The organism is Clostridium beijerinckii, assembly GCF_036699995.1.
Classification (GTDB): Bacteria; Bacillota; Clostridia; order Clostridiales; family Clostridiaceae; genus Clostridium; species Clostridium helianthi.
This window is the reverse complement of the sequence record NZ_CP144906.1, coordinates 4,222,672-4,453,357: the sequence shown is the minus strand read 5'-3', so window position 1 is coordinate 4,453,357 and position 230,686 is coordinate 4,222,672. Positions and strand designations below refer to the sequence as shown.

General features: G+C 29.9%; 190 protein-coding genes, 3 pseudogenes, 2 riboswitches and 1 other annotated feature (2 of these 196 running past the window's edge). Of the genes and pseudogenes, 163 read left to right on the top strand and 30 right to left on the bottom strand.

What is annotated here, in order from left to right:
- From PZA12_RS20490 to PZA12_RS20475, 4 genes are all read left to right on the top strand, one after another.
- On the top strand, nt 1–3,572 hold the 3' portion of the coding sequence (locus PZA12_RS20490; protein ID WP_206490909.1) for a methyl-accepting chemotaxis protein. Its footprint begins 850 nt before the window's first position; the window shows 3,572 of its 4,422 coding nt (coding positions 851–4,422); the start codon falls outside the window, past its left edge; it ends in the stop codon at nt 3,570–3,572.
- Nucleotides 3,573–3,732: 160 nt separating this feature from the next.
- On the top strand, nt 3,733–4,545 hold the full coding sequence (locus PZA12_RS20485) for a CheR family methyltransferase (RefSeq protein WP_103698807.1): 813 nt from the start codon (nt 3,733–3,735) through the stop codon (nt 4,543–4,545).
- Nucleotides 4,545–5,609 carry a protein-glutamate methylesterase/protein-glutamine glutaminase gene (locus PZA12_RS20480; protein ID WP_103698808.1) on the top strand — a complete coding sequence of 355 codons (1,065 nt, stop codon included), beginning with the start codon at nt 4,545–4,547 and terminating at the stop codon, nt 5,607–5,609. Before PZA12_RS20485 ends, PZA12_RS20480 begins: the two co-directional genes overlap by 1 nt.
- A 408-nt stretch (nt 5,610–6,017) precedes the next feature.
- A complete protein-coding gene (locus PZA12_RS20475) occupies nt 6,018–6,932 on the top strand; it encodes an AEC family transporter (RefSeq protein ID WP_103698809.1) in 915 nt (304 codons plus the stop codon).
- 123 nt (nt 6,933–7,055) lie between these two features.
- Here the strand turns inward: PZA12_RS20475 and PZA12_RS20470 are convergent, their stop codons facing one another.
- Nucleotides 7,056–7,691, bottom strand: coding sequence for a VTT domain-containing protein (locus PZA12_RS20470; RefSeq protein WP_103698810.1), 636 nt, complete (start codon nt 7,689–7,691; stop codon nt 7,056–7,058).
- A 217-nt stretch (nt 7,692–7,908) separates the two neighbouring features.
- On the opposite strand from PZA12_RS20470, the gene PZA12_RS20465 reads away from it, so the two are divergent.
- The gene (locus tag PZA12_RS20465; protein WP_103698811.1) at nt 7,909–9,462 is read left to right on the top strand and encodes a bifunctional lysylphosphatidylglycerol flippase/synthetase MprF; all 1,554 of its coding nucleotides are present in this window, start codon (nt 7,909–7,911) and stop codon (nt 9,460–9,462) included.
- Between the two features lie 29 nt (nt 9,463–9,491).
- On the opposite strand, the gene PZA12_RS20460 is transcribed toward PZA12_RS20465, so the two are convergent.
- Nucleotides 9,492–10,043: a helix-turn-helix domain-containing protein gene (locus PZA12_RS20460; RefSeq protein WP_077839948.1), complete on the bottom strand. Its 552-nt coding sequence runs from the start codon at nt 10,041–10,043 to the stop codon at nt 9,492–9,494.
- A gap of 120 nt (nt 10,044–10,163) precedes the next feature.
- On the opposite strand from PZA12_RS20460, the gene PZA12_RS20455 reads away from it, so the two are divergent.
- The 16 genes from PZA12_RS20455 (at nt 10,164) to PZA12_RS20380 (ending at nt 27,754) form a co-directional block, all read left to right on the top strand.
- Complete coding sequence (locus PZA12_RS20455) at nt 10,164–10,898, top strand: AzlC family ABC transporter permease (RefSeq protein ID WP_077839947.1); 735 nt, start codon at nt 10,164–10,166, stop codon at nt 10,896–10,898.
- A complete protein-coding gene (locus PZA12_RS20450) occupies nt 10,895–11,215 on the top strand; it encodes an AzlD domain-containing protein (RefSeq protein ID WP_077845304.1) in 321 nt (106 codons plus the stop codon). The genes PZA12_RS20455 and PZA12_RS20450 overlap by 4 nt, the downstream gene beginning before the upstream one ends.
- A gap of 229 nt (nt 11,216–11,444) precedes the next feature.
- Nucleotides 11,445–12,584 carry a sensor histidine kinase gene (locus PZA12_RS20445; protein ID WP_245161371.1) on the top strand — a complete coding sequence of 380 codons (1,140 nt, stop codon included), beginning with the start codon at nt 11,445–11,447 and terminating at the stop codon, nt 12,582–12,584.
- 27 nt (nt 12,585–12,611) lie between these two features.
- On the top strand, nt 12,612–13,502 hold the full coding sequence (locus PZA12_RS20440) for a response regulator (protein WP_077845306.1): 891 nt from the start codon (nt 12,612–12,614) through the stop codon (nt 13,500–13,502).
- A gap of 275 nt (nt 13,503–13,777) precedes the next feature.
- Nucleotides 13,778–14,500 carry an amino acid ABC transporter ATP-binding protein gene (locus PZA12_RS20435; protein WP_103698813.1) on the top strand — a complete coding sequence of 241 codons (723 nt, stop codon included), beginning with the start codon at nt 13,778–13,780 and terminating at the stop codon, nt 14,498–14,500.
- Nucleotides 14,501–14,581: 81 nt separating this feature from the next.
- Nucleotides 14,582–15,394, top strand: coding sequence for a transporter substrate-binding domain-containing protein (locus tag PZA12_RS20430; RefSeq protein ID WP_103698814.1), 813 nt, complete (start codon nt 14,582–14,584; stop codon nt 15,392–15,394).
- The gene (locus PZA12_RS20425) at nt 15,394–16,122 is read left to right on the top strand and encodes an amino acid ABC transporter permease (protein WP_012060328.1); all 729 of its coding nucleotides are present in this window, start codon (nt 15,394–15,396) and stop codon (nt 16,120–16,122) included. Before PZA12_RS20430 ends, PZA12_RS20425 begins: the two co-directional genes overlap by 1 nt.
- 2 nt (nt 16,123–16,124) lie before the next feature.
- The gene (locus tag PZA12_RS20420; RefSeq protein ID WP_077845309.1) at nt 16,125–16,757 is read left to right on the top strand and encodes an amino acid ABC transporter permease; all 633 of its coding nucleotides are present in this window, start codon (nt 16,125–16,127) and stop codon (nt 16,755–16,757) included.
- 361 nt (nt 16,758–17,118) lie between these two features.
- Nucleotides 17,119–17,790, top strand: coding sequence for a response regulator transcription factor (locus PZA12_RS20415; protein ID WP_103698815.1), 672 nt, complete (start codon nt 17,119–17,121; stop codon nt 17,788–17,790).
- On the top strand, nt 17,787–18,800 hold the full coding sequence (locus tag PZA12_RS20410) for a sensor histidine kinase (protein WP_103698816.1): 1,014 nt from the start codon (nt 17,787–17,789) through the stop codon (nt 18,798–18,800). Before PZA12_RS20415 ends, PZA12_RS20410 begins: the two co-directional genes overlap by 4 nt.
- 381 nt (nt 18,801–19,181) lie before the next feature.
- Nucleotides 19,182–19,949: an ABC transporter ATP-binding protein gene (locus tag PZA12_RS20405; RefSeq protein WP_077845311.1), complete on the top strand. Its 768-nt coding sequence runs from the start codon at nt 19,182–19,184 to the stop codon at nt 19,947–19,949.
- Nucleotides 19,939–21,966 carry an ABC transporter permease gene (locus PZA12_RS20400; RefSeq protein ID WP_078114613.1) on the top strand — a complete coding sequence of 676 codons (2,028 nt, stop codon included), beginning with the start codon at nt 19,939–19,941 and terminating at the stop codon, nt 21,964–21,966. The genes PZA12_RS20405 and PZA12_RS20400 overlap by 11 nt, the downstream gene beginning before the upstream one ends.
- A gap of 149 nt (nt 21,967–22,115) precedes the next feature.
- Entirely contained in the window at nt 22,116–23,897 is a 1,782-nt protein-coding gene (locus PZA12_RS20395; RefSeq protein ID WP_078114614.1) for a sensor domain-containing diguanylate cyclase/phosphohydrolase, read from the top strand.
- Nucleotides 23,898–24,383: 486 nt separating this feature from the next.
- Nucleotides 24,384–24,767, top strand: coding sequence for a GerW family sporulation protein (locus PZA12_RS20390; protein WP_078114615.1), 384 nt, complete (start codon nt 24,384–24,386; stop codon nt 24,765–24,767).
- A gap of 88 nt (nt 24,768–24,855) precedes the next feature.
- Nucleotides 24,856–25,668, top strand: a complete 813-nt coding sequence (locus tag PZA12_RS20385) for a purine-nucleoside phosphorylase (RefSeq protein ID WP_078114616.1) — start codon at nt 24,856–24,858, stop codon at nt 25,666–25,668.
- A 337-nt stretch (nt 25,669–26,005) separates the two neighbouring features.
- Nucleotides 26,006–27,754, top strand: coding sequence for an HD domain-containing phosphohydrolase (locus tag PZA12_RS20380; protein ID WP_078114617.1), 1,749 nt, complete (start codon nt 26,006–26,008; stop codon nt 27,752–27,754).
- A 177-nt stretch (nt 27,755–27,931) separates the two neighbouring features.
- Here PZA12_RS20380 and PZA12_RS20375 read toward each other — a convergent pair whose 3' ends face one another.
- Entirely contained in the window at nt 27,932–28,696 is a 765-nt protein-coding gene (locus PZA12_RS20375; protein ID WP_078114618.1) for a MerR family transcriptional regulator, read from the bottom strand.
- A gap of 216 nt (nt 28,697–28,912) precedes the next feature.
- On the opposite strand from PZA12_RS20375, the gene PZA12_RS20370 reads away from it, so the two are divergent.
- From PZA12_RS20370 to PZA12_RS20250, 25 genes are all read left to right on the top strand, one after another.
- A complete protein-coding gene (locus PZA12_RS20370; protein WP_078114619.1) occupies nt 28,913–30,625 on the top strand; it encodes a methyl-accepting chemotaxis protein in 1,713 nt (570 codons plus the stop codon).
- 213 nt (nt 30,626–30,838) lie between these two features.
- Nucleotides 30,839–32,773: a molecular chaperone HtpG gene (htpG, locus tag PZA12_RS20365; RefSeq protein ID WP_103698817.1), complete on the top strand. Its 1,935-nt coding sequence runs from the start codon at nt 30,839–30,841 to the stop codon at nt 32,771–32,773.
- A gap of 248 nt (nt 32,774–33,021) precedes the next feature.
- A complete protein-coding gene (locus PZA12_RS20360; protein ID WP_078114621.1) occupies nt 33,022–35,490 on the top strand; it encodes a response regulator transcription factor in 2,469 nt (822 codons plus the stop codon).
- Nucleotides 35,491–35,688: 198 nt separating this feature from the next.
- Nucleotides 35,689–35,952, top strand: a complete 264-nt coding sequence (locus PZA12_RS20355; RefSeq protein WP_078114622.1) for a PTS transporter subunit EIIB — start codon at nt 35,689–35,691, stop codon at nt 35,950–35,952.
- A gap of 250 nt (nt 35,953–36,202) precedes the next feature.
- Nucleotides 36,203–36,340, top strand: a complete 138-nt coding sequence (gene scfA / locus PZA12_RS20350) for a six-cysteine ranthipeptide SCIFF (RefSeq protein WP_003371542.1) — start codon at nt 36,203–36,205, stop codon at nt 36,338–36,340.
- Nucleotides 36,341–36,401: 61 nt separating this feature from the next.
- Nucleotides 36,402–37,763, top strand: a complete 1,362-nt coding sequence (scfB, locus tag PZA12_RS20345) for a thioether cross-link-forming SCIFF peptide maturase (RefSeq protein ID WP_078114623.1) — start codon at nt 36,402–36,404, stop codon at nt 37,761–37,763.
- 377 nt (nt 37,764–38,140) lie between these two features.
- Nucleotides 38,141–39,385, top strand: a complete 1,245-nt coding sequence (locus tag PZA12_RS20340) for a M16 family metallopeptidase (protein ID WP_078114624.1) — start codon at nt 38,141–38,143, stop codon at nt 39,383–39,385.
- Nucleotides 39,386–39,399: 14 nt separating this feature from the next.
- Nucleotides 39,400–40,419, top strand: a complete 1,020-nt coding sequence (locus PZA12_RS20335) for a threonine aldolase family protein (RefSeq protein ID WP_078114625.1) — start codon at nt 39,400–39,402, stop codon at nt 40,417–40,419.
- A 198-nt stretch (nt 40,420–40,617) separates the two neighbouring features.
- The gene (locus PZA12_RS20330; protein ID WP_078114626.1) at nt 40,618–42,045 is read left to right on the top strand and encodes an aminotransferase class I/II-fold pyridoxal phosphate-dependent enzyme; all 1,428 of its coding nucleotides are present in this window, start codon (nt 40,618–40,620) and stop codon (nt 42,043–42,045) included.
- Between the two features lie 124 nt (nt 42,046–42,169).
- On the top strand, nt 42,170–42,469 hold the full coding sequence (locus PZA12_RS20325; protein WP_012060310.1) for an ATP-dependent Clp protease adaptor ClpS: 300 nt from the start codon (nt 42,170–42,172) through the stop codon (nt 42,467–42,469).
- Between the two features lie 3 nt (nt 42,470–42,472).
- Entirely contained in the window at nt 42,473–44,749 is a 2,277-nt protein-coding gene (gene clpA, locus PZA12_RS20320; protein ID WP_078114627.1) for an ATP-dependent Clp protease ATP-binding subunit ClpA, read from the top strand.
- Nucleotides 44,750–44,985: 236 nt separating this feature from the next.
- Nucleotides 44,986–45,141, top strand: coding sequence for a zinc-ribbon domain-containing protein (locus PZA12_RS20315; protein WP_012060308.1), 156 nt, complete (start codon nt 44,986–44,988; stop codon nt 45,139–45,141).
- Nucleotides 45,142–45,430: 289 nt separating this feature from the next.
- Nucleotides 45,431–45,697 (top strand) — a binding site (T-box leader).
- A 54-nt stretch (nt 45,698–45,751) separates the two neighbouring features.
- Nucleotides 45,752–46,231: an Lrp/AsnC family transcriptional regulator gene (locus tag PZA12_RS20310; protein WP_012060307.1), complete on the top strand. Its 480-nt coding sequence runs from the start codon at nt 45,752–45,754 to the stop codon at nt 46,229–46,231.
- Entirely contained in the window at nt 46,228–47,400 is a 1,173-nt protein-coding gene (locus PZA12_RS20305) for an aminotransferase class I/II-fold pyridoxal phosphate-dependent enzyme (protein ID WP_078114628.1), read from the top strand. Before PZA12_RS20310 ends, PZA12_RS20305 begins: the two co-directional genes overlap by 4 nt.
- Before the next feature lie 420 nt (nt 47,401–47,820).
- Entirely contained in the window at nt 47,821–48,837 is a 1,017-nt protein-coding gene (locus PZA12_RS20300) for a LacI family DNA-binding transcriptional regulator (RefSeq protein ID WP_078114629.1), read from the top strand.
- Nucleotides 48,838–49,095: 258 nt separating this feature from the next.
- Entirely contained in the window at nt 49,096–50,154 is a 1,059-nt protein-coding gene (locus PZA12_RS20295) for a BMP family lipoprotein (RefSeq protein WP_078114630.1), read from the top strand.
- A gap of 196 nt (nt 50,155–50,350) precedes the next feature.
- Nucleotides 50,351–51,901: an ABC transporter ATP-binding protein gene (locus tag PZA12_RS20290; protein ID WP_078114631.1), complete on the top strand. Its 1,551-nt coding sequence runs from the start codon at nt 50,351–50,353 to the stop codon at nt 51,899–51,901.
- A complete protein-coding gene (locus tag PZA12_RS20285) occupies nt 51,876–53,003 on the top strand; it encodes an ABC transporter permease (RefSeq protein WP_078114632.1) in 1,128 nt (375 codons plus the stop codon). The genes PZA12_RS20290 and PZA12_RS20285 overlap by 26 nt, the downstream gene beginning before the upstream one ends.
- The gene (locus PZA12_RS20280; protein ID WP_041899276.1) at nt 52,993–53,877 is read left to right on the top strand and encodes an ABC transporter permease; all 885 of its coding nucleotides are present in this window, start codon (nt 52,993–52,995) and stop codon (nt 53,875–53,877) included. The genes PZA12_RS20285 and PZA12_RS20280 overlap by 11 nt, the downstream gene beginning before the upstream one ends.
- Before the next feature lie 210 nt (nt 53,878–54,087).
- Nucleotides 54,088–54,738, top strand: a complete 651-nt coding sequence (gene deoC, locus PZA12_RS20275; protein WP_078114633.1) for a deoxyribose-phosphate aldolase — start codon at nt 54,088–54,090, stop codon at nt 54,736–54,738.
- Between the two features lie 74 nt (nt 54,739–54,812).
- Nucleotides 54,813–55,526: a purine-nucleoside phosphorylase gene (gene deoD / locus PZA12_RS20270; RefSeq protein WP_012060299.1), complete on the top strand. Its 714-nt coding sequence runs from the start codon at nt 54,813–54,815 to the stop codon at nt 55,524–55,526.
- A 228-nt stretch (nt 55,527–55,754) separates the two neighbouring features.
- On the top strand, nt 55,755–56,102 hold the full coding sequence (locus PZA12_RS20265; RefSeq protein ID WP_078114634.1) for an arsenate reductase family protein: 348 nt from the start codon (nt 55,755–55,757) through the stop codon (nt 56,100–56,102).
- 116 nt (nt 56,103–56,218) lie between these two features.
- Entirely contained in the window at nt 56,219–56,347 is a 129-nt protein-coding gene (locus tag PZA12_RS20260) for a hypothetical protein (RefSeq protein WP_264646316.1), read from the top strand.
- 345 nt (nt 56,348–56,692) lie between these two features.
- Nucleotides 56,693–57,760 (top strand): HD-GYP domain-containing protein, encoded by a 1,068-nt coding sequence (locus PZA12_RS20255; RefSeq protein WP_078114635.1) that lies wholly within the window; start codon nt 56,693–56,695, stop codon nt 57,758–57,760.
- Nucleotides 57,761–58,059: 299 nt separating this feature from the next.
- On the top strand, nt 58,060–59,088 hold the full coding sequence (locus PZA12_RS20250) for an alpha/beta fold hydrolase (RefSeq protein WP_078114637.1): 1,029 nt from the start codon (nt 58,060–58,062) through the stop codon (nt 59,086–59,088).
- Nucleotides 59,089–59,158: 70 nt separating this feature from the next.
- On the opposite strand, the gene PZA12_RS20245 is transcribed toward PZA12_RS20250, so the two are convergent.
- Nucleotides 59,159–59,632, bottom strand: coding sequence for a hypothetical protein (locus tag PZA12_RS20245; RefSeq protein WP_078114638.1), 474 nt, complete (start codon nt 59,630–59,632; stop codon nt 59,159–59,161).
- Between the two features lie 259 nt (nt 59,633–59,891).
- On the opposite strand from PZA12_RS20245, the gene PZA12_RS20240 reads away from it, so the two are divergent.
- From PZA12_RS20240 to PZA12_RS20220, 5 genes are all read left to right on the top strand, one after another.
- The gene (locus tag PZA12_RS20240; protein ID WP_078114639.1) at nt 59,892–61,235 is read left to right on the top strand and encodes an alpha-amylase family glycosyl hydrolase; all 1,344 of its coding nucleotides are present in this window, start codon (nt 59,892–59,894) and stop codon (nt 61,233–61,235) included.
- A gap of 99 nt (nt 61,236–61,334) precedes the next feature.
- On the top strand, nt 61,335–63,308 hold the full coding sequence (gene pulA / locus PZA12_RS20235) for a type I pullulanase (protein ID WP_078114640.1): 1,974 nt from the start codon (nt 61,335–61,337) through the stop codon (nt 63,306–63,308).
- Nucleotides 63,309–63,336: 28 nt separating this feature from the next.
- A complete protein-coding gene (locus tag PZA12_RS20230) occupies nt 63,337–64,107 on the top strand; it encodes a DUF4931 domain-containing protein (RefSeq protein WP_078114641.1) in 771 nt (256 codons plus the stop codon).
- 233 nt (nt 64,108–64,340) lie between these two features.
- The gene (locus tag PZA12_RS20225; protein ID WP_077841163.1) at nt 64,341–66,056 is read left to right on the top strand and encodes a ribonuclease J; all 1,716 of its coding nucleotides are present in this window, start codon (nt 64,341–64,343) and stop codon (nt 66,054–66,056) included.
- Nucleotides 66,057–66,458: 402 nt separating this feature from the next.
- The gene (locus PZA12_RS20220; protein WP_078114642.1) at nt 66,459–67,634 is read left to right on the top strand and encodes a DegT/DnrJ/EryC1/StrS family aminotransferase; all 1,176 of its coding nucleotides are present in this window, start codon (nt 66,459–66,461) and stop codon (nt 67,632–67,634) included.
- 94 nt (nt 67,635–67,728) lie between these two features.
- Here the strand turns inward: PZA12_RS20220 and PZA12_RS20215 are convergent, their stop codons facing one another.
- The gene (locus tag PZA12_RS20215; protein WP_078114643.1) at nt 67,729–68,550 is read right to left on the bottom strand and encodes a FlxA-like family protein; all 822 of its coding nucleotides are present in this window, start codon (nt 68,548–68,550) and stop codon (nt 67,729–67,731) included.
- A gap of 189 nt (nt 68,551–68,739) precedes the next feature.
- Between PZA12_RS20215 and PZA12_RS20210 the strand changes: the two genes are divergently transcribed.
- From PZA12_RS20210 to PZA12_RS20130, 17 genes are all read left to right on the top strand, one after another.
- A complete protein-coding gene (locus tag PZA12_RS20210; protein ID WP_171983599.1) occupies nt 68,740–69,900 on the top strand; it encodes a MerR family transcriptional regulator in 1,161 nt (386 codons plus the stop codon).
- A gap of 159 nt (nt 69,901–70,059) precedes the next feature.
- A complete protein-coding gene (locus tag PZA12_RS20205; protein WP_078114645.1) occupies nt 70,060–70,827 on the top strand; it encodes an IclR family transcriptional regulator in 768 nt (255 codons plus the stop codon).
- Between the two features lie 84 nt (nt 70,828–70,911).
- Nucleotides 70,912–71,799 carry a dihydrodipicolinate synthase family protein gene (locus tag PZA12_RS20200; protein WP_078114646.1) on the top strand — a complete coding sequence of 296 codons (888 nt, stop codon included), beginning with the start codon at nt 70,912–70,914 and terminating at the stop codon, nt 71,797–71,799.
- Between the two features lie 65 nt (nt 71,800–71,864).
- Nucleotides 71,865–73,601, top strand: coding sequence for a dihydroxy-acid dehydratase (gene ilvD / locus PZA12_RS20195; RefSeq protein ID WP_078114647.1), 1,737 nt, complete (start codon nt 71,865–71,867; stop codon nt 73,599–73,601).
- A gap of 211 nt (nt 73,602–73,812) precedes the next feature.
- The gene (locus PZA12_RS20190; RefSeq protein ID WP_078114648.1) at nt 73,813–75,474 is read left to right on the top strand and encodes a glycoside hydrolase family 43 protein; all 1,662 of its coding nucleotides are present in this window, start codon (nt 73,813–73,815) and stop codon (nt 75,472–75,474) included.
- Between the two features lie 242 nt (nt 75,475–75,716).
- Nucleotides 75,717–77,090, top strand: coding sequence for an MFS transporter (locus PZA12_RS20185; protein WP_078114649.1), 1,374 nt, complete (start codon nt 75,717–75,719; stop codon nt 77,088–77,090).
- A gap of 441 nt (nt 77,091–77,531) precedes the next feature.
- On the top strand, nt 77,532–79,232 hold the full coding sequence (locus PZA12_RS20180; protein ID WP_078114650.1) for a methyl-accepting chemotaxis protein: 1,701 nt from the start codon (nt 77,532–77,534) through the stop codon (nt 79,230–79,232).
- A 209-nt stretch (nt 79,233–79,441) separates the two neighbouring features.
- Entirely contained in the window at nt 79,442–79,891 is a 450-nt protein-coding gene (locus PZA12_RS20175) for an Hsp20/alpha crystallin family protein (protein WP_078114651.1), read from the top strand.
- 341 nt (nt 79,892–80,232) lie between these two features.
- Entirely contained in the window at nt 80,233–81,420 is a 1,188-nt protein-coding gene (locus tag PZA12_RS20170) for a class I SAM-dependent rRNA methyltransferase (protein WP_078114652.1), read from the top strand.
- Between the two features lie 229 nt (nt 81,421–81,649).
- A complete protein-coding gene (locus tag PZA12_RS20165) occupies nt 81,650–82,831 on the top strand; it encodes an SAM-dependent methyltransferase (protein WP_078114653.1) in 1,182 nt (393 codons plus the stop codon).
- A gap of 304 nt (nt 82,832–83,135) precedes the next feature.
- The gene (locus PZA12_RS20160; RefSeq protein ID WP_078114654.1) at nt 83,136–83,726 is read left to right on the top strand and encodes an anthranilate synthase component II; all 591 of its coding nucleotides are present in this window, start codon (nt 83,136–83,138) and stop codon (nt 83,724–83,726) included.
- Nucleotides 83,713–85,068, top strand: a complete 1,356-nt coding sequence (gene pabB, locus PZA12_RS20155) for an aminodeoxychorismate synthase component I (protein ID WP_078114655.1) — start codon at nt 83,713–83,715, stop codon at nt 85,066–85,068. Before PZA12_RS20160 ends, pabB begins: the two co-directional genes overlap by 14 nt.
- Complete coding sequence (locus PZA12_RS20150; RefSeq protein ID WP_078114656.1) at nt 85,068–85,799, top strand: aminotransferase class IV; 732 nt, start codon at nt 85,068–85,070, stop codon at nt 85,797–85,799. The genes pabB and PZA12_RS20150 overlap by 1 nt, the downstream gene beginning before the upstream one ends.
- 716 nt (nt 85,800–86,515) lie before the next feature.
- Entirely contained in the window at nt 86,516–89,029 is a 2,514-nt protein-coding gene (locus PZA12_RS20145) for a dynamin family protein (RefSeq protein ID WP_103698958.1), read from the top strand.
- Nucleotides 89,026–89,727, top strand: coding sequence for a hypothetical protein (locus PZA12_RS20140; RefSeq protein ID WP_423220244.1), 702 nt, complete (start codon nt 89,026–89,028; stop codon nt 89,725–89,727). The genes PZA12_RS20145 and PZA12_RS20140 overlap by 4 nt, the downstream gene beginning before the upstream one ends.
- Nucleotides 89,728–89,733: 6 nt before the next feature.
- Nucleotides 89,734–91,506 carry a dynamin family protein gene (locus PZA12_RS20135; protein ID WP_078114658.1) on the top strand — a complete coding sequence of 591 codons (1,773 nt, stop codon included), beginning with the start codon at nt 89,734–89,736 and terminating at the stop codon, nt 91,504–91,506.
- Nucleotides 91,507–91,511: 5 nt separating this feature from the next.
- Complete coding sequence (locus PZA12_RS20130; protein WP_077837390.1) at nt 91,512–93,317, top strand: dynamin family protein; 1,806 nt, start codon at nt 91,512–91,514, stop codon at nt 93,315–93,317.
- A 352-nt stretch (nt 93,318–93,669) separates the two neighbouring features.
- Here PZA12_RS20130 and PZA12_RS20125 read toward each other — a convergent pair whose 3' ends face one another.
- A complete protein-coding gene (locus PZA12_RS20125; protein ID WP_078114659.1) occupies nt 93,670–94,002 on the bottom strand; it encodes a winged helix-turn-helix transcriptional regulator in 333 nt (110 codons plus the stop codon).
- Between the two features lie 122 nt (nt 94,003–94,124).
- Here PZA12_RS20125 and PZA12_RS20120 point away from each other — a divergent pair.
- The 3 genes and pseudogenes from PZA12_RS20120 to PZA12_RS20110 all read left to right on the top strand — a co-directional run.
- Nucleotides 94,125–94,400: pseudogene (locus PZA12_RS20120) on the top strand (flavodoxin family protein); the annotation flags it as partial.
- A 140-nt stretch (nt 94,401–94,540) separates the two neighbouring features.
- Entirely contained in the window at nt 94,541–95,974 is a 1,434-nt protein-coding gene (locus tag PZA12_RS20115; RefSeq protein WP_168983577.1) for a DDE-type integrase/transposase/recombinase, read from the top strand.
- A gap of 220 nt (nt 95,975–96,194) precedes the next feature.
- A pseudogene (locus tag PZA12_RS20110) lies at nt 96,195–96,560 on the top strand (flavodoxin family protein); the annotation flags it as partial.
- A gap of 366 nt (nt 96,561–96,926) precedes the next feature.
- Here PZA12_RS20110 and alr read toward each other — a convergent pair.
- Nucleotides 96,927–98,090: an alanine racemase gene (gene alr, locus PZA12_RS20105; RefSeq protein ID WP_078114661.1), complete on the bottom strand. Its 1,164-nt coding sequence runs from the start codon at nt 98,088–98,090 to the stop codon at nt 96,927–96,929.
- Nucleotides 98,091–98,499: 409 nt separating this feature from the next.
- On the opposite strand from alr, the gene PZA12_RS20100 reads away from it, so the two are divergent.
- The 3 genes from PZA12_RS20100 to PZA12_RS20090 all read left to right on the top strand — a co-directional run bounded on the left by PZA12_RS20100 (nt 98,500) and on the right by PZA12_RS20090 (nt 102,648).
- A complete protein-coding gene (locus tag PZA12_RS20100; protein WP_077837392.1) occupies nt 98,500–98,994 on the top strand; it encodes a complex I 24 kDa subunit family protein in 495 nt (164 codons plus the stop codon).
- Nucleotides 98,984–100,864, top strand: a complete 1,881-nt coding sequence (gene nuoF, locus PZA12_RS20095; RefSeq protein ID WP_077837393.1) for an NADH-quinone oxidoreductase subunit NuoF — start codon at nt 98,984–98,986, stop codon at nt 100,862–100,864. The genes PZA12_RS20100 and nuoF overlap by 11 nt, the downstream gene beginning before the upstream one ends.
- 80 nt (nt 100,865–100,944) lie before the next feature.
- On the top strand, nt 100,945–102,648 hold the full coding sequence (locus PZA12_RS20090) for a [FeFe] hydrogenase, group A (RefSeq protein WP_078114662.1): 1,704 nt from the start codon (nt 100,945–100,947) through the stop codon (nt 102,646–102,648).
- A gap of 156 nt (nt 102,649–102,804) precedes the next feature.
- Here PZA12_RS20090 and PZA12_RS20085 read toward each other — a convergent pair whose 3' ends face one another.
- Nucleotides 102,805–103,200 (bottom strand): pyridoxamine 5'-phosphate oxidase family protein, encoded by a 396-nt coding sequence (locus PZA12_RS20085; protein ID WP_078114663.1) that lies wholly within the window; start codon nt 103,198–103,200, stop codon nt 102,805–102,807.
- 126 nt (nt 103,201–103,326) lie between these two features.
- Here PZA12_RS20085 and PZA12_RS20080 point away from each other — a divergent pair, with 126 nt between their 5' ends.
- The 7 genes from PZA12_RS20080 (at nt 103,327) to PZA12_RS20050 (ending at nt 111,687) form a co-directional block, all read left to right on the top strand.
- The gene (locus PZA12_RS20080) at nt 103,327–103,677 is read left to right on the top strand and encodes a winged helix-turn-helix transcriptional regulator (protein WP_078114664.1); all 351 of its coding nucleotides are present in this window, start codon (nt 103,327–103,329) and stop codon (nt 103,675–103,677) included.
- 343 nt (nt 103,678–104,020) lie between these two features.
- Nucleotides 104,021–104,494: a metal-dependent transcriptional regulator gene (locus PZA12_RS20075; protein WP_078114665.1), complete on the top strand. Its 474-nt coding sequence runs from the start codon at nt 104,021–104,023 to the stop codon at nt 104,492–104,494.
- Between the two features lie 205 nt (nt 104,495–104,699).
- Entirely contained in the window at nt 104,700–106,085 is a 1,386-nt protein-coding gene (locus PZA12_RS20070) for a L,D-transpeptidase family protein (RefSeq protein WP_078114666.1), read from the top strand.
- A gap of 132 nt (nt 106,086–106,217) precedes the next feature.
- Nucleotides 106,218–107,951 (top strand): flavin monoamine oxidase family protein, encoded by a 1,734-nt coding sequence (locus PZA12_RS20065; protein ID WP_078114667.1) that lies wholly within the window; start codon nt 106,218–106,220, stop codon nt 107,949–107,951.
- 118 nt (nt 107,952–108,069) lie between these two features.
- Nucleotides 108,070–109,461 (top strand): L,D-transpeptidase family protein, encoded by a 1,392-nt coding sequence (locus PZA12_RS20060; RefSeq protein ID WP_078114668.1) that lies wholly within the window; start codon nt 108,070–108,072, stop codon nt 109,459–109,461.
- Nucleotides 109,462–109,607: 146 nt separating this feature from the next.
- Nucleotides 109,608–110,294: a response regulator transcription factor gene (locus tag PZA12_RS20055; protein ID WP_078114669.1), complete on the top strand. Its 687-nt coding sequence runs from the start codon at nt 109,608–109,610 to the stop codon at nt 110,292–110,294.
- The gene (locus PZA12_RS20050; RefSeq protein WP_078114670.1) at nt 110,281–111,687 is read left to right on the top strand and encodes a HAMP domain-containing sensor histidine kinase; all 1,407 of its coding nucleotides are present in this window, start codon (nt 110,281–110,283) and stop codon (nt 111,685–111,687) included. Before PZA12_RS20055 ends, PZA12_RS20050 begins: the two co-directional genes overlap by 14 nt.
- 473 nt (nt 111,688–112,160) lie before the next feature.
- Here PZA12_RS20050 and PZA12_RS20045 read toward each other — a convergent pair whose 3' ends face one another.
- Nucleotides 112,161–113,594, bottom strand: coding sequence for a DDE-type integrase/transposase/recombinase (locus PZA12_RS20045; protein WP_168983577.1), 1,434 nt, complete (start codon nt 113,592–113,594; stop codon nt 112,161–112,163).
- A 173-nt stretch (nt 113,595–113,767) separates the two neighbouring features.
- Here PZA12_RS20045 and PZA12_RS20040 point away from each other — a divergent pair, with 173 nt between their 5' ends.
- The 12 genes from PZA12_RS20040 (at nt 113,768) to PZA12_RS19985 (ending at nt 125,714) form a co-directional block, all read left to right on the top strand.
- Complete coding sequence (locus tag PZA12_RS20040) at nt 113,768–114,751, top strand: HlyD family secretion protein (protein ID WP_077837403.1); 984 nt, start codon at nt 113,768–113,770, stop codon at nt 114,749–114,751.
- A 19-nt stretch (nt 114,752–114,770) separates the two neighbouring features.
- Nucleotides 114,771–115,424 (top strand): HlyD family secretion protein, encoded by a 654-nt coding sequence (locus tag PZA12_RS20035; protein ID WP_077837404.1) that lies wholly within the window; start codon nt 114,771–114,773, stop codon nt 115,422–115,424.
- 12 nt (nt 115,425–115,436) lie between these two features.
- Nucleotides 115,437–117,029, top strand: coding sequence for a DHA2 family efflux MFS transporter permease subunit (locus tag PZA12_RS20030; protein WP_078114671.1), 1,593 nt, complete (start codon nt 115,437–115,439; stop codon nt 117,027–117,029).
- Nucleotides 116,995–117,474, top strand: coding sequence for a MarR family winged helix-turn-helix transcriptional regulator (locus PZA12_RS20025; protein ID WP_017209077.1), 480 nt, complete (start codon nt 116,995–116,997; stop codon nt 117,472–117,474). Before PZA12_RS20030 ends, PZA12_RS20025 begins: the two co-directional genes overlap by 35 nt.
- A 416-nt stretch (nt 117,475–117,890) precedes the next feature.
- Entirely contained in the window at nt 117,891–119,294 is a 1,404-nt protein-coding gene (locus PZA12_RS20020; RefSeq protein WP_078114672.1) for an APC family permease, read from the top strand.
- A 554-nt stretch (nt 119,295–119,848) separates the two neighbouring features.
- A complete protein-coding gene (locus PZA12_RS20015) occupies nt 119,849–120,577 on the top strand; it encodes a FadR/GntR family transcriptional regulator (protein WP_078114762.1) in 729 nt (242 codons plus the stop codon).
- A 231-nt stretch (nt 120,578–120,808) separates the two neighbouring features.
- The gene (gene ilvD, locus PZA12_RS20010; RefSeq protein WP_078114673.1) at nt 120,809–122,524 is read left to right on the top strand and encodes a dihydroxy-acid dehydratase; all 1,716 of its coding nucleotides are present in this window, start codon (nt 120,809–120,811) and stop codon (nt 122,522–122,524) included.
- A 407-nt stretch (nt 122,525–122,931) separates the two neighbouring features.
- Nucleotides 122,932–123,120, top strand: a complete 189-nt coding sequence (locus PZA12_RS20005) for a PspC domain-containing protein (RefSeq protein ID WP_078114674.1) — start codon at nt 122,932–122,934, stop codon at nt 123,118–123,120.
- Nucleotides 123,121–123,206: 86 nt separating this feature from the next.
- Nucleotides 123,207–123,518, top strand: a complete 312-nt coding sequence (locus PZA12_RS20000; protein ID WP_012060250.1) for a hypothetical protein — start codon at nt 123,207–123,209, stop codon at nt 123,516–123,518.
- Between the two features lie 95 nt (nt 123,519–123,613).
- A complete protein-coding gene (locus PZA12_RS19995; protein ID WP_077837410.1) occupies nt 123,614–124,675 on the top strand; it encodes an iron-containing alcohol dehydrogenase family protein in 1,062 nt (353 codons plus the stop codon).
- Between the two features lie 151 nt (nt 124,676–124,826).
- Nucleotides 124,827–124,982: a hypothetical protein gene (locus PZA12_RS19990; RefSeq protein ID WP_167595053.1), complete on the top strand. Its 156-nt coding sequence runs from the start codon at nt 124,827–124,829 to the stop codon at nt 124,980–124,982.
- A gap of 288 nt (nt 124,983–125,270) precedes the next feature.
- The gene (locus PZA12_RS19985; RefSeq protein ID WP_078114675.1) at nt 125,271–125,714 is read left to right on the top strand and encodes a GNAT family N-acetyltransferase; all 444 of its coding nucleotides are present in this window, start codon (nt 125,271–125,273) and stop codon (nt 125,712–125,714) included.
- Between the two features lie 137 nt (nt 125,715–125,851).
- Here the strand turns inward: PZA12_RS19985 and PZA12_RS19980 are convergent, their stop codons facing one another.
- Nucleotides 125,852–126,148 carry an HNH endonuclease gene (locus tag PZA12_RS19980; protein ID WP_077837412.1) on the bottom strand — a complete coding sequence of 99 codons (297 nt, stop codon included), beginning with the start codon at nt 126,146–126,148 and terminating at the stop codon, nt 125,852–125,854.
- Nucleotides 126,149–126,716: 568 nt separating this feature from the next.
- Here PZA12_RS19980 and PZA12_RS19975 point away from each other — a divergent pair.
- On the top strand, nt 126,717–128,579 hold the full coding sequence (locus PZA12_RS19975; RefSeq protein WP_077845061.1) for an APC family permease: 1,863 nt from the start codon (nt 126,717–126,719) through the stop codon (nt 128,577–128,579).
- A 79-nt stretch (nt 128,580–128,658) separates the two neighbouring features.
- On the opposite strand, the gene PZA12_RS19970 is transcribed toward PZA12_RS19975, so the two are convergent.
- On the bottom strand, nt 128,659–129,834 hold the full coding sequence (locus PZA12_RS19970; RefSeq protein ID WP_103699050.1) for an extracellular solute-binding protein: 1,176 nt from the start codon (nt 129,832–129,834) through the stop codon (nt 128,659–128,661).
- A gap of 81 nt (nt 129,835–129,915) precedes the next feature.
- A complete protein-coding gene (locus PZA12_RS19965) occupies nt 129,916–131,595 on the bottom strand; it encodes a methyl-accepting chemotaxis protein (protein WP_078114677.1) in 1,680 nt (559 codons plus the stop codon).
- A 343-nt stretch (nt 131,596–131,938) separates the two neighbouring features.
- Between PZA12_RS19965 and PZA12_RS19960 the strand changes: the two genes are divergently transcribed.
- From PZA12_RS19960 to PZA12_RS19905, 12 genes are all read left to right on the top strand, one after another.
- Complete coding sequence (locus PZA12_RS19960) at nt 131,939–132,613, top strand: GntR family transcriptional regulator (RefSeq protein WP_017209065.1); 675 nt, start codon at nt 131,939–131,941, stop codon at nt 132,611–132,613.
- A 168-nt stretch (nt 132,614–132,781) separates the two neighbouring features.
- Nucleotides 132,782–133,843, top strand: a complete 1,062-nt coding sequence (gene uxuA, locus PZA12_RS19955) for a mannonate dehydratase (RefSeq protein WP_041899200.1) — start codon at nt 132,782–132,784, stop codon at nt 133,841–133,843.
- A gap of 98 nt (nt 133,844–133,941) precedes the next feature.
- Nucleotides 133,942–135,555 (top strand): mannitol dehydrogenase family protein, encoded by a 1,614-nt coding sequence (locus PZA12_RS19950; RefSeq protein WP_078114678.1) that lies wholly within the window; start codon nt 133,942–133,944, stop codon nt 135,553–135,555.
- A gap of 399 nt (nt 135,556–135,954) precedes the next feature.
- A complete protein-coding gene (gene uxaC, locus PZA12_RS19945) occupies nt 135,955–137,367 on the top strand; it encodes a glucuronate isomerase (RefSeq protein WP_078114679.1) in 1,413 nt (470 codons plus the stop codon).
- Nucleotides 137,368–137,405: 38 nt separating this feature from the next.
- The gene (locus tag PZA12_RS19940) at nt 137,406–138,911 is read left to right on the top strand and encodes an MFS transporter (RefSeq protein ID WP_078114680.1); all 1,506 of its coding nucleotides are present in this window, start codon (nt 137,406–137,408) and stop codon (nt 138,909–138,911) included.
- A 285-nt stretch (nt 138,912–139,196) separates the two neighbouring features.
- Entirely contained in the window at nt 139,197–139,619 is a 423-nt protein-coding gene (locus PZA12_RS19935; RefSeq protein ID WP_077837419.1) for an HIT family protein, read from the top strand.
- 904 nt (nt 139,620–140,523) lie between these two features.
- Complete coding sequence (locus PZA12_RS19930) at nt 140,524–141,081, top strand: class I SAM-dependent methyltransferase (protein ID WP_077837420.1); 558 nt, start codon at nt 140,524–140,526, stop codon at nt 141,079–141,081.
- Between the two features lie 586 nt (nt 141,082–141,667).
- Entirely contained in the window at nt 141,668–143,131 is a 1,464-nt protein-coding gene (locus PZA12_RS19925; protein ID WP_077837421.1) for a sugar ABC transporter substrate-binding protein, read from the top strand.
- An 82-nt stretch (nt 143,132–143,213) separates the two neighbouring features.
- Nucleotides 143,214–144,911, top strand: coding sequence for a methyl-accepting chemotaxis protein (locus tag PZA12_RS19920; RefSeq protein WP_078114682.1), 1,698 nt, complete (start codon nt 143,214–143,216; stop codon nt 144,909–144,911).
- A 165-nt stretch (nt 144,912–145,076) separates the two neighbouring features.
- Nucleotides 145,077–145,994 (top strand): ribokinase, encoded by a 918-nt coding sequence (gene rbsK / locus PZA12_RS19915; RefSeq protein WP_078114683.1) that lies wholly within the window; start codon nt 145,077–145,079, stop codon nt 145,992–145,994.
- Nucleotides 145,995–146,544: 550 nt separating this feature from the next.
- Complete coding sequence (locus tag PZA12_RS19910; RefSeq protein WP_242964240.1) at nt 146,545–146,751, top strand: hypothetical protein; 207 nt, start codon at nt 146,545–146,547, stop codon at nt 146,749–146,751.
- Nucleotides 146,752–147,039: 288 nt separating this feature from the next.
- Nucleotides 147,040–147,810: a DUF2087 domain-containing protein gene (locus tag PZA12_RS19905; RefSeq protein WP_077845070.1), complete on the top strand. Its 771-nt coding sequence runs from the start codon at nt 147,040–147,042 to the stop codon at nt 147,808–147,810.
- Between the two features lie 295 nt (nt 147,811–148,105).
- On the opposite strand, the gene PZA12_RS19900 is transcribed toward PZA12_RS19905, so the two are convergent.
- Nucleotides 148,106–149,539, bottom strand: coding sequence for a DDE-type integrase/transposase/recombinase (locus PZA12_RS19900; protein ID WP_168983577.1), 1,434 nt, complete (start codon nt 149,537–149,539; stop codon nt 148,106–148,108).
- Between the two features lie 173 nt (nt 149,540–149,712).
- On the opposite strand from PZA12_RS19900, the gene PZA12_RS19895 reads away from it, so the two are divergent.
- A complete protein-coding gene (locus PZA12_RS19895; protein WP_077837425.1) occupies nt 149,713–150,663 on the top strand; it encodes an L-lactate dehydrogenase in 951 nt (316 codons plus the stop codon).
- Nucleotides 150,664–150,820: 157 nt separating this feature from the next.
- On the opposite strand, the gene ytaF is transcribed toward PZA12_RS19895, so the two are convergent.
- Together ytaF and PZA12_RS19885 are read right to left on the bottom strand one after the other, a co-directional pair.
- Complete coding sequence (ytaF, locus tag PZA12_RS19890) at nt 150,821–151,435, bottom strand: sporulation membrane protein YtaF (RefSeq protein WP_077837426.1); 615 nt, start codon at nt 151,433–151,435, stop codon at nt 150,821–150,823.
- A gap of 280 nt (nt 151,436–151,715) precedes the next feature.
- Nucleotides 151,716–153,014 carry an Nramp family divalent metal transporter gene (locus PZA12_RS19885; protein WP_078114684.1) on the bottom strand — a complete coding sequence of 433 codons (1,299 nt, stop codon included), beginning with the start codon at nt 153,012–153,014 and terminating at the stop codon, nt 151,716–151,718.
- 220 nt (nt 153,015–153,234) lie between these two features.
- Here PZA12_RS19885 and mntR point away from each other — a divergent pair, with 220 nt between their 5' ends.
- From mntR to PZA12_RS19870, 3 genes are all read left to right on the top strand, one after another.
- Nucleotides 153,235–153,705, top strand: coding sequence for a transcriptional regulator MntR (mntR, locus tag PZA12_RS19880; protein ID WP_077837428.1), 471 nt, complete (start codon nt 153,235–153,237; stop codon nt 153,703–153,705).
- A gap of 373 nt (nt 153,706–154,078) precedes the next feature.
- The gene (locus PZA12_RS19875; protein WP_077845073.1) at nt 154,079–154,834 is read left to right on the top strand and encodes an AIM24 family protein; all 756 of its coding nucleotides are present in this window, start codon (nt 154,079–154,081) and stop codon (nt 154,832–154,834) included.
- 463 nt (nt 154,835–155,297) lie between these two features.
- A riboswitch (purine riboswitch) is annotated at nt 155,298–155,399 on the top strand.
- A gap of 222 nt (nt 155,400–155,621) precedes the next feature.
- On the top strand, nt 155,622–156,914 hold the full coding sequence (locus PZA12_RS19870; protein WP_103698590.1) for an NCS2 family permease: 1,293 nt from the start codon (nt 155,622–155,624) through the stop codon (nt 156,912–156,914).
- A 181-nt stretch (nt 156,915–157,095) separates the two neighbouring features.
- Here PZA12_RS19870 and PZA12_RS19865 read toward each other — a convergent pair whose 3' ends face one another.
- Both PZA12_RS19865 and PZA12_RS19860 read right to left on the bottom strand, forming a co-directional pair.
- Nucleotides 157,096–157,719 carry an AAA family ATPase gene (locus PZA12_RS19865; RefSeq protein ID WP_017209051.1) on the bottom strand — a complete coding sequence of 208 codons (624 nt, stop codon included), beginning with the start codon at nt 157,717–157,719 and terminating at the stop codon, nt 157,096–157,098.
- 48 nt (nt 157,720–157,767) lie between these two features.
- Nucleotides 157,768–158,220: a GlcG/HbpS family heme-binding protein gene (locus PZA12_RS19860; protein ID WP_077845075.1), complete on the bottom strand. Its 453-nt coding sequence runs from the start codon at nt 158,218–158,220 to the stop codon at nt 157,768–157,770.
- 254 nt (nt 158,221–158,474) lie between these two features.
- Between PZA12_RS19860 and PZA12_RS19855 the strand changes: the two genes are divergently transcribed.
- The 22 genes from PZA12_RS19855 to PZA12_RS19750 all read left to right on the top strand — a co-directional run bounded on the left by PZA12_RS19855 (nt 158,475) and on the right by PZA12_RS19750 (nt 178,164).
- A complete protein-coding gene (locus PZA12_RS19855; protein ID WP_077845076.1) occupies nt 158,475–158,855 on the top strand; it encodes a BMC domain-containing protein in 381 nt (126 codons plus the stop codon).
- Nucleotides 158,856–158,863: 8 nt separating this feature from the next.
- The gene (locus PZA12_RS19850; RefSeq protein WP_077845077.1) at nt 158,864–159,316 is read left to right on the top strand and encodes a EutP/PduV family microcompartment system protein; all 453 of its coding nucleotides are present in this window, start codon (nt 158,864–158,866) and stop codon (nt 159,314–159,316) included.
- 72 nt (nt 159,317–159,388) lie between these two features.
- Nucleotides 159,389–159,964 carry a DJ-1/PfpI family protein gene (locus PZA12_RS19845; protein ID WP_077845078.1) on the top strand — a complete coding sequence of 192 codons (576 nt, stop codon included), beginning with the start codon at nt 159,389–159,391 and terminating at the stop codon, nt 159,962–159,964.
- Nucleotides 159,965–160,485: 521 nt separating this feature from the next.
- Entirely contained in the window at nt 160,486–163,020 is a 2,535-nt protein-coding gene (locus tag PZA12_RS19840) for a glycyl radical protein (RefSeq protein ID WP_078114685.1), read from the top strand.
- A gap of 91 nt (nt 163,021–163,111) precedes the next feature.
- On the top strand, nt 163,112–164,032 hold the full coding sequence (locus PZA12_RS19835) for a glycyl-radical enzyme activating protein (protein ID WP_077845080.1): 921 nt from the start codon (nt 163,112–163,114) through the stop codon (nt 164,030–164,032).
- Between the two features lie 29 nt (nt 164,033–164,061).
- Complete coding sequence (gene pduB, locus PZA12_RS19830) at nt 164,062–164,859, top strand: propanediol utilization microcompartment protein PduB (protein ID WP_078114686.1); 798 nt, start codon at nt 164,062–164,064, stop codon at nt 164,857–164,859.
- A 292-nt stretch (nt 164,860–165,151) separates the two neighbouring features.
- The gene (gene pduA / locus PZA12_RS19825; RefSeq protein ID WP_012060215.1) at nt 165,152–165,430 is read left to right on the top strand and encodes a propanediol utilization microcompartment protein PduA; all 279 of its coding nucleotides are present in this window, start codon (nt 165,152–165,154) and stop codon (nt 165,428–165,430) included.
- 80 nt (nt 165,431–165,510) lie between these two features.
- Nucleotides 165,511–166,284, top strand: a complete 774-nt coding sequence (locus PZA12_RS19820; protein WP_078114687.1) for a hypothetical protein — start codon at nt 165,511–165,513, stop codon at nt 166,282–166,284.
- Between the two features lie 120 nt (nt 166,285–166,404).
- Entirely contained in the window at nt 166,405–167,028 is a 624-nt protein-coding gene (locus PZA12_RS19815; RefSeq protein WP_078114688.1) for a BMC domain-containing protein, read from the top strand.
- A gap of 45 nt (nt 167,029–167,073) precedes the next feature.
- Nucleotides 167,074–167,331 carry a EutN/CcmL family microcompartment protein gene (locus tag PZA12_RS19810; RefSeq protein ID WP_012060212.1) on the top strand — a complete coding sequence of 86 codons (258 nt, stop codon included), beginning with the start codon at nt 167,074–167,076 and terminating at the stop codon, nt 167,329–167,331.
- A 37-nt stretch (nt 167,332–167,368) separates the two neighbouring features.
- Entirely contained in the window at nt 167,369–168,718 is a 1,350-nt protein-coding gene (locus PZA12_RS19805) for an aldehyde dehydrogenase family protein (protein ID WP_078114689.1), read from the top strand.
- Between the two features lie 25 nt (nt 168,719–168,743).
- Nucleotides 168,744–169,850: a 1-propanol dehydrogenase PduQ gene (locus PZA12_RS19800; RefSeq protein ID WP_242964256.1), complete on the top strand. Its 1,107-nt coding sequence runs from the start codon at nt 168,744–168,746 to the stop codon at nt 169,848–169,850.
- A 68-nt stretch (nt 169,851–169,918) separates the two neighbouring features.
- On the top strand, nt 169,919–171,232 hold the full coding sequence (locus tag PZA12_RS19795) for a sensor histidine kinase (protein ID WP_077845086.1): 1,314 nt from the start codon (nt 169,919–169,921) through the stop codon (nt 171,230–171,232).
- A 2-nt stretch (nt 171,233–171,234) separates the two neighbouring features.
- Nucleotides 171,235–172,245, top strand: coding sequence for a response regulator (locus PZA12_RS19790; protein ID WP_077845087.1), 1,011 nt, complete (start codon nt 171,235–171,237; stop codon nt 172,243–172,245).
- Nucleotides 172,246–172,274: 29 nt separating this feature from the next.
- On the top strand, nt 172,275–173,474 hold the full coding sequence (gene metK, locus PZA12_RS19785; RefSeq protein ID WP_078114690.1) for a methionine adenosyltransferase: 1,200 nt from the start codon (nt 172,275–172,277) through the stop codon (nt 173,472–173,474).
- Between the two features lie 20 nt (nt 173,475–173,494).
- Nucleotides 173,495–174,364, top strand: coding sequence for a hypothetical protein (locus PZA12_RS19780; protein WP_078114691.1), 870 nt, complete (start codon nt 173,495–173,497; stop codon nt 174,362–174,364).
- A gap of 33 nt (nt 174,365–174,397) precedes the next feature.
- Entirely contained in the window at nt 174,398–174,676 is a 279-nt protein-coding gene (gene pduA, locus PZA12_RS19775) for a propanediol utilization microcompartment protein PduA (RefSeq protein ID WP_012060205.1), read from the top strand.
- Between the two features lie 36 nt (nt 174,677–174,712).
- Nucleotides 174,713–175,351 carry a phosphate propanoyltransferase gene (locus tag PZA12_RS19770; RefSeq protein WP_012060204.1) on the top strand — a complete coding sequence of 213 codons (639 nt, stop codon included), beginning with the start codon at nt 174,713–174,715 and terminating at the stop codon, nt 175,349–175,351.
- A 39-nt stretch (nt 175,352–175,390) separates the two neighbouring features.
- Nucleotides 175,391–176,209 carry an ethanolamine utilization protein EutJ gene (gene eutJ, locus PZA12_RS19765; protein ID WP_078114692.1) on the top strand — a complete coding sequence of 273 codons (819 nt, stop codon included), beginning with the start codon at nt 175,391–175,393 and terminating at the stop codon, nt 176,207–176,209.
- 25 nt (nt 176,210–176,234) lie between these two features.
- Nucleotides 176,235–177,653, top strand: coding sequence for an aldehyde dehydrogenase family protein (locus PZA12_RS19760; RefSeq protein ID WP_078114693.1), 1,419 nt, complete (start codon nt 176,235–176,237; stop codon nt 177,651–177,653).
- A gap of 83 nt (nt 177,654–177,736) precedes the next feature.
- Nucleotides 177,737–177,976: a biotin/lipoyl-containing protein gene (locus PZA12_RS19755; protein WP_241394302.1), complete on the top strand. Its 240-nt coding sequence runs from the start codon at nt 177,737–177,739 to the stop codon at nt 177,974–177,976.
- A gap of 89 nt (nt 177,977–178,065) precedes the next feature.
- Nucleotides 178,066–178,164: a BMC domain-containing protein gene (locus tag PZA12_RS19750; protein WP_241394303.1), complete on the top strand. Its 99-nt coding sequence runs from the start codon at nt 178,066–178,068 to the stop codon at nt 178,162–178,164.
- Nucleotides 178,165–178,549: 385 nt separating this feature from the next.
- On the opposite strand, the gene PZA12_RS19745 is transcribed toward PZA12_RS19750, so the two are convergent.
- Nucleotides 178,550–179,428, bottom strand: a complete 879-nt coding sequence (locus tag PZA12_RS19745) for a metallophosphoesterase family protein (protein ID WP_077845092.1) — start codon at nt 179,426–179,428, stop codon at nt 178,550–178,552.
- Between the two features lie 43 nt (nt 179,429–179,471).
- Complete coding sequence (locus PZA12_RS19740) at nt 179,472–180,014, bottom strand: hypothetical protein (RefSeq protein WP_171983600.1); 543 nt, start codon at nt 180,012–180,014, stop codon at nt 179,472–179,474.
- Nucleotides 180,015–180,177: 163 nt separating this feature from the next.
- Between PZA12_RS19740 and PZA12_RS19735 the strand changes: the two genes are divergently transcribed.
- The 7 genes from PZA12_RS19735 (at nt 180,178) to PZA12_RS19705 (ending at nt 189,145) form a co-directional block, all read left to right on the top strand.
- Nucleotides 180,178–181,863, top strand: coding sequence for a 2-oxoacid:acceptor oxidoreductase subunit alpha (locus PZA12_RS19735; RefSeq protein WP_103698589.1), 1,686 nt, complete (start codon nt 180,178–180,180; stop codon nt 181,861–181,863).
- Entirely contained in the window at nt 181,863–182,714 is an 852-nt protein-coding gene (locus tag PZA12_RS19730; RefSeq protein ID WP_078114695.1) for a 2-oxoacid:ferredoxin oxidoreductase subunit beta, read from the top strand. Before PZA12_RS19735 ends, PZA12_RS19730 begins: the two co-directional genes overlap by 1 nt.
- A gap of 302 nt (nt 182,715–183,016) precedes the next feature.
- Nucleotides 183,017–184,243, top strand: a complete 1,227-nt coding sequence (locus tag PZA12_RS19725) for an aminopeptidase (RefSeq protein WP_078114696.1) — start codon at nt 183,017–183,019, stop codon at nt 184,241–184,243.
- 399 nt (nt 184,244–184,642) lie between these two features.
- Nucleotides 184,643–185,113: a DUF6323 family protein gene (locus PZA12_RS19720; RefSeq protein WP_078114697.1), complete on the top strand. Its 471-nt coding sequence runs from the start codon at nt 184,643–184,645 to the stop codon at nt 185,111–185,113.
- Complete coding sequence (locus tag PZA12_RS19715; protein WP_078114698.1) at nt 185,113–186,471, top strand: DUF6179 domain-containing protein; 1,359 nt, start codon at nt 185,113–185,115, stop codon at nt 186,469–186,471. Before PZA12_RS19720 ends, PZA12_RS19715 begins: the two co-directional genes overlap by 1 nt.
- A gap of 196 nt (nt 186,472–186,667) precedes the next feature.
- The gene (gene chbG, locus PZA12_RS19710; protein WP_078114699.1) at nt 186,668–187,435 is read left to right on the top strand and encodes a chitin disaccharide deacetylase; all 768 of its coding nucleotides are present in this window, start codon (nt 186,668–186,670) and stop codon (nt 187,433–187,435) included.
- Nucleotides 187,436–187,831: 396 nt separating this feature from the next.
- On the top strand, nt 187,832–189,145 hold the full coding sequence (locus PZA12_RS19705) for a 6-phospho-beta-glucosidase (RefSeq protein ID WP_077845099.1): 1,314 nt from the start codon (nt 187,832–187,834) through the stop codon (nt 189,143–189,145).
- Nucleotides 189,146–189,200: 55 nt separating this feature from the next.
- On the opposite strand, the gene PZA12_RS19700 is transcribed toward PZA12_RS19705, so the two are convergent.
- Complete coding sequence (locus PZA12_RS19700; RefSeq protein ID WP_278286287.1) at nt 189,201–190,304, bottom strand: PLP-dependent aminotransferase family protein; 1,104 nt, start codon at nt 190,302–190,304, stop codon at nt 189,201–189,203.
- 54 nt (nt 190,305–190,358) lie between these two features.
- Nucleotides 190,359–190,541 carry a GntR family transcriptional regulator gene (locus PZA12_RS19695; protein WP_274596925.1) on the bottom strand — a complete coding sequence of 61 codons (183 nt, stop codon included), beginning with the start codon at nt 190,539–190,541 and terminating at the stop codon, nt 190,359–190,361.
- Nucleotides 190,542–191,265: 724 nt separating this feature from the next.
- On the opposite strand from PZA12_RS19695, the gene PZA12_RS19690 reads away from it, so the two are divergent.
- The 10 genes from PZA12_RS19690 (at nt 191,266) to PZA12_RS19645 (ending at nt 203,136) form a co-directional block, all read left to right on the top strand.
- Nucleotides 191,266–193,254, top strand: a complete 1,989-nt coding sequence (locus PZA12_RS19690; RefSeq protein ID WP_161222897.1) for a methyl-accepting chemotaxis protein — start codon at nt 191,266–191,268, stop codon at nt 193,252–193,254.
- A gap of 167 nt (nt 193,255–193,421) precedes the next feature.
- Nucleotides 193,422–193,976 (top strand): MATE family efflux transporter, encoded by a 555-nt coding sequence (locus PZA12_RS19685; RefSeq protein WP_242964244.1) that lies wholly within the window; start codon nt 193,422–193,424, stop codon nt 193,974–193,976.
- Between the two features lie 450 nt (nt 193,977–194,426).
- Entirely contained in the window at nt 194,427–195,392 is a 966-nt protein-coding gene (locus PZA12_RS19680) for an aromatic acid exporter family protein (RefSeq protein ID WP_078114701.1), read from the top strand.
- 111 nt (nt 195,393–195,503) lie between these two features.
- Nucleotides 195,504–195,591: riboswitch (cyclic di-GMP riboswitch) on the top strand.
- Between the two features lie 140 nt (nt 195,592–195,731).
- Entirely contained in the window at nt 195,732–196,064 is a 333-nt protein-coding gene (locus tag PZA12_RS19675; protein WP_077838789.1) for a hypothetical protein, read from the top strand.
- 53 nt (nt 196,065–196,117) lie between these two features.
- Nucleotides 196,118–197,104 (top strand): 3-oxoacyl-[acyl-carrier-protein] synthase III C-terminal domain-containing protein, encoded by a 987-nt coding sequence (locus PZA12_RS19670; RefSeq protein WP_077838788.1) that lies wholly within the window; start codon nt 196,118–196,120, stop codon nt 197,102–197,104.
- Nucleotides 197,105–197,355: 251 nt separating this feature from the next.
- Complete coding sequence (locus PZA12_RS19665; RefSeq protein WP_077845104.1) at nt 197,356–198,222, top strand: radical SAM protein; 867 nt, start codon at nt 197,356–197,358, stop codon at nt 198,220–198,222.
- Between the two features lie 272 nt (nt 198,223–198,494).
- Nucleotides 198,495–198,923: an RNA polymerase sigma factor gene (locus tag PZA12_RS19660; RefSeq protein WP_192927378.1), complete on the top strand. Its 429-nt coding sequence runs from the start codon at nt 198,495–198,497 to the stop codon at nt 198,921–198,923.
- Nucleotides 198,916–199,944, top strand: coding sequence for an anti sigma factor C-terminal domain-containing protein (locus PZA12_RS19655; RefSeq protein WP_078114703.1), 1,029 nt, complete (start codon nt 198,916–198,918; stop codon nt 199,942–199,944). Before PZA12_RS19660 ends, PZA12_RS19655 begins: the two co-directional genes overlap by 8 nt.
- Nucleotides 199,945–200,209: 265 nt before the next feature.
- A complete protein-coding gene (locus PZA12_RS19650; protein WP_078114704.1) occupies nt 200,210–201,670 on the top strand; it encodes an ArnT family glycosyltransferase in 1,461 nt (486 codons plus the stop codon).
- A 110-nt stretch (nt 201,671–201,780) separates the two neighbouring features.
- A complete protein-coding gene (locus PZA12_RS19645; protein WP_077845108.1) occupies nt 201,781–203,136 on the top strand; it encodes an APC family permease in 1,356 nt (451 codons plus the stop codon).
- Between the two features lie 94 nt (nt 203,137–203,230).
- Here PZA12_RS19645 and PZA12_RS19640 read toward each other — a convergent pair whose 3' ends face one another.
- Genes PZA12_RS19640 through PZA12_RS19630 form a run of 3 tightly spaced genes read right to left on the bottom strand, consistent with a single transcriptional unit; the run spans nt 203,231 to nt 206,176 of the window.
- The gene (locus PZA12_RS19640) at nt 203,231–204,205 is read right to left on the bottom strand and encodes an acyl-CoA dehydratase activase (RefSeq protein WP_077838782.1); all 975 of its coding nucleotides are present in this window, start codon (nt 204,203–204,205) and stop codon (nt 203,231–203,233) included.
- On the bottom strand, nt 204,193–205,284 hold the full coding sequence (locus tag PZA12_RS19635) for a 2-hydroxyglutaryl-CoA dehydratase (protein ID WP_077838781.1): 1,092 nt from the start codon (nt 205,282–205,284) through the stop codon (nt 204,193–204,195). Before PZA12_RS19635 ends, PZA12_RS19640 begins: the two co-directional genes overlap by 13 nt.
- A 4-nt stretch (nt 205,285–205,288) precedes the next feature.
- Nucleotides 205,289–206,176 carry an acyl-CoA dehydratase activase-related protein gene (locus PZA12_RS19630; RefSeq protein ID WP_171983601.1) on the bottom strand — a complete coding sequence of 296 codons (888 nt, stop codon included), beginning with the start codon at nt 206,174–206,176 and terminating at the stop codon, nt 205,289–205,291.
- A 315-nt stretch (nt 206,177–206,491) separates the two neighbouring features.
- Here PZA12_RS19630 and PZA12_RS19625 point away from each other — a divergent pair, with 315 nt between their 5' ends.
- Together PZA12_RS19625 and PZA12_RS19620 are read left to right on the top strand one after the other, a co-directional pair.
- The gene (locus PZA12_RS19625) at nt 206,492–207,445 is read left to right on the top strand and encodes a DMT family transporter (RefSeq protein WP_078114705.1); all 954 of its coding nucleotides are present in this window, start codon (nt 206,492–206,494) and stop codon (nt 207,443–207,445) included.
- A gap of 104 nt (nt 207,446–207,549) precedes the next feature.
- The gene (locus PZA12_RS19620) at nt 207,550–208,314 is read left to right on the top strand and encodes an N-acetylmuramoyl-L-alanine amidase (protein WP_078114706.1); all 765 of its coding nucleotides are present in this window, start codon (nt 207,550–207,552) and stop codon (nt 208,312–208,314) included.
- 151 nt (nt 208,315–208,465) lie between these two features.
- Here the strand turns inward: PZA12_RS19620 and PZA12_RS19615 are convergent, their stop codons facing one another.
- The 3 genes and pseudogenes from PZA12_RS19615 to PZA12_RS19605 form a co-directional block, all read right to left on the bottom strand.
- Nucleotides 208,466–209,116 carry a fibronectin type III-like domain-contianing protein gene (locus tag PZA12_RS19615; protein WP_245160054.1) on the bottom strand — a complete coding sequence of 217 codons (651 nt, stop codon included), beginning with the start codon at nt 209,114–209,116 and terminating at the stop codon, nt 208,466–208,468.
- Between the two features lie 33 nt (nt 209,117–209,149).
- Nucleotides 209,150–209,737: pseudogene (locus PZA12_RS19610) on the bottom strand (glycoside hydrolase family 3 protein); the annotation flags it as partial.
- 27 nt (nt 209,738–209,764) lie between these two features.
- The gene (locus PZA12_RS19605; protein WP_242984849.1) at nt 209,765–210,730 is read right to left on the bottom strand and encodes a glycoside hydrolase family 3 protein; all 966 of its coding nucleotides are present in this window, start codon (nt 210,728–210,730) and stop codon (nt 209,765–209,767) included.
- A gap of 188 nt (nt 210,731–210,918) precedes the next feature.
- On the opposite strand from PZA12_RS19605, the gene PZA12_RS19600 reads away from it, so the two are divergent.
- Nucleotides 210,919–211,704, top strand: a complete 786-nt coding sequence (locus PZA12_RS19600; RefSeq protein ID WP_078114708.1) for a Cof-type HAD-IIB family hydrolase — start codon at nt 210,919–210,921, stop codon at nt 211,702–211,704.
- A gap of 776 nt (nt 211,705–212,480) precedes the next feature.
- On the opposite strand, the gene PZA12_RS19595 is transcribed toward PZA12_RS19600, so the two are convergent.
- The gene (locus PZA12_RS19595) at nt 212,481–213,914 is read right to left on the bottom strand and encodes a DDE-type integrase/transposase/recombinase (RefSeq protein ID WP_168983577.1); all 1,434 of its coding nucleotides are present in this window, start codon (nt 213,912–213,914) and stop codon (nt 212,481–212,483) included.
- 174 nt (nt 213,915–214,088) lie between these two features.
- Between PZA12_RS19595 and PZA12_RS19590 the strand changes: the two genes are divergently transcribed.
- The 7 genes from PZA12_RS19590 (at nt 214,089) to PZA12_RS19560 (ending at nt 223,798) form a co-directional block, all read left to right on the top strand.
- Nucleotides 214,089–214,442, top strand: a complete 354-nt coding sequence (locus PZA12_RS19590; protein WP_065418691.1) for a response regulator — start codon at nt 214,089–214,091, stop codon at nt 214,440–214,442.
- Between the two features lie 24 nt (nt 214,443–214,466).
- On the top strand, nt 214,467–216,530 hold the full coding sequence (locus tag PZA12_RS19585; protein ID WP_078114709.1) for a chemotaxis protein CheA: 2,064 nt from the start codon (nt 214,467–214,469) through the stop codon (nt 216,528–216,530).
- A 23-nt stretch (nt 216,531–216,553) separates the two neighbouring features.
- Nucleotides 216,554–217,057 (top strand): chemotaxis protein CheW, encoded by a 504-nt coding sequence (locus tag PZA12_RS19580; RefSeq protein WP_077838774.1) that lies wholly within the window; start codon nt 216,554–216,556, stop codon nt 217,055–217,057.
- A gap of 84 nt (nt 217,058–217,141) precedes the next feature.
- Nucleotides 217,142–220,036: a methyl-accepting chemotaxis protein gene (locus PZA12_RS19575; RefSeq protein WP_078114711.1), complete on the top strand. Its 2,895-nt coding sequence runs from the start codon at nt 217,142–217,144 to the stop codon at nt 220,034–220,036.
- Between the two features lie 160 nt (nt 220,037–220,196).
- Complete coding sequence (locus PZA12_RS19570; protein ID WP_078114712.1) at nt 220,197–221,726, top strand: ATP-binding protein; 1,530 nt, start codon at nt 220,197–220,199, stop codon at nt 221,724–221,726.
- A 35-nt stretch (nt 221,727–221,761) separates the two neighbouring features.
- Nucleotides 221,762–222,163, top strand: coding sequence for a response regulator transcription factor (locus tag PZA12_RS19565; protein ID WP_017209005.1), 402 nt, complete (start codon nt 221,762–221,764; stop codon nt 222,161–222,163).
- A gap of 294 nt (nt 222,164–222,457) precedes the next feature.
- Complete coding sequence (locus PZA12_RS19560; RefSeq protein ID WP_078114713.1) at nt 222,458–223,798, top strand: FAD-dependent oxidoreductase; 1,341 nt, start codon at nt 222,458–222,460, stop codon at nt 223,796–223,798.
- 82 nt (nt 223,799–223,880) lie between these two features.
- On the opposite strand, the gene PZA12_RS19555 is transcribed toward PZA12_RS19560, so the two are convergent.
- Nucleotides 223,881–225,398, bottom strand: coding sequence for a PLP-dependent aminotransferase family protein (locus PZA12_RS19555; protein WP_078114714.1), 1,518 nt, complete (start codon nt 225,396–225,398; stop codon nt 223,881–223,883).
- A 350-nt stretch (nt 225,399–225,748) separates the two neighbouring features.
- Between PZA12_RS19555 and PZA12_RS19550 the strand changes: the two genes are divergently transcribed.
- Nucleotides 225,749–227,548, top strand: coding sequence for a heme NO-binding domain-containing protein (locus tag PZA12_RS19550; RefSeq protein WP_077844049.1), 1,800 nt, complete (start codon nt 225,749–225,751; stop codon nt 227,546–227,548).
- Nucleotides 227,549–227,609: 61 nt separating this feature from the next.
- On the opposite strand, the gene PZA12_RS19545 is transcribed toward PZA12_RS19550, so the two are convergent.
- On the bottom strand, nt 227,610–228,032 hold the full coding sequence (locus tag PZA12_RS19545) for a carboxymuconolactone decarboxylase family protein (protein WP_017209001.1): 423 nt from the start codon (nt 228,030–228,032) through the stop codon (nt 227,610–227,612).
- A 133-nt stretch (nt 228,033–228,165) separates the two neighbouring features.
- Between PZA12_RS19545 and PZA12_RS19540 the strand changes: the two genes are divergently transcribed.
- The 3 genes from PZA12_RS19540 to PZA12_RS19530 form a co-directional block, all read left to right on the top strand.
- Complete coding sequence (locus PZA12_RS19540; protein WP_077838767.1) at nt 228,166–228,618, top strand: Lrp/AsnC family transcriptional regulator; 453 nt, start codon at nt 228,166–228,168, stop codon at nt 228,616–228,618.
- A 68-nt stretch (nt 228,619–228,686) separates the two neighbouring features.
- Nucleotides 228,687–229,502 carry a TraX family protein gene (locus tag PZA12_RS19535; RefSeq protein WP_078114715.1) on the top strand — a complete coding sequence of 272 codons (816 nt, stop codon included), beginning with the start codon at nt 228,687–228,689 and terminating at the stop codon, nt 229,500–229,502.
- Nucleotides 229,503–229,844: 342 nt separating this feature from the next.
- Nucleotides 229,845–230,686, top strand: partial view of an NAD(P)-dependent malic enzyme gene (locus PZA12_RS19530; RefSeq protein WP_077844045.1) — the 5' portion only. 331 nt of this gene lie beyond the right edge of the window; the window shows 842 of its 1,173 coding nt (coding positions 1–842); it begins with the start codon at nt 229,845–229,847; its stop codon lies beyond the right edge, outside the window.

The window sequence follows — 230,686 nt, the reverse complement described above, 5'->3', positions numbered from 1 at the left end:
CTATAGAGCAAATGGGAAAATCAATAAAGGGAGTAGCAGGAAATGCAGAAAGTCTGAAAGGTTCAGCAGAAGAATCTACAATGGCTGTTCAAGAAGTAGTAGCATCAATTCAGCAAGTAGCAGGGAATAGTGAAAGCACGGCAAGCTCAGTAGAACAAATATCATCATCAATAGAACAAATGGGAAAGTCAATAAAGGGAGTAGCAGGGAATGCAGAAAGTCTAAAGGGTTCAGCAGAAGAAGCTACAGCCGCAGTCCAAGAAATGGTTGTTTCAATAGAGCAGGTAGCAGGAAATAGTGAAAGTACAGCAAAATCAGTAGAAGAAATATCAGTTTCAATAGAACAAATGGGAAAATCAATAAAGGGAGTAGCAGGAAATGCAGAAAGTTTAAAAGGTTCAGCAGAAGAAGCTACAGCCGCAGTCCAAGAAATGGTTGTTTCAATAGAGCAGGTAGCAGGAAATAGTGAAAGTACAGCAAGTTCAGTAGAAGAAATATCATCATCAATTGAAGAAATAGGAGCTTCAATAAAAGGAGTAGCAGGTAATGCTGAAAATTTAAAAGGATCTACAGAAGAATCATCAGTTGCAGTTCAAGAGATGGTAGCATCAATCCAGCAAGTAGCAGGAAATAGTGAAAGTACAGCAAGTTCAGTAGAAGAAATATCATCATCAATTGAAGAAATGGGTGTATCAATAAAAGGAGTAGCTACTAATACAGAAAGTTTAAAAGTTTCAACAGATGAATCAGCAGCGGCTATACAAGAAATGGTAGCATCAATACAACAAGTAGCAGGAAATAGTGAGAGTACAGCAAGCTCAGTTGAACAAATATCGTCATCAGTAGAACAAATGGGTAAATCAGTTAGGGGAGTAGCAGGAAATGCTGAAAGTTTAAGAGGCTCTGCAAATGAAGCGGCGGCTGCGGTACAAGAGGTAGTAGTATCTATTCAGCAAGTAGCAGGAAATAGTGAGAGTACTACAAGATCAGTGGAAGAAATATCTGCATCTATAGAAGAAATGGGCAAATCTATTCAAGGAGTAGCTGGTAATGCTGAAGAACTGCAAAGAACTTCAAATGAAACTTATAAGACGGTTGAGGACATGGCGGCTTCAATAAGCCAAGTGGCGCAAAATGCTCAAAACGTAAATTCATTAAGTGACGTAGTAAAATCAGATGTTAAGGATGGACAAACAGCTGTAGCTAATACATTAGTGGCTATAGGTGAAATATCTGAGGTTATTCACAAGGCAGAAAGTGTAATAACTAACTTAGGAAAGAGTTCTGATAAAATTGGAAGCATCATAGATGTAATAGATGATATAGCAGATCAAACAAATTTACTTGCTTTAAATGCGGCAATTGAAGCTGCAAGAGCGGGAGAACACGGAAAAGGATTTGCAGTAGTAGCTGATGAAGTGAGAAAACTAGCTGAGAGAACGGCTACAGCTACAAAGGAAATATCTGAACTTATAAAAGGAATCCAAGGAGAAACTACCAATGCAATTAAGGCAATAGAAGTTGGCACTGAGAAAGTTGAATATGGATCGAGATTAAGCAATGAAGTCGGGACTGTAATAGAAAAAATAGTTGGTGGAATTGAAAATGTTACTAATGAAATCAAAGAAATAACTCTGGCAACTGACAGTCAAAATAAAGGAAGTAGAGAAATACTAGAATCTATGAGAAGCGTTACTAATCAAGCATCTATGGTTACACAAGCTACAAAGGAACAAGCCATAAGTGTAGAAAATGTAATAAAGGGTGTAGCAAATGCAAGAGAACAAGTGTTGCAAATTAATATAGCAATGAATGAGCAATCCAAACAAGGACAAAATATTGTTGGAGCTGTAGAAAATGTAACAAATCAAGCAGATGAAGTTGCAATGGCAGTAAAAGAACAAGTTATTGGCATAGATGAAATAATAAAAGGTGTTGAAAATTCAAGAGAACAAGTAAGACAAATAACAGTAGCAGTGAAAGAACAAGCAATTCAAGGTGGAAATATTAGTAAGGCTATAAATAACGTTGTTAATCAAACAAATGAGGTTGTAATAGCAGTGAAGGAACAAGCAGCTGGCGTAGAGGAAGTAATAAAAGGTGTTGTGAATGCTAAGGAACAAGTAAGGCAAATAACAGTAGCAGTAAAAGAACAGGCAAAACAAGGGCAAAATATAGCCTTGTCTATAGAAAATGTAGTTAATCAAACTAATGAAGTTGCAGTAGCAGTAAAAGAGCAAGCGGCAGGAATTGATGAAGTAATAAAAGGTGTAACAAATTCAAGGGAGCAAGTAAGACAAATAACAGTAGCAGTAAAAGAACAAGCAAAACAAGGACAAGATATTATTGAATCTGTAGAAAATGTAACAAATCAAGCAGCACAGGTGACTACAGCAGTAAAAGAACAAGCAAATGGGGTAGAGGAAGTAATAAAAGGTGTTGCAAATGCAAGAGAGCAAGTTAGACAAGTAACTGTGGCAGTAAAAGAACAGGCAAAACAAGGTAGAGATATTGTAGCAGCGGTAGAAAATGTAACAAATCAAGCAGCTCAAATATCTGCAGTGACTAATGAGCAAACAATAGGTGTAGAAGAAATAGTTAAGGGAATAGTAAATTCAAGAGAGCAAGTTAGACAAATAACCGTGGCAGTAAAAGAACAAGCAAAACAAGGTCAAAATATTGTTGCGTCTGTAGAAAATGTAACAAGCCAAGCAGCACAGGTGACTAGGGCAGTAAAAGAACAGGCAAATGGAGTAGATGAAGTTATTAAAGGTGTAGTAAATGCAAGAGAACAAGTTAAGCAGATAACTGATGCCATGATAGCACAAACAATACAAGGAAAATCAATGACTAAGCTAGTAGGAGAGGTTACAAGCCAAACTGCAGAGGTAACACAAGCTATGAAAGAGCAAGCAGCTGGGGTTGGCGAAATAGTAAAAGGTATAGAAAATGCAAGAGAACAAGTAAGACAAATAACAGTGGCAGTGAAAGAACAAGCAAAACAAGGGAAAGACATTGTAGTTTCTGTAGAAAATGTAGCAGAACAGTCGGAGCAAGTAACAAGAGCAGTGAAAGAACAAGCTATAGGAGTTGAAGAAGTAGTTAAGGGAATAACTAATTCTAGAGAACAGGTAAGACAAATAGCTGTAGCAGTAAAAGAGCAGGCAAAGCAAGGAGAGAATATTGTAAATTCAGCAGAAAATGTTACAAGAGTAGCACAACAAGTTACTGAGACATCTAAAGATCAGGCATCAGGAGTAGAAAATATTATAAAAGGTGTAAGACGTTCTAGGGAAGATATGAAGCAGATAACTTGGGCTATGAAGGAACAAACAAAATCTACTGATAGAATCACAGATAATTTTAAGAATGTTACGGAACAGGCAAGTGAAGTAACAATGGCTACTAAGGTACAAGCAAGAGAAGTTGAAGAGTTGAGAAAACATATTGAAGATATAAATAATGTAGTTAATTTAAATGTAAAAGATGTTCAAAAAACTTCAAGTATTACTAGAGAACTTTCTGAGTATACATTAGAAATAAAAAAATCATTAGAGGAGTTAGTTGAATAATTAGATAATAAATTCTATATGAGTATATAAGTTGCTAAGGGAAAATTATATTAAGGTTAATTATTAGAATTTAGTAATTCTAAATTCTAAGATCCTTAGAGCAACTTATATATCAAAGGAATAAATTGTGGTTTTAAATATAAGGAGGAAATTTTAAATTATGAGTATTATGGCATTAGAACAATTGGCGAGTTATATATATGAATTCTGTGGCATTGACTACTCCAAAAATCTTCCTTCACTTGAAAGTAAGATAACCTATAGAATTAAAGAGCTTAGACTGAATATTTGGGAATATTGTGGATACGTTAAAATAGAAGAAAAAGAAAGAGATACATTAATTGAACTAATAACAGTAAATGAAACTTATTTCTTTAGAGAAGAAAATCTATTAAGAGAATTGCAAACTAATATTTTCCCCAAATTTGAAGACTATTCAAAGGAGAAAACTTTTAGAATTTGGTGTGCGGCATGTTCAAGTGGGGAAGAACCCTATACATTAGCAATGCTAATAAAAGAAACAATGCTTTTTGAAAAAAGTTCTGTTGAAATAATAGCTTCGGATATTAATAAAAAAGTATTAGATAAAGCTGAAAAGGGAGTATACAGTAGTAAATCTTTATCATTTAGGAAGATGCCTTATGGAATGTTAGATAAATATTTTGATAAAATTGAAGATGACTATAAGATTAAGGATGAGATAAGAAAACTTGTAAAGTTTAAGAATTTAAATATGTTTGATAAAAATATCGAACAAGAAGTTGGAAGAGTTGATATAATACTCTGCAGAAATGTTTTAATATATTTTGATACAGAATTTATTAAAAAAGCTGCTCTTTCGTTTTACAATATTCTTAATGAAACAGGATATTTATTTTTAGGTCATGCAGAAACAATTACCAATGTTAATCCAGGTTTTGATACTATTTATACTCCATCAATTTTTTATTATAAGAAGGGAGAGAAAGCATAATGAAACAATATGGTGTTTTAGTTGTAGATGATTCCTCCTTTATGAGGAGATGTATAAGTCTCATTATAGAAAAAGATTCTCAATTTTTTATAATAGGAATTGCGAGAAATGGATTGGACGCAATAGAAAAGATACAAAGATTGAAACCTGATATAGTAACAATGGATGTAGAGATGCCGGAAATGGATGGAATAAGTGCCCTAAAAGAAATTACGAAAACTTGCCCTGTACCAGTTGTGATGCTGAGCAACCATACGGAAGATGGTACTAGAACAGCATTAAAAGCTTTAGATTTAGGAGCAATTGACATCTTTTTAAAAAGTTCTTTGGTTGGCGAAGAAGCAAAAGAGGAAACAATAAATGATTTTCTTGGTAAACTAAAAGTAATTGCAGATAGTAGCAAGAGACAAAAAAACAAAGAAGATAATAATGCAGACTTAGAACATATTAAGTGTGATGAGCAGCAGATTAATTGCGATGAAAAACGCATGAAAAGGGAACTGCTTATTATTGGGTGTTCAACAGGTGGACCATCTGCACTTCAATCAATATTACCAAGATTTCCAAAAGATTTATGCAGGCCTGTTATTGTAATACAACATATGCCTCCAGGATTTACTGGACCGTTAGCTGAAAGATTTGATACTATATGTAATCTACATGTTAAAGAAGTAGAGAATGGAGATATGCTTGAGCGAGGAAAAATATATATAGCACCAGCAGGGTTCCAAACACTATTAGAAAGAAATGAGGATAATAGCATAGTTTTCAAAGTTGAGAATATGAAAAATGTGGACAGCCTATATAAGCCATCAATTAATGTAACTTTAAGTTCGGCAGCGCCTATTTTTAAAGATAAGCTAGTCTCTGTAATTTTAACAGGAATGGGTAATGACGGGTTAGCAGGCTGCCAGAATGTAAAAGATAATAATGGATATGTTATAGTTGAGGCAGAAGAATCTTGTATAGTTTATGGCATGCCTAAGGTAGTGTTTGAGGCAGGTCTTGCAGATAGTCAGGTAGCACTAAGTGACATGTTTGAGACAATAATGTTGAATTTATAAATTTGGTTTAGATACATGAAAATAAATATCAAGTCCAACGTTGCCATGAATATTTCTCATCAAGTACGAAGGGAAATTGACTTTATAGCGTGTATATTAGGTCAAATTACCGCCGAAGTATAATGGAAAATAGGCTGGTAAATGGACTTGTTATTTTTTGAATGTGAGTTACTTATTAATGAAGTAACTTATAGCTTAATATAGAATTAAAGCAAATTTAAATGTTAATAAGCTAGTAATATATATGGCTAGCTTGCTAATATTTAAATTTATTGCTTTTAGACTTGTATATTAAAATAGGTAATTGATATAATGATTTATCAGAAGGAAAGAGTTAGTTTATGATGAATTATCATGTAAAGAACTAATATATTTAAAGTCATTTTTAGAACGGAAGGATAAAGTATTATGGAGATTATTTTTACAATAGTTGGACAAGTAAGTATCATGTACATATTAATGGCAATTGGCTTTATAGTCTATCGTAAAAAATTAATTAATGAAGATGGAGCCAAACAAATATCTAATCTTTTAGTTTGGGTTATTAATCCGATGATTATGTTAACACGCTATCAAATGGAATTTTCTATAGATAAGTTAAAGGAGTTAGGAATTTCTTTTTCTATTTCTCTATGTGCAATGTTAATAGGCTTTTTTGTGGGAAAAGTTGTCTTTAAGAAAGATCAGAGAATAGATAAATTTGCGATCGGATTTGCAAATGCAGGATTTATTGGAATTCCACTAGTTACTAGCATAATGGGGATAGAAAAGGTGTTTTTTTTATCAGCATACCTAGTTTGTTTTAATATACTGAGTTACACTTATGGAATATATACAGTATCAAATAATAAAAGTTTAATTACCTTAAAAAGTGTTTTATTTAATCCAGGAATAATAGCTGTGGCATTTGGATTGCTTATTTTTATTTCGCCAGTAAAGCTGCCAAAGCTTTTTTATGATGCGTTTAACCTTGTTGGACAAACCAATACACCTATTGCTATGATTTTACTTGGTACGTATATTGCTAAGTCAAAACTAATTACATTATTTAATGATAAACATGCTTACTTTGTAGCATTTATAAAACTTATCGTTATTCCAGCTATAATAATGATAATATTTAAATTTTTACCACCATATTTAATAGAAATAAAAAAAGTTGTATTAATAGCTATGGCTACGCCAGTAGGGCTTACGGTACCAATGTTTTCCCAAATGTATGGAGGAGATTATGAGTATGGAGCTAAATTGGTTGGCTTAAGCACATTGCTATCACTGATTACTATACCAATAATTTTGTATCTGGCAAATGTTATTTGGTAAGTGGAAATCTAATTAAGAATATTAGATTATAGGCCGCTCTTTGATTAATTATAAAGCTATGTGCTATAAAGAATTTTAATAAGAAAACTGGAAGAAAATGGCTATAAGCCTTTATGTTTATAGCTATTTTCTTTTAATATTCTTTAAAAATGCAGCAATTAAGCCAGGTGATACGGAAATAAAGATTATAAGCAATATAACAAGTTCGAAATTATTTGAAACTAAAGGTATATTTCCAAAAAGATAGCCACCAATTATAAATAAAACTACCCAAGGTATGCCTCCAAGCATGTTATATGATATAAAGCTTATAAACTTAACATTTGCTGTTCCGGCAAGAAATGGAATAAAGGTACGTATTATTGGAATAAATTTAGCAATAATTATTGTTTTTCCACCATGAACGTTATAAAAATTCTGTGCTCTAGTTATATGTTTTTTATTAAAAATTATAGAATTATTACTTTTGAAAATTTTAATGCCGAACTTTTTTCCAATGTAATAATTCACACATTCACCAATTATGTTTGCAATAGTTAATAATAACGTTACTTTCAAAATATCTAATAGTCCTTTTGAAGCTAATGTTCCAGCAACGAATAATAATGATTCCTCAGGGAGAAATGGTGCCATAAAAAGACCAGTTTCACAAAATACAATGGTAAATAGAAATAGGTAAGTGTAATCATTATAATTTATTACGAAATTCGTGAGAAAAGTGTCAATGGATAACGAAAGATTTAAACAATACAAAAACATTGAAAACTCCTTTATATTTACTTTATTAATTTAATTAAATAAAAAGCGTATATAATTGGTATAAAAATAGAATTATAATTTATATTGTCATTATATAGTATTATACAATATAATATAAACTATATAATACAACATGTCCATATGCTAGTATTCATATTATTTTGAAAAATAATTAATATAGATAATATATTTCATAAAAAACATATTTGGAGGAAACATGAAGTACAAAAAATACCATATTCTTTCTATTACTTTATTAATGGTCGTTTTAATAATGCAAGAAATATTTGATTTACTAAGTTCTATAAATAACGATAGTAGTTCAAAAACTAATCATGTATACATAATCAATTTTGTTTTATTGATGATTTCTTTTTTGTTCATTATAAAGGGGTTGCTTCAACGGCTTAGATGGGCATTGATAGTTAATATAATAATTTTATCGCCGCTGGTAGTAACAAATATTCTGGAAGATACATACTTTGAATTCGACATATTTTTACTAAGCTATATATTATTATCTTTAATAATCCAGCGCAAATGGTTTAAAGCAAAATCTTACTTCATAAGATTGAAAATAGGGATTGGACTAGCCTGTTTTTTGTTTGCTGTCAATATTATATTAAATGTGATTTTTATAAGTAGATTTAATGATATAAATATGCTTATAAATTTATGTTTATTTCTGATAATTATAAAGTTAACATTAAAGCCAAAGAACCTAAGAATAGAGCATACATATGAGGATAAATTAAAGGTTCAAGATTTATTAAGGAAATTTTCAACAAATCCTGTGTCAGCAATAATTTTGGAAGATGATAAGCAATATTTTTTCCCTAGATTCTGTGAAGGTGTTATCGGATATACTGTAATTAATAATATAGCAATTGTGGCTGGGGAACCGATATGTAGTGATAAAGAAATTGAGAATATTTTATTAGAATTCAAGAATTTTTGTTCAGATAATTCATTGTCAATTTGTTTTTGTCAAGTTTCTAAAAAGTGCATAAAGGTTCTGAAGAATTTTGGTTTTATTGTGCAAGAATATGGGAAAGAAGCTATTATCTACTTAGATACATATACAATAAGTGGTTCTAAAACTGCAAAAATCAGATGGGCAAATAATAAAATGGACAAACTAGGCGTTAAAACAACAGAATATAAGCCGCTCGTTGAACGAAATCATAAAATTGAGGAACAAATAATGGGTATTTCTCATGAATGGTTAACAATGAAAAAAAGTGGAGAACTTTCATTTATGCTAGGAACTGTATCCCTGGATAAACCATTTGATAGAAGGTATTTTATAGCGTCAAATAAAGAAGGGGATATATTAGGTTTTGTAGTATGTTTTCCCTATGGCTCAAACAAGGGGTATTTTGTTGATATAACAAGAAGGAGTAAGGATGCTCCACTTGGAATTATGGAAAAGTTAACCATAGATATTTGTAAAATTTTAAAAGAAGATGAGGTTAAAGAAGTTAGTTTGGGATTAGCGCCTCTTGCAGATATTCAGGGTAATAGTAGTGTAGAGGGAGTAATTATACATAAGATTTTTAAATTTATGTATAATTATATGAATTCCTTTTATGGATTTAAAGCATTATATGACTATAAGAAGAAATATAATCCATCGGCTTGGGAGTCAAAATTTATAGCATTTTCATCTGAAGCATCTATTATATCAATAGGGTATGCTATGATAAAGGCTAAACATCCACAGGGGGTAAGAAAACTTCTATTTGACAGGTTGTTGACATTTATTAAATAAGTAGTATTAGGTATTTTTATAATTAATAACTATATTAAATAGTTATTAATTATAGTCATTCGTATAGTAGTGCTGTTCAGATTTATATATGAATGTGGTTTAGATGAATCAAACACTATGGAATCACCAGGTGTTAGGATATAAGTTATGTTATCCACATTTAAAGTTAGTTCACCATCATAAACTATTATATATTCTTGAGTTTTTTCACCATGGGAATTGGATTCATATGTGCTATTGCCATCTAGTTCTACAGTAAAAAGCTCAAAATTTCTATTTGAATTGCTTGCAAAATAGCAATAAACTCTATATTTATTATCAGGAGATTCTTGGTGCTTAGAATCTTCTTTTTTTATTAAAATATCATTTTTTATTGGCTCATCAATAAGGGATGTATATGGAACCCTAAGTCCACCAGCAATCTTCCATATTGTATTAATAGTTGGATTAGATTCTCCACGTTCGATTTGTCCTAGCATTACTTTACTGACGCCACAAATATCAGAAAGTTTGCTTAAGCTTAATTGCCTCTCGTTTCTTAATCTTTTTAAATTCCCAGCAATAATATTATTTAAATTCATATTTTCACTCCTTGACAAATATAAAGTACAAATGTAAGATATAGCATAATATAAAGTATAACGTACAATGTATATAATATATATTACGTTTTTATACAAAAAGTATCAAGGGGGCATTTTATGGAATTGGGGAAAATACCAAATGATTCTTTAGAAATAAAGAATAAAAACAACTCGTATTATTTTATTCAGGGAGTGAAAGACTGTATTCCAACTATATTTGGGTACATAAGTTTAGGGCTTGCATGTGGAATTTTGAGTAAATCTTGTGGATTGACAGTTTGGGAAGCAATGGGGATGAGTGCTTTTATATATGGAGGATCATCGCAATTTATAGCTTCGAGTATGATTTTATCATCCTCACCAATACCTAGTATAATATTTACTATTTTCTTTGTTAACTTTAGACATTTGTTTATGAGTGCGTCAGTAGCTCCATATTTCAAAGAAAATTCAGTCTTAAAAAACTTTTTTATAGGGCTGCTTTTAACAGATGAAACTTTTGTAGTTGCATCGGCAGAGGGGTTGAGGAATAAGAAAATTAATAATTTATGGATTACAGGTTTAAACATTACTGCATATATAAATTGGATTTTTGCAACAGGAATTGGAGTTATTATTGGCGGATTTATTCCAGATTATAAGGCTTTAGGGCTAGATTTTGCATTAACTGCCATGTTTATAGGTTTGCTAATTTTATCTGTAAAAGGAAATATAAAGATAAGAAAAGCTTTGATAATTATTATTGTATCTGCAATAGTTTTACTAATAAGCACAATATATGTATCTACTAGTATTAGTGTTATTATATCAGCAATTGCTGGTGCTTTAATTGGGGTGGTGATTAAAGAATGAATTCTTATGTATGGAGTGTTATCATAGGTGGTTGTATTGTAACTATGTTACCGAGAGTTCTACCAATAACTATATTATCGAAGATGAAATTAAATAAGAAAGTGGAAGAGTTTTTGACATATATACCTATATCTATACTAGCTTCATTAATAGTAGCAGAACTTTTAATTACCGATAATAAATTTTTAGTTCAAGGAAAATCTCCAGAATTTCTTGCTACAATACCAACAATACTGATTGCTCTTAAGAAAAATAATTTATTATTAACAGTATTAACAGGAGTTATTTCAATAGCAATTTTAAGATTAATATTTTAATTCGTAAAAACTTGAATTGACTTGATGATAATCTAAGCGTATTATTTTCTATAAATAAATTATAGAGCAATAATGGATTTTATTATATGGTGAAGGAACAAATATAATGATGTATAGAATTAAAATAACAGAGAGAAATAAGATTTGTTTAAAGAATAGTGTATTATTTTCTATTCTGATCAGTATTTTGGCGCAAATATATATTTATCCATTTAATAGCAGGTTTGTTTTGGGAGTTGGAGTCATTGTAATTGGACTTATATTTTCTATATCGGAAAATATATATCCTGTTTTAATTGGAATAATCACAGGAACTATAACTGCCTCTATTCGTAGCATTGGATTATTAATGTCATCTTCTAGCTATTCAAATGATATTATAATGCAGTTTATGCCGGCAGCTATTTTTTATATTATTTATGGTATTTTAGGAACTATATTTCCACTAACTAGGAGAAATAAGTCTATAATACATTTATACTTGTCATTAGTAAGTTTTGATATAATATGCAACACAGCAGAAATACTTGTTAGAAATATGTTTTCTATATCAACCATAAAAGTTATTATAATAACAGCACTTGTTAGAGCATTTATACAATGTTCAGCTTTTCTAATATATAAATATCAAAAATTATATATTAAGACACTAGAGCATCAAAAACGTTATGCTGAATTAAATTTAATGGTGTCAAAGATATATGCGGAGGCTTTTTATTTACAAAAATCAACAAATGATTTAAATACTATAATGAGGGAAGCTTACAATTTGTATGAAATGAATAAGGATAAAGAAGAATTTTCAGTTAAGGCGTTATCACTTTCACAAAATGCTCATGAAATTCGTAAAAATAATGACCGAGTTCTTAGAGGGATCAATCAATTAGTACAAAATGTTGAGAAGGTAGAATACATGTCTATGTCAGAAATTTTCTGTATAATATCTGATAATACAAAAAGACAAATAGATAATGTGAATTCTAATATATTTATAAAATTCAAGCTAGAAGAAGATTATTCGGTAAAAAGATATTATGATATATTTGCTATTCTAAATAATTTAATTATTAACGCAATTGAGGCATGCAGTGGCGATAATATGATAAATGTGATTGGGGAGATTTCGCAAAAAGAATTACTACTTGATGTTTCAGATAATGGGACAGGTATTGATAAAGATGTACTTCCGTATATATTTAATATAGGATTTTCAACAAAATTCAATGAGGAGACAGGGGCAATGTCTACGGGGATTGGGTTATGTCATGTAAAAAATCTCTTAGAGAATTTGGGAGGAAGTATAGAAGTTGAAAGTGATATTGATAGGGGCACTAAGTTTTTAGTGAAAATACCGTTATCTAGTATATAAATTATTTTCATAATAAGGGGGCTATTTATGGAAACAACTTTTGTTATTATTGATGATGATATAGCAGTATGTAAAATATTGGAGCAAGCAATTAAAAAAAATAACTTCGGAAAAGTATTATCCATTTTAACGACAGGTAGAGATGCTAAAGATCAAATAATGAAATTAAAACCTGATATCGTATTAATTGATTTACTGCTACCAGAAGTAGATGGAATTGAAATTGTGAAAAGGACATTTAGCAGTGGATATACTGGTAAGATTATAATGTTATCTCAGGTTGAAGAAGGAAAAATGATTTCAAATGCTTATAAAAGCGGAATACTTTTCTATATTAACAAGCCAATTAATATGATTGAAACAATTAGCATTATTAATAATGCTAAAAAACAGATTGAATTAGAAAAATCTATATCAATGATTAAAAGTGTAGTTTTTGAGGGCAATACCGAGAAAGATAAAAAAGTTGAGAATGAAGCGGAAATTTATTCTCAAGAAGAAAAGCTATTGCGTATATTTTCTGATATTAACATTATTGGCACTGCAGGAATAGAAGAATTAAAACTTGTAATACTGAATATCATTAATAAAAAGAAAATGAATCCATCTAAACCTTATCAGCTAAAAGAGATTTATATGGATGTGGCACGAGCTCTATATGGAGATTCATTAGCAGCTATTAATTGCAGATCTATGGAGCAACGCATAAGAAGAACTATTATGAAGGCTATGGATTCAATAGCTAGTTTGGGAAGTGAAGATAGCGATAATAGCATATATAAGGAATATTCAGCATCACTTTTTGAGATAAAGCAGGTTAAACAGGAAATCAAGCATTTAAAAAATCCAATATACGGTCAAGGAAAAATAAATACAAAAAAATTCATTGAGGGTATATTAATAAAAATTCTAGGTTAACACATATATAAACTACAGAAAACTACAGAAAACACAGTATGTTAAAAGTCATTGACTAGTGAAATGGAAAAATATATAATTTAATCAAGATTTAAAAAAGCAATGGAGCTTTGGTATATATGCCAGGGCTCCTTTTTGTATTTCAAAATTTACAGAGTCGAAATTACTATTGAAATAGAGATATTAAATAAACAGAATCATCGAAAAAAATTAATAAAGCAAAAGTTGATTAATTTCTATTGAATTAATATTGTGTCAAAATAGGGGGAGAATAAATGATTAAATTAGAGAATATAGTCAAGAACTTTGGAGATATTCATGTTTTGAAAAATGTGAATTTAAATATAAATGAAGGTGAAAAGCTTGTTGTAATAGGGCCAAGTGGATCAGGAAAATCTACTTTAATTAGATGTATGAATTATCTTGAGGAACCGACCTCGGGGAAAGTAATAATAGACGAATATGATTTAAGTCTGAAAAAAGATTTAGCTAAAGTTAGACAATCTACTGCAATGGTTTTTCAACAGTTTAACTTATACCCACATATGACAGTGCTTGAGAATCTTATTTTAGCACCAATAAAACTCCAAAAGGTAAGTAAAAAAGAAGCAGAGGAATCTGGATTGAAGTATTTAGAAAAAGTGGGGTTAAAGGAGAAAGCTGATGCTTACCCAAATCAATTATCAGGAGGACAACAGCAAAGGGTAGCGATAGCAAGAGCACTTAATATGCATCCTAAAATAATGTTATTTGACGAACCAACATCGGCGTTAGACCCTGAAATGATACAAGAGGTATTGGACGTACTAATAGGATTATCTAAGGAAAATATAACAATGGTTGTCGTAACTCATGAAATGGGTTTTGCAAAGCAAGTTGCAGATAGAATTGTATTCATGGATGGAGGACAGATTATTGAAGAGGCTCATCCGGAAGAATTTTTTTCAAATCCTAAGAATGATAGGGCCAAAGCGTTCTTAAATAAAATAATAAGATAAGAAACATAATTCACAGTGTACAACGCATAATTAATGAAAAACTTCTACGAAGTTTTAAAATTTAAATAGGGGGATAAATATATGAAATTGAGAAAATTATTTTTAGCGTTAGGATTAGGTGCATGTATGATGATGGCTGGATGCAGCTCATCAACACCAACAAATACAGGAGGAAATACTGCGGAAGCAAAAGAAATACAAGCAATAAAAGATAGAGGCGTATTAAAGGTTGGAGTAAAAGTTGATGTACCTAAATATGGTTACAAAAATCCACAGACAGGTGAAATGGAAGGTTTAGAAATTGATTTATCGAAAGCAATAGCGAAAAAAATATTAGGAGATGAAAGTAAGGTTGAATTTCAAGGGGTTACAGCTAAAACAAGAGGGCCACTTCTTGATAATGGAGAAATAGATATGGTTGCTGCTACATTTACCATAACGGATGAAAGAAAAAAGAGTTATAATTTTTCAGATCCATATATAAAGGATGGAGTTGGATTACTTGTTAAGAAGAGCCTTGGTGCATCTTCACTTAAAGACTTAGATGGAAAGACTATTGGAGTTGCTCAAAGTGCTACAACTAAAACTGCACTTCAAAAAGAAGCGGAAAAGGAAGGAATTACTCTTAAATTCTCTGAGCTTGGTGGATATCCTGAACTTAAAGCAGCATTGGATTCAGGTAGAATAGATTGTTTTGCAGTTGATGCATCTATTTTAAATGGTTATGTTGATGATTCGACAGTAATATTAAATGATAGATATGATCCTCAAGAATATGGTATTGCAACTAAAAAAGATAATACTGAACTCGCTAAGGAAGTAAATGAAGTTATAAATGACATGAAGAGTTCAGGTGAAATAGGTAAATTAATTGCAAAGTGGGATATTAAATAATGAACGGACCTTTTGCAATATTTAAGTGGGAAGCACTTTTTAAAGATTTTAATATATTTCTTGAGGGATTCTTAACAACACTTGAAGTATCAATACTAGGGCTTATACTTGCCTTAATGCTTGGAATTATTTTTGGAGTACTTTCTACAAGCAAAATAAAAATTTTTAAGGTAATAAATAGAATATATGTAGAGGTGATTCAGAATACACCTCTTGTAATTCAAGTATTCTTTCTATTTAATGGATTACCATATATAAAGGTGGTATTACCGGTGTTTTTAATTGGAATACTTGGAGTCGGTGTATACCATGGAGCATATATATCAGAAGTTGTGAGAACCGGTATAACATCAATACCAAAAGGACAATTTGAGGCTGCAAAATCTCAAGGATTTTCTCATACTCAAACTATGAGGTATATAATATTGCCTCAAACTGTAAAGATTATAATACCACCACTTGCGAATCAACTGGTAAACCTAATAAAGAATACTTCAGTATTAGCTATGATTGCAGGCGGAGATCTAATGTATACAGCTGACTCTTGGTCAAGTGCCAATATGTACTATGGACCAGCGTATGTTATAACTGGAGCATTATATTTTATAATGTGTTATCCATTAGCAATGATTTCAAGAAAGCTTGAACTTAGAGAGAAAAAGAAAGCATTAGTTGATATTGAAGATTCTATAACAGAACAATCCGTTGCAACAGAGGGAGGGCTATAATAATGTCAAGTGTATTTAATCAAGCAAATATGATGTTTCTTTTACAAGGAATGAAATTAACCCTAATTATAGCCATTATATCAATTGTATTGAGTATGTTTTTTGGAATAATTCTTGCCATATCAAGAAATTTCTCTAAGGGAATTGTGGGGAGAATTGCAACAATATATATAGAGACATTTAGAAATACACCTAATTTACTATGGATATTATCTATTAGATTTTTGGTTCCAATAAAACCTATGTATTCAGGAATCTTATCTTTTACTTTATTTACTTCGGCGGTTATGGCAGAAATATTTAGAGGAGGAATGAATTCTGTAAGTAGAGGTCAATATGAGGCAGCATATTCTCAAGGCTTTACGAAGTTCCAAACATTACGATATATAATACTACCTCAAAGCTTTAGGCGCTGCATTCCAACAGTTCTATCCCAATCAATTACTGTAATAAAAGATACATCTTTTCTATGGGCTGTTGGTATAGAAGAATTTACAGGCAAAGGTATGATTCTTATGGGAAGTTTTGTTTCATCATCTCAGATATTTTTATTGTTTGGAGCTATAGCTGCAACATATTTCATAATAAATTTTACAATATCGTGTTGCGTTAGAACAATTAAAACAGAGTACTAGGTATAACCTAATTAATAGATTTGCAGATGTCCAACTTTAAATCTAGATTTATGATTTCTAGTGAAGATATGAACTTGAAACTTTAGAAAATTTGTAAGTACTTTTGCTGATAAGCTTAAATTGAATAGAGATATAATTTTAGAGAATAATTTAAATTAGCCATTTAAATTATTCTCTTCTATTATTTGTATGAAAATAATGAAAAGTATACTAAATAAATGAATACTTAGTATACATTTTTGTTATTAGGAATTTTATGCTAGAATTAGAAATAACTAAAATAAGATTTGATAATAAATTAAAGGTGTTTTACAGATTATATTTAATTAACGATGAAGCAATAATTTTAAGGAGGATGTATATGCCTAAAATCATGATAATAGAAGATAATGAGAATATAAAAAAAGAGCTTGTAGAGTTTTTAAAAAGATATGGTTATGAAGCTTATGCACCAGCTAATTTTGAAAATATAGTAAAAGTAGCACTAAAGGATGAACCGGATTTAATTCTGTTAGATATAAATCTTCCATATTATGATGGTTATTATATCTGTAAGGAAATAAGGAAAGAAAAGAATATACCTATAATAATAGTAACCAGCAGAGATAGCGAGATGGATGAGATTATGAGTATGAACCTTGGGGCGGATGATTTTATAACAAAGCCATATAATACGCAAATACTTCTTGCAAGGATAACTGCCGTATTAAGAAGAACTCTTGGGAATAATTCAATTTCTGAGATAGTTGAACACAAAGGTTTAAAGCTAAATGTCTCTAATGGAAGCGTGATATTTGGAGATGAAAAGATTGATCTTACTAAAAATGAATTTAGGATACTACTTTGTCTTATGAAAAATAAAGAGTGCATAGTTAGTAGAGAAGATTTAATGGATTATTTATGGAATTCGGATCTTTATATTGATGATAATACTTTATCAGTAAATGTTACTAGGCTAAGAAAAAAGCTTCAAGAAATTGGATTTAAGGATGGAATAGAAACTAAGAGAGGAATTGGTTATATATTACTATGAATATAAAGGAATATTCTATTTCAAAGTTGCCATACATAATAATTAATCTAATAATATACTCTTTATTTACAGCTATAATGAGCATAGCTAAAACACCAGTTGTAATACTATTTGTAGTTTTTATTATTTGGTTTTTACCACTATCAATCTATATAATCATTGAGTTTATAACGAAAAAAAAATTCTATGACGATATTGTAGGAATTAGTGGCAAATTAGATAAAAAGTATTTATTACCTGAGGTAATAAAAAGTCCAAATTATTATGAAGGAAAAGTTATTTATGAAGTATTAAGCGATAGTAATAGGGATATGCATGAGCAGGTTAACTTCTATAAAAATCTTCAAAAAGAATATAGAGAGTACATAGAAACCTGGGTTCATGAGGTAAAAACACCAATATCATCTGCAAGATTAATTGTAGAAAACAGCAATATTAATGAAAAGAAATCATTAGAAGATGAGCTTAAGAAAATTGAAGAATATATAAATCAGGCTCTTTATTACTCGAGAAGTACAGATGTTAAGAATGATTATATTGTTAAAGAATTTGAAATAAAGAACATAATTCAGGAGGTTATTAGAAACAACAGGCGTGATTTTATTAGCAAAAAGATTTCAGTAAGTATTGATAATATTTATGGGGCAGTGGTCACGGATCCAAAGTGGGTAAAGTTTATTATAAATCAAATTATTATTAATTCAATAAAATATAGTAAAGATAAAAATGGAGAAGTGAGAATTTATACAAGCAAAGGTAAAGAGAGTATAATATTAACTATTGAAGATAATGGTATAGGCATTTCGAAAAATGATTTAAATAGAGTCTTTGATAAAGGTTTTACAGGGGAAAATGGAAGAGTATATGGAAAGTCCACAGGGATAGGATTGTATTTATGTAAAAAACTATGTGAAAAGCTAGGACTCGGGATAACTTTAGATTCAATAGCTGGCAAAGGAACTAAAGTTAACATAATATTCCCTATTGGAGGATTTATGAGTTTTAAGTAAGACATATGAAAGAAAATAATGATTCCTAAATGTCATAATTATTTTTCAGTAGGTAAATTGCCAGAGTAGTCTAATATAGGCTTAGCAGAATTTTATGTATTTCTAAATTATATAAGACACAAAGTCTAGGAGATTGGTTCCTAGGCTATTTTTTAATATTGGAAATAAAAATGTTTTATAAATGATATTCATTATTTACAGTTTTTAATTAAATTCAATTAATATTTCAAATTGTTGTTTACATCTTACGAAAATGTAAGCTGACTGAAAGATACTTCAATATGAGAAAAATATCAAAAGATTTAAAATGTAGCCATGAGGTTAAATAAATTTGAAATGAATAGCGATTATAAAAGTTGCTATAAAAATAGGAGGAAGATTATGGAGAACATTTTAAACATTCAAAATGTAGAAAAATATTATGGAAATAAAGATAATGTCACAAAGGCACTTGATAATATAAGTTTTAGAGTAGAAAAAGGTGAATTTGTTGGTATAATGGGGCCTTCAGGAAGTGGAAAGACTACTCTTTTGAATTGCATATCTACAATAGATAAAGTGACTACCGGATCAATTATGATTGATGGAGAAGATATTACAAGGCTTAAAAGTAAGAAACTTGAAAGATTCAGAAGAGATAAATTAGGATTTATTTTTCAGGATTTTAATTTACTAGATACATTAACAGCCTATGAAAATATTGCATTAGCATTGACTATTGCAGGAAAGAAAGGTAAGGAAGTCGATGAATTAGTAAGGAATTCAGCTAAAAACTTAGGAATACTCGAAGTATTAGATAAATATCCTTATCAAATGTCTGGAGGCCAAAAGCAGAGAGTAGCATCAGCAAGGGCAATAGTTAATAATCCAAAACTTATTTTGGCAGATGAACCTACAGGGGCTTTGGATTCTAAGTCAGCTAAATTACTTTTAAATTCTATTGAAACCTTAAATAAAAAATTAGAAGCAACAATTTTGATGGTTACACATGATGCGTTTACGGCAAGTTATGCACATAGGATATTATTCATAAAGGATGGAAATATATTTAATGAATTGGTAAGAGGCGAGGATTCAAGAAAAGATTTCTTTAACAAGATAATAGATATTGTTACACTACTTGGAGGTGATTCAAAAGATGTATTCTAGAATTGCTTTTAATAACGTAAAAAAGAGCTTTAAAGATTATACTATTTATTTTTTAACTTTAACTTTTGCAGTATGCATATTCTATAGTTTTAATTCAATCGATTCTCAGTCAGTAATGGCAGATATGAATTCTGGACAAACGGAATATGTTAAGATAATGGCGCAGCTTATTTCTTATATATCTATTGGAGTTTCTGTTATATTAGGTGGTTTAATAATATATGCCACAAAATTTTTGATTAGTAAAAGAAAAAAAGAATTTGGGGTATACATGATTTTAGGAATGGGAAAAAGAAAAATGTCACGGATATTGCTTTTTGAGACTTTATATATAGGAATAATATCTTTGGTTGCAGGACTTTTACTTGGAATGTTGTTTGCACAAGTTCTTTCTATATTCACAGCTAAGCTTTTTGCGGTACAAATGACCAAATATAGTTTTTCAATTTCAATAAGTGCAATACTTAAGACTATATTATATTTTGGCATAATGTACTTATTAGTTATGATATTTAATGTGATTATAGTTTCAAAATATAAATTAATTGACTTGTTACATGCAGATAGAAAAAATGAAAAGATCAATATTAAAAATCCATATATAGCTCTATTTATATTAATATCTGCACTTATTATTTTAGGTTATGCTTATTATCTTGTTAATTTAGCAGGATTAAATTTTGATGATAGTAGATTTAAATTATCAATAGCATTAGGGATTGTTGGAACAGCATTTTTCTTTTATGGGATCGCATCGGTTACATTCTCTGCACTTAGGAAAAACAAGAATTTATATCTAAATGGTCTAAATGTTTTTAGTGTAAAACAAATTTCGAGTAAATTTAATACTAATTTTATCTCTATGACAATAATTTGTTTAATGTTATTTGTTACTATAGGAACTTTGTCAACTGGATTAGGTGTAAAAAATGCTTCAGAAAGCTCATTAAAAAATCAAACTCCGTTTGATGCATCAGTACAAGTATTTGATAAAAATAATAGTAATAGAATTTCAGTTTTAGATGCACTAAATCAGCTAAATTATAATGTTGATGATAATGCTGACTATGTTGTGATTAGACAATATAAGAGTAATATTAGTTCTAGAGATGTATTAGCTAAATATGCACTATCTAGCGACCAAAAAGAGATGTTAAATTTTAAAGTGTTCGATACTACAGATATGATTAAAATTTCAGAATACAATAAATTAAGAAAATTGAAGGGTGAATCTAGTATAGATTTAAAAGATAATGAGATATTAGTGTGTTCTAATTATGAGCCCTTAAAGGGATTACTAGAAAGCTTTATTAAAAATGAGAATTCACTACAGATAGATAATAAGGAATTTAAAATAAAAGATAAAAAAATTGAAACTGGGGCTATTTCCACATCGCCTTCAAGTGATACTATGTTTACCTTAGTAGTACCAGATGATTTAGTAAATGGAATAGATAAATATGATGAGGTACTAGATTTAAATTTTGTAGGTAATAATAAGGAAGATGCGAAAAAAGAATTAACTACTATATTTAATAATTTTAAGTTCAATGAAAATGAATATAAAAATTTAAACTTTACTCTCTATGGTGGGACAAGAGAAATGGCATATGACGATAGTAGAGGATTATCTGCAATAATATTATTTGTAGCAGTATATATGGGAATTGTATTTCTATTGTCAAGTGCAGCGGTACTTGCGCTTCAACAATTATCTCAATGCAATGATTCTATAGAAAGATATAGATCTTTAAGAAAGATTGGAGCAACAAAGAGCATGATTAATAGAAGTATATTTAAACAAGTTGCTGTATTTTTTATATTACCTCTAGCTCTTTCAATAATTCATTCATATGTTGGAATTACTGTAGTAAATAAATACTTAATGGTATTAGGTTCCAGCAATAAAATACAACCGATTTTAATGACAGCATTAATGATGCTTATCGTTTATGGTGGATACCTGTATGCAACATATGTAGCTTATAAAAATATAGTTGGAAATGAGTATAGATAGAAATAAATGCAGTAATATGTGTTGGTGAAACTAGCAAATAATAAGTATGATATTAATATTGGAAAATAATTGCTTCGGTAGACAATTATGTTAAGAGATAGTAAAATCAAATTATAATAAACTTAACATAAAAGGGGAATACCGAAGCGATGGAAGAAAAGTATTTAGGGGAAATATATAAATCATTTTTAAGTAATATACCTTGGCCGGTTTGGATTGAAGGAATTGATACGACAATAATATTTTTTAATAAGTATTATGAAGATATGTATAATATAAAACTGGAAGATGTTAAAGGCAAGACAAACAAAGAGGCTTTTCCTTTAGAAAAAGCAAAAATATATGATGAGCAAATAAATGAATGCCTAAGGAAAAAGAAGACTTATGTTGTAGAAGGTATAGTAAATGACAACTGTGTTGAGTGTTTCATATTTCCCATACTAGATAATGATGGAGAGCCTAAAGCCGTAGCTGGTATTATAATTGATATAAATGATAGAAAATTAAGAGAATCAGAAATAGAAAAACAAAAAAACATATTAAGAACAATAATTGATGCAGTGCCAGAATCTATTTTTTATAAAGATAAGGAAAGCAGATTTCTTGGATTTAATAAGAAGTTTGAAGATTTTTATAAAAAGAGAGGCGTAAAAGAAATAATAGGTAAAACTGATTTGGAGATATATGGTAACTACAATGAAGCGAAAAAATTCATTGATCAGGATAATAAAATTATGGTAACGAAAAAGGCTACTTATTTTGAGCATAGGATACAAAACGAGAATGGCAAAGAAATAATTGAAGAAAATGTAAAAATACCTGTTGTAGATAAAGATGGACAAGTATGGGGATTGGTAGGGTTATCTAGAGATATAACGGAAAGAAAGATCTTAGAAGAAAGATTACGATATTTAAGTGAAATAGATATTCTTACAGGCTTATATAATAGACATAGTTTTGAAGAAAAGATTAAAGAATTAAACCATGAGCAATATTTACCATTGGGAATAATAATGGGAGATGTAAACGGGCTTAAAATAGTAAATGATACTTTAGGACATCTAGAAGGAGATAATTTACTTAGAAGTATAGCTGGAGTTCTTAAGGAGATATGTCATCCTAATGGATATGTATTTAGGTGGGGCGGAGATGAATTCATAATTCTAATACCTAATTGTGATGAATCAAAATGTGAAAAAGTTATTAGAAAAATCACAAAGAAATGCGAACAAGCAGATTATAAATTTATGCAATTAAGCATTGCATTAGGTGAGGGAATAAAATATTCATTACAGGAAGATATATACGATTGCATAAACAAGGTAGAAGAAAAAGTATATCGTCAAAAATTGTTAGAAAAGAAAAGTATTAGAAGTTCAATTATGGATTCACTGAAAAAAAGTCTAGAAGAGAAAAATATGGAAACCAATGAACATACTGAAAGAGTAACAAAATATGCTTTAGAAATAGGAAAAAAATTGAGGTTAAAAATTTCAGAGTTGGACGAGTTGGCATTAGTTGCAAGTTTACATGATATAGGGAAAATAGGTGTTAATGAAGATATATTATTAAAGCCAGGGAAGTTGACAAAAGAAGAATTTGAAATAATGAAGACTCATACAGAAAAAGGATACAGAATTATAAATGCATCTAGTGAGCTTGGAAATGTTGCTAAATGTGTACTAACACATCATGAGAAATGGGATGGAAATGGATATCCTTTAGGCTTAGCTGGAGAAGAAATTCCTTTAATGGCGAGAATAATTAATGTGGCTGATTCTTATGATGTTATGACTAATGATAGAGTGTATAAAAAGGCTATATGTAAAGAAGATGCTATAAAGGAGTTAAAAAGATGTTCGGGAACTCAATTTGATCCCCAAATAGTAAAATGTTTTACTGATTATTTAAGAAATAAGAGTCTACATTAAGTATAATTATTTATGATTAGATAATATTAATTTTGCCGCAAATAATAAATTAGGTTTAATGATTAAAAAGCTTTTAGAATATAAGAATAAAATATGATTTAGAGGATATTTAGAGAAAAATATATCTTCTAAGTCATATTTTTTTATTCTTCGTGAATCAAAATTTTATAAAGAATGTAAGTGTCACGGAAGCTAAAAATAATGGTATTTTAAAATTTATTAATCAGAGATAAGATTTAAATTTCAGGTTATTGGGAAATAATTACTAATATATTTGTTTAAGTATAGAATGCTTGTCACTAGGATAATGGTGTTAAATATTCAGATGCTAATATACATTGCAAAAATAGTTCTTCATCATAACGCTGAAAATATTGCAAGAATTTTAGCCGTAATTGTGAATTGCAACACATATAGTTTTATACCAGTATTTGAAATAGTGTATTAAGTGCTACTAAGGTTATATTAAATTTGGGAGGGAACAATATGGATAATGGAGCAAAAAATGAAGATATAGATACCTTATTTATTAAATCAGGAAAACATTTCATAACAGAGAGAGTTATAGGAAAACCTGTTATTTTAGAAGAAGTAATTCTAATACCTATTATAAGATTTATGGTTAGTTACGGAATAAGCGGAGAAAAATGTGATGGTTCTAAAGGAATGAAAGGAGTAGACATTGGCGAATGTATTGGTGTAAGTGTATCTTTAGACGCAATTTTAATAATTAGAGATGGTAAAACTACTATAATGCAAATAAGAAGAATAAATAATCTAGATGATATACTTAGCTGTATTCCTGACAGAGTTGGGAAATTTAATATTAATAAAGAAAATATTAAGGAAGAGATAAATTTTAGTTTATAAATAGGCATCTTATGGAACTAATTGATGAAATGCTATAAAGTATTATTATATAAAAACTTGTTTAATTTAAGTGTTAGGAGGAAATAGAATGTATAATAAAATAATTGAATCAACCAAGTATATTAGAAGTAAGATAAACAGAGCACCTAAAATTGCGATAATATTAGGATCAGGCCTAGGTGATTTAGTTAATGAGGTTAGAGATGTAGAAAGTATATCGTATAAAGATATTCCTAATTTCCCTATATCAACAGTTAAGGGCCATGAAGGTAAGCTTGTATTTGGTAAAATAAATGATATAGAAGTTCTGCTAATGCAAGGTAGATTTCATTATTATGAAGGTTATACAATGAAAGAAGTTACATATCCAATATATGTAATGAAGAAATTGGGGATTGAGAAAATTATAGTGACCAATGCTTGTGGTGGGATAAATAAAAGCTTTGAGCCAGGAACTCTAATGCTTATTAATGATTTTATAAACTTATTTGGAGATAATCCTTTGATTGGAATAAATGATGATAGACTTGGGCCAAGATTTCCAGATATGTCGGAGCCATACAAGTTAGAGCTTATAGAAAAAGCAAAAGAAGTTGGAGATAAGTTAGGAATAAAATATGCAGAAGGTGTTTATGCAGGATTTATGGGGCCTTATTATGAAACAGCAGCAGAAATAGTAATGATCGGTAGGCATGGAGCTGATGCGGTAGGTATGTCAACTGTACCGGAGACTATAGTGGCGAATTATTTAGGTATGGATGTGCTTGGAATAGCATGTATTACTAACATGGCTACAGGAATACAGAAAGTAAAACATTCTCATGATAGAGTTGTTGAAACAGCTAAAAAGGTTTCGGTTGATTTATGCAGGTGGGTATCAGAAATTATAAAAGAAATTTGATTATGAATTATGATACTAGCACATTTTGATTAATTTATTCATTTTATGTTTTTCATTATAAAGAATAAAACAGTCTAATTTATGTATGTTATGCAAATTGGACTGTTATTCGTGTTAGAAATTATATATTCCACTAATAACTCCACATTTAAAAATCTAGTAATCCAAGCACTTGATTAAAGATGTGATATAGAACTTAATTGAAAACTGCATATTATAAGCAATAAAAGAATACAATTAAAAAAATTATAGCTAATTATGTATAAAAAACAAAAACATTATGGTTATATTTAATATATTTAAGGTATAATGGAAGAATAATAATGAAAATAGGAGAATGCTTATGTTAATTAAAGAGAAGGGGTTATCGCGTTTATCGAAGAATAAATATTCCTTTAAGTATGAAAATATTAAAATATGCTTAATATATGCAGTAATAGGATTGATATGGATTTTTGTATCGGATGCTATTATTGATTTAATTACAAATGTACAAGATAGTGCGTTAAAAATTAGCATATATAAAGGTGTTCTGTTTATAATGGTTACTACAAGTATTCTTTATGTATTGATAAATAAGTTTCTAAAAAAAATATGTAATACAGAGCAACAACTTAGAAATAGTTATAAAGATCTGGGGATATATGTTAAACAATTGAGTGATTATGAGGATGAATTGAAGATTCAGTATGAGCAGATACGAAAAGACGAGATACAGATAAAGGAAATTGAAGAGAAAAGTAGAGCAATTATTAAAGCTATACCAGATATTTTATTTACTTTTGACTCTAATGGTGTTTTTATAGATACTGAAGCTAAGGATGAGAATATATTGATGTTACCTAAAGAAGAGTTTATTGGTAAGACAATATCAGAAGTGATGCCGAAAGAGATTGCTGAATTAGCTTATGAGAATTTGAGATTAGTTCTAGAAACGGGTAAGTTACATACTTTTGAGTATAAACTATTAGGTAGTTATTGTGAGATTAGGATGGTTAAGTGTGGAGCAGATCATGTTTTAGCTGCATTAAGAGATATGACTGTTAAAAAAGAACTAGAAGAGAGATTAGAATACTTATGCTACAATGATCAATTAACAGGGCTATATAATAGAAGATATTATGAGGAGGAGCTAAAAAGTTTAGACATTAAAGAGAATTATCCTCTAACTATTGTTCTTGGGGATGTGAATGGGTTAAAGTTGATCAATGATTCGTTTGGACATGTTGTAGGGGATGAATTGATTAAAAAATCGGCACAGATAATAAAAAATGGATGTAGATCTCAGGATGTTGTTATTAGACTTGGTGGAGATGAGTTTGTTATTTTATTACCCAAAACAGATACTTATGAGGCAGAGAAGATCGTTGAAAATATTAATAATCTGGCTAAAAAAGAAAAAATACAAGGTTTGGATATATCTATTTCATTCGGTTATGAAACTAAATGTCATGAAGATGAAATGATTCAAGAAATATTCATAAAAGCAGAGGATTATATGTATAAGAGAAAGCTTTTTGAAAGTTCAAATATGAGAGGAAAAACTATTGATACAATAATAAATACTCTTAATGAGAAGAATAAAAGGGAAGAACAACATTCTGTAAGAGTTGCTGAGCTGTGTGAACTTATGGGAAAGAATATTGGTCTGCCTAAAAGGAAAATCCAAGAATTAAAAAATGCTGGATTGCTACATGATATAGGCAAAATAGCAATAGAGGAAAATATTCTTAATAAGCCAGGGAGACTTACAGAGGATGAGTATAATGAAATCAAACGTCATCCAGAAATAGGGTATAGGATATTAAGTACAGTAAATGAAATGTCAGAAATTGCAAAGTATGTACTTTCTCATCATGAAATGTGGAATGGAGAAGGATATCCAAAAGGCATTAAGGATATAGATATACCTTTTGAATCTAGAATTATATCTATAGTAGATGCATATGATGCTATGACTAGTGAGCGTCCTTATAGAAAAGCATTATCAGAAGAATTTGCTATAGAGGAATTAAAAAGAAATTCGGGAATTCAATTTGATCCTGAATTAGTAAATTTATTTATTGAAAAAGTATTGAACAAATAACGAATTATAATTTATGAGAGTACATGTAAATTGAGCGCAATAAACTCATTATTTTAAATAATTAAGATAACAATGATTAAAGTGCAATATATGGAATAGTTAATCAACGGCTGTCGATAAAATCGACAGCCATTGATTTTTAATAATATTGTCACTGATGTATTTAAATTTATAAAATTATTTTTTTATTCCAGTGTATATAAAAATAGCATCTCTTAAAAAAGCGGCCAGACCAGGTTGGTCCTTATCATAATAGGCAGTAAATCGTTCATCATCAACATACATTTGGGCAAGCCCTGCATGGGTTTCATTTGAGTACTCGCTCCAAGAATAAGTTAACCATTGGCGGTGTAAATCAGCAGCTTTTTGTGCAAGTTCGCTTGAAGGATCGTTAGTTTTAAAAGCATTTTTTAATGTATCCATAAGTTTAATACCTAACTTTTCGAATTCCTCATATTGTTCTTTGCTCATATTTTGGAATTTTTTATTTGATTTATTTACAATATCATTACCATATTTAGATCGTATTTCATTACCATATTTCTTTTCATTTTCATCTATCATTTTTTGTTTAAAGCCTTCAAATTTTTCTTTATCGCTCATTATAATTCTCCCTTCTGATGAAGCTAGTGTTTTATTAACATTAGCTATTAATATATCTAATTGTTTGCGTTTTGCAAGAAGCTTTTCGCGATGCTCTTTGAGTGCATTGATATTACTGAAATCTGGTGATAACAACATGCTTTTTATACTTTCAAGATCTACTCCTAATTCCTTGTAAAATAATATTTGCTGTAACCTATCTATCTCTTTTTGGCTATAAATCCGATATCCAGATGAATTGATTCTTGCCGGCTTAAGAATTCCTATCTCATCGTAGTATCTAAGTGTTCTTGCGCTGATACCAGCCAGTTTACTTAGTTTTTGCACTGTATATTCCATGTGATTGCCTCCTTACAAGATTAATTTACACCTTTACGTAGCGTCAATGTCAATAGTATTTTTTGTAATTGTTTTAATAAAAAATAATATTGTATAAAACAATTTTCGGAATTTAGTGAAAATTACAAAAAATAAGTGCAAAAATGGGTAAATTATGTTAATATTTTAATAAGAATTACTAGTTGATTACAAATATCAATAAAGGGGGATAATAGTATGAGATGGTTTAATAATTTGAAAATAAAATATAAATTACAGATCAGTTTCTTTATAATATCTATATTTATTGCCGTAGTTGGAGTTACAGGAATACTTAGTGTAAGTAAAGTAAATTCTAATTCCAATGCGTTATATGAAAAAGATTTCCAAGTGCTAAAAAATTTACAAGATTTTAACTCGAATACACTACATTCTAGATTAGAAATTTTGAATTTACTAAACAGTAAAGATTCTAGTAAAGTTAGTCAAACAATAAGTAATATAGATGGTTACAGAAATGAAAATAATGAAATTCTTAAAATATATGAACAATCAGATATGAATGAAGACGAAAATAAGATATACAAAGAAATAAAAAGTGATTTAACAGATTATAGGAATTCATCTGATAAAATAATAAGTCTAGCAAGTGATGGAAAGTACGACGAAGCTATGAGTTTTAGCAAAGAAAGTGCAAGCATAAGAGAGAAGTTAACTAATAATATTGACAAATTAGTTAAAATTACTGAACAAAAAGCATCAGATAAAAGTTCTTCCAATAACAATGTGAATAATAAATCTTTTTATATAATGGTAACAATAATTATTTTAGGTTTTATTACTGCAGTTCTATTAGGAGTTATAATTGCTACAATAATATCAAATAATTTAAAAAAAGTATTATTATATGCACAGCACTTAGAAGAAGGAGATTTAACTCAGGAAATAGAGATAAGCTCTAAAGATGAGATTGGTAGTATGGCAAGAGCATTAAATAAAGCTAATGAAAACATAAGAAGGTTAATAGCGGTAATAATAGATGGATCCAATGATATAAGTTCATCGGGGCAGGAACTATCAGCTACAACACATGAGGTTTCTTCTAAGATGAATGATATAAATGAATCAATTGAACAAATATCTAAAGGAGCCCAAGATTTGAGCGCTATAACTGAAGAAGTAAGTGCATCAGCAGAAGAAATTGGAGCGACAACAAATGAACTTGCTAATAGAGCAAATGATGCAGCTGTTTCAGTAGGTAAAATAAAGAATCGCTCTCTTGAAATAAAGAAAAAAGCTTCAGAAAATATAGAACAAGGAAACATTATTTATGAGGAAAAGAGAGCAAATATTATAAAAGCTATCGAAGACGGTAAAGTAGTAAATGAGGTGAAATTGATGGCCAATGCTATAGGTGATATAGCATCACAAACTAATTTACTTGCACTTAATGCAGCAATTGAAGCAGCAAGAGCTGGTGAGAACGGAAAAGGGTTTGCTGTGGTTGCAGATGAGGTAAGAAAGCTTGCAGAACAATCATCAGAGGCAGTTTCAAGTATACAGGGTATGGTTTTACAGGTGCAGGCTGCATTCGAAAATTTATCTCAAAGTGGAGAAGATATACTTAACTATATAGCTCAAAATGTAAAACCAAGCTATGAGTTACTTATGAATACTGGCATTCAATATGAAAAAGATGCTGAATTTGTTAATGAAATGACTGAAGAATTTGCAAATTCATCTAATCAGATAAATGAAGTTATAGAACAAATAAACCAAGCTATGCAAACTGTATCAGCGACAGCAGAAGAGTCAGGTGCAGGTTCTGAAGAAGTATTAAATAGTATTAGTGAAATAACATTAGCTGTTAGTGATATTGCCAAATCTTCGCAAAGTCAAGCAGAACTATCTCAAAAACTCAATGAAATTGTGTTAAAATTTAAGATATAATCAGATTTTAATTTTAATATATAATTTAGAATATATGTTGTACTATATCAAAATGATAGTTTGAAGCTATTACGTGAGAAATAAATTTTACAACATATATTCTTTCTTTATTAAATTAATGCATAAGTTTAAAATAAAGTTACAAGAAGAATTTGACAATAAATATTCTTTGCATTAAAATATTTTCTAGAAAAAATAACAGGAGGTAATATCATGATAAAAGAAAATGGTAACATATCAATTGACACAGAAAACATATTTCCTATTATTAAAAAATGGCTATACTCTGATAAGGATATATTTATCAGAGAAGTTATAAGTAATGCATGCGATGCAATTAGTAAATTTCAAAGATTAGTTTCTCTAGGAGAGGCAACAGTAAACGGAGACGAGCAATACAAAGTTGTTGTATCAATAAATAAGGAAAAGAAGACTCTTAAATTCATAGACAATGGTATTGGTATGACAGAGGAAGAGGTTAAGAAATATATAAATCAAGTTGCTTTTTCTGGCGCAACGGATTTTATGGAAAAATATAAAGATAAAATGGATGAAGGTAAGGATATAATTGGTCACTTCGGGCTTGGATTTTATTCAACTTTCATGGTATCTACTAAGGTAGAAATAGATACACTATCATTTAGAGAAGGCGCTGAAGCCGTTAAGTGGGAATGTACAGGTGGAACAGAATATGAGATTGGATCTTCTAGCGAGAGAACAACAAGGGGTACAACAGTAACTCTATATATAGATGATGAAAGCTCAGAATTTTTGGAAGAATATAAGGTAAGAGAAATAATCAAGAAATACTGTTCTTTCTTACCTACAGAAATATATTTAGAAGATAAAAATAAGCCAAAAGAAGAACCTAAATATGAAACAAAGAAGAAAGAAGATGGAACTGAATATCAAGAGTTAGTTGAACCAGAAGCACCAAAGCCATTGAACGATACAAATCCATTATGGGTTAAAGCACCTAAGGATTGTACTGACGAGGAATATAAGGATTTCTATAGAAAAGTATTTATGGATTTCAATGAACCATTGTTCTGGATTCATTTAAATGTAGATTATCCATTTAATTTAAAAGGAATATTATATTTCCCTAAATTAACTCATGAATTTGAAGCAACAGAAGGTCAAGTTAAGTTATACAATAACCAAGTCTTTGTTGCGGATAATATTAAAGAAGTAATACCTGAATTCTTATTACTTTTAAAAGGTACTATTGATTGTCCAGATCTACCTTTAAATGTATCAAGAAGTTTCCTTCAAAATGATAAGGAAGTTTCAAAAATATCTAATCATATAGTTAAAAAGGTAGCAGATAAATTAGTTGACTTGTTTAAAAATAGCAGAGAAGAATTTAATAAATTCTGGCCAGATATACAAATATTTATTAAATACGGCTGCTTAAGAGATCCAAAATTCTATGATAAGATAAAGGAAATAATAATCTTTAAGAATTTAAAGGGTGAATTCGTAACATTAAAGGATTATCTTGAAGCCAATAAAGAAAAGCATGAAAACAAAGTATTTTATGCTAATGATGAAAAACAACAATCTCAATATATAAAGATGTTTAAAGAGAATGATTTAGATGCTGTTATATTAGATTGTTCACTAGATGACCACTTTATTTCGTTCTTGGAAATGCATGAATCAGGAATTAAATTCAATAGAATTGATTCTGATATTTCAGATACATTAGGAAGTAAAGAAGATGAAAATGATGAGACTATAAAAGCTTTAAATAAGGAAATAGAGGAGCTATTTAAAACTGCACTAGGAGACAAAATTAAGAATTTGTCTATTGAAGGATTGAAGAATGAAGAAACTCCAGCACTTATTTTAGTTTCAGAAGAGTCAAGAAGAATGGCTCAAATGAGTAAGATGTATGCAAAATCAGGAATGAGCTTCCCAGGTATGTTTGATGAAGAAAAAACTCTAGTTATAAACAATAAGAGTGCAATAATTAAGAAGCTTCTAGAAGTTTCTAAGAATGAAAGCAAAAAGGAAGATGTTAAATTTATCTGTGAGCATATTTTAGATTTAGCTAAAATTGCAAATAAGGAATTAGATGCAGCTGAAATGGATGAATTTATAAAGAGAAATAATATGCTTTTAAATAAAGTAGTTGCTCTTTAATATAGCGTTAATAAAGTTCCAAGTTTAAGTGCTTGGAACTTTATTTTTCGTTGGGAAATTATAATGAAGTTAAATCTACTTATAACTTTAAAAAGCATTAGAAATGCACAGTTTACTAAGCAGATTCTTATTTGGGTTTTAGTATAATTTTAACAATAAAGGCTAAATTTGAAATGGAATTTTAAGTATGATAAAATATTCTAATGTAGTTTTCACATACATTTGCTTAAATGAAGGGGTATTTATATATGAAAAATGAAATTTTTAGACCTAAATTGCTATATAGAAAGCGTATTAATAAGCTATTGCTAGAAGTTTTTCGAGTACCTGTATATTTTATATCAGCATCTATGGGTTACGGAAAATCCATTGCAGTTAGAAATTTTATAGAGAAGAATAAACGAGTGCAAACAATTTGGCTTGATATAACAAATGATGAGATTGATGATATGTGGATATGGAAAAAATTTTGTGATTTGATTAAAAATATCAATTTCAAATTAGGTGAAATGTTATATGCATACGGGGTTCCTAATAATAATAAAGATGTTTATAAGATAGTAGATATGATTAGAAATGAGATAAGGCAAGAAACCATAATAATTATTGATGATTGGGATGATGAAAAAATAGTTTATATTAATCATTTAATAAAAGCTATAATATTGGAAGATATAAGTAATTTGCACATAGTTATAATAAGTAGAAAAAAGCCGGCAAATGAGTATGTTGAATTTGAACTAAAGCAAAAATGTATGATAATGCGTCAAGAGGATATTGCATTTACCTTTGACGAAACGATAGAGTTCTTTAAGATTAATGGAATTATATTGACGGAAGCAGAAAAAAAAGAACTATACGAATATACTGGTGGATGGACTTCAGCTATGTATCTTGCATTAATTCAATATTACAGTCAAAATACATTTGATAATATACCAAAAGCAACAGAGTTAATTAAAGTAGCTGTATATGATAAATTTGATGAAGTTACCAAGCAGATTTTATTAAAGCTCTCATTGGTTGAGAATTTTACGATTGAGCAAGCTGTGTATATTACAGAAGATGAAAGATCTAAGGAGATAATTAGAAGAGTATGTTCTAATAATTGCTTTATAAGATATGACAAAAAGGAAAAAATATATAGACTACATTCAATTCTTAAAAATGCATTAGAAGAAGAATTAGCATTATCCAATGTAGATTTAAAAAAAATAAATAGTATCTGTGGTGATTGGTATGCTAAAAATTTTAATGATATATATGCAATGGAATACTACTATAAAGCAAAAAATTACGCGCGTATATTAGATTTAATAGAGAGAAATTATACAATAGATCTTACCAATTTATATAAAGGAATTATAAAACCAGTGTTTAATGAGCTTATTATCAGTGAGAAGATAAAAAGACCCATAGCTTATCTAACTTACTTATTTTTTTATATTCTTTATGGAAATCCAATAGCAGGTGCCAAGTTATTATATGAGGCTAAAGCTGTATATAAAGAAGATAAAAATCTTAAAGAGAAAAATCAGATATTAGGTGAAATTGCATTTTTAGAAAGCATATTAGTATTTTATAATGTTAGGAGAATGATAGAGTGCCATAAAAAAGCTTATGAGCTTTTTAATGGAGGAGTATCAAGAATAGCAAATAATAAAATGCCAGCAACTTTTGGATCACCTCATTTTTTATATTTATTTCACAGGAAAACAGGTAATTTGAAAGAGTTAGTGGAATTTTTTCAACAAGGAATAAATTATTTTATTCATATATCAAATGGTGGAGCAACAGGTGCAAATTACCTTATGATGGCCGAATATTTTTATGAAACAGGTGACATTGAAAATGGAGAATTATTTGCTTATAAGGCATTTCATAAGGCTAAAACCAAAAAACAGACAAGCATAATAATTTGCTCATTATTTCTCTTAACAAGGATTTGTGTTAATAAAGATTATAAAAATGAGATTAAAAATAATTTCTATAATCTGATTAAAGAGTATGAAAATCTTAATATTCCAATCTTTCTTAACGGATCACAGATAGCTATAGGATATATTGATGGAATAACTGGTAATTTAGAAAATTTAAATAAGTGGATTATAAATATAGAAAACCATGAATCAAAAGACATTATGCCTGTTATAGGAATGAACCATGTTATCACAGGTTTAGCGATGATACTTAAGGGGAGTTATATAGAGTTAGAAATTCAGGTAGAAATTATGCTGGAAGTTTATACAGGCAAAAAAAGTATATTTGGAATAATATATGCATACACATTTGATTCAATTGCAAAGTACAAGCTGTATGGAAGTGAAATTGCAAAAAAGTCATTGTTAAAAGCTATTGAACTAGCAGAAAAAGACCACATTGTAATGTGTTTTGTTGAATTAGCCCCACACATATTACCATTACTCGAATCTATTAGAAACGAAAGTGAGTATGTAAAATGTTTAATCACAAAGTGCAAAGAATATAATCAGATATATGTAAAAAGATATTGCAATTTAGAAAAAATAGAGTTGACTCCAAGGGAAATTGAGATAATGAAATTAGTACATCATGGATATAAGCAAGCGGAGATTTCAGATAAACTAAATATTGCTTTAGTCACTGTAAAAAAACATATTGCATCCGTCTATTGCAAGTTAAATGTAAGAAATAAAACGATAGCAATTAATCAATTAAAAGAAAAAGGGATAATATAAAATGATACGAATTAAATCAAAATTATACTTTAGTATAATACACAAACTATTTGCATGTATGTATAATTTTCTAATGAGAGATTAATGCTGCTTTAAAACTAAATAGAGATGTAAAAGCCAGCAAGTTTAAATATTTAATTTATTAATGTGTTGGCTATTTTTATTATAGATTACTAATTGAAGGATAGGGGAAGAGAGATGAACACAGATTTTGATAAGATAGCAAGGGAACTTTTTGATTTGGTTGGATCAGAAGAAAATATTTTGTTTGTAGAAAATTGTATGACTAGATTAAGATTGAGATTGAAGGACACTAAAAAAGTGGATGTTGGAATTTTGAAAAAGATAGAAAGTGTACGTGGAGTTGTAGAGACAAGGGAACAATTTCAAATTATTATTGATAATACTGTTGCAAAGATATTAATTAGTGAGTTTATTAATATATATAGGACAAGAAAATAATATTTTGAAAATAGCTTGAAGATACAATAATTTATATAAAAATTCTATGATGTAATTAGAAAGAAGGATGAAAAGTTCACAATTAAAATATTTAAATAATTTTATGATTAAGAATTCTTGAAAAATAGTTTTTATATTTATAATTTCATATAAGCAGAAATATAAATAAAAAGAGGGCCAGCAAATCTTTTATACTTTAGTATATTATGATATAATAGCTAAGGATATATTTAAAATGGAGGATTTTGTAATGAAACATATAAAAACTATAAACAAAACAAACATTAAAAATAGTTTATGTAAGCCAGGATGCAAAGAATGTGCAAATTCATGTCAATCAGCTTGTAAGACATCTTGCACAGTTGCAAACTTAGAATGTGAAAACTAATAATCTTCAAGCAGTAACTATATAGTTACTGCTTACTTTATATGTTTAGGAGGAAAAAGAATTGTCTTTAATACATAAATTTAAACAAGGCGAAAATTATTTTGTTTTAGATGTGAATACAGGAGCTGTTCATGTTGTAGATGAACTAGTTTATGATATATTAGATGATAGCCAATTAAGAAATAAGAAAGAAATATTACAGGAACTTAAAGGAAAATATGATGAAGAAGAGATTTCAGAGGCTTATGATGAAATTCAAGAGTTAGCTGAAGAAGGGATTTTATATTCAGAAGATCAATATGAAGAAATAGCTCATAGCTCTATGGATGATAGAGATTACATAAAGGCTATCTGTTTAAATGTAATTCATGGATGTAACCTTAGATGTAAGTACTGTTTTGCTGACGAGGGTGAATATCATGGACATGGTGGAGTCATGAGTGCAGACACAGCAAAAAAAGCAATTGACTATGTGATTAAAAGAAGTGGGCCAAGAAAAAATATAGAAATAGATTTATTTGGTGGAGAGCCAACTTTAATTATGGACACAATAAAAGATATAATTAAATATGCTAGGGATAACGAAGAAAAATGGGGAAAGAGAGTAAGATTTACAATGACCACTAATGCTACTCTATTAACTCCAGATATGATGGATTATATGGATAAAGAAATGGGAAATATAATTCTTTCGTTAGATGGCAGAAAAGAAGTTAATGATAATGTTAGAATTAAGCCAGATAAAAGCGGTTCTTTTGATGATATAGTTCCAAATATCAAGGAAATGATTAAGAGAAGAACTAAAGGAAAAACTTATTATGTAAGAGGAACGTTCACAAGAGAAAATACAGATTTTTATGAAGATGTAATGGCAATGGTTAATGAAGGGTTTAGAGAGTTATCTATAGAACCAGTTGTTTTAGAAAATGGACATCCACTTTCATTAAGAGAAGAAGATATAGATACAATCTTTGAAAACTATGACAAGCTATATGAAGAAATGGCAAGAAGAAAACGCGAAGGAAATGATGAATTTAAATTCTATCATTTTAATATAGACCTTCAAGGTGGACCATGTGTTTACAAGAGAATTTCTGGATGCGGTGCAGGATTTGAATATGTAGCTATAACTCCTCAAGGAGAAGTGTATCCATGTCATCAATTTGTTGGAAAAGAAGAGTTTAAGTTAGGAAGTATACACGAAGATACTTATAATGGAGAATTAGCTCAAAAATTTAAGAAAGCACATATATATAATAAGCCTAAATGTAGGGAGTGCTGGGCAAAATTCTATTGTAGTGGTGGATGCCAAGCTAACAATTTTAATTTTAATGGGGATATGAACATTCCTTATGAAATTGGATGTAAGATGCAAAAGAAGAGAATTGAATGTGCAATTGCGTTAAAAGCTGAAGAAAATTAACTTTTTTATAATAATATACTAAAAGAAGGGGAACTCTATTGCCTTTGCTACTGAGAGAATATTATTTAGGACATACTAATAAAAGTTTTAACAACCTGTACTTATTTCTTAAATTAATTAAAATAAGTACAGATAGAATAGCTTCCACTTAGTAAATGTTCATAGATAATTTCTTTATCTAGCACTTAGCAAGAGGAGGTCTCTTTTTATATAATTAAATTGATATAATAACATTTTAAAGGCACATCCTAGAATTAAATATAATATATGTTGCAAGTAATTTTTTATATTTGGAATATAACTGAACACTCGAATCAATAAAAAATTCAATGTAAATCTACTATTGCAATGTATAACAATGTAAGGAGAATAGACATTTGGAAGAATACATTTTGGAAAATGATTTGAGATTAATTTATAAACATACAGATTCAGAGCTATCATCAATTTGTATTTCTTTAAATGCAGGAGCTGGAGTTGAGAACGAAAAGTTTGGAGTAGCGCATGCAACCGAGCATATGGTTTATAAAGGAACAAAAAACAGAACTGAGAGAGAAATAAATGAAGAGCTGAGCAGTATTTTTGGATTTAATAATGCCATGACTAATTATCCATATGTAATATATTATGGAACTCTGCTCGGAGAAGATTTACAAAAAGGTGTGGAAATTTTAAGTGATATAATAATTAACCCGGAATTTGGAGAAAATGGATTCAAAGAAGAAATGGATGTCATAAAAGAAGAATTAAAAGAATGGGATGAGGATATAGATCAGTATTGCGAGGATAATTTATTTTTTAACTGCTTCAGTAACAGAAGAATAAAGTATCCTATAATAGGAACCTTTGATGATCTTGAGAACATAACTTTAGATAATATTAAAGAATTTTATGATAAATATTATTTTCCGGGAAATACTTCAATTATTATAATTTCATCAGTAAAGTTTAATATAGTAAAGGAAGTTATATGTAATTATTTTTCTGAGTGGAAGAAAAATAGTGCTATTCAAGAAGAGATTAGTAAAACTGATAATAAAAATTTAATAGAATATGAAAATCCTCAAAAGGGAACTTATAACAATGTAAGAGATGGAATAAGAGCATGTAAAGTTGAAATGATATTTCCAATTGATGATTTGAGTGAAAAAGAAATTAAGGCGCTTAGAATTTTTAATCAATATTTTGGAGATGGGGTTAATTCAATTCTCTATGATGTTTTAAGAACTCAAAATGGCTTGGTATATGATGTGCTTACTAAAATTTCAAATGAGAATTATATAAAACTATATAAAATAACATTTAGCACATCAGAAGAAAATGTAAATAAAGCCATATCTTTAATAGAAGGATGTATAGCAAAGTTAGATTCATTAGAAAAGAAACTTGATAATGATCAGATAGAACGTTTAATTAAGAGCTTTAAATTAAAAAGATTATTTAGAGAAGAGCAGAGTATAATACTGGCCAAAGAGCTGGCTACATATGACTGCATGTTTGGAGATTATAAAATTTATATTAATGAGATTAAAGAAATGGAGCTACTAACAAAAGAAATGATTTTTCAAGTAGGTAAGAAAGTATTGAAGAATTTTACAACACAGATAATTGAGAGAGCATAAAAGGAGGCAGAATTATGTACAGTTTTAAAAATGATTATAGTGAAGGCGCACACTCAAGAATATTAAATGCATTAGTTGAAACAAATCTTGAACAAACCGATGGTTATGGTACTGATCAGTACACAGAAAGATCAGTTAATCTGCTGAAGAAGAAAATTGATAGGGAAGATGTAGATATACACTTACTAGTTGGTGGCACACAGGTTAATCTTACAGCTATATCAGCTTTTTTAAGACCTCATCAGGCAGCAGTAGGAGCAGATACAAGTCATATAAATTGTCATGAAACTGGAGCAATTGAAGCAACTGGTCATAAAGTAATTACAATGAGAACTAACGATGGAAAACTTACTCCAAATTTAGTTCAAAATGTTGTTGATTCTCATAGTGATGAGCATATGGTTCAACCTAAATTAGTATATATATCAAATTCTACAGAACTTGGAACTCTATATACTAAAGCAGAGTTGATTGATTTACATGATTGCTGTAAGAGGAATAAACTGCTATTGTATTTGGATGGTGCTAGACTTGGATCTGCACTTGTAGCGGAAGAAAGTGATTTGACTTTAGCTGATATAGCAAAATTAGTTGATGCATTTTACATTGGAGGAACTAAAAATGGAGCGCTTTTTGGAGAAGCACTTGTAATATGCAATGATGAATTAAAAGAAGATTTTAGATATTTTATTAAGCAAAAAGGTGGATTATTAGCAAAAGGAAGATTGCTTGGAATTCAATTTGAAGAATTATTCAGAGATGATTTATATTTTGAACTTGCAAAACATGCAAATAAAATGGCACTTATGTTAAAAGCTGCAATAGTAGATGAAGGATATAAGTTTTTAACTGAATCTTTTACAAATCAACAGTTCCCTATATTACCTAATAATTTAATTGAAAAGCTAAGTGAGAAATATTCTTTTAATATTGAAAGAATAATTGATTCTAATTATACTGCAATTAGATTAGTGACATCATGGGCAACTAAAGAAGAAAATATATTAGAATTTATTGAAGATCTACACCTATAAAAAAGGCATGAAGTATTAACTAGAATCTTTTAAGAACAATTAAGTATTTTTCAAAAGATTAGGAAAAAACACAAGTGCAATATAGAGTATTTCATTTATGAAATAGAAAGCATGTTTTAAGCTTCATATCGTTTCATTACTGATATGAAGCTTTTATCCATGGTTAATTATATTTGAAATTAGATTGGAGCGGTATTTTTGAATTTACCATTATTAGAAGAATTACTTAAATACAATGATGAAGGAAACCTACTTCTTTCTATGCCAGGAAACAAGGGAGGAATTGGATTTACTAGAGATGAAATTGGGCTGGAGTTTGTTAATAGAATGGGATTTTTAGATATAACAGAGGTCGACCCATTAGATAATTTGCATTATCCAGAAGGGATAATAAAGGAAGCCCAAGAGCTATTAGCTAAAACTTATAAGGCTAAGAAAGCCTATTTTTTAGTGAATGGAAGCTCATCAGGAAACTTAGCAGCTATGTTTTCAGCATTTGATGAGGGTGATGAAGTTTTAGTTGAAAGAAACTGCCATAAGTCAATTTATAATGGATTGATTATGAGAAAGTTAAAAGTTAAATATATAGAACCTATTATTGATGATGAATTAGGACTATTTTTACCACCTAATAAAGAGAATATATATAAAGCGTTAGAGAATAGCTCAAAACCAAAGGGAATTATAATAACATATCCAAATTATTTTGGAATTACATATGATATAGAAGAGATTATATGTAATTTGAAGGAAATAGGATTAAAAGTTATAATCGACTGTGCTCATGGAGCTCATTTTGGAATAAATAAAAGATTGCCAAAGTCTCTTGCGAGTTTAGGAGATTATGTGGTTTTAAGTGCACATAAAACTTTACCAGCCCTAACTCAAGGCGCATATCTCTTAGTAAATGAAGATAATGACATAATAGATTTTTACATAAAGTTATTTACTACAACTTCACCATCTTATCTGATAATGGCATCTTTAGATTATGCAAGATATTATTTAGATACATACGGGAAAGATGATTATGATAAATTAATAAATGAATCTGAAAAGTGGAAGAAAAAAATTAATAAACTAGGAAAAGTTTATATATTAAGTGAAAGTGACTTAGATAAGCATAATGATAGAATAGAAGGATACAAAATTGATCCTAGTAGATATATAGTTATTCTCCCTAAAGGGTATAATGGACATAAATTTCTAGATTATCTAAGAGATAATAAGATACAGGCTGAGATGAGTTTTTCAAGAGGAGTTGTTTTAATTCTGTCACCATTTAATACAGAAGAAGATTTTAAAATTATATACGAAACTATTTTAAATTTAGATATGAGAAATATGTCTAGAGAAATAGAGATAAAATATTCTAGAAATATACCTGTTAAAAAATTTGAGCCTTATGAAACTTTTAAATTAAAAAGCAGATGGTGTGAAATAGAAAAGTGTGAAGGTTTAGTAGCTAAAGAATCAATAATACCATATCCTCCAGGAATACCTTTGGTTTGCCCAGGAGAAATAATATCAAAAGATGTTATAGCAATAGTAAGGGACTATATTATAAATAAAAAAAGTATAATTGGAGTAAATAATAATAAAATTCGGATTTTAGATATAAATTAATATAAATGATGAATCTATAATTTACTATAATCCTATTGGTATAAGCTTAAATATTGTGTTAAAATATATCTATTTAGAATAATATATATGATGATAATATGCGGGGAGGGATAGACAATTATATATGGAAACAAATATTGTAACCAAACCAAAGAATAAAGTTGATGTGAAAAAGCCTAAGAATTATAAAGTTGTTATGTATAATGATGATTATACAACAATGGAATTCGTTATTAATATACTGGTAGTTGTATTTAATAAAAAGTTAATAGATGCTGAGAAGATAATGTTAGATGTGCATGAAAGGGGTAAGGGAATAGCAGGAATATATAGTTATGATATAGCAGTTACTAAAGTTTCAACTGCAATGTCAATGGCTAAGGAAAAAGGCTTTCCGTTTAAGCTTACTGTAGAGGAGGCGTAAAATATGAAAATTACGAATGAAGTTAATTTGATATTACTTAAAGCATACCAAGAAGCAAAAGAGAAAAGCAGCGAATATATTACACCAGAGCATTTACTGTATGCTGCAACTTTTGATAAGAATGTAGAGTATGCTATTAAAGAATGTGGTGGAAGTTTAGAAAATTTAAGATATAATTTGGCAACTTACGTGAAAACATATATAAATAAAATTGGTCAAGGAGAACCACAAGAGAGCATAGAGTTTCAAAGAGTCATTTTAACAGCAAATGAACAAATTAAGTATAGCGGGAAAGATGCAATTGACGTAGATCATATACTCTCTGCAATTTTTAATTTAGAAGATAGTTATGCACGATATTATCTAGAGCAAGAAGGCGTTACAAGAAGAGATTTGCTATATTCTTTGTGTCATAGTATAGATGAAGATACTCGAAATTCTTATGATGATGAAATGCAAGAAAATTTTAAAGAAGATGAGAATGAATTTACTGAGAATGAAAGTAAAGAGAAAGTAGAGAAGAAAAAAGAAGATGCATTTCTTAATAAGTTTACAATAGACCTTATTAAGAAAGCTACAGAAGAAGAAAATGATCCATTGATAGGACGAAAAGATATTTTAGAAAGAAGTATACAGATACTCTGTAGAAGGATAAAAAATAATCCTATACATGTAGGTGAGTCTGGAGTTGGTAAGACTGCTATAACTTTAGGACTTGCAAAGTTAATAAGTGAAGACAAGGTGCCAGAAAAATTGAAGGGAAGTTCTATGTTTTCTTTAGATATTGGATCTGTGATAGCAGGAACTAAGTATAGAGGAGATTTTGAAGAAAGAATAAAAAGAGTTTTAGATTTGATTAGCAAACAAGATAAGCCAATTGTATATATAGATGAAATTCATAATATTGTAGGTGCTGGAGCGTTAAATGGTGGCGCATTAGATGCGTCCAATTTGTTAAAGCCTTATCTTACAGAAGGAAAAATTAGATTTATTGGAGCTACTACTTTTGATGAATATAAAAAGTTTTTTGAAAAAGATAAAGCATTAAGTAGAAGATTCCAAAGAATAGATGTTAAAGAACCATCTATAAAAGAAGCTATACAAATATTAGATGGACTTAAAAAGAATTATGAAGAATATCATAATGTAAGTTATACAGATGAAGCAATTGGAGATGCAGTAACTCTAAGCGATAAGTATATTAATGACAGATATCTGCCAGATAAAGCTGTAGATATTATAGATGAAGCTGGAGCTTATGTTCGTATGCATAATGAAGATATGAATGAGCAGATTATAGTTGACAGAAAAACTATTGAGGAAATAATATCAAAAATTTGTAACATTCCAAAGCAAACTGTGGAAAGTAGCGAGATAAGTTCTTTAAAGCACTTGGAAAAGGACTTAAAGGAAAATATATTTTCACAGGATAAAGCGATTGAAGAAGTTGTAAGATGTATAAAGATGTCTAGATCTGGATTAAACGATGAGGATAAGCCAGTAGCATCTATGCTTTTTGTTGGGCCTACAGGAGTTGGAAAAACAGAGATTGCTAGATGTTTATCTAAAACTCTAGGAATAGATTTGATTAGATTTGACATGAGTGAATATACTGAAAAACATTCAGCTGCAAAACTCATAGGATCACCTCCAGGATATGTAGGTTATGAAGAAGGTGGACTTTTAACTGATTCAATAAGAAAAACGCCACATTGTGTATTATTGCTGGATGAGATAGAAAAGGCGCACCCTGATATTTTGAGTGTACTGCTTCAGGTTATGGATTATGCTACACTTACTGATAATAAAGGCAGGAAAGCTGACTTTAGAAACTCAATAATAATAATGACTTCTAATGCAGGGGCAAGGAATATAGGCAAAAAACTTATCGGTTTCGGAGATAGGGAAGTCAAAGGTGAAGCTATAATGGAAGAAGTTAAAAAGTTCTTCACACCTGAATTTAGAAATAGACTGGATAAAATAATAGTATTTAATGGAATGACTGATATTATGGCAGCAAATGTTGCTAAAAAGCAATTAAATAACTTTAAAGATAAATTGAATTCTAAAAATGTTGAAATAGAATTTAGTGAAGAATGTGTAAATCAGATTGCTAAAATAGGCACATCAGAGGAATTTGGGGCAAGAGAAATAGCAAGGGTTATAGCTTCTAATATAAAACCATTACTTGTTGATGAAATTTTATTTGGAAAGCTAAGCGAAGGTGGAAAGTGTGTAATTGATTTTGTAAATGAAAAATTTGAGTTAAAGATCAATTAAATCTACTTAAAGTAATGTGATTCAATTATTATATATGCAAAAATAAATGTAAAAGAGTCCTATGCAATATCATATGGAGAGATTACATGATAATTAAATATAAACTATATAATAATATGTTTTTGAATAAAAATTATGAAGACAGACATAATATTAAATGACAAAAGAAATTTTTAAGCAAAAAGAGGAGGTGAACTATTGCAAAGTTATTTTAACTTGAGCAATGGAACATTAGAATGGAAGATAAAACATTAATATGCAAAGATTGTGGAAGAGAGTTCGTTTTCACTGTAGGAGAACAAGAATTTTATAAGGAAAAAGGTTTTGAAAATGAACCAGTAAGATGTCCTGACTGCAGGAGAGCTAGAAAGCAACAAAACAATAGAAGATAGAAAGTAATAAATTTTCTATTGATTGAGTAAGAAGCATAAGAGTGATTAAATCTTATGCTCCTTTTTATATATATATTATATAAATATATTTTTTGGGGTTAATTTTAGTTAATTCAATAGAATATTATGCATTTAAATAAAAAAATATAAAAAATATATTGAATTTTTTGTACTTTTGCTAGTATAATATAAAGAAAGACTTAAGTGAAAAGTGATAAGAATTTTTCATGTTATCTTTTTTATTTGAAATTTTATAGTCATATTGGATAGTAATTTTAAAAATAAAGTTTTAAAGATAGTGATAAGGAAGAGTATATAAATGGTAAACTTTTAAGAGAGCTAGAGGTCGGTGAAATCTGGTAAGTATCCTTTATAGAAGCAGCCTTTGAATTTTATAGCTGAGAAATAAAAATTTTTAGAAAATAAGAATTTTTAATTAGGCTATAACGTGCTCCTCACGTTATAGAGGTGGAGTATAATATGTACTCTAGCTGAGTGAACAATTTTTAAGTTGTTTATTAGGGTGGTACCGCGAAGTAGTTCTTTCGTCCCTTGTGTGGGATGGAGGAATTTTTTTATTTAATTATATTAAAATAAGGGGGTTATTTCGATGGAGGAAATACTTGAGATATTAGAAAAAAATAGTAGATACAGTGATGAACAAATAGCAGTTATGACAGGTAAAACTGTTGAAGAGGTTAGAGAAGCAATAAGAGACTATGAGGAAAAAAGCATTATAGCAGGTTATACAACGCTTATAAATTGGGAAAATACAGGTAGTGAAACAGTAACAGCATTAATAGAAGTTAAGATAACACCGCAAAGAGGCGTTGGATTTGATAAAGTTGCAGAAAGAATATATAAATTTTCAGAAGTTAAAGCATGCTACTTAATGTCTGGAGGTTTTGATTTAACGGTTATTGTTGAAGGAAAGACCATGAAAGAAGTTGCTCTTTTTGTATCAGAAAAACTAGCAGTGCAAGAATATGTATTAAGTACAGGTACTCACTTTGTGTTAAAGAAATATAAAGATCATGGAAAGATATTTAAAGAAAAGAAGATAGAAGATAGGGAGGCAATATTTATATGAGATTAGAAGACATGATTTTAGATAACGTAAAAAATATGCCTCCATCAGGAATTAGAAAATATTTTGATATAATAAATGAAATGGATGATGTTATTTCTCTAGGTGTAGGAGAACCAGATTTTGTAACTCCATGGAATGTAAGAGAAGCTGGAATTTATTCTTTAGAGCAAGGACATACTCATTATTCTTCAAATGCAGGGTTTATTGAGCTTCGTAGTGAGATATCAAAGTATCTTCATAGAAGATTTAATCTTAACTATAATCCAGAAGATGAAATAATAGTTACTGTTGGCGGAAGTGAAGGAATTGATATAGCACTTAGGGCATTAGTTGGACCTGGAGATGAGGTTATAGTTCCAGAGCCAAGCTTTGTTGCATATAAGGGATGTACTGCATTTACTGGAGCAACAGCTAAGGTTTTAAACCTTAAAGCAGAAGACGAATTTAAACTTACTCCTGAGGATTTAGAAAAAGCAATTACACCTAGAACAAAGGTAGTTATAATACCGTTTCCTAATAACCCAACAGGTGCAATAATGACTAGAGATGAACTAGCAGGAATAGTAGAAGTTCTTAAAGATAAAAACATTATTGCAATTTCAGATGAAATATACTCAGAACTCTGCTATGGAGAGAAACATGTTTCAATAGCATCTTTTCCAGAAATGAGAGATAAGACTTTAGTTATAAATGGATTTTCTAAATCGTATGCTATGACAGGATGGAGACTTGGGTATATCTGTGGGCATCCGGTTCTAATAGAAGCGATGAAGAAAATTCATCAATATGCTCTTATGTGTTCACCGACAACTGCTCAGTATGCAGCGATTGAAGCTTTAAAAAGTGGTGATAGAAGTGTAGAAGAAATGTGTAAGGAATATAATAGAAGAAGAAGAGTTCTATTGGATGGATTTAGAAAGATGGGATTAGAGTGTTTTGAGCCTCTTGGAGCATTTTATTTATTTCCAAGTATTAAATCTACAGGGATAACATCGGATGAGTTCTGTGAACAACTGCTTATAAATGAAAAAGTATTAGTTATTCCGGGAAATGCTTTTGGTGATTGTGGAGAAGGATTTATAAGAGTTTGTTATGCGTCATCAATGGAAGATATTATGGAAGCATTGAAAAGAACAAAGAGATTTCTTGATAAATTGAGAGAGAAATAATAAAAATGGAGTGGTTTAAGTATAAAAATACTTTAAATCACTCTTTTAATATATACCTAGAGAAGAGTGAAATAAAATTATATTAATAAAAAAAGTTTGTAAATATACATATCATAATTTATACTAGTATAGACATAGAATGGCTTAAAATGAAGATAAATAGCATATAGTATTGATAAATATTATAGTGAAATCAATGAAACTATGAATATTGACATCATATTCCTAATATATTATTATAAGTGTGGAAGCGATACCATAAATAGTTCGACTTTAAAAATAACTTGGCTTAAAGCCTTAGAAATTAAGAATTTAAGTTATAAATTAATCTGGTCTATAATAATAGTATTTCACGATTTAATTTTAATAATGGAATAAATTTTGATGGATTATGAAAAAAATTTGACGAGGTGGGGTGTTATGTCAGTTACTATAAATGATATTGCGAAAAGGGCTAAAGTATCCTCGGCAACAGTTTCAAGAGTTCTTAATAATTCAGGTTATGTAAAAGAAGAAACTAGGCAAAGAATATTAGTCGCAATAAAAGAAATGAATTATACACCGAGTGCAATTGCAAGAAGTTTGTCGAAATGCGAGACTAATACTATAGGAGTTATCGTTCCAGATATAACCAATGCATATTTTGGAGAAATTATAAAAGGAGTAAGTGAGAGAGCAGAAAGAAATAATCTGAATATAATTTTGTTTAATACAGATAATTATTTAGAGAAGGAAGTGCGTGCTCTCAAATTGCTTAAAGAACAAAGAATTAAAGGAATTATAATGACCCCAGGATTTGGTGAAGAAAAGTTCAATGAAAATTATATTAAAACAATAAATACTTTAAATATTCCTATAATATTAGTTTCGGCTGATGTTAAATTTACAAAGTTAAATGGAGTTTTTGTAGATAATATAAAAGGTGGATTTGAGGCAACAAACCTGCTAATTAAAGAAGGTCATACTAAGATTGGAATAATGACAGGGTTATTGAGTTCAGAACCAGTAATGGATAGATTAGAGGGCTATAAAAGAGCACTAAAAGAAAATGATATTGATTTTTGCAGTAAATATGTTTTATATGGAGATTTTAAATTAGATAAGGCATATGAATTAACTAAAAAATTGCTTAAAGAAAAAGACCGTCCTACAGCATTAGTTGTCTGCAGTAACATGATGACGATGGGAGTTATAAAAGCTCTAAAAGAAGAGAATAAGGACATTCCTAAGGACTTGGCTATAGTGGGGTTTGATAAAATTGACTTTTTAGATATGGTAGGATTAAATATTACATATATGGAAGATTGTCCGATTGAGTTAGGGAGATCTTCTATGGATATGCTGTTTGATATTATTAGCAACAATGAGGATGATAGTGTAAGAAGAAGGATAATTGCACCACAAATTGTAGTTAAAGGTTCAGAGAAAAAGATATAAATTTATATATACGCTGCAAAAGTAATTCTTCATCATAATTTAAAAAAAGATTGCAAGAATTTTAGTGGTAATTGTGAATTGTGCATTACAACATATATACATAGGCACAAGTTGAATACATATTCGTAATATTAAAGTCAACATATTATAAATATAATTAATTAGAAGAATATTTATAATAATTGTTTTATTAAATTTAAATCGTGGATATTATCCATGAGTTTAAATATTAATTCTTATATTTTAGGAGGAAGGTTAATGAAAAAGAGATTATTATCATTATTAGCAGTTTCAGCAATAACAGTAACGTTATTCGCTGGATGTGGATCAAGTGGAAGCGGTACTAGTACAGCTGACAAAGGAAGCAGCAATGCAAAAGAATATCAAGTTGCTATGGTAACTGATACAGGTGGGGTAAATGACCAATCGTTTAATCAATCTTCATGGGAAGGCCTACAAAACTTCGAAAAAAACAATAAGGGTGCAAAAGTTAGTTACTTAGAATCTAAGCAAGAATCTGATTATGCTACTAATCTAGATAAAGTTGTAGATAGCGGCAATAAATTAGTTTGGGGTATTGGTTTTGCAATGTCAGATGCAATATTAAAAGCAGCAAAATCAAATCCAGATGTTAACTATGCTATAGTTGATAATTCATATGGAGATGATACTCCAGCTAATGTTACAGGAGTTATGTTTAATGCACAAGAACCTTCATTTATAGTTGGTTATATAGCAGCTAAAACAACAAAAACAGGTAAAGTTGGATTTGTTGGTGGTATAAAAAGTGGAATTATAGATCAATTCCAATATGGATATCAAGCTGGTGTTCAATATGCAGCAAAAGAATTAGGTAAAGATATTAGTGTAGATGTTCAATATGCTGAAAGTTTCTCTGATGCATCAAAGGGTAAAGCAATTGCAAATAAGATGTTCTCTTCTGGATGCGATATCGTATTCCATGCAGCAGGTGGAGTTGGTGTAGGTGTAATTGAAGCAGCTAAGGAAGCAAATAAGTTTGCAATAGGTGTTGACCGTGACCAAGCATATTTAGCTCCTGACAATGTATTAACATCAGCATTAAAACTTGCAAATGTTGCAGTTGAAAATCTTTCAAAAGAAGCTATGAGTGGAAATAAAATCGGTGGAAAAACATACACTTATGGTTTAAAAGAAAATGCAGTAGGAATTCCAACTGAAAATAAAAACATGGATCCAGAAGTTTATAAGGCAGCTATGGCAGTTCAAGATAAAATTAAGAAAGGTGAAATAGTTCCACCTTATAATGAAGATACATTTAAAAGCTTTGGTAAATAAGAATAATTAAATAATATATATGTGTGGCAATGATAAATTTATATTTAAGGTTCTAGAAAGCTATGTGCAATGGCTTAAGGCTAAAATGTGGAAAATGAATTGTAATATATATATGGCAGATATGAAATAGGGATGGCTTTGCTAGCTTGTGATTCACTGTTAGCAAAGCATATTATTAATTAAGGGAGGACTTGGTATGGAAATTAGCAAACAATATGCAGTGCAAATGCGTGGAATTACAAAAATGTTTGGTTCATTCTGTGCCTTAGATGATATCAATATCGATATTAAAAGAGGTACAATTCATGCACTATTAGGAGAAAATGGAGCAGGTAAGAGTACACTGATGAATATACTTTACGGATTATATCAAGCTGACCGAGGAGAAATATATCTTAATGGTGAAAAGATAAATATAAAAAACCCTAATATAGCCATTGAAAATGGAATAGGAATGGTTCACCAACATTTTATGTTAGTTGAAAATTTTACAGTAACACAAAATATAGTGTTAGGTAGTGAAATCACAAGTAAATTTGGCATATTGGACATGAAAAAAGCCCGCGCGGAAATATTAAATATTGTTAAAAAGTATGGATTAGAAGTAGATCCAGATGCAAAGATTGAAGATATTTCAGTAGGTATGCAACAGCGTATTGAGATATTAAAAGCCTTATATCGTGGAGCTGATTTATTAATATTAGATGAACCGACAGCAGTACTTACTCCTCAGGAAATTCAAGATTTAATAAAGATTATGAATAATCTTGTAGCAGATGGAAAAACGATAATTATAATTACACATAAATTAAAAGAAATAAAGGAATCTTCTGATGTCTGTACAATAATACGTAGAGGGAAATATATAGATACTGTTAATGTTAAAGAGGTAACAGGATCAGAGCTTGCCACAATGATGGTAGGTCATGCAGTTAAGTTAGTTGTTGATAAAGAGCCTGCAAAACCAGAGGAAGTTGTCTTTGAAATAGATAATTTAACTGTAAAAGATGAAAGAAAGTTAGATGCAGTTAAAAACTTATCACTTAAAGTACATAAAGGTGAAATTGTTGGTATTGCTGGAATTGATGGCAATGGACAAAAGGAATTGATTGAAGCAATTACGTGCCTAACAAAATGTGAAAGCGGTACCATTAAAATAAATGGAGTAGAGATACAAAATACTACAACAGAAAATGTTATCAAGAATAAAGTATCAACAATACATGAAGATAGACAAAAGCGAGGACTTGTATTAGATTTCAGTGTTGCTGATAATGTAGTTATAGAAAAATATAAAAGCGAACCATATTGCAAAAATGGTTTCCTAAATAAAGACGAAATTATATCTCATACTAAAGATATGATAAAACAATATGATATAAGACCTGACAATTGTGAATTAATTCCTGTTAGAGGTTTATCAGGAGGAAATCAGCAAAAAGTTATAATTGCAAGAGAAGTAGCTAATGATCCAGACTTATTAATTGCAGTGCAGCCAACTCGTGGACTTGATGTAGGAGCAATTGAATATGTTCATAAAACATTAATAAGGGAAAGAGATAAGGGCAAAGCGGTTTTGTTAGTTTCATTTGAACTTGATGAAGTTATGAATGTTTCTGATACTATAGCTGTAATTTATGCAGGGACTATTGTAGATACATTTAAGCAGGGAGAAGTTGATGAAAATACAATAGGTTTATTAATGGCAGGAGGTAAAAGAAATGAAAACAGTGGCAAAGATTCTTAAAAAACCAGTTACTTCAACATTCATTGCAATATTTTTTGGTTTTGTAGTTTCTGCAATAGTTCTTGGTATTGCAGGATATAACTCAATAGATGCTTTTAGCGCACTTTTTAATGGAATTTTTTCAAAACCTAAATATATATCTAATACAATTATTAAGGCTACGCCTATTATTTTAACTGGTTTAAGTGTTGCATTTGCCTTTAAAACAGGATTATTTAATATTGGAGCAGAGGGCCAATATATAATAGGCACAATTGCATCAACTATAGTTGGGATAAAATTAAATTTGCCAGCAGTATTAGAAATTCCTTTAGTAATTTTAGCTGGTGTAGCTGCTGGAGCAGTATTTGGTGGTATTGTCGGAATTCTTAAGGCGAAATTTGGGATACATGAAGTTATAACCAGTATAATGCTGAATTGGATTGCATTATATTTATCTAATTTCGTTGTATCTACAGATGTATTTCACCAACCAGATTCAACAAGTACTTATATGATTAATGAATCTGGATTTACTACTATACTTGGCAATTGGAAGACATCTGATGCTGGAATGGAATTTCTTTCTCATCACAAATGGTTATCAGAAGTTTTGTTAAAGACAGATGTTAATATTGGAATTATTGTTGCTATTATAATGGCTGTAGTTATATCGATTTTATTATATAAATCAGCAAAAGGATATGAATTACGTGCAGTTGGTTTAAATAAAGATGCGGCAGAATTTGCTGGAATAAATGTTAATCGTAATATAATTCAATCAATGGTAATTGCAGGTGCATTATCAGGTCTTGCTGGAGCACTAGCTATTACAGGCACAGCACCTCATAAGTTATCAACTATGGCTGCTTTTGAAAATAACGGATTTAACGGATTATCAGTTGCATTAATTGCAGGAAGTTCACCTATTGGTTGTATATTTGGAGGATTGTTATATGGTGGATTACTATATGGAGGTCAATCTGTACAATCTGCTATAGGTGCACCATCGGAAATAATAAATATAATGATAGGTACTATTGTATTTTTCGTAGCATTAACTAAGATTGTACCTGCTTTAGCTGATAGACTTTTAAAGAGAGGTGAAAAGAATGTTAAATAGTATTGCACTATTAATAGGTATTACACTAATGTATTCAGCACCGTTAATATTTGGAGCATTAGGTGGAGTTGTTTCTGAGCGTTCTGGAGTTGTAAATATCGGAATTGAAGGTATGATGACTATAGGTGCATTTACTGGTGCGGCAGTAGGATATTATTCTGGAAATGCATGGCTTGGATTTTTAGCTGCAGGAATTGCAGGGGGAATAATGGCTTTATTACATGCAGTTGCATCTATAACATTTAATGCGGATCAGACAATATCAGGTATTGCTATAAATTTATTGGGTGCAGGCTTCTCTTTATTTACATGTAGATTATTATTTGAAGGAGCTACTATGACTAAACCAGTAGCTACTAAATTACCTAAAGTATTTGGCGTAGATATTACAGTTTTTATAGCACTTATAATTACAGTAGTCATTTGGTTTATTTTATATAAAACTAAATGGGGACTTCGTATTCGTGCTGTAGGAGAGCATCCAGCAGCTGCAGATACTCTTGGAATAAGTGTAACTGCAACTCGTTACGTGTGTGTTATGATTTCTGGAATACTTGCAGGATTTGGTGGAGCATCTATGACTCTTGCAATAATAGCACAATTTACTCCAACAGCAATTAGCGGTCAAGGCTTTATTGCATTAGCAGCAGTTATTTTTGGTAAATGGACTCCACATGGCGCATACGGAGCTTGCTTATTATTTGGATTTGCTCAAGCATTAACAGTTGTATTAGGAGGCGGAAACTTTGCTATTCCTTCGCAAATACTTGCAATGCTACCATACATTTTAACAATTGTAGTATTAATTCTTTTTGTTGGAAAATCAGTTGCACCAAAAGCTGATGGAGTTCCTTACGAAAAAGGTACTCGTTAATAGAAAGAAGAAACATTGTTATTTCACAGGACTGCGAAAATTTCGCTGAAAGTGCTGAGTGTTAATTCAAATTATAGTTATATATATGTTGCAGAATAATTCTACATCATAATTCTAGAAACATTGAAAGAATTTTAGCCGTAATTGTGAAATGTGCATTGTGAATTGTAACATATATAGTTATAAAATAAATTTAAGGAGTAATGAAATATGAATATAGCTAAATATATAGATCATACAATATTAAAACCAGAAGCAACAGTAGAGGATGTAAAAAAATTATGTAAGGAAGCTAAAGAATACAATTTTGCTTCAGTTTGCGTAAATGGATGTTATGCAAAATTAGTAAGTACTGAACTTATGGGGACTGATGTGAAGACATGTGTAGTTGTTGGATTTCCATTAGGTGCAATGACAAAGGAAGCTAAAGCTTTTGAAACAAATCAGGCCATTCAAAATGGAGCTACTGAAATAGATATGGTAATAAATGTTGGCGCATTAAAAGATAAAAATTATAGTTTACTTAAAGAAGATATAGAAGCGGTTGTAAATGCAGCTCAAGGAAAAGCGTTAGTTAAAGTTATTATTGAAACATGTTTATTAACTGATGAAGAAAAAGTTAAAGCTTGCGAAATAGCTAAAGAAGCTAAAGCTGATTTTGTTAAAACATCAACAGGATTTTCTAGTGGTGGAGCAACTAAGGAAGATATTGCTTTAATGAGAAAGACTGTTGGACCAGATTTAGGTGTGAAAGCATCAGGTGGAGTTAGAGACTTTAAAGCTGCTATGGATATGATAAATGCTGGAGCAAGCAGAATTGGTGCTAGTGCTAGTATATCTATAGTTAGTGAAAGCAAATAAATTATTATTATGAAATAGTTTAAATATATTGATCATTAATTGAAATGATTTGGTTAAAATTATGGAGGTAAAAAATGAGTGTTCATATTAATGCACCTGAAGGTGCTATTGCAGAAAGCGTATTATTACCAGGAGATCCTTTAAGAGCAAAGTTTATAGCAGAAAACTTTTTAGAAGATGTAGTTTGCTATAATGAAGTTAGAGGTATGTATGGATTTACAGGAACATATAAAGGTAAGAAAATTTCAGTTCAGGGAACAGGAATGGGAATACCTTCAATTTCAATATATGCAAATGAATTGATACAAAGTTATGGGGTTAAAAATCTTATAAGAGTTGGAACATGCGGTGGATATAGCGAAAAAGTTAAGGTTAGAGATCTTATAATAGCTATGTCTGCATCAACAGATTCAAATCTTAATTTAGTAAGATTTCAAGGTAGAACATTTGCGCCAACAGCAAGTTTTGAATTATTGAAACCAGCATACGATATAGCAGTTGAAAAAGGCTTTGATCCTAAAGTTGGTAGTATATATAGCTCTGATGTATTTTATGGTGATGATGATGAAGATTGGAAGAAATGGGCTAAGTTTGGTTGCTTAGGAGTAGAGATGGAAGCAGCAGCTTTATATACAATTGCAGCTAAATTTGGAGTTAATGCATTAGCTTTACTTACAGTAAGTGATCACTTTGTAACTGGAGAAGTTACAAGCGCAGAAGAAAGACAATTGACATTTACAAATATGATGGAAGTTGCTCTAGATACTATAGCAAAAATAGAGAATTAATATCAAAGAGTTAAAATAGTAATTTGAAAGAGAAGATCCTTACTTGAGGTTAGAGATAATGATATGCTAGTAATTAGTGTATAATTAAGAGTAAGGATTTTCTTTTGTTATAATGCGAATTTTAAATTGTTAATACACAATATAAAGTCAAAGTATAGTTGCAATAGATTGGAGTATTGTGTAAGGCGACTTAAAGAAAATTAAAATGAAAATAGGTGAAATGAATTTATGAATATACAAATATTTGGAACTAAAAAATGCTTTGATACTAAAAAAGCAGAAAGATTTTTTAAAGAAAGAAATATAAAATTTCAGTTTATCGATTTAAATGAAAAACCTATGAGCAAAGGTGAATTTAATAGCATAATTAAAGCAGTGAGCATTAATGAATTAATAAATACGAAGGCAAAGGAATACGTAAAATTAAACTTTAATAATATACGAAGTGCAGAGATTAAGGCTGAATTATTATTAAAAAATCAAAAAGTTATAAATACTCCTATAGTAAGAAATGGTAAAGAAGCAACAGTTGGATATAAAGCAGAAGAATGGAATAGATGGATGGAAAATAACTAAAATAGTTTTTGAAGACGATGCCACTATAACAGCAGTTTCTATTTGATGCCATGTATACTATAGAATTTTTTTAGAATACTAAAATTGAGATTATTTTAGAAAGGATATGAGTAGTTATGGCAAAAGAAGGAATGATTAGACCAGAACCAAGAAATAAACCTAAAAAAAATGATGTAAAAGATGTTCCAATAGAGATACAAGGAAAAGCTAAGACTGGGAATAAGAAAGCATCTCCTATAGAATAATGTTTGTATAAACAGAGTCTCGTTAGAAGAGATATAATGTAAGGATGGAAGTCAAATTTCATCCTTATATTATATGTCTATATTTTCTCCTTGTTATGGAAATACTAGAATTCAAAATAAATTAAAACTTATTTTGACAAAATATAAAAGATATAGAATAATATAAATAATAAATAAATTTTTACTCGAATATTGTTTTATAAGCTTAATATAATCTTACTTATATATTATTATGGTTTTTATATATTTAATTAGGGGATTTTTAATTTTTAGGTTATGGAGATAGATATATATTCTGTCTATACTTAGAGGCATAAAATTTGTTATATGATGGGTGTGAGTATTATGGAGAAGAATACAAAAGTAATAGGCTTTAACCAGTTAAAAGAAGGAATGGTAATAGCAAAAAATTTAGAGCAAAATGGAAGTATACTACTTAAAAAAGATATTTCAGTAACTCAACAAATTATAGAAAAAATAAAAAAGTTATATGTTATCGGAAATGTAGAGATATATTGTGAAAATACAGCTGCAAAAAGCAGTGAAATAGAATTAAAGAAAGAGACACAATATAAAAAGATTGAAAATGAATTTAATGAAATTTCTTTAGCATTAAGAAAAACTTTTAGACAACTTATCAATAACAATGAAGAAGCTCTAAACGAAGTGAGGGAATTTTCTAGAAAAATTCAAAATGAGATACAGCCAGGTAGTTTAGTTATAAAGAATATAGTTCTTTATGGAAGTGGAACAGATTCAATATATAGACATGGAGTAAATGTAGCAGCACTAAGTGCGCTTATAGGAAAATGGACAGGATTAGAAAAGGCAAAATTAAATTTATTAGTATATTCAGCAATTCTTCATGATTTTGGAAAAACAAAAATAGCAAGAGAATTACTAATGAAAGAAGTAGGATTAACACAAAATGAATTTAATACAATAAAAACCCACGCTCAGAAAGGATATATGGTAATAAAAGAACTTTCGTTTTTGGACAAGGCTGTGAGCTATGGGGTATTGATGCATCATGAAAGATTAGATGGTTCTGGATACCCACTTGGGTTAAAGGGTGAGGCTATACATCCTTTTGCAAAAATAATTGCCATAGCTGATGTATTTGATGCAATTAATTCTGATAGAGGATATAAGAAGAAAAGGCTTCCATTTGAAGCACTGCAAATAGTTAAAAACGAAAGTTTAGGAAAACTAGATTACGAATATGTAAAGATATTTTTAGAGCATGTTATAGATTATTACACAGGTGAAGAGGTATTATTAAATACAAATGAAAAATGCAAGATAATACAAATGAATGTAAATAATCTAGAAAAGCCTTTGATTTTGAAGGGCGAAGAGTTTATAGATTTAGAAAAAGAAAAAAAATTATATATTAAAGAGATATTATTGTAAAATAGAAAGTTTATAGATTTTGTACTATTACTAAAATATGGTTAGAAATTAATACAAATTAACTAGAAATAAATAAATTTAAAATAAAAATGTGATAAATAGTATATAATAAGGTAGTTGTTTTAAAAAATTTCTAATAAGTAAATTTTATTTAAAATAGTTGCCTTATTTTTGTATGTAAATTTATAAATTAATCTATATTTTAACTTGAAATTATAATAGATTTAAAAGAAGTGATTTATATTAATAGTTAAGATAAATTTTGATTCCAAAATTTTGTAGTTGGGGAGGGGAAGATTATGAATGAAGATAACTTAGCATTAACAGCATCTTCATACTCAAATTTTAAGGATAAGTATCTTGAAATATATATTTCGCAAGATAATTATAAGGAAAAAATGATAAATATAGTTGAACCTTATCTAAAGAAGAATTTAGAAAGTGGCTATATTCTAGGAGCAAATGACTTAAAGCTTTATTACGAAAAATTCATTGTAAAGAAGCCAAAAGCTAATATAGTTATTTGTCATGGATTTGGAGAATTTACTGAAAAATACAATGAACTAATTTATTATTTTATAAAGGAAAACTACTCTGTTTTTATTCTTGAACATAGAGGACATGGTAGATCACAAAGACTGGGGATGGATAATTATCAGATTAGTGTTGAAAACTTTGATTATTATGTAGAAGATTTCAAAAAGTTTATAGATGAAATTGTTATTCCGGATAGTAGTAATAAGAAGTTGCTATTATTCGCACATTCTATGGGAGGATGTATAGGTACTGTTTTTTTAGAGAAATATAATAATTATTTTAGTGCGTCAGTATTAAGTTCACCAATGCATGAAATTAATACTGGGAAAGCACCTAAGATTTTAGCAAATATTATTTCTAAAGCAATGAAGGTTTGTGGAAAAGGAAATTCATATCTTCCAGGCCAGAAGCCATATGTTGAAAAGAAGGATTTTTACAGTAGATCGACTAGTTGTAAGGAACGATATCAATATCTTTTGGAAAAGATTAAAAAGAATGATAATTATCATAGCGGTGGATCATCAGCTTTATGGTATATCGAAAGTTTAAAAGCAACTAAAGAATTAATTAGAAGGAAGAATATATCAAAAATAATGGTACCAATACTATTATTTCAAGCTGAATATGATACACATGTTATTCCCAAAGCACAGAATAGATTTGCGCATTATGCTAAAGATTGTAAGGTGGTTCATATGAAAGGCTCTAAGCATGAATCGTATTTTGAAAGAGATGAAATAGCCTTTTCTTTTTTTTATAGGGTGTTGTCATTCTACGAAAATAGCATTTAATAATAATATAACGTTAAAAGAACAAATTCTATCAATTAGAGTTTGTTCTTTTATAAGCATAAGATATATATCATCTTAGAAATTGACTAAGTATATCTTTCGTTGAAAGTTTGTTACCGTTAATAATATCTGTATAATCCTTTAATCGTTCATTTTCTTCATCTGTTAAATTCTCATTAGAACGTTTTTTTTCAACTAAACTTTTAAAATCTACATAGTCCTTATCTCCAAGTTTTCCTTTGATGACACAATCTATAAGTGAATGTAGAGTTTTCTGTTGCTCTTCTGAAAGATCCTGACCCTTAGCTTTACATTTCTTTAATTCAAGTAATTCTTTTTTTTGTTTAGCAGAAAGATATTTGTAATTTTCCTCTCCAAACACATTAAAACCATTAGATTTATCTTTATGAGCATAGTAAGTTGAAATCTTTAAGCCGCCAAGTGAATAAGAAGCTGCACTTGCAACTGTTGGTTTAGGAAGAAATGTTAGGCAATTTATTGCCAATAAGAAAGTTGTTATGTATTTTATAGCTTTTGTATTCATTTTTATACCTCCGTAGATATTTAATTTCAATACCTAGTATGTGACAAAAATAATAATAATATTTATATAAATTTTCTTATTATAGAAATAAAATATATAAACTTCCAATATGTATTTCTAAATATGGAGAGTTTTTATATAATTAGGAAGGATATAAATATAGGGACTCCTAAAAATCAGGTTTATTAATTTATAAACAGGTGATGTAAAAAAATGGCGTCAAAGTGGTATAATGTTATAAACTAAAGGGGATGAGATTATGAATTTATGGATTAGAGAAAGTATATTTTATCAATTCTATACACTTGGATTTTGTGGTGTTTTAGAACCAGGTAAAATATATGACAAAAAAAATAGGCTAAGCAAAATTGAAAAATGGATACCTCATTTAAAGGAAATGAGAATTAATGCTGTTTATTTTTCACCAATTTTTCAGTCGAGTTATCATGGTTATGACACCAAGGATTACTACAAAGTTGATGAAAGACTTGGAACTAATGAGGATTTTAAAGAAGTATGTGAGCAGTTACACAAAAATGATATAAGAATAATTCTAGATGGGGTATTTAATCATGTAGGAAGAGAATTTTGGGCATTTAAAGATGTTCAGATAAATGGAGTAAATTCTAAGTATTGTAGCTGGTTTGCAGATTTAAATTTCAATAGCAAAAGTCCAATGGGGGATGAATTTAATTATCAGAGTTGGAATGGCTGTTATGATTTAGTCAAACTTAATTTGAAGAATGAAGAAGTTAGAAATCATTTGTTACAGGCTGTAAGTACATGGATAGATGAATTTGATATAGATGGGTTAAGATTAGATGCAGCTGATAGCATTGATTTTGAGTTTTTTAAAGTTTTAAAGACATTTGTAGAAGGAAAGAAGAAGGATTTTTGGCTAATGGGTGAGGTTATTCATGGAGACTATAACAGATGGGCTAATGCTGAAAGTTTAGATTCTGTGACAAATTATGAATGTTATAAGGGAATTTATTCAAGTCATAACGATAAAAACTATTTTGAAATTGCATATTCATTAAATAGATTATTTGGTCCAGGTGGAATTTATAAAAATCTATGTTTATATAACTTTGTTGATAACCATGATGTTAACAGACTAGCAAGTACACTAAAAAAGCCAGAATATATATATAATTCATATATATTGCTTTATACAATGCCTGGTGTGCCAAGTCTATATTATGGGAGTGAATATGGTCTTAAGGGAGTTAAAGGAAATGGTACAGACTTACCTTTAAGACCAGAATTAGAATTTGGAAAAATAGATGAACAAGATGATAAGTTATTTGAATTAATTAAAAAGTTAGGTAATATTAGAATTAATAGTGAAGCTTTAAAATATGGGGATTATGAACAAGTTGTTGTTAAGAATGAACAATTCATATTTTCTAGAAATACTGATAATGATAGAGTTTGTGTAATATTAAATTTATCTGATAAGGAAAGTGTTCTAGAATTTAGGTTACCCTTTGAAAAAGGTATTGATTTATTAGATGAAAATAAAATAGTGATTAATGCTAATGAAACCAGGATAGTGGTCCCAGCATTTTCAGGTAAAATAATAACAGAATTAAGAAAGTAATGTGGAGATAATCTACTAGAATTTAAGAATATATAGATAGGGTAAATATTATTTGTCTGCAAAACATTTAATAAAACTAGTAAAAGGGGTAATAATATAATGAATTTATTAGATAATGATTACAATAACTATGATGGGAATCTTGGTGCAGAATATTCTAAAGATAGTACAAAATTTATAGTTTGGGCACCAAATGCAAATAATGTTCGATTAGCGTTGTTTGGAAAGGATGAAAAGAATTATACAAATGCACCAGAAGAAATATTAGACATGAATCGAGGAGTACAAGGAACTTGGAACATAGAGGTCAAAAGAGATCTTGAAGGTGAATTTTACAATTACTTAATAATTAATAGTGGAAATGAAAGAGAAGTTGTAGATCCATATGCAAAATCCCTTGGGGTTAATGGAAACAGGGGAATGGTAATAGATCTTAAAAAAACAGATCCGATAGATTTTGATAAAGATAGAAAACCAGAGCTAAACTCTGCAACGTCAGCTGTAATATACGAGGTTCATGTAAGAGATTTTTCAATAAATGAGAATTCAGGAATAAGCTCAAGCAAAAAAGGAAAGTATACTGCGTTTTGTGAGCATGGGACTACAATTCCAGGAAAATATACAAAGACAGGAATAGATTATTTGATGGAATTGGGAATAACTCATGTTCATTTACTTCCAGCATTTGATTATGAAACTGTTGACGAAAGTAAACTAGATGTGCCACAATATAATTGGGGATATGATCCAAAAAATTATTTTGCTCCAGAAGGATCGTATTCAACAAATCCTTTTAGCGGAGAAAAGAGAATTAGAGAATTTAAGGAAATGGTTAAAAGCATTCATGAAGCTGGACTTCGAGTTGTTATGGATATGGTTTATAATCATACCTATAAAAGTCATGAATCTAATCTTAATCTGGCAGTACCAGGATATTATTATAGACAGGATCAAAGTGGAAATTTCTCAAATGGATCGGGTTGTGGCAATGAATTAGCTTCAGAACGATATATGGTAAGAAAACTTATTGTTGATTCAGTAATTTATTGGGCTAAGGAATATCATATAGATGGATTTAGATTTGATTTAATGGGTTTACATGATATTGAAACTATGAGGCAAATTAGAGCTGAGTTAGATAAGATTGATGCATCTATACTTATGTATGGTGAAGGCTGGACTGGAGGCTGGACTCCATTAAGTAGTGAAGAGTCATCAGTAAAGCAAAATATAGTGAAATTTGATAAAATGCAGATTGCAGCATTCAGTGATGATACTAGAGATTCTGTTAAAGGACATGTGTTTAACATAAATGAAAAAGGATATGTAAATGGTAGAACAGGACTTGAAGAAAGTATTAAATTCTGTATTGTAGGAGCTATTGGTAAACAAGGTATTAACTATGATAAAGTCATATACTCACGCTTTGCATGGGCAAATGAGCCTTATCAATGTATAAATTACATTTCAGCTCATGATAATTATACATTATGGGATAAACTATATTTAACTAACAGTGAATCTTCGCTAGAAAAACGTAAGAATATGAACAAGTTAGCAGCGGCTATAGTTTTAACGTCTCAAGGTATACCTTTCTTTCAAGCGGGAGAAGAATTTTTAAGGACTAAGAAAAATGACGATGGAAGCTTTAGTCATGATAGTTATAATGCTCCTGATAGCGTAAATAATTTAGAGTGGGATAGAGTTTTTGAATATAAAGAAATTGTAAATTACTATAAAGGTCTGATTAAATTAAGAAAAAAATATAAAGCGTTCAGAATGAATTTAAGCGAAGAAATTAGAAGGAATTTAACATTTTTAGAGTATGGAGAGGATTTCTACAAAGAAAATGTTGTTGCATATAAGATTGAAGATAATAGTGAGAAAAATTTGTGTAATACTATAGTTGTAATATTTAATCCAAATGATGAGGAAGCATTTATAGATTTAAAAGAATGTGGATGGAGCGTCCTTGTTAATAAGGAAAGAGCTGGAGTAGATGAAATTTACGCTATAGAGGGTAATAGTATAACTGTTCCTTCAAAGTGTGCACATGTATTAATTAAAAAATGATTTTGATGGAAGGTTTTTGGTGATATAAATGGGAAACGATAAGTATTTAGTATTTTTAAATGAAATTAATAAGGATAAACCAAATGAATTTAAAAAAATAAATATAAAGGAATGTCCGTTTTGTAATAGAGAAACACTTACAGATGTTATTGATGAAGACGGGCCATTTGTATTACTAAAAAATAAGTATCCGACTATAAAAGATACTTATCAATTAGTCATTATAGAAACGTATAATTGTAATACTGATATGGGACAGTATTCTGCAGAGTATATGGAGGATTTAATAAGATTTAGTGTTAAACATTGGTTAAGAATAGAGGCAAGCGGAGAATATAAATCAGTAATATTTTATAAAAACCATGGCCCCAATTCTGGTGGAAGCCTAAAACATCCTCATATGCAGATAGTAGGTCTTGATGATATTGATTATAAATTAAATATAAAAGATGATTATTTTGAAGGAATAGAAATTCATAAAAGTAATAATTGTTTAGTTAATCTATCACATAAACCATTTAATGGATTTACTGAATTTAATATAATTATAAGTGATGATTTATATGCGTTAAATGAGTTGGCATATAATCTTAGAAAGGTAGTTCATTACCTTTTAAATAATTATTTTGTGAAATGCGATAGTTTTAATATATTTTTCTATCATATAAAAAATAAAATTTTATGTAAGGTCATGCCAAGATTCAGCAGTTCACCATTGCTTCTTGGATATGGAATCAGACAAATATCAAGTTGTGAAAATGAAATAGCTGATAAATTAAAAGCAATGTATTTTCAGTAAAAATATTAAGACATTATTCCATGCATATTCAATATATTAATATAATTTATGGGCCTAATATTGAAATAATTTAATGAAATTTAAAGACGAATATAACTATAAAAAATAGCATTATAATTTTGAAATTATAGTGCTACTTTTTAGGTTAAAATAAATTTTAAAGTTCGCTTATATATTTAAAGTTAATTGCAAATAATTAAAGCATAGAATAAAAACTTTTGAGGTGTGATGATATGGAGAATAATGAAATTGGAATTAGTGAAACTAAAATTAATAAAAAAACAAAATCTAAACAAATTCCACTGAAGATAATCCCATTAGGTGGACTTGGTGAAATAGGAAAAAATATGACTGCTTTTGAATACGATAATGAAATAATAGTTATAGATTGTGGATTAGCATTCCCGGATGAAGATTTATATGGAATTGATATAGTAATTCCAGATGTAGCATATTTAATTAAAAATAAGGATAAAGTTAAAGGTATCTTTATCACCCATGGACATGAAGATCACATTGGAGGACTACCATATGTATTAAAGCAAATTAATGTTCCTATATATGGAACTAGATTAACACTTGGATTAATAGAAGGTAAATTAAAAGAGCATACTATGCTTAGTGATTGTACATTAAATGTTGTTGAACCGGGAGAACTAATAAAATTAGAGCAAATAAAAATTGAATATATAAGGAATAACCACAGTATACCTGATAGCTGTTCTATTGCGTTGCATACCCCAATAGGAGTTATTGTTCATAGTGGTGATTTTAAAGTGGATTTTACGCCAATAGATGGGAAGGTTATGGACTTACAAAGGTATGCTCAATTGGGCAAGAAAGGTGTACTTCTCTTAATGGCAGATAGCACTAACGCCCTTCATAAAGGCTACACTATGTCTGAAAAAACAGTTGGAGAAACACTAGAAAATCTTTTCAGTAGGGCTACTGGTAGAATTATAGTATCTACATTTGCATCAAATGTTCATAGATTACAACAAATTAGTGATTGTTCAATAAAATATAACAGAAAAATAGCTTTTAGTGGTAGAAGCATGGAAAATATATCTGAAGTTGCTATGGAACTTGGATATTTATTTATACCAGAAGATATGATAATAAGTCTAGATGAAATAAAGAATTACCCAGATGATAAGCTAACCATTGTTACAACTGGAAGTCAGGGAGAGTCCATGGCAGGATTGTCGAGAATAGCTGCATCAACACATAGGCATATACAAATAATAGAAGGCGATATGGTTATTATATCTGCAAGTCCTATACCTGGTAATGAGAAGGCGGTATCTAATTTAATAAATGATCTAATAAAGAAGGGTGCCAATGTAATATATAAATCAATAGAAGATATACATGTTTCAGGGCATGCTTGTGAACAAGAATTAAGGCTAATTCAAGCTTTATTAAAACCTAAATTTTTTATACCAGTTCATGGTGAGTATAAGCATTTAATTACTCATGCTAAAATAGCAGAAAGTATGGGAGTAGACAAATCTAGGACATTTATTTTAGAAAATGGTGATGTTTTTGAATTAACTAGAGCTGCTGGAAAGGTATCAGGAAAAGTGCCATTTGGAAGAGTTCTTGTAGATGGTATGGGTGTCGGTGATATAGGAAGTATGGTTCTTAGAGATAGGAAGAATTTGGCGGAAAATGGTATAATTACAGTGGTTATAGCTATAGACATAAGAAATAAAATCATAATATCTGGTCCAGATATAGTATCAAGAGGTTTCGTATATGTAAGAAACTCTGAGGAATTAATAGACGAAGTTAGAAACATAGTTACCAACGTTGTAGAAAAATGCTTAGATAGAAACATAACTCAATGGGCAGAAATAAAGAATGGAATAAGAAGAGAAGTTGATAATTTTGTTTATACAAAGATGAAGAGAAAGCCAATGATATTACCAGTAATTGTTGAATTATAATTACATAGTTCAATAAAAAGCAGATATAATAAATAGTTAAAAGTTATTATTGCATATAGAAAGGCTTCTTAATTAAATAACCACCTATTTTTAGAAAAAACTAGTTTATAAATAGACTAGCTGAAAATGGTGGTTTATTTATTATTCTAAGATAAATATTTTTAACTTGACTCTTACCTAAGGGTGGAGTTTATAATAATATAAAAGAGAGTCTAATATAAAAGTTATTTCCTATAAATTACTTTTAGACATTCTATTATATATATGTTACAAAATAATTCTTCATCATAATTATAAAAATATTGAAAGAATTTTAGCCGTAATTGTAAATTGTGAAATGTGCATTATGGATTGCAACATATATATTAAAATTTTGTGCTTAAATTAGAGAGGATGAATTGTATGAAAAAGATACCATTTTCACCACCAGATATAACTGAAGAAGAAATAGAAGCGGTAGGTAATGTATTAAGATCAGGTTGGATTACTTCTGGACCAAAACTTGCAGAATTTGAGGAAGGAATACAAAATTATCTAAATGTTAATAAAGCATTAGCATTAAATAGTGCGACTGCTGCAATGGAACTAGTGCTTAAAGTATTTGATATAAAAGAGGGGGATGAAATTATTTCCACTCCATATACATATACTGCTACTTCAAGCGTTGGTATTCATAGAGGGATTAAACCTATATATGTTGATGTTAAAAAAGATACTTTTGAAATGGATATAGATAAAATTGCTGATAAGATTACAGATAAAACAAGAGTAATTATGCCAGTGGATATTGCAGGAGTACCGTTTGATTATGATGCTTTAAAGAAAGTTTTGAAGGATAAAAACAGAGAAGATATTATAATACTTTGCGATTCAGCACACTCTTTTGGTGCTAAATACAAAGGTAAACCAGTTGGATCTCAATGTGATTTTCACTCATTCTCGTTTCATGCAGTTAAAAATCTAACCACAGGAGAAGGTGGAGCCGTTACATTTAATGACAATCACTTTGGTGATCATGAGGATTTACTCAAATATATGAGATTTACTGCCATGCATGGACAATCAAAGGATGCTCTAAGTAAGCTAAAAGCGGGTGCATGGGAATATGACATTATAAATGATGGACTTAAGTGTAATTTGACAGATATAGGGGCAGCCATAGGTTTAGTTCAATTAAAAAGATACGAGAAAATGTTGGAAAAGAGAAGACAAATATTTAAGATATACAGTGATATTTTATCAAAAGAAGAATTTTCAATAATTCCATTTACAAAAGATGAAAATGGAACTGAGACATCATATCACTTATATCTTTATAGAGTTAAAGGATTTAATGAGAAAAAGAGAAACGAAGCTATTCAAAAGTTAGCAGATATAGGAATAGCAACAAACGTTCATTACAAACCGCTTCCTATGTTAACTCTATATAAAAACCTTGGGTATGATATTAAAGATTATCCAAATGCTTATGCACAATATGAAAATGAAATTACACTTCCAGTGTATACTACATTATCGTTAGAAGATGCTGAATATATAGCAAAAGAAGTTATAAAAGTAGTAAAAGAATTATTATAATTATTTTTATGAATATAAAACAGCCCATACAATGAGGCGGGCTGTCTTATATTTTTTTGAATCTGATGCAATATCTTAATATGTTTTTTAGAAGTTAAGCTATAGTCTCGGTAGTTTTATTATATGGATTATTATTAGGTTCTGTATCCAATTTACTATTAGTTTTATCTTTTGAACTTTTATCTAATTTATTAGTATTATTATCTATGTCTTTTGTTTCTTCATTTAACTTATTGTCATCTTTATCGTTGATTTGTTTAAGAGCTAGTTCTGTTTTAGCTTGAATGCGTTCAGCACTTTTATTTATGTCTCCAATCCTTTTAGAAATAGTCATGTTTATATTGGCTATGCTTGCGCCTATTTGCGATAAACGATTGTTATCGTAGCTGTTTTCGATATTATTTGGTTGTATATATTCAGCTTCTACTTTTTGCCTGTTTTTACTATCCTTTAGTAAATGTATAGTTTTTTGTGAGCCACTAATCTTAATAAGTTCACCTAAGCTAGCAGAAATTATTACGTCGCCTTTGGTTTTATTATCATCTTTGTTAGACGTTTCTTCTTTAGCTTTTTTCTTTGAAATTTCATCTTGTTTCTTTTGAAGTTCTTCTTGCTTTTCTTGAATCTTTAGCTGTTGAATCTGAGAATCAACATCTTTTATTTTTTGATTTAATTCATCCATTTTAGCTTTTTTCTCTTTTGCATCCATTTCTTTAGCCATCAATGCTTGTTTTTCTTCTTTAAGTTCTTGTTTTTGCTTTAGAAGATTTTGCATCAAACCGCTTTCTTTTTTATCTTGTTTATTAGCAATACTAGAATTACCATTAACAACATTTTTATTTTTGTCATTGGTTGAATTAATATTAAGATTTCTGAATAAGTTGGCTCGATTTGAATTTATAGTTATACTGCTCATTGTTAATTCTTCCTCCTTCAATTATTTTATCGGAATTATATGGGAAAAGATAAGGGCATAACATATAAAACAGTTAATAATATTAATTAAAATTTATAGGAAAGGTTATGAAAGATAGTATCTCTTTAAAATTAGGGTTGACTATATCCTAAGGTAATGGATTAGAATAATGTTATGGAGGGAAATGAATTGAAAATTGGTGAATTTGCTAAAAAATCAGGAGTAACAGTGAAAACATTACTTCATTATGACAAAATTGGATTACTTAAGCCTAGTGAAAAAACTGATTCTGGATATAGAATTTACTGTGAAGAAGACTTATTAAAGCTTCAGCAGATTACAACCTTAAAATTCATTGGGTTGTCGCTAAATGAAATAAGTCATATATTACATGAAAGTGGAGAAAACCTAGAGAATATGATAAGCATTCAAAAGAAAGCTTTGGAAGAAAAGAAGAAACATATTGAGGCCGTAATTGATGTTTTTAATAAAGCACAAAATACAGCAAAGAAAAATGGTTTTCTAGATGCGAGTAATCTGATTGATATCATAAAAGTAACTAATATGGAAAGTAGGGTTAGGGAACAATATAAAACAGATAAGAACTTAAATATTAGAAGTAATCTTCATAGCTATAATGTAAATAAAATAGATTTTGACAAATGGTGTTTTAATCAGATAAGTTTCTCACCAAACGCAAATGTATTGGAACTTGGATGTGGAACAGGAAAGCTTTGGTTTAAGAATAAAGATTATATAGAGAATACTTTAAATATTACAATATCTGATTTTTCTAGAAGTATGATTAGAATCGCAAGAAATAGATTAAAAGATGTATATCATGATTTTCAGTATGAAGAAATTAATGCTGAAGAAATACCTTATAATGATGAAACTTTTGATATAATCATCGCTCAACATATGATTTACTTTGTTCCAGATATAGAAAAGGCTTTAGCTGAGATACAAAGAGTACTAAAGCCTAATGGTGTATTTTATGTGACAGCTAATTCTTGTAATTCTATGAAGGAATTAAATAGACTTTCAGAAAGTTTTGCGCCTAATTCTGGGTTAGATAACAATGGTTATTCAGAAAGATTTGACCTAGAACACGGCAGAGGAATGCTCGAAAAATATTTTCATAAAGTAGATGTTGAAATTTTAGATGGTAAAATAATAGTAGATAAGGCTGAACCAGTAGTGTCCTATAAAGCTTCAACTATTCAAGGAAGTTCAATACTTGTTGGTGAAAAGAAAAAAGAATTTACGAAATATTTAGAAGAATATATTAAAAAGAATGGAGATATATCAATAACAACTAAAATATGTATGTTTAAAGCAATGAAATAAGAATATTTAGATTTTAAAGTAGAGAATGTATTAGAAAAGAATTAATGGATAATATATTAATTTTATTCAATTATGAGATTGACAGAAAGAATAGCACAATATATAATGAATACGATAAATGGAATGGCGTTTTATATATGGAACAGTGGGGTGAGTTTTTTGAACACTGCAATTCTAAGAGGAATAGAAATTTTAAGGTTTGTTGGGCAAAGTGATGAACCTGTAACAATTGCTGAAATAAGTAAATATCTTAATATACCTAAGACCAGTGTATTTAATATAGTTAATGCATTGGTAAGTGAAAAGTTTCTATCAATAGAAAACATGAAACTGAAGAGTTATGAATTAGGGGTAGGAGTCTTTGAACTTGGAAGCTTATATTTAAATAAGATGGAATTAACTAAGATATCTAGTACTTTTTTGGAAAAGTTGTCTAATGATATTGGAGAAACAGTATTTTTAGCAGTAGTAAATGATAATGAACTTGTATATTTAGATAAGCATGAGTCAAAAGGTACTTTAAGAACAACTGGTAATTTGGGATCTAGAACATCAATGTATTCAACAAGTTTAGGTAAGGCTATTTTAGCAACTTATAATAGTGTGCAATTAAATAATTACTTTGAACAGATTACATTTATTCCTAAAACTAAAAGTACAATAACTAATAAAGAATGCTTAATGGAAAATTTAGATTTAATTAGAGAAAGAGGATACTCTATTTCTGATGAGGAAAATGAGGAAGGACTATTTTGTATAGCTGTGCCTATATATAATAGGATGGGTCAAGCAATAGCAGCAGTATCCATTTCTACGTTAAAGATGAAAATTAATGATGAGCGTATTGGAGTGTGTGCAGAACTTATAACTAAAGTTGCACTGGATATTTCAAAAAAATTAGGATATAAAAAAGAAAGTTTATTTTAATTTTTGAGATGATTTTAGCAATCATCTCAAAAAAATAATCAATATATAGAATGGTGTTTCAAATATGAAACACAAGGAGGCTTTATGTTTAAAGGAATTTATACACCAATAGTGACTATTTTCAATGAAGAAGGGAAGATTGATAAGAAAAGTTTAGAGATTTTGATTGAGAAATTAATAAAAGACGAAGTAAATGGAATTGTCATATTAGGATCAATTGGAGAATTTTTTAATTTTTCTTCTTTAGAAGAAAAAAAAGATTATATTAAGTTTGTATCTAAAGTTATAAATGGAAGAACAAAATTAATAGTTGGGACTGGAGATAACAATATAGAAGAAGTTATTGAATTAAATAAATGTGCAAGTGATGTAAAAGCAGATGCTGCTTTAATTATAACTCCATATTTTTTTGGTTTAGATGAAAATTATATATACGAATATTACTCAATAATAGCTAAGAATACAGAATTACCTATTATAATTTATAATTTTCCTGCTAGGACATCTGTAAACGTATCATATGAATTAGTGTTAAGATTAGCAAATGAATTTAATAATATTGTTGGAATTAAAGATACTACAGATTCTATTAGCAATATTAGAAGGTTCGTCCAAAAAGTTAAGAAAGTTCGTAAAGATTTCTGCGTAATTTCTGGATTTGATGAATACTTAATACCTAATTTATTATCTGGAGGAGACGGCATTATAGGCGGATTAACCAATGTAAATGCGAAATTATTTATAGATACGTATAAAGCCGTTTTAGATAAAGACTTTGAAAAATTATTTATACTCCAAGATAAAATAAATAGATTGACTGAATTATATGATTTGACAAATCCATTTATAGTGGGACTAAAAGAAGCAGTTAATATATCTTTAAAGTTAGATATGAATACATCTATCAGAAATTATAATATTAAAATAAATGATGATATAAAAAAGAAAATACAAGAAATTATTGAGAAATAAATAGATGATTATGTCTAGATTATACTAAATATTTAAAGTAATTAATTTTTGAAAGGAGATTTCTAATGTTAGAGAATTCTATAATACCCAAAAGTATTCCAGAGCGTAAGCTTTGGTCACAATTTGATTCACTTCAAATGGGAATGGATTGGGATGAGGAAGACATAAAAAAACCTCAAATACTTATTGATGATGTATTTGGGGATAGCCATCCAGGAAGTTCTCATCTTATGGGATTAACACATCAAGTAAGTATTGGTGTGTATGAAAAAGGAGGGCGTCCAGGACAATTTCACGTTACTGATGTTTGTGATGGATGTGCTCAAGGGCACAATGGAATGAATTTTGTATTAGCTTCAAGGGAGGTTATTGCAGATATGGTGGAAATCCATGGATCATTTGTTTCATGGGATGGAATGGTTTTAATTTCTTCATGCGATAAATCGATTCCAGCTCACCTAAAAGCAGCCGCACGTATGGATATGCCAGCTATATTTGTTCCTGGTGGAAGTATGAGACCCGCACCATATATGTCTACATCTATTAAAGCTGGAGATATTTCATTAAGAGAAAAGAAAAAAGATGCTATAACAGCTCAAGAAGTTCGTGATTTTAAGTTGACTGGCTGTCCGTCTGTAGGAGCCTGCCAATTTCTTGGCACTGCAAGCACTATGCAGTGTATGGCTGAAGCATTGGGTTTAGCTTTATCAGGAAGTGCACTTGCACCAGCAACAATGCGAGATATAACAGCTATGGCTAGAAAAGCTGGTAAGCAAATTATGAATTTAGTTAAAGCTAATATTACTACAAAGGATATACTTACGCCAGAAGCATTTTATAATGCAATTGTTGTCCATGCAGCTATAGGTGGATCAACTAATGCAATGCTGCACCTTCCAGCTATAGCTCATGAACTGGACATAGAATTAAAGCCAGAACTATTCGATGAGATCAATCATAAGATCCCACATATAGGAAACATATATCCTAGTGGAGAGTATCCAACTGAAGCCTTTTGGTTTGCTGGTGGTATTCCTATGGTGCAGTGGTTGTTAAAGGATTATTTAAATTTAGATGTACTAACAGTAACAGGTAAGACCCTAAGAGAAAATCTTGAGGATATAAAAAATGATGGTTTCTTTGACAGAATAGAAGGGTATCTTCATAATTATGGATTGAATCGTGAGCAGTTAATAAAACCAGTTGAGACAACAAAGGAAATGGGATCTATTGCAGTTTTGAAAGGTAATTTAGCTCCAGAGGGTGCAGTTATAAAATATGCAGCAGTATCAGAAAATATGATGTATCATGTGGGAGCTGCAAGAGTATTCGATTGTGAAGAAGATTGTCATAATGCTGTAATTGAAGACAAGATTAATCCAGGAGAAGTCTTGATTATACGATATGAAGGGCCAAGGGGATCTGGAATGCCAGAGATGCTTATGACAACAGAGGCTATAGTATGTGATAGCAGATTAAATGGATCAACAGTTTTATTAACGGATGGGCGCTTTTCAGGAGCTACAAGAGGACCATGTGTTGGACATATATCTCCTGAAGCAGCAACAGGAGGGCCAATTGCGTTAGTAAAAGATGGAGATTTAATTGAGCTTGATATAAAGGGACGAAAGTTAAATATTGTTGGAGTCAAGGGAAAATTATATGAATTGGAAGAGATAGATAAAATATTAGAAGAACGAAAAGCAAATTGGAGTATTCCTAAAACAGAACCAAGAAGAGGGATATTTGGACGTTATACAAGGGGAGCTGTATCAGCAATGAAGGGCGCTTATTTAGAGTAATTATACAATAATAAGTATTTTGTAAACGATTATTGATGAAAGATTGATTTAGCATAAAAGATCTGAATTTTATAGGGGAAAGTTAAAAATCAAAGTCTATTTACAGGTAGGAACACTTATGACAAATGGAATTATATCAGAAGTTTATTAATTTTTATGATTTAGATAAAAAATATAAATAAATATTTAATTAGTTAAAGGAGAGAAGTTAATAATGAAAATTAAAAATCCAATATTAAGAGGATTTAATCCAGACCCAAGTATTTGCAGGGTAGGTGAGGACTATTATATTGCAGTATCCACTTTTGAATGGTTCCCTGGAGTACAAATTTATCATTCTAAAGATTTAATTAATTGGAATTTAGTTGCTCACCCTCTAAATAGAATCTCACAACTTGATATGAAAGGAAATGCTGATTCGGGTGGTATATGGGCTCCTTGTTTAAGCTATAGTGACAATAAATTTTGGCTAATCTATACAGATGTAAAAGTTACAAAAGGAATTTGGAAAGATTGCTACAATTATTTGGTTACTTGTGAAACTATTGATGGAGATTGGAGTGAACCAGTTAAGTTAAACGGTTCAGGTTTTGATCCTTCTTTATTCCATGATAAAAATGGGAAAAAGTATTTATTGAATATGCTGTTTGATAATAGGGTATACAATCATAGATTTGCAGGTATTGTAATGCAAGAATATTCTCCAGAAGGAGAAAAATTAATTGGAGAATCTAAACTAATTTTTAAGGGTACAGATCTTAAATTAACAGAAGGGCCTCACTTATATCAGATTGGTGATTATTACTATCTTTTAACGGCTGAAGGTGGAACTAAATATGAGCATGCTGCAACAATAGCGCGTTCTAAAAATATAGAAGGACCTTATGAAGTACATCCGGATAATCCTATTCTTACCGCGTGGGACAAGCCTAGAAATGAATTACAAAAATGTGGGCATGCATCTATTGTACACACTCATACTGATGAATGGTATTTAGTTCATTTAACCGGAAGGCCACTTCCATCAGATGAAGTTCCTGGCACTGAAGTGAGAGGATATGATAAAGAAACAGGAAAACCACTTCCACATACAGCGCCAAGAGGGTATTGTCCACTTGGAAGAGAAACAGCTATCCAAAAGCTTGAGTGGATTGATGGATGGCCATATGTAGTAGGTGGAAAAGAAGGTTCAATAGAAATTGATGCTCCTAATATGAAAGAAGTAAAATGGGAACCTAGCTTTAAGGAATTAGATCATTTTGACGATGATAAATTGAACATTAATTTTCAATCACTACGTATTCCATTGACTGAAGATATAATGTCCTTAACAGAAAAGCCAGGAAATATGAGATTATACGGAAAAGAATCATTAATATCTAAATTTACACAGGCTTTAGTTGCTAGAAGGTGGCAATCTTTTAACTTTGATGCGGCAACAAGTGTGTCATTCAATCCAGATGCTTTTCAGCAATCGGCTGGGCTTGTATGTTATTACAATACAGAAAATTGGACAACAATTGATGTAACTTGGAATGAAGAAAAAGGAAGAGTAATTGATATTATTTCTTGCGATAACTTTGAATTTTCACAACCGCTAGCTCAAAATATGATTCCAGTGCCAGAAAGTGTTGAATATGTACACTTTAAAGTAGAAGTTAGAGTTGAAGAATATAAGTTCTTTTATTCATTTGATGGGGTGGAATGGAAGGAGATACCTATAAGTTTTGAATCTAAAAAATTATCAGATGACTATGTAGGTGGAGGAGCCTGCTTTACAGGAGCATTTGTAGGGATGCACTGTCAGGATGTTAGCGGAAATAATAAATCGGCTGATTTTCATTATTTTATGTATAAAGAGAATCTAATATAGCTTTATTAAAATATGAATCACTTACTAAACAGATAAAGGTAAACGATTTGTTTTGTGTTTTTATCAAAATGAGTTATAAATATATGATTTTCAAAATATTGCACTAGTCAAAGGTTGCGGAATTCCGCAACCGACTATATAAATACTAAATTATAAGGAGGATAGCTATTTAGAGAATACAAAATTTTATAAAAGTGTATGAACAAAAATCTTATAAATTAAAAATGGAGGATGGATTTTAAATGAATATCAGTCAAGTAACATCTAAGATTTCTGAAAAAATTACTATGAAAGAAAAGGTGGGTTATGCCACAGGAGATTTAGCTTGTAACTTTATTTATCAAACAGTAAGTAGTTATTTACTATTCTTCTATACAGACGTTTTTGGAATTTCCGCTGCAGCAGCTGGATTCATGTTTCTGATAGTAAGACTGTTTGATGCTGTAATGGATCCACTAATTGGGACAGTAGTGGATAAAACGAATACAAAATACGGAAGGTTTCGTCCATATATCTTATATGGTGCTTTTCCCTTTGCAGGAGTAGCTATCCTTTGTTTTACCACTCCAGCATTTTCAGATCCTATAAAATTAGTATATGCTTATGTTACTTATATACTATTATCAGTAACTTATTCAGTAGTTAACATTCCTTATGCAGCACTTACTTCAGCGATCACTCAAGATAACAAGGAAGTTGTTAGCTTGACATCTATTAGAATGTTATTTTCAAATACCGGGGGATTAATTGTTTCTTTTGGTGTACCTCTTTTAGCTGGAATATTTACAAATATGACTGGAAAAACAAGCACAGGATGGCAAATTACCATGTCAATAATGGGGATTTTAGGTGCACTTCTACTAATATATTGCTTCTTGAATACTCAAGAGCGTGTCCGAATTGATCATTCCGAAGATGCAAAAATTAATGTTAAAGATATTTTTATTCAATTAAAGTCAAATCGTCCACTAGTTATCATATGTCTTTTTTTCATTCTTAATTTTGGCGTTAACTCAATCGTTAATTCTGTTGGAATTTATTACGTTACTTATAATGTTGCAAGGCCAGATTTAGTAAAATGGTATGGTCTAATGGGAACTCTCCCAGCATTAATACTTATGCCGTTAATGCCATCAATGTATAAATGGATGGGAAAGAAAAAATTACTATTTACTGCTTTATCTTTAAAAGCAATTGGGTTAATAGCTTTATTTGTTATTCCTGCAACAATGGTTCCACTTGTATTTGCAGGACGACTAATCGCAGCATTAGGAACTATTACTGCAGGTGCCTTCACATGGGCGCTAATTCCTGAAACTATTGATTATGGACAATATAAGACAGGCAAACGTGCAAGTGGTGTTATTTACGCGTTAGTTGGATTTTTCTTTAAGTTTGGTATGGCAATTGGAGGAATTGTTCCAGGATTAATTTTAGCGAAATTCGGTTACGTTGCAAATCATGCTCAAACTGCTACAGCATTACATGGTATTTTAATCACAATGACTGCAATTCCAGTAATATTTGTAATCATTGAACTTGTTGCAATATTCTTCTATAACTTAGATGAAAAAGAACATAAAAGAGTATTGAGTGAATTAAATACAAGAGTATAATTTATGAAAATTTATTCTATATATAAGACTAGGAGTTGAGGGAAAATATTTGTGTAAAAGTAATTGTTATGTTTTAAAGATTCATAGATGTGTTTGGATAAGCACATGAAATGTTGTCAGCCTATATAAAATAATAGAAATGTCCAATTATTAGTAAAAGGGAAAACTCGCTATAGATATCAAATTTATAGCGAGGTTTTTCATGTTATAAAAAATTATAGAATCATTTAAATTTCATATTTTTTCATATATGTCTTGAATTTGGTACATAAGTTGATATAATAGTAAATGAAATTCATTATCAATTAAATAGTAAAAAGAAAAAATAATGCAATTAATACTCATACCATCATTAATTTCGGTGATTAATTAGCCAGAAAGATAAATCAATCATGATTATCAAAAGGAAAAATGTATTTTATTATTCGGGGGGAAACAGTTATGTACCAAAGATTACATGAACTTATATCAGGAGATCCAATAAATAAGAAAATAAAAAAATCATTCTTAATAATCAATATGTTTACAATAATAAGCATGATTATAATAGTAAGTATTTTATATATGTTTTCTTATAAAACTAATTTGTCATATAGGAAATCATATGCACTTTCAGATAATATATCAAACATGAGAATTAGTCTACAAAAAATAGATAAAAATCTTTATAAAGCAATAGCTGAGGAAGATGTGGAGAAAGAGCAAAAATATTTAGAATTAGTAAATGAAGAAGTTGAAGAATTTGATAGTAATTCTAAAATTTTAAAAGAAACACTACCTGATCATGAACTAATTGATGAGATTAATTCATCTGTAGAATTAGCCGCAAAAAGTAGAAGTAATATAGTGGAATTGATAAATAAGAAAGAGAAGATATCAGCCTTAGCAGTAATGGAAAATACATATTCTTATCAAATAGATGGCATAGCAGATAAAGTTATAGAAGTATATAAACAGTCTCAAAAACAAACATCTAATTTTTTACATAAGGTAGATATAATTAACAATATAATATTAGGATTTATAATAATCATAATGATCAGTACATTAATAATAACGTCAACAATAAGCGGTGTGTTGACAGATATATTTATTAAAGGAATTAATAATATAAAAGAAATATCTGAAGAATTATTATATGGAAATCTCAAAGTTGAAAGTAGCTATGAATCTACAGATGAAATGGGGGAGATGGCAAGTAATCTGATTAGCGCTATAGAGATGATAGACTCATATGTAGATGATATTACAACAATATTAGAAAAAATATCAGTTGGAAATTTGGATATAGAGTTAGAGAAAAATGTGCAATATAAATGCGATTTTATTCCTATACAAGAGTCGCTTGAGAGTATTATAAACACATTAAATAGTGATTTCTATGGTATATGCAGGGCGGTAGAGTTAACATCAAATAGATCAGAACAAATATCACTAATTACTAAAGAACTATCAGATGGAGCTACAAATCAAGCAAGTATAATAGAACAACTTTTAGACAATTTTAATGAAATATTAACTAAAGTTACTATAAACGCCCAAAATGCAGAGGAAGCTAATAAAGTATCGGAAAGTACCAAGAATATTGTATCTGAAGGAAATCACAAAATGGAAGAGTTAATGAAATCTATAGAGGAGATTGCTGAATCTTCCGATCAGATTTCAAAGATTACAAGTTCTATAGAAAATATAGCATCACAAACAAACCTTTTGGCGCTGAATGCAGCTATTGAGGCTGCGAGAGCTGGAGAAACTGGAAAAGGATTTGCGGTGGTAGCTAATGAAGTTAAGAGCTTAGCCGAGCAGTGCTCAAATGCAGTTAAAAATACTAATATGTTAATAGGAAATTCTTTATTTGCAGTTAAAAAAGGTGAAGGTTTAGCAAAAGAGGCCTCGAATTCATTACAAAATATAGTGGTTAATGTAGATAATAGTGCTAAATTGGTCAACGAAATATCACTAGCATCACAAGATCAAACAAATGAGATAATGAAAATGACAACGAGAGTTAACCAAATCTCTGAAGTTATACAGATTAACACAGCTAAGGCACAAGAAACTGCGGCATCAACTGAAGAATTATCACTTCAAGCCCAAAATATAGCTGAAAAGATGTCTAAATATGATTTAAAATCAAAGTGAAAGAATAGAGATCATGAAAAAATATATAAGCAATAAAAAATTAGAGAAAATAAAAGCAAATACTATTAAGTAAAAGATAATTTAATATTATAGAAATATATAGTAAGAGAAAAAAAATAAAGAACAAAAACTGATTTTGACCTTCTTTGACCTTTTGGTTATAATTTACTTGTAAAAACAAATAATAAATATCTTAAGGAGGTCTTAGTATGTTTGGATTGATACCTTTTAGAACTAACGGAATAGATAAGAAGGGAGGCTCAATTGAAGATTTTTTCAATGGATTTTTCAATGATGATTTCTTTTCGCCAATGAGTTTGGGTTTTGGAAATAACCAAAAATTTAATGCTGATATAAGAGAAACTCAAAATGAATATTTAGTTAGTGCAGAATTACCAGGTGTTAAGAAAGAAGATATAAATCTTGAATATAGAGACAATACTTTGATTATTTCTGCTCTTAGAAATGAAGAAATAAATGAAGAAAAAGATAATTATATTAGAAGAGAAAGAACTTATGGAAAAATATCAAGGGCTTTTCATGTTGAGAATGTTGATAGATCGAGAATTTCTGCAAAATTTCAAAATGGGGAATTACAAATTATATTACCTAAATTAAACGAAGCTATAAGAGATGATAGTAGAATTTTAATTCAATAGTTTATAGATTAAACAAAATATATCATATGGAATTTGATGTATCAAATATTAGTAAAATGAAATGAATAGAGAAGTTATTTAAGAGATAGTTGGATCATACAATTATTGTGGGTTCTCGACTATCTCTTTAATTATTTCTGTTGGATATAGCATTTAATCTATAGCATATTTGAAATTATATATGGTATAAATTAATCAGTATCTAATCTGGAGCAAAAAAACAATAATATATAGTGTACACGATAAAATATGCAATTTTAAATTAGTAATTAACAAGTTTAGATTTATGGTATAATTATTTAGAATTTAATACAATAGTTTTCGGGAAGGTAAATACATATATGAAAGAAGCAATACTTACAGTAAAAAAAGAATTTGTTAAGAAATATAAAAATGGATATCCTTTAATTCTTGGAGAAGCTTTTGATAATATAAAAGATTTAAAAGAGGAGGGCCAAATCATAACCCTTATAGATGAAAAAAAGGCTTTCTTAGGAAAGGGGTATTATGGAAAACAAAATAAAGGCTGTGGCTGGATTTTAAGTAATAGTAAAAATAGTAATTTGGATTATAAATTTTTCTATGATAAGATTAGAAATGCATTTTCCAAAAGAATGAAGTTTTATCATTCAAAAGACACGACTGCATTTAGAGTATTTAATGGTGAAGGTGACGGAATAGGAGGTCTTACGATTGATTATTTCGATGAATATTATCTCATCACTTGGTATAGCAGAGGTATATATACATTTAAAGACAATATAATTAAAGCTATAAAAAGCTTAGTTTCTTTTGACGGCATATATGAAAAAAAGAGATTTGAAGAAAATGGCATGGTTGTAGATGAAGATAGCTATGTTTGCGGAAGAAAAGCACCTGAACCTCTTATAGTTAAAGAAAATAAAGTTAATTTCTCAATTTATTTAAATGATGGTGCCATGGTTGGGGTATTTTTGGACCAAAAGGAAGTAAGAAAGTCTATCAAAGATAAATACTCCAATAATAAAAGAGTTTTAAATACTTTTTCATATACAGGAGCATTTTCAATGGCAGCTGCAAAAGGTGGTGCTATTACTACAAGTGTTGATTTAGCAAGCCGAAGTCTAGAAAAAACAACTGAAAACTTTACTATAAATAATATTGATTTCACAAAACATGAAATAATTGTTGAAGACATTTTCCTATATTTTAAACGCGCAAAAAAGGAAGAATTAAAATTTGATGTGGTTATTCTTGATCCGCCAAGCTTTGCGACATCAAAAGATAATAGATTCAGTGCAGCAAAAGACTATAAAGGATTGGTTAAATCAGCTATAGATATAACAGAAGATGAAGGAGTAATTGTAGCTTCAACAAACTGTGCTACTTTTAATATGGGCAAATTTAAGAAGTTTATAGATGAAGCTTTTAAAGAATCACATAGAAATTATGAAATTCTAGAAGAACATACTCTTCCAGAAGATTTTGCAGTTACAGATAAATTTCCTGAGGGAAATTATTTAAAAGTTGTGATTGTAAAAATGTACTAAAGAAAGTAACAAAAAAATTAGCAAATAAAATGAGGAAAAAGATAATTATACAAAAATGAAATGAGTTGAGAAGTTAGTTAAGAGATAGTTAGAGAAGCGTAAAATTATTATGCGTTCTCGACTGTCTCTTTAATTATTTATATTAAATATAGAATTAAATGTATAGCATATTTGAAATTATATAATAGTATAAATTAATCAGTATTTAAATTATAGAAAGGAATTCTATATGAATCTAATAAATAGTCTTTATGTTAAATATTTATCAAGGTTCGATGATATACCATATAGGATTAAGTTTCAAAATAATAAAGAATTTATTATAGGGAAGGGTACACCTCAATTCGAAATAAATATTAAGGGGGAAATAAGTAAAAAAGACTTAATTAGAAGTACGTTCCTTGCGATTGGTGAAGCTTATATTAAAGGGAATATAGAGATAAAAGGAGATTTATTTGAAGTTATAAATATATTTATTAGTCAGATTGATAAAATTTCATCAGGTAGTAAGCAAGTAAAAAACACGATTCTTCAATCCAATTCTTCAAAAAAACAAAAAGGTGAGATTCAAGAGCACTATGATATAGGAAATAATTTCTATAGCTTATGGCTTGATGATACTATGACATATTCATGTGGATATTTTAAATCAAATAATGATAGTTTGCATGACGCGCAAATTAATAAAATTAATCATATACTAGCAAAGTTAAACATAAAAGAAGGCATGAGCGTCTTGGATGTAGGATGTGGGTGGGGATCTTTACTTATTGAAGCGGCAGAAAAATATAGTGTTCATGGTATTGGAATTACATTAAGCCAAGAGCAATATAAAAAATTTAATGAAAGAATAAAAGAAAGAAAGCTTGAAAAATTACTAGAAGTTAGACTTATGGATTACCGAAATTTAGCTGAAAGTGGATTATCATTTGATAGAGTTGTAAGTGTTGGTATGATTGAGCATATAGGAAGAGAGAATTATGAACTATTTATAAAAAATATTGATTCTGTCTTAAAACCAAAAGGTCTATGTTTATTGGATTATATTAATTCGTTAAAAGAATATTCTGTAGATCCATGGATTAAAAAGTATATTCTTAAAGAAGCAGTTATTCCAAGTTTTAGAGAAATTATAGACATTTGTAGTAATTATAATTTCCATACTATCGATGTTGAAAATTTTAGAAGGCATTATGTTAAGACTTTACTATATTGGAGAGCGAATTTTAATAACAATCTAAGTGAAGTTTCTAAAATGTTTGATGAAGAATTTATAAGAATGTGGGAACTTTATCTTTGTTCATGTGCGGCAATGTTTAATAATGGAATAATAGATATTCATCAATTACTAATTTCTAAAGGAATAAATGATGATCTTCCTATGACAAGAGAATATATGTATAATAAATAAAAATTATATATTATACATATAGGTAATTATTAGGTGGTAATACGAGATAACAATATAATTTATTAAGAAGCGTAAGAACGACTAGATATAATTTAAAATTATGAACGAGAAAATACAATCAATGGAACAGTGTTTTATTTAATGTTAAAATAAGTATGCAACTAATAGCATATATGTTGAAATAGTAAACTTATATTTAAAATTATAGTAGGCTAAGGCCAAGAGTTCAATTAAGATAGAAATGCTGAAACTTAATAATAACATATATATTTATAATAACTAAAGTTAAAAAGGAATGATTAAAGTGATACTAATGATAGATAATTATGATTCGTTTGTATATAATCTGGTCAGATATTTTGAAGAAATTGGGGAAATTGTAGATGTAGTTAGAAATGATAAAATTAATATGGAGAGCATAAGAAAGAATAAATATTATGGTATAGTTATTTCACCAGGACCTAAAAATCCCAAGCAAGCAGGCTTGTGCCTAGATATTATTGATAAATTTAAAAATGAAACTCCAATATTGGGTATATGTCTTGGACATCAGTGTATAGGACATTATTTTGGCGGAGAAATAATTAAAGGTGACAGGCCTATGCATGGTAAAATAAGTGAAGTAATACATAATAATAGTGGGATATTCTATAATGTTAAGAATCCATTAAAGGTAACAAGATATCATTCCCTAATTATTGATAAGAAGAAACTCCCAGAAGAATTAGTGGTTACGGCAGAAACGTCAGATGGGGTAATTATGGGGATTAGACATAATGAACTACCTATATATGGAGTTCAATTCCATCCAGAAGCAGAACTTACGGAAGAAGGCCATAAAATCTTAGGGAATTTTATTTTAGAGTGCAAGAGGTTTAGAAATGATAGATTTTAAGATTAAAGAGTTAAATACATATTATGATCCTTTTTATACATATGATCTTTTTAATGATAGTAAAGATTCTATATTTTTAGATAGTTCGAAAGAAGACAAATTGTTATCAAAGTATTCCTTTATTGGATTGAATCCATATAAAAAATTTATCTCTAGAGGGAGAAAAGTAACTATTGATAATGAAGAATATAACGATGTAGATCCATTTGAAAAATTAGACGAAATTATTGGGAATTATAAAATCAGTATTAATAGCAACATTCCTTTTGTGAGCGGTGCTATTGGTTATTTTTCTTATGATATAGGAAGAGTGTTAGAGCGTCTGCCAGATGAATCAAAGGAAGATTTTAGTATACCTGATAGTATTTTTATTTTCTTTGACAATCTAATAATCTTTGATTTACAAAATAAAAAAACTTATATAACTTCAGTTGGGCAACTTGAAGAATCTAAAAATAGCATACTAAATATAGAAAAGTGCCTAAAGAATTATATTGAGGGGCTTCCAGTAAATTTAGAAAAAACAAATAATGAATTCTTTTCAAATTTTGATAAAGAAGAGTATAAAAAAGCTATAGCATCTCTTAAAGAATATATAAGAAGTGGAGATGTATATATAGCTAATATGACTAGAAGAATATGGTGTAATAATAATGAAAAGCCATATGAAATATATAGAAAATTGAGAAATACAAATAAAGCACCATTTTCAGCATATATGAATTTTGAAGATTTTCAAATAATAAGTTCTTCACCTGAAAGATTTTTATCAATTATAGATGGTAAGGTTCAAACAAGACCTATTAAAGGAACTAGACCTAGAGGAAAAGATTATGAGGAAGATGAGAGAAATAGAAATGAGTTAATGGCTTCGGAAAAAGATAAATCAGAGCTTTTAATGATTGTCGATTTAGAAAGGAATGATCTGAGTAAAGTTTGTAAACCTAAATCAGTAAAAGTTACAGAGCTTTTTAAATTAGAGGAGTATGAGACTGTATTTCATCTTGTGGCAACAATAGAAGGAAGATTAAGAGAAAATGTGTCTTCAGTAAAGTGCATAAGGGAGTGTTTTCCTGGGGGATCAATTACAGGTGCGCCTAAAATACGAGCAATGGAAATAATAGAAGAGCTTGAGAAGCTGAAAAGAAATATCTATACAGGCTCTATAGGGTACTTTGATTTAAGAGGAAATAGCGATTTTAACATAGTTATTAGAACTATTATAAAAAAAGGGGATAAAGCTTACTTAGGAGTTGGCGGAGGAATAACATGGGAATCTATTGAAGAAGAGGAGTGGTTAGAGACAATAGACAAAGCTAAAGCGTTGATGGAGGTATTATAGTGAGAAGGATAGTTCATGATTATGATAAAGTAATGCTTGACGATGGAGTATTTTTTGGAAGAGGAATATTTGAAACAATTCTTTGTAAGGAGAAACCTATATATTTAGAAGAGCATTTACAGAGATTAAAAAAAGATATGATGGAATTAAATTTACAGCCATTAGTGGAAGAAAAATTTTTAAGAGATCATTTAAATAAGTTGGAGATAAAAAACAAAGTATTAAAAATAACTGTTACACCTTTAAACATTATAATAACCGAAAGAGAAATTGCATATAAAGATGACGATTATAAAAAAGGAATGTCGTTAACAATTTCAAAGGTAAGACGTAACAGTACTTCACGATTATCCTCTATCAAATCTACATGCTATATAGAAAACATAATTGAAAAAGAAAATGCTAAGAAATTAGGCTACGATGATGTGATATTTTTAAATGAAAAAGGCAATGTTACAGAAACGAGCTGTGCCAATATATTTATGATAAAAAATAATGAAATTTTTACTCCAAATGGTGAAGATGGATTATTAAAAGGTATAATAAGAGATAAGATTATGAAAAAATTTAAGGTAACCGAAAAAAGTATCACTATAGATGATCTAACACATTCGGAAGAGGTAATTATAACAAATAGCATAATGGGGGCAATGTCTATAAAACAGATTAATGAAACTAAATATAATAGTGAAAAGTTTAGACATATATTTAATGAAAATTTGAGGAGTTAGAATAATACTTATAATTAAAATAAAGCATAAATTTAGCTTTATAAAAATTTTGATATATTGCAATTCACAATCACGGCTAAAATTCTTGCAACATTTTTAGAATTATGATGAAAAATTATTTTTGCAATATATATTTATAAAAAACTTGAAAGAATACTTAGATATTTCTTTCAAGTTTTTTATTTGGCAAATTAATATAAGTGATTCTTAATTAATAATAAGTCTGACAAGTTAAAATATATAATGGAGAGTTTTTAGCAATAAAACATATTATTGTGTAGAAGATGGAAATAAAATTGTGAAATTTTTATTATTCAGTAAGTATTTGCTTAGATAAGTATGCTTAATTATGATAAGATATATTTAGGCATAATCAAAAAAACAATAAGTTCATCTGTCAAGTCTATTTCACATTATAGAGGAAACTCGACTCGCTACGCTCATTGAGCAAGCGATTCGCACCAAATCATTTTTATAGGAGATTAACTCATAAATGAGTTAACTAAGTTCAAGAAACCAAATCATAGATTTGGACTTTTACTTATCTGCTTATCAGCAGATTGCACTAATAGACTTGCTATGAGTCCATTTTTTGCCTAATTAAAAATAATCATGGCATTTTGGATTTGTTATTTTATTTCATATGCCTTATCAGAACTATGAAAATACATAAGGAAGATATAGTATGAATTAGTATAGTTGTTATGGAGAGTTTTATGAGAAAAGATAATTACATATTGAATATAATTGATGAGATAAGAGGAGTTTTAAGTAAAAATAATTATAGAGAGAACAGATACAATAGGGATATAGCATGGTTTGAAGAACGAAAAAGTATTTATGATGATAATATAATACGAATTGCTATTATGGGAATAACTAGTAGTGGAAAATCTACTTTAGTAAATGCACTTCTTGGTGAAAAGATTTTACCCATGGCTATAAGACCTAGTTCAAGTATTATAATTACGGCATCAAAAGGATTAAAGAGACAAGCTGTTATTTATTTTAAGAATAGTGAGCCTAAAGTATTAGAGTCAGAAAATCTAAATGAAGATGCTATAGCAGAATATGCGGATGAGAGCAGGAATCCTGGAAATACGCTTAATGTTACTCAGATTGATATAAAAACACCTTATTTTATGTTAGATGAGAAAATACATATAATCGATAGCCCAGGATTAGATGCATGGAACTTAGAAAATCATGAAAAATTGACATTGGAGATATTACTTCCAACTATAGATATATGCATATTTGTGACTACAGTCAAGGCTAATAGTGATGCAACGAATGCTGAAAAAATTAAGATAGTAAGTGAGAAAGACAAGCAGATAATCCTAGTACAAAATATGATAGATTCAATTGAGGAGAAAATTGGTAGGAATGGAATAGTTGAAGAAGATAAAGTTACTATATTAAAAAAGTATAAAAAGAGAGCAGAGAGGCTCTTAATGGAAATTACAGATGATAAAGAAATATCGGAAGTTATTCAAATATCAGCACTTAATGGGCTGATGGGAATTGTGGATAAAGACAAGGAAAGATATGATAGTTCTAATTTTGAAATGTTTGTTAATGCTATAGAAAATTGTGCGGAAAATACTACTCCAAAGCTTAATGGACAGAGAGCTGAAAGTCTAATAGAAAAAATTAATAGTATAATTTCAACTGATCAAGAAATTATAAAGGGAAATAATTTAGGTGAAATAGAAGAATTAATAAAAGTAAGTAATAAAGAGATTGATAATCTTACAAATAAATTTGAGACTGCTCAGAATGAAATAGCTGAAAAGATTAAAGAAATTGAAAACATTACTTCAAATATAATAAAGGAAATATCATCGGTTCCATCTGAAAATATAGAAGATTATCTAGATATAGTGGATAGAATTAACAATAAAAATTTATATATTGAAAGTGATATTTTAAGCACTGTTAAGAAGTGTGAAAAAGATAAAAGAAGAATATATGATAGTCTTAATTTAGATATAAGATCTTCTTATGTTTTGCCAAGTATCGAAAGTAAAAATATTGAGATTAAGCATAAATATGAAGAAAGAACTGTGTTATTTAAAAAAGAAGGGGTTCTAAATAAGGGAAAAAGATTATTGTCTAATATATTTGACAAGGACTGGGGATATAAAGAAGTTGGATATGACGAGAGAATAATTGATAAAGATGAGACTATTAAGAGGGCCCAAAAAATATGTAGTGAAAATAAGAATAAATATATAAGTATATTAAAGGAATGGAGTAATCAATATACAAAAGCAATAGATACTTTCTATGAGGAAGTAGCAAGAAGAACAGAAGAATTTGAAGAAAAAAAAGAGCAAAATATAGAACTTTATGATATAGGAGAAGTAACTAAGGATCTAATAGGTATTAAAAACAAGCTTTCTAATTTAAGAGTGGATGTGAAAAATGAGGTAGCAATAACAAGTGATAATTATGAAAAAAATATTTCATATAGTATTCCAAAGCTACATTATAATTTTTATATGCTGAGTAATAAAGTTTTAGAAAAGAACTACCTATTAGTTGGAAAATATATAAATAAAAAGTGTAAGGAAAAGTCTAACAATATGGGTCTAAAGCTTTTTTGGACATGGGACATAGATTCTTGCAGAGATTTCATTTCTAGAATGTATGGAATTGATCTAGATTTTGAAGTATGTGAATTAATAAAGAGAGAAGGTTTATATAGTTTTGAAGATATAGCTATTATCTATGAATCTGGAAAAGGTACGCTTAAATTTTATGAAAAACTTAGACAGATAAAAGATATGACTTATAGTATGTTTATTATTTTTAATGGAATACAAATTGGAAATTCTAAGAAGCAGATTTTAGAAAGCAGAAATTTAAACTATTTCTTTAAGGAGAATAGTAATTTATCAGTGAATTTAGTAATAGATTCATGCAGAGAATTTATAAATGCGAATAATATAGAGGAGCTTCTCATAGAAGTTAAAAACCTAAAAGATAAAGTTATTAGTAGGTTCAGTAGTATAAGACCTGAATATATATTAATTAATTCTAAAAATCCAATATATAATATGGCATTAATAGAATCACAAGAAATTCATGAATTTTTGATAAGTGATTATAAAGTTATAAAAGAAAAACTGCTTGAAAATCCTTTATCAAGAGGAGTAGAAGAACAAGAAACTATTGAAAAGATTTTAAGCTATTTTTTGAATACCTCTAAAGAGGAAGGAGTATGAATGAATATATGGAAGAAAGATCAATTTTAATTCAAAGTGATGAAGTTACAAAAAATATAATGGGTGAAATACAGGATGATATGTTAAGTTTACTTTCAAGGGCATCTAGAAATATGACAGAAGAGCTAACTGAGAAATTAAAGCCAGTTGAGAGAAAAATAAATGACTTGCGAGAAAATTTTCAAGAGTTTCATGAAGAAGAATTCGAAGAAAAACTTGAAGATTTAAATAAAAGCATATTAAAAATAAGAGAAATGACAGAAACGAAATTAGAATCAGTAATACAAAAGAGTGTAGAAGAACAAAGTAAGGTGTTATTTGAATCTATAGAAGAAAGATTGGCAATATTAGGATTAAAAGTAGTAAAAGATGCAGCAAGTAATAAAGAAGCGATTTTAGATAAATTAGATAATATTAACTTAGATAAGATAGAAGAAAAAGTAGACTTGGTTGAAAAATCTGTTGAAAATAAAGTTGAATCTTTAGAAAAATCTATGGAATATAATCTAATTAATAATAAAAATTCAATTTTAGGAAAAATTAAGGATATTGACAGTAAAATTGAAGATAAAGATAGTATAATAGAATTAATAAGTAAATTAGAGGATGAGCTTAATAATAAGATTGATTATATACAGGAAGAGGTAGAGTGGGGAAATAAATCATTCTTTTCTAAGCTTTTTGGAAGAAGGAGATAATAGGCGATGACATATATAAATTTAATAGAAGATGAAAGGTTTTATAGGTTATTAGAAAAATATCTTAACAATGAGAAGCAAGGTATAGATTATAACAGATACTTTGAACATTTTATTGAGAATTTGAATAAGAAAGAAATAATAGTTCCAGTTTTAGGAATTCAAGGTGCAGGAAAGAGTAGCTTTTTAAATGCCATACTAATGGAGGATAATATATTACCTACAGATGTTGATGAAACAACTTGCGTACCAGTTGAGGTTAGATATGGAGAAAATACTGATGAAGCTGTAGTATATTATCTAAATGGCAGAAAAGAATCTATACGTATAAAGGAATTGGAAAGATATGTACATAATGATTATAATGAAGCCAATAATCTTAAAGTATCTAAAATAGTATTATATAACAAGAGCGAGGTTTTAAAAGATGATATAGTACTTGTGGATTTGCCTGGTGTTGGAAGTTTGACACCGCAAAATCAGAAGACTACTTTAGAATATGTAGACAAGCTAACGGCAGGAATATTTTTAATCAGGACAAATCCACCAATTACAAGATCAGAGAAAAATTTTATAAATGCTTTGTGGCCTAAATTAGCTAATACTATTTTCGTTCAAAACAAATGGAATGATGAAAGTATTGAAGATGCAAATGAGGCAAGAGAACATAACTCTGGCGTATTAAGTAGTATAAGTTATTCTCATAATGAAGAAAGAGATATAAAAGTTGATATAGTAAATGTTTATGAGGCTGTAAAAGGAAAATTCACTGGAGATGAGGCAGCTTATAATAATTCAGGAATAGTTAAAGTAATAGAAGAAATTAAAAATATTTCGAAAGAATATAATAAAGATTTAATGAAGGTTTTAAGCCAAAGAGTTGATGAAGCTTTAAGAAACATTAATGATAAGATAACTACTTATAAAACTTTAGCATTAAATGAGGACAATCAAAATACTTTAAAAAAGGAAGAAAGAATCAAAGAGATAAAAACAATGTTATCGGAGAATAAAAGAAAATTAAGAGATTTTCGAACTTATGCGGAAGATGAAATGAATAATATTATAGATAATTCATCTAAAATAATAAAAGAGAACATTGAAAATTTAAGAATAGAATTAAGAAGAATTATAAATAAAGGAATAGTTGATGGTAATAGGCTTAGCTTAATATATAAAGAAACATCTGATAAAGCCATAAATGATATAATGGATGAGATTTTGAACAGTATTGGTGAATTTATAAAAAATATAAATAGCAGATTTGAAAATATAAGAATAAAAGGTTTTAATGGAACCTATGAGAATATATCATTCTTTAATAAAAAGAGTTCAATAAAGTATGAAAAGTCGATTCCAGCATTACTTGGGGTATCAACCGGGGTAATAGGGACAGTTGGAGCAGTGGGAATGCTTGGCGGCCCTGTAGGAATTTTGGTTGGAATGGGGATAAGTTTAGCCTTTTCTTTGATTGGAGATCATATGAGGAAAAAAATAGTTGAAAGTAGAGCTCATTATACTTTAAAAGATTTGGAGCCAATGATAGAAGATTTAGAAATATATTTAAAAGAAGAAATAACCGGAGATCTAATGGCAAAACAAAAGGAAATAGATGAATCCATAAAGGCAATGAAATCTAATCTAGAAAATATCTTTAAACAAGATATGGAAGACTTGGAGAAACAGTATGAAACTAATTATAACGAAGAAAATATTTTAGAATTTGAAAAAGATTTAAAAATATTAAGGGAATTAATCGAGGAATATAAGGAGAAATAAATATTATGAATATTTTTAAAAACTGCGTTGATAGACAAAACAGGATTGATAAGGTAGTTAATATTCTTGATAATGATGAAATTACAGCAAAGAATTTATTAATAAAGGATAGAATAATTAATCCAGCTCACTATATTGTTATGCTAGGCGAGACTAGCTCAGGAAAAAGTGCGTTAATAAATAGTATTTTTCAAAGGAAAATACTAGTGGAGAGCGTTAAACCAACAACTGGAATTGTAACAGAAGTTATAATAGATGAGAGTTCTGAAGAAACATTATTTGCTATAAATAATGATTTGAGTATAGATGTTTTGGATGATGATAGTTTTTCGAATCTTACAGTAAAACCAGATGGTAATATAAATAGATTAAGATATATTGGACCGTGCAAAGATTCGAGGTATTCTGGAATGAGGATTTTCGATACTCCTGGATATGGATCACTTGTTGAAAGGCATGAAGAAGTTTTAAAGAACTTTATACCAGAAAGCGATTTTATAATATATGTTGTGTCATATAAAACTGGAATTGGAGAAGATGATTTTCAGTTCTTAAAATATGTTGGCGAAATTATAAACGATAATGTGGAAGTTGTACTTGCAGTAAATATGTGCCCACAAAATATAGATATGGATAATAAAAGAATCAATGAAATTAGAAATAGCGTTTCTGAATGTATCCATAAAGATATAGAAACATTTCTTATTGAAAGCAGTATTGAAAAGAATCCTGACACAGATAAGCTCTGGAACTATATATACAAAAAAGTTAATGATCCAGATAAAGAAGGAGAGCTTTCAGAAACTCTAAAGAATTATCAGGATTACTTATTGCGTGAATGCGATATAAAAATTAGTTCCAGAATTGCGGAAATAGAATGCAAAAAAGAAGAGGTAGTAGAAAAAGCTAATGTAATTAAGGAATTTTTAGATAAAAAAGATGAGATATTAGATGTTATAGAAAACGGATTTGTAAAAATAAAATTAAAAGCAGTAAGGCTTATAGGAAAATCCGATATGAAAATCAAAGAGAATATTACGAACTATATATACGATGAAAGTAAATGGTCAATGAAGGAAGAAACCTTCACCTTAATGCAGCACTACTATGTTCCAAAGTTAACAAGCGAGGAAACTGAAAACTTAAATACCTATATTGAAGATGAAGTTATTAATTTAGATAGAGAAGTTGAGAACATTCTAAACACAGAAATTATTAAGCTAAAGGAGAATGTTAAAAGAAGTACACCTTCATATAACAAGGTTGTAGAAGATATCATAGAAAAGCATAGAGGGGATTCTATTGAACGAGCTACAGGAGAAATGTTTAGGACAGTATATAAAGGTAAATTCAATAATTCAGAAAAGGATTATGCTATTAGTAAAAATTTAAAGAAGCTTTCTAATACATTTGAAAAATCATCTGTTGGAGAAGTTAATAATAATTTAAATCACTTATTAAAAACAATAAGGGCTACATCTTTAAAGGGAATTACTGAATCTTTAAATGTTTTTACCGATTCTATATTCTTTTTATATGATTCTTTAACATGGCAGAAAAAGATAAATGAAATATCTGTAACGGCTATAGATAATTGGGCGAATAATATTGAAGGGTCTTTAAGAAAATACTTAGATGAACTGAAAGAAATAAGTAAAGAAGAAGTATTAGTTTTATTTGATGAATTAAGTGAGGAATTCACCAATACAAAAGATGAATTAAAAAATATAAGTTCTGAAGAATTAGTTAGATTAAAGAAGGAAATAGAATTTTTATTATATAAATGCCTGCTTATAAATATTACAAAGTAATGACAGATTTAAGCAAATAAGAATATTTAACTATAATAGTGCATTTTCACTTGAATAATTTTACAGATAAATAAACAAAAGAGGAACTAAGCTATTTTTAATGTCTTAAAAATAGCTTCTAGTGACTTTTAGATGAGAACTATGAAACGAATATTTTTCAATAATATTCTTAGCCTTTGACGAGGACTTAGTTTTTTCATAAATTAATTTATACAACAAAACGTAAAGTTTGTCTTTATTTTTTATAAATTTTTATAACTGTAAATACATGTCATGAAATTTTCTGAATTATAAATCTAAAACCAAAAAATTTCAAACTTATTTTATAAAACTTCAAACTTTTTATAGTGAATTAATTACCACAATTAATACGTCCCCAATCACAAATCTCCCTCATTACTTTTGAAAGAGACCACCCTTTTTCTGATAATGAATATTCTACCTTCGGAGGTACTTGAGGATATTCTTTTCTAATGATTAATTTATCGGCTTCTAATTCTTTTAGCTGTTGACTAAGCATTTTATGAGTAATTCCTGTTAAACCCTTTTTTAATTCAGAATATCTCATAACAGAATTGACTTTAAGTTCATATAAAATTATCAGTTTCCATTTTCCACCAATAACGGATATTGTATAACCAAATGGTGTTCCTAAATGATTGCTTGTTTTTGATATATCTTTCATTGTATAACTCTCCTTTTGGATAGTATCTCACTTTTAAGTGCGTTCTATCTTTTTTTATCATTATGTTATATATTAATTATATCAACTTAATAATATACATACAATTAAAACGAGGTGTAAAAATGAAAGTATTACTTATTAATGGTAGTCCTAAAGTTAAAGGCTGTACTTATACGGCTTTAATTGAAATTGCTAAGGAATTAGAAAAGGAAAACATTGAAATTGAAATCTTCCACGTTGGAAACAAACCAATCCGAGGTTGCGTAGCTTGTGGAGGATGTTCTAAAACTAAAGGTAAATGTGTGTTTAATGATGACACTGTAAATATTGCATTAGAAAAAGCCAATGAAGCTGATGGTTTCATTTTTGGCTCTCCTGTGCATTATGGGGTACTGTCAAAGTTTTTTATCTAACTAAGGCAGCAACCCTTTAATTTTTCTTATTTTTTATATAAATAACTTGCCACCCCCAAAAAGTTAAGATATTTTATACTTGCAAAACAAAAACACTGAACTAAAAAAGGAGGCAAGCTATTACCATGATTAATAAGTTTCTTCTTGAAACTGTAATTTATCTTATTGAAATTATAAAGTATCTCATGACTTTGCTGGTTGGCAAAAACTTGCTTAAAAGCATTTCGGACGAACCTGTTAAGAAAGAATACCGAAAGCTTCAAGTAGATGATCAACCAATCTTTGATGTTCCCGAAAAACTTAACTATAAGCTTCTAATAGCTGAATATGAGTTTAAGCACGGCAAAGAATTTGCTCCTGTGAAACCTCGCAAAAACAAAGCGTTAGCTCCTAAGGATGTTATCTGTCCTAAGTGTGGTGCTCCACATACCTATCTTTACGATAATAACGGAGGCCGAGGACAATATCTTTGCAAAGTCTGTGATACCACATTCAATCCTAAAAATTACTATCAGAAATCCATAGTGTTAAGATGTCCTCACTGCAGTAAAACACTTGAAAGAATCAAGGCGCGTAAGGATTTCTACGTTTATAAGTGTAAGAATGATAATTGCTCTTTTTACCAAAATAATCTTAAATCAATGACAAAATCTGAAAAACAAGATTTTAAGAAGAATCCTGGTAAGTTCAAAGTTAGATACATATTTAGAGATTTCACTTTTGACTTTAAGCCACTTTCTAAAGAAAGTCCGGTAAAATCAAAGGTTTCTCTTCCAAACATTATGATTTCTTCTTACACCTTAGGACTCATTCTAACTTACTACGTTAACTACGGTTTATCTTCCAGAAAGACAGCTGCATTGCTTAAAGATATTCATGATATTAAAATATCTCATCAAGCAATTTTAAACTATGTTAATGCCGTTTCAATTGTAGTTAAGCCATTTATAGATAACTACGATTATAAACTTTCTGACTCTTTCTGCGGCGATGAAACCTACATAAAAGTTAACGGTAAGTGGAACTATATTTTCTTCTTTTTTGATGCTGTTAAAAAGATTATTCTATCTTACAGAGTATCACCACATAGAGATACCGAAACGGCTGTAAAAGCCATCGATGATGTTCTAAGTAAGTTAAAAGAAATACCTGAAGATCTTAATCTTATAACTGATGGTAACCCTATATATCTTCTTGCACAGCACTTCTTTGCAAGCCATAGTATAAAATTCGATGTTACTCAAGTTATAGGCTTAACCAATAAAGATGAAGTTTCAAAAGAATATAGGCCATTGAAGCAAATTATTGAACGTCTTAACCGAACCTTTAAAGGCAATTATAGAGCTACTACTGGCTTCGGAAGTCCTAACGGGTCGGTTGCATTTGTAACTATGTTTGTGGCATACTTTAACTTTCTAAGACCACATTCTGCCCTTGAAGGCAAAACTCCTGTAATCCTTGAAGAGTTAGAGTCAATGTCCAACATGCCTACTAGATGGTGCAAATTTATTGAACTATCTCAAGACTTTGTTCTAAATAACTGTACAATAACTGCCTAATGATCTAAAGCAGTTGGTGAAACGCACCCTTGACACGCCCACAAAGATAAATGGTAAAATATCTCAATAGGCGGGTCTATTAGTCATGTTCAAAATTATCATTCACCCGTCCTTAACTGCCTAAGACCATTTATCTTTAGGTGTGTCAAGGGCAACTAGCAAACATAATTTAACATTAAATGGTAGTTGGATTGATTTTTCATATATTTTTTACACTACCCATTATGGAGCGCCATCAGGCTTAATTACATCTTTCTTGGATAGATTTTTCTACGCAGGAAATTGTTTTGCATATAAGCCTGGTGCAGCAATTGTAAGCTGTCGCCGTGGAGGAGCTACTTCTGCTTTCGATCAATTAAATAAATACTTTACTGATAGAAATATGCCTGTTGTATCTTCTCAATATTGGAATATGGTTCATGGAAACACTCCTGAAGAAATAGAACAAGATCTAGAAGGAATGCAGACAATGAGAACACTGGGCAAAAATATGGCTTGGCTTTTAAAATCTATAGAAGCTGGAAAAAATGCCGGAATTTCATTACCGGAAATAGAGCCTAGAGTTCTTACTAATTTCATACGTTGAAATTAGTAAATTTAAGAAAAACTATATTTAATACTATAATAGTGCAAAAACGCTTAAATAATTTTACAAGTGAATAAATCAAAAAACATTTATGATAAATCCATGCTATAATTGAGTCTGCACACAACAATGACAGCAAGGAGATATAGATACCCACAACGGAAATTTTATTTATTCAGCATAAATAAAATTTCCGTTGTGGGTATCTATATAAGATTTTATTAATAAATATAAATAACGATGTATATGCAAATGTGCATATACATCGTTATTTGCGCTTACATAGAAGTATCTTATTTATAACTTATTAACTAATTAGAAATAATTAAATATCAAGTTTATTTTTATAAGTAAAGTTGATTGAATCTAGAGATAATTTCTTACATTAAATATTTTTCCGTTTTTAACATAAACCCTCGGGATTCTATATTTAAGCATACAAAGTATTTCGTAATTGATTGTTCCCATTATTTCTGCGAAATTATCTGCATTAAATCTGAGCCCATCTTGTTCTCCGAGAATTATAACTTCATCGCCAACTTTTATATCACTATTAATATCTGTAATATCTATCATACATTGATCCATACATATCCTTCCGACAACAGGAGCAAATTGTCCATTTATAATGACTTTAGCATTTTTAGCTAGTAATCTAGAATAACCATCTGCATATCCTATTGGTATAGTAGCGATTAAACTTCTTCGCTTAGTCTTAAAAGTTCTTCCATAACTTATAGACATACCTGCATCCATTTCTTGAACACGTGTTATAGTTGCTTTTAATGTCAATGCTGGTTTTAAAGAAAGGTTTTCTTTTTTTACTTCATTTGATGGATAATATCCGTAAAGTATGATCCCAGCACGAACAGCATCTAGGTAAGTCTCTGGCATGTCCATGATTGCACCGCTATTAGAGACGTGTTTTATAGGAATTTCTATATTAAGATTTGAAAGTTTCTTTAGCAAATCCTTAAATTTTTCAAATTGTTCATTAGTATATTCTTTATCTTTCTCATCAGAAGTAGAAAAATGAGTAAATATTCCGATTACTTCTAGTCCTTCCAAAGAACAGATTTTACAAATATCATCTATTGCTTTTTCAGTTGGTAGAAATCCTATTCTTCCCATTCCTGTATCAATAGCTATGTGAATCTTAGCTTTCTTATTAAGGCTTAATGCTGTTTTTGATAATTCTTTTGCATAATCTAAGTCATATACAGTTTGTTCAAGATCATATTTTATTAATTCTTCGTTTAGATACGAAGGGGTATATCCGAGTATCATAATAGGGGCATTTATATTATCATTTCTAAGTTCAATTCCTTCTGTTAGAACTGCTACGGCAAGCCTTGATGCACCATTTTCAAGTAAAGTTGGAACCACATCTAAAGCTCCATGACCATAACAATCTGCTTTAACGACCGCGATTACCTCTTTATCTTTAGCTAAGTCTTTTATATTTTTCATATTATAAGCTATTGCATCTAAATCTATTTCTGCATATACAGGTCTAAGTATCTTTTGCATTTGCCTACACCTCACAATTATTATTTATATTAAAACTATGTTTAGTATCTTAACCGCTATTGATTATAAACTAATTTAAGTATTCTTACAAAATATATTTTAGTTAATATATAGAAATAAAAAAAGAACCACTAATGTTAGAATTTATATATACAGTGGTTTTTATACTATTTTCTACCTGTTTAATTAGGAATTTTTAATACTTTCCATGTTCTTTTCGCAAAAAAATATATGGATAAATAATTGAAAATTAACATACATTATTTTACATAGTAAGTTATTTGTGTAATCAATGTTAAAACAAAGGAGAAAATAATTACATGTAGAATAATAGATACTAATAAGAGAAATCTTGACTCATAGTGGTCTTGATATAAAAGGTACTTAATTATATATAATAGGAGGGTGGATGATCATGGTAAATCAAAAGGAAATAAAAAAACTAGATGATATTTTAATTTCTAATAATTATGACAAGACACAAATTATTACTATTATGCAGGAAATTCAGAAGGAATACCGGTACCTGCCAGAAGAGGCGTTGTGCTATATAGCAAAAGAACTTAAGATTAGTGAAGCTAAAGTATATGGAGTAGCAACATTTTATGAAAATTTCTCTTTAGAACCGAAAGGAAAATACGTGATTAGAATTTGTGATGGAACTGCTTGTCACGTAAGGAAATCAGATCCTATTCTTAGTGAGTTTAGGAGTGAATTAGGACTTTCGGGGAAAAAACTTACAACCGATGATATGCATTTTACAGTAGAAACAGTATCGTGTCTAGGAGCATGTGGATTAGCTCCGGTCTGCACTGTAAACGATGTAGTGTATCCGTCAATGACACCAGAGAAAGCAAGAAAGCTAGTGAAGCAGTTAAAGGAGGAGTTGTCAAATGAGAATTAATACAAGAGAAGAGCTAAATTCTATAAGCTCAAAATATAAGGCTGCTTTAGTTAGACAACGTAAGCAAATATTAGTATGTGCAGGCACTGGATGTGTAGCAGGCGGATCTCTAAACATTTATAGAAGATTTAAGGAGATAATAAAAGAAAAGGGATTAGAGGTCACATTAGAATTAAAGGAAGAACCACATGACAATACTATAGGTTTGAAAAAGAGTGGATGCCATGGATTTTGTGAAATGGGACCTTTAATACGAATTGAACCAGAGGGATGGCTATATATAAAGGTAAGTATAGATGATTGTGAAGAAATTATTGAAAAAAGTATTATTGGTAATGAAGTAGTTACTGGTTTAAGTTATAAGGATGGAGATAAGCTTTATAGTAAGCAAGAAGATATTCCATTTTATAAAAAGCAAACCCGTGTAGCTTTAAATAATTGTGGTCATATTAATGCGGAGTCTATTGAAGAATATTTAGCAGAAGGTGGCTATAGTGCTACTGCGAAAGCTCTTTTTGACATGACTTCTGAAGAAATTATTAATGAAATGTCTGAGGCACATTTAAGAGGGCGTGGAGGCGGAGGATTTCCCACAGGAAAGAAATGGGCCCAGGTATTAAAGCAGGCAGAATCAGAAAAATACATTGTATGCAATGGCGATGAAGGTGATCCGGGAGCATTTATGGATAGAAGCATGATGGAAGGAAATCCTCACGGTGTTATTGAGGGTATGATTATTGCAGGAATTGCTACAAAAGCACACAATGGATATATATATGTTCGTGCAGAATATCCTCTTGCAGTAAAAAGATTGCGCATAGCTATTGAACAAGCTATGGAAAAAGGACTCTTGGGTGATAATATATTAAATTCAGGTTTTGATTTTCATATTCAGATTAATCAGGGAGCAGGAGCATTTGTATGTGGAGAAGGCAGTGCTCTAACAGCTTCAATTGAGGGGAATCGTGGTATGCCTAGAGTTAAGCCTCCAAGAACTGTAGAACAAGGCTTGTTTGGTAAACCAACAGTGCTAAATAATGTAGAAACATTTTGTAATGTATCTCCAATAATTAACAAAGGGGTACATTGGTATAAAACTATGGGAACTGAAAATAATTATGGAACTAAAGCATTTGCTCTTACGGGAAATGTTAATAATACAGGATTAATAGAAGTTCCTATGGGGACAACATTGAGAAAGATAATATTTGACATTGGAGGAGGAGTGAAAGGGGGAGAATTTAAGGCAGTCCAAATTGGTGGGCCGTCTGGAGGTTGTCTATGTCTTCGTGAAAATCATCTTGATTTAACTTTAGATTTTGATTCGTTAAAGAAAGTAGGTGCCATGATTGGGAGTGGAGGCCTAGTCGTTATGAATGATAAAAATTGTATGGTTGAAATGGCACGTTTCTTTATGAATTTTACTCAAAATGAATCTTGTGGCAAATGTATACCATGTAGAGAAGGTACTAGAAGAATGTTAGAAATACTTAATGATATAGTAGATGGTAAAGGTACATTGGAGGATATTGATACATTAGAAGAATTAGCAGAGACTATTTCTGATACAGCACTTTGTGGACTTGGAAAGAGTGCAGCATTCCCGGTTAGAAGTACATTAAGATATTTTAGAGATGAGTATATAGAACATGTTGTAGATAAAAAGTGTTCAGGAGGCGTATGCAAGTCATTAATTTCATATGAGATTGATAAAGAGAAATGCAGAGGTTGCTCAAAGTGTTCTAAGGGATGTCCCGTAGAAGCTATTACTGGAGAAATAAGGAAAACTTATGTCATTGATAAATCAAAATGTATTAAATGTGGTAATTGCATTGAAAGCTGTGTATTCAAGGCGATTAGAGTAATTTGAATATTTCTTCGATAATATTATTTTCTTTTTATTATTTATTATATGAAATTTATGAATTACAGAAAGGATGGTAAGAAACTATGTCAAAATATATGGTCATTGATGGCAATAGGGTAGAATTTGATAAAGAAAAAAATATCTTGGACTTAGTTAGAAAAGCGGGAATTGATTTACCTACTCTTTGTTACTATACGGATCTATCAGTTTATGGGGCGTGCAGAATGTGTGTAGTCGAGGATGAAAGAGGTAGCATTTTAACATCTTGTTCTACGCCACCAAAAGATGCGATGTCAATTAGAACTAATACACCAAAGCTTCAAAAGTATCGTAAGGTAATTTTAGAATTGTTGCTTGCAACACATTGTAGAGATTGCACTATATGTGAAAAGAATGGAAAGTGTAAGCTACAAAAATTAGCATCACGCTTTGGTTTGACAGATATTAGATTTAAAAGCATTCAGGGAAAAAAAGATTTAGATACATCATCTAAATCAATCATTAGAGATCCTAATAAATGCATTTTATGTGGAGACTGTGTTAGGATGTGTAATGAAATACAAAGCGTAGGAGCGATTGATTTTGCCAATAGAGGTTCGAATATGGTGGTGAGTCCAGCATTTGGGAAAAGCCTTGCAGAGACAGATTGTGTGAATTGTGGACAATGTGCTACTGTATGTCCTACAGGAGCAATAGTTGTTAAGAGTGATATTAAAAATGTTTGGAAATCAATATATGACCCTAAGCAGAGAGTTGTAGCGCAAGTTGCTCCAGCAGTGCGTGTTGCTTTAGGTGAAGAATTCGGTATGAAACCTGGTGAAAATGTTATGGGGAAAATTGTTGCGGCCATGAGAAGATTGGGCTTTGAAAATATTTATGATACTTCTCTAAGTGCTGATTTAACGGTAATTGAAGAATCAAAAGAATTCTTAAAGAAGTTAGAATCTGATGACAATAAGTTTCCACTATTTACTTCCTGTTGTCCAGCATGGATAAGATATGTAGAAAATAAATATCCTGAATTACTGCCATATGTATCTAGTTGTAAATCACCAATGGAGATGTTTGGTGCTGTTGTTAAGGCATATTTCAAAGAAAAAGATTCTTTAGAGGATAGAGAAACAATATCTGTAGCAGTTATGCCATGCACAGCTAAAAAAGCAGAAGCAGCTAGAGAAGAATTTATAAGTGATAATATTCCGGATGTTGATTATGTAATTACTACAGCAGAACTATGTGCAATGATAAAAGAAATCGGTATACAGTTTGATGAAATTGAGGCAGAAGCATCAGATATACCGCTATCTCTTTACTCAGGGGCAGGAGTAATATTTGGCGTTACGGGAGGAGTAACGGAAGCTGTTATTCGTGAAGTTGTTAAAGATAAATCTTCAAGAGTGTTAAAGGATATAGAATTTATAGGTGTTCGAGGTATGAAAGGAGTAAAAATATGTGAACTTCAAGTTAAAGATGAATCCATTAGAATAGGCATTATTAGTGGACTTAGAAATGCAGAAGATCTAATTGAAAAAATTAAGAGTGGAGAAGAACATTTTGACTTTATAGAAGTTATGGCATGTCCTGGAGGATGTATAGCTGGAGCGGGGCAACCTTTTGGATTAATGGAAGAGAAAAATGAAAGGGCAAAAGGACTATATAAGATTGATAAGGTTACGCAAATTAAAAGAAGTGAAGAAAATCTGGTAGTTAAATCTTTATATGAAGGTGTGCTAAAGAATAGGACTAAAGAATTACTACATGTTCATTATGATAAAAGTGAACATTAAAATATGAATTGGCAGAATGATTAATAGAAATATCAATGTATATTTGTGAAATATAATTAGAGGATATTGAGATTAGTTAGGTCTTTTGGCAATCATAAAATTGAAAGCTATACATCAAATAAGAGTATAGCTTTTTTAGACTATTACAAATAATTATTATAGTTTAATTGTTTTAGGTCCGCTAGAAAAAGAATTAAATGTTACAACGGCATCTTCTAGATAAAACACTTCAAAGATGTTATCATCTAAGCTATACATTTTTTTCAAGGATGGAACTGATTCTAACATAGCTGATTTTGCTTCCGTGCTGGAATCAAAAACTGCTTTTCCAGTCAAACGGATCCATTCACCTTTAGGTGAAGTTGTGGAAATTTCAGCTTTAGGGTTTGCAACTAATTGTTCAAAAACAGATTTGGTGTTGTTTGTTGTGAAATATAATTTATCTTTATATTTCATTACTGCACCAAAAGGTCTTACCCTTGGTTGATCACCATCCATAGTTGCAATATAGAAGGTAGGGTTATTAAGCAAAAATTCTAATACTTCATTCATCTTAATTGCTCCTTAAATTTTAATATGTTATAATCTCTTTGTACATAATATAGGTTATTACCGTAATTTTTTCAAGTAGGATTATTTTAAATATATAGTATCATAAATATACTAAGGGGGTACATGATGGAGGAAGAATATAATTTATTTGGCAAATGTCCGTTTGTAACAGCACAAAAAATTATTGCAGGTAAATGGGCAATAGTAATTTTACATAATTTAAGTACAAAAACGCTTCGTTTTGGAGAATTACAAAGATTATTGCCTGAACTAAAGCAAGCTACATTAACAAAACAGCTCCGTAGTTTAGAGGAGTATGGGTTGGTAAATCGTAAGGTTTTTCCCCAGGTACCGCCAAAAGTTGAGTATTCATTAACTGATATAGGAAAAGAATTTAAATTGGTTTTGGATAGCATATCTATTTGGGGAGAAAAATATATCGATCATATAAAATCGGCTGAAGTTTCAGAAAGTTAAATATAATTATATATTAGGAATGTTATAATTTAATATTTTAAATTATAACATTCCTAATTTTTTTGAGGTTAGCTATGTAGCCTGGAATATGTGTCTTAAATATTTAGATCATATTAAATGTTGTGGTTTTATTAACATTAATGTCAACCTAAAGAGCAAAAACTATAAATCTAATTAAATGGTAACAAAATTAATATTCATATTAATTTGACTTCTTGTATATTATTAGTAAGTTCAAGTTTAGAGAAAAATTTTTTTAGGCTAACATATATAGAATAATTTAGATATAACTGTTGGAAACATATAAATCCCCCAAATATAGTGAAATTGGATGGTGAAGAATATGGAAAAGAATTTTCATACTGCAAGAGGATACGAAAATATAAATTTAACAAGAAAATTGCTCACCCCTTCTATGGAAGATTATTTAGAAATGATCTATAGATGTAGCATGGAGGAAAATGTAGTTCGGCTAAATAAAATAGCACAAATGCTGAATGTTCGCGATTCATCGGCATCTAAAATGATGAAAAAATTTGGAGAATTATCTCTTATAAAATATGAAAGGTATGGAGTAATAATTCTCACAGAGGAAGGGATAAACATAGGAAGATATTTGCTTGAAAGGCACAATATTGTAAAAAAGTTTTTGGAATATTTAGAGTGTGAACAGGATATTTTAGAGGAAACAGAATTGATTGAACATATTATTAGTAGCGAAACTATTAATAATATAGATATGCTCAATATGTTCTTTGCTGAGAACATAGATGTGTTAGAGAGATACAGAAATTTTAAAAAGAGAAAGAAAGAATAGAGTAGTAAATATAACTTTTTGATGTCTCATAAAGTATGAGATAATTTGTAAATAAATTTATGCGCATTGATTATTAAGTAGTACCTAGTAAGATAATATGGGATGTTTTGTAAAAAAATGATATTGTTGAAAAATAAATGGGTAAATAAAGCATACATTATTTATTCCATACATTTGTATAATGATAACGGGGTGAGACGTTATTATGGAAATACAGAAAAATAAACACAAAAAGCTTTTAATAGGCATTATAGTTTCATGTTTTACTTTACTTGCCATATATTTGGGGCTGGCAATCTATTTTATGAACCACTTTTATTTCGGTTCTACGGTTAGTTGTGTTAATGTTTCAGGTAAGACTGTACAAGAAGTAGATGAAGAAATGCCAAATGAAATTGCAAATTATACTTTGAAATTAAAAGAAAGAGGAAATAATGAAGAACAAGTTAAAGGAAATGAGATAAATCTTAAGTATAATTCAGATGGAAAAGTTCAGGAACTAAAAGATAAGCAAAATCCATTTAAATGGATTATATCATTGTTAGGAACAAATAATTCTGCGATAACAAATGTAGTTACTTATGATGATGAGTTACTAAAAAAAAGCATTGATAATCTTTCGTGTTTTAATAGTAATAACGTAAATGAACCACAAAACCCTAGTTTTGAATATACAGATGATGGATATAAAATTATTGATGAAGTATATGGTAATAAAATTGATAAGATGGCACTACATGATAGTATTGTGAATGCAATTCTTAACGGGAAAACAACATTAGATTTGGATTCGGAGGATTGCTATGAAAAGCCTCAATATACTTCAAAATCTCAGGAGGTTATTAATACTAAAGATACCCTTAATAAATATATATCCTCTAAAATAACCTATAATTTTGGTGATAAGACCGAAGTGATAGATGGATCTATAATAAACAAATGGATTAATGTAAATAATAATTTAGAAATTACACTTGATGAACCGAAAATCAAAGAATATCTAAATAGCATATTAGATAATTACAATACAGTTGGCAAGACAAGAAAGTTTGTTACATCGCTAGGCACTAATGTACAAGTTAGCGGAGGAGATTACGGTTGGTTAATTAATAATAATGATGAAGAAAAAGAATTAATTTCAAGTATAAAAGATGGACAATCTGTAACAAAAGAACCTAAATATACGCAATCAGCAATGTCTCCTGGAAGTAATGATATTGGGAATACTTATGTAGAAGTAAATATGAGCAAGCAGCACGTATGGTTTTATAAGAATGGTTCTCTAGTAGTAGAGGGTGATGTGGTTACAGGAAATGTAAGCAATAATACTTCAACACCTACTGGAGTATATTCATTGAAATACAAGCAAAGAGATGCTACTTTAAAAGGTCAAGGATATAGCAGTCCAGTTAATTTTTGGATGCCCTTTAATGGAGGAATAGGAATTCATGATGCAAGTTGGAGATCAGTATTTGGAGGAAGAATTTATTTGACAAATGGTTCTCATGGATGCGTAAATTCTCCATATTATCTGGCTAATACTATATTCAATAATATTAACGAGGGAACTCCAGTTGTTTGTTATTATTAAATCTCCATAAAAACATCAATTTAGAGCTTAATAAAATAAGATTAAAAATTAGACCAGCTTTTAGCTGGTCTTTTGTAGTTGCTAGAATAATATATTTAATTATAGTGATTTTGTTTAAAGGAGTGGCTTTATTTGCCTAGAGAAACAAATTTTATTCAACCAGATAATCCAACTGATGAAGAAAGGCATGAAATGTTAAGGATGACTTTAGAGGAAGCGAATCGTATTGAAGATTTTAATAATATAGTTGAATTATTAAGTCCACCAAAAGATATTACAACAATTTTACCTCCTGGAAGTTGTTCAGGCATTAAGGTTGGGATAATAGGAGGCGGTATTGCAGGTTTAGCCTCAGCCTTTGAACTTAGAAAACTAGGTTTTGATATTACTATTTTTGAAACAGAAGAGAAGCGGATTGGAGGGCGAATCTATACCTATTATTTTGATGAGGAGAAAAGACTTTATGGTGAATTTGGTGCTATGCGTACACCAGTAGGTCATGAAACAACATGGCATTATATTAATACTTTTGGTATAAAAACAAGACCATTTATTCAAAATAATAAAAATGCATTATTTTATATACGACATAAACGCGCAAGGAATGATCCTCAAGGTAAAAGTGTAATGGAAAATATATACCCGGAATTTAACTTGACTGAGAGGGAGCGAAATACTCCATGGCAGAAAATAATTGGAGATGCATTGTCAAGTAATTTATTTAAAATACCTCCCTCCATAAGAAAGGAATTATTAGAGGTAAAAGAAAATTATTCAGATATAATTAAATATGTTGGTAGTCTTGGAATAAGGGAAGTACTTGAAAAGATGGGTGTAAGTGAAGGAGCGATACAACTAATTTCGGGAGTTGCGCCTTTTCTAGGTTCATTTTATTATAATAGTTATTCTGAAAATTTAATTGAGGAATATACTGTAGATTATGCATATAGGTACGAAATTGTTGGTGGAGCAGTAAATTTACCACTAGCTTTTTATGATTCGTTAATGTCTAAAAAACCAAAAGAATATAATAATATTAGAGATGAAGAATTGGGGAAAGTATCTTGGGAAAGTGGAAAGACAGTAAAAAGCATATATAAAATTAATGATATAGAGGAGAAAGTAGTGTTAGAATACGAGGAAGAGAAGTCATCTAAGCTTTATAGTCAAACTTTCGACTTCGTTGTTTGTGCAATACCTTTTTCAAGTCTTAGGGATGTGAATGTATTTCCTATGTTTAGCAATGAAAAAATGCAGTCAATAAGAGAAGTTTTTTATACATCATCTCAAAAAACTCTTTTTATGTGTAATGAACGTTTTTGGGAAAAAGGAAATGATAATGAGAAGATAATCGGTGGAGGATCTAATACTGATTTGCCAATTCAAACCATATGGTATCCTAGTCATAATATTATTACCGGATATGGTGGCAAAACGGAAAATAATATGAATGTTTCTGTTGGAAGAAAAAGAAGTGCTAAGGATAATCAAGGAGTTCTGCTAGCGTCATATAATTTAGGTTTAGACGGAATACGCGTAGGAAGCTTAGACGATAATGCACGATTTGAATTGATTAAAAGGCAAGTTGAGGATGTCCATGGTCTTCCACGAGGATATCTTGATTATGTAGTCGAAGATTATAAAACTGTTGACTGGGATAGAGAAAAAGGATTTTATGGAGCATTTTGCTACTTTATGCCTCGGCAACAAAAACTTTTTTCTAATGCGATGGCAAAGCCAGAATATAATGATAGAGTATATTTTGCAGGAGAACATGTTTCTTTAACGCATGGATGGATAGAGGGTTCTGTAAGTACTGCAATGAAAGCTGCAAATAAATTAGCAGAGTACTGTAAAAGTATGTGAGAGTGAGCTACCTTTAAATAGAAATGCATTTTCTATTTATGGTGGCTTTTTTTGGTGAAAAATTATATATTAATAATTTAGATTTTTTAGTATAATAGTAGCGAAGGGAGTAGATATAATGAGAAAAAGAAGAAATAAAAGTAGTAACAAGGTTATGCCAGGGGTTATAATTTCTCTCTGTACTTTGGGTGCTATATATTTAGGTATGTCATTATATTCTATTAATCATTTTCACTTTGGAACCGTAATTGATGGGGTTAATGTTGGTGGGCAGACCGTTGAGGGAGCAGAAGAAAAGCTAGCTGCCCAAATGCAATCATATGCATTGGAATTAGACGAAAGAGGAGATGTAAAAGAACAAATTAAAGCTAGTGATATTGGATTAAAATATAATTCTGATAAGATCAAAGAATTAAAGAATAACCAAAGTTCATTTGCTTGGCCTAGTACATTTTTTAAGAAAAATAATTCTGAAGCATCCCAGATAATTATGTATGATGAAGAACAATTAAACCAAACACTAAATAAACTTTCTTGTGTTAGTAACAAGAAGATAACCCAACCACAAAATGCTAGCTTAAATTATAAAGATGGAGAATACGAGATAGTAGATGAAGTTTTAGGAAATAAGATAAATAAAGATGCTTTACATGATAATGTAGCTAATGCGATTCTTGATGGGAAGACATCAATAGATTTAGATTCAAGCAATTGTTATGAAAATCCTAAATATACTTCAAAGTCAGAGGAAGTAACTGCAGCAAGAGATACACTTAATAAATACATAGGATTAAAAATTACGTATGATTCAAATGGAAAAAAAGAAGTTTTGGATGGATCTACTATACATAACTGGCTTGGAGTAGATGACAATATGCAAGTTACAATCAATGAAGATAAAGTTCGGAATTATGTATATAAAATATCTAGCATTTATAATACTTTTGGTAGCACAAGAGATTTTGTTACAACAACAAAAAAAACAGTACAAGTGAGTGGCGGTAATTATGGATGGATTGTTGATAACTCTAAAGAAGTAAAAGATTTAATAGAAATTATAAAGAATGGACAAGATGTAACAAAGGAACCAAAATATGCACAAAATGCATTTGTAAAAGGAACTAACGATATAGGGAATACTTATGTAGAAGTCAATATTACTAAGCAGCATGTATGGTTTTATAAAAATGGAGCTCTAGTTGTTGATGATGATGTTGTTACAGGAAATGTAAGTAATAATACAGGTACACCAGTAGGAACATATGTTCTGAATTACAAAGAGAAAAATGCGACATTAAAGGGTGAAGATTATAGTTCACCAGTTGATTATTGGATGCCTTTTAATGGAAATGTAGGTATTCATGATGCTAGTTGGAGAAATGGAGTGTTTGGTAAGCAGATATATTTAACAAGCGGTTCACATGGATGCGTAAATTCACCTTATAATTTAGCAAAAACAATATTTGAAAATATTGAGCCGGGAACTCCAATTATAGTATATACTGAATAATGTACTATTTAATTTATATTTGTTAATAAAATTGTAATACTATTGAAATAGTATAAATAAGTAAAGTTATGCTAATATAAAAGCAGGTTTATAGATTAAAAATCTTGAACCTGCTTTTAATTTTTACATTAGAGAAGGTGTATATTATGGATATAAAAATTCTTATAGCCGAAGATGACAATATATTTCGTGATTTAGTATGTGATATAGTAAGAAAAGAAGGGTACATGCCTATAGAAGCGTGTGATGGGGAAGAAGCTATTAATATGTTTTTTAATAATAATGATATTGATTTGGTCATATTAGATGTAATGATGCCAGTGTACGATGGATGGGAGGTTCTTAAAGAAATAAGAGAAAAATCTGAAGTGCCAATAATTATGCTGACAGCATTAGGAGATGAAAAACATGAAGTGTTAGGGCTTAAAAAAGGTGCGGATGATTATATTGGAAAACCGTTTAGTTATGAGATATTCGTTGCACGTTTGAATAACATCGTAAAGAAAGTAAAGAAGAAATTCTCAGACGAAATAGCTGTAGGAAACTTAAGGATATATCAAAGAACTCATAAGGTAGTGATTGGTGATGAAGAAATTAAATTAAATCCAAAAGAATATAATCTTTTACTATATTTAGTTGGAAATGCTAATACAGTTCTAAGCAGAGAGCAGATATTGGATAAAGTATGGGGATATAATTTTGATGGTGATATAAGAACTATAGATACACATATAAAAACTTTAAGGGCTAAACTTTCGGAACAAGGAGATTGGATAAAAACTATAAGAGGAAGTGGATACATGTTTGAGGTAGAAAAATATGAAAACAATTAAGACAAAATTATTCTGTATATTTATGATTCTCATGATTTCACTAGTTTTAGGTGGGATAATTTTGAATTCAGTTTTCCTAGAATCATATTATATTTATAAAAATAAGGGAGTCTTAGTGTCAGTAAGTCAGAAAATTAAGGATGAATATATGGAAGGAGAAAAAGACAATTATCAATATGCAGACACAATACAAAGTGTTGATAACATTAATACAATAATTGTTGATAATAATTATGATATAAAATATAATTCTATTCGTCCTAAATCAAATGATGAAGAAAAACGTCTATCCAAGGAGATTAAACAAACTATTATAGGAAATGAAAAAAGACTTTCGAAAAAGTATGTTTACTATATTGATGAGAAAAACAATGATCAAAGGACAAAATTAGTATTTGTTTCACAAATTGAGAATGGAGATTTTATTATTCTAAAGAAGTCTTTTAAGAGTATTCGTGAGAGTGTAGTAATCGCAAATCAATTTTACATATTAGCAGGATTTATAGTAATGATTATTGGTGCCATATTTATTATTATTTTCTCTAATAAAATAACAAAGCCAATTATAGAAATGAGTAAAATTGCTGAAAATATATCTAATCTTAAATTTGATAAGGTTGTTAATATAGATTCGAAAGATGAAATAGGAAGGCTAGGAAATAGCATAAATAGGATTTCTGAGAAGCTTAATAAAAGTATAGATGAACTTAAGCAAGATGTGGAGCGTAAGAAAGAACTTGTAAGGAATATGTCTCACGAATTAAAGACCCCAATTGGGATAATTAAAGGTTATGCGGAAGGGATCAAATTTGGAGTGGCCAATGATAGGGAAACAATAGATAAATATTGTTCTATATTAGTTGAAGAATGCGATAGAATGGATAGCTTGGTTAAAGAACTTTTACATTATTCTATGATGGAAGGTGGAATGATTAAATTAAATATTGTATCATTTGATGTTAATGAATTTCTAGGCAAAATTGTAGAACGATTTAAACCAGCAATTGATGAAAAAAATATTACGTTTACCTTGGAGTGCGTGAAGGATTTTGAAATACATGCTGATAGAGACTTGCTTGAGAAGGCTATAAATAATTTCATTACGAATGCCATCGACCATGTGAAGGGCAGAAGAATTATTAATATAATAGGCAAGAAAGAAGAAAATAAAATAAAGATAGGTGTTTTCAATACTGGTGATAATATATGTGAGGAAGAAATGGATAAACTTTGGGATGTATGCTATAAAGTGGACAGATCGAGATCGAGAAAGTATGGAGGTCATGGTATAGGCTTGTCATTAGTGAGATTGATTGCACAACTTCATGGTGGAATTACTAAAATAAAAAATATGGAAGACGGAGTGACTTTCTATTTGGAAATACCTGAATAGATTATTGAATATAAACTTATCCCAAATTTAAGAGAATATTAAAGTCATGCAAAATACATATGCATGACTTTTTGTGTTCAAAATATATTTATATTTAAAATAAATGAAAAAAGATTAAGAAATTTTGGTGAAAGGTGTATACGATTTCGAAAAAAATGTATAAATTCATGGAATAATATTCTTGATTACAAGGACAATCTATTGTATAATACATACTGTTAGTATGCGAACAATATGTATATAAATAATTCGTGGTAGTGTAAAAAATATATGAAAAATCAATCCAACTACCATTTAATGTTAAATTATGTTTGCTAGTTGCCCTTGACACACCTAAAGATAAATGGTCTTAGGCAGTTAAGGACGGGTGAATGATAATTTTGAACATGACTAATAGACCCGCCTATTGAGATATTTTACCATTTATCTTTGTGGGCGTGTCAAGGGTGCGTTTCACCAACTGCTTTAGATCATTAGGCAGTTATTGTACAGTTATTTAGAACAAAGTCTTGAGATAGTTCAATAAATTTGCACCATCTAGTAGGCATGTTGGACATTGACTCTAACTCTTCAAGGATTACAGGAGTTTTGCCTTCAAGGGCAGAATGTGGTCTTAGAAAGTTAAAGTATGCCACAAACATAGTTACAAATGCAACCGACCCGTTAGGACTTCCGAAGCCAGTAGTAGCTCTATAATTGCCTTTAAAGGTTCGGTTAAGACGTTCAATAATTTGCTTCAATGGCCTATATTCTTTTGAAACTTCATCTTTATTGGTTAAGCCTATAACTTGAGTAACATCGAATTTTATACTATGGCTTGCAAAGAAGTGCTGTGCAAGAAGATATATAGGGTTACCATCAGTTATAAGATTAAGATCTTCAGGTATTTCTTTTAACTTACTTAGAACATCATCGATGGCTTTTACAGCCGTTTCGGTATCTCTATGTGGTGATACTCTGTAAGATAGAATAATCTTTTTAACAGCATCAAAAAAGAAGAAAATATAGTTCCACTTACCGTTAACTTTTATGTAGGTTTCATCGCCGCAGAAAGAGTCAGAAAGTTTATAATCGTAGTTATCTATAAATGGCTTAACTACAATTGAAACGGCATTAACATAGTTTAAAATTGCTTGATGAGATATTTTAATATCATGAATATCTTTAAGCAATGCAGCTGTCTTTCTGGAAGATAAACCGTAGTTAACGTAGTAAGTTAGAATGAGTCCTAAGGTGTAAGAAGAAATCATAATGTTTGGAAGAGAAACCTTTGATTTTACCGGACTTTCTTTAGAAAGTGGCTTAAAGTCAAAAGTGAAATCTCTAAATATGTATCTAACTTTGAACTTACCAGGATTCTTCTTAAAATCTTGTTTTTCAGATTTTGTCATTGATTTAAGATTATTTTGGTAAAAAGAGCAATTATCATTCTTACACTTATAAACGTAGAAATCCTTACGCGCCTTGATTCTTTCAAGTGTTTTACTGCAGTGAGGACATCTTAACACTATGGATTTCTGATAGTAATTTTTAGGATTGAATGTGGTATCACAGACTTTGCAAAGATATTGTCCTCGGCCTCCGTTATTATCGTAAAGATAGGTATGTGGAGCACCACACTTAGGACAGATAACATCCTTAGGAGCTAACGCTTTGTTTTTGCGAGGTTTCACAGGAGCAAATTCTTTGCCGTGCTTAAACTCATATTCAGCTATTAGAAGCTTATAGTTAAGTTTTTCGGGAACATCAAAGATTGGTTGATCATCTACTTGAAGCTTTCGGTATTCTTTCTTAACAGGTTCGTCCGAAATGCTTTTAAGCAAGTTTTTGCCAACCAGCAAAGTCATGAGATACTTTATAATTTCAATAAGATAAATTACAGTTTCAAGAAGAAACTTATTAATCATGGTAATAGCTTGCCTCCTTTTTTAGTTCAGTGTTTTTGTTTTGCAAGTATAAAATATCTTAACTTTTTGGGGGTGGCAAGTTATTTATATAAAAAATAAGAAAAATTAAAGGGTTGCTGCCTTAGTTAGATAAAAAACTTTGACAGTACCTAATTCGTACATGGAGGGTTAATATGAAAAAGACTATGTTAGTTTGTTTAGTTGTAGCACTAATGTTAAGTGGTTGCGGTTCGACTAATAACGGAAATACAAGCAATAATTCAAAAACTGCTGAAACTACTGCAGAGCAAGCTAAAAATAAATACATAATGGCTGGAAAAATAGAAGCAAATGATCAAGCAAATATAGCTTCAAAAATTTCAGCAAGAGTTTCAGAAGTACTAGTTGATGTTGGGTCAAAAGTAAATGCAGGTGATACTATAGTTAAGTTAGATACTCAAGACTTGCAAGCACAAGTGAATCAAGCACAGGCAGCGGTTGATACTGCAAATGCAACGTTAACTAACGCTATGAATTCTACACGTCCAGAACAAATATCCCAAGCTCAAGCAACTTTAGATAGTGCAAATGAAGCTTATGATGTTGCTAAGAAGAACTATGATCGTACTAAAGCTTTAGTTGATGCGGGAGCAAATACTCAGCAGCAGCTTGAAGCTGCACATCAACAGCTTACAACTGCAGAGTCACAACAGAAATCTGCACAAGAACAATTAAACATGCTTAATAATGGAGCAACACAAACAAGTATAGATGTTTATAAAGCCCAAGTGGCACAAGCAGAGGCTGCTTTAAAAACTGCACAAACAACATTAAATAATGGAACTCTTACAGCGCCGATTTCGGGTGTAGTAAATGCTAAAAGCATTAATGTAGGTGAAATGGCATCTCCAGGTGCAACTCTTGTTTCAATATCTAATCCAGATGCTTTAGTGGTAAATGCATATGCACCTTTAGATATTGCAGGTCAGCTTCAAGAAGGACAAGATGTAGTAGTTAAAGTATCAGAAGTAGATAATGTTGAATTTGACGGAAAGATAACTGTAATAAATTCAAAACTAAATTCACAAAGTAGAAATATTTTGGTTAAAGTTAGTTTATCAGACCCAAATTCACAATTAAAGCCTGGTATGTTTGCTGAAATTGGATTAAAGGAATAAGGGAAGAGGTGACTTGAATATGAAAGGAAAGCGTAAAATATTAATTATTGGAATATTGTTGGCAATTGTGGTAGCATTAGGTAGTATAGGATTCTACTATTGGTATGAAAATGCATACTATGTTTCAACTGAAGATGCAAGAGTTAATGCAGATTTTGTTAGTGTAACTCCACAAATTTCTGGTAAATTACTAGAGCTTAATGTTGATGAAGGAGAGAAAGTAACAAAAAATGAAATACTAGCGCGTCAAGAAATGAATAATCTTCCAGACACAAGTGTAGAACAATCTTTAGTAAGAGCACCTATTGATGGAATTGTAGTAAAGAAGCAGGGAACTGTTGGAGAACTTTTATCAACAGGTCAAACTTTAATTACGTTAGTAGATCCAACTAAGCTTTATATTTCTGCTAACATAGAAGAAACAAAACTTGAAAAAGTAAAAGTTGGACAACCGGTTGATATTACTATTGATGAATATGATTCACAAAAATTTAGTGGAAAAGTAAAAACAATAGGGGAAATATCTAATTCTGCTATATCATTATTACCAGCATCAACAAGTGGAACCTTTACTAAAGTAGTTCAAAGGGTACCTATAAAAATTGAACTTGATAATTTTGATGAAAAGATTCTTCCAGGAACTAATGCAGTTATTAAGATTCATATTAAATGATGAGGTGATATAATGGGAGAGAACAATAACGAATCATTAGCAAGTAGTTGGTTAGCGTTAGCTGTAGTTATTATAGGTACTTTCATGTCTATACTTGATAGTAGTATAGTAAATATTGCTCTTCCTAAAATGATGGCTGTTTTTGGAGTATCTTTAGATGATATAAAGTGGGTGTTAACAGCTTATACATTGGCGCTTGGTGCGATTATACCACTTACTGGATATTTGCAGGAAATTTTAGGAGCTAAAAGAATATATGTATTTGCTTTAGCGATGTTTACAGTTGGATCTATGTTATGTGGTCTTTCTTGGAGCAATACAAGTATGATAGCATTTCGTGTCCTCCAAGCCATTGGAGGAGGAATGATAATGCCAGTAGGAATGTCAATAATATATCAAATATTTCCTCGAGAAAAGGTTGGATTAGCACTTGGATTTTGGGGAATAGCTGCGATGGCAGCACCTGCAATAGGACCTACTTTGGGTGGATATATTATCGAGAAGATGGACTGGAGACTTATTTTCAATGTTAATGTCCCAGTAGGGATAGTAGGAGTAATATTGGCCTTGATTTTATTAAAGGGGACAGAAAGGAAACCTTTTAAATCCTTTGATATAATTGGATTCTTATCTTCTACTGTAGGCCTAGTAAGTATACTATATGTTCTAGGTGAAGGCTCATCAATTGATTGGTCAAAACTTGAAAATCCAATTTTGATGACCCTTGGATGTTTAAGTCTTGTATTATTTATAGTAAATGAATTAACTCATCCGGATCCATTATTAGATTTAAGAGTTTTTAAATTATTTGATTTTACAATTAGCCAAATTATAACTAGTGTATTAACTCTTGCTATGATGGGCGGTGTTTACGTATTACCATTATTTTTGCAGAATATAAGAGGATATACACCTATGGAAGCCGGATTAATAATGTTGCCGGGAGCTCTGGTAATGGGAGTTATGATGCCTATTAGCGGTAATTTATTAAATAAAGTTGGCGTAAAAGCACTGGTTATACCTGGACTTTTAATACTTGCAGGCGCTTCATATGAACTTGCGACAGCTATAAATATGAATTCGAGTAAAGACTATATAATACTTGTTAATTGTATAAGGTCCATTGGAATAGGATTGAGTATGATGCCAATTAGTACTACCGGGATGAACGTTGTTCCGACACATTTAATTAGTAGAGCATCAGCTCTTTCAAATACATTAAGACAAGTGGCTGGTTCGGTTAGTGTTACTTTAATGTCTACTCTTATACAAGGAAGAAATGATTATAATTATGCAAAGTTATCAGAACAAATTAATGTATATAATCCAGCTTCTAATAGCACAATAAGTACATTAACTAAAGCATTTATGGGAATGGGAATGGATATAAATACTGCTAGAGCTTCTGCAGTATCTTATATAGTGAAAATAATTCAAGGTCAAGCGTATGTAGATGCTATGTCGTATTCAGTTGTAGTAACTGTTGTTATAGTATTCGTGACTATATTCTTAGCTTTATTTATGGGTGGAAAGAAAGAGCCTAAAAAAGAAAATAAAGAAGGTGAAAAAAATGAATCTACAGGAGGGGCCCTCATCGCCGAATAATGAATTATATCAAAAACAAGCGGATGAGATTATTGGTGTATTTAGGAATATTAGAAAAGAATTAAGCTGTAAGTTTGAAAAAATTGCAAAAGATTGCGGATTTACAGCACCTCAATTAAATGTTATATTTCATTTATATATGATGCCATCGATAACTCTAAATGAATTAAGTGATCAGATAGGATTAACTAAAAGTACAGTTTCAGGAATAGTTGATCGTCTCGCAAAACAGGGAGTTGTGACAAGAGAAATACCAAAGGAAAATCGTAGAATTGTAAGATTGTCAATTTCGGCGGAATTTAGGAAAAACAATGATATTTGCAAAATGAAAAAAGAGTTTATATCAAATCTTATACTAAATTCTATAAAAAATACAGATCCGGAAGAAGTAGAAAAAATAATTTATGGATTAAAACAATTCAGTATATTACTGAATAATAATTAGAAAATTGTAAATCACTTTATTCATATAAAACTATTTTAGGATAGTTTTTATGAGTGAAGTGCTTTTTTAAAGAAATTTATAAAAGGCCAAAGTAAGACTGATTTTATAATTATTTTATTTGGATTGGGATCTTTTTAAGTTTAATTCAATGTCCAGGTGAACTGTAATGGGCTAGGTGATAAATGGGAAATATGATATTCAATATAGTAGCTGAAATCTTGTTATTTTTATTAAAAAAAAGAAGTAATATATGTGTTAATTTAATAAATTTAAAGTGGAATTATTTATAGATTTTAATTGAGTTAGCAATATAATTAAATGAAAGCTAATTTTGTCGAAAATGTATACAAAGGTAAAAGTATATTATATTATTTTAATATAAAAATTAAAATAATATAAGTGGGAGAGAAAAGTTTATGTCTGAAAAAAACAACAAAAAAATTGTTTGGTATACCTTAGCATTTATGGCTTTTTCAACAGTTTGGGGCTTTGGCAACGTTATCAATGGTTTCTCTGAATATAATGGCCTTAAGTCAGTAGTATCTTGGATCCTGATTTTTGCTATTTATTTTGTGCCATACGCACTAATGGTAGGAGAGTTAGGATCGGCTTTTAAAGAGTTTGGTGGCGGTGTTAGTTCGTGGATAAATGAAACCATAAGTCCTAGAGTCGCATATTACGCAGGATGGACATATTGGATTGTTCACATGCCTTATATTTCACAAAAGCCATCAAATTTTATGATCGCAACAAGTTGGGCTATATTTCAAGATAAAAGAATTAGTAGCATGGATACAAGGTTATTACAAATAACCTGCTTAGTAATTTTTTTAGTTGGACTTTATATAGCTTCTAAAGGATTAAATCCATTAAAAAAATTAGCTACACTTGCAGGAACATCAATGTTTGTAATGTCGATTTTATTTATTGTTTTAATGGTAGCTGCACCAGCTATTACTGATGCACATTTAAATTCCATAGATTGGTCTATAAAAACGTTTATGCCTGCATTTGATATGAAATTTTTTACTGGTCTATCTATATTAATTTTTGCTGTGGGTGGCTGTGAGAAGATTTCGCCGTATGTAAACGAAATGGATGATCCTGAAAAGGGATTCTCAAAGGGTATGATTGCATTAGCTATTATGGTAGCTGTATGTGCAATTTTAGGAACTATTTCTCTTGGAATGATGTTTGATTCAAATAATGTGCCTAAAGACTTAATGACAAATGGAGCATACTATGCATTCCAGAAGTTAGGGGAATACTATCATCTAGGTAATTTATTTGTTGTGGTTTATGCTATTACTAACATGATTGGACAGTTTGCGGTATTAATTATATCTATTGATGCACCTTTACGTATGTTACTTGATAGTGCGGATAAGAATTTTATTCCTGAAAAAATGTTTGTAAAAAATAAATATGGCACATATAAAAATGGTCATAAATTAATTTTAATAATTGTTTCAATTTTAATAATAGTTCCAGCCTTTGGTATTGGAAACGTAGACGAGCTGGTAAAATGGCTAGTAAAATTAAATGCCGTGTGTATGCCACTTCGTTATTTATGGGTATTTGCTGCTTATATTGCATTGAAAAAAGCAGGAGAAAAATTCAAGCCGGAATATCGATTTGTAAAAAACAGAACTGTTGGTATTATAATTGGAGCATGGTGTTTTGCATTTACTGCTTTTGCATGTATTAGTGGTATGTATACAACTGATAAATTCCAATTAGTGCTTAATATTATAACTCCTTTTGTATTACTTGGGCTAGGATTTATAATGCCGTATTTTGCACGAAAGAACAATAATTAATTATACAATAAAATATTTGGCTCTAAGTATTATAACTTAGGGCTGTTTTTTATTGTACAAAAAACTATGAATTTATTAAATGCTAAATGGCTTATTATATAAGTCTTTAGTGATATAATTGCGTATACATTGGGGATTATGAGATTATAAAAATAAACGGAAGTGGAGGGCGGCGTAGCTAGCTTTTATAAATGAATAATAATTAATCAGAATCTTTGAAAAGTTTTAATACTAAAGCAGTGCAGATTATAGTAAATAGAGAATTTAAATACTTTATAAATAATTATGGAAAGTGTACAGAATTTTAAAGAGGAAAATTGGTGCATTAAAAATATATTTAAAAGGTCTTTTAAATTGCTGTATTTTTAAGTATTATAATAAGTGAATGCTAACATTTTAATTGTCCTCCATATTATTTATCATGCTTAACAGCGGGTGTATAACTTGGGGGATAAAACTTATTTTTTAAAATAATAAAGCGGGTTAAGTTGGCAGGGTTAGAAAATACTTTTGAAGAACTTTTAAGCTGCAAGATAGTAGCATTTGGAGGAAATATGTCAGATATTAGAGAATTGAGTTTTAATGATACAAATAGTTCAACAAAATCACTAGGAGAGCAAACTTCAGAAAGAATTGTTCAATTAATTATAGATAATGATTGGAAATCTGGAGATAAGTTACCTAATGAATATGATCTTGCAAGGAGCCTTAATGTTGGAAGGAGCACAATAAGAGAGGCTATAAAGGCTTTGGTTTCACGAAATGTTTTAGAAATTAGACGTGGAGCTGGAACGTTTATTTCTGATAAATGTGGAATTGCTGATGATCCTCTAGGATTAACATTTGTAAAAGATAAATATAAGTTAGCGCTTGATTTGTTGGAAGTAAGATTTATGATAGAGCCATCAATAGCATCTATAGCGGCTACAAAAGCTACTGATGAAGAAATTGAGCAAATGTCTAACTTGTGTGACGAAATAGAGAGTCTTATCTTGAAAAATGAACCATATTTAGAGAAAGATATAGAGTTTCATACTGCAATAGCTAAGAGCAGTAAGAATTTGGTTGTGGTTAATTTAATTCCGATAATTAATAGATCTATTACTATATTTATCGATATTACAAATAGAAAATTACGTAATGAAACAATAGAGACACACAGGGAAATTTTAAATTCAATTAAGGAACATAATGCTAATGGAGCGCATGATGCGATGCTCTTACACTTAGTGTATAATCGAAGGAATATCGGAAGTATTATAGACAAGGAAAGAAATTATTAATTGTTTTGACTTGATGAAATACATCTGCTCTTGTTTTGGAGGAAGATGTATTTTTTTTGTTGTTATTTTAAATACATCAGATGAATATACATATTTTATATTGTTTTTTATAGAAAAATAAGAATTGTAACAATGAATTCAAAAAAAATTGACAAATACATCAGATGTGATATTATAAATACATCAGATGTATTTAAACGGTGTCAAATAAAGATTAAGGAGAGAAATAGTATGATTAGTCAAGAAGTAAGAAAAATTGCACCAGAGATGGATCCACTTCGAAGAGGAATGGGATGGACAACAGAAGATTTATCAAAGCCACAAATTATAGTAGAAAGTACATTTGGAGATAGTCATCCAGGAAGTGCGCATCTATTGAAATTCGCTAACAAAGCAGTTGAGGGAATTACACAATCAGGTGGGAAAGGTGCTAGGTATTTTGCAACGGATATTTGTGATGGAATGTCACAAGGGCATGATGGAATAAATTACTCTTTAGCGTCTAGAGATACATTAACGTCTCTAATAGAAATCCATGCTAATGCAACACCATTCGATGGAGGTGTATTTATTTCAAGTTGTGATAAAGCAGTTCCATCACATCTTATGTCAATTGGAAGGCTAAACATACCATCTATCATGGTTACTGGAGGAGTAATGGAAGCAGGTCCTGATTTATTGACACTAGAACAAATAGGTGCCTATAGTGCAATGTGCCAAAGAGGGGAAATTTCAGAAGAAAAATTAACTTTTTATAAAGAAAACGCATGTCCATCCTGTGGAGCTTGTTCATTCATGGGAACAGCAGCTACAATGCAGGTTATGGCAGAATCACTTGGATTAATGCTTCCAGGTAGCTCATTGATGCCAGCAACATGTGAAGATTTAGAAGAAGTAGCGTTAAAAGCAGGAAGACAAGCTGTTGAACTAGCTAAAATGAATCTTCGGCCAAAAGATATTGTTACAATTAAATCCTTTGAAAATGCTATATTAGTTCATGCAGCTATATCGGGGTCTACTAACTCACTGTTGCATTTACCTGCTATAGCTCATGAATTTGGATTGTATATCGATGAAGAGACTTTTGATAGAATACACAAAGATGCACATTATTTACTAAACATACGTCCTGCTGGAAAATGGCCTGCGCAATATTTCTATTATGCAGGTGGTGTACCAGCAATAATGGAAGAGCTAAAGCACTTGCTTCATTTGGATGTTATGACTGTAACGGGTAAGACTTTAGGTGAAAACTTAGAAGAATTAAAAACTAATGGATATTATGAGAAGTGTAATGAGTATCTTGAAAAAGTGGGACTAAAAAAAGAAGATGTTATCCGTCCATTTAATGATGCTATTGGTACTAATGGTTCTGTATCGATATTAAAGGGAAATATAGCGCCAGAAGGTGCGGTAGTAAAACATTCTGCAGTTCCTAAAGAAATGCATGAGGCTATATTAAAATCAAAGCCTTTTGACAGTGAAGAGGAAGCTATTGATGCAGTCTTAAGAAAAATAATTCGTCCAGGAGATGCGGTTATTATAAGATATGAAGGACCAAAAGGTAGCGGAATGCCAGAAATGTTCTATACAACAGAAGCAATTGCTTCGGATGAGGAATTATCTGCTAGTATAGCGTTAATAACAGATGGTAGATTCTCAGGAGCTTCTAAAGGACCGGCAATTGGACACGTATCACCAGAGGCTGCAGTAGGAGGACCAATTGCATTAATTGAAGAAGATGATTTGATTGAAATTAGTATTCCTAATAGAGTGTTACAGATCGTTGGTATAAAGGGAAAAAAATGCAGTAAAGAAGAAGTGGAGAGAGTCTTTGAAGAACGTAGAAAGAATTGGAAACCACGAAAATCAAAATACGAATCTGGAATTCTAAAGATTTTTTCAGAACATGCAGTATCACCAATGAAAGGCGGATATATGAAATAGATTAAAAACAGGGGAAAGATAAACCACTTATTATGTAGTATATAGATTAAAATCTTCCCCTATTAAGTGATTATTTTATACTTTCTATTATTAACTATTAAAAGGGAAAGAATGGTTCATGGGTTAGTGAATTGTTCTTTCCCTTTATTATGATAGATTTTAAAGATATATTATGTAAGACAAGGAAGTAATGCCTTTTGGAGGTGGAAAGCTGAAAAAATAATCAGATTCCTATATGGAATTGTTAAATACATAAGTATCATATGTTAGTAATGTTGTGTAGGAACTTATATTAGAACTGAAAAATATATACCTCAATAATAGTAAATAGAATTCTAAAGTGATATAATTTTGAAAAAGAACTATGTTCAAATGATATGTTATAGCAGTTTAGGAGGAAATCTATTATGGAGAAAAGACTCTATCTATCAGCAACAGATAAAAAGTTAGCAGGGGTATGCGGTGGGATAGCTGAATACTTTGGACTTGATTCAACATTAGTCAGAATTGGGTGGGCAATTTTGATTATTTGTGCAGGATCAGGATTACTCTTATATATAATTTGTGCATTGATTATACCAAAGCGACCGCTATGATCATCACAAGAAAAATTTAAATTTAAGAAAGCATACTAGTGAGCGACCTTAATATAATATTAACTACCTAACTTGGGAGGAAACAAATGGATAAAGTAAATAGCTTGATAAAAAATACGCCAATACATTTAACAACAAATACTATAGTTTTAATAATAGTTGCCATTATTGCTCTTTATATATTAATTAAAGCAATAGCAGGTATCATAAGAATAGCAGCTCTTATAGGTGTGTGTTGGTTTATATTGATGTCTATTCAAAGTACAAATCTTATTAATATACCAATTATAAGAGAAGCATATACAACAGTAGAAAAAATAATTCCTTCGAAGGAATTATGGACAGAGGCTTTGGATAAGGCGGATAAGATAAACAAAGTAGTTAATGATTTAAAATAATAAATGTTTTTTATTTTCTACCTAGGGAAAGCTAATTTTAAGACATAAAAATTGATATTTTAATAAATTGAAAATACTTTTGAGGAGTGAAATGCATGAAGACGTCAACTCATAGAATAGCCATTCCTTCTATTTTAGAGGTAGGAAAAGGAAATATAAATAATGTAGGTAACTTGATTAAGAAAGCCATGTTTAAAAATGTTTTAATATGCTTTGGCGAGGGTCTAGAAGAATTATTTGGAGAGTCCATACGTAATTCTTTAAAAGAAGCTAATATAGGTATTTCAAGAATAGAAACAATATCAGATATAAATTTCGAAAAAATTAGTGTAAAAGCATTTGAAATATCAAATGACGTAGAGGCTCTAATCGGAGTTGGTGGAGGAAAGGCAATAGATGCTGTTAAGTATATGAGTTTTTTGAGAAAATTACCTTTTATTAGTATTCCAACCTCAACTTCTAATGATGGTTTCTCAAGTGCAGGTGCTTCTCTTTTAGTTAATGGCAGGAGAATGTCTCTTCCAGCTAAAACTCCTTATGGAATAATTGTAGATATTGATGTCATTAAGAGTGCACCAGAAAAATTTATATATTCGGGGATAGGAGATTTAGTATCAAACATCACCGCGTTGTATGATTGGAAATTTGAAGAAGAAAACGGAAGGATAATCATTGACGATTTTGCTACTATGATTTCTAAGAAAGCAGTCAATAGTTTTATAAGAACTGAGTTTAAAAATATTAAGGATGATTTGTTCCTGAAGGAATTAGTGGATTCATTAATATTGAATGGTATTTCTATGGAAATAGCAGGTAATAGCTCGCCGGCTTCTGGTTCAGAACATCTAATATCTCATGCATTAGATAAATTTTTAGAAATGCCTCAGCTTCATGGAATACAGGTTGGAATTGCAACATATATTATGGCGAAAGTACAAGATCATAGATTTGAAAGAATATCGAAGATATTAAAAGAAACAAACTTTTTCGAGCATGCAAAAACTTTAAAAATGAAAAAGAAAGATTATAAAAAAGCTATTGATATTGCTCCATCAATAAAACCTAATAGATATACGTACATTCATGTAGAGGAAAATAGAATTTTTGCTAAAAAAATTATAGATGAGGATGAAATTCTAAACTATATATTAATATAAATTTTTCAGAGAAGATGGAAATAAAGAAATAAAATAAAGGTTAGATATATGAAAAGAGTTATGAATAAGCTATTATAAAAGCTGAATAAAAAAGTGTCCACGGGTAATACTAGATTTAGAGTTAGTATTATTCAAAAGAGGAGGAACTTTAATGGAAAAATTAAGAAAAGGTGAGCATGAAAAAGCTATGGAAAAAGCAAAAGAGATGCTTGATAAAGGTTGCGGAATGGGAGATATAGTGGAGGAAACAAAACTAAGCGAAGAAAACGTAATGAAGGCAAAAAGAAAATGGGAAGATAGATCGTAATCTTTGTTTTTACATAAAATTAATAGAAAAGTATGGTTTGTTTTATAACTACTAACTAGGTTGATAGATAAGTGCTTAGTTGGTAGTTTTATATTTTTATAATTTAATATAATAAAATTTGTTCAAGATACAAAAATATATTTATTAGTATTTCTAAAGCAACATGGACCTAGCGCTATAGTTATTGAATAAAATATACAATAATAAATAAAATTATGAATAAATATTCAATTATTATGAATATAGTGTATAATATAATTATAATAATATAGAAGTTGGGGAAAAAATATGAATAATATTACATATAAATTTATAAATTGTGAAAGTAAAGAGTTTAAAGAAGTATCTGAATTAAGGTTTAAAATACTTTTTAAACCTTATAATAAAATTCATAAATATGACTATGATGAATTGGATTATAATAGCATACATTTGGTAGCATTAGATGAGGGCATTGTGGTTGCATATTCGAGAATGACTAATCATAATATGAATGGTAAAATGACCAATATAGTTGTTAGTGAAAAATATGTGGGTAAAGGCATTGGCATTGAAATGTTAAAAAGACATAAAATTAAAGCTAAAGAATTTGAATTTAGATGTTTATATTTAAATGCAAGATTAGATACAATTAATTTTTATAAAAAGGCAGGATTTCAGTGTAAGGGCAACATATTTTTATCAGAAAAAAGTGGATTAGCATTACAGCCTATGTATTTTAGAATAAATTAATATATAATAAAATTATTATAATGGGAGCATAACTTATTATTATACAAATTCAGAATTGATAAATTATATAATTTTAGGCAATAATCTTAGTAAGATTATTGCCATTATTTTTTCACATAAAATATTTAGATATTCTCCTAGCAACTTTTTCGGACATGTCTTGATTTTTTTATGTCTAAATAAGAATCACCAGGAATATTCTCAATAAATTTAAGAAATTTAATTATCTTTATATCTTTCTTTAATGATTCAAGACTGCGATAGTGTGTTGCTAATTCACGATTTGTAAAAAGAGCATGAATTTGTCTATGACAGGTTGAACATAAAGAGAGTGTTTTAAATTTTTCTCCGCCTTTTTCTAAGGGAATTAAGTGATGTTTAGTAATGCTAGAAACATTTCTACTGCATAATTCACATATATGGTTTTGTGCCATAAAATCCTCCTCTTATATATTAGCTTTACAATTTGATTATATCAAAATAATAAGTAAAAGCAAAAAGATTAAAAGTAATATCATTATTATTTTACTAACAATTATTCCGTAAAATTACAAAATTATAGAAGTACATTCTAGTAAGATTAACTTGCATATTTAAATTTATTAGTTTTCATGAAGTAGAATTGAGGTATTTATAGAATCACTGTTTCAAAATACAAATCAAAGATTTGAAATTTGTAATAATTTTGAGTTAAATTAGGAAAACTTTAATTATACTAATCTTAATTTCTTAATATATATTGCAATCATAAAGCTGTATTTACAATTATTGTAAGTCGAATGCTTAATTAAGGCTAATGTGTAGAAATTAAATTGAAATGTGGTGTAATAATAAAGTTGAAAATAATTCATTAAAAGAAGAAATCAGTGATAATTATATATGTATTCGTATTCATGCGGCGATTTCTACATTTTTCTTCAATATATGCAATAATTAGAATATTGCTTTTGATTTCATTATTACATACAATATTTTTCGTATGATAATATAGGGGGAAAATAAATGCTTACAAAGTTTTTAGATGTTTTATTAGGAGAACCTTTATCAAATGAACAAGGAAGCCATGAAAAGTATAATATTCCTTTTGGATTAGCAATTATGGCAAGTGATGCAATATCATCTGTAGCCTATGCTGCTCAAGAGATTCTTTTTGTTTTAATAGTTCTAGGTGTAGCAGCATATCAGTGGTTAACATGGACCTCTTTTATGATTATAGGATTATTAATAATATTAACAATTTCTTATATTCAGATTATCAGGGCTTATCCTCAAGGTGGGGGAGCTTACAAAGTAGCCAATGAAAATATAGGGAAAAAATCTGGCTTAGCAGCTGGTGCAGGTTTAATAATTAGTTATATACTTACTGTCGCAGTTAGCGCCAGTGCAGGTGCAGATGCTATTATTTCTGCATTTAGCAATTTGACAGAATATAAAGTCATGTTTGTTTTAATAATAATTATAGTTTTGACTGTTTTAAATTTAAGAGGTATAAGTGAATCTTCAAAAATTTTTGCTATACCTACGTATATTTTTATTTTTAGCATGGCTTTTATGATACTTTATGGTTTGTTTAAGTACTTTATATTAAATATTCATCCAGAACCAATGTATTCTATCCCAGCAAATACTACAGAAAATGTATCGATATTTCTTATTTTAAGAGCTTTTTCATCAGGATGTTCTGCCTTAACTGGAGTAGAGGCAGTAAGTAATTCCGTTCCGAATTTTCAGGAACCGAGCCAAAAAAGTGCAAAGACTGTTATGATATTATTAGCAGCTTTAATATTTTTCATATTTGGAGGAACTTCGGTACTTGCTATATTCTATACAGCTGTACCAATAGCAAATGGTCCTACAGTTGTTTCACAAATAGCATTTGCTATTTTCGGGAATGGCATAATGTACTATATAATTCAATTTAGCACTGCTGTAATTTTACTTATGGCATGCAATACAGCATATACAGGATTTCCAATGCTAATGTATATAGTTGGGAAGGATGGTTTTGCACCACGACAATTCACTATTAGAGGTAAACGACTTAGTTTTTCTTTTGGAATCGTTGCATTATCATGTATAGCTTGCATCTTAGTTATTATATTTAAGGCAGACACTCATAGGTTGATTCCACTATATGCTATAGGCGTATTTATATCTTTTACTCTAGGGCAATTTGGAATGGTGAATCATTGGAGAAAAGAAAAAGGTAATGGTTGGGTAAAACGTGCAATAATCAACGGTATTGGTTCCGTTGTTACTTTATTAACAACGATAATAATTTTAATTGAAAAATTTAGCGAAGGTGCATTTATAGTTGCAATTTTAATTCCAATCATAATTGTAATTCAGCTAAGAATAAAAAAACACTACGATAAAGTGGCTTGTGGTTTAAGTATTAGTCAATTAAATCTGAAAAAGGTGAATTTAAGAAAGAAATATACTCATATTGTGATAGTTCCAATTGCTAGCTTAAATAAAGCAACAATAGGTGCGTTGCAATATGCTCAAAGTGTAAGCGATAATGTTATTGCTCTTAATATTTCACCAGACAAGGAAGCTATGGAAAAATTAAAATCTAGATGGAGTGAGTTAGATACAGATATATTACTTGTCGCAAAATATTCTCCATATAGAGCTGTGGTTACTCCTTTGTTAAAGAATATAGAATTGATTGCAAATTCAACAGCTAAAGATGAGAAGATAACAGTAGTTGTACCTCAATTTGTTACTAATGAAAGATTTGGTGAGGTCTTACATAATCATACAAGTTTCTTTATTAGAGAAACCTTATTGAAGAACGATAACATAATTGTATCTACTTATCCTTATCATTTACTAGATGAGGATATAAAGCAAAGTAAGTAATTATTAATTATAGATTTAGGATATAAAAACGTGCTATATTGTTTGATTCAGCAATATAGCACGTTTCTTAACTTCATTATTATCTTTTTACTTTAGTTCCAAATAATTGATCCCACATATTTAAAGCTTCCATGAATTTAGTTGTATCTAATTGTGTCGAACTCGGAAGTGTCTTAATAGAATCTTCATAAGATTGTCTTATAGCTGGCTTTATTTTATCTTGACTTTCTTTTGGAGCCATATCAAGTGAAACATTTTTTATAGAAGGTCCAGGATAAAAATAACCGCTATCGTATGTTATCGCTTGCATTTTTGGTGTCATAAGCCATGCTATTAGTTTTAAAACTACATTTTTTTGTTCATCGCTAAGTCCTTTTGGAATTGCCATATACTGAGCATCTGAAACTAGTGTAGTATTGTTAAATACGAATCCTTGATATGTCTGTGGAATACCACCTATGATCCTCTGATTCATATCCCATCCTAACTGACTTGCTATAATAGATCTTTTTCCGCCCTTCAATTCTGTGAATGTAGTACCAGTCTTTGCAGGATAATAATCTATGTATTGGTTTAATTCCTTAAGATAAGCCCAAGTCTTGTCCCAAGTTTTGGGGTCTTTAGGATCTTTGTCTCCAAGAATATATGGTAAGCCTTGAAGAAAAATTCTTCCTGGTCCTGAAGCAGCAGGCCTTGCATATGTGAATTTACCAGGATTAGTTTTGGCAAAAGCTAAAAGTTCATCAGGCGTTTTAGGCACATTTTGTACAACATCCGGGTTATAAGTGAAAAATGGTCCGCTAGGCGAATACACATAAGTTATACCATAACCTTTTACTAAATCATAAGTGGCTTTAGCACCAGAACTATAATTACTTTCTAAATCAGGAAATCTGCTGCTATATGCAGGCATAATATTTTCTATAACATCTCTATCAATACATGTGGAAAGACCATCAATTCCAGTAAAAATCAAATTTGTTTGCATATCTTCAGATAAAATTTGAGCTTTTAATAAAGATGGAGCCTCTAATGCAGTAGATTTTTTTACTACGACATCTCCTATTAAATCAGGGTTTGCAGCTTTAAATTGATCTATGGAATCTCCGACTAATTGCATACTTCCTGAAACATCTATTATATTTAAAGTAATAGGCTGCGTTGATTTGGAAACATTTTTTGAATCGCAGCCTGTTAATATAGTCGTCATAAAAACTATTACAAGTGCAACATTTAAAAATTTTAAATTTTTCATAATTATCCTCCATTTTAGTTTATATATAATGCTCTCTAGTTTAAAATTGCAAAATACATCTTAAGCTATTTATAACAACAATTATAATTTAAATTTACTTACTTCGTTCATCATAGAGGTTGTTAAATTTGATAAAGTTTGAGCCGAAGTTGCTACATCATTAAAAGATGAATTTATTTGTTGTACTGAGGCTGCTATTTCTTCAGATGAAGCTGCATTTTCTTCTGATACTCCAGAAATATCTAATGTTTTTGAGATTATTAGATCTTTTTCAATATTTATATTTTCAATAGATTTATTTATATTATCAACTCTAGGCAATATAGTATTTATAGCCTTAAATATTAAAGCAAAAGATTTTATAGAATCTTCAATAAGGACTGATTGATTATTTAAGCTATCTTTACCTAAATCAGTGGTCTTAACTGCTATTTGGGCTTCATTATTAATATTAGTAATCAAGCCACTTATATTACTGGCAGATACTTTAGATTGTTCCGCGAGTTTTCTGATTTCCTCTGCAACTACAGAGAATCCACGCCCTACTTCTCCTGCACGAGCAGACTCAATTGCAGCGTTTAATGCTAATAAGTCAGTTTGATCAGCAATTGAATTTATAATAGTAGTTATGTTATTTACTTGTTCTACATGGTTATCTAATTGAATAACTTTATTTCTTACAGTGTCAAAAGATTCGTTTACATCTCTAATAGAATTAAATAAAAATTCTAATTTAGAGTTACTATCTTCGGCCATTGAACTAATATTATGTATATTTGAGTTTACATCATTAATTGACGCGGTTATTTGATCTAGTGAATCAGCGAAACTATCCAATGAAGTTTTTACATTCATTAAGTCACTAGATTGTTCAGTAGCAGCATTAGCGACTTCTTGAACAGCGGCATTAATTTCTTGTGCAGAAGAAGACATTTCATCTGAAGCTCCTAATAAATTAGTTGCTTGTATATTTACAACATTTGCTGAATTTCGCACTTCTTCGAGCATTGAAGAAATGTTTGAAATTGTTACTTTGAGTGATTTTTTCATTCTGCCAAATTCGTTTTTTAAGTCAGTGTTTATTTCGAAACTAAAGTCACCTCGAGCAACATTATCCAAATCGGACATTATTTCTTTTATAGACTTTCTTATAACTAAGATTATAGAGGAGGAAACAAGTATCTGAAGAATAAAACCAATGAAGAAAGTGATAAAAAAGATTTTAGTGCTTCTAATGTATAAACTCATATTGTCATTATGTAGAGTATTAGCAGTATTTGAACTATAAGTTACTAAATTATCAAGAAAAAGTTGCATTTCAACTCCCAATTGATTAAATTTTTCTAAATCTATACCATATAATTTATTGCCTTTTTCAAGATTCTTAATTTGCTCATAATAAGCTGAGGAGTCCTTCTTAAATTCGGATAAATTGTTTGTCTCTATAGTGCTAAGCGATAGGTTTTCATAATCTTCTACCATTTTGTTTATGGCAGAGTAGTCATTATCTATAACTGCTACATCATCATCATTAAATTCAGATATAGAAATCCTATTGACATTTAACCGAATATTTAAGAAGGTTTGTCTAATTTCCTCAGTTTTAATAATTCTTGTTAATGCAATTGTGTACATTGATGATGAATTTGAGTTAATCGTTTTCATATTATTATAACCAATTATTGCGATAGATAACGATACAACCGTTGATAAGATAACCATCAAAATAATGCTATTGATAATTTTAATATTTTTCAGCATAATTTTCCCCTTTCAAACATAATAATTTCCATATTGATAATATATCTAACCAATATTATACTCAAGGTCTAAAAAATCAGCGTATATATGAAATACGTACAATTATACTACATTTTTCTGCAATTTTCTCATTATTGCTAACTATATTGTAAGTTAATGCATTTGAAAAAAATTAAATATTTATCTTGACATTGTAAACGGTTATGATTATTATTAAAACATAACTACCATACAAGTATGGCAGCATCGATTAATAATAGATTTTTTAAAATACTTATGATAAAATATAAGTACATCTACCATACAAGTATGGTAGCACTTGAAAGTAAGGGAGAATATAAAAATGGCTTTAGAGGTAAATAAAAATACAACAAGTAAAACTATATATTATAAACTTAGAGATGAAATTATTAATTTATATCTTGAGCCTGGTACTAGCATTTCTGAAAAGGAACTTTCGGAAAAGTATAGTGTGAGTAGAACTCCAGTAAGAGAAGCACTTGTTAGGTTAGCTCAAGAGGGGCTAGTTAATATTTATCCTCAAAAAGGAACGGTTGTTTCTTTAATTGATTTATCTGCAGTTGAAGAAGGAAGATTTTTACGTGAGCATTTAGAAAGAGCTGTGGTGAAGGAGGCTTGTAAAGAATTTTCACAAGAAAGTTTATTAGCCTTAGAAATGAATTTGAAACTTCAGAAAATGTATATTGAGAATCATGACTATAAGAAATTATTTGAAGCAGATGAGGAATTTCACAAGATAATCTTTGAAGGAAGTAACAAAAGAAGAATATGGAATAGTATTAATGATGGAAGTACAGAGTTTCAACGAATTCGTATGCTTAGATTAGTAACTAATTCTAGCTGGGATAACATATATCTTCAACATAAAGAAATTTTCAATGCGATAAAAGATAAAAATATAGATATAGCAGAAGGATTTATGAAGGAACATTTGAACATGGTTACCTTCGATAAGAAAAAGATAAAAGAAGCTTATCCTAACTATTTTAAGGAATAACTAAAGCAATCAAACAGATTCAAGATATAATGTTAATTATTTTTAAATTTAAGGAGGTGAGGCTTATAGATATAAGAAAATACAAATTAAAGGACCTGGTATATGATTGTTCTGCGACAATCAGTATATTGGAAGAAAGGACAATAAGAGGACAGGAGTGATATTACTATGAAAATGGGTTTTAGATGGTACGGAGAAGGTAATGATACCGTAACACTTGAACAAATAAAGCAAATTCCTGGAGTAGGGGGAATTGTTTGGGCTCTTCATGATATGGCAGCAGGTGAAGAATGGCCAATGGAAAAGATTCTTGAAGTAAAAAAATCAGCTGACAAATATGGATTTAATATGGATGTTGTTGAAAGTGTTAATGTACATGAGGATATTAAATTAGGTTTACCAACAAGAGACAAGTATATAGAAAATTATAAAAAGACAATAGAAAAGTTAGCTAAGGTTGGAGTTAAAGTAATCTGCTATAATTTCATGCCTGTATTTGACTGGCTTAGAACAGATCTATACAAGAAAGCAGAAGATGGATCAACAGCTCTTTTTTATGAAAAAGCAAAGATTAAAGATATAGATCCAATGGAATTAGTTAACAAAATTGCATCTAATCCAGATCTTACAATGCCAGGCTGGGAACCAGAAAGATTAAAGAATTTAACACAGCTTTTCGAAGCATACAAGAATGTAACAGAAGAAGATTTGTGGAACAATTTAAAATATTTCTTAGAACAAATTATTCCTGTAGCTGAAATTAATGATATTAAGATGGCAGTGCATCCGGATGATCCACCTTGGCCAATATTTGGATTACCAAGAATCGTTAAGAACAGAGACGATTTAGCAAGATTATTAAAACTTGTTGATAATCCGTATAATTGTTTAACTCTTTGCAGTGGAGCTATAGGTTCAGATCCTAATAATAATGTTCCAGCTATGATAAGAGAATTTGGTAACAGAATTGCGTTTGCGCATATCAGAAATGTAAAGATTTATGAAAATGGTGATTTTATTGAAACATCTCATAGAACTTGTGATGGTTCATTAGATATATGTGATATAGTTAAAGCTTATCACGAAGTTGGATTTACTGGATATGTAAGACCAGACCATGGAAGACATATTTGGAATGAGAAGTGTAGACCAGGTTATGGACTTTATGATAGAGCACTTGGAATTATGTATTTATGGGGAATATGGGATTCTCTTGAAAGAAATAAATAAAAGAGATAACTAAGAATTTTAGTTCATAGAATCTTAAGATACAAAAGATAATTAATAGTATTGACTTTATTAGCAATAGTTTTAAAGAGGTGAAAAAAATGAATAACGCCAAAATAGTACTAAGTAAGGAAAGTATCAAAAATACTGATTTATGGAAAAAAGCTGGAATTGAGATTCCAAAGTTTGATTATGATAAGATGTCAGCATCAACTAAGGAAAATCCTACATGGATTCATTTTGGAGCAGGAAACATATTCAGAGGATTTATAGCAATATTACAACAGGAACTTTTAAATACAGGGAAAGTAGAATCTGGTATTGTTGCTGTAGAAGGATATGACTATGAAATTATAGATGAAATTTATTCTCCTTATGATAATTTGAGTTTACTAGTAATTATGAAACCTGATGGTAGCTTAGAGAAAAAAGTGGTAGGAAGTATAGGTGAAAGCTTAGCTGGTGATTACTTAAGAGAAAAAGATTGGAATAGGTTAAAAGAAATATTTTCAAATCCATCTTTACAAATAGCAAGTTTTACAATAACAGAAAAAGGTTATAGTGTGAAGAATTTATCTGAACAAGATACAACAGATGGTTTAGAACACCCTGTAAGTATTATAGCTAAAGTTGCATCCCTAGCATATGTAAGATATCAAAATGGACAACTTCCAATAGCTTTTGTAAGTATGGATAATTGTTCTAAGAATGGTGAAAAACTTCACAATGCTATGGAAACAATGATAAAGAAATGGATAGAAAATGGATTAGTTGATAAAGGTTTTCTTGAATATATCAATGATACTAAAAAGGTATCTTTCCCTTGGAGTATGATAGATAAAATTACACCTAGACCATCTCAAAGTGTTAAGGACACATTGGAATCAGTTGGATTTGATAGTACTAAGATTGTAACAACTAGCAAAAACACTTATATTGCACCTTTCGTAAATGCAGAAGGACCTCAATATCTTGTAATAGAAGATAATTTTCCAAATGGACGTATGCCTTTAGAGGAAGCAGGAGTATTTTTAACAGATAGAGAAACTGTTGAAAGAGTTGAAACAATGAAGGTAACTACTTGTTTAAATCCACTACATACTTCTTTAGCAGTTTATGGATGCTTACTTGGATTTAATTTAATTGCAGACGAGATGAAGGATCCAGCTTTAAAGAAATTAGTAGAAAAAATTGGATACGAAGAAGGAATGCCAGTTGTTGTTAATCCAGGAATATTAAAACCTGAAGACTTTATTAAAGAGGTAGTTGAAGTTAGGCTTCCAAATCCATATATACCTGATACACCACAAAGAATTGCTTCAGATACATCTCAAAAAGTTGGAATAAGATTTGGAGAAACAATTAAAGCTTATAATAATAGAGAAGATTTAGACGCTAAGGAACTTAAATATATTCCTCTAGTTATAGCAGGCTGGTGTAGATATCTAATGGGATTAGATGATAATGGTAATGTTATGGAATTAAGTCCAGATCCTTTATTAGATGAACTAAGAAAATATGTATCTGATATAAAACTAGGTACTAAAGAATCAGCAAAGGATAGTTTAAAACCAATACTAATAAATGAAGAAATTTTTGGAGTAAATCTTTATACTGTAGGTTTAGGTGAGAAAATTGAAGGTTATTTTAATGAATTAATTTCAGGTGTTGGCGCTGTTAGAGCAACTTTGGAAAAATATTTAAATTGCAAATAATTATATAAGAAAATCGAGTATAAAAATAAACATTTTTATCATTCTTCATTTATTATCTGCCCAATAATACAAACAAAGAATGATAAAGAATGTTTAAGAAAATTAATATGAAGTACATTATAACATAAGCAATGCTAATTAACAACCTTACGAAAATATCAAGAGGAGTATACAAAAGAAAAATAAGAGTTTTATTGATATCATTTAAGTAAGGGGGTTAAGTTAGCTAGATTAATAAGATAAATAATTTCAAATGTAATAAGGTTAATATATAAAGGCGAAGAAAACGTTGTAGTAAAGTGTTGAGTGGATGCAAATTACAATAATGTGTGTTATTAACCCAAATATTCAATGCTTTACAAATATAAAATATTTATTTGAGAGAGTAGGATGACGAATATGAAAAATTTTATGGATGAGAATTTTTTACTATCTAATCAAACAGCTATAGATTTATATCATAATTATGCTAAAAACTTGCCTATTATTGATTACCACTGTCATATTGATCCAAAAGAAATATATGAAAACAAAAAATTTAGTAATATAACTGAAGCATGGCTTTATGGTGATCATTATAAATGGAGAGCCATGAGAAGTAATGGTATGGATGAAAAATGCATCACAGGAGATGGAAGTGATTATGATAAATTCTTGGCATGGTCACAAACTATACCTATGGCTATAGGAAACCCTCTTTATCATTGGACTCATTTAGAGCTTCAAAGATTCTTTGGAATATACGAACCACTTGATGAAGATACTGCTCCTGAAATTTGGAAGAGAACCAATGAATTATTAAATGGAGAAGGTTTTAATGTTAGAGATTTAATTATAAAATCAAATGTTGAAACTATATGTACAACAGATGATCCGATAGATACATTAGAATATCATATAAAAATTAAAGAAGATACTAGCTTTAATGTAAATGTTTTACCTACTCTAAGACCAGATAAAGGAATTGAAATAAATTTAGATGGTTTTGTTTCTTGGGTAAAAGCGTTAGAAAAAGTGTCTGAAATATCTATAGACAATTATGATGAATTTCTAAAAGCTCTTGATTCAAGAATAAGATTTTTCCATTCAGTTGGATGCAGAATAGCTGATCATGGTATAGATGGTGTTGTAGTTTATGCAGATGCCTCAAAAGAAGAAGCTGCAGCTATATTTGCAAAGGTTTTAGATGGAAAGACTATAAGTACTGATGAAGAGAAAAAATATAAAACCTATACGTTAAGACATGTATTTAAGCTTTACCATGAGTTAGGATGGACTATGCAGCTTCATATTGCAGCTCTTAGAAGCAATAATACAAAAATGTTTAAAGAAATAGGACCTAATACAGGATTTGATTCAATTAATGATGAAAGTATAGCTTATCCGCTTTCTAGGCTTTTAGATTCTGTAGACAAAGAAAATTCTCTTCCAAAAACAATTTTATATACATTAAATCCAAAGGATAACTATGTTCTTGGAACTATGATAGGAAATTTTCAAGGGGATGGAATTCCAGGAAAAATGCAATTCGGTGCAGCTTGGTGGTTTAATGATAATAAGGATGGAATGATTGAACAAATGAAGGCATTAGGAAACCTTGGATTGTTAGGACGCTTTGTTGGAATGTTAACTGATTCTAGAAGTTTCTTATCATATACTAGGCATGAATACTTTAGAAGAATTGCTTGTAATTTAATTGGAGAATGGGTAGAAAACGGAGAAGTACCTAAAAATGATAAATTACTTAAAAGAATTGTTCAAGGTATATGCTATAGCAATGCAAAAGAATATTTTGGATTTGATGAAAAATAATTCGGAAACACTTAATTGATGAAAGTGAGGAAAAATATATGTCAAATAATAATAGAAAAATCACGATAGCTAGAGGTGTTGGCTATGGACTAGTTGATTTAATGGGTGGTGGAGCATTTACCATTATTGGAGCTTTCTTACTATTTTTCTATACAACATTTGCAGGATTAACACCGATAGAAGGTGCATCTATTATAGCTATAGCTCGTATAGTAGATGCAGTTGCTAGTTTATTTATCGGTAGTATATCTGATAATTTCTATAAAACTAAACTTGGAAAACTTTTTGGTAGACGTCGTTTCTTCCTATTAATCGGAGCTCCGTTAATGGCAGATTACGTATTACTATGGGTAACAGGAAGAAGTTATGCATTCTATTTAGTTACTTATTTACTATTTGAAATAATTGCAGCAATGGTATTAATTCCATGGGAAACATTACCTGCTGAAATGACAAAAGATTTTACTGACAGAACTAAATTATCGGCATCAAGAATGTTTATTTCGGCAACAGGTACATTTTTAGCTACTTTTGTTCCAGGAAGATTAATAGCTTTCTTTGGTGACAAGAGCCCTCAAGCATATTTCATTAATGGATTAGTTTTTGCCATTATATATGCGATATGTATACTTATATCACATAAAGTAACATGGGAAAGAGACCTTACACCTGAAATGGAACAAGAGTTGTTAAATAGTTCTACAAGTAAGAGTTTTGGTGAACAATTAATGACTATTGTAAAGGTTGCTGGTGACTATGTTTCTACATTTAAGATTAGAGCGTTTAGACAACATTTAGCAATTTATATATGTTCATTTACGGCTAAAGATTTATTTAATTCAGTATTTATATATTTCTGTGTATTTAATTTAGGTGTTTCATCTACTACTGCTGCGAATGTACTTTCACTTAGCATCATTGGTATTCCTGTAACAATATTAGGCGGATTCTTAATGATTAAAGTTGGACCAGGTAACTTATATAAGATGGCTTATTCTATTATGATTGTATGTTTATTAGCGTTTTATGGACTTTATGTAGGTAACTTAGGATCAAATATTGCACTACTATTTGTAATTGGTACAATTTATCAAGTAGGAAGAAGCTTACTAGAGTTTACTCCATGGAATGTATTTCCATTCATTCCTGATGTTGATGAAATGGTTACAAGACAAAGAAGAGAAGGTCTTTTTGCGGCAGTTATGACATTTACTAGAAAAAGTAGTGTGGCAATAGCTACATTTGTTATAGGTGTTGTATTGCAAGAAAGTGGGTTTGTTAAAGGACAAGCGACTCAATCACCACAAGTTGTATCAACTATAGCTACTCTTTTAGCTGTTGGGTGTATATCTTTACTTGTAATTGCGTTAATTTGTGCTGTAACTTTCAAACTTAATAAAAGGACACATGGTATATTAGTAGATGAAGTTGAACGTTTAAAAAACAATGGATCAAAAGAAGAAGTAACTCCAGAAACAAAGGCAATTGTTGAAAATCTTACTGGATATAAATATGAAAATGTTTGGAAAGAAACAGCAGTGTAAATTAATTCTTTTGACTAATAGAATATTAACATATTAAAATAGCTCAAAATAATCATAATCTCTAGATACGTTTCAATTTAGTTATTATAGCTGTCTTAAGATAGAAAGTAAATTGCTATTTTAAGGCAGCTAATTTTAATTTCAGTTGTACTAAAATATTATTTTGATAGCTTCTATATTGTATGTAAGAATATAAAGGTATATCTTAAATAATTAATTGTACTATATAAATATAAAAATGTTATTAATATATGTCTATAAAAAATTAGGTTAGGAGACCGGAATATGAGTAATAAAAATAATTGTCTTTATTGTGATAAGGATGAAAAACTTGATAATTTAATGATTGAAATATGTAAGCTTGAAGTGTCAACTCTTTATTTGTTCAAAGAACAAAGCCATAAAGGAAGATGCATTGTTGCTTATGATAAACATGTGAAAGAATTATTTGAATTGGATGATAAGGAATTAGAATTATATATGAAAGATGTCACTAGAGTAGCGGCTATGATTAAAAAAACTTTTTCACCTGATAAAATAAATTATGGAGCATATTCAGATACGCTTCCACATCTTCACTTTCATTTAGTTCCTAAGTATAAAGATGGATATTCATGGGGAGGGGTATTTGAAATGAATCCTCAGAAAAAATACTTAAGTGATGAAGAATATGTGAAGAGGATTAATCTCATAAAAGAAAATTTATAATTATATATTTTGTGTTAGCTATTTCAAAATAGAGGATAGATATCTGTTTTGAGGTAGCTATTTTACAATACAGATTTATGCCTTTATTTTGTATTGGATGTATTAATAACTATATATCCATATTAAGTTTTTAATAGAACTTTCCATTTATACTAATTATACTAATCAAGAGGGACTTATAATATAAGTACAAGGGGATAATTCTAGAGCATATGGAAAAGAAAATAGATTTATTTGAAACTTAGATTAAAAGTTTTAATAAAGTTTCTTCAATGACAAGTTTAGGAGGCATAGATATATTGAATTATCCCCTATAGATATTTATGATATATATTCCTTTTTAAGAAGATATAAAGCAAAAAGTTAAACATATATTATAATCTAAGAAATATGCTAAGATTACATTTGGAGTTGAAATTAGATTGCAAATAATGATCAATATATTTGTTTTGTAAAGAATAAGCATGATTATTTATAATTTTTAAATTATTAGAGCTTAATAAAATTAAAATAATAAACTTTTACCTAATTAGTTTATGTAAAACATTGAATTTATTTCCTTATTATGTTATAATTTAGAGGTTGAAAAAATTGGATTCCAAAATAGTTTTTTGACTTTTACACTGTGTTGGAGATTCATCATCTAAACATTTTTAGATATGTAAAATTCGTTAACAGATTGCGAACTTTTAAAACTGTGCATGATATGTCTACACAGAAGTGTTGTAATTAAATAAGAAAATAGTTAGAAAGAAATTTATAAAATATTTTAGATTATCTCTAGTTTTTAAAAATCGAGAGGTAGTCTCTTTTGTTAATAGTAGAATATATATTTTATTTAGTTTGTTTAAGTTCAATAAAATATGTATTCTAATTAAGAAAATATAGAGAGGGTTGTATTATTATGTGGATAAAGTTCTTAATGGAATATTTTAAGTCACCAAGAACTGTTGGAGCTGTAGCGCCTAGTTCTAAAAAGCTTGCGGAAAAAATGGCGCATGATATTGATTTTGACCATGCAAAATGTATTGTGGAGTATGGTCCTGGAACAGGAGTGTTTACTGATAGACTAATGAAAAAAATAAAGGATCATACGATGTTAATGCTCGTAGAATATAATGAAGAATTCTGCAGAGAACTAGAGGAAAAGTATGGTGAATATAATAATGTTATAATAGTAAATGACTCAGCTGAAAATGTAGATAAATATTTAAAAGAATACAATATTAAAGAAGTAGACTATGTTGTATCAGGATTACCATTTGCTAGTTTGCCAAAGAATATGTCAAATAGAATATTGAAAAAAACAAAAGATATATTAAAAAAGAATGGATTATTCATAACATTTCAATATACATTGCTTAAAAAGGGATATATAGGAAGTTATTTTGAAGATATAAGTCTAGAAAGGGTAGTGTTAAATATACCACCAGCATATGTCTTAAAATGCCAAAATACCTAAGATGATCAACATAATTTTAAGTTATGTGAGAACTTGCTAAAATAATAGTAGTAAGTTTATTTTATAAATTTAGAATGTTGGTATTTAGAAATATAAGTTTTGTAGGAGATTTAGAATTTTATATTAAGTTTTGAAGAAGAATACAAATATATATATTTTGAAGATAATAATTTTTAGCATTTAATTAATATAAGTGAAGCTCTCAATGTATGTTGAGAGCTTTTTATTTTTAAAGATGATGTTTAAGAATAATTATTATATATACTTTACCTTAAATTTCCGAAGTAATATTATACTGTAAAAATAACATTTATTAAGAAGTATAAAATAAAGGATTTTTGAAATTATTGTAGAATTATAGAAATTATAGGAGCATTTTAATATAATAGTGAATATAACATTACAATAAGTTTGCATTAAAAAAGATAGTTTGCGGGGGAGGAATGTAAGTCGTGTAAACGTTTTTTTGAGAAAGGTGGGCTCATATTTGTTATAAATTTAACAAATATGATATCTACGTAGTTGTAGTGTATTAAAAGGATTGAATTATTAATATGATTAGATCCTACTAAGGAGGAAAGTCAAAATGGGAATATTAAATTTTAGGTTACGCAAATTAAGTTGCATTGTAGTAATAATTTTGGTTGGAAGTATTTTATCAGCTTGTTCCCAAGCAGGTAAAGTAATTATTGACAACGAGCCAAAAGAAGATAGGCAAAAAGATTATATCGAAGAAGTTCCAACACAAACTGTAACAAATGAGAAATCAGTAGATTTGGTGCCGTTGTACGAGCAGGTAAGAAGTTTAAAGGGACAAGAGGCATTGGATTTTTTTGAAAGTCTTAAATCCAAAGGATTATCGGATAGTGATATATTAGAATTTTTTATTAATTTGCCTCTTTCAGATGCCAATAAGGAGATTACTGATATATATAAGAATGAAAAATTTGAAACTTATATGAGTACATATCCTACGGGAAAGCCTTACGGAAATTATAAATGGACAAATGGAGATGGAACTAAGATAAAAGGAGCATTTAGTGAGCTGGATTTGAAATTACCATTTTCAAATTATGTAGCCTTAAAATCAGGACCAGTTGGAGACTCAAATAAAAAGTATAGAATTGGTGTTGCTATCCATGGATTTGATCAGCCATGGAATGTTAGTTTAGCAGATGCAGCTCAATGGGAAGCAGAAAGACATCCAAATGTCGAAGTTGATGTTAAAGATGCTCAATGGGACAACGATAGAATGGCAGATATTATTGATAGTTTTGTTTTGCAGAAAGTGGATGGAATTTTAACTTGGCCTATGGTTGAATCAGAAACAACTATTGCACCAGTGAAAAGGGCAATTGAGGCAGGTATACCAGTTGTAAGCGTTGACAGAATGACAGGACTCGAGGAGACCACGAGTAGAGTTACTGGGAATTTTCCAGCAAATGGTGCTCAATGTGGTATGTATTTAATTTGGAAACTTGCAAAAGAAGGTAGCCTAAATGCAAATGTAGTTCTTCTTAGAAAGCCTTCGGGAAGCACTGCTGATGCTAATAGAACTGGTCATTTCCTTAAGGTACTAAGTTATTTCCCTGATATTCATATATTAAAATCATATCATGATGATGATAACACAGCAGAAGCACTTGCCAATATGCAATTAGCATTAAATGAATATCCTTCTATTGATGTTGTATTTGGAACAGGTGATCATGAAGCTATTGCTGCTTATGATGCATCAAAGAATGCTAATAGATTAAATAGCAGAAAGGATGCTAAAAAGATGATGTTTTTATCAATTGATGATTCTAAAAAGGCAATTACATCCGTAAAAGATGGATTGTTTGAAGTGAATACACCATACACGCCTTTAATATCTGATATTGGAATGAGAACCTTACTTAATATAATCACTAAAAATGGTTCAATGCCACATGATATTATTACACCTAATATACCTATGGTGACAAAAGACGGAGATACTATATTTGGATTGAAAACCCAAACACCTGATCAATGGTATGAATATACTTTTGGAGCACCAATTAAATAATATATAGATATTAGTTAGAAGTTAATATTAAATCTGAAAATTTTATAGAATCAATGACATAAGAGGAAGGAGAAACTTCAAGATGAAAAAAATAGGCTCAGTTCCAGGAAGAATTCCCTTAACAATAAAATCAAAGCTTATTATAAGCTTCTCATTAATAGTATTTTTAATATCTACAGTAGGAATAACATCTTATATGACTATGAGGTCTTACTTGGTACAAGAAAATATTATGATTGAAAAAAACGTTATGGCGAATGATATAATAATTTTAATAAACTCAATTCCTCAGGATATATCAAAATATATATTAAACCCAACAGCTGAGAATAAAAAAATTATAGATGATAAGTTTATAAATATTAATAAAAATCAAGAGTTTATTAAAGACAATCTATCTGGAGAGAAGGCACTGAAATCTTTTGATGCCGTAAGCAGAATGTTAGAGTCGTATTCAGAGGAAGATATAAAACTTTTTGAAAGTAAGAATGCCACTGAAATGGTGGAAAAAAATAAACTTATGAATAGGTTTTCTAAGCTAATTCAAAATAGCATGCAGGAATATATGTCAGTAGAATTAGATCAACAAAATAGAGCTAGAGCAGATTTGGCTAAAAAATCTAATTTTACAGGAGTATTAATCATTGTCTTCATAGTATCCATAGGTTTTTTTAGCATAATTTTTGCTATTTTCTTTTCGATAAAGTTAGGAAAATCATTGAATAAAATTGTACTATTAGCTGATGATATTGCTAATGGAAACTTACAGGTAGAAGAATATAAAGTAAATTCTAATGATGAAGTATCTTTGTTGGCAAGTTCTTTTAATGAAATGACAAAAAATCTCAGAACTATGATTAGAGGTATTATCAATAATAGTAAAGATTTATATGAATCTTCTACTATGATCAAGGATAGGGCTAAGGAAAGTGTCAAGGCAGTTAATCAGATTGCAGTATCTACTCAAGATGCTGTCGATGGTTCGCAGTATCAATTTAGTGAAGCAAAAAGGACTGAAGAAGCAGTTAATAGACTTATTAAAATGAATAGCACAATAAAAGAAAAGTCAAATAATGTTTTATCTTCGGCCAACAAATCTCTTAAAATAGCTGAAGGTGGAAATGAGAAAGTTAGATCCATGTTAAATCAAATGAACACTATTAAGGAACAGGTTATGAATATTCAATCGGTAACTGGCATTTTAAAAGAGAATTCATCGCAAATAGAAACGATACTAGATACTATTTCTAAAATTACAGCTAGTACGGAGTTGTTGGCTCTAAATGCTGCTATTGAGGCAGCTAGAGCAGGTGAATATGGAAAAGGATTTGCAGTTGTATCAGATGAAATTCGTAAACTAGCAACAAGTTCTGCAACATCTACTGTAGAGATATCTAAAATTTTAACTCAGATTCAAAATTATATTAATGTATTGATTAAAAGTATGTCCATTGCGGTTAATGAGGTAATGAGTGGCTCGGAGAAAGTTTTAGAAGTTGAAGGAGCATTTAAGAATATTGTGGAGTCAAACAATGATGTTGACGGTGAAATAAAAAATATTTCAGGAGAAATTTTAGTAATGGTTAATGAAATAAGTGCAATTGAAAAAATATCTAAGAATATATGTGAAATTTCAAATAAATCACTAGAAGGAAGTACAGATATATCTGCAATAGTGGAAGAACAGCTAGCAACCCAAGAAGAATTCTTTGCATCTGCTACAACTTTGGCTAACATTTCAAGTGAGTTATCAAACGTTGTTTCTAAGTTTAGGGTTTAAGCGAACTTTAGAAATTTTAATAGGAGTAATACAAGATTATTGGAATGTTGAAATATGTACTGAGTTAGTGAAGTTTTTAGGAATAGAAATTATGATATAATAACACTAGATTTAAATTAGAAATATATTTCGTTTTAATTTGATATAGGAAGAGGAGCGTATTATATGAAAAGTCTATGTGTAATTGGAAGTTTAAATATGGATTTAGTAACTACAGTAGAAAATTTTCCTTTGGCAGGACAGACTATCATGGGGAAAGAATTTAATACATTTCCAGGAGGAAAAGGTGGGAATCAAGCAATAGCACTAGGTAGATTGGGATCAGATGTGCTTATGGTAGGAAAAATAGGGGGAGACATATATGGAACAAGATATTTAGAAGTTTTAAGAAATAATAATGTTAAGTATGATGGAGTAAGTATTGAAAAAGGTATGTCCTCTGGAGTAGCAGTGATACAAGTAAGTAATAATGGAGAGAATAATATAATTGTTGTTCCAGGAGCTAATGCAGAAGTTGATATAAATTATATTGAAAGCAAATGGAGTTTGATTGAGAGAGCAGATATATTCTTATTTCAATTAGAAATTCCATTAGAAACAGTAATTGCAACTATGAAAAAACTAAAAAAACAAGGTAAGACAGTAATACTTGATCCAGCACCAGCGGTAGATCTTCCTGATGAAATTTTTAAATATGTGGATTATTTAACACCTAATGAAACGGAGTTGGAGACTTTAATTGGAAGAAAGATAAATAGTGAAGAAAATTTTGCAGAAGCGGCACAAACATTATTTGATAAGGGAGTAAAAGTTATAGTTGCAAAGTTAGGTAGTGATGGGGCTGCAATTATTAAGAAATATAAATGTACTAGAGTTCCGGGATTTACTGTTGATGCAATAGATACAACAGCAGCGGGAGATTCTTTTAATGCAGGATTTGCTTTTGCCCTAGCAAAAGAAAAAGAACTTAAAGAATGCGTAATATTTGGAAATGCAGTAGGCGCTATTTCAACAACCGCACTAGGAGCTCAAGAAGCTATGCCAACATTTGAAAGAGTTAACAAATTTATTAGGGATAGATAAATTTATCAGAAAAATTAATAAAAGGCGAAAGAGTTTTTGATATTGCAGAGGCATATAATCTTTCAGATGATAGCATAAGAAAAATTATATTTAAGTTAAATAATGAAAAATTAGAATCAGCACGTAGAGTGCTAAAAAGCAAGGTTAAGTAAAAACAAAGTTCATATTTATAATATAAAAGGATTTGCAGGGTACAAATATCCTATAAAGAAACTGTTGTAAATAATATATGACTCAATATCTAAATAATTATAGTTGGATATTGCGTTAAAAATTATTTTCAGCAGTTTTTTTGTTGATTCTAAATTAAAGAGCTGAAATTAAGAAAGTTTAATTATAATCATTTTTTACATATCATTCAATTTGTGGTAAGAGTAAACTGTTATTGTGGTGCTAGTTTATTATTAAACAAGCTGTTTCAAAACTTTAAAAATATTAAAGAAGGAGTGAGTTAAATGGGATATCATGAAACAGAATTTAGGGAGTATTCAAGGAAAGGAATTATAAAAAATACGGAATGAAATTTTGAATTAGTAGAGGTAAGATAAAGATGAAGAATAAAAATAGAATAGGAAACTTATTTGTTAAGTTAAAACAGAATGCTAAAGCTTGGATTATAGCAATCTTTAATTTCGCGCCTAAAGATACTATAGAGAGTTTTGATTACTATGAGTTAAAAAAGATAAAATCTAACGATTATGAGGAATGTAGAAATAAGATTAGCATTCAGATGCAAAGAGATAGGCTTTTATTTTAGAGTTATAATAATGGAATCTCAAATCTGAAAGTATTAGAAAATACAAGTAAGTTTTAAGATATATCTAATATACTAATAGGTCAACCATAGAGTAATAAATAGAAATGGTTGGCCTATTTTTATTTGAAATAAATAGAACTTTGAAAAATCTTATGAGATGCAGCTAGAAAGTCGATATTTATAATGAATAAACATTAATTATAAATGTTTGTTTATGTATAGACAAAATAAATAAAAGTCTGTAATATATTAAATAGAAAGTAATTATATTGAAAGGGAATGAGATTAATGGATATAAAATCAAATGAATTATTTTGGAATGCTACTATAAGTGAGCTTAAAGAAGGGGTTATCGAAGAAAATGATGGATATAGGTGTATAATATGCGAAGAAGAATTCCAGAGAGGAAGAATATATGAAATAAATTCAAAGTTGTATGATGCGAAGAAATCAGCAGAGTTGCATCTTAAAACAAGTCACGGTTCAATGCTTGAATATTTATTAAATATGAATTCTGGTTTTACTGGAATATCAGATGTTCAAAGAGAATTAATAAAATTGATTGCTCTGGGATTATCTGATAAAGAAATTTCAGAGAAACTTAAAGTTGCGCAATCAACAATACGAAATCATCGATATAAATTAAGAGAGAAGGAAAAGCAAGCAAAATTATTTTTAGCTATGATGGATTTGCTTTCAAAAACTACAGATAAGAAAATTAATAAAATTGGTAAAGAGACTATATGTGATGCTTATAAAACGGCAACTACTTTAGATGATAGGTATAATATAACAGATAAAGAAAAGAAGAGTGCGATTGAAACTTATATGAATGAAAATGGTGGTTTAAAGAGTTATCCAGCTAGAGAAAAGAAAAAGATTATTGTATTAGAAGAGATATCAAGAAATTTTTCAAAAGGAAAGCAATATTCTGAAAAAGAGATAAATAGGATTCTAAAGAGGGTGTATGAGGATTACGTAACCATAAGAAGAGCTTTAATAGAGTATGGATTTATAGAAAGAAAAAAGGATGGAAGCAGCTATTGGATTAAGGAATAAGTTTTTACGCCAAAGTGGAATTGGTTAGATGATAATGAGCTTGATTTTTGATATAATAATTTATAGCAAAATTAGGGTAGTGTAAAAAATATATGAAAAATCAATCCAACTACCATTTAATGTTAAATTATGTTTGCTAGTTGCCCTTGACACACCTAAAGATAAATGGTCTTAGGCAGTTAAGGACGGGTGAATGATAATTTTGAACATGACTAATAGACCCGCCTATTGAGATATTTTACCATTTATCTTTGTGGGCGTGTCAAGGGTGCGTTTCACCAACTGCTTTAGATCATTAGGCAGTTATTGTACAGTTATTTAGAACAAAGTCTTGAGATAGTTCAATAAATTTGCACCATCTAGTAGGCATGTTGGACATTGACTCTAACTCTTCAAGGATTACAGGAGTTTTGCCTTCAAGGGCAGAATGTGGTCTTAGAAAGTTAAAGTATGCCACAAACATAGTTACAAATGCAACCGACCCGTTAGGACTTCCGAAGCCAGTAGTAGCTCTATAATTGCCTTTAAAGGTTCGGTTAAGACGTTCAATAATTTGCTTCAATGGCCTATATTCTTTTGAAACTTCATCTTTATTGGTTAAGCCTATAACTTGAGTAACATCGAATTTTATACTATGGCTTGCAAAGAAGTGCTGTGCAAGAAGATATATAGGGTTACCATCAGTTATAAGATTAAGATCTTCAGGTATTTCTTTTAACTTACTTAGAACATCATCGATGGCTTTTACAGCCGTTTCGGTATCTCTATGTGGTGATACTCTGTAAGATAGAATAATCTTTTTAACAGCATCAAAAAAGAAGAAAATATAGTTCCACTTACCGTTAACTTTTATGTAGGTTTCATCGCCGCAGAAAGAGTCAGAAAGTTTATAATCGTAGTTATCTATAAATGGCTTAACTACAATTGAAACGGCATTAACATAGTTTAAAATTGCTTGATGAGATATTTTAATATCATGAATATCTTTAAGCAATGCAGCTGTCTTTCTGGAAGATAAACCGTAGTTAACGTAGTAAGTTAGAATGAGTCCTAAGGTGTAAGAAGAAATCATAATGTTTGGAAGAGAAACCTTTGATTTTACCGGACTTTCTTTAGAAAGTGGCTTAAAGTCAAAAGTGAAATCTCTAAATATGTATCTAACTTTGAACTTACCAGGATTCTTCTTAAAATCTTGTTTTTCAGATTTTGTCATTGATTTAAGATTATTTTGGTAAAAAGAGCAATTATCATTCTTACACTTATAAACGTAGAAATCCTTACGCGCCTTGATTCTTTCAAGTGTTTTACTGCAGTGAGGACATCTTAACACTATGGATTTCTGATAGTAATTTTTAGGATTGAATGTGGTATCACAGACTTTGCAAAGATATTGTCCTCGGCCTCCGTTATTATCGTAAAGATAGGTATGTGGAGCACCACACTTAGGACAGATAACATCCTTAGGAGCTAACGCTTTGTTTTTGCGAGGTTTCACAGGAGCAAATTCTTTGCCGTGCTTAAACTCATATTCAGCTATTAGAAGCTTATAGTTAAGTTTTTCGGGAACATCAAAGATTGGTTGATCATCTACTTGAAGCTTTCGGTATTCTTTCTTAACAGGTTCGTCCGAAATGCTTTTAAGCAAGTTTTTGCCAACCAGCAAAGTCATGAGATACTTTATAATTTCAATAAGATAAATTACAGTTTCAAGAAGAAACTTATTAATCATGGTAATAGCTTGCCTCCTTTTTTAGTTCAGTGTTTTTGTTTTGCAAGTATAAAATATCTTAACTTTTTGGGGGTGGCAAGTTATTTATATAAAAAATAAGAAAAATTAAAGGGTTGCTGCCTTAGTTAGATAAAAAACTTTGACAGTACCAAAATTAGTATAGGGGGATATATATGGCAATTGGAAGAAGTAAAGTAGTAATAGTTGGAACGGGTTCTGTTGGGGCAGCGGTAGCATTTGACATGGTAATGAATCATGCTTGTGATGATTTAATATTGATTGATATAAATAAAGAAAAATCATGGGCTGAAGCAACGGATTTACAGCATTCTCTTGGATATAGCGGAAGTAAGATGAGGGTGAAAAATGGGGAGTACGAAGAATGCACTGATGCAGATATAGTTGTGATTGCAGCTGCGTTACCTTATATTACAGGTCAAACAAGATTAGATATGTTAGAAAAAGCTGCAGGAATAATGAATAATATAGTGCCGAACATCATGAAAAGTGGATTTTCAGGCATAATAGTTGTGATAACAAATCCTGTAGATGTTATGTCATACTATGTGCATAAACTTTCAGGTTTACCAGCAAGCAAAGTTATTGGAACAGGAACAGCTCTAGATTCAGCACGTTTGAAATATCATTTAGCTGATGTTATGAGTGTTGATCCACAAAGTGTTCATGCTTTGTGCATGGGAGAACATGGAGATTCGCAGATAATTCCATGGAGTCAAATTACAGTTGGGGGTAAAAAGTTTTTAGATATAATCAATGACAATAAAATGAGATTAAAAGGCTTTAATTTAAATTCAGTAACGGAAGATATTAAGAAAATAGCATATCGTATTGTAAATGCTAAAGGTGCAACTACTTTTGGTATTGCAGCAACTACTGTTCAGATTGTAAAAGCAATATTACGTGATGAAAATAAAGTTATTCCTGTATCGGCTATGCTTAATGGAGAGTATGGTGAAAGCGACACATATGCAGGTGTTCCAGCGGTTTTAAATAATCAAGGAGTGAAGGAACTTGTTGAATATCACTTAATTGAAAGTGAAAAGGCAGAATTAAAAAAATCTATTGGAATTATTAAAGACTACAATAAAAGACTTAAATTATAAAATATGATATTTAATATCTTTTTATAAGTGATTTTTTATATAACAAATTGAGAATGAAAGCATTTCTGTTTATAGAAATACTTTCATTCCTAAAATTTATAATTGTTCTTAAATTTATTATGTTACGATTTTAGTAAACCATATTAACCTAAATCTATTAGTTAAATAATTCTATGACTCCGAGGCTTATAAGTAAGAGTCCTGAAATTAACGGAGCAAATTTACCTAAAAATTCGCCTAAGATATGGTTTCCAGCTCTTTCGCCAAGTTTAAGTGTACAAATACTTAATATAAATGTTAATATGACTGTAAGTTCTATATTAACGCCTGTCACGCTTGCAGCAACTCCTGTACCAAAGTTATTAAATGTTAATGCAAAAGCTACCAAAAAGGCTTCTTTTTTATCTATATCTCCTGACTTATCTAAATCTGATTTTTCTGCATATTCGATCATATCATTAGTATTCTTTAAAGCGAGCTCTTTTATTTTTTTATTATTTATAAGTTTAAAAATACTTTGAATTACAAAGTATAATCCTAGAATTATAATAATTCCAGCACCTAAGCTATTTGATAAAAAGCTTGGTAAAAATTTAGATACATATATTCCAAGTAACATAGATAAAAATGTTCCAGTAGAAGTTACAAGTGCTACTATAAGATTTGCAGTTGTGTCTATTCTTATTTTTTTTATTCCATATGCAATACCTATAACTAAATTATCTAAGTTAGAAGATAAACTAAATAATAAAGCAGATAAAATTAATATCATAGATGTCATTCCTTCTTAATTATTACTTATATTTAATATATGGTTGTGAATTTGTGTGGTGATTAAGAATTTTTAAGCGAAATTACGTTTAATTACTAACATCGATTAAATACATAAAGATATTTAAGTTGTATTTTACAAGATGTCCATTCAAAAATGTGTGGATTAAATTAATAGTGGGAGGAAAACTCTTCTAAGGCTCTGGAATACCGAAAAGAAGAGTTTTTATCTTTTAACATGTTAATAGACTTAATCACAAAACACTCCTAAAATATTACTATTAAGCTTGGCCAGTAAATGTTAAATATAAGAGAACCATATTTAGTGATATGATTATAGCCGCGATGATAATACCTAAAATTCTTACCCAATTGCGATTTGCCATAATACCCATTAAATCCTTACGCCTAGCTATAGTTAGCATTTGTATTATCGGAAATGGCAATATGAAGCTAAGTGCCACTTGGCTTAAAACAAGGGCATTCATTGGATTTATTCCAAGTGCAATTATAGCCAATGCGGGCATCATAGTTATAAGTCTTCTAATATTAATTGGTATACTTAAATTAACAAAACCCTTCATAATTGTTTGACCTGCCATAGTACCCACAGCAGATGATGACAAACCTGAGGCAAGTAACGCTATCCCAAAAGCTCCGCTAGATAATGAACCTAGTAAAGGTTGTAATGATGCATGGGCTTGCTCCATTGTATCAACAATTAATCCATTTTTATTGAATACAGCAGCAGATACAATAACCATTGCAGCATTCACTATAAAGGCAATATTCATAGCTATTGTTACATCAATTTTTTCCATTTTTAAATGTCTTAGTTTTCCTTCAATGGATGTATCAGTTCCTCTATGCTGAACCAAATGTGAATGAAGGTATATTACGTGAGGCATAACTGTTGCACCAAGCATTCCTACTGCGATTAATAATGCCTGACTATTTGGCAGTGATGGAATTATTGTATGAATGCCTACTTGAAACCAATCAGGTTTGGCAAGAAATAATTCTATTGTATATGCAATACAGATTATTGCAACAAGAACTGATATTATTATTTCTATAGTTTTTTGACCATACTTTTCCATATAACAAATGAAGAATGTTATTATTCCTGTAATAAATCCAGCATATATCATTGGTATATGGAACAATAAATATAATCCCAAAGTTCCACCTAGAAATTCTGCTAAGTCAGTTGCCATTGCACCTATTTCTGCAACAATCCAAAATACCCAATTGGTTTTTTTAGAAAATACTTTAGCACACATTTCTGGAAGGTTGTGGCCTGTAGCTATTCCTAATTTTGCAGACATTATCTGTAAAAAGATAGCCATTAAGTTACTAAATAAAATTACCCAAATTAACGCATAACCAAATTCCGATCCTCCACTAATATTAGTTGCAAAGTTGCCAGGATCTATATATGCTACACTTACAATAAAAGCTGGACCTAAATATTTTAATAATTGACTAAACTTACCAATACGAGCACTCCTGTCTTTTTTAAATGGAACAAATCCAGTAACAGATACATCAGTGCTTCTTAAACCTCTTTCGTTCTCCAAGAAAATACATCACCTTTCTTACTTTATTTTTTATGTGTCTAATTTTTTTAATCTTATATGTAATTAAGATAGTTATTATCAGTTAACTTTCTTAGCCTAGTCTAAATTATTTTATATTATAAGTTATGCAATAATATTCTAAATGTTACAGTAAAGTAACTTTTTCGCCATCAAAGCATATAATTTATTAAGTAGATTATTACGGGGAGCGAGTAAGTATATGGCTAAAAATGATTTCTATACTTTTAACGAATATATGAAGAAAGAAGACAGCAAGCTAACTGCGTCCATGGAAGATTACCTTGAGATGATATATAGATTGTCATTGAATAAAGGGTATTTAAGAATTAATGAACTTTCAAATGCACTTAATGTTCAACCTCCTTCTGCCACAAGGATGGTGCAGAAATTATCTGAGGAAAGACTTGTAAAGTATGAAAAATATGGAATTATAATACTTGAAGAAAGTGGTAAAAAACTCGGCGCCGCACTTCTTAACAGGCATCATATTATTGAGAATTTTCTAAGGATACTCGATATTCCTGATAAAGAAATATTAGATGAAACAGAAAAGATAGAACATACTGTAAGTAAAGAAACATCAAAATGCTTTCAGGATTTTGTACAATTTATAGAAAGTAACCCTAGTATAGCTAAGGCTTTTAAGGAGTATAGAGAGTCTATAAAATAGAAAAATGGAGATTGTTTATTTAAACAGTAATAAAGATAAATCAGATAGCAAGTTAAATCTTAATTATAAGGCTTAATTTATTATCTGATTTATTTATGTTGCTTTTATTTGAGTTTGAGTAAATATAATTAAATAGTAAATATAGTTTTTAGTATTTTCTAAATAAAGGTGCTTGCTGAAATTGCATTATATTCAAAAAAGTAAGCTACAAACTGTATTTTTGAATATTACGTTTTATAAGTGGAAGAAGCTTAATTAATTGTTTGATGCCTATGTAAAAATCTATATTATTACCTGTATACATAATAATGTAATTAATTAACATAGACTATATAATAAATATATAGTCAAAGAATAAAGGAGAGAGTTTGTGATGGTAAAGTGTAAGAATCTTTTTGAAAATAAAAATATTGAAGTTGTAGAATCAAGAGGAGGCGTTAAGGTTCTTGAATACAAAAAGGATTTGAGTGTAAGTACTGCAACTGCAATGTCTGCGTATTTTGCTTCAGAGATGAATGTTAGAAAAAGACAGGTTTTAATCGAGTTGAATGGTAATGCTTACACAATAAGTTCCGGGGTAATGCAGTGGACAGCAGGATCTGTGAGTATGGCTGCTGATATTAAGGGAATTGGTGATTTTTTTGGAAAAGCTATATCATCAAAGGTAACAAAAGAGTCTGCTATTAAACCAAAATATCAGGGAAATGGCTTATTAATGTTAGAACCAACATATAGGCATATTTTGCTTGAGGAAGTTTCGGAATGGGGAGGGATAGTTTTAGATGATGGACTTTTCTTAGCGTGTGAATCTAAGGTTCAGCAAAAGATAGTTGCGAGGACAAACATTTCTTCGGCAATGCTTGGGAATGAAGGCCTATTTAATTTGTGTCTAAAAGGTGAAGGGATAGCCGTGTTAGAAAGTCCTGTTCCAAGAAGCGAATTGATAGAATTTATATTAGATAATGATGAGGTACGGATTGATGGAAATTTTGCAATTGCTTGGTCTAATTCTTTAGAGTTTAGAGTTGAAAAGTCTAGTAAAAGTTTAATTGGATCAGCAGTCTCAGGAGAGGGATTAGTTAACGTATATAGGGGAACAGGAAAAATACTTATGGCTCCAATATCATAGAAATACGGATGTGAATATTTAATTGTAGAAGGATTGGTAAGAAATACTATAATTACTAATCCTTTTGCTATTAAGAATTTAAAAGGTAAGTCAAAAATAATGTTTATTTGGGATTAATAGTAAACAGGAGAATATAAAAAGTTAATAGAATAATAAATATAAATATTAAGATTGCTTAAAAACTAATATTCGGAATAATTTTACATACGAGGAATTATAGCTATATTATTAGATTTTTCTTGCCCAAAACATATAAAAACACGAACATTAGATAAATAAAAATAAAAAAAATACATAAAAAATTTAATTTACTATTGATTTATAGTCCAAAGTATTGTAGCATTAAGTATGTAAAATAAAGAGCTATATATTACGCACTGAATATATTACATTTTATTTATTCTATGCTTTAACATTCGATGATTGTATGGAAATTCAAAAAGTAATTTATTAGTATGTCATATATAAATAATGAAATTTTACCCGTATATGCTTGAAAATAAGGTTCAAGCGTTTCTACCGGACTACCGTAAATTGTCTGACTATGGGTGTTTATAGGTACTTGTTACTTATAAGCCCCTTTGTAAAAAAACAAAGGGGCTTATATTTTACAAGAAATCTTTAAATTCTTGTTATTATCTTTTATATTTTTTTCAATGTTAGTGCATCCTACTAACAGATGTATTATTTTGGAGTAGCAGTGTTAATTTGTGTAGCTCAAAAATAGGAGGAATCTATATTGGACAATGTATTAAAAAAATCGGTAAAAACAACGGAGGAGAACGGTATGTTAGAAAAAATATTTCACTTATCAAAAAATAAAACAACTGTTAAGACAGAAATGTTAGCGGGGTTAACAACCTTTTTAACTATGGCGTATATCTTAGTAGTAAATCCTAGTATCTTAAGTCAATCAGGTATGGATGTATCAGCTGTATTTACTGCAACTGCATTGGCTTCTTTTATTGGTACTGTAATTATGGCACTTATTGCTAATTATCCATTTGGTATGGCACCAGGTATGGGGTTAAATGCTCTTTTCACATTCACAATTTGTTTGGGAATGAAGTTCTCTTGGCAAACAGCTTTGGCAGCTTCATTAATCGAAGGATTTATATTTATGGCGCTTAACATATTTAAAATTAGACAAGTAATTATTGATAGTGTTCCGCCAACATTAAAATATGCAATTAGTATTGGGATTGGTTTCTTTATAACATTTATAGGTCTTCAAGATGCTAAGATGATTGTTGCTAATCAAGCTACATTAGTTGGAATAGGAAATTTAAAAGATCCAACAGTACTTTTAGCTGGTCTAGGTGTTATTATAATATCAATATTATATTATAAAAATGTAAAAGGTTCATTCATTATTGGAATGTTTTCTGTATATGTATTAGGAATGATTTTTGGAGTTGCTAAGGTACCTACAGGAATAATATCTATGCCACCATCAGTTGCTCCAATATTTATGCAATTTGATTTTAAGAGTGCAATGGTAATTGGTATAATACCAGCAATTCTTTCTATGTTATTTATAGATGTTTTCGATAGTATAGGAACTCTAATTGGTTTAGCTTCAAAAGCTGGATACTTAGACGAAAAAGGTAATGTTAAAAATGCAGATAAAGTTTTAACAGCTGATGCTATTGGATCTGTAGTAGGTGCATGTTTAGGAACATCTACACCTGTAGCATTTGTTGAGTCAGCAGCTGGTATTGCTGAAGGCGGAAGAACAGGACTTGCTGGTCTTACAATAGCTGGATTATTCTTCTTGTCATTGTTCTTTTCACCAATTTTAACTGCTATACCAGGTTTTGCTACAGCGCCTGTTCTAATAGTTTTAGGTGCAGTAATGATGGAACCAATATCAAAGGTTAATTTCTCAGATTTCACTGAAGGAATGCCTGTATTCTTAACATTGATATTAACTCTTTTAACATATTCAATTACAGATGGGTTAGCATTTGGATTTGTTTCTTATGTGTTAATAAAATTATTTACAGGTAAATCAAAAGATATTCCTGTACCAATGTATTTTATTGCCTTAGCATTTGTAGGATTATTCGCGCTTATGTAATAATAGATAAGAAGAGCCTCATGGTGTAAGAAAATTCACCATGGGGCTTTTATAAATTAATTACTATACTATTAATATTCCATGTTATTTGTTAAAAAATAATGATAATAGTGCTTTGACTTATTATTTAGTTGGCAATTTTTATTTTATATTGAAGATGTTTTTAAGGACGTCCGAAGATTTATAATTCCATACGTAACTTTACATACTTCTTAATATATTTTACGCATTTCTCGAAGCCGAGCTTACTGGTATCTAGAGACAGATCATAGTTTTTTACGTCCTCCCACTTATTGCCAGTATGGTAATAGTAGTAGTCACTTCTATATTTATTTAATTTCTTAATTTCCTTAATTGCTTCTTTTTCAGAAGCGCCAAGGATATCCATTTCATGCTTAATACAGTAATCCTCTGATGCATGAATAAAAATTTTAAATATATTTGGTTTATCCTTTAAGATATAATCAGCACAACGCCCTATCACAACATAAGATTCTTTATCGGCTAATTCACGTAACACCTTAGCCTGATAATTGAACAAATTGTCATTTGAAGTAAAATCATTACTTTCAGGTGGGATTAATTCACCGTTATATACTTTCTTTGAAACCTTATATAGCAAACTATTTTTTACACCTTCGTCTGCATTAGCAAATAGAGCTTCATTTATACCACTGTCATCTGAAGCCAAACGTAATAATTCACGATCATACATATTTATACCCAAATCTTTAGATAACATTTTTCCTATTGTTGTCCCACCGCTTCCACAAGTTCTTGTTATTGCAATTACAAACTTATCCATATAATCTCACTCCTTCCCTATATAGAAATTATACCACATTCTATTAAATTATTTAAGTGCTGCTTGAGCTATCTGAATATCTTCATCAATGCTTCCGCCACTAACACCAATAGCACCAATGATATTTCCGTTACTAACTATTGGTATTCCTCCACCTAGAATACAAAGTTCGCCATGTCCAGTATTTTCTAGGCCATAAAGAGGTTTGCCAGGAAGTACTAGATCATTAAGTCTTTCAGTAGACATTTTTAAAGCAAGTGCAGTATATGCTTTATTAAATGAAACTTTAATACTTATTAAGATTGAATTATCCATTCTATGCTGGGCGATAAGATTTCCACCATCATCAACTAATGCTATAACTACTGGAACATTTATTGACTCAGCTTTTCTTTCTGCTTTTTCAAGAATTTCTTTTGCCATTTTTAGTGTTAGCTTAGGCGTCTTTATAGAACTAATTAGATCACTCGATAACTTTTTTATTAAATCTTCATTTATCATATAATCGCTCCTATAAATATTATTTATATAATGTATTTAAGTTAAATTACTCCAATAATATTATATAATTTAACTAATTTTGCTACAGGTAATTTACAATTGTATAATAAGTAAAGTTCAGACTATACTTAAATTTACTTATTTTTAGTTACAAAATTATTACTAATGGTCCTTAGAAATATGCTACGATTATAAACAGAGTGGTATCAAAAAAATGTATTTAAAATTACAATTTTTTCGAGAGGTGAAAAAGAATGAAGTTAAATGATTTGCAGATAAATAAAACTGATTTAATGAGAATAATTCAAGAAACCGTTCCAGGAAAACAAATTACAATGGCTCATGTGATTGCGAGCCCAGACTCTATTATTTATAAGAAGCTAGGATTAGACCCTAAAATTGATTATAACAGGGCAGCTATTGGTATTCTGACTGTTACCCCAAGTGAAACTTCTATAATAGCGGCAGATATAGCAATAAAAGCGTCAGCAATAGAGATTGGTTTTATTGATAGATTTAGCGGAACTTTGATTATTACAGGAACAATTTCAGATGTGGTAATTGCTTTAGATTCTATCTTAAATTATGCAAAAAATACACTAGGATTTAATGTTTGTAATTTAACAAAGGCATAGGTGGTTTTATGAGAAAGATTATATTAGTTGGAAGGACAGGCTGTGGTAAAACTACTTTAACTCAAGCTTTAAAGGGAAAAGAGATTACATATCATAAAACCCAATATGTAAATAATTTTGATGTTATTATAGATACTCCTGGCGAATATGCTGAAAATAAAAAACTAGCACGAGCGTTAATACTATACTCCTATGAAGCCGATGTAGTTGGACTTTTAATGAGTTCACTTGAAGAATATTCTCTTTATAGTCCTAATATTGCAGCAGGAGCGACTAGAGAAGTAGTTGGAATTGTGACTCAGATAGATAATAAGAATGCAAGAGCAGATTTAGCAGAAGCATGGCTCAGTCTTGCCGGTTGTAAAAAAATATTTCATATAAGTTCATATACAGGAGAAGGAATACCCAATCTTTTGGATTATTTAAAAGAAGATGACGATATACTGCCTTGGGAAAAGTAGCTATGAAAGAGGTCTTAAAATTACATGTAAAGGTTTAAAAAGTGCAAATTTTATTTAAGGAGAGATTCGAATATGAGAAAAATTTTGATGTTAGCTGGCGATTTTACTGAAGATTATGAAGTCATGGTACCATATCAAGCCTTGGAAATGTTAGGTTTTAAAGTTAATGTAGTTTGTCCAGAAAAGAATGCCGGGGAATATATAAAGACTTCAATACATGATTTTGAAGGACATCAAACTTATACTGAAAAGCTTGGACATAACTTTCTATTAAATATGTCTTTTGATTATTTAAAATTAGAAGAATATGATGGATTATATATAACAGGGGGAAGAGCACCAGAATACCTTAGACTTAATACACGGGTTATTGATATTGTAAAATACTTTATGGAATTAAAAAAACCAGTAGCTGCTATATGCCATGGAATTCAAATATTAACAGCGGCTGATATAATTAAAGGAAGAAAGTTAACTGGCTATCCTGCTGTTAAGCCAGAAGTAGTTATGGCTAGAGGAATCTTTATAGATAAAAATCCAGATGAAACAGTGGTAGATGGTAACTTAATAACTTCACCAGCCTGGCCAGGAAATACGGCTATCTTGAAAGATTTTTTAAATATTCTTAATGTAAAAATTCAATTATAGATAAAAAGCATGTAATTTAGAATTATGTTACAACTTATCTAAATTAAAAATATTGTTGTTTCTCAGAACTATGAGAATTTTGCTGAAAGGTTATAAATGCTAGGTTGCATATTATGACCCTTGTGGCTACAAAAATGTTTATGATTTGAAGGATAGATATGCCACATTAGAAAGAGAAGGTGCCTTTTACGCAGTGTTGCATTGAAAAAATAATTACAAGAATTTCTTTAGTAAAAGTTATTCCATACTTGATTGTCTCGGGAACATGCGGGGATGAATGCAACTTTTACTGGTAGATGTCTACAATTATTTTTTCTAGCAACTGAGTAACAGAGCACCTTCTCTTTCGTTTGATTTATCATATAAGTCAAATTTACATGCTAGTTATTTATATGAATTTTGAGATAGTTTTAATTTTACAATATTTTAGTTTGAATTGTATTACAACGATTTCATACCTCTAATATATAATGAACTTGCACGAAATAAATTTTTACGATTTTTTGAGGAGGGAATTATAAATGATATCTAAAGGGTTTTCAAAACCAACTGAGAGGGTTGAAAGATTAAAAAGAATGATTGTGGATGCAATTCCGTATGTAGAATCAGAAAGAGCGGTTCTTGTAACAGAATCATATAAGGAAACAGAAGGTCTATCTCCTATATTAAGACGTGCTAAAGCCGTAGAAAAAATATTTAACAATTTACCTATTACTATTCGCGAAGATGAATTAGTAGTTGGTGCAATTACTAAAAATCCACGTTCTACTGAAATTTGTCCAGAATTTTCTTATGATTGGGTAGCTAAAGAATTTGACACAATGGGAACAAGAATTGCAGATCCATTCCAAATTCCAAAGGAAACAGCGGCAGAATTAAGTGAAGCATTTAAATATTGGGAAGGTAAGACCACAAGTGCACTTGCTGATTCTTACATGTCTCAAGAAGCAAAAGACTGTATGGCAAATGGAGTATTTACTGTAGGAAATTATTTCTATGGTGGAGTTGGTCACATTTGTGTTGATTACGGAAAGATTTTAAGAAAAGGGTTTAAAGGCATTATTGCTGAAGTTATTGAAGCAATGAGTAAAATGGACAAGAAGGACCCTGATTATATAAAGAAACAACAATTTTATAATGCTGTAGTAATTTCTTATAGCGCAGCAATAAATTTTGCACATAGATATGCTCAAAAAGCTAGAGATATGGCGGCTATAGAATTAAACCCTACTAGAAAAGCAGAATTGTTACAAATAGCTGCTAACTGTGAAAGAGTACCTGAAAATGGTGCAACAAACTTCTATGAAGCTTGCCAATCATTCTGGTTCATTCAAATAATGGTTCAAATTGAATCTAATGGACACTCAATTTCACCAGGACGTTTTGATCAATATATGTATCCTTACCTTAAAGAAGATAAAAACATCTCAAAAGAATTTGCTCAAGAGTTAGTTGATTGTATTTGGATTAAACTAAATGATATTAATAAAACTCGTGATGAAATTTCAGCTCAAGCTTTTGCAGGTTATGCTGTGTTCCAAAACCTATGTGTTGGTGGACAAAATGAAGAAGGGCTTGATGCCACAAATGAAGTATCTTACATGTGTATGGAAGCAACAGCTCATGTTAAATTACCAGCACCTTCATTCTCTATCCGTGTATGGCAAGGGACTCCAGATGAATTCTTGTTAAGAGCTTGCGAAGTCGCAAGATTAGGCCTTGGTGTACCTGCTATGTACAATGATGAAGTTATAATTCCTGCATTAGTTAATAGAGGTGTTACTCTTAGAGATGCACGTAACTATTGTATTATCGGCTGTGTTGAACCTCAATGTCCAAACAAGACAGAAGGCTGGCATGATGCAGCATTCTTTAATGTAGCTAAGGTATTAGAAATTACATTAAATAATGGTAAAGTAGGCAACAAGCAATTAGGTCCTATCACAGGGGATATAACAACATTTAAGAATATAGATGATTTCTATGCAGCATTTAAGAAGCAAATGGAATACTTTGTTTACTATCTTGTTGAAGCAGATAACTGTGTTGATTATGCTCATGCTGAAAGAGCGCCATTACCATTCTTATCAGCAATGGTTGATGATTGTATAGGAAGAGGTAAATCAGTTCAAGAAGGTGGAGCAATTTATAACTTTACAGGACCACAAGCTTTTGGTATAGCAGATACAGGAGATTCCGTATATGCAATTCAAAAACATGTATTTGAAGATAAAACTATTGCAATGGATCAATTAAAAGCAGCATTAGATGCAAACTTTGGACATACTGGCGTTAATGCAGTTAGTACAAGAAATAACAATGCTGATGTTACTGAAATGCAGATATATGAAGCAGTTAAGAGAATATTAAGTAATTCTGGATCAATTGATATATCTGAAATTCAAAGCAGAATCTCTTCAGAATTTACTTCACCTAAAACAACAGTTTCAGGAGATATTGATAATATAAGAAGACTTCTTGAAAGTACTCCTTGCTTTGGTAATGATATAGATGAAGTTGATATGGTTGCTCGTAAATGTGCACAAATATACTGCTTCGAAGTTGAAAAATATACTAACCCACGTGGAGGACAATTCCAAGCTGGAGTTTACCCAGTATCTGCAAATGTATTATTTGGTAAAGATGTTGGGGCATTACCAGATGGTAGATTAGCTAAGACTCCTCTTGCTGATGGTGTATCTCCTAGAGCAGGTAAAGATTGTGCAGGTCCAACTGCAGCAGCAAATTCTGTTGCTAAGCTAGATCACTTTGTAGCATCAAATGGTACACTTTATAATCAAAAATTCTTACCATCTGCAGTTGCTGGAGATACAGGATTACAAAACTTTGCTTCTGTAATAAGAAGTTACTTTGATCATAAAGGTATGCATGTTCAATTTAATGTAATTGATAAGCAATTATTATTAGATGCTCAAAAGCACCCAGAAAATTATAAAGACCTGGTTGTTCGTGTTGCAGGCTATAGTGCTCAATTTACTGTATTAGCAAAGGAAGTACAAGATGACATTATAAATCGTACTGAACATTCACTTTAAGCTTATTTGAACATAATAAGTAGGCCAAAATTTTATCCCTTATAAGTTTTATTTGAAAAAGTTACACTTTATAAGGTTAGGGGAGATGTGCATGATGGATACAATTAATTATAGTATGGAAGGAACAGTATTTGATATACAGAGATTCTCTATACATGATGGCCCAGGAATTCGTACAATAGTTTTTTTAAAAGGATGTCCTTTATCATGCTTATGGTGTAGCAATCCTGAATCACAGAAAATTAAACCTGTCATAATGTATCAATCTGCGAATTGTATTCATTGTGGAAGATGTATTTCAGCCTGCAAAATAGGTGCAATTAGTGTTAATAATAAAGGTTTTATAAATAGAGAAATTTGCACAGCATGTGGTGAATGTAGCAATGTTTGTCCAACAAGCTCTTTAGTCTTAAAAGGTAAAAAAATGACGATTGAACAAGTTATAAAAGAACTCAAAAAAGATGCTATAAATTATAGACGATCTGGTGGTGGAATCACTTTATCAGGAGGAGAACCACTATTACAGTCAGATTTTTCAAAAGAACTTTTTAAGGCATGTAAAGCACAAGGTTGGCATACAGCTATTGAAACTACAGGTTATGCAAATTCAGAAACTATTGAAAAAGTATTTCCATATATAGATTTAGTGCTTATGGATATTAAGAGTACAAATCTTGAATTACACAGAAAATACACAGGAGTTTCTAACGAAATAATTCTAAATAATGCAAAGAGAATTTCTGAAATATCAAAAATGGTAGTTAGAGTACCATTAATACCAGACTTTAATTCTTCAATTCAAGATATTTTGGAATTATGTAGGTTTACTAAAACTTTGAATAACATTGATACGATTCATTTGTTACCATACCATACTTATGGTGAAAATAAATATGAACTCCTTGGAAGAGATTATCTTATGAAAGACTCACGGTCATTAAAAGAAGATGAGATTGAAGTCTTAAAAAAGATTATTGAGGATCAGGGGATTAAATGTATTATTGGTGGTTAAAGATATAATTTTAGAATGGAGGAGTCAAAATGGATCAACAATTGATTGAAAAGGTAATGAAACGGGTTTCTAGCGAACTTGGAATATCTGTTAAAAATCAAAATAATGATTCTCAAAATATAAGCAAAAATACTAGTGGAGGAATAGGTGTTACTGAATTTGTAGGTACTGCAATAGGAGATACTATTGGACTAGTAATTGCAAGTGTAGATCCACTACTTACAGAAACTATGAAATTAGGAAAGTACCGTTCAATCGGTATCATAGGCGGAAGAACTGGAGCTGGACCTCAAATTATGGCTGTTGATGATGCTGTTAAAGCTACAAATACAGAAGTTATTTCTGTTGAATTACCTAGAGATACTAAAGGCGGAGCAGGTCATGGAAGTTTAATTTATATAGGAGCTGATGATGTTTCAGATGCTAGACGTGCAGTTGAAATTGCACTTTCAAGCTTAGATAAATATTTTGGAGATGTGTATGCAAATGATGCAGGACATTTAGAATTTCAATACACAGCTAGAGCAAGTTATTGTTTAGAAAAAGCTTTTGGAACGCCATTAGGCAGAGCTTTTGGAATGGTTTGTGCAGGACCAGCTGCAATTGGAACAGTTTTAGCTGATGTTGCTGTAAAAGCTGCTAATGTTGATGTTGTAGGTTACTGTTCACCAGGAAACGGAACAAGTTTCTCAAATGAGGTTATATTAACTTTCAGTGGTGATTCGGGAGCTGTAAGACAAGCTGTAAGAGCATCAATTGAAGTAGGTAAAAAATTACTTGGTGCGTTAGGTGATGAACCTAAATCAACTACAACACCTTATATTTAAGCAGAGAACCAAAATCTACGATTTTGTGTGAATCGCTTACTCAGTGAACGCATGTGAGTCGAGTTTCCTTAAGAATAAGTGAAAGTCCAAATCTGCGATTTGGTTACTTGAACTTAGTTAACTCATATATGAGTTAACCTCATTAAAAATTGATTTGGTGTGAATCACTTACTCAGCGAGTGAATACGAGTCGAGTTTCTTTATCAATATAATATATTAAATTCAATATTTTCTATATAAAGTTAAATATAAAAAAACAAAAGTTTACCTAAAATTTAAGGAGGTATTTAATATGAATTCAGATGCATTAGGAATGGTTGAAACTAAAGGTTTAGTTGCTGCAATAGAAGCAGCAGATGCTATGGTTAAAGCAGCAAATGTTAATTTAATAGGATATGAAAAGATAGGTTCAGGTCTAGTAACAGTTATGGTTCGTGGTGATGTTGGCGCTGTAAAAGCAGCAACTGATGCAGGGGCTGCATCTGCTAGATTAGTTGGAGAAGTTGTTTCTATTCATGTCATTCCACGTCCTCATATGGACACTGAAAAGATTCTTCCTAAATTCGTATAAGAAGATTTTAAATTATAATGAGATAGTTATGCAAAAAGAAAATATTACAGTAATTGTTTTTAGAGCTTAGGAGGGATAACGTGGAAATAGATGAGAAAAGACTAAGAGAATTAGTGATTAAAGCCATACAATTGCTTCAAGCCGAAAGCTCCATACAGAATTTATTTATTCCCACAAAGAAACTGTATGTAATATTTACTGAAGAGTGGAATAGCAAGTATTCATCTATATTTGAAGAATTAGATAAGCGAAACGAATATGACGTTTATGCAGTATTACCAGATGGAATATATAATGATTTTCACTTAAGTAATTTGAAAAAATTTAGTGTATGTAAATCCGTAATAAGTAGAAAGAATGTTGACTTTGATGAATCATCAGAATATCTCACGGTATTTCCAGTAGTTCCTAGAGAAATCGTAGTTAAAACAGCATTATGCATTGATGATATTTTTGAAAGTAGATGGATTTTTAAAAGTATGGAAAAGGGGCAAAGAATTATTTTGCTCAGTTCAGGACTTGAGAAATTTACTGGCAAAGAGCCACCTAGTTATATTAATAAGATATTAAATTATTACAAGACTTTGTTAGAATTTAATATTGAAATAACAAAGGATATTTTTCAAATTGAAGAATATGAAAATAAATTTGGTGAAAATAGTTCTCTGGTCTATGAAAGTACAGAATATAATGAGGTTTTAAATAATAAAGATGGCAAAAGAATAATTACTGTTCAGGAAATAGAAAGATATAAGAATGATAAAAAATTATTCTTATATTCAGGAGATATAATAACTGAGTTAGCTAAGGATAAGGCAAAGAATTTAAACATTCAAATTATTAGAAGAAGTTAGAGCATATTCAAATGTATCGTTTAGTATAATAAAGATTTTCATAGAATGCGAGATTACTCGTATTTTATGAAAATTGTAAAAAGATGCACACATTAATAAAGATTAAAGTGAGGTGGCAGGATGAAAGAAGCATTAGGTTTAGTTGAAACAATAGGTTTATCAACTGCTATTTTAGCTGCAGATGCTATGGCGAAAACGGCTAATGTTAATATAATTGACCTTGAAAATACTAAGGGATCCGGGTACATGACGATAAAAGTTTCAGGAGATGTTGGAGCGGTAACAGCTGCAGTTACAGCAGGAAGACAAGTTGCTACTGAAAACAACGCATTCGTTTCATCTAAAGTAATTCCAAGACCTTCTAATAATATAGAAAGCGCTTTTTGTCAGCCTAAAAAGGAAGAAGATACTTCTTCTATCACAGAGAATAATATAATTGAAGAAAGTAATGTAAGTGAAGAAAATAATATTATTGAGGGAAATAATACTGTTGAAAACAAAGAATATTTAGAAAATCCCGTAGTTGTATTAGAAGAGGCTTTAACTGAAAAAGTTGAAAAGCAGGAAGATAAGCAGGAAGAAAATACTTCTCAAAGTGAAGGGGCAGTAGTTGAAAATAATGAAGACATCAATCAACCTGTAGAAGATGGTATTCAACTTAAGCAATCTGATATAGAAATTTCTCAATCTCAGTCAGAAGAAAAGAGAACTAGAAAAACTAGCAGTAGAAAAAAAGGAAAATAATAAATAGCACTTTTTAAGCTGCTAAAAGAAAGGACTGCGATTAGCATGTATATGGCAAAAGTTGTTGGTAATGTTGTAGCTACGAGAAAAGATGATTCATTAGTTGGGTATAAGCTAATGATTGTAAAGAGAATAGATGTAAAAGAAAATTTTATTGGCAACGAAGAAGTTGCAGCAGATTATGTTGGAGCAGGTATAGGGGATTATGTATTACTTTGTAAAGGGTCAGCTGTACGTGTAGAGAAACAAAAGGTTGCTATTGATATGGCTATTATTGGAATCATAGATACAATTGATGTCTAAAGATGTATTTATTCCATAATCAAGAGAGGAGGTTAACATGGATATAAATTATAAATTTTTTAATAACGAAGAATTAAAAAGTGGTGTTTTTTCTTCAGTGAATGATGCAGTTCTAGCAGCGGTAGGTGCATATAATCAATATAGCAAATTTACTTTGAATGAAAGACAAGAGATTATTGATTCTATTAAGAAAAAGCTTTTATGTAGAGTTGAGGAAATAGCTTATATGACAGTTGAAGAGACTGGAATGGGGAATGTACATGACAAAATTGAGAAACTTATTCTAGCGATTAAAAAAACACCAGGAATAGAAGAATTAATTACTGAAGTGAGAACAGGAGATAATGGGATGACATTATATGAACTATCATCTTATGGTGTTATCTGCGCTATACATCCATGTACTAATCCATGTGCCACATTAATTAGTAATACAATAGGGATGCTGGCAGCAGGAAATGGAGTTGTTCATTGTCCACATCCAAGAGCAATAAAAGTGTCAAAATATGTTACAGAGATAATCAGTATTGCAATAAGAGAAAGATGCGGAATAGATAATTTAGTTGTAACCCTAAATGAAAATTCAATTACTTGTACCAATGAAATTATGACTCATCCAGATATTTCAATGGTGGTTACGACAGGTGGTAATAATGTATTACGGCAAGCAATGGCATCTGGCAAAAAAGTTATTGGAGCTGGTCCTGGTAATCCTACGACTATTGTTGATGAAACTGCTGACATCAAAAAGGCTGCAAGAGATATTGTGAGGGGAGCTTCTTTTGATAATAATATAATGTGTATTTCAGAAAAAAGCATAGTAGCTGTTTCAAGTATTGCTGATTTATTAGTAGAAGAGCTTGTTAGAAATAATGTATATTACGTAGATAATGATGAGGAAATGCTTAAACTCACAGTAGCTACATTAACAAGGGACATGACCTTAAATAAGAGTCTTGAAGGTAAAAGTGCAAATGAGATTTTAAAGGCTGCAGGAATTGTATGTGAAAGAGATATTAAGCTTATTGTAGTTAATACTATAAAGCAGCATCCATTTGCAACAGTTGAAATGCTTATGCCACTTGTACCATTAATAAGAGTAAAGAATTTTGAAATAGCTTTGGATTCAGCACTTGAAATAGAACAAGGATTCAGGCACACAGCAACAATTCATTCTCAATCAATTGAAAGATTAAATGTAGCAGCAAAAGTAATGCAGACGGCAGTATTTGTTAAAAATGGCGCTTCACTTGTAGGAATTGGATGTAATGGTGAAGGTGATACCAGCTTTACAATTGCTACAATCACAGGAGAAGGTACTACTACAGCAAGGCATTTTGCAAGAAGAAGACGATGTTCCCTAACAAATGGTTTTTCAATTAGGTAGGAAAGGAGAGGAAGTTTTGAAAAGTGTGTATATTAAAACAAAAATATATTCAGGAGAAAATTCTCTGAAGCGCCTAGAGAAATTTAAAAATACAGATATCTGTGTGGTATGTGATCAATTTCTTGTGAAAAACGGCAGCGTAAAAGGTCTACTGAGTTTTATTAATGACAGTAATAATGTTTCTGTTTTTGATGAGGTTATTCCAGACCCGCCACTAAATGTAATTGGAAAAGGTGTTGCTCTTATTAAGAAAAATAATCCTAGCATAGTTATTGCGTATGGTGGAGGCTCTGCTATAGATACAGCGAAGGGAATTATTTATTTCGCAAAACAGCAAAACTTTATTGATAAAGTTAATTTTATAGCAATTCCAACTACAAGTGGAACTGGATCTGAGGTAACGTCAGCGACAGTAGTTACTGATACTGAGACAAAAACAAAGCATATTATTTTTGATGATGTGATGCTGCCAGATGAAGCAATCTTAGATGCAAATCTAACAGTTTCTGTTCCAGCAGACATTACTGCAAACACAGGAATAGACGTTTTAACTCACGCAATAGAAGCATATGTTGCAAAAGATGCAAATGTATATTCAGATGCATTAGCTGAAAAAGCTGTTGAATTGGTCATTGAATCTTTGGTACAGTGCTATAAACAAGGTACTGACATCGCAGCAAGGAATAAAATGCATGAAGCATCTAATTTGGCAGGTATGGCTTTTAATATAGCGGGTCTTGGTATAAATCATAGCATTGCTCATCAATTAGGAGGTAGATTTCATATTCCGCACGGACTTGCCAATTCAATCTTAGTAAATATTGTAATAGATTATAACTGTGAAGATCATGAGATTTTAAAGAAATACGCTAAATTAGTTTATAAAACTGGTATGGTGGAAAAAGCACAAAGTGATGAATTTGCAGTTGAAGTTTTAAAAACATATATTAAAACACTGACGAAGATTATGAATATGCCTCAAAACTTAAAAGAGTGTGGTGTAGATAAAAATGAATTTGACAATGTAAAATCAATTATAGCTGAAAATGCACTAAAGGATGGATGTACACAAGCAAATAGAAGAGATATTACAAAATTTGGTATGGAACGACTGCTTCAATTAGTGTACTAACCTAATCTTAGTATGATAGAATATATTTAGAAAAATATATTCTTGTGATGTATGAAGGAGTGGGTTAAATGCATGAATTCCATGATAGAACAAAAGGTGAAATCGTTGACAGCAATACGCAGATTGATGAAAATTTAATTAATAAATTTAATATAATCAATTTATTTGGCAAAGAAACATTAGAGGATATTCAAGAAAAGATATCTAGAGCAACAGGCCTTGCATTTGTTACTGTTGATTATAAAGGTGAACCAATTACCAAAATGACTTCTTTCACAGAATTTTGTAGCGAGATTAGAAAAAATAAGAAAGCAGAATGTGTCTGTAAGTCTTCCGATGCTTTTGGTGGAATTCAGGCAGCAGTTACGCAAAAGAATTGCGTATATTTTTGCCCTTGCGGATTACTTGAAATTGCAATACCTATAATCGTTAGAGGCCATTACCTAGGTGGCTTTATTGGTGGACAAGTGAGATGCTTAGATGCACCTTCAGGAGTAAGTAAACTTGAAAATGTAATAAAACATTCCCAAAATTATAGGGAAGATAAGCATATGTTAAGTTTGTTTGAGTCTGTTCAATTATATGATTATGAAAAATTTATGAGTGTTGCGGAATTAATTTCTCTTATTATAAATCAATTGGGAGAGAAAGAAGCATATAGATTGATGCAAAAAAACTCATTAAAAAAGGAAGTTGAGGAATTAAATAATTCTAAAAAAGAACTTGAAATAGAAAATGCATTGAAAAAAAATGAACTTATAAATCTCAGAGCTCAATTAAACCCACATTTTTTAATCAATGTTTTGAATTCGATTTCTAATTTAGCAGCCATTGAAGATTCACCTAAGACAAATGAAATGATTGTAATGTTTGCAGATTATTTAAAGCAGAGTTTAGGTAGTCAAAAGAGCTATACAAATTTATCAGATGAATTCGAAAATATTGAAAAATATTTGAAGATTCAGAAAGTTAAGTATGGAAATTTGCTTCAATATTCAATTAACATGAATGAAAAAATGCATTATCAAAGAATCCCAAGCCATATTATTATGCCATTTGTGGAATATGCTGTTTTTTATGGAATTGCAACAAAGAATAATGGTGGAAAAGTAGCGGTAACTTCTTATTATGAAGGTAAGGATGTTGTTATATGTATTTCTGACAATGGATCTGGATTTAGTGATGAGGCAATAGCTAAGAAATTCAAGATATATAAAGGTGGTTATGAGGGAGAATCTATTCAGATAAGCATTTCCAATGCAAGAGAAAAGCTCATAACATTATTTGGTGAAAAGTATGATACCTTTATTGAAAATACTGAAGGAGAAGGTACAAGGAGTATTATAAGATTTCCAATAAAATTCGAAGAAAGGAATGTCTAGATATGTATGGAGTATTAATTGCAGATGATGAACCACTAATGAGAGCATCTTTAAAGGTTATGATATCTAAAGTTGAAGGATTTGAGGTCTTATATTCTGTTGGTAGCGGTGAGCAGGCAGTTGAGATATGTAAAAATAATAAAATAGATATTGTTTTTATGGACATCATGATGCCGGGTGAATCAGGGATAGAGTCTAGTAAAAAGATATACACCATTAATCCAAGTACCACTATTTTTATTGTATCATCTTATAACAGTTTTGATTTTGCAATTGAAGCTTTAAAAACTAAAGTTAAAGAGTATATATCAAAACCTGTATCCTTTTCTCAAATAGAAAAATTATTGAGTAATTATAAAGATGAGAATCAGAATGTTAAAAGTGAGATAGAAGGGAATAAGTATGATAGTCTACTTTTAATGATTAAAGAAAAAAATTACAAAAAAATGTATTATGAAATTCCTAATATAATAGATGAGATGTGTTCTTCTAAAAAGTCTGATACAAAGTTACTAAGAGAAGAATTTATGCAAATAGGAGAAAATCTTATTAATTCTGTCCAACTGCTAAACAAAAAGCCCCAAAAGCTTAATGAGCTATTTCCGATGGAAGAACATTTAGGCAATGAGAAAAGATTTTTCGAATTTTGGTTATTCAAAGTTATGAATTATGTTTTTCAACAAAATAGCATAAAAAAGTATTCAATATTAAATGATGTGTTTAGTTATATTGAAAATCATATTGAAGAAGAGATTGGGTTAAATGAGATAATTAATAATTGTTCAGTAAGCCAAGGCTATTTAAGTAGAATTTTTAAAAGGCAGTTTAACATAAGTGTTATGGAATATTTGCACATGAGAAAGATTAGTATGGCGAAAAGTTATTTTTGTTTTACTGATTTAAGTATTACGGATGTTGCATTTAAACTTGGATATAATGAGAGCAGTTATTTTAGCAAAGTGTTTAAGAAGTATGAAAATACAACGGTCTATAAATATAAAAAAATGTTGTAGAATCAGAAAATCAAGGTAGGTGATAAAACATGAGCGAATATTTTGTTACATCAGAATCTGTAACTGAAGGACATCCTGATAAAATTTGCGATCAGATATCGGATGGAATTTTAGATGCATATTTAGCACAGGACAATAATTCAAGGGTCGCAGTGGAAACCATGGTCTCAAAGAATACAATTATGATAGCAGGAGAGGTTACTTCAAATGCAAAGGTGAATATTGTTGATGTTGCAAGAGAGGTTGTAAAAAATATTGGTTATACGAAAGAAGAATATGGTTTTGATTATAAGACCTGCCTAGTGTTTACAAATATCAATAAACAGTCTCCAGATATTGCTTTAGGTGTTGACAAAATAGAAGAAAACAGGAAGATTACTAAAGAAATATTAGGAGCTGGTGATCAAGGAATTATGTACGGGTATGCCTTTAATGAGACTGATAATTATATGCCATTAACGTGTGATTTAGCCAATAAACTTACAATGAGGTTATCCAAACTTAGAAAAAGTGAAGGAATTCCTTGGATTCGTCCTGATGGTAAATCTCAGATTACAATGAAATATGATAGTAATGGGAATCCAATTAACATTTCAAGCATAGTAATTTCAATTCAACATGATCCAGATATTGACTATGATTATATGAAAAATGTTATTGAATATGAGGTTATTCGTAATGTTATTGATAGCAGGTGGATTAAATATGATACGAAGATACATATTAATCCTACCGGAAGATTTGTTATAGGTGGTCCTGCAGGCGATACGGGTTTAACGGGACGAAAAATTATGGTAGATACTTATGGTGGAATTGGAAGACATGGTGGTGGAGCCTTTTCAGGAAAAGACCCCACAAAAGTAGATAGATCAGCAGCATATATGGCAAGGTATGTGGCAAAAAATATGGTTGCTGCAAAGCTGGCTGATAAGGTTGAATTATCCTTAAGCTATGTAATTGGAGAAGCTGAACCAGAAGCAATAACTATTAATACATTTGGAACTGAGAAAGTAGATATTAAAGATATAAGAAAAATAATTAAAGAGACTTTTTCTTTTTCGGTTGCTAATATTTTAGAGCAACTTGATTTAAAGAAACCACAATTTTTTAATACAGCCGCCTATGGTCATTTTGGGCGTGAAAATAAAAATTTTAAATGGGAAAAAACTGATAAAGTGGAAATCTTGAGAAAGAAGGCAATGCAATGTGTTTTGGAAAATTTTAAATAGTATTTAAGGAGTTTGATGTTATGAATATCTATGCATTAATAGCAGCATTTGGTGGAGGAGCTTTAGGAGCACTTCTTGGATCAATACCTGCTTTTATTTTAACGGGAATTTTAGCAGTTGTTGGAGGAATTTTAGGATTAGCAGGTATTGCTGAACCAACGATTGGAAATATTACTTTTGGTTCTTTTTTAGGTCCTCATATTGCATTTGCAGCAGGAGTAGCGGCAGCAGCATTTGCTGGGAATAAAAGAAAAACATTGAGCAATGCAAACGATGTATTAACACCATTATATTCAATTAATGATTATACAGTAATACTCGTTGGAGGTTTATTCGGAGTTATAGGTTTTTTATGTCACTATGTTTATGGTGCAGTATTGAACTTTAAAACAGACCTTCCTGCTATTTCTGTTTTCACCGTTTTGATGATTTCGAGATTAGTATTTGGTAAGACAGGTCCAGTTGGTAAGTATACTGGGGCAGGCAAAAGAGATTGGCTTCCTGATACAAAAACATTAGTTAATCATATTGTGCTTGGATTAACAGTTGGAATTGTTGTAAGCGGCATTGCTATATCAATGGTTAATTCAGGTGTATCACCTAAAGTTATGTCTATGTATCCTATTGTTTGCTTTGGAATTAGTGCAACTTCATTGATTTTCTTGCAGACTGGTTTTGGAGTTCCGGTAACACATCATATCACTTTACCAGCTGCAGCGGCTACGGTTATGACAGGAAATATATTTATAGGTGTTTGCGTAGGAATTGCCTGTGCAATAGCTTGGTTAATTGCAGGAAAAGCTATTAACAGTTATTGTGATACTTATATAGACCCACCAGCTACAGTAATATTTATTTCAATGTTTATTATTAATGCGATGTTCATTTAGATTTATATGTTAAAAAATAAGGAGGAATTTATTATGAATAATGAAGCTTTAGGAATGGTTGAAACAAAAGGCTTAGTTAGTGCAATAGAAGCAGCTGATGCAATGACAAAGGCAGCGAATGTTATGCTTGTTGGATATGAAAAAATTGGATCAGGACTTGTAACTGTAATGGTTCGAGGGGATGTTGGAGCAGTAAAAGCGGCTGTAGATGCTGGAGTTGCAGCTGCAAGAAATGTTGGCGAAGTGATTTCGCAACATGTTATTCCAAGACCACATATTGATACAGAAAAGATATTACCAAAAACTTTATAGAGTTTTTATAGGATATCTAGAGAGTGAGTTGATAAAATGCATAGCGAAGATGTAGTAAAGTTAATTACTAAAATAGTTGTAGATAAAATCAAAGCATTAGAGAATTATAAAATTCCTATTGGCGTATCAAATAGGCATGTGCACCTAAGTCAAAAGGATTTAGATATTCTATATGGTCTAGGATATAGCTTAACTAAAAAAATTGATTTGAAACAACCAGGACAATTTGCAGCTAATGAAACTGTAACGATTAGAGGTCCTAAAGGTGAATTTGAAAATGTCCGTATTTTAGGACCGATAAGAAGTGAAAGTCAGGTTGAAGTTTCAATGACAGATAGTTTTAGATTGGGGGTAAAACCTCCAATTAAAGAATCAGGACAACTAGAAAATACTCCAGGACTTGAAATTATAGGACCTAAAGGGAGTGTGAAAATTCCAAACGGAACAATCATTGCTTTAAGACATATTCATATGACACCTGAATATGCTGAGAAAATGGGAGTGAAAGATAAGGAAATTGTTGAAGTGGAAACTATGGGCGAAAGACATGGTATCTTAGGTAATGTTTTAATAAGGGTTTCTGATAAGTCTTCTCTTGAAATGCATGTGGATGTTGATGAAGCTAATGCTTGTGCTTTAAAAAATGATGACTTTGTTATCCTGCATAGGAAGTAAGCAGTTAGTTACAAATTAATTATGATAGGAGAGATAAGAATGTTAATAAATAGTGACATATTAACAGAATTCTCCAATTTGATTGCTGAAAATAAAAGTAATTCATTTGAAGGAGAGCTTAAAACGGGAGTTGACCTCGGAACGGCCAATATTGTTGTATCAGTTGTAGATGCCAATAATAATCCTATTGCAGGAGCTACTTACCCTTCTACAGTTGTTAAGGATGGAATTGTAGTAGATTTTGTAGGGGCTATAAATATAGTAAAAAATTTAAAAGCCAAGGTTGAAGAGATAATTGGTAGAAAGCTTCTAACAGCTGCAACTGCTATACCACCAGGAATTATTTCCGGTAATGTAAAGTGTATATCCAATGTTGTAGAAGCAGCAGGATTTGAAGTTATAAATGTTGTGGATGAGCCAACAGCGGCAGCTAGGGTGATAGACATTAAGGACGGTGCAGTTGTTGATGTTGGAGGTGGAACAACAGGAATTAGTATATTGAAGGATGGACAAGTAATTTTTACTGCTGATGAAGCAACTGGGGGTACACATATGACACTTGTGCTTGCAGGATATTATGGAATATCAATTAGGGAAGCAGAAGAATTAAAGAAAGATCCGAAAAAAGATAAAGATATATTTCCGATTATTAAACCTGTAGTTCAAAAAATGGCATCAATAGTAAAGAGATATTTAAACGGTTATGACGTATCAGAAATTTACGTTGTTGGAGGGGCTTCATCCTTTGAGGAATTTAATGACGTTTTTGAAAAAGAAATAGGTATTAAAACCATAAAGTTTAATGAGCCTTTATTAGTAACGCCTTTAGGCATTGCAATGAACTGTAATAGAGGATGAAAATTTTAAAAAGAGGTGTATATAAATGGATGTAGATGTAGTATTAGTTGAAAAACTAGTTAGACAAGCAATAGAAGAAGTGAAAAATAAAAACTTATTAAATTTGGATAAAGTTGATTCTACAAAAAATTACGGTATTTTTGAAACTATGGATGCGGCAGTTGAAGCATCATTTGTAGCACAAAAACAATTATTAAATGCTTCGATGACGAACAGACAAAAATATGTGGATACTATAAAAGCTACTATCTTGAAAAAAGAAAATCTAGAATTGATTTCAAGAATGTCTGTTGAAGAAACAGAAATAGGTAAATATGAACACAAATTAATTAAAAATAGAGTAGCAGCCGAAAAAACACCAGGAACAGAAGATTTAACTACAGAGGCTATGACAGGGGATAATGGGCTTACTTTAGTTGAATATTGTTCATTTGGAGTAATTGGAGCTATTACGCCTACTACAAATCCTACTGAAACTATCATTTGTAATTCTATTTCTATGATTGCTGGTGGAAATACAGTAGTGTTTAGCCCACATCCAAGAGCAAAAAACGTTTCAATAAAATTAGTAACTATGTTAAATAAAGCATTAGAAGAAGCAGGGGCTCCTGATAATCTTATAGCAACGGTTAAAGAACCTTCTATTGAAAATACAAATATTATGATGGAGCATCCAAAAATCCGAATGCTCGTAGCAACTGGTGGACCTGCTATTGTTACTAAGGTTATGTCCACGGGGAAAAAAGCTATTGGAGCAGGTGCTGGAAATCCGCCTGTTGTTGTTGATGAAACTGCTGATATAGAAAAAGCCGCTATTGATATTGTTAATGGATGCAGCTTTGATAATAATGTTCCATGTATAGCTGAAAAAGAAGTCTTTGCGGTTGATCAAATATGTGATTATTTAATACATTACATGAAACTGAATGGAGCTTATGAAATTAAAGATAGAAACTTAATTCAAAAGCTTTTAGATTTAGTTACAAATGAAAATGGCGGACCTAAGGTTTCTTTTGTAGGTAAAAGCGCACCATATATTTTAAATAAGCTTGGCATTTCAGTTGATGGTAGCATAAAAGTAATTATTATGGAAGTAGATAAGAATCATCATTTTGTTCTTGAAGAAATGATGATGCCTATTCTACCTATTGTAAGAACAAAAGATGTAGATGAGGCTATTGAATGTGCTTACGTTGCTGAGCATGGAAATAGACATACAGCTATAATGCATTCGAAAAATGTGGATAAACTTACAAAAATGGCAAGACTTTTAGAAACAACTATTTTTGTCAAAAATGCACCATCTTATGCTGGAATAGGTGTTGGTGGGGAAGGAACTACAACATTTACTATTGCAGGCCCTACTGGTGAAGGTTTAACAACAGCAAGGTCTTTCTGCAGAAAACGTAGGTGTGTTATGGTAGATTCATTTAATATAAGATAATCTAGTCAGTTATGATAATATATTTCCCTTTATACTTTGTAACTATGTTTACCTAGCAGAGTACTATTGGAAAACATACTTCATTGTTTAATGGGAAATATTTATCATATTATGGAATTAATATTTTTTCTCAAAAAGTTACAATATTAAGATCACAACATATAGGTGCAAAAGCTGAACCTATAGATGAAGTTGGAGATAAAGTTCAAAAAGGTGATTTGATAAGAGACATTTCAGGTGGGAAGCTAGGAGCTAAGATTCATTCAAGCATAGATGGAATTATAAAAGAAATAACAGATGAAAGTATAGTTATAGTTAAATAATATATGCATTATTAAATCTATGAGAGGGGAAGAGACAGCAATGAGAAGGTCTTATTGGATTACTTGAATATAAAAGTATTGCAAAGGGAATGGAAGCATGTGATGAAATGCTTAAATCTTCAAATGTCGAATTAGTTTTAGCTTCACCAGCATGTCCTGGGAAATACATAGTAATATTGGAGATGTAGGTGCGGTGAAAAATGCTGTTAAGGTAGGGGCTAATATTGGAGCAGTTATCTTATAAGTGATTATTTAATAGCAAATGTTAATGAAAATGTATTCCCAGTTATTACAGGAACAATTGATATGGGAAAAATTGATTCTCTAGGATTTATTGAAACTGGTGAAATTATAAGTGCAGTTACAATACCATCACTAAGTAAGGAATTGATTTCAAGCTTGCTTTAGTATTAGGTTTAAATAGAAGTAAAAATATATTTGTTTTTTATTTTCTGATATAAAGAAATAGTCTATGCTCACTTGGCTTAATAATGCATTTAATCATCTTCATAAAGTTTAGCAGACTATTCTCTACACAGATGTATAATTTCCCATGATATCTCAATTTACCCGCTAGAAATTTGTTTTAACTATAATAAATTCATCTAATTTCTTACCTTTTAAGCTAATTGCACATACTTTAATGTAATCAGCCTCTATATCTACAACTAAATAGTGGTATACAGCTATAGGAGCGACTACTATTCCTTGCTTACTTTTATATTTATCTCTAAGCTTTTCGCCACCACCACCAGTGATTACTTGATTAACTTTTCTTTCATAGCAGGAATTCCCGTTGCTAAAGGAATCGTCTATGATTCTTCTTGAATAGTTATGCTCATGTCCAGAGAAAACTATATCTATATTGCACTTATCTACAATTCTCCAAAAGGCATCTCTATATTTAGGGTATAAATCGAGGCAATGCCCGAGATGAGCTCCAGTAGGATAAGCCGGAGAATGAACAAAAACTAGTTTGTTTTTTTTATATTTAGAAGCAGTATTTTCGAACCACTTAAGCTGGTACTCACTGATTTTATGAGTTGAACCGTAATGGAAGGCATTAAGGATTATAAGCCTAGTATCTTCAAAATCTTTGTAATAAGCTGTTCTATTATAACCTTCAAGGAAATCACATGGATTTAAGTCGCAATAAATTTGATCAAGTATCTTTTCGAATCTATCATCTATAGGTTCTATATTCACTTCATGATTACCGACTACTGGAAGTAAGGGAATATTAGGGTGATACTTTTCTACTATTCCTCTTAGTCTTTTGAGTTGAAAATTAAAAACATCTTCTTTATTACTGCCGGCAACAGAATCTCCGCAAATTACGATGAATTTTGGAGTAGGATCCAATTTGCATGTTTCTTTCATTAGCGTATTTAGAACTTTTTCGTTTATTCCTTTTTCTTTACCTTTAGAATCACCAAAGACTATAAATCTCATTTCTACTCTCCTCAAAAAATATTATAAAATATTTATTAATAATTTATTTTTTACTTCTTAACCATTTTTTATAGAGTTCGGGTTTATTGTATTTGACAAAATTTAAAAAATCTTTTTTGTATCCTAAATCGGATAAACATTCAATGATTAAAGCAGGATATATAGTCCGCTTTTTCATAGCTCTAGCTGTATCAATTAACTTAATTTCATCTAATGAGGTTATAAAAATATGAAATGGTGCAGCATCTAATCTGTTATAGCCTACTGAATCCATCGCTTCATATAGTTCTATAATTTTTTGGAAAATGTTCTCAGATAGTGGATTAGATGATAAGTATTTATCAAGTTCTACTCCATCAATATATTCGCGTATTATATAATTTTCACCAAAGGCATAAAGTCTAGGAAAATGCAAATCCATTTGTGCCATAACTAGAGTTTCTATTTCATCTGAACATATTTGCTTTTTCTTAAAAATCTTTATACATTTTTGTGAATCTATTTTATAAACCTTTCCTTGCGTACCAGATCCTAAAAACTCAAGATTATCTATATCTAAATTAGAATATTTCTTGATAATAATCACCTTATTAATAAATTAGTATTAATATTAACATATGATTATAAGTAGATTTTGTTATATGAAAAATAAGTAGATTATATGTATTTATCTAGTCATAATACTGAGAAACAATAATAAAATATTATCAGCATGCAATTTATAAGCGTTTTTAGAAGGGAGGAATTTTATGATTTATAATATTTTAATTGGAGGAGCAGCTGGGTTAGGAATGGAGACCATTTCCTCTATATTAGAGAAAGTTTTAAAAAGGAAAGGCTTTGAAATATTTACTATACAAGACTATATGTCAAGGGTAAGAGGCGGGCATAATTTTTTTCAAATACGCTTTGGAAATGAGCAAATAAATTCCCATTGGGATGATATCGATGGAATAATCGCTTTAGACAAAGAAACAATTGATCTTCACATCGGCAGATTAAAGAAAGATGGGTTTATAATTGCTGACGAGCAAATTAAGCTTGAGGATAAAAGATTCTTTGGTCTTACTCTTAAAGCTTTAGCTAAGAGCATTGGAAATTCAAAAGTATATGGTAGCATAGCTTTGGGTGCTTTTGTAAAGTTATTTAATTTGGATTTAAGTGGCATTAAGGAAGTATTAACAGAAAAGTTCAAAGAGGAAATCGCCAGTAAAAATTTCAATGCATTTGAAGAAGGATACAAGCTAGTTGCACCAAAGTATCAAATTCAACCTAAGAACAATGATGAGAGTATTTTAATTGGAGGAAATGATGCTATTGCTCTTGGGGCTATTGCAGCAGGATGTAAATTTTATTCCGCTTATCCAATGACACCATCTACAAGTATAATGAATTATCTTGCTTCAAAGATGAATGAAGCAGAAATTGTAGTTGAACAGGCTGAAGATGAAATTGCTTCAATAAATATGGCTATTGGAGCCTCTTATGCAGGTGTTAGAGCAATGACAGGATCGTCTGGAGGAGGATTTGCGCTAATGGTAGAGGCTGTAGGCTTATCGGGAATGCTTGAGGTACCTCTTGTAATAGCAGAAATACAAAGACCTGGGCCTACTACAGGTTTGCCAACAAGAACAGAACAAGCAGATTTGAAATTTGTTATATCCTCATCACCAGGGGAAATACCTAAAATGGTAATAGCATTAAGGGAACCTGAAGATGCATTTTATCAAACTATAAGAGCATTTAATCTTGCTGATAAGTATCAAATACCAGTTATTTTACTTGGAGATCAGTTTTTAGCTGATAGTATAAGAACTGTAAAGCCTTTTAATTTTGATAAGATTAAAATAGAAAGGTATTTAAAAGATGATGAATATATAAATGCTAAAGATTATAAGCGTTATGAATTAACAAAGACAGGTGTTTCGCCACGTATAACGCCAGGTAAAATACCAGGATTAACAGTATTGGTAGATAGTGATGAACATGATGAATATGGACATATTACTGAATCAGGTGAAGTAAGAAATAAAATGAATGATAAGAGACTAAGGAAAATGGAATATTTAAAAGAAGAACTTTTAGAACCTGAATTCATCGGTGAAGAAAATGCAGATACTTTACTTTTAGCATGGGGATCATTATATAGTCCGGTTAAGGAAGCTATAAAACTTCTTAATGGACGTTCGGGAAATAATAATAAATACTGCTCATTAGTATTTGGGGATGTCTGGCCTTTACCTGAGAAAAATCTTAGGAAGTATGCGAAAAAAGTAAAAAATATAATAAATATAGAGCAAAATGCGACAGGACAACTATCAGGACTTATTAGAGAATATACAGGTATTGAATGCAATAGCAGTATCTTAAAATATGATGGAAGACCTATTTCATCTCAAGAAATATACAGTAAGCTAGTTGGAGGTGAGCAATAATGAATAATGAAATATTTCTAACATCAGAAACAGCTTGGTGTCCAGGATGTGGGGATCATAATATTCTTGATGCTCTAAAGCAAGCACTTATAGATTTAGGTAAGGCTCCACACGAAGTGCTTATTGTTGGTGGAATAGGCCAAGCTGCTAAAACACCTCAATATATAAATACTAATGGATTTTGTGGACTTCATGGAAGATCATTACCACCTGCAGTTGCAGCAAAGATTGTAAATAAAAGATTAACTGTAATAGTAAATACAGGAGAAGGGGATTCCTATGGAGAAGGAGGAAATCACTTTATTCATAATATTAGGCGTAATGTAGATATAACACATTTTGTTCACGATAACCAAATATATGGGTTAACAAAAGGGCAAGCATCACCTACAACTGACATCGGACATGTAACAGATGTTCAGCCAAATGGGTCAAATAACATTCCTATGAATCCAGTAGCGCTTGCAATAACGCTTGGTGCCGGTTTTGTTGCTAGAGCATTTAGTGGAGATAAGGAGCATTTGGAGAAAGTTATGATTGAAGCTATTAATCATAAAGGATACGCTCTTGTTGATATTTTACAGCCATGTGTGTCATTTAATAAAATTAATACATTCCAATGGTATAATAAAAGAGTTTATAAACTTGGAAAAGAATACGATCCAAGTAATAAATTGAAGGCTATTGAAAAATCAATGGAATGGGGAGATAAGATTCCTTTGGGAATTTTATATAAAGAAGAGAAATCCAACTTCCATGACAAAGTTAGCTTTTTAAAAAGTGGAGAATCACTTGTTGAAAGTGAAATTAAAATAAATAAGATCAAGGAGTTTATGAAAGATTTCCTATAAAAATAGCATAGGAAAAAATTAATAATCAAAAGTATTTACATTTTAGTAATCAAGGCCCGATTTTTATTAGATTGGGCCTTTTAAATACGAATAATTGCTATAAAGATCATATTTTTTCTTAAACAGATAATTTCTAATGAAATCTGAGTTTCTATTTTAATAAATGTTATATTTGTATATTACATTTATCGAAATAGATATAAATGAAAGTATATTATGCAGGTTTTAAATGAAAACTTATAGAGTAAGATATGCTATAATTATGATAATAAAACTTAAGGAAAAATGTGGAGGAAAGCAAAATGAATACAGATACATTAAGAAAGTATGCAGAGCTCGTTGTTAAGAAGGGCATAAATTTACAAGATAAGCAACAATTGCTTATAAATTCACCAATAGAATGTGCAGAGTTTGCTAGACTGATAGCAGAAGAAGCTTATGAAGCTGGTGCTATTAATGTTATAGTTGATTACAATGATGAAGAACTTGCCTTGATAAAATACAATAAAGCTCCTATGGAAAGTTTTGAAAGGGAGCCAAAACATGCTGTATTATCAAGAGAGCAACTTATAAAGGAGAAAACTGCATTTATAAGTATTTCTGCTAGAGATCCAGAGCTATTAAGCGGAGTAGATCCTAATAAGATTTCTACTTTAGCAAAAACAGCAAATAGAGCTATGAAAGATGTTAGTGCTGCCATGATGAGTAATGAAGTTCAATGGTGTGTTGTTTCAATACCTACAAAGGGATGGGCAAGAAAAGTATTCCCTGATTTATCAGAAGCAGATGCAGTAGAAAATCTTTGGGACTCAATTTTTAGTATAGTAAGAGCTGATAAGGAATCACCTATTGAAGCGTGGAATGAACATTTAGAAAAATTAAAAAATAGAAAAGATTATTTAAATGAAAAGAATTTTAAATATGTTTATTATAAATCAGAAGGCACAGATCTAACTGTAGAGCTTCCAGAAGGACATCTATGGTTAAGTGGTGAAGAAAATTCTAAAGATGGTATTAACTTTGTTGCTAATATACCGACAGAAGAGGTATTCACCCTTCCAAAGAGAGATGGAGTAAACGGCTATGTTACTAGTAAAAAGCCATTAAACTATGGAGGAAATTTAATTGATAACTTTAAGTTGGCATTGAAAGATGGTAAGATAGTTGACTTTACTGCAGAAAAGGGAGAAGAAATATTAAAAGGATTACTAGATACAGATGAAGGTTCTAGATATTTAGGAGAAGTTGCTCTAGTTGGTTATAACTCACCTATATCAAATTCGGGACTAATTTTCTTTAATACATTATTTGATGAAAATGCATCATGCCATTTTGCTTTTGGAAAAGCGTATCCAACTTGCCTAAAAGATGGTGACAATATGTCGGAAGAAGAACTAATAAAAAATGGAGCTAATGATTCGTTAACTCATGTAGATTTTATGGTAGGCTCAGAGGAGCTTGAAATAATAGGTGAAACCGCTAATGGAGAAAAGATCCAAGTATTTAAAAATGGTGATTGGGTTATATAATTGTGTTATCTATATAGATTATTAATGCAAAAAATTGATAAGAAGTTAATTTATATAAATTAAAGATAGGCATTTATTTAGTTTGGTGAAGATTCAGTGTTTTGTTATCTATTGAAAAAACCAAAGCTGTTAAATTTGGGCTTAATAATTAAAAAGACTGTTAAATATCTAATAAATTTTGATATTTAACAGTCTTTTTAATTATTGGGGATTTTATATTAATTTATAAAGGCTGCTATTTATAAAAAATGGGCATAAAAAAATACCATTGACTTTCCATATAGCCGATGATAGAATTAATTGTCAGAAAAAATTAAGTTTATCTATATATAATAATCATAACATATTTAAAAAAGAAAGTCAACACTTAAAAATAAAAAAGTTTGGATGGTGTTATTTATGAAAAATTATCTTATGTCTATTTCTGATTCTATAATAAGTAAACAAACTTTTGAAGAGATTTTGCACTGTAATGAGGAAACAGTGGAATATGGATTAAAGCTGAGTGAAGAAAATGTTAAAGAGATAGTTGAGATAAGAAGCGAAGCTTTAAGTAAGAATGGCAGAGTTGAATTTGGTGGAGGGATAATAAAGCAAATAATATCAACCTTTTGCGAGTCGCCATATATTTCTCAATACAATTATATTGAAACTATAGAGGAGCTAATAGAAACATTTTATTATTATAAAAATGAAACTATGGAAGAAATAGGTGACATTGAATTAATTAATTTAATGAAAGGCTATTTCGATAATGAATGCCAAGGATCTTTAGAGCTACTTAGACATAAGTATTTGGATACTATAGCTCATAATATTAAATATGGGGTTTCTGATTATTTAAATGTGGATGGAGATGAGGAGTTATAATGGATAATTATATTACTGACAGAAATGATACCATTGAAAATTTATTAAGTAAGGAACATTATTTTCAGTCATTACTACAAGTACTTCATTCAAATGATATATTAAATAATAAAGAACTAGAAAATATTCAAGTTCAAATATTAGATATTTTAAGAGAAACTGCAAATTATTATACAAAAGCTGAAAGCTATTCGGTAAGAGTTGAAGTTGCAGAGCAAATAATGTTATCAATTTATTATACTATAGGTAGCTTTCTAAAAGGTAAAACATCAATAAAGGAACAGATTACGTTAATAAAAGAAAATGCAATGAAATATTTGTTTTCTGAAGGGGAAAAAGTTTTAAAGATTAAAATAGAAGAAAGTAAAGAACTATTAAAGAACGTGCAAAAAAGTAAATTAAAAACAAGTAATTATGCGTATATAGATACTATAGATTACGGGATTCCATTATTTTTTATAGAATATGATATTAGGTTTGCGGCTCATGAAATGCAGGGATCTATAGATTATCCATTAGCTATAGATGAGATGGAGTTAGTAGGAATAGAATATATAAATGAATATTTAAGAAAAATAGATTTTGAAAATCAATTTTGTTCTCACTTTGATATCTATGAAATTGAAAATTTGCTTAAAAGCTTTGATAAAAATTCAGATCATATATTAATAAATATCTTTGAATTGGTTCTGACTAATTATTTAGGATGTATGGTATTAGGGAAGAGAGGAATAACTCTAGATATAACAGATACTGAAAGACGTTATCTTAAAAATAAGTTAGGAGAACTGAAAGAAGAGGAATTTAATGAAGTAATATCTATGATAGTTGAAGGTATTTGCCAGGAGTTTAATATAAATGATATAAATTTTATTAATTATATAAATAAAACTATTTACAAGATTATGCCAAGTATTAAGAAGAATATTGAAAATAATAAATTGGAAAATACATTTATCACATTTAAAAATGCAGATGAAAGTTTAATTAGATATGAAGATGGAGAAAGTCTAGAGAACAGCAGATTTAAGGATATAACTGAAGAAATTAGAGAGTGTGATAAAGTAGAGAATAAGATACAAATTATAAGGGAAGAAATTCATAGTCTTAGGGATTTGGTAGATGTTCTTGGCTCTGATTGCATATTTGATTATGAATTCATTGAGATATTTAAGGTCTTAGATGATTTTGAAATATCACTGTTACTTAAGTATATTCCAAATGATTCAGTTATGGATGTGGATTATGGAACTGAAAGTGAGAAGGAGTGGCATGAAAAGCTTAAGGAATATCTTAGTATGATTAATGAAGAGAAAAAAAGTAAAATAATTGCTGAATCCTTGAATATTATATTGTAATACTAGTTTGGCATATATAGGCAGTGGGATATGTCCTAGGTTTATAATATGAAATATATCCTGACCTAAAATAAGAGATACGTATAATGTGATTATTATCTAGAGCTATTGCTGATAAAAATAATGTGGATTATTATGGTATTATAAATATATTTCTATTAGACTAAAACATTAAATATAAGGAGTAGAGAAAGATATGAGATTAATAATGAATGCAGATGATTTTGGTATTTCAAAAGCAATTAATTTAGGTATAATTAAAGGATTCAAAAATGGAATAGTAACATCTACCACATTAATGTGTAATATGGAGACAACGGAACATGCGGTTAATTTGGCAAAAGAAAATCCTAAATTAGGTGTAGGAATTCACCTGGTTCTTACCGCAGGCAGACCTTTATCAAAGAACGTGAAAACCTTAGTTGATAATGAAGGGAATTTTTTAAAATATGATAATATTGTTGAGTCAGCGTGTATTGAAGATATACGAAGGGAATTTAGAAAACAATTTGAAAAGTTTTTATCTCTTGGGATAGTTCCAACACATATAGATACACATCATCATGTACATTCTATTGAGAGTGTTTTTGAGGTAGTTGCTGAGTTGGCAAAGGAGTATAATATACCAGTTAGGCATATTAAGGCAATTAGAGAAGAAAAGTATGAAAGTATTAAAACAACAACTAAGTTTGTTGATAGTTTTTATAATATTTCTATGATTGAACCCAAAATGTTAATAAACATTTTGGAAGATAATATTAATGTAGATTCTTTAGAAATTATGTGCCATCCAGGGTGTCTTGATTCTAAGATTATTAGTAGTAGTTCATATGCATACCCAAGAGTAAAGGAATTAGAAACATTAACTAATAAAGAAGTAATACAGTTTATTAACGAAAAAAACATTGAATTAATAAATTTTAGAGGTATACAACTAAAATTTAAAAATGATTCTTATATATAAAGCAAAACATTTAAAGGTTACAATTATTTGGAAATAATAGTTAAGGTTCTTGGTAAAGATATTATTAAATATATTGATAAATAGTATTTTGCTATTAAAGTGCTTCTGAATTTAATAAAAACACAACTGTACTAGCACAGTTGTGTTTTTATATTATTGAATAGGGGATTATATTGAGTTAAGATATAGAAAACAGATCTGTTAGAATTTTATGAAAATAAGAGAAAATACAATTTTTATATAAAGTATAGAAGAGGAAATTTCCTATAAGAGTATCTAAATAAATTACTTAAAGAATAAAAAATAAGTATACCAATATAAACAAATACTTAAATTATTAAATCAAAATTTAAAAATGATTATGCTTATATTTTATAATATATAGGAGGATATCTGATGGAAAAAGGAATTAAAATAGTGACAATTGGTGGGGGATCGAGCTATACTCCAGAATTAGTGGAAGGGTTTATAAAAAGATATAATGAACTTCCGGTAAGGGAATTATGGCTAGTTGATATTGAAAGCGGAAAAGAAAAATTAAATATCGTAGGGAAATTAGCTAAAAGAATGGTTAAAAAAGCTGGTGTACCTATGGAAATTCATTTAACTTTAAACAGAAGAGAAGCATTAAAGGATGCGGATTTTGTAACTACACAATTAAGAGTTGGTCTATTAGATGCTAGGATTCAGGATGAAAGAATACCATTAAGTCATGGTGTAATAGGACAAGAAACCAATGGTGCTGGAGGTATGTTTAAAGCACTAAGAACAATACCTGTAATTTTAGATATAGATAAAGATATGTCAGAGCTATGTCCAAATGCATGGCTTGTAAATTTTACAAATCCTGCAGGAATGGTAACAGAAGCTCTTCTTAGATATGGAAAGAATAAAAAGATTATTGGATTATGTAATGTTCCAATTGGCATGGAAAAAGCAGTAGCGGATATGCTTGAAGTAGAGCATAGCAGAATTACTATGGATTTCATGGGATTGAATCATATGGTATTTGGTAGAGAAATTTATTTAGATGGTGAAAAAATTACAGATAAAGTAATAGACTCACTAGCAGAAGGTAAACTGGGGTCAATTGTAAAAAATATTCAAGATTTAGAGTGGAACCCAGAATTTATTAAAGCTCTTAGAATGATGCCATGCCCATATCATAGGTATTACTTTCAAACAGCAGATATGCTTGAAGAAGAATTAAAAGAATTTTCTAAGGGAGAAACTAGAGCAGAAGTAGTTAAGAGATTAGAAAATGATTTATTTGAACTATACAAAGATGAAAATTTAGATATTAAGCCACCGCAATTGGAAAAGAGAGGTGGAGCATATTATTCAGATGCAGCTTGCAGATTAATTAACTCTATTTATAACAACAAGGGAGATATTCAACCAGTTAATACTAAAAACAATGGGGCTATTGAAGGAATAGAGAATGACTCAGCAGTTGAGATTTCATGTATTATAACTAAGGATGGGCCTAAACCTATTGCTATGGGGAAATTACCAGTAAGTGTGAATGGATTGGTTCAAACAATAAAATCATTTGAACGTTTAGTGGTTGAAGCAGCAGTTGAAGGGGATTATAATAAAGCACTTCTTGCATTAACTATTAATCCATTAATTCCATCAGAGAAAATAGCGAAAATATTATTGGATGAATTACTAGAGGCACATAAAGATTATTTACCACAATTTGCTTAATATTATAAAAGATTTAAGGGAAAGAATATGACCCTTAGATCTTTTATTATTGTATTTATGATAATTTTAATATTTCATCATAAATAATATTTAATGCTAATTTCAAATCAGTAGAATTAATTCTAGCAATACTGAGTCTTAGACTATTGTCAAAATTCTCTGTATTGTAGTATGAGGCCGAATTATGGGCTAGAAGAATATTTTTATTTTTTAAATTGTCTAATAATTTATTACAGTCGATATGAGGAGCTAATATTATAGTAGAATAATAACCAGAACTTCCGCCAAGTATATTAACTAAATTTGAATCCCAAGCAGAAGTTATTTTCCTAAATAATTTTAAAGTGTCCTTTAAATTGCTAGAAAGAATGGCTACATGCTTATTATATATAGAGCTTTTTATATATGATTCAAGTGTTGCTTGAGAAACCAATGATGGCATATAATATGAAAAATAATATGAGTATTTCATCCATTCCTTAAATCTATTAATTAAATCATCAGGGATTATAGCTACACCAATTCTTATATAAGGTATTGTCTTAGAAAAGCTTCTAAGATATATACAATTTCTAAAATCCGAATAATAATAAATAGGTGAATATCTTGACAAGGTACTTAAATCTGAAAAATAATCATCTTCGATAACATATACATTGTAAGTATGGGCAAGCTTCATTATTGCTTTTCTTTGATTTAATGAATAATAAGTGCCTAAAGGGTTATGATTTCTAGGAATCGTGTAAAAGAATTTAATACTTTGGTTTTTAAATATTTCTTCAAGTTCATATAAATTAATTCCATTCTCGTCTCTTTTTATAGTTCTAACTTTAATATTCTCATACTTTAAAAAGTTTATATAATAAGTATAAGAAGGATCTTCGATAAGTATAGTATCATTGCCATTTGGAAATTCCATCTTTGAAAAAAGAGTTAATACTTGCAGAATACCTTGGGATAGAATTAAATTTTTACTTTTAGAATATATATCATCTCTCATAAGTAAATCAGTTAACAGTTCACGTAAAGAAGGAAGGCCTTCTAAATCCATGTTTAGAGACATGTTGCTGTGGAGCTCCAGAGCTGAGTTTAAGCAATGCTGAATATCCTTTATTGGAATATTGCTAACCAAAGAGTTACCAGTTGATAGATCATAAATATTAGCTTGATTTGTGCTAAATCGTACAAGGTTATCAGCAACGTAAAATCCACTCTAAGGTGAAGAATAAACTATATGCTCATTACATAAATTGGTATAAGCTTTAATAATGGTACCTTTGCTACACTTATATTCATTACAAAGAGAGGTGATGGATGGCAATTTAGCTCCTTGAGGCATTAGTTCAATTCTTATTTTCTCTTTAATATCATGTGAGATTTGCTCATATATTTTCATGAAAATCAAACCCTTCATCTAAATCTTCGCTTCTAAATTTATGCATCCCTAGGATTAGAATAAGTCGTCTATTAACATCTGTTAAACTGTATTCTGTTTTAGGAAATATGACAGCATAAATTTTTCTATTTAGCATTATAAATATCATAGTATCATAGAAAATTTAATTTAGGTAGTTATACAACATGAGTGCGCTTGTTTATATAAAATAAAATCGGCTTACCGTAAAAATTATAGTGCAAAGTCGTTTAAATAATCATATTCATTATCCAAGGCATTATTTTATTATATTGTCTAAAGGTGTTTTTATAGTTAAGCAAGTATTAATATATTGATATTAGTATACGTTTATCAAGAAGGCTTAAATAATTGCAGATTAGCTCAAAATTACATGGAAAGCAATATGTTTAATCTTATTTTAAAAATTAATAAAAAATCACAAAAATAAGTGAAACTTAAATGAGATTTTACAAAAAAATATATTGATTTACTAAATTAGTGCAGATATAATTATATTTACCAGAGTTCTACAAAAAACGATCATATATTTATTGAAAAAGTTATGATATTAGGGTTTCTTGATAAGAAATGGTAAGTAGTATTAACTTTCCAGCAGATTGTTAATAAAGGAATTAAACTTTAACTACATAACAATTTAAAGGAAATAGGTATCATAATTTTGATTGATGAAAACTTAATGAGTAACTACTTAGGGGGAAATTTTATGAAGATTTTTAATTCACTGAGATTCAAATTGACAATGGTTTTGATTTGTTTATCTCTTATTCCACTGTTCAGTCTATCACTTTTTCAGATAAATCAATTTACTTCGCTAGTTGATAGTAACATTAAGAAAAATGAAATTGGTATAGCTAATTCAACTGTCAATGAGATGAATATTTGGGTTAATGGAAAAGTGTCTCAACTTACAGAGATATATAAAGCACATCCAGAATTCTCCAATATGGATGCAAGCGCTATAAATTCAGTACTTAAGCCTATTAATGAAAGTGACTCGGAAATTGAGTCGTTAGGTGCAGTAACAAAGGATGGAAAAATTGCTAGTACTATTGATGTTACTGACAGGGATTATTTTATAAAAACAAAAGAAACAAAAAAGATGGTTATTACTGATGTAATAATAAATAAAAGTACTGGAAAAATGAATATACCAATTGCTATTCCGATTTTAGATTCAAATAATAATTTTAATGGTTTAATTACTAGTTTAGTTAGCATTGACTCTTTAAATACATATATGTCAAACCTAAAAGTTGAGGATACAGGATATGCATTTATGATATCAAAAAATGCTGATTTCTTATATCATCCCAATAAGGATTATGTTGGCAAGAATATGGCTGATATTATAAAAAATCAAGATACTATAAATCTTTTTAAAAATGAAGTATTAGCTAAAGATAGTGGATACATTGAATATACAGATGATCAAGGTCTAAGTAAAATTGCAGCATACTCTACTGTAGCAAATACATCGTGGAAAGTAGTTGTTACAGTTCCTAAAAGTGAGGTTTATGATGAAATCAATAGAACAACACAAATATCATGGATAGTTATATTCATTTCCGTAGTTCTTGTTACGATCATATCATTTTTTATGGCAAATATTATTGCGAGGCCTATAAAATCAGCAGCAGAATATTTAAATAGATTAGCAAATGCAGATTTTACGCATAAAGTACCAGAAAAAATAAAGAGACGAAAAGACGAAATTGGAGTTCTTGCGAGTTCAATGGAGATAATGAGTGAATCAATAAAGGCTGTTGTAACAGATGTTATAAATGAGGCGTATAGTGTTAAAAATAATGTAACAGGTTCATTTAAGAGTATGCATGACTTATCTATGCAGGTTGAGAATGTATCTGCAACTACACAAGAAATGTCAGCAGGAATCGAACAAACGGCAGCTGCAACAAAGCTTATCAATACAACTTCGTCAGAGTTGGAAAAGTCAGTTAAAAATATTTCAAGCAAGGCACAAAATGGTTCCGGAATAGCTAAAGAAATAAGTAGACGTGCTCAGAATTTAAAGGAAAATGCTATAGTATCTGAAAAAACAGCACATGATATTAGAAATAATATTGATGTTGATATGAAGAAGGCAATTGAACAATCAAATGCTGTTGATAAAATTAATGATCTTTCAGAATCTATTCTGCAAATTACATCTCAAACTAATCTGCTTGCATTAAATGCAGCAATAGAAGCAGCTAGAGCAGGAGAGGCTGGCAAGGGATTTGCGGTAGTAGCAGATGAAATAAGAAAACTAGCAGAAGTATCAAAAGATACAGTTAATGAAATTCAAGAAATAACAAAATTAGTTATGAGTTCAGTAAAAAATTTAAAGACAAGCTCAGAAAAAGCATTACAGTTTATTGATACAACTGTAATTGATGATTATAAGAATATGGTAAGTACAGGAGAACAATATTATAAGGATTCAGAGGCTGTTCAAGCTTTAGTAAGCGATTTTAGTCAAACGGCTGAAGAATTATTAAGTTCAATACAAAGTATGGTAAGCTCAATAAATGAAATTTCGGCTTCAAATGACGAAAGCGCAGTAGGAGCTCAAGACATTTCTGAAAAAACATTAGTAGCTATGGAAAGGGCTAATAATGTTGCTAACCTTATGAAAACTACAGAAAATAATGCTCAAGAACTTATGAGTATTGTCTCTAAGTTTAAAATATAAAAAATAATAATATTTAAAATGGAGTTGTTGCAAAATATGAATGTAATTTCTATTTTGCAGCAACTTATTTAATGATTATATTTGTAGGTCTTATTTTTACATTTTTATATAATGTATAAGCTGCAACATTACGAAGCATAGATGATTCAAAATCACCACTAATTTTTTTGATAATTTCAGATGTATTAAATATCGTAATGGATATTATATTTGTAGTATTTTTAAAGATGGGGGTTGCGGGTACTGCAATTGCAATTGTAACTGCAGAAATGCTATCGAGCGTTTTTTGTATTGTTTATGTTTATAAGAAAGTACCATTACTTCATTTCACTAAAGAAGAGATTATACTAGATAAAGAATTATTAAAAACTACAATAAATTATAGTTCTGTTACTGCTATGCAGCAAACTTGTTTATATATTGGAAAAGTTTTAATTCAAAGTGCAGTAAATCCTTTGGGAATAGATGCAATAGCAACATTTAATGCAGTTAATGGAATTGATGATTTTGCGTTCACGCCACAACAAAGTATTAGTAGTGGAATGACAACATTTTTAGCTCAAAATAGAGGAGCCAAAAAGCATAATCGTATTAAACAGGGACTCTGGACAGGCTTAAAAATAGAAACATTATTTTGGTGTATACTTGTTGGTCTAGTATATTTCGGGGCTGATAATTTAATGAAGCTATTTGTTCATAATGAAGGATCAAAAGTTATATAATTAGGTGTGATTTATCTTCATTTTATGGCATTTTTCTACATGCTACCAGCATGGACAAATGGAATACAATGTTATTTCGGAGGAATGGGAGAATTAAAAGTTAATTTAATTATCAACTTTCTCACAGATGATTGGAAGAGTGACATTTGCGTATTTACTTGCTCCCAAGTTTGGTATAGTTGGTATCGCGCTAAGCTGTTTTGCAAGTTGGATTATAATGCTTGCTTATGAACTTCCTATTCTTATTAAACATAAGATATAATTTCATATACTAATTATAGTTTGCATATATTTTCATTTATTTAATTGCATTTTAGCATTTATAATTTAAATAAGCAATAAAATGTATGTCTATAGAAATTTAAAAAAATGAAAAAATAGTCTATAATTATAGCAAAAGCAAAGAACCCAAGAAAAATATAATATAGAATAGTGGGAGATAAATTAAAAATGGTGAAATACTTACAATCAACAACATTTAAAATGGCTTTATCAGCGACAATAGCCATAATTATATCAAATTATATAGGATTACAATTTGGAGTGACTTCAGGTATAATTGCAATACTTAGTATTCAGGATACTAAAAAAGAAGCTTTATTAGTTGCAGGTAGAAGAATAATTACTTCGTCAGTGGCAATACTTCTGTCTTATATTCTATATATGCTGCTTGGAAACAATCCAATTGTGTTTGGATTATTCTTACTGATATTTATACCCATAACTAAAATACTAAAAATGGGAGAAGGAATGGTTGTAGGTGCTGTATTATCGACACATCTTTTAACGAGTTCTAATATTAATGTTTCTTGGATTATAAATGAGGCACAGCTAACGATAGTAGGAATTGGAGTAGCAATGATGTTTAATCTATATACTGCGTCATTAGAAGAACAATTTGAAAAGAATAAAGAAAGAATAGAAGATTATTATAGAGCTATATTATCAGATATGGCAGTAAGCCTTGTTACTCAGGCTGTACCAATTTATGAAAAACAAATATCAGTGAATGTTGAGGAATTAATTAATAAGTCTAAATTTATGGCACAGATAATAAATAATAATCGTTTATTTAAAAAAAATGATTATTATTTGAGTTATATAGAGATGAGAATAATACAGCTAGATACAATGAAAAGAATGAAGAGGCATTTTTCGAGATTTTATATGACTTATGATCAAACTAGAATATTATCAGAATTTACAAATGAAGTTGCAATGAATCTAAAGGAAGATAATGATTGTGTAGAGCTTATAAATAAACTAAATTTACTTAGAAAAGACTATGAAAAAATGGATTTACCTAAGAATCGAAACGAATTTGAAAACAGAGCGTTGCTATTTCAGTTTTTGAATGATTTAGAAGATTTCTTAGTTATTAAGAAAGAATTTAAAGAATCTTTTCAAAATAGGTAGAGGTTATAAATGTAACTTACTAAAATTAGTTTTAATGCCATTAATGGTAAAAATATTAGTATAAATATTGAAATTTATCAAAAATAAGTGTAAAATTATGCATATCATATGCATTGATAATAGCACACTTGCCGAAAGGCAGGGCCGCAAAGCTATGGGTCTAAAGAAATTTATTTTCAATGATTGCCAGGTTGCCAAAATGTAGTTATATAAACATTAGTCATTTGTTTATTTTTGGTGCCTATTAATAATTAATAGGCACCTTTTTATTTTAATAGAAAATCATTGAAATATGTGTATATGATAAGAATTTAAATAAAGAAAGGTTAGGTGTAGTAAATGAAAAAGTATCAGTTGTCTTTGGACAAGGCGAAAAAGGAGATTAACATAAGGATATGGGGAATGTTTGAACCAGACGATGCTAATAGTTTTGTTGAAGATTTTAGAAAAGAACTATCTCCTATACAAACTTCAGAATATGTATTAAATTTTGATGCAAGAGAGTTAAACGTTTCAAGACAAGAGATGTTACCAATGTTAGAAGGATGTTTTCAAATGTACAAGGCTTGCAAGTTTGTAAAGGTTATAGCAAATGTTGGTAGTAATATAACTTTAAAGATGCAATTATCAAGAATAAGTAGGAACACTGGATTGGGAATTGAAATAATTTAAAACAATACATAATTTATAATATTAAATTGAATTACATTAGCTAGGAGATTATTATGGGAATAAGATTAAGTTGCATTGATATTTGTCATGCATCTAAAGTTGTTTCAAATGATATTTATTTAAAACATTTTGAAAAACAAGATAAGGATGTAGAACATTTATTGGTAGATGTAATGGGTAGAGATAAACGCTTTATGTTTAATGAACAGGAGACAACTTTATCTCTAGCAGTAAAAGTAGCAAAATCAGCATTAGATAAAGCTAACTTGACAGGTAGTGACATAGATGTGCTAGTATATTCATCTATATTATCTGAATATATAGCACCAGCAACATCTATTTTAATACATAAGGAATTAAATGCGGGAAGAAATGTAATGTGTTTTGATATGAATGCAAATTGTGCTGGTATGACTGTTGCCTTAGAGAATATATCAAATTATTTAGAATCGTCAAAGCGAGCTAAAAGAGCATTGATTATTGGTTGTGATGATGTCGATTCGTTAGCTGATCCCAATAATGAGCTTTGCTATGGAAATTATGGACATGCTGCATGTGCAATAATTTTGGAAAAAGTTGAAGAAGAGTGTGGAATAGTTGATGCAGAATATTATATAAACACAGAGGAAAGTCATAATATTATGTATCCAAGTAAAGGATTCTCTAATTTCTTCAAATCAAATGATGTAGGTGAGCTTTATTTGAAATGGTTGCCATTCGATGGTGGGGCATGTGTTTATCCAGCAGCAGAGATTGCTAAAAAGATGCTGAAGAAAAATGGCTTAGAAAATGAAGACATTAAAATGTTCTGCTTTTCTCAGTTTGCGTTTATAAATATAAAAAATATAAGACAACTTTTAGATATAGGAGAAGATAAGAGTATATATATAGGGAATAAATATGGATATACTGGAACTACTAGCCCTTTCATAGCATTGTATGAATCGATAAAGGAAGGTAAAGTTAAGAGAGGGGACTATGTAATTTTCTGGACTATTGGATCTGGTTCTCAGAGTATAGTTATGTTATATAAATATTAGTATTAGAAAATGCACTTCATAAATATAACCTTCTGTAGTAAAATCTATAGAAGGTTATATTTATGAGTTTGATGCTATCATATGAAATGCAAGTAAGTAAATATACTTTAGATAAATATATATTAGAATATCACTAATATGAGAATAAATTCTTATAGATGATTTAATGAAGTAGAAAAATATATAGAGATAGTGTTAGAACTTAAAAAATGCTATATTAATTAAAGAATAACAGGGGAGATGGTTTGATAATGTACGATTATCCACTATATAGACCTCCAAGTGAAAGTAATAGTCTTATAATACAAGTAACTTTAGGGTGTTCTCATAATAAATGTAATTTTTGTAATATGTATAAATCTAAGAAATTTACAATAAAATCTTTGGAAGATATTAAAACAGATGTAAATTACTTTAGAGAAATGTATTCGCATGTAGAAAAAATATTTTTGGCAGATGGTGATGCGTTAATCATTCCAACGGAAAAATTAAAAGAAATTTTAACGCTTATAAGAAATACATTTTCTGAATGCAGGAGGGTAACTCTTTATGGGACACCAAAATCAATATTAGGTAAAACTCATCAAGAGTTGAAAGAACTTAAAGACTTAGGCTTATATATGATATATATGGGTGTTGAAAGTGGAAGTGATGAGGTTTTAAAGGATATAAATAAAGGAGTAAACAGTAACGAGATAATTGATGCTGCTAGAATGGTTAAAAATGCTGATATCTTTTTATCAGTAACAGTTATAGCTGGAGTTGGCGGCATTGAAAAGAGCGATATTCATGCAATTAAAACAGGCGAATTAATAAGCGCTATGGCTCCAAATTATTTAGGTGTATTAACTCTTATGGTTGAAAAAGAAACGGATTTGTATAATAAAATATTAAGAAAAGAATTTAAACTTCTAAGTGATAAAGAAGTATTAAATGAGATAGAGATATTAATACAACATATTAATGTCAATGAATCAGTTATATTTAGATGTAATCACGCATCAAATTATGTTTCTCTAAGAGGAAGTTTACCAGAAGATAAAGAAAAATTGCTTAATCAAATTAACTACTATTTAAAAACTAATCAAATAAAACAAGAGGAATATAGAAGATTGTAAGCAAACAGAGGCATTGCATAAGATATAATGCCTCTGTTTTTTTTATAGTCTTCATATTTTTAAAAACATAATTTTTTAAAATATATTAGATGTATGTTCACTTTTTAATATACTTAAAAGTTATATATATGTGGCGCCATTAAAAATGAAAAACAATTGTTTATAGAATAAATACTAATTATTTTTAGTGTGTTCAATAAAGGGGGGGATGAATCATTAAAGATAGTACATGTGATTTAATAAAAAAAGATTTATCTATAATATATAGGTATTTGATTTCTATAGGAGCATCAAAGGAAGATTCAGAGGATATTATACAAGAAACTTTTATCAAGACTTATGAAAATATTGACATTTTAATTGATGGGAACATAAAGGCGTGGATGTTTAAAGTATCCATAAACAAATTTTATAGCTTGTACAAAAAGAGCAAGGTGAACATAAGTTTAACGGATGAATTATTAATAACTATTGAGAGCCATTTTAAAATTATGCATATAGATAGTGCTTTAGATATTAATAGAATTCTATCTCTAATGAAAGAAAGTGAAAAGAATCTACTGGTTTTAAAATACAGTATGGGTTTAACTTATAAACAGATAGGAAAGCTACTTAACATTGAAGAGGGATCAGCTAAGACTTTATGCTATAGAGCAAGAAATAGGTTCAAGAAAATATGGGAAGGTGAAGAATTTGAGTAAAGATATTGACGAATTGTTTTCTGATAGAATGGAAGAAGAAATAAAAAAAGAAGTGAAAAAGAAAAGAAATAAATTAAATGTGAAACTTATTGCAATCGGAATTATTTCAACTTTAATTATAATTATCGTTGGAAATCTGGCTTTAAATTTTGCAAGTAATAAATATGTAGAAGGTTCATATTCAAAAGAAAAAATAGTAAAGCAGTTAGAATATTCTATAATGTATCCAAATGAGTACGTAGGAGAAGAAAGGTGCATTGAAATGGGATATTTTAACTATGAAACTGTTGATTATGTTAGTAAAAGGATAGGAAGCAGGGTTCTTTTTGCTGGATTAAAAACAAATAATAGAAGTATATTTGATAATAAGTTTGAAAAAGTTGATCAAGGTGGACGGACAATAAGTAACATCCCTTTAAATGATGATATAAATAAAAGGTATAGTACTGCATATGGATTAAGAGAATTACATTTTTTATATCCGTATGTCAATTATGGAAGAAATATATATGAATATGAAACAGATAAAAATAAACGTACAGAAGATGAAATATCGGAAGGTAAAGAAAATATAATAAATGATTTTCATTTTTTAGATGAAATGGATGATAATAAAATGGTAGAAATGGCTTTGTCTTTTGATAAATACTATACCTATGAAGAAGTAAATAGTATTTTGGATAGTAATCTAATAACATTTTACTGGGTAGATAATAATTCAGATGAGGAAAAGAAACATATTATTGAATTTAATAATCCAGCATTTAATGTTATTGGGATAAAATCCATTGATGGAGCAGGAGAGTTTAGAAGTGATACAGACGGTAGAATGCAAAACTTTAAGGCAGCGATTAAACAGTTAAAGGATATAGGGGAGGCTCAGTATATCAAAAATATTGATGAGAATGATATTAGAATAATTGGAGCTGTAGTGGTTGGAAGTCCAAAAGAACTAAAGGCGATTGAGAATAACCCGATTATAAAACATGCTGTCTTAGGCACTGTAGTTGATAAATATTAATTAAAGAGAGTGATTTAATTTTACTAGTAATAATACAACAATTAACTATGAAAGTAACTTTTGGTTCTAGACTAAAAGTTACTTTTTTTATCCTCTAAGAATTTATATTGTAATGAAATCTGTGGCCCTTGTACTCCTTATGAGTATAAATTATGGAAAAGGTTGATTGACATTTTTATGAATGTATATATTTTTCAAGCTAAGGTTAATATAGTAAATGATTTTATGAAATTAAAATATTAAGTATATTACAGGGAGGCAAAGTATGAGCATGTTTAGAACAAAGTTAATTGATAATATTATAGGGCTTGTTGAAAAATGTTATTACATTATATTAATAGCTATATTGTTAGTTGCCTCCTTTAATATATTTTACAATTTAGGTGTCATTCCTATATATAGCTGGGATGAGGCACGACATGGTGTTAGCGCTTATGAGATGATAAAAAATAGCAATTATATAGTAAATACATATGCTTATAAAAATGATTATTGGAATTTAAAACCGCCAATAAGCTTTTGGGCAATAGCTATGGGATATAAATTTGCAGGATTTAATGCTTTGGGGCTAAGGGTATTTTCTGCATTTGCAGCAATAATAACTATAGTACTTGTAGCAATTTTTAGTTTGAATATATATGGGAGATTGACATCTCTGATTGCGACAACTGTTCTAACAACAACAATACCATTTATTACAGAGCATTGTGCAAGAACCGGAGATGCAGATGCCATATACGTTTTATTTTTTACAATATCGGTAATGTCTTTAATTTTAATGGAAAGGAGTATTAAATGGATATATGTATTTGGATTATCATTTTCAGCAGCTTTTTTAACTAAAAGTTTTCATGCAGGTAATATCTTTTTTATAGGAATACTATATTTAATATTTAGTAAAAATTTATTTAAATTAACATTAAAACAAATTTTGACATTAGTATTGAGTGCATCTTTTCCGATTCTTATATGGGCAATCTTGAGATATGCCAATGATGGAATAGCTTTTTTTAAGACCATGATAGAATTTGATTTGATGGCAAGAACATCAAGACCTTTAGAAGGACATATTGGAGGAAAGTGTTACTACATTGAACATTTGCAATGGTCATATTTTTACTGGAATCTTGTATTTGTAGCTGTTAGCATGACATATTTGACTATAGCGCATAGATATATTACAGACAGGAAACTAATAAATTGCAATTTGATAATATGGCTGTCGATGATTATTCCGTTTATATTATATACTATTTCAAAAACGAAAATTTCATGGTATGTTTTACCGATATATCCTGCCGCAGCAATATGGATAGGATATGCATCAGGTTTTATATTAAAAGAGCGTAATAGAAATTTTGCTACACAAATAGTATTGCTTGCTATGATTATATTATCGATATATAAAAGTGAAGAAGTTATAGTAACTAGAATTTCAAATCCAAAAGAGGACTTGAGTCAAGAGCTTATTCAGGAAATCGGAAACTTACCAGAATATCGCGGAGAAAAAATATATGTAAATCATTTTGAGCAAAGCTATTGGCTAGATAGCGAACTTTATGCAGATTTGACTCCATTAGAAGGTGGCATAGAAGGATTTTTGAAAGATAATGAAGATAAAACATTATTATTTATTAAAAAAGAAGATTTGGACTCACTTGGAAATGAAAAAGATAATTTAAAAGCTATACTCGAAAATGATGAGGCCTATATTTTTGCAAAATAATATAATTATGGTTTTTTGTTGACGAAATTCATTACGAATTATACAATAGAAAAAGTGTTTTGTTTAATATTATATATAAAAATTTAAAATTGAGTCAGGAGATGATTAGCATGAATGAGTCAACTCAAAAGAATAAAGAAAATGTTATTCCTAAAGGTTTAAAAAAAGAAATAGGACTTATTGAAGCTATTACTATAGTTATAGGGGTAGTTATAGGGTCAGGGATTTTCTTTAAGGCGTCAACAGTATTTAAAAATGCAGGGACACCAACTCTGGGAATAATGGCTTGGGTGATTGGTGGATGTATAACTATAGCTTCAGCTTTAACAGTTGCTGAAATTGCTGTAGCAATTCCTAAGACAGGTGGAGTCTTTGTTTATATTAAAGAATTATATAGTGAAAAATGGGCATTTTTGTTTGGTTGGATGCAGACTTTAATCTATGTGCCAGGGGTGGCAGCTGCATTATCAATAGTTTTTGTTACTCAAGCAACTTATTTTATTCCAGATCTAACACCAATGCTGCAGAAAATATTCGCTATATGCATTCTATTTTTTGTAATGGCTTTAAATGTTCTATCATCAAGACTTGGCGGGAAGGTACAAGTAATTTCTACAATTGGTAAGCTTGTTCCGATAATTTTTATTGTTATATTTGGATTAATAAATGGTACAGCTCATGATTTCTCGACTACGGTATTCTCATCAAATACATCAGGAGCAGCAGGATTTGGAGCTGCAATACTTGGTACTTTATGGGCCTATGACGGATGGATTAGCGTAGGAAATATGGCTGGGGAGCTTAAAAATCCAGAAAAAGATCTCCCAAAGTCAATAATAATGGGATTAATAGCAATAATAATAGTTTATATATTAATTAATGTAGCGATAATAAATATAATGCCAGTTAACGATGTAGTACTTTCTTCCAAGCCAGCTTCAGATGCAGCGGTAATATTGTTTGGAAATATGGGAGCGGCTTTAATCGCGGTAGGCATAATGATTTCTATTTTTGGAGCGCTAAATGGGTATCTAATGACAGGTGTTAGAATTCCTTTTGCTATGGCTCAGGATAATCTTTTCCCTTTTCCTAAATTTTTTGGGAAAATCAATGAAAAATTTGAGACTCCTATAAATACATTTGCTTTTGAAGTATTACTAGCAAGTTTATATGTATTAAGTGGGTCTTTTGACAAACTTACAAATTTAGCTGTGTTTGTAATGTGGATATTTTTTGTTATGTGCGTATGTGGGATTTTTATATTGAGACGTAAACATAAAGAATTAAAAACTTCATACAAAGTTCCTTTATATCCAATTGTTCCATTGATCGGAATAGTTGGTGGGCTGTACATATTAATAAGTACTTTTATAACAGATTCATTAAATGCAATATATGGAATAGGAATAACTTTAATAGGTCTTCCAGTTTATTTTTATATAAGAAAAAAATATAAAAGAGATTAATATTATATCGCAATACAGACTAAGTAATTAAAATCAATTACTTAGTCTGTATTTTTTATCCTTAATTATGTAAGAAACAATTATGTTTTTATGATTAAGCACCTTTAGTAATATTTTCATTAATGGTATTGGTCCATTTTCCACAGCGGTCTCCAAAGCATCCTATTATTATACTATCATCTTCTATTCTTACAACTTCGCACCTATTAGAGCAGCCTTCACACTCAAAGCTAGTTGATATAAAACTAGAATCAGCAATATCAAAGCCTCTAAAGTTAGTAGCACCGGTCTTGTCAACAGTTTCTTTAGCAATAATTGCGGCACCTATGGCGCCCATAACATTATAATGTTCAGGAATGTATACTTCACATCCTAAAGCTTTTTCAAAAGATGCCTTCATACCTTTGTTAGCTGCTACACCACCTTGAAAGAATATTTTAGGGCATATTTCTTTTCCTTTCCCAATATCATTGAGATAATTTCTAACAAGGGCTTCGCATAAGCCGTTTATAATATCAGGCTCATTATAGCCAAGCTGTTGTTTGTGTATCATATCAGACTCGGCAAAAACTGCACATCTTCCAGCTATTCTTAGTGGAGTTGTTGATCTTAAAGCATAATCTCCAAACTCTTCTATTGGGATTCCTAATCTTTCAGCTTGCCTATCGAGGAAAGATCCAGTTCCAGCCGCACAGACGTTGTTCATCGCAAAGTCTATGGCAACTCCATCTTTTAATATTATTATTTTTGAATCCTGTCCTCCTATTTCCAAAATTGTCTTAACATCCTTATCTATAGCAAGTGCAGCACATGCGTGAGCTGTTATCTCGTTTTTTACTGCATCTGCTCCAAGGATAGATGATGCAATTTGCCTTCCACTACCTGTAGTGCCAACAGCTTTAATTTGTTCGTTCTTATATTTCTCTTTTAAGATTTTAAAACCTTCTTGAATTGCATTTATTGGCTTTCCTTTTGTTCTTAGATATAGTTTATCTACGACATTCAGATTATTATCTAAAAGAACAATGTCAGTACTTACTGAGCCAACATCAACACCTAAATAATACATTTTTGCTTTCTCCTTTCTAATAGATCTAGGAATGCTTCTATTCTTGTAATATATCCTGCTTCACCCGTCATTTCATCAACTACAAGAGTTAAAATAGGAAAATTCTTATCTTTAGATATGGAAGGAAGCACAGCTTTGCAAACAATTTCTGGCATACATCCCATAGGAAATATTTGAATTGCACCATCAAATCCATCATGTGCAGCCATTACTGCTTCTCCAATGCATTCTCTTGCGTGTCCTCCGATATATAATGGAAGGTATTCTTTAGAAGCTTTTCGTATGTCTAAAGAATTCATTCCAACAACTGACATAATAGAATTTTTAGCCCACCAACTTGGAGTGAGTTTTCTTTGAGTTGAAACCCCATATTCCATAAGTTTATCCTCAATAAAAAGGTTTGAAAATGGCTCGATTATTGTATAGATTTCTCCTATTATTGCTACTTTTATTGGATTCCTATCACTACATATCTCTAGGGAATCTAGTCTTTTATCATATTTGTTTAGTATTTTTATCATCTCATTAGGACTATTACTATTTTCGGCATCAATTTTACACTTACTTAAGAGTTTTTTACATTCATTTTTATTTTTTTCATATCCTGCTAAGTAATGTGCTTTTGCCTCTATTTTATCTATTAGATTTAGAACTTTAAATCCTATACGTAATGCATTTAGCTTTTGCGGCATATTCTTATTGCTGCTAGATGAGATAGAAGATATCCTATTTAGAAATTCTTTTGGGCCTATTTCTGACGGTTTATCTAATACAATGAAATTCAAATTATGTCCCAATTTTTTTAGCGTGTTTATTTGGAGTTCGCAATATTCTCCATATCTGCAAGGTCCGCAGCTTCCAGTAATTATTATTGTATCTGCACCTTGTTCAATTCCCTGTATGTAATTTCCCATCATAAGTTTAAATGGGAGGCACATATCATCTGGAGAATACATAGATCCTATTTCTAATGATTTTTTACTATTGAATTCTGGAATTATATAGTCTATACCAAGAGTATCGAACACTGCCTTAGTAACCAGATATGTATTTCCTAAATGAGGCGTCATAATTTTCATAACATTACTTCCTTTCTAACATGTCGACAAAGGCTTCTATTCTTGTGTCAAATCCAGATTCTCCAGTATGTTCATCAACTTTTAATACTAAGAAAGGAAAATCTTTCACTTTTTGTTTTATAAGATCTATAACAACAGAATCAATACCACAGGCAAACGAAGATATGTATACTATACCGTTAATTTTTTTATTTTCTACTAAGTATGTAGATGCCCCATAAGCATTTTTTGCAAATGTCCAGAAAGGTCTTTTAAATAATTCAGTTGTTTTGTCAGCAATAGAGGCTTCGTCTATAAATTCTTCCGTTATAATACCAACACCTAATTTATTTAATTTTTTCACTAAGTTCATATTCACAAATTTATCATAAATATTGTAAGGATGGCCAATTAGAGCTATATTTAATTTATATCCATCGCTTTTAATTCCTATTTCATATTCATCTTGTGCTATTAAAGCTTTATCATAAGCATCCCGAATTCTTTTTTTGTTTGTTGTTATTAAGCTTCCAGTTGAAACTATCCATTTATATAATTTTTCTTTTGACGTTGCATAAATAGGAACCATAGTAACTTTTGGCATATTGGGAATGCTATTTATGATCATTTCAGGTAAGCCGCAAAATTTTGGACAGATAAATTCATGTTCACTTAATTGCATAATTCTAGGGATAACCATTAAATCACATTTATCTTTTATTGCATTTACATGACCGTGAAAAATTTTAATAGGCAAACATGCTTCATTTACACAATTTTTTACGCCTTCATCTAGTATTGTCTTGTTTGTATCTGGTGATCTAACAATATCTGCACCAAGTTCAGAAAAGAACTTCTCAAGGAAAGCAGAATATTTGTAATTTAATAGTCCATTGGGAATTCCAACCTTCATATACATTTCACTCCTATAAAATTCATGCTCATTATTATATTTTTTTCAAAATTACTAGAATTATTCATAAAAATTGGATTAATTTATATTTTACCTTAAAGTTTTACATTAAATTATTAAAATACCATTTCATCTAATATTAAAAACAAGAAAGTGCTTTTAGATATATCTATATAAATTGTTGTAGATGGTATTTTTTTATAGTATACTTACTTGGAAATTTATATATTTAAGGGATCTATAATAACTTTTGAGTTCTTGACCTCTTAAGCTCATATTTTAAGATCTATGTACAAGGAAGGAAATGACATAAATATGAAAAATAAATCACATATAATTCCATACTTTACTGCTATAATAACTAATTTTATTTTTGGATTAAGCTTCTTGTTTTCCAAGCAAGCATTAAGTGTAGCTACGCCAATAGAATTACTTTCGTTTAGATTCTTAGCAGCTTTGCTAATAATGACAATTTTGATATTTTTAAAAGTAATAAAGGTAAATTATAAAAATAAGCCTATGAAATGGCTTATTATTTTGGCTGTTATAGAGCCTATAGTTTACTTTATATTTGAAACCTATGGAATTAAGAAAACATCTTCGTCTTTAGGCGGACTTATGATTGCTCTTATACCAATAGTTGTAACAGTGTTAGCTGTGTATCTATTAAAAGAAAAACCATCTGTTAAGCAAATCGTAAGCATAATACTTTCGGTATCTGGAGTAATACTGATAATTCTTATGGAAAATTCTAATGATTCAGGGGGGAGTACTCTATTAGGAATTATCCTTCTAGGAGGAGCTGTGTTTTCAGCTGCATTATTTAATATAATAGCAAGAAAAATATCACAACAATTTACAGCGATTGAAGTAACATACTTTATGATGCTTATTGGAGCTATATTTTTTAATATTGTTTCAATTACTAATCACGTGATAAATGGAAATTTATCAGAATATTTTATACCATTAAGAAGTATAAACTTTATAGTATCTATATTATATCTTGGAATATTATCTTCGGTTGTAGCATATTTTCTGGCTAATTATACGCTTTCTAAAATGGAAGCTTCTAGATCAGCTGTATTTGCCAATATATCAACTATAGTATCTATTGCAGCTGGTGTACTCGTATTACATGAAAACTTCCAATTATACCATGTGATAGGATCAGTGATGATTCTAGTGGGTGTATGGGGAACAAATTATTATCAAAAAAAGCTTAATTCAGAAGAGTTTACATCAACTGTTGGTTCTTTTGAACAATAAGCTATATGAATGCATTAGTCTTCTTTCTAATAGATTAAAGCTAAAATTTTCAAATTATTCTTTAATTATGTAAACTATTCTGGTAATATTTACTATGGAGGGGGATGAGAAAGTTGGATAATTTTAAGGTGAAATTAGTTACTTTCGTACTTGGTTTTGCAATAGTGTCAAGTTTGGCTCCGGCAATACGTGTACAAGCATCAACATTAACACAAAGCACTTTAAGCAACCAGGCAATGACCGCTATAGCTAACCTTGATAAAAAGAAAAAGACAATAGTGGTTGATCCAGGTCATAACTACGGTGGTGATCTAGGAGCTGTATCTACAATTAAAGGCATAACGTATAAAGAAGTAGATTTAAATATGCAGGTTGCATCTAAGTTAAAAACGGAATTAGAGAAAAGAGGATATAATGTTGTAATGACTAGATATCCTAAAGAAGTACAAACGATAGGGACCAATCAGAGTCTTAAAGATAGAATTACAATTGCCAATGCAGCAAATGCAAGTTTATTTGTAAGTATACACCATAATGCTGTAAAGGATGCTCCAGACGCAAAAGGGGTAGAAGTTTATTATAGTTCGGCAGAGCAAAGTCAAAATTTTAAAGGTGGGGTATCTCCTAACAAGTTAACGATAAGTAAGAACGTAGCAACAGTTATTGATAAAAATATTGTTAAGAATTTTAATTTTAATGATAGAGGTGCAAAGGATAGTAGACTATTTATAAAAAGCACAAATATGCCATCAATAATTGTGGAAGCAGGATTTATAACTAACGAGGAAGAGGCGAAAAGGTGCTCGAACCCAGTGAGTCAGCAAAAATTAGCAGAAAACATTGCTGAATCTATAAAAACTGTTATATAAATATAATAATGAAAATAAAGAACATGTTTTGGTACTAAGTTGATAAATACTTATATGAAACATGTTCTTTTTAATGTGAATACACTAATATATAGTTTTTAGATATATTGTTGTAATTTTATTTTGAATTATAAATGAAGATATTCTATAATTAAGCTTCATTTGCAGAATATAAAAGATCATTCAGCATTTTTTCGGTGAATGTTCCATTACTTAATGTAGTGAATCTTCCTATAGGAATGTTTTTAAAGTAATTTATAAGTTTTTCTTGCGCATTTGTATCAGAAGTTATTGATTGAGCGGCGCTGCTTAATAAAGGTTCTACAATTGCCTTAGTTTTTGGATTAATGAGAAACTCTTGTGCGAGTGTATCTCTAGTATAATTAGTTTTAGGTAGATATGGTGACTGAACATAAATGTTTTTAGATAAAGGAATATCTCTAGAAGATTTACCAATTAAAATTTCATAAGGACCGCTTTCAATTACCCAGTTATTTGTGTTTATATCATAGTGAGAAAAATCTTTTGTATCAATTAAAAAACTCACCTGTTTTTCTTCATCTGGAAAAAGAGATACTTTTGTAAAGGCTTTTAATTCTTTTTCAGGTCTTAAAATGTTACTATCAGCATTTTTTATATATAACTGCACAATTTCTTTACCAAAATATTTTCCAGTATTTTTTACTTTAAGTTTAATTTCTAATGTATCATTATCAGTTAATATATCTTTATCAAGAGTTAAGCTGCTATATTTAAAAGTAGTATAGGACAATCCGAATCCAAAAGGAAATTCAACATTCATATTTTTTTTATCATAATATCTATAGCCTACAAAAAGCCCTTCTTTATACTGTAAATTATTTTCGGAATCTATATAATCTAAATATGTTGGAGTGTCTGACAATTGTATAGGGAAAGTAGTTGGTAATTTACCAGATGGATTAGCGATGCCAAATAGGATTTCTGCAAGAGCACCTCCACTTGCTTGTCCTGGAAGCCATGTTTCTAAAATAGAATCAGCATATTTGGCCCAAGATGATATAGTAACTGGAGATCCATTGCTAAGTACTACAATTAAATTTTTCTGGACTTTACCTATTTCCTTAATTAATTTCACTTGATCAGTGGGGAGATCTAGATTTACCTTGTCAGTATATTCTTTATCATAATATTCTGGAGTTCCTACAAATAATATAACTATATCTGCGGTACGTGCAGTTTTTCTTGCCTCTGCAAGAAGTGTATTATTATCATCTTCTGAATTTTTAGAGATATTATAACCTTTTTCATAATATATTTTGACTGAACTTCCGACGAGTTTTATTATCTCATCATAGGCATTTTCAGACATTATAGGTATGACATTAGAATTACCATCACCCTGACATCTTGTTTCTTTTGCATATTCTCCAATTATAGCTAATTTCCTATTTTTTAACCTATCTTTTTTTTAAGGTAAAAGATTACGTTTATTTTTCAAAAGGACAATGCTATCTTCAGCAACTTCTCTTGCTAAATCATTATGTTTTTCTTTGTCATAAATATTGCATTCACATTCTTTCACAGGTTTAATAACTTTAGATATAGTATTTAATATATCTTCAATAGCATTATCAAGGATTGATGAATCTAAAGTGCCACTAAGTACAGCTTCTATAATTTGTTTTGTATTATTAGGTGAGTTTGGAAATTCTAAGTCTAATCCAGCCTGTAATGAATTTATTATTGAATTTACTGCATATAAGTCTGATAAAACTAATCCGTTAAAATTCCATTTATTTCTTAAAATATCAATTAACAAATAGTCATTTTCGGTACAAGGTATTCCATTTATTTTATTGTAAGCAACCATTACAGCGAAGGGATTAGAATTTTTTATTACCCGTTCAAAGTTTGATAAATAAATTTCATTTAAAGTTTGTTCATCAATTATGTTATTAATATTTTGTCTATGTGATTCCTGGTTATTTCCAATGTAATATTTAACACATGCTCCGATACCTTCACTTTGGATTCCATTTATAAAAGCTGCACCCATTTCACCACTTAGAACTGGATCTTCTGAAAAATATTGAAAATTTCTTCCACTTAATGGAGAACGTTGAATATTTACAGCAGGACCAAAGAGAATATTAACATTTTCAGCTAAGCATTCTTCACCAATAGCTTTTCCGACAGAATAAGCAAGATTAACATCCCAAGTTGCGGCCAAGGCAGTAGGCGTAGGAAAACATGTAGCTGGAACAGGATCATAAGAATCACAGTTTTTTTTTGATAATCCATAGGGACCATTCGCAAAAGTTATTGAAGGAATTCCGAATCTTCCAATTTCTTTAGTTTCCCAAAGGTTTTTTCCGGAACAGAGAGATGCTTTTTCTTCTAAGGTCATTTCATTTATTAATTTCTTTATATCCACTCAGATACCACCTTATCTTTCTTAATAGTATTAATTTATACATTTGAAATTAAATTGCAACATATTTTAAGGAAAATTTAGCTCTCATTATTATATATTTAAAGTAAATAATATATATTACCTTTTACTTCTTTTGTTATTAATGTATGATATAGTTGTGAATGTAATTGTTTTTTAAGGAGGTAAGAATGGAAAAGAAGGCAGTTTTTTTCGATATAGATGGAACACTATATAATCGTGAAGTTGGTGTTCCAAAGAGCGCAATAGAAGGTATTAGGCAGTTAAGGGAGAATGGTCATCTTGCTTTTATATCAACTGGAAGGGCAAGAGCAATGATTTCACAAGATCTAATTGATATTGGGTTTGATGGAATACTCGCATCTTGTGGTTGTTATGTAGAATATGATGGAAACGTAGTTTATAACATAGATTTGGAAAAGCAAATAGCTGATAATGCAATAAGTGTTTTAAAAAATAATAAAGTATTTTGTATTCTAGAAGGGCAAGATTATTTATATATGGATGAAGATGAATTTATAGATGATAAAAGATCTTCAATAATGATGTTTAAAAATAAATATAGGGAAAAAATAAAGCCAATAACAGGAAATGAACATAGTTTCAATAAAATTACATGTAGAACATATGAGAATAGTAATTTTAAAGAAGCATATTCAATAATAGAAAAGGATTTTGACTGCATATGCCATAGTTCAGAATTTATTGAATTAGTACCAAAAGGATTTTCTAAGGTAAAGGGAATAGAGGAGATTATAAAGCGTTTAGAAATTAATATTGAAAATACATATGCATTTGGTGATAGTTTAAATGATATAGATATGTTGAAATATGTTAAATATGGAGTTGCAATGGGAAACAGTAGTCCTGAGATTCTTGATATTGTAAAATATAAAACAGATAATATTGAGAATGATGGTATTTATAAAGGATTAAAACAGTTTAAATTAATATAGCAGGATAATTACTAATTGAATAAGATGTTGAAATCGTGTCACTAGTAATTTTAGCAGTGCTAATATAAATTATATATTTTTCAATGTATATAAATTTATTTAGAATTAAAATATAAGTAAAATTAGTTGAGAGTTATAAGACTAATATAAACAACTATCCAATTAGAGAGCAATTGGATAGTTGTTTTATTATTTATACTGGCTTATTTCACACTTTATGTTTAATTTGATAAAAAGTAATATTATGCTAAAAAAATATTGTAAATATGAAACATAGGTATAGTAAGAATATACAAATATACTTAATTTTTAGAACAAACAGACAGAATAATACAAGCATTGACTTTTAAAGATAAATCATTTAAATTATAATCAGATAGTTGTTTACATAATACAACCAATTTATGCAAGTATTTCACCTATAAACGTTTGCAAATAAAATATGCTTGCAATTATTTTTAATATAATTTATAAAGGGCTATTATTTAAATAGATTGGAAGGATTATGTAGTAATATAGATTGAAATATTATTATCTTAATAAAGTTATGATGAAAGGTAGTGTAAAAAATATATGAAAAATCAATCCAACTACCATTTAATGTTAAATTATGTTTGCTAGTTGCCCTTGACACACCTAAAGATAAATGGTCTTAGGCAGTTAAGGACGGGTGAATGATAATTTTGAACATGACTAATAGACCCGCCTATTGAGATATTTTACCATTTATCTTTGTGGGCGTGTCAAGGGTGCGTTTCACCAACTGCTTTAGATCATTAGGCAGTTATTGTACAGTTATTTAGAACAAAGTCTTGAGATAGTTCAATAAATTTGCACCATCTAGTAGGCATGTTGGACATTGACTCTAACTCTTCAAGGATTACAGGAGTTTTGCCTTCAAGGGCAGAATGTGGTCTTAGAAAGTTAAAGTATGCCACAAACATAGTTACAAATGCAACCGACCCGTTAGGACTTCCGAAGCCAGTAGTAGCTCTATAATTGCCTTTAAAGGTTCGGTTAAGACGTTCAATAATTTGCTTCAATGGCCTATATTCTTTTGAAACTTCATCTTTATTGGTTAAGCCTATAACTTGAGTAACATCGAATTTTATACTATGGCTTGCAAAGAAGTGCTGTGCAAGAAGATATATAGGGTTACCATCAGTTATAAGATTAAGATCTTCAGGTATTTCTTTTAACTTACTTAGAACATCATCGATGGCTTTTACAGCCGTTTCGGTATCTCTATGTGGTGATACTCTGTAAGATAGAATAATCTTTTTAACAGCATCAAAAAAGAAGAAAATATAGTTCCACTTACCGTTAACTTTTATGTAGGTTTCATCGCCGCAGAAAGAGTCAGAAAGTTTATAATCGTAGTTATCTATAAATGGCTTAACTACAATTGAAACGGCATTAACATAGTTTAAAATTGCTTGATGAGATATTTTAATATCATGAATATCTTTAAGCAATGCAGCTGTCTTTCTGGAAGATAAACCGTAGTTAACGTAGTAAGTTAGAATGAGTCCTAAGGTGTAAGAAGAAATCATAATGTTTGGAAGAGAAACCTTTGATTTTACCGGACTTTCTTTAGAAAGTGGCTTAAAGTCAAAAGTGAAATCTCTAAATATGTATCTAACTTTGAACTTACCAGGATTCTTCTTAAAATCTTGTTTTTCAGATTTTGTCATTGATTTAAGATTATTTTGGTAAAAAGAGCAATTATCATTCTTACACTTATAAACGTAGAAATCCTTACGCGCCTTGATTCTTTCAAGTGTTTTACTGCAGTGAGGACATCTTAACACTATGGATTTCTGATAGTAATTTTTAGGATTGAATGTGGTATCACAGACTTTGCAAAGATATTGTCCTCGGCCTCCGTTATTATCGTAAAGATAGGTATGTGGAGCACCACACTTAGGACAGATAACATCCTTAGGAGCTAACGCTTTGTTTTTGCGAGGTTTCACAGGAGCAAATTCTTTGCCGTGCTTAAACTCATATTCAGCTATTAGAAGCTTATAGTTAAGTTTTTCGGGAACATCAAAGATTGGTTGATCATCTACTTGAAGCTTTCGGTATTCTTTCTTAACAGGTTCGTCCGAAATGCTTTTAAGCAAGTTTTTGCCAACCAGCAAAGTCATGAGATACTTTATAATTTCAATAAGATAAATTACAGTTTCAAGAAGAAACTTATTAATCATGGTAATAGCTTGCCTCCTTTTTTAGTTCAGTGTTTTTGTTTTGCAAGTATAAAATATCTTAACTTTTTGGGGGTGGCAAGTTATTTATATAAAAAATAAGAAAAATTAAAGGGTTGCTGCCTTAGTTAGATAAAAAACTTTGACAGTACCTGATGAAACGGGAGGGTATTATTTATGAAAAGAATACTTGTAGTTGATGATGCTGCATTTATGAGGTTATCTTTAAAAACAATGCTTGAAAAAAATGGTTATGAAGTTGTTGGGGAAGCAGAAAATGGCCGTAAAGCTGTTGAAATGTATAAAATGCTAAACCCTGAAATTGTAACAATGGATATTACGATGCCTGATATGGATGGCATTGAGGCATTAACTGAAATAATGAAATTTGATTCAAAGGCTAAAGTAATTATGTTAAGTGCTATGGGGCAAGAAACAAAAATTAGGGAAGCTGTAATTCAAGGTGCTAAAGGTTTCGTAGTAAAACCATTTAAAGAAGATTATCTTGTTAAAGCATTAAGCAAGTTTTAAAAGTGTTTACTAAGGAGGACAAGCATGGATACTAGAGAACCGATGCTAGAAATGTTTATATTTGAAACGTTGGATATGATAGAACAACTTCAGCAACTCATTATTGACAGTGAAAAGAATGAGAGACTAGAAACAGAAGCTATAAACGAAATATTTAGAATAATGCACACAATCAAAGGTTCTTCTGGGATGATGATGTTTGATAACATTTCTAATCTTTCTCATACTATAGAAGATTTATTCTATTTTATTAGAGAATCAAAGCCTGAGAAAATAGATTATTCAAAGCTTACAGATTTAGTTTTAGAAGGAAGCGATTTAATAAAAATAGAAACAGAAAAAATAAATAATGATAAAGAAGCAGATGGAGATTTTACTTTATTTATAGAAAAAGTTAAGGGGTTTTTAAAACTCCTTAAAACATGCGATGAAAATTCAGAAGATTCAGGAAATGGCGGGTCTGATGAATTAGTAAGTGAGGAAGATGTGGAACAAAAATATTACTTAAGCACTGATAGGGTAAATTCGAACCTTAATTTATTTAGTGCTACTTTATTTTTTGATGAAGAATGTGATATGGAGAATATAAGATGCTTTACTGTTGTGCATCAGCTTAAAGAAATTTCTGAAGTTTCATATTATTATCCTGAGGATATTATTGAAAATAATGATACGTGTGAAATTATAAAGAAGCAGGGATTTAAAATATTTTTCAAGACAAATCAAAGTATTGAGGATATTAGAACACTTTTGATGGAAAATGCTTTTTTGAATAATGTTGATATAAATAAATTTTATAGCGAAATTGAATTCAGTGAGCAATTTAGTGAAAAGAATGAAAAGCCACAAGAAGATATTATCAAATCAATTAATAATATAGTTAATGATACAAATGGCAGTGAGAAAGTGGCTTCTAAAAGCTTATCGTATAAACAAAGTTTAATTAGCGTAGATGTGAAAAAATTAGACAAATTAATGGATTTAGTGGGGGAGTTAGTTATTTCAGAAGCAATGGTAACTAAGAATCCAGAAATATCTGAATTGCAATTGGATAGTTTTAATAAGGCAGCGAGGCAGCATAGAAAAAGACTTTCTGATCTTCAAGATGTTGTTATGTCAATAAGAATGGTGTCACTTGCTCCTACATTAACCAAAATGAATAGAATAGTTAGGGATATGTGTAAAAAGTTGAATAAGGAAGTGGAGCTTGAAATAATAGGACAAGAGACAGAAGTAGATAAAAATATAATTGAACATATAGGTGATCCATTAATGCATATAGTAAGAAATTCAATGGACCATGGAATAGAAACCAAAGAAGAGAGGCTAGCAAATGGGAAACCTTCAATTGGAAAAATAACTATTGAGGCTAAAAACACTGGTGGAGAAGTTTGGATTATCATAAAAGATAATGGTAAAGGCCTTAATAAAGATAAGATATTAAAAAAGGCAAAAGATAATGGACTACTAAAAGTAAAGGAAAACGATTTGACTGATAGAGATATATATTCAATGATTTTTCTACCTGGATTTTCAACTAAGGAAAACGTTACAGAATTCTCAGGACGTGGAGTTGGAATGGATGTGGTTACAAAGGAGATTGAAAAAATTAGGGGGATTGTAACAGTTGATAGTATACCTGGTGAAGAAACAACAACTTCTATAAAAATTCCATTAACTCTTGCGATCATTGATGGTATGACAATAAAGGTAGGAAAATCAGCTTTTACTATTCCTGTTACTTCAATAAGGCAATCATTTATTATCAAAAAGGAAGATATTATAAGAGATATAGATAATAATGAAATGATATTAATAAGAGGAGAATGTTATTCTATACTAAAGCTTCATGAGTTCTATAATATAAAAACTAATGTAGTAAATATAGAAGATGGTATTGTAATTATGGTTGAAGATCAAGGTAAAGCAAAATGTATTTTCGCAGATGAACTTATTGGAGAGCAACAAGTTGTTATTAAGGCACTTCCAGAATATATAAAAAAGGTTAAAGCAATAAGTGGTTGTTCATTACTAGGAGATGCAACTATAAGCTTAATATTAGATATATCTGAAATTGTTAACTTATAAAATTGCGTTATGGGAGGATTAGAATGTCAGATTTACTAGATGTAACAATTGAAAACCAAGAAGATACTCAAAAGGACAAATACCTGATTTTTTCGATTGGCCAAGAGTGCTATGGAATTGATATTAAATATGTAATAGAAATAATAGGAGTCGAGCCGATAACAGAGGTGCCTGAATTACCTAAGTATATTAAAGGTGTAATAAACCTAAGAGGAAAAATAATACCAGTAATGGATGTTAGGATTAAATTGAAAAAAGAGGAGAAAGAATATGATGATAGGACATGCATTATTGTAGTTGAAATTGAAAATATAGATATTGGTTTGATAATAGATAAAGTTATAGAGGTTGCAAATATTGATGAAAGTAATATTTCTCCTCCTCCAAAGGTAAATTTGGAGAGATATAATTCAAATAGTTATATAAAGGGTATTGGAAAGATTCAGAATGAAGTAAGACTTCTTATAGATTGTAATAGGCTTTTAGAAGATGATGAAATAGAAGAATTAAATAAAGGAGAAGTTTAATAATTACAAAAAAATATAGGATTGTATTAAGTTTAAATTAAATTACGTGCAGATAAAATTTAAAGAAGATGAGAGGTAAAGAATATGAAGTGGTTTTTGAATTTAAAGATAAGGGGTAAAATTTTAACGGCGTTTTTAGGAATTGTTATATTAATGGGAATTGTAGGATCGGTGGGGATTTTTAATTTACAAAAAATCAGTAAATTAGATAGTGATCTATACGAAGACAACACAAAAGCTATTAGTTTTGCCAGTACTATACAAGTAAATTTACAAAAAAATAAAGTATTGTGTAGAACTTTGTTAATTGAAACTGATACATATAAAAATAATGAAAGTAAGAACATAATATCTAAAAATGATGAAGAAATAGATAAAGCTATGGAATCTCTTAAGCTCACCCTTAAAGATCAGGAATTAGTTAATGAATATAATAATTTAAAAGTAAATATGGATAAATACAGACCACTTAGAAATAAATTTATTGATTTGGCGGTACAAAATAAGGATACGGAGGCTGTAGGTATCATGAATGGTGATGCAGGCATATTCTCTAGTAATATTGATAATTCGGCTACCAAACTTATTGAGCTAAAAGAGGCAGAAGGTAAAGTGAAGGCTGACACTAATTCAAAAGCTGCGAGTAGTGCAATTATTATAATGCTTGTAGTGATTTCTATAGGAATAGTTATTGCATTAGTATCTGGAATAATAATATCAGGATTAATTAGTAGGCCAATAAATAAGGTATTAACTATTCTTGGGGAAATGAGTAAAGGGCATCTTGGTGAACGAGTAGACATATCAACTAACGATGAAATAGGACAAATGGCTAAAGTTATGGACTCGTTTTCTAACACATTACAGAATGATGTTATAGGGGCTATGAATAAAATAGCTAAAGGTAACATGGATATTAATATAGTTGCGAAAGATGAAAAAGATGAAATATCTCCTGCATTAAATAAGGTAGTAGAGAATGTAAGAATGCTGGTGACAGATGTAAATATGTTATCAAATTCGGCAATAGAAGGAAAGTTTGAAACAAGAGCCGATTCAGGAAAACATGAAGGAGATTTCAGAAAAGTAATAGATGGAGTAAATGGAACTTTAGATACTGTAGTAGATAAGGCTGTTTGGTATGAGGCTATTATAGATGCTATACCTTTCCCAATTCATGTTACAGACAATGATATGAATTGGACGTATATGAACAAGTCATTTGAAAATTTAATGATTAATCAAGGTGTCATTAGAGATCGAAAATCTGGTTACGGGTTGGCGTGTAGTCATGCAGGGGCTAATATATGTAATACTGAAAAATGTGGTATAAAACAGCTTCATAAGGGAAAATCAGAAAGTTTCTTTGAATGGTGTGGCATGAGCAATAAGCAAGATACGTCTTATTTAAAGAATAAAAATGGTGAGAATGTAGGATATGTGGAAGTCGTAACTGATTTAACACCTATTATTAGGGTAAGCGATTATACAAAGGGTGAAGTTAAGAGACTTGAGGGAAATCTAAAGCTTTTGGCATGTGGAAATACTAATTTTGACTTAAAAATTAAAGAAGCAGATCAATTTACTGATGAAGTTAGCAGACAATTTGAAGGAATATCCAATAGTTTAAAAGATGTTAAGAGTGCGATAGATAATCTTATATTCGATGCTAAAATGCTATCAAATGCTGCGGTAGAAGGGAAATTGGATATAAGAGCAGATGAAACAAAACACAGTGGAGACTTTAAACAGGTTGTAGAGGGTATAAATCAACTGATTGGAGCTATGGTAGAACCAATTAAGGAAGTTACGAGTGTTATGAGTGAAATATCTAAAGGGAACCTTGATGTTCCAGTAAGTGAAAATTATAAAGGGGAGTTTGGAATTTTAGCTAAAGCTGTTAATGAGACCGAAGATGGATTAAAACGTGTTGTTGGAGAGATTTCTGATATAATAGGACAAATTTCACAAGGTAATCTCAATATTGAAAATGTAAAAGAGTTTCATGGTAATTTTAATAGCATATCAGCTTCTCTAAATACAATAATAGACTCATTAAATTCAGTTCTTAGTGAAATAAATAATGTGTCAGAACAAGTTTATACAGGTGCGAGCCAGGTTTCAGACGGTAGTCAGTTATTATCACAGGGAGCTACAGAGCAAGCAAGTGCGATAGAACAATTGACATCGTCAATAACCGAAATTGCAGCACAAACTAAGGAAAATGCTTTTAATGCGAATCAGGCTAAGGAGTTAGCTCTTGAAGTAAAAGTAAATGCAGAACAAGGAAGTAGGCATATGAATGAAATGCTTAAATCTATGAGTGAAATAAATGAATCTTCAGCCAATATTTCAAAGATTATAAAAGTAATAGATGAAATAGCATTTCAGACCAATATACTTGCGCTAAATGCAGCAGTTGAGGCCGCAAGGGCAGGACAACATGGAAAAGGCTTTGCAGTAGTTGCTGAAGAAGTTAGGAATCTAGCAGCTAGGAGTGCAAATGCAGCGAAAGAAACAACAGCACTTATTGAAGGGTCTATAAAGAAATCGGAAAATGGAACTGAAATTGCTAATAACACAGCAAAAGCTTTATATGAAATAGTTGATGGGGTATCTAAAGCAGCGACTCTCGTATCAGAAATAGCAGCGTCTTCAGATGAACAGGCTACTGGAATATCACAAGTAAATTTAGGAATAGAGCAAGTATCACAAGTTGTACAAACAAACTCAGCAACAGCGGAAGAAAGTGCAGCGGCTAGTGAGGAACTTTCAAGTCAATCAGAACTGCTTAAAGATTTAGTTTCTAGTTTTAAACTTAAAAATGATAGCTCGAGAGGAAGAGTAAGCAAAAATAGTAAGAACTATATATTGAGACAATCGTATGATATGGGAGACAACTCGCAAGATAAAGAAGTGGCAGTTACTTCAAATAAAAAAAGAATAAAACTAAGTGATAGTGAATTTGGTAAATACTAATCTACAAAGATAAAGGTAGGAAGAGAAAATTAAGAGAAATTTTTGTTTTGCTTCCTACCTTAATTATATAGAATGAGATAAGATAAGCGGTCTATTCCTCTAAAATAAGGATAGTATTAACAGGAGTTAATATATCTAAAGGGAAAGGTTGGGGAATATTGTGGGGAATGAAAGAGAAAATGTGTATAAGTTTGACCGAGCACTGACAAAAGAGGAACTTTTCAAACTTAAAGAAGCAGCAGAGGCAGCCAATAGAGCTAAAAGTGAGTTTCTAGCAAATATGAGTCACGAAATAAGAACTCCATTGAATGGAATAATAGGTATGACAGATTTGACGCTTTCAACTAATCTTACAGAAGAGCAGAAAGAAAATCTGAGTATTGTAAAAAGTTGTGCTCACTCGTTATTATCACTAATAAATAATATTTTAGATTTGTCAAAAATTGAAGCAGAGAAAGTCTTGATTGAGAATGTGAATTTTAATATACAAGTTCTTATTAAAAATGTAATATATACTAACTTGCCAAAGGCTAATGAAAAGTATATACAACTTCACTATACGATTGATGAGAATATTCCGCAAGTTTTAGTTGGAGATGTATATAGGCTTGAGCAAGTATTAAACAATTTAGTTTCTAATGCTGTAAAATTCACAGAATCTGGATTTGTAATTATAAAAGTAAGAAAGATAAACAAAAGTAAAAATGAATATGAAATTCAGTTTGTGGTCGAAGATGTAGGGATTGGAATTAGCAGAAATGAGATGCAACACCTTTTTAAGAGTTTTAGTCAGGTTGATGGATCTATAACAAGAAAATATGGAGGAACGGGACTTGGACTTTCTATCTCCAAAAAACTTGTAGAATTAATGGGTGGGAATATAGAAGTAGAGAGTGAAAAAGGAGTTGGAAGTAAATTTTACTTTGCCATTAAATTAGAAAAGGCGATGGAGGATATTGGAGAATTAGATCATCAAAAAATAAATGATGAAAATTCTAAGAGTGAAAAAATTCTCGTAGTAGAAGATGATAAGATCAATCAGATAGTGATTAAAAAAGTTTTGAAAGAGCTGGGATATATTAATATAAAGGTTGCATCAAATGGAGTTGAAGCTTTGAAATTTATTGAAAATTACAGATTTGATTTAATTCTAATGGATGTACAATTGCCTGAATTAGATGGAAGTGAAACTGTTAGGATAATTAGAAAAAATGAAATAAAAACAGGAGGGCATATTCCTATTGTAGCGATGACAGCCTATGCTTTGAAGGGAGATCGAGAAAGATTTTTATCACAAGGCATGGATGACTATATTTCAAAACCAATAGATATAAATAAACTTAAAGAAATTTTAGAAAGGACTCTAAAGAACATCGACTTAGAGGCAAAAAGCACCATTCAACTATTCTTAAGAAATACTACATATAGTAATAGTTTTATTATAGTTGATAAAGAGATTAAGGAGACGTTATTAAAATGGTTATATAGCATGGAGAGATATTTTATTGAAGAAAAAACGCTAGAAGATTACATTAAGATTGAAAATATAGCTCATGAAATAAAAGAATATTGTGAAGAAAACAGTTTGAATAATATTAAGATTTTAGCATTTAAAATTGAACTTGCGGCAAGAAAGAAAGATGAGTTGGGAATTAAAAATAACTACGAGAAAATTATAAATAGTTTATAAGTTTTATACTATATATTTTATAAGGGGGCTTAACAGTGAAAATTTTAATAGTAGAAGATGATCTTTCAAGTAGAAAGCTTTTGTTTAAATTTATGTCTAAGTATGGTGAGTGTGATATCACACTTGATGGAATGGAAGGATTAGATGCCTATTTAATTGCATTAGATGAAGGCGAACCTTATGATTTGGTGTGCTTAGATATAATGATGCCAAAGGTAGATGGAGTGAAGGTTCTAAAGACTATTCGAGAAATAGAAAAGCAAAAAAATATTGAGAATAATAAAAAAGTTAAAATAATAATGACAACAGCTCTAAATGATGCGGACTTAGTCAAAAGTATTTTTAACAATGGTTGTGAAGTATATGCGACAAAGCCTATTGATATAAAAAAAATGGATCTTGTAATGGAAAAATTGAACTTTAAAAAGATAGAATAAGGGTTCTAAGTGCATTAAGTATATTATTCAATGGGAAGTATAAAATATATCATAAACAGATAATTAATAATATATATATGTTTCAATGATAAATCTACATAATAAAACTTTTATCACACTAAATGATAGCTAATTACAGAATGTAGAGATTTAATTGCAAAATAGATATCAGAGAATAATTGTATTTTTGAAGAAAAATTCTTTATTTTTTTTGAATAAAGATATATAATATTATTAGTTAATAATTATTATTTATAAATAAAAATTATCAAAAGAATTTCGGGAGGATATGATATGAAGGTTATTGTAATTGGATGCACACATGCAGGAACAGCTGCTATTGTTAATTTAAAGGAATTATACCCAGATAGTGATGTCGTAGTTTATGAAAGAAACGATAATATATCATTTCTATCTTGTGGAATTGCGTTAAGTATAGGCGGAATAGTTACTGAAACAGAAAAGTTATTTTATAATTCGCCAGATAATTTGAGCTCTTTAGGAGTTAAAACAAAGATGAAACATGACGTTTTAGATATTGACTTTGATAATAAATTTGTTAAAGTTAAGAATTTAGAAAATGGTGAAATATTTGAAGACAGTTATGAAAAGCTAGTTTTAACATTAGGGTCTTGGCCAATAATACCTAAGTTTGAAGGCGGAAATTTACAAAATATTTTATTATGTAAGAACTATAATCATGCGAAAGAAATTGAAGCTAGACGCAGTGATGCAAAGAATGTAGTTGTAATTGGTGGCGGATACATTGGTGTGGAACTTGCAGAAGCTTTCAAAATTCAGAATAAAAATGTTACATTAATTGATGCTGAAGAGAGAATAATGTCTAAGTACTTGGACAAAGAATTTACTGATATTGCAGAAAAGGAATTTAGAGATCATGGAATAAACCTAGTTTTAGGGGAAAAAGTTAAATTATTCAAGGGAGAGAATGATAAAGTTTCACATGTAGTGACTGATAATAATGAATATGAGGCAGATTTAGTTATATTATGCATTGGATTTGCACCAAGCACAGCTCTTGTAAAAGGTAAATTGGAGACGCTTCAAAATGGTGCAATTATGATTGATGAATATATGCAAACAAGTAGAAAAGATGTATTCGCAGCAGGAGATTGCTGTGTTGTTAAATTCAATCCGGCTGATGATACACGATATATACCTTTAGCAACAAATGCAGTTAGAATGGGAACTTTAATCGCTCATAATATAGTTGAACCTAAATTAAAGTATATGGGAACACAAGGTACATCAGGAATTAAGATATATGAAAAATGTATTGCATCTACAGGATTAACTGAAGAAGTTGCAAAAAATACAACATCATTTAATGTAGGAGCAGTTTCTGTTACAGATAATTATAGACCAGAGTTTATGCCTACTTACGAAGAAGCATTATTAAAATTAGTTTATGATAAAGACAGTAGAAGAATACTTGGAGGTCAAATAATTTCGAATTTAGATTTAACACAATTTATGAACACATTATCAGTAGTAATTCAAAATAAAATGACTATAGAAGAACTTGCAATGACAGATTTCTTCTTCCAACCACATTTTAATAAACCTTGGAGTTTACTAAATATAGCTGCTTTGCAGGCATTAAAAAATATATAATAAAAATTCTTATAATAGGTGTTAAGTAAAAAAATCATTGGCCATAATTTTGTGGCAATGATTTTTTTATCTTAATTAGATACTAATTATCTAAAAGTCTTATATTTTTTCCTATTATTTCAATACCTTTTTTTATATCTTCATCACTTACTCGACCAAATCCAATTCTAAAAGTATCATAACCTTTTAAGCTTTTCTTTCTATCTGTAATAGGCTTGTTATCATCTGTTTTAGTGTGAAATTCTACATTGTCATTGGAATTTTCATAAAAAATATCACCAGGCATAAATAATACATTATCTTTATAGCAGAGTTTCAGAAGAGTTCTTGCATTTATGTTGTTCTTTAGCTTTATGAATACGTGAAGGCCACCTTCACCAGTTATATATTCATATGGAATATATTTTTCAACCATATCTAGTACAAGATTGTATTTATCTCTATAATATTTTCTTACATTTTTAACATATCTGCTAAAGGCACCACTTTTTAGGTAATAGAAAAATGCGCTTTGATCTAAAAAAGAAGAATGAATATTTCTTCCACGTTTTACACTTTCTAAAGTTTCTATAAGATAATCATCTGCGAATATCCATCCTATTCTAAGACCTGGAAACAGTATTTTAGAAAGACTTCCTATATATATGACTCCATTACCAGTTCCACATAGTGAGGCTATTGGATCAATGGGGGAGCTTGAGTAGAGTAATTCTTCATTAAAGCCATCTTCTATTATAGGAACGGAATATTTTCTAAAAAGTTTATATATTTCCTTTCTTCTTTCAGTTTTAGTTACGATTCCAGTTGGATTATTGTAAGACGGGATTAAATATCCGAACTTTGGATTATATTTATTTAAAGCATTTTCAAGAGATACTAAATCTAGGCCTTCTTTATCCATTTTTACTTGAATTATCTTTAGTCCATAGGCTTTCATAATTTTTAAAGCTGTATTATGTGTTGGTTCTTCACATAAAATAATATCACCATTATTTGTTAGCGAACTAATTACTATATCAAAAGCTTCAGTAAATCCATTAGTTACTAAAATATCTTTGTTATTAGTATCAACTCTTTTATCTCTCATATAATCTAAAAAATAATCTATTAGCGGCTTATATCCTTTAGCATAACCGTAATTTAATAGATTGGCTTCTTCGTAAGTCCAAGCATCTAACAGAGATCTTTTAAAATCATCAAGATTAAAGAGATGACTTTCAGGAGAAATGGATTTGAATGATATCATTCCCTTCTTATACGGTAATTCACTTTTTATGATATCAAACTTCTTTAAGGTAGTTCCATAATTATTAATCATTTTAGAAAAATCTACATTATATTCATAGCTTTCATTTTCACTTTCTATGGAGATAAAAGTACCTACCCCTCTTTTTGTTGTTATTACTCCTATGCTTTCTAATTCTTCATAGGCTGAAATTACAGAATTTCTACTTATATTTAAAAATTTACTTACTTCTCTTGTAGATGGAAGCTTACTATCTTTTTTTAATTCACCGTTTTTAATGCCTTGTTTTATATGTCTTTCAATTTGAATATAAATAGGCTCATCTTTATTTATATTAAGATTAGAAAATATCAATGCTGAATCACCTCACTACTTTAGATAAGTAACAATAAATCTAATAAGAAAACATCTAATGTTTAAATTATATTGTTAATACCAATATCTAATCAATTTTATAAATGTAATTAAACTGTATAGAATTAATTTATTTCAATTATTTTAGATTTACCATACTATTTCTTTTGTGTCAATAAAATGATGCGATAGTTATTTAAAAACAAAAATGAACATATTAAATAATAATTTATATTAAATAATAATATATTTACTGATTAAGGGAAATAAGTGTATAATTGTATTAGATAATAACGTGAAATATAATAAATGGCATAAAATACTGTAATAGAAAAGGAGGTAATGTGTTTATGAAAGGGACAGTCGTATCAACATGGATGAAGACAAATAGAAAGTTGTTTGGAGACTCAATTGTTAATGAAGCAATGGATTATATAGGTTGGGGAAAAACAAAAATATTTTCACCTATTGAAAATGTAGACGATGGGGAAGTTAAGAAAATAATATCATACATAGCTAAATCTCAAAATATAGAGGTAGGAGCTCTTTGGAGAAAAATTGGACAAGATAATATAAAAGCTTTTAGTCATGATTATCCGGCATTTTTCAAACATGACAATGTATATTCATTTTTAAAGTCCATGTTTGATGTACATGTAGTGATGACAAAAAAGTTTGCAGGAGCGAAGCCACCTTTGGTATCTATAGAGCCAATATCGAGTAGGGAAGCTATCTTTAGCTATAATTCTTCTAGAGGAATGTTTGACTATTTTTTAGGTATGCTTGAAGGGACTTGCGAACACTTTAACGAGAAAGTAGATATAAAAGAAATATCAAGAACAAGCAGTGAACTTAAATTAAAACTTACTTTTGAAAGAGATGTATATTACAATAAAAAATACTTTTTTAATAGAGTTTTTTCTTTGGGTATTATAAAAAGTTTTGGGGCAAAGACAGGAGTATTTTCATTTATAATATCAGCTATAGTTTTTTTGATAATGTTAGGAATAAATGATATTACAAAGGTTTTAATAGGGAGCCTAGTATCTGGTTTAGCTACATTTGTAGGTGTTTCTTTAATGATGTCACCTATAGGAAAAATAAAAGAAGAAATAGAACGAATAATTAAAAATGAATACAATATTGATGGAAAAATCACCACTAATGATTTCTTTGAAGAAATTTATGATTTACTTAAGGAACATAAAAAAGTAATTCAGGCAGATTTCGTTGGATTTAAAGGTGTTACAGATGAAATGAATACTTTTGTAAATACTATAAACAAGATTTCTGATTCGATGAATCATACTTCAACAGAAATAAGTGGCGTTGTTGAACAGGTTGCGAATGGAGCTGTTACACAAGCTCAAAATACAGATAAAGCTGTACAAGCACTTAATGGAAACATCGAAGCCTTAAGGAATATAGTTGAAAACGAGAATGAAAATAAATCAGAACTTGAAGATGCCATGCTTAAGATTAATAATAGCTATGAAAATGTTGAAAATGCAAGTAAAAATATTTTGAAATCTTTACAGAGTTTTAATGAAGTTAAAGAGAAGGGCACACAGCTTGAAGGAAGGGCTAAAGATATAAATAATATTGTATCTATAGTATCAGGAATAGCAGAACAAACTAATTTATTAGCGTTGAATGCATCCATAGAAGCTGCTAGGGCAGGAGAGCAAGGGAAGGGGTTTGCTGTTGTTGCAGAATCAATAAGAAAACTTGCTGAACAGTCCAAAGAGGCAGTACTTGATATTAACTCTAATTTAGCTCAATTTGTTAAAGAAATAGGTTTCTTAGTGGATCATATAGATGTTCAATATGATGTATTAGAAAAAGAAACCAATAACTTAGATGTCGTACGAAATATTAGCTATGAAGCTAATCAATCAGTACAGAGTGTAGCAACTTCTATGATTGAGACTATAAGCAAGTTAAATATTGAAGCTGATTCTATATCTGATGTATATGATAGTATAGAGTCGTTAGCAGCCATTGCGGAAGAAAATTCAGCATCATCGGAAGAAGTAAGTGCTAGTGTAATAAATTATACAAATGAGATAAAAAAACTTATAGATAATATATCTGATTTTAAGGGTATTACAAAAACCTTTAAAAATGATTTAGAGAAATATAAAATTTAACTTCATGATATATAGAAATACCTACTAAAAGAAAATAATTTACTTTTAGTAGGTATTTTTATTAAATATTAATTGAACAACTTGGTTGTAAATTAAGAGTAGCTCCAAATTTTTGAGAAGCTGTTATAAAGCATATTAGAGCAATAAGCTCTGAAATCTCTTTTTCAGAAAATTCATTATTTAAAGGGATGAAATCCTCATCACTAACTACAGAATTTTTTGAAAATGAATTTGCAAATTTGGTAGCTGCTAAAATCTTTGAATCGTTTATATTATTGAATGGCTTACCTTTAGCCATACAATATTCACAGCCATTATTAAATGCCAAAGTACGTCTTACCTGTTCTTTTAATTCAGAAGTGAATGTATTGGTAGAGAAAAGAAGATTCTCTAAATCAGACCACTTTAACATAATATCTTTATTGTGTCCTAATAGTTTTTGAAATGGTGTATTTCCTTCTTTTGAAAAATTGATTCTTGCCATAATAAATCTCCTTATATATAATATTAACAATTAATATTATATAGGAGTTATAGTCTTATTTGCATTCTAAATGACATATAATACTAATGATAAGATTATATTTGAAATAAAAAATATACTGGGAGTGTTACATATGAAATTTGATGAAATAGATATAGCAATATTATCAGAGTTGCAAAAAAATAGTAGGTTATCAATAAGAGAATTATCTAAGCGCATAAATTTATCACCTCCGTCCGTTACAGAGAGAGTGAACAAGCTTGAAGATAGTGGTATTATAGAAGGTTATACAATCAGAATAAATAAGAAAAAGCTAGGATTATCAATTGATTGTATAATGAAGATTACAATGAAAAACGGAGAATATAACAAATTTAAAAATTTTATTAAAAATCATAGAAGGAGTGAATGGGGCTATAGGATAGCAGGGGATGGGTGTTTCTTAGTAAAATTATCTGTAAAGAATTTAGAAGAGATAGAAGAGTTTATAAATGATATATCAGAATATTCGCTAACAACAACAATTATTGCATTTTCAGAAGTAGAAATAGATAATAACATAAATAAGTTTATGGAACATATCTAAACAAATAGTTATTAATAAATGTTATTGAACTTACGTATGAAATTTTAATGATAGCTAGGAGATACAGTATGTATATAGCAAATAATAATATTATTCAAAAGGGGTTTAGTGGATTTTCTTTGAAGATAATCGCATTAATATTAATGACAATGGATCATATGCATGAATTCTTAGCATCAAATGGAATTCCAATTTGGTTTAATTGGCTTGGGAGATTATCAGCTCCACTTTTTTTCTTTACAATGGCAGAAGGCTTTTTTTATACGAGGAATAGAAAAACTTATGTTAAAAGATTATATTTATTTTCAATAGTAATGTCTTTAGGAAAATTTATTTCATGGAAGGTATCAGTGAATAATCCATCATATTTTCCAGTGAGCAATAATATATTCGAGACATTCTTTTTAATAGCATTAAATATATTACTAATTGAATATTTAAGAGATGAAAACAAAGATTTGTACAGGAAAATTTATATTATTTTTTTAGCGATAATGTTTGAAGTAGTATTACCAATAAGCACTTATTCAATATTTTCAAAAAACATAGCTGGAATTATTATATCCTTTTTACCCTGTCCATTGTTTTGTGAAGGAAGTGTTTCATTTGTTGCTCTCGGAATAATATTTTTTTATTTAAGAAATGACAGAAAAAAAATGATGATTATTTATGCAATTTTTTCAGTATCGTTTTTTCCATTTGCGAGTTTTTCATTTAAGAATATATTTTATGGTTACAATCAATGGATTATGATTTTCGCTATACCGCTAATGATGCTTTATAATGGAAAAAAGGGACGTGGATTAAAATATTTGTTTTATTTTTATTATCCTACCCATATATTCATATTATTTTTCTGGGGAGGAATTACACATATAGGCTGAAGTTAAATAAGGGTTTATGAAAAAAGCAAAATGGAGATCGTGTTCAAAAGAATAGGATCTCCATTTTATTTTTTTATTTCTATGATATATTTTTTTATATTTGTATAGTACATAAGATAATATGTCTAAAAAGATATTTATTGATACTATGTGAAAAAGTTATTCAGGGCAATTAAAATACTCGTTAAAAAAAACACAAAGTATTCTTAATTTACTAAATATAAATTAAAGTTACTTAATATTTTAAATTTTCAGACAAAATGATATTATCTAGTTACACCAAAGAACAACAAAATATTAAATATCAAATGTAAATGTTTAAATATAGAGGGGATGTTTTAAATGAATTATTTTGAAGAAAGTTTAAAATTACATGAAGAAAAACAAGGAAAGATTTCAATCACATCTAAGGTTAAGGTTGAAACAAGAGATGATTTAAGTCTTGCATACACACCAGGAGTTGCAGAACCATGCAGAAAAATTCATGAAGATCAAGAAAACGTCTACAAATATACATCAAAAGGAAATCTGGTAGCAGTAGTAACAGATGGAAGTGCAGTGTTAGGACTAGGAGATATAGGGCCAATGGCAGGAATGCCTGTAATGGAAGGAAAGTCAATTTTATTTAAAGAATTTGCAGATGTTGATGCTTTCCCTATATTAGTAGATTCTAACGATGTTGATGAGATAGTTAATACAGTTAGATTGATAGCGCCAACATTTGGTGGAATAAACTTAGAAGATATTGGAGCGCCAAGATGTTTTGAAGTTGAAGAAAAACTTAAAAAATTAATCGACATTCCAGTATTCCATGATGACCAACATGGAACTGCAATAGTTGTTCTTGCTGGTGTTATAAATGCACTTAAAGTAGTAGATAAGAAGCTTGAAGATATAAAGGTAGTAGTAAATGGAGCGGGGGCTGCAGGAACTGCAATAGCTAAGCTTTTATTATCATCAGGAGTAAAAAACTTAATTGCTTGCGATAAAGTAGGTATCTTATATAGAGGCATGGAAAAAATTGATGATGCTAAAGATGCTTTAGCGGAAATAACAAATCCAGATAATATAAAAGGAAGCCTTGCAGATGCTTTAATTGATGCCGATGTATTTGTTGGAGTATCTGCTCCAGGAATATTGAAGCCTGAAATGGTTAGAGCAATGAATAAAGACGCAATAATTTT

What these genes read in the sequence shown, in the direction of transcription:
- PZA12_RS20000 (WP_012060250.1), top strand. Translation starts at nt 123,207, where the DNA reads ATGGATAAAGTAAATAGCTTGATAAAAAATACGCCAATACATTTAACA.
- PZA12_RS19865 (WP_017209051.1), bottom strand. Translation starts at nt 157,719, where the DNA reads ATGGATAAGTTTGTAATTGCAATAACAAGAACTTGTGGAAGCGGTGGG.
- PZA12_RS20050 (WP_078114670.1), top strand. Translation starts at nt 110,281, where the DNA reads ATGAAAACAATTAAGACAAAATTATTCTGTATATTTATGATTCTCATG.
- PZA12_RS20360 (WP_078114621.1), top strand. Translation starts at nt 33,022, where the DNA reads ATGAAAAATGAAATTTTTAGACCTAAATTGCTATATAGAAAGCGTATT.
- deoD (WP_012060299.1), top strand. Translation starts at nt 54,813, where the DNA reads ATGAGTGTTCATATTAATGCACCTGAAGGTGCTATTGCAGAAAGCGTA.
- PZA12_RS19995 (WP_077837410.1), top strand. Translation starts at nt 123,614, where the DNA reads ATGAAGACGTCAACTCATAGAATAGCCATTCCTTCTATTTTAGAGGTA.
- PZA12_RS20405 (WP_077845311.1), top strand. Translation starts at nt 19,182, where the DNA reads ATGGAGAACATTTTAAACATTCAAAATGTAGAAAAATATTATGGAAAT.
- htpG (WP_103698817.1), top strand. Translation starts at nt 30,839, where the DNA reads ATGATAAAAGAAAATGGTAACATATCAATTGACACAGAAAACATATTT.
- PZA12_RS19985 (WP_078114675.1), top strand. Translation starts at nt 125,271, where the DNA reads ATGAATAATATTACATATAAATTTATAAATTGTGAAAGTAAAGAGTTT.
- PZA12_RS20480 (WP_103698808.1), top strand. Translation starts at nt 4,545, where the DNA reads ATGAAACAATATGGTGTTTTAGTTGTAGATGATTCCTCCTTTATGAGG.
- PZA12_RS19595 (WP_168983577.1), bottom strand. Translation starts at nt 213,914, where the DNA reads ATGATTAATAAGTTTCTTCTTGAAACTGTAATTTATCTTATTGAAATT.
- PZA12_RS20185 (WP_078114649.1), top strand. Translation starts at nt 75,717, where the DNA reads ATGAATATCAGTCAAGTAACATCTAAGATTTCTGAAAAAATTACTATG.
- PZA12_RS20370 (WP_078114619.1), top strand. Translation starts at nt 28,913, where the DNA reads ATGAGATGGTTTAATAATTTGAAAATAAAATATAAATTACAGATCAGT.
- PZA12_RS20165 (WP_078114653.1), top strand. Translation starts at nt 81,650, where the DNA reads ATGAATCTAATAAATAGTCTTTATGTTAAATATTTATCAAGGTTCGAT.
- PZA12_RS20245 (WP_078114638.1), bottom strand. Translation starts at nt 59,632, where the DNA reads ATGAATACAAAAGCTATAAAATACATAACAACTTTCTTATTGGCAATA.
- PZA12_RS20200 (WP_078114646.1), top strand. Translation starts at nt 70,912, where the DNA reads ATGTTTAAAGGAATTTATACACCAATAGTGACTATTTTCAATGAAGAA.
- PZA12_RS20035 (WP_077837404.1), top strand. Translation starts at nt 114,771, where the DNA reads ATGAAAGGAAAGCGTAAAATATTAATTATTGGAATATTGTTGGCAATT.
- eutJ (WP_078114692.1), top strand. Translation starts at nt 175,391, where the DNA reads ATGTTAATAAATAGTGACATATTAACAGAATTCTCCAATTTGATTGCT.
- PZA12_RS19760 (WP_078114693.1), top strand. Translation starts at nt 176,235, where the DNA reads ATGGATGTAGATGTAGTATTAGTTGAAAAACTAGTTAGACAAGCAATA.
- PZA12_RS20380 (WP_078114617.1), top strand. Translation starts at nt 26,006, where the DNA reads ATGCTTATGTTAATTAAAGAGAAGGGGTTATCGCGTTTATCGAAGAAT.
- PZA12_RS20170 (WP_078114652.1), top strand. Translation starts at nt 80,233, where the DNA reads ATGAAAGAAGCAATACTTACAGTAAAAAAAGAATTTGTTAAGAAATAT.
- PZA12_RS20145 (WP_103698958.1), top strand. Translation starts at nt 86,516, where the DNA reads ATGAGAAAAGATAATTACATATTGAATATAATTGATGAGATAAGAGGA.
- PZA12_RS20030 (WP_078114671.1), top strand. Translation starts at nt 115,437, where the DNA reads ATGGGAGAGAACAATAACGAATCATTAGCAAGTAGTTGGTTAGCGTTA.
- pduA (WP_012060205.1), top strand. Translation starts at nt 174,398, where the DNA reads ATGAATAATGAAGCTTTAGGAATGGTTGAAACAAAAGGCTTAGTTAGT.
- PZA12_RS20240 (WP_078114639.1), top strand. Translation starts at nt 59,892, where the DNA reads ATGAATTTATGGATTAGAGAAAGTATATTTTATCAATTCTATACACTT.
- PZA12_RS20315 (WP_012060308.1), top strand. Translation starts at nt 44,986, where the DNA reads ATGGAAGATAAAACATTAATATGCAAAGATTGTGGAAGAGAGTTCGTT.
- PZA12_RS19560 (WP_078114713.1), top strand. Translation starts at nt 222,458, where the DNA reads ATGAAGGTTATTGTAATTGGATGCACACATGCAGGAACAGCTGCTATT.
- PZA12_RS20180 (WP_078114650.1), top strand. Translation starts at nt 77,532, where the DNA reads ATGTACCAAAGATTACATGAACTTATATCAGGAGATCCAATAAATAAG.
- PZA12_RS19580 (WP_077838774.1), top strand. Translation starts at nt 216,554, where the DNA reads ATGTCAGATTTACTAGATGTAACAATTGAAAACCAAGAAGATACTCAA.
- PZA12_RS20430 (WP_103698814.1), top strand. Translation starts at nt 14,582, where the DNA reads ATGAAATTGAGAAAATTATTTTTAGCGTTAGGATTAGGTGCATGTATG.
- PZA12_RS20090 (WP_078114662.1), top strand. Translation starts at nt 100,945, where the DNA reads ATGTCAAAATATATGGTCATTGATGGCAATAGGGTAGAATTTGATAAA.
- mntR (WP_077837428.1), top strand. Translation starts at nt 153,235, where the DNA reads ATGGCTAAAAATGATTTCTATACTTTTAACGAATATATGAAGAAAGAA.
- PZA12_RS19680 (WP_078114701.1), top strand. Translation starts at nt 194,427, where the DNA reads ATGGTGAAATACTTACAATCAACAACATTTAAAATGGCTTTATCAGCG.
- PZA12_RS19665 (WP_077845104.1), top strand. Translation starts at nt 197,356, where the DNA reads ATGTACGATTATCCACTATATAGACCTCCAAGTGAAAGTAATAGTCTT.
- PZA12_RS20115 (WP_168983577.1), top strand. Translation starts at nt 94,541, where the DNA reads ATGATTAATAAGTTTCTTCTTGAAACTGTAATTTATCTTATTGAAATT.
- PZA12_RS19625 (WP_078114705.1), top strand. Translation starts at nt 206,492, where the DNA reads ATGAAAAATAAATCACATATAATTCCATACTTTACTGCTATAATAACT.
- PZA12_RS20055 (WP_078114669.1), top strand. Translation starts at nt 109,608, where the DNA reads ATGGATATAAAAATTCTTATAGCCGAAGATGACAATATATTTCGTGAT.
- PZA12_RS19635 (WP_077838781.1), bottom strand. Translation starts at nt 205,284, where the DNA reads ATGAAAATTATGACGCCTCATTTAGGAAATACATATCTGGTTACTAAG.
- PZA12_RS20060 (WP_078114668.1), top strand. Translation starts at nt 108,070, where the DNA reads ATGAGAAAAAGAAGAAATAAAAGTAGTAACAAGGTTATGCCAGGGGTT.
- PZA12_RS20415 (WP_103698815.1), top strand. Translation starts at nt 17,119, where the DNA reads ATGCCTAAAATCATGATAATAGAAGATAATGAGAATATAAAAAAAGAG.
- PZA12_RS19805 (WP_078114689.1), top strand. Translation starts at nt 167,369, where the DNA reads ATGGATATAAATTATAAATTTTTTAATAACGAAGAATTAAAAAGTGGT.
- PZA12_RS20485 (WP_103698807.1), top strand. Translation starts at nt 3,733, where the DNA reads ATGAGTATTATGGCATTAGAACAATTGGCGAGTTATATATATGAATTC.
- PZA12_RS20250 (WP_078114637.1), top strand. Translation starts at nt 58,060, where the DNA reads ATGAATGAAGATAACTTAGCATTAACAGCATCTTCATACTCAAATTTT.
- PZA12_RS19630 (WP_171983601.1), bottom strand. Translation starts at nt 206,176, where the DNA reads ATGAAGGTTGGAATTCCCAATGGACTATTAAATTACAAATATTCTGCT.
- PZA12_RS19645 (WP_077845108.1), top strand. Translation starts at nt 201,781, where the DNA reads ATGAATGAGTCAACTCAAAAGAATAAAGAAAATGTTATTCCTAAAGGT.
- PZA12_RS20460 (WP_077839948.1), bottom strand. Translation starts at nt 10,043, where the DNA reads ATGAATTTAAATAATATTATTGCTGGGAATTTAAAAAGATTAAGAAAC.
- pabB (WP_078114655.1), top strand. Translation starts at nt 83,713, where the DNA reads ATGATAGATTTTAAGATTAAAGAGTTAAATACATATTATGATCCTTTT.
- PZA12_RS20285 (WP_078114632.1), top strand. Translation starts at nt 51,876, where the DNA reads ATGAAAACAGTGGCAAAGATTCTTAAAAAACCAGTTACTTCAACATTC.
- PZA12_RS20440 (WP_077845306.1), top strand. Translation starts at nt 12,612, where the DNA reads ATGGAAACAACTTTTGTTATTATTGATGATGATATAGCAGTATGTAAA.
- PZA12_RS19690 (WP_161222897.1), top strand. Translation starts at nt 191,266, where the DNA reads ATGAAGATTTTTAATTCACTGAGATTCAAATTGACAATGGTTTTGATT.
- PZA12_RS19910 (WP_242964240.1), top strand. Translation starts at nt 146,545, where the DNA reads ATGAAGAATAAAAATAGAATAGGAAACTTATTTGTTAAGTTAAAACAG.
- PZA12_RS20435 (WP_103698813.1), top strand. Translation starts at nt 13,778, where the DNA reads ATGATTAAATTAGAGAATATAGTCAAGAACTTTGGAGATATTCATGTT.
- PZA12_RS19840 (WP_078114685.1), top strand. Translation starts at nt 160,486, where the DNA reads ATGATATCTAAAGGGTTTTCAAAACCAACTGAGAGGGTTGAAAGATTA.
- PZA12_RS19715 (WP_078114698.1), top strand. Translation starts at nt 185,113, where the DNA reads ATGGATAATTATATTACTGACAGAAATGATACCATTGAAAATTTATTA.
- uxuA (WP_041899200.1), top strand. Translation starts at nt 132,782, where the DNA reads ATGAAAATGGGTTTTAGATGGTACGGAGAAGGTAATGATACCGTAACA.
- PZA12_RS19670 (WP_077838788.1), top strand. Translation starts at nt 196,118, where the DNA reads ATGGGAATAAGATTAAGTTGCATTGATATTTGTCATGCATCTAAAGTT.
- PZA12_RS19930 (WP_077837420.1), top strand. Translation starts at nt 140,524, where the DNA reads ATGTGGATAAAGTTCTTAATGGAATATTTTAAGTCACCAAGAACTGTT.
- PZA12_RS19815 (WP_078114688.1), top strand. Translation starts at nt 166,405, where the DNA reads ATGAAAGAAGCATTAGGTTTAGTTGAAACAATAGGTTTATCAACTGCT.
- PZA12_RS20305 (WP_078114628.1), top strand. Translation starts at nt 46,228, where the DNA reads ATGAGATTAGAAGACATGATTTTAGATAACGTAAAAAATATGCCTCCA.
- PZA12_RS20070 (WP_078114666.1), top strand. Translation starts at nt 104,700, where the DNA reads ATGGAAATACAGAAAAATAAACACAAAAAGCTTTTAATAGGCATTATA.
- ytaF (WP_077837426.1), bottom strand. Translation starts at nt 151,435, where the DNA reads ATGATATTAATTTTATCTGCTTTATTATTTAGTTTATCTTCTAACTTA.
- PZA12_RS19730 (WP_078114695.1), top strand. Translation starts at nt 181,863, where the DNA reads ATGAATAATGAAATATTTCTAACATCAGAAACAGCTTGGTGTCCAGGA.
- PZA12_RS20475 (WP_103698809.1), top strand. Translation starts at nt 6,018, where the DNA reads ATGGAGATTATTTTTACAATAGTTGGACAAGTAAGTATCATGTACATA.
- rbsK (WP_078114683.1), top strand. Translation starts at nt 145,077, where the DNA reads ATGAAAAGTCTATGTGTAATTGGAAGTTTAAATATGGATTTAGTAACT.
- pduB (WP_078114686.1), top strand. Translation starts at nt 164,062, where the DNA reads ATGGATCAACAATTGATTGAAAAGGTAATGAAACGGGTTTCTAGCGAA.
- PZA12_RS19780 (WP_078114691.1), top strand. Translation starts at nt 173,495, where the DNA reads ATGAATATCTATGCATTAATAGCAGCATTTGGTGGAGGAGCTTTAGGA.
- pduA (WP_012060215.1), top strand. Translation starts at nt 165,152, where the DNA reads ATGAATTCAGATGCATTAGGAATGGTTGAAACTAAAGGTTTAGTTGCT.
- PZA12_RS20450 (WP_077845304.1), top strand. Translation starts at nt 10,895, where the DNA reads ATGAATTCTTATGTATGGAGTGTTATCATAGGTGGTTGTATTGTAACT.
- PZA12_RS19675 (WP_077838789.1), top strand. Translation starts at nt 195,732, where the DNA reads ATGAAAAAGTATCAGTTGTCTTTGGACAAGGCGAAAAAGGAGATTAAC.
- PZA12_RS20325 (WP_012060310.1), top strand. Translation starts at nt 42,170, where the DNA reads ATGGAAACAAATATTGTAACCAAACCAAAGAATAAAGTTGATGTGAAA.
- PZA12_RS20125 (WP_078114659.1), bottom strand. Translation starts at nt 94,002, where the DNA reads ATGAAAGATATATCAAAAACAAGCAATCATTTAGGAACACCATTTGGT.
- PZA12_RS19640 (WP_077838782.1), bottom strand. Translation starts at nt 204,205, where the DNA reads ATGTATTATTTAGGTGTTGATGTTGGCTCAGTAAGTACTGACATTGTT.
- ilvD (WP_078114647.1), top strand. Translation starts at nt 71,865, where the DNA reads ATGTTAGAGAATTCTATAATACCCAAAAGTATTCCAGAGCGTAAGCTT.
- PZA12_RS20385 (WP_078114616.1), top strand. Translation starts at nt 24,856, where the DNA reads ATGTATAATAAAATAATTGAATCAACCAAGTATATTAGAAGTAAGATA.
- ilvD (WP_078114673.1), top strand. Translation starts at nt 120,809, where the DNA reads ATGATTAGTCAAGAAGTAAGAAAAATTGCACCAGAGATGGATCCACTT.
- PZA12_RS20025 (WP_017209077.1), top strand. Translation starts at nt 116,995, where the DNA reads ATGAATCTACAGGAGGGGCCCTCATCGCCGAATAATGAATTATATCAA.
- scfA (WP_003371542.1), top strand. Translation starts at nt 36,203, where the DNA reads ATGAAACATATAAAAACTATAAACAAAACAAACATTAAAAATAGTTTA.
- PZA12_RS20045 (WP_168983577.1), bottom strand. Translation starts at nt 113,594, where the DNA reads ATGATTAATAAGTTTCTTCTTGAAACTGTAATTTATCTTATTGAAATT.
- PZA12_RS20455 (WP_077839947.1), top strand. Translation starts at nt 10,164, where the DNA reads ATGGAATTGGGGAAAATACCAAATGATTCTTTAGAAATAAAGAATAAA.
- PZA12_RS20310 (WP_012060307.1), top strand. Translation starts at nt 45,752, where the DNA reads ATGGAGGAAATACTTGAGATATTAGAAAAAAATAGTAGATACAGTGAT.
- PZA12_RS20470 (WP_103698810.1), bottom strand. Translation starts at nt 7,691, where the DNA reads ATGTTTTTGTATTGTTTAAATCTTTCGTTATCCATTGACACTTTTCTC.
- PZA12_RS19725 (WP_078114696.1), top strand. Translation starts at nt 183,017, where the DNA reads ATGAATACAGATACATTAAGAAAGTATGCAGAGCTCGTTGTTAAGAAG.
- PZA12_RS20265 (WP_078114634.1), top strand. Translation starts at nt 55,755, where the DNA reads ATGAATATACAAATATTTGGAACTAAAAAATGCTTTGATACTAAAAAA.
- PZA12_RS19965 (WP_078114677.1), bottom strand. Translation starts at nt 131,595, where the DNA reads ATGCTGAAAAATATTAAAATTATCAATAGCATTATTTTGATGGTTATC.
- PZA12_RS19750 (WP_241394303.1), top strand. Translation starts at nt 178,066, where the DNA reads ATGGAAGCATGTGATGAAATGCTTAAATCTTCAAATGTCGAATTAGTT.
- PZA12_RS20355 (WP_078114622.1), top strand. Translation starts at nt 35,689, where the DNA reads ATGAACACAGATTTTGATAAGATAGCAAGGGAACTTTTTGATTTGGTT.
- PZA12_RS20465 (WP_103698811.1), top strand. Translation starts at nt 7,909, where the DNA reads ATGAAGTACAAAAAATACCATATTCTTTCTATTACTTTATTAATGGTC.
- PZA12_RS20290 (WP_078114631.1), top strand. Translation starts at nt 50,351, where the DNA reads ATGGAAATTAGCAAACAATATGCAGTGCAAATGCGTGGAATTACAAAA.
- PZA12_RS19900 (WP_168983577.1), bottom strand. Translation starts at nt 149,539, where the DNA reads ATGATTAATAAGTTTCTTCTTGAAACTGTAATTTATCTTATTGAAATT.
- PZA12_RS20395 (WP_078114614.1), top strand. Translation starts at nt 22,116, where the DNA reads ATGGAAGAAAAGTATTTAGGGGAAATATATAAATCATTTTTAAGTAAT.
- PZA12_RS20220 (WP_078114642.1), top strand. Translation starts at nt 66,459, where the DNA reads ATGAAAAAGATACCATTTTCACCACCAGATATAACTGAAGAAGAAATA.
- PZA12_RS20280 (WP_041899276.1), top strand. Translation starts at nt 52,993, where the DNA reads ATGTTAAATAGTATTGCACTATTAATAGGTATTACACTAATGTATTCA.
- PZA12_RS19695 (WP_274596925.1), bottom strand. Translation starts at nt 190,541, where the DNA reads ATGAAAATATATGAGCAAATCTCACATGATATTAAAGAGAAAATAAGA.
- PZA12_RS19810 (WP_012060212.1), top strand. Translation starts at nt 167,074, where the DNA reads ATGTATATGGCAAAAGTTGTTGGTAATGTTGTAGCTACGAGAAAAGAT.
- PZA12_RS19920 (WP_078114682.1), top strand. Translation starts at nt 143,214, where the DNA reads ATGAAAAAAATAGGCTCAGTTCCAGGAAGAATTCCCTTAACAATAAAA.
- metK (WP_078114690.1), top strand. Translation starts at nt 172,275, where the DNA reads ATGAGCGAATATTTTGTTACATCAGAATCTGTAACTGAAGGACATCCT.
- PZA12_RS20015 (WP_078114762.1), top strand. Translation starts at nt 119,849, where the DNA reads ATGTCAGATATTAGAGAATTGAGTTTTAATGATACAAATAGTTCAACA.
- PZA12_RS19600 (WP_078114708.1), top strand. Translation starts at nt 210,919, where the DNA reads ATGGAAAAGAAGGCAGTTTTTTTCGATATAGATGGAACACTATATAAT.
- uxaC (WP_078114679.1), top strand. Translation starts at nt 135,955, where the DNA reads ATGAAAAATTTTATGGATGAGAATTTTTTACTATCTAATCAAACAGCT.
- PZA12_RS20085 (WP_078114663.1), bottom strand. Translation starts at nt 103,200, where the DNA reads ATGAATGAAGTATTAGAATTTTTGCTTAATAACCCTACCTTCTATATT.
- PZA12_RS20335 (WP_078114625.1), top strand. Translation starts at nt 39,400, where the DNA reads ATGTACAGTTTTAAAAATGATTATAGTGAAGGCGCACACTCAAGAATA.
- PZA12_RS19960 (WP_017209065.1), top strand. Translation starts at nt 131,939, where the DNA reads ATGGCTTTAGAGGTAAATAAAAATACAACAAGTAAAACTATATATTAT.
- PZA12_RS20135 (WP_078114658.1), top strand. Translation starts at nt 89,734, where the DNA reads ATGACATATATAAATTTAATAGAAGATGAAAGGTTTTATAGGTTATTA.
- PZA12_RS19970 (WP_103699050.1), bottom strand. Translation starts at nt 129,834, where the DNA reads ATGAAAAATTTAAAATTTTTAAATGTTGCACTTGTAATAGTTTTTATG.
- PZA12_RS19940 (WP_078114680.1), top strand. Translation starts at nt 137,406, where the DNA reads ATGTCAAATAATAATAGAAAAATCACGATAGCTAGAGGTGTTGGCTAT.
- PZA12_RS20175 (WP_078114651.1), top strand. Translation starts at nt 79,442, where the DNA reads ATGTTTGGATTGATACCTTTTAGAACTAACGGAATAGATAAGAAGGGA.
- PZA12_RS19925 (WP_077837421.1), top strand. Translation starts at nt 141,668, where the DNA reads ATGGGAATATTAAATTTTAGGTTACGCAAATTAAGTTGCATTGTAGTA.
- PZA12_RS19535 (WP_078114715.1), top strand. Translation starts at nt 228,687, where the DNA reads ATGTATATAGCAAATAATAATATTATTCAAAAGGGGTTTAGTGGATTT.
- alr (WP_078114661.1), bottom strand. Translation starts at nt 98,090, where the DNA reads ATGCAAAAGATACTTAGACCTGTATATGCAGAAATAGATTTAGATGCA.
- PZA12_RS19550 (WP_077844049.1), top strand. Translation starts at nt 225,749, where the DNA reads ATGAAAGGGACAGTCGTATCAACATGGATGAAGACAAATAGAAAGTTG.
- PZA12_RS19590 (WP_065418691.1), top strand. Translation starts at nt 214,089, where the DNA reads ATGAAAAGAATACTTGTAGTTGATGATGCTGCATTTATGAGGTTATCT.
- PZA12_RS19875 (WP_077845073.1), top strand. Translation starts at nt 154,079, where the DNA reads ATGGTAAAGTGTAAGAATCTTTTTGAAAATAAAAATATTGAAGTTGTA.
- PZA12_RS20040 (WP_077837403.1), top strand. Translation starts at nt 113,768, where the DNA reads ATGAAAAAGACTATGTTAGTTTGTTTAGTTGTAGCACTAATGTTAAGT.
- PZA12_RS19790 (WP_077845087.1), top strand. Translation starts at nt 171,235, where the DNA reads ATGTATGGAGTATTAATTGCAGATGATGAACCACTAATGAGAGCATCT.
- PZA12_RS19720 (WP_078114697.1), top strand. Translation starts at nt 184,643, where the DNA reads ATGAAAAATTATCTTATGTCTATTTCTGATTCTATAATAAGTAAACAA.
- PZA12_RS19850 (WP_077845077.1), top strand. Translation starts at nt 158,864, where the DNA reads ATGAGAAAGATTATATTAGTTGGAAGGACAGGCTGTGGTAAAACTACT.
- PZA12_RS20420 (WP_077845309.1), top strand. Translation starts at nt 16,125, where the DNA reads ATGTCAAGTGTATTTAATCAAGCAAATATGATGTTTCTTTTACAAGGA.
- PZA12_RS19870 (WP_103698590.1), top strand. Translation starts at nt 155,622, where the DNA reads ATGTTAGAAAAAATATTTCACTTATCAAAAAATAAAACAACTGTTAAG.
- PZA12_RS19585 (WP_078114709.1), top strand. Translation starts at nt 214,467, where the DNA reads ATGGATACTAGAGAACCGATGCTAGAAATGTTTATATTTGAAACGTTG.
- PZA12_RS20295 (WP_078114630.1), top strand. Translation starts at nt 49,096, where the DNA reads ATGAAAAAGAGATTATTATCATTATTAGCAGTTTCAGCAATAACAGTA.
- PZA12_RS19905 (WP_077845070.1), top strand. Translation starts at nt 147,040, where the DNA reads ATGGATATAAAATCAAATGAATTATTTTGGAATGCTACTATAAGTGAG.
- clpA (WP_078114627.1), top strand. Translation starts at nt 42,473, where the DNA reads ATGAAAATTACGAATGAAGTTAATTTGATATTACTTAAAGCATACCAA.
- PZA12_RS20020 (WP_078114672.1), top strand. Translation starts at nt 117,891, where the DNA reads ATGTCTGAAAAAAACAACAAAAAAATTGTTTGGTATACCTTAGCATTT.
- PZA12_RS19705 (WP_077845099.1), top strand. Translation starts at nt 187,832, where the DNA reads ATGGAAAAAGGAATTAAAATAGTGACAATTGGTGGGGGATCGAGCTAT.
- PZA12_RS20080 (WP_078114664.1), top strand. Translation starts at nt 103,327, where the DNA reads ATGGAGGAAGAATATAATTTATTTGGCAAATGTCCGTTTGTAACAGCA.
- PZA12_RS19770 (WP_012060204.1), top strand. Translation starts at nt 174,713, where the DNA reads ATGCATAGCGAAGATGTAGTAAAGTTAATTACTAAAATAGTTGTAGAT.
- PZA12_RS19860 (WP_077845075.1), bottom strand. Translation starts at nt 158,220, where the DNA reads ATGATAAATGAAGATTTAATAAAAAAGTTATCGAGTGATCTAATTAGT.
- PZA12_RS20005 (WP_078114674.1), top strand. Translation starts at nt 122,932, where the DNA reads ATGGAGAAAAGACTCTATCTATCAGCAACAGATAAAAAGTTAGCAGGG.
- PZA12_RS19620 (WP_078114706.1), top strand. Translation starts at nt 207,550, where the DNA reads ATGAGAAAGTTGGATAATTTTAAGGTGAAATTAGTTACTTTCGTACTT.
- PZA12_RS20140 (WP_423220244.1), top strand. Translation starts at nt 89,026, where the DNA reads ATGAATGAATATATGGAAGAAAGATCAATTTTAATTCAAAGTGATGAA.
- PZA12_RS19835 (WP_077845080.1), top strand. Translation starts at nt 163,112, where the DNA reads ATGATGGATACAATTAATTATAGTATGGAAGGAACAGTATTTGATATA.
- PZA12_RS20230 (WP_078114641.1), top strand. Translation starts at nt 63,337, where the DNA reads ATGGGAAACGATAAGTATTTAGTATTTTTAAATGAAATTAATAAGGAT.
- chbG (WP_078114699.1), top strand. Translation starts at nt 186,668, where the DNA reads ATGAGATTAATAATGAATGCAGATGATTTTGGTATTTCAAAAGCAATT.
- PZA12_RS20255 (WP_078114635.1), top strand. Translation starts at nt 56,693, where the DNA reads ATGGAGAAGAATACAAAAGTAATAGGCTTTAACCAGTTAAAAGAAGGA.
- PZA12_RS19990 (WP_167595053.1), top strand. Translation starts at nt 124,827, where the DNA reads ATGGAAAAATTAAGAAAAGGTGAGCATGAAAAAGCTATGGAAAAAGCA.
- PZA12_RS19745 (WP_077845092.1), bottom strand. Translation starts at nt 179,428, where the DNA reads ATGAGATTTATAGTCTTTGGTGATTCTAAAGGTAAAGAAAAAGGAATA.
- PZA12_RS19935 (WP_077837419.1), top strand. Translation starts at nt 139,197, where the DNA reads ATGAGTAATAAAAATAATTGTCTTTATTGTGATAAGGATGAAAAACTT.
- PZA12_RS20300 (WP_078114629.1), top strand. Translation starts at nt 47,821, where the DNA reads ATGTCAGTTACTATAAATGATATTGCGAAAAGGGCTAAAGTATCCTCG.
- PZA12_RS19615 (WP_245160054.1), bottom strand. Translation starts at nt 209,116, where the DNA reads ATGAATGTTGAATTTCCTTTTGGATTCGGATTGTCCTATACTACTTTT.
- PZA12_RS20375 (WP_078114618.1), bottom strand. Translation starts at nt 28,696, where the DNA reads ATGGAATATACAGTGCAAAAACTAAGTAAACTGGCTGGTATCAGCGCA.
- PZA12_RS19855 (WP_077845076.1), top strand. Translation starts at nt 158,475, where the DNA reads ATGAAGTTAAATGATTTGCAGATAAATAAAACTGATTTAATGAGAATA.
- PZA12_RS19540 (WP_077838767.1), top strand. Translation starts at nt 228,166, where the DNA reads ATGAAATTTGATGAAATAGATATAGCAATATTATCAGAGTTGCAAAAA.
- PZA12_RS19575 (WP_078114711.1), top strand. Translation starts at nt 217,142, where the DNA reads ATGAAGTGGTTTTTGAATTTAAAGATAAGGGGTAAAATTTTAACGGCG.
- PZA12_RS19735 (WP_103698589.1), top strand. Translation starts at nt 180,178, where the DNA reads ATGATTTATAATATTTTAATTGGAGGAGCAGCTGGGTTAGGAATGGAG.
- PZA12_RS20100 (WP_077837392.1), top strand. Translation starts at nt 98,500, where the DNA reads ATGATCATGGTAAATCAAAAGGAAATAAAAAAACTAGATGATATTTTA.
- PZA12_RS20225 (WP_077841163.1), top strand. Translation starts at nt 64,341, where the DNA reads ATGGAGAATAATGAAATTGGAATTAGTGAAACTAAAATTAATAAAAAA.
- PZA12_RS19950 (WP_078114678.1), top strand. Translation starts at nt 133,942, where the DNA reads ATGAATAACGCCAAAATAGTACTAAGTAAGGAAAGTATCAAAAATACT.
- PZA12_RS20425 (WP_012060328.1), top strand. Translation starts at nt 15,394, where the DNA reads ATGAACGGACCTTTTGCAATATTTAAGTGGGAAGCACTTTTTAAAGAT.
- nuoF (WP_077837393.1), top strand. Translation starts at nt 98,984, where the DNA reads ATGAGAATTAATACAAGAGAAGAGCTAAATTCTATAAGCTCAAAATAT.
- PZA12_RS20410 (WP_103698816.1), top strand. Translation starts at nt 17,787, where the DNA reads ATGAATATAAAGGAATATTCTATTTCAAAGTTGCCATACATAATAATT.
- PZA12_RS19650 (WP_078114704.1), top strand. Translation starts at nt 200,210, where the DNA reads ATGAGCATGTTTAGAACAAAGTTAATTGATAATATTATAGGGCTTGTT.
- PZA12_RS19545 (WP_017209001.1), bottom strand. Translation starts at nt 228,032, where the DNA reads ATGGCAAGAATCAATTTTTCAAAAGAAGGAAATACACCATTTCAAAAA.
- PZA12_RS20130 (WP_077837390.1), top strand. Translation starts at nt 91,512, where the DNA reads ATGAATATTTTTAAAAACTGCGTTGATAGACAAAACAGGATTGATAAG.
- pulA (WP_078114640.1), top strand. Translation starts at nt 61,335, where the DNA reads ATGAATTTATTAGATAATGATTACAATAACTATGATGGGAATCTTGGT.
- PZA12_RS19975 (WP_077845061.1), top strand. Translation starts at nt 126,717, where the DNA reads ATGCTTACAAAGTTTTTAGATGTTTTATTAGGAGAACCTTTATCAAAT.
- PZA12_RS20260 (WP_264646316.1), top strand. Translation starts at nt 56,219, where the DNA reads ATGGCAAAAGAAGGAATGATTAGACCAGAACCAAGAAATAAACCTAAA.
- PZA12_RS19895 (WP_077837425.1), top strand. Translation starts at nt 149,713, where the DNA reads ATGGCAATTGGAAGAAGTAAAGTAGTAATAGTTGGAACGGGTTCTGTT.
- PZA12_RS19795 (WP_077845086.1), top strand. Translation starts at nt 169,919, where the DNA reads ATGCATGAATTCCATGATAGAACAAAAGGTGAAATCGTTGACAGCAAT.
- PZA12_RS20215 (WP_078114643.1), bottom strand. Translation starts at nt 68,550, where the DNA reads ATGAGCAGTATAACTATAAATTCAAATCGAGCCAACTTATTCAGAAAT.
- PZA12_RS20400 (WP_078114613.1), top strand. Translation starts at nt 19,939, where the DNA reads ATGTATTCTAGAATTGCTTTTAATAACGTAAAAAAGAGCTTTAAAGAT.
- PZA12_RS19980 (WP_077837412.1), bottom strand. Translation starts at nt 126,148, where the DNA reads ATGGCACAAAACCATATATGTGAATTATGCAGTAGAAATGTTTCTAGC.
- deoC (WP_078114633.1), top strand. Translation starts at nt 54,088, where the DNA reads ATGAATATAGCTAAATATATAGATCATACAATATTAAAACCAGAAGCA.
- PZA12_RS19845 (WP_077845078.1), top strand. Translation starts at nt 159,389, where the DNA reads ATGAGAAAAATTTTGATGTTAGCTGGCGATTTTACTGAAGATTATGAA.
- PZA12_RS20390 (WP_078114615.1), top strand. Translation starts at nt 24,384, where the DNA reads ATGGATAATGGAGCAAAAAATGAAGATATAGATACCTTATTTATTAAA.
- PZA12_RS20075 (WP_078114665.1), top strand. Translation starts at nt 104,021, where the DNA reads ATGGAAAAGAATTTTCATACTGCAAGAGGATACGAAAATATAAATTTA.